The sequence below is a fragment of the Maricaulis maris genome, from assembly GCF_036322705.1.
GTDB lineage: Bacteria > Pseudomonadota > Alphaproteobacteria > Caulobacterales > Maricaulaceae > Maricaulis > Maricaulis maris_B.
On sequence record NZ_AP027270.1, the window covers coordinates 1 to 227,121 of the forward strand.

Below are 227,121 nucleotides of genomic sequence, written 5' to 3' on the forward strand. Positions count from 1 at the left end.
GGCACGACTGGGTGACGTGCTGTTTGCGGGGGGATTTTGCCACAATTACAAACACATAGCTTTCGCATCAGCGGAAGAAAAAATAAAAGTGTGACCGACGATGGCATATAACAAACTGGCTGTTTCCGAGGCGAATTCACCATCTTTCGAGGGGGCGGAAGCCGCGGAAATTTCGGCGATCTGGCGGCGGGTGCGGGCTCACCTGCGTGAGGAGTGCGGACCGGCACTCTACTCCCAGGAAATCGCGCGTCTGCGGGTTCGCCTGACGGAAGCCGGAGTCCTGATCATCATTGCGCCGAGCAGCTTCAATCGCGATTGGGTGGAAGATCATTGGGGTGCGCGAATTCGGGCACTCTGGTCGGAACTCGACACGTCGGACCGCGAGATCCGCCTGCTGTCCGAAGACCAGGATCTGGTCCAGTCGGCGGCAGTGCCGCGTGCCCGGGCCCCGCAGGCCGCTGTTGCCAAGCCGGCTGCCGACCTGCCGACAACAAATATTGCCGATACGGCTTCGGATGCCGCTCCGGTCGACGCCCGTTTCACCTTTGACAGTTTCCGCGTTGGCCCGGCGAATGAAGTCGCCGCCGCCGCGGCACGGACCATGGTCGGTGCCGCGACGCCGCCCTTCAACCCGGTGTTCTTCTACGGCGATTACGGTGTCGGCAAGACCCACCTCCTGCATGCCGTTGCGTCGGCCGTGCAGAAGACGTCCAGGCCGCGCAAGGCGCTTTATCTGACGGCCGAGGAATTCCTCTCGGGCTTCGTCACGGCCATGCGGGCCCGTGACACGATTTCCTTCAAGGAAATGGTCCGGGGTGTTGATGTCCTGCTGATCGACGATGTCCACTTCATCGCCGGCAAGCCGAAAACCGAAGACGAGTTCCTGCACACGATTGCGGCGCTGGTGGCCGAGAACAAGCAGGTGGTGCTCGCCTCGCACAAGCCGCCAGCCGAGCTGCAGATGCAGGACGAGCGCCTGCGCTCCCTGCTGACCGGTGGGCTGTCCTGCCCGCTCGGCAAGCCGGATCTCGATCTTCGCCGCCAGATCCTTGATTGCAAGATTGCCCAGGCGACCTGCCATTACCCGACATTCGACGTGTCCGAGCCGGTCCGCGACTTCCTTGCGGCCCGCATCACTTCGAGCCCGCGTGAGATGGAAGGCGTGCTCAATAATGTGATCTGCCGGACCGCCCTGATCGGTCAGCCGGTGACCATGGAGGTCGTGTCGACCGCCTTGCGGGAGCTCTCGCTGAGCTCGGAGCGCCGGCTCACGGTCGACGAGATACAGAAAGTGGTGGCGACCCATTTCGGCATCACGACTGCGGATATCTGTTCCAAGCGCCGGACCCAGGCCGTTGTCCGTCCGCGTCATATCGCCATGTATCTGGCCAAGACGCTGACCACACGGTCCTTGCCGGATATCGGGCGCCGTTTCGGCGGGCGCGATCACTCGACGGTGATCCACGCGGTGTCGAAAGTCACCCACATGATCGAGTCCGGGGATCCGATCGCTGACGAGATTGATGCGCTGACGCGAGAGTTGCAGAACTGAAGCGGGCGTAACCCTTGCCGAAATTCGCGTTAACGCTGGATAAACCTCTTGCGAACGCGCGAATTCATGTATCCTCTTTGACCCATCCTGGACGATGCAGTCGATTTGCGGTCTGTCCCGGCAAGACTGACCCGGAAAAGACCGACAAAGTTCGTCGACGCGAATTCAGGAAGCTGACGCAGAAGACGTTGAAAGCGGAACGCGAGATATGAAGCTGACGATCGAGCGCGCGACGCTCCTCAAGGCACTGGGCCATGTTCAGGCCGTTGTCGAAAAGCGCAACACCATTCCGATCCTGTCCAATGTGCTGATCTCGGCCGGTCCCGACGGGGCCAGCTTTGCGGCCACCGACCTGGATATCGAGATCCTCGAGACCACCGATGCGCGCTGTGATGGCGAAGGCCTGGTGACGGCTCCGGCCCACACGCTTTACGATATCACCCGCAAGCTCCCGGACGGGGCCGATGTGACCCTGGAGATGAATGGCAGCGATCCGCGCCTGACGCTCAAGGCCGGTCGCTCCAGCTTCTCCTTGCCCTCCCTGCCGCCGGGCGACTTCCCGGTCATGCCGACCGAGGATCTCGAGCACCGCTTCCAGGTGCCGGCCCGCGAGCTGGCCCGCCTGATCGACAAGACCCGTTTCGCGATCTCCACCGAGGAGACCCGCTATTATCTCAACGGTATCCATCTGCATGCCGCCGAGCAGGACGGTCGCAAGACCCTGCGCGCCGTGGCGACCGATGGCGTGCGCCTGGCGCTGGCCGAGGTGGATCTGCCCGAGGGTGCCGACGGCATGCCCGGCGTGATCATCCCGCGCAAGACCGTGCAGGAAGTCAAACGCCTGCTGGAAGACGCTGACGAAATGGTCGAGGTCTCCGTGTCCGAGGGCAAGATCCGCTTCCGTCTCGGCAAGGCTGTGCTGACGTCCAAGCTGATCGACGGCGCCTTCCCGGACTATGAGCGGGTCATTCCGCGCGGCAATACGCGCATGATGTCGGTCGAGAACAAGCGCTTTGCCGAAGCGGTGGATCGCGTGGCCACGATCTCGGTCGAGAAATCCCGCTCGGTGAAGCTGTCGCTGGGTCCGGACGCCTTGACCCTTGCGGTCAACAATCCGGAAAGTGGCCAGGCCGAGGAAGAACTCGCCGTCTCCTATTCCGATGAAGGCTTCGCGATCGGCTTCAATGCCCGCTACATGCTTGATGTGGCGTCGCAGATCGAAGGCGATGAAGCCCGCTTCCATTTCGCCGATGCGGCCTCACCCGCCCTGGTCACCGATAGCGGTGATCCGGACGCGCTTTACGTGCTGATGCCGCTGCGGGTGTGACGGACGACGCCGCCACGCTGAAAACCGAGACACCGCCGCCGGTTCCGCCTGCGGCGGTTCGTCGTTTGCGACTGACCAACTTCCGCAGCTATGCCGATCTCGATCTTGACCTGGCCCCGATCCCGGTCGCCCTGTTCGGTGAGAACGGGGCCGGCAAGACCAATCTGCTGGAAGCGATTTCCTTTCTGGCTCCGGGGCGGGGCTTGCGCTCGGCCGGTGCCGATGGCGTGGCGCGCAAGCAGGCCGGGGGCGTGGCGCCGGAATGGGCGGTTTTCGCCGAGGCTGACACGCTGGAGGGTGGCTACCGGCTCGGTGTCGGGGCCCGCGGTACGGCGCGTCGCGAAACCCGGATCGATGGCGAGCCGGCTGCCCAGAATGCCCTGGCGCGTCTTCTGCCGATGATCTGGCTGACCCCGGCGCAGGACCGCCTGTTTGCCGGCCCGCGCGCTGATCGCCTCAAATTCTTCGACCGTCTGGTCCACGCGGCCGATCCCGCCCATGCCGATGCGGCGAGCGCCTATGAGAAAAGCCGGACCCGACGCCAGCGCCTGCTTGATGAAGGCAGTCAGGATCCCGCCTGGCTGAGCGCGATCGAGGTCGAGATGGCCGGTCACGGCGTCGCGGTCGCGGCCGCACGGCTGGATGCGTTGATCCGCCTGCAAGGCGAGATCGACCGGCGACCTGACGGTGTCTTTCCGCGCGCCGATCTCGCCCTTGATGGCGCAGTCGAGGCCGATCTGGCGGAGGGTCTGACAGCCGGCGAGGCCGAGGACCGGTTCCTGCTTGCCCTGCGCGAGGGCCGCCGCCGCGACAGCGCCGCCGGCCGGACCCTGACCCGCGGTCCGCACCGCACCGAATTGCTCGCCCGGCACCGGGCCAAGGACCAGGCCGCCGGCGATTGTTCGACCGGTGAGCAGAAAGCCCTCATCCTCACCCTCGCCCTCGCCCAGGCGCGCGCGCTGGGGCAGCAATGGGGTGTCGCGCCCCTGCTGCTGCTGGATGAGGCGTGCGCCCATCTCGATGCCACCCGGCGCGAGGGTCTGGCCCAGGAAATCATCGCCTCGGGTTCGCAGGCCTGGCTGACCGGGGTGGAGCGGGTCCTGTTCGAGCCATTCGGCAGCGGGATCCAGTTTCGTGAGGTCCGGGACGGTGCGGTCCGGGACCTCTCTTCGGGTTGATCAGGCCGGTAGCGCGGCCGACCCATCCTCCCCCGCATTTTCTGCCATGACCTGGTCGACACGCTCATGGGCATCGGTCAATGCGACCAGGCATCCAGCCAGCGCGTCGGCAAGAATGTGGATGATGATGGCCGGCCACAGAGACCCGCCCAGCCACACCACCGTTGTCATCAGCACAGTTATCGGCAGGATGCGCAACATGCCGGACACGCCCTGGTAGGCGTGGGCTAAAATGAACAGGCTCATCGATGCCACCGCGGCGGCCCACAGCGGCATGGCCAGTGCCAGCGTTGCCATCAGGAAGCCGCGAAAGACCACTTCCTCGGTGATGCCGGCGGTGACGGACAGGGCCTGAAAGCCGAGATGCTCAGAGACACGCCGCGGGCGCAGCAAGTCAAAGCCCTCCGCTTCTGCCAGTTGAATCCGCAGCTTGCTGCGGGCTGTCCGGTCCAGCGCCGTCGTGACCAGGGAGTAGAGACCGTACAGGATCGCAGCGCCGGCCAGTATCCAGGCCAGCACGCCGCCCGATCCCGTGGTAGCTTGCAGGCCGAGGTCGGTGAAGGGGAGGTTGGCAAAGTGCCAGCACGCGAGACATGTCGCGCACAGGAGCCACAGGCTCAGGCCGGTCTTGAGGTATTGGTGACTGACCGGCGGCCTGTCGTCGGGTTCACGTCTCTTCAGTCGGATGTCGCTGATCACTCCGCTTATCAGGACAGCTGCGATGGCTAGTAGTCCCAGCATCAGTGACGGTGTTTGCGTGAGCGTCTGCATGTGGGAGTCTCCCGTGAAGTCTTGACTGGCGCGTCGCCAGCGTGCGATCGCTTTGTTATCATGCGAATGCGAATTCGCATTCACATTTAGGAGTGCCAAGCAGATGAGTCAAGGGGTGCGGCCGACGCAACAGGCCAGATCACGTGAAACCCGGGACAAGCTGGTGCGGGCGCTGGATAAAAAGCTGCGGGAAAAGTCCTTTGCCGAGGTGTCGATAGCCGAGCTGGCGGAGGCTGCCGGGCTGTCCGTTGGCGCCGTCTACCGCCGCTTCGAGAACAAGGATGCCTTCATACCGGTCATCTTCGAGCTGTATCGTGAACGCCTCGAAGCCTTCATGGTTGGCGAGGGCCGAGTCGAAATCGAGCCGGCTGACGGATTGCGGACAGCGCTTCATGTGGCTTGCGCCGTGGCCTGGAAATTTCTCGACCAGCATGGATATCTGGTCCGGGCCGCGCATATCTATAGCCGTCTGCGACCGGACCTGATCGGTGATGACTGGGAAGCGATGCTGGACCAGGCGCGACAGTCTGCAGAACATTTGCTGGATCTTTTTGGCAATGAAGTGAAACGCCAGGATCGCGCCGAGGCCGCCCAGATGTTTACCTATCTGATGAACACCCTGCCCATCGAACGAGGGCTCTACCGTGCGGAGGGTGCCGCGGTGGTCCTCACGATTGGTGACGAACAATTCGTCCGGGCCATCGCCGATACCCTGTACGGCTATCTCGTGACCGCTGACAGCCGTGACGATTGAAACCCTGCTTCTCTTTGCCGGCGCCCTGCTGGTCCTGTTCGTGACCCCTGGTCCGGGTATTGCGGCGATGATCGCCCGCACGCTGGATACCGGTCCCTGGCATGCCGCGCTGTACGGGTCGGGCATCCTGCTGGGCGACATGTTCTGGTTCACCCTGGCCGTCACCGGCCTGTCGACGGTGGCCCAGCAGCTGGGTCCGTTCTGGCTGGTCGCCAAGATTGTCGGGGCGTCCTATCTGGCCTGGATGGCGTTCAAGGCGTTCTGGAGTGCGTGGACCGGCGCCCGCCCCAAGCCGGTCTTCAAGGCCGGCTCGAAACGCGGCTGGATCGCGACCTTTTTCGCCGGTGTGGCGATGCCCTTGTCCAATCCCAAGCCGATTGTGTTTTATCTCACCCTGGTCCCGGCCTTCATCCCGATCGAGGCGATCACGCCGGTCAGCTATGTTTTGATGCTGCTCATCATGGTGGTCATGGCGGTGCCGACGGCGGGTTTCTACATCGCGGCGGCGCACCGGGCCCGGACCTGGCTTTCGACGCCGGCGGTGCGCCGTGGCGCTGACATCCTGACCGGTCTGGTGATGACCGGAATCGCGCTGCTTTTGCTGTTCCGCTAAGGCGCTGGCATCCGCCTCGCATTCTCATTTGATACGGCGGCCAAAGCGGCACACAATCGCGCCCGCAAGTCTGGGGTACAAGCATGAGTGAGACGATCAATACGGACTTCCGTCGGCCGGACCGGACGGGGGCGCCCTTGCGCGCATCGGTGGTGATCGCGGTCCTCGACGAGGCCGAGAATGTGGCTGCCGTCTGTGACGAGGTCCTGCGCGAGATGGATCGCGCCGGAGCGTTCGAGATTGTCTTCGTCGATGACGGATCGACCGATGCCACGCCCGACATCCTGCAAGGCATTGCCGACAAGGATGACCGGGTCCGCCTGATCCGCCATGACCGCCGTTGCGGCAAGTCCCAAGCCGTGCGCTCCGGCGTGCTGGCCGCGCGTGCACCGTGGATCGCGACCCTGGACGGCGACGGCCAGAATGATCCGGCCGACCTGCCCGACATGCTGGAGAAAGCCTGGTCTGCCGAGGGCGATGCGCCGCTGGTTGCCGGCACGCGAGTGCGCCGCAATGACCCGGTCTCGCGCCTGATCGCGACCCGGATCGCCAATGGCTTCCGCGCCACGGTGCTGGGTGACCATTGCCCGGACACCGGCTGCGGGGTCAAGGTTTTCAATCGCGACAGCTTCCTGCTCCTGCCCTGTTTCGAGGGCATGCACCGCTTCCTGCCGGCGCTGTTCCAGCGCTATGGCCATCCGCTGATCAACCACCCGGTCCAGCACCGCGCTCGCCATGCCGGCCAGTCGAAATACACCAATATCGGCCGGGCCTTTGTCGGCATCTTCGACACGATGGGGGTGATCTGGCTGGTCCGCCGGACCAAGGCGCCGGGGCGTATTGACGAGCGACAGTCGTGATCGCGGCCGGCCCGCGTCTGGGCTGGAAGGGCTGGCTGATCCTGGTCGGTCTGTCCTGTCTGGTCCTGCTTCCCGGTATTTCCTCGCTGCCGCCGGTTGATCGCGACGAGGCCCGCTATGCCGTGGCGACCAGCCAGATGTTGGCGACCGGTGACTTCATCGATATCCGCTTCCAGGAGGAGCAGCGCTATCTCCAGCCGGCCGGGATCTACTGGCTGCAATCGCTCGCGGTGACGCTGACCGGCACGGCCGATAACCGCGCGATCTGGGCCCATCGCATTCCGTCCTTTCTCGGCATCCTGGCGGCCGTGTTGATGACCGGCGCCCTGGCCACGCGGCTCTATGGCCGTCAGGCCGGACTGGCCGCCGCGCTGTTGGTCGCGACCAGTTTCGCGGTCGGCTTCGAGGCCCGCATCGCCAAGACCGACGCCATGCTGCTGGCAACCATAACCGCCGCGCATATCGCGCTGATGCAGGTCTATCTCAAACCTGTGGGGCATTGGTGGCGACCGGCCCTGTTCTGGGCGGCGCTGGGCGCCGGCATGATGATCAAGGGGCCGATCATCCTGCTCTTTGTCGGTCTGGCTCTGGCCGCACTTCTGGTCTGGGACCGCAAGCTCGCCTGGCTGACCGCGCTCAAGCCGCTCTGGGGCGTGCCGCTCTTCCTCGCCATCGTCCTGCCCTGGTACGTCGCGATCGGCATTGTGTCCGATGGCGGTTTCTACGCCGAGGCGGTCGGTGACAGCCTGATGGGCAAGGTCGGTGAGAGCCAGCAATCGCATGCCGGGCCGTTCGGCTATTATCTCGGCCTGTTCTCGCTGACCTTCTGGCCGGGCTCGCTCTTCTTTGCCTATGCGGGGTATTGGACCTGGTGCAATCGCAAGGAGGCGGCGGTCCGCTACCTGATCGCCTGGATTCTTCCCGGCTGGATCGCCTACGAGCTGATCGCCACCAAGCTGCCGCACTACATCATGCCGCTCTACCCGGCGATGGCCTGCCTGGCCGTCGCCGCGATCTTTGTGCCCGGCCAGATCCGGGCGCCGATTTGGGTTCGTATCGGGGCGGGCCTCTACGCCGCAGTCTGGCTGGCCTGTTCCATGCTTGTCGCCGCGCTCGGTCCGGGCGGGTTGTACTGGATCGAGGGCCGGATTTCGCCGATGCTGATCCTTGCCGGTGTGCTGATCGGCCTCGCGGCTGTGGCGACGCTGACCCTCTATCTTACCGGTCGCCGCCCGGCGGCCCTGATTGCCGGTGTGATCGCGGGCGGTCTCGGTGCCGTGACAGTCTATGGCAATACCCTGCCGCGGCTCGAGACGTTCTGGCTCACCCCGCGCATTGTTGCGGCGGTCGAGGCCCACGGCGCCTGCGAAACGACCCGGCTGGTGACCTCCGCCTTCCGCGAGCCGAGCCTGGTCTTCCGGCATGGCCCCTATGACACGCTGCTCGCTGACGGGCCGGCGGAGGCCGCCGATGCCCTCGCCGCTGACCCCTCATGCTCGCTGGCGCTGATTGATGCCGCCGAGGCCGCACCCTTCCTTGCCCGGGCCGGGACGCTGAGCCTGACACCCCAGGCACTGGCCGTGATCGAGGGGCAGAACTACTCCAATGGCGACGAGATGGCACTGACGCTCTACCGCGCCGGCCCGGCCCCGACAGGACCGGGCGAGTGATTCCGGCCGAGCTGGTCACGGCGCTTCGTCGTCATCCCGGCAAGCTGGTCACCGCCATCGGCCTGATCGCCCTGTTCTCGCTGGGTGGGTTCGCCACCCTCTTCCTGCCCGAGGGCATGACCCGGCAGGCCCTCGACGGTCTCGCCGCGATCGGCCACCAGCCCTGGGCACCGCCGCTGGCCATCCTGGCCTTCCTGGTGCTGATCACCCTCGGTGCGCCGCAAGCCGTGCTGATCGCCGCCCTGGTCGCCGCCTTCGGCCCCTGGGCGGGTTTTGCCTATAGCTGGAGCGGCAAGGTTCTGGCCTGTGCGCTGGGTTTCCTGGTCGGTCGACGGGTCGGCTCCGGCTGGCTCGAGCGCAATGCCGGGCCGGACGCGGCCATCGTGATGGACGAGCTCGCCCGGCACGGCTTTTGGGCCAGTGCCGTCATCCGCCTGGTGCCGACCCTGCCATCGATCGTGATCAATATCGCGGCCGGTTGCACGCCGATCCGGTTTCGCGACTTCATCGCCGGCACGGCGCTCGGCAGCATCCCGAAAATGGCGCTGATCGCCTTCGCCAGTCATGCCGCCATACTGGGCCTCGAGGGCGGCGGCATCCGGGCCTGGATTGCGGTCGGTGGAGCGGTGCTTTTGCTGGTCCTGATTGCGGTCATCGGGCGTCGCTGGCTGAAGCGTCGAGCCACCCGGCATCCGATCCCCTGACTCACGCGTACGCGCGTGCACACGCGTGTGCGCGCGAGTGGTCACAGGCGCGCGAAAGCTGTACAACAAAACCATGACGGAACAAGCGAATCAGGAATACGGCGCGGAGTCGATCAAGGTCCTCAAGGGTCTCGATGCCGTGCGCAAGCGCCCGGGCATGTATATCGGTGATACCGATGACGGTTCGGGTCTTCATCACATGGTCTACGAAGTCGTCGACAACGCGATCGACGAGGCGCTCGCCGGCCATTGCTCGGAAGTCCTGGTGACGCTGCACGCCGACGGTTCGGCCTCGGTGCGGGATGACGGACGCGGCATCCCGACCGATATCCACCAGGGCGAGGGCGTATCCGCCGCGCAGGTCATCATGACCCAGCTGCACGCCGGCGGGAAGTTCGACCAGAATTCCTACAAGGTGTCCGGCGGCCTGCACGGCGTCGGCGTCTCGGTGGTGAATGCGCTGTCCGACTGGATGGACCTGACCATCTGGCGCAATGGCAAGGCGCACTACATGCGCTTCCGCCGCGGCGATGCCGAGGAAGACCTCAAGGTCATCGGCGATGCCGAGCCGGGACAGAAGGGCACGGAAGTGCGCTTCATGCCGTCCGAAGAAACCTTCACCATGACCGAGTTCAATCGCGAAACGCTGCAGCACCGTCTGCGCGAGCTCGCCTTCCTGAACTCCGGCGTCAAGATCACCCTGCGCGACGAGCGCGAGGCCGAGCTCTATTCCGACACCATGATGTATGAGGGCGGGGTCGCCGAATTCGTCTCCCACCTCGACCGCAACAAGACACCGATCTTCGTGCCGCCGGTCCTGATCCGGGGCGAGCGTGACGGGGTCTCGGTGGAAGCGGCGCTGGAGTGGAATGACAGCTATCACGAGAACGTCCTCTGCTTCACCAACAACATCCCGCAGCGCGATGGCGGTACGCACCTGGCCGGTTTCCGGGGCGCGCTGACCCGGATCATCAACACCTATGCGGCCTCCTCGGGCCTGGCCTCCAAGGCCAAGGTGTCAATCTCCGGCGATGATGCCCGTGAAGGCCTGACCTGTGTTCTCTCGGTCAAGGTTCCGGACCCGAAATTCTCCTCCCAGACCAAGGACAAGCTGGTGTCCTCGGAAGTTCGTCCCGCCGTCGAAGGCGCGGTCGGCGAGGCGCTGGCCGAATGGTTCGAGGAACACCCGACCGAAGCCAAGATGGTGGTCGCCAAGATCATCGAGGCCGCGGCCGCCCGCGAAGCGGCGCGCAAGGCGCGCGAGCTGACGCGGCGCAAGTCGGCGCTGGAAATCTCCTCCCTGCCCGGCAAGCTGGCGGACTGCCAGGAAAAGGATCCGGCCAAGTCCGAACTCTTCATCGTCGAGGGTGACTCCGCCGGCGGCTCTGCCAAGCAGGGACGCCACCGGGAAAACCAGGCCGTGCTGCCGCTGCGCGGCAAGATCCTCAATGTCGAGCGGGCGCGCTTCGACAAGATGCTCGGGTCGGACCAGGTCGGCACGCTGATCACCGCGCTCGGCACCGGCATCGGCCGCGACCAGATCAATTACGAGAAGCTGCGCTATCACAAGGTCATCATCATGACCGATGCTGATGTCGACGGCGCCCACATCCGCACGCTTCTGCTGACCTTCTTCTACCGGCAGATGCCGGAGCTGATCGAGCGCGGCTACCTCTACATCGCCCAGCCGCCCCTCTACAAAATCGCCAAGGGCCGGTCCGAGCGCTATGTGAAGGACCAGGCCGAGATGGATGCCTACCTCATCGAGGAAGGCGCCTCGGAGGCTCATCTGACGCTGGCCAATGGCGAGGTGATCACCGGTCAGGACCTGACCGCCCGTGTCGCCGCGGCCCGCCAGGTCAAGCTCTCGATCGATCGCATGACCGCCCGCGCGCCGGGCTTCGCGCTCGAAGCGGCGGCCCTCGCCGGTGCCCTGGTGCCCGAACCGGGCGCGGACGCCGTCACCGAGGCGGCCAACCGTCTCAATTCCTTTGCCGATGAGGGCGAGGACACCTGGGTTGGCGAGATCGATCCCGAGGATGGCCGCTTGGTCTTCTCGCGCGACGTCCGTGGTGTCACCGAAACCGTCGTGCTGGACCGCAATCTGCGCGCCAGCCCGGACGCCAAGCGCCTCAATGAGCGCGCCATGGCCGTGTCCGCCGATTATGAAGGCCCGGCCAGCTTCGTCCCGAAATCCGGCCCGGTCACCATCCACTCGCCGCGCGAGCTGGTCGACGCCGTCATCGTCTCCGGTGCCAAGGGCATGAAGATCCAGCGCTACAAGGGTCTCGGCGAAATGAACCCCGGCCAGCTCTGGGAAACCACGCTCGACCCGAATGCGCGCTCGCTTTTGCAGGTGTCTGTCAAGCACGCCGATACCGCCGACGAGCTCTTCTCCAAGCTGATGGGCGACGTCGTCGAACCCCGCCGCGACTTCATCCAGGAACACGCGCTCGAAGCGGAAGTCGACGCTTAAGGCGCCACCACTGACGGAAATGAAAACGCCCGCCTGATTATGGCGGGCGTTTTTGTGACCGGACGGGACCGGTCCGTCCGGTCACCCACGCTCCCTACGCGCTACCAAAAGGTTGACCCGCACTCGGGCAGACTGAAGTGGGTGGATTTCGCCGGATGGCGGGTCGCCATGCTGTTCCCTTGCGTGGTCTGCCGCCAGGTCGGAGCGGCCTGCCTCGTCGACACATGAGCCGGCGCAGGGCCTTGCCGCAACAGCCGAAAATGGCGGCAAACCGGTCTCCCCACACGCCTGACAATCCCTAGCGCCGCCTCATATCCGGTGCCGGGGATGCTGCTCAAACCTATTGCACAAATATTTGTACAAATGCATGTAGACCAAAGCAGCAGCGCAGGAGCGACCCTTGTCTGACATTCCCCATTTCGACGGCCGGGCGGCCTTTCTGCTGCGGACACAGAGGTTCATGGACCGCTTGACCGAGCAGCTCGATAGGGCGCTGGCGGCGCGCGGACTGTCGATCACGGTGCAACAGGCGGGCTGCGTCCAGGCGCTCTTCCACGCCGGGCCGGCCTCGCTGGCTCGGCTTGCCGCCGAACTGGGCATTTCCCATCAGCTGGTCTCGCACCGGATCAACGGCCTCGTCCGGCTGGGCCATGTCGAAACCTCGCCCGATCCGCAGGATGCCCGCAAGCGCGTCGTCTCGCTAACCGTGTCCGGACGCGACCAGGCCGAGTGTTTGCAACCATTTCTCGACGGCCTCGATGCCGCCTATGCCGACCTCTTCTCCGAGATTGGCGTCGATCTCAACACGGCGGTCGAAGCGGCCACCCAAGGCCTGTCAACGCGCCCGGTCCTCGACCGCATGTCCGGCGTGCTGGCCGCGCCCGTCTGATCGCAACCCAAGAAAGCGACAATCATGTCCCGCCTGAAACCCTATCTCAATGTCCTGATTGGGCTCGGCCTTGCCATCCTCGCACTCGTGGTCACAGGCGCGGCAGTGCGGCTGGGTGTCGTGCCGCTGATCGCCCTGACATTCGACCCTAGCGACGAGCATCTTTCCCTGATCCGTCGCGGCCTGATGCTGGTCGCCTTCGTGGTCGGGTTCTGGGCCTATGTGCGGCTGGCAGAACGTCGGCCCGCGACCGAGCTGGGCTTTGCGCCCAAGACCATTGCGTTCTGGATCGCTGCCGGCGCACTGATGATCGGACTGCCGCTGGTCCTGCTCTACCTGACAGGCGCCTATACACTGGTCGCGGTCGCCGGGCCCGGCGGCATGCTCGGCGTCGGCCTTACCATCCTCGCCGCGGCCATGTTCGAGGAGATCGTCTTCCGGGGTGTCTTGTTTGCCATTGTCTGGCGTCATTTCGGGATCTGGCCGGCGCTCCTGATCCCCAGCCTGATCTTCTCGGCCCTGCACATCTTCAACGACAATTGGGGTGGCTGGACACCGCTCATCGCCGGTCTCGCCATCGGGATATTCTGGTCACTCGTCTATGTCCGGACCGGCAATGTCTGGGCGGTCGGCCTCAACCACGCCGCATGGAACTACTCGATCTTCGCCACCGGCCTGCCGCTGACCGGTCAGGAGGACTGGCGCGCCATGGCGCCGTTGCAGACCGACCTCACCGGTCCGGACTGGCTGACCGGAGGCCTGGCTGGTCCGGAAGACTCCTGGCCGATTGTCGCAATGGTCATCATCGTGACCGGCTTCTTCCTGGCGGATTGCTGGCGGCGGGGTGAGCTGAAGCGGCGGCCGACTGAGGATGACGGCTGAGCGGTTGCCGGTGGGACGCAAAGGCCGCATCCCTCTGGACTTTAGTGAGCCTCACCCCAGGTCATCCCCGCCTTCGCATCGACAACCAGCGGAACGCTCAGTTCCAACGCCGGCGTACAAGCCTCGCCCATCACCTTTGACGCCAGCCCGATCAAATCGTCAGCCTGGTTCTCCGGCACTTCGAAGACCAGTTCATCGTGGACCTGGAGGAGCATTTTCGCGTCGAGATTGGCGGCGCGCAGGGCGTCGTCCATGCGGATCATGGCGCGGCGGATGACGTCGGCGGCTGAGCCCTGGATGGGGGCATTGATGGCCTGGCGTTCGGCGAACATGCGCATGTTCGGGTTCTTGTCGCGAATGCCCGGGAAATGGGCGCGGCGACCGAAGATGGTCTCGACATAGCCGGTCAAGGCGGCTTTGGCCTTGGTCTCATCCATATAGGCGCGGATGCCGGGGAATTTCTCGAAATAGGCGTCGATGAAGGCCTTGGCCTCTTCCCGCTTGACGCCGATCTGATTGGCGAGGCCGAAGGCCGAAATGCCGTAGATCACCCCGAAATTGATCGCCTTGGCCTTGCGGCGGACCATCGGATCCATGCCCTCGATCGGCACGCCGAAGACTTCCGAGGCGGTCATGGCGTGGATGTCGGCGCCCTCGCGGAAGGCCTGTTTCAGGCTCTCGACGCCGGCGATATGGGCCAGCAGGCGCAGCTCGATCTGGGAATAGTCGGCGGCGACCAGGACATGACCCGGCTCGGCGATGAAGGCTTCGCGGATCTGACGGCCGGCCTCGGTGCGGATCGGGATATTCTGCAGATTGGGCTCGGTCGAGGACAGGCGTCCGGTCGTTGTCGCCGCCAGCGAGAAGGAGGTGTGGACCCGCTTGGTGTCACGATTGATGTGGGCGAAGAGGCTGTCGGAATAGGTCGATTTCAGCTTGGCGTATTGCCGGTACTCCAGCAGCGCGACCGGCAGGGCGTGGCCCTCGGCGGCGAGCTGGTCGAGCACGGCGGCGTCGGTCGACCAGGCCCCGGTCTTGGTCTTCTTGCCCCCCGGCAGGCCCATTTCGCCGAACAGGATGTCGCCGATCTGCTTGGGCGATGCCACGTTGAAGTCACGACCGGCGGCCTCATGGGCCTCGGCCTCGGCGGCGGCCATCTTCTGGGCGAAGTCCGAGGACAGGCGGTTCAATTGGTCCGGATCGACCTTGATGCCGACCCGCTCCATCTTCGACAGCACATCGGCCATCGGCCGTTCCAGCGTCTCGTAGACGGTCGCCATCTTCTTGGCGACCATGGCCGGTTTGAGGATTTCCCAGAGCCGCAGGGTGATGTCGGCATCCTCGGCGGCGTATAGCGTCGCCTTGTCGAGCGGCACCTTGTCGAAAGTGATCTGGTTCTTGCCGGTGCCGCAAATCTCCTTGAAGGGGATGCAGGGATGGCCGAGATGCAGCTCGGCCAGCGCATCCATGCCATGCCCGTGCAGGCCGGCGTCCATGACGTAGGAGATCAGCATGGTGTCGTCATAGGGCGCGACATCGATGCCATAGCGCGACAGCACGCCGAGATCATATTTGAAGTTCTGGCCGATCTTGAGGACGGTCAGGTCTTCCAGCAGCGGCTTCAGCGCTTTCAGGGCCTGATCGATCGGGATCTGCTCGGGCGCGACGCCGGTATCGAACATGTCGCCCGTGCCCTGCGGATCGACATGGGCGAGCGGGATATAGCAGGCCTCGCCCGGCGCTGTGGCCAGCGAGATACCGACCAGGCCGGACGCCGTCGAAGACAGGGCATCGGTTTCGGTATCGACCGCGATCTGGCCGGCCTCATGGCATTTGGCGATCCAGCGCTCGAGGTCCGCCAGGGTGGTGACGCACTCATAGGCATCGCGATTGATCGGCGCGGTCGCGTCGCCGGTCTCGTCGGCCGGCGGTCCGCCCAGCGCCTCCTCGACCTTGCGCGTGAAGGAGCGGAATTCCATCTCGCGCAGGAAGGGCACGAGCACGTCCGGATCCGGCTCGGACAGGCCGAAGGCTTCGAGCTTCTCCGGCATCGGCGCGTCGAGCCGCAGCGTCACCAGGTCGCGCGAGATGCGGGCGTCCTCGGCATGGGCCAGCAGTTTCTCGCGGCGGCCCTTCTGCTTGATCTCGCCGGCCCGTTCCAGCAGCGTGTCGAGATCGCCGTATTCATTGATCAACAGGGCCGCGGTCTTGATCCCGATCCCCGGCACGCCGGGCACATTGTCGACGCTGTCGCCGGCCAGCGACTGGATATCGATCACCTTGTCCGGCCCGACCCCGAACTTTTCCATCACTTCGGGCGCCTGGATGCGCTTGTTCTTCATGGCGTCGAACATGGAGACCTTGTCGGTCACCAATTGCATCAGATCCTTGTCCGAGGAGACGATGGTGACATCCGCGCCCAGCGCCTCGGCCTGGCGGGCATAGGTGGCGATAATGTCGTCGGCCTCGAAATTCTCCAGCTCGATACACGGCGTGCCGAAGGCCCGCGTGGCGTCGCGGATGATGGAGAATTGCGGCACCAGGTCTTCCGGCGCCGGCGGCCGGTGCGCCTTGTACTGGTCATAGAGCTCATTGCGGAAGGTCTTGCCGGAATGATCGAAGATCACCGCCAGGTGCGAGGGCTGGTCCTCGCCCTTCAGATCTTCCAGCAGTTTCCACAACATGTTGCAAAAGCCCTGCACCGCCCCGACCGGCGTCCCGTCGGTCCGGGTCAGGGGCGGCAACGCATGATAGGCCCGGAAAATATAGCCCGAGCCGTCGATCAGATAGACGTGGCTGGTCTCGTCGACGGGTTTGGTCGTGGCCATGGGCTGTGTCTCCGGGCGGTCTGTCAGGCAGGCAAATCAGTTGCGGCGGAGACTAGCGCGGCGATGCGCCGGGGTCATGGGGGGAGTGCGGTGAGGATTGGATGGGGCGAGGCCTCAGCGCGCGTCCCATCACCCATGCGCATTTTCCCGGAGGCGCGGATCGCCATCCGGGACCGACAGGAGCCTCATCGTTGGCGGGCAGGCCAGTCGGTCCCGGTGCTCCACCCCGCTCTTGCGGGGCTGCGGCCGGGAAAAATGTGATGGGTTCTGACACGGTTTTGTGCCTTTATTCCCGCCTTGCCCCACTTTCCTTCTCCCTTGGGAGAAGGTGCGCGCAGCGCGGATGAGGGGGATTCTTCCTGCTGGAACCGGGATTTATCCCTCACCCTGACTCTCTCCCAAGGGAGAGGGAAAGCGTCTTGAACCCAAAAACTTATCCGCCCCCCGTTGGCGCCATTGCATAATCCTCCCGTTCCCAAGCCATCTTGAGGCCCGGACCGGTTATCCGGGGGTTTGGGGATAGCGGAGCGCATCCGGTTTGGTGGAGTTGACCACCGCCAGACCCGGTGCGGCCATCGGCAGGACTCGCGGCACAACGATTGACCGCCCTGATCCTGCTGATTTCGATTCGGGGGCTGGAAGGCAACCCGGGAAATCTCCGCGTGCGGGATGCTTGTCTGGGCTACCGTTATTAAATCAGCGCTTTATCGGCTCCGGCCGGTATCCCGCACACCCTCTTTGCCCAAAACGCCAGGCGGTCACGCCGTGGCGCCTTTCGGCCTGTGTCAGCCCAGCAGGACAGACAGGGCAACGATGATGGCGATGGCCGCGAAATTGATGCGGACGCCGGCTTTCATCATCTGCAGCTGCGTCACCGCCCCGGAGGCATAGACGATGGCATTGGGTGCCGTGGCGACGGGCAGCATGAAGGCGGTCGAGGCGGCGATCGCGACCGGAACCACGAGGTCCTGCGGAGGTACGCCGGCTTCGAGCGCGATCACGCCGAGAACGGGCAGGAAGGCGGTGGTGGTGGCGACATTCGAGGTCAGCTCGGTCAGGAAGACGACGGTGGCGACAAAGATCAACAGCAGGACGGGGATCGGCATGTCGGCGAGGAAGCCGAGTTGCCCGCCCAGCCAGTCGGCCAGCCCGGTCGAGGACAGGGCTTCCGCCAGCGACAGGCCGCCGCCGAACAGGATGATGACATTCCAGGGCAGGCGGGCCAGGCCCTCCCAGTTCATCAGCATTTCGCCCTGGCGGGTCCCGCGATCACCGGCCGGGACGAGGAAGGTGGCGAGCGCGCCGAGGACCGCGATCTGGGTATTGCCAAGGGCCAGGGTGATCGGCAGGTCGAGCGTGGTTCCGAGCCAGGCGAGCAGGGGGTTCCAGCCCCATTCGGTGCCCGGCTGGCCGATCAGTTCGCCAGGCAGGACCCGGCCCATCCACAACAGGGCGACGGTGCCGAACAGCAGGGCGACACGCCATTCCGGCCGCGTCATCCGTCCGAGCTTGACGAGCTCGCGATGCACCAGTTCCCGGGCCGCCTGGCTGTCGCCGCCGCCGTCCAGCCTGAAGGCGAGGCGGGTCAGGATGAACCAGGCGACGGGGATCAGGATCGCCACGATGGGCAGACCGATCCCCATCCAGCTGGCAAAGTCGATCGCGATGTCGAACTCGTTTTGCAGATAGCCGATACCGATCAGATTGGTCGGGGTGCCGACCGGGGTCGCCATGCCGCCGATCGAGGCTGCATAGGCGACGCCGAGGGCCAGTGCCGGGGCGAAGAATCTCGACGATGCGCCTTCGCGCTCGACTTCCTGGGCCACCCGCAGCGCGATCGGGATCATCATCAACGTGGTCGCCGTATTGGAAATCCACATCGACAGGATGGCCGAGGCCAGCATGAAGCCGAGAATGAGGGCCGCCGGGCGTCCGCCGAACCCGCTGACGATATTGAGCGCGATCCGGGTGTGCAGGTTCCAGCGCTCGATCGACAGGGCGACGATGAAGCCGCCCAGCAGCAGCATCACGATCGGGCTGGCATAGGGGCTGGTCGCGGCGCCGGTCGAGGTGATGCCGAAGAGCGGGAAGAGCGCCATCGGGATCAGCGCCGTGGCGGCAATCGGGATGGCTTCGGTCGCCCACCAGGCGGCCATCAGCAGGGCCAGCGAGGCCAGCATCCAGGCTTCCCGGCTCAGCCCCTCGGGCAGCGGTACAAACTGCAGGCCGATGGCCAGAGCCAGACCGGTCAGCAGGCCGATGATCTGGGACGGAGACTTGCCGCCGCCGGCGGGCGGGGTCGCGGTGTCTGGCGCGTTTGTGTCTGGCACTTCAGTGTCTGGCACAGAACGCCTCCCCAGCCGTCTGTTCGGGACCCGAGGGTCAGTCAGGCGGGTGGTGTCAGGCGTTCGGGTCTTCCGACGAGCCGGACTTCACGAAGCGGCGGTCGCAATAGGGGCATTCCACGAAATCATCCTGGCCCATTTCCAGATAGACGCGGGGATGGCCGAGCGCTCCGCCACCGCCATCGCAGGCCATGCGGTGCTGGTCGGTGACAATGATTTCGGACGGCGGAATGGTGTTGGCAGCATCGGCCATGGACAAGCCCTCATGGACAGGACGAAAGACGGTCCCTAGGTATGGCACCTTATTATGGCCTTTGGCCCTCATCCGTCAATTCCGAGGCGACATGTCCGACAGCTCCGATCTCCCCGATTTCGCCCTCGAAGCCACCGGTCTGAAGAAGACCTATCGCGGCTCCAAGCTCGCCGCGCCGAAGGAGGCGCTCAAGGGCGTCGACCTGAAAGTGCCACGCGGTTCGATCTTCGGCCTGCTGGGGCCGAACGGGGCGGGCAAGTCGACCTTCATCAATATCTTCGCCGGCCTGGTGAAGAAGACCGGCGGCACCGCGAAGACCTGGGGCATCGACATCGATCAGGACAGCCGGGCCGCACGGGCGGCGATCGGGGTCGTGCCGCAGGAAATCAACATGGACGTCTTCTTCACGCCGCATGAGACGCTGGAGCTGATGGCCGGTTTCTATGGCGTGCGCAAGGCCGAGCGGCGAACCGATGAATTGCTCGAGGCGGTTGGCCTCAGCGACAAGCGCGACGCCTATGTCCGCCAGCTCTCGGGCGGCATGAAACGGCGGCTGCTGGTCGCCAAGGCCATGGTTCATACCCCGCCCGTCCTGGTCCTCGACGAACCGACTGCCGGGGTCGATATCGAGCTGCGGCGTCAGCTCTGGGATTATGTTCGTGAGCTGCATGCCCGCGGCACCACGATCGTGCTGACGACGCATTACCTGGAGGAGGCGCAGGAGCTGTGCGACCAGATCGCCATCATCGATCATGGCCAGGTGATTGCCTGCGAGCCGACTGAAACCCTGCTCAAGCGGATGGACGGGAAGACGCTGGTGATCGAACCGGCCGAGCCGCTCACCGAGGTCCCCGCCGAGCTGGCCGAATACGACGCCGAGATCCGGTCCGACGGGGCGCTGGCGATCACCTACCGTCATGGTCAGCAATCGGTGGCCGGGATGATCGAGAAATTCAACGCGGCCGGCGGCCGGATCGCAGATCTGCGCACCGAGGAAGCCGATCTCGAGGACGTCTTCCTGGCGCTCACCTATAACCGTCAGGATGCGTCATGACCGCCGGCCTGTCAGCCGGGACGGCTGGATCGTCTGTCCCCGGTCTCCTGCCCCTTTTTGGGCATGATTGGCGGGCATTCTGAGGTCGGCCAAAGGAGGGCCGATTGCCGAACACGGGAGGCTGACATGTCGATGCGTTCTATCCGGAAGTTTTTCGCCATCACGGTGAGCGCGCCGCTCTTTGTCGCCCTGGCCTGGTTCTTCGGCATCTTCCTGCAGCCGCAAGGCGAGCTGGGCGCCGGTTTCTCCCTTGTCCTTATCCTGCTCAGTGCGGGGGCTGCGATCTGGCTGTTCGGCTGGATCATGCGACCCGGCCCCAAGGCCCGCTTCCGCAATCGCGGGGTTGATGGCTTTGATCGCGACTGGGGTGTCGGCCTGACCGGCTATTCCCAGCACAAGGGGGATCGCCGTCGCCGTGATGACACGGATGGTGATGACCTTGGCGGTCGTCGGAATTCCAACGACATGGATGATGATGTCGGTGATATCGATCCCGGCTGACGGCCCCTTTCACAGATCCGAACCGCGCCCCGGATAGCGCTCCAGCGAGCGTCCGGGGCGTTTTCTGTCGGGTTGGATTTGACATCAATTAGATAATTAGCTAAATGTCGCTTCATGAGTGATGTTTTCAAAGCCCTGTCCGACCCGACCCGCCGGGAAGTCCTGCACATGCTGAAAGCCGGGCCACTGTCCGCTGGCGATCTTGCCGCGGCCTTTCCGGTCTCGCGGCCGACCATGTCCGCCCATTTCAACGTGCTCAGGGCGGCCGGCCTCGTCTCGACCGAAAAGGCCGGGAAATCGGTCATCTACCATCTCAATGTCTCGGTGCTGGAAGAGGCGCTGCTTGGTTTCGCCGGAGCCTTCGGGCTCGGCGCTCGCCCTGCCGCCAAGGGGCCGACAGAAGAAAAGGAATTGCCATGATCACCCGCTCCCTCAAGGGCTCGATCGCCCTCGCCGCCGTCCTCCTGATCACCGCCTACGGACTGTCACTGCTGGCTGATTTCAACTGGGTCGGTCCGGACATGCCGGACCGCGTTGTCCAGGTCATGATCGGTCTGATCCTGGTGCTGTTCGGCAATGCCACCGGCAAGCGCCCGTCCGAGGCCGATCCGGCCCGCGACGGAAAACCGGCCCTGATGGCGGCCCGCCGCTTCTTTGGCCTGGCACTCGTCATGGGCGGTCTTGTCCATGCCGGCGCCTGGCTCCTGGCGCCGCTGGAGCTGGCGAACACGCTCTCCATGGTCGCGGTCATGGTGGCGGTCGCCGCCGGATTGGCCCGTGTTGCCTACGCCGTCGTGGTTCAGCGCGAAACGCCGGACCAGGGCTGAGCTGTCAGGGCTCCGGCGGCGGGCGTCCGTCGCTGAACACCAGGCGTACAGCCGCGTTGCGCGGACCTGCGGCATCGGCTATGGGTTCGCGTTCAACGCACCCATAGCTCAGCTGGATAGAGCGCTGCCCTCCGAAGGCAGAGGTCAGAGGTTCGAATCCTCTTGGGTGCGCCATTTCTTGTTGGACGTCACAAGTCGTTGGACAAAGTCCAAGAAGCTTGGACAAACCAAGCTGGAAAGCGTCGGGGTTCATGATCCAAGTGGATCGTTTGTGTGTTCAAAAGGGCCACGACAAGGTCGACAGCCCTGATCTGCTGTACGATCATTTGGCCGCATTGACTTCTTGCCAACACCTAGCATCCGCTTTGGCTTAGGAGGGGTCATAACCTGTCGGCTGAGTTCTGTATTCGGCGGATGTCTGAATTGTCCGGTTCACCGCACAAAGCGCATGATGTGCCGTACTCTAACACCCAAGCCGACGAGCGCGGGGAGGCCACCCTGCTGCACAGCACGCATCGCCCTCCTGAATAGGCGGGCACGGTACGGTTCCAAAGGAGCAGAAGACGCAGCAATCGCCCGGCTTCGGTTTCAGCAGCGTGCTGCATGACGGACAGTCCCAGAAGAACTGGCAGGCGTTCGTCGGCATCTCCAAGTCGGCGTGTACGCCGCTACAATGGGGACAGGTGAGGGTTGATTTGAGTTGGATATCAGCCATCGGACTTTAAAGAACGCTCCCATTGATCAATTGCACCACCGGCCCGGGACATTCGTGATCGCGGGTTTTATGCCCTGCTATCCGGCCGATCAATATCGGTATTGCGCGCATTTCGCAGCCGGGCGTTCCGAAGAGAGCAGCCAGGAAAAATGAACCACCAAGGCGGAGATAGACATAGATATTGAGCCAATAGGCGGTCGACCATAGATGTGAATGGATCCAGTCGCCGGATGATCGCCAGCCGACAACCGCGGCGCCGATCAACAAGCCCGCTGCCAGCAGTCGAGGCCAAAACCCCAACCGAAAACCCAGTCCAATGTTCAGCGTGTATGGGACCAAGTGGACAGCAAACGCCGTGAACCCGATCACCCATGCATTGGTCAAGGCATCCATCTCGCCGAAGCGAAACAATTGGGCCGCCCAATAGATTGCGCCTGCGCCGAAAATCAGGCGTGAGAGACGACCGATAGGCCCGGGCGGCGGAATCGTTCCTCCGTCGCGAAACTGATAGGTCGGCGAAGGTTTGGCCATATCAAGCTCGGAGCCAGTCCAATAACCAGCTTTGCAATCGCATCTCGTAGTTCGGCAGGATGAGCGACACGGCGAGAAATACCGCGCCAACAATCCACCATATCCAGAATATCCGGCCCGGGCTTCCGCGCCACAACGCCAGCGTCAGCGAGAACGCGAGCATGCCGGTCGCCCCCCAAGCGAACCAATCCTGCCAGCGTGCAAAGAAACCGAGCTTTGCAACCAAGCCGGAGGCGACACCAAGTTGAACAAGTAGGATCGGAACCACGCAGCAGGACGCGCCGACAAAAGCGAGAAAGCCGCTGACTGCCCCGCTGCCAGATACGAAGGATGAAGGGATAAGGTTTTTCTGGGTCGATCTCATAACTGCAGAATGGTAGCCCCTGTAGTAACTACAGGATCAAGAGAAATTTGCATGGGGACTGGTTGACCCGATGAAGGGACCGCTTAAACGAGGCGCCGTCGCGAAGCTGTTGGACAGCAACATCGAGACGATCCGATACTATGAGAGCATCGATCTGGTCGCCGCATCGGCGCGCTCCGACGCTGGCCACAGGCTGTTTTCGCAGGCGGACGTCGAGCGCCTGCGGTTTGCACTTCAGCTAAGACAGTTGGGATTTGCTCTCGCGGAAGTCAGGGAGCTTCTTACCATGACGGAGAAGCAGACCTTTTCCTGCAAACAGGTTGCAGGGATTGCCGAGATGCATCTGTCCCAAATCCATCGCAAGGTCGCCGATCTCAGGCAGCTCGCAGCGTCTCTGGAAGAGATCACGAGCCAGTGCCAGCGCACAGACACGCCGGACTGTGCGCTCGTCCTGTCACTAAAGGCACCGAGCAAGACTCTAAACTAACGCCTGATGTAGAATTCGCGATCAGGATTCGAGGATCTACGCTCCGCTACCAATACCGACCGACCTTGCGCGCATACTGATCAAACGTATCTCCGAAGGTTCTGCGAATGTGCGGCTCCTCTACCCAAGTGATGAACACGTGGATGATCGCGATGAAGGCCAATGCGGAAAACAGTGCGAGTCCGGATCCGGCCGCGATGGCAGCACCGAGAAACATGCCGCTGTAGCCGACATACTGGGGATTGCGTGTGCGCTTATAGATACCGTGTTGGATCAACTCATCTTCGAGCAAGCCGTAAACCCGCTTCTGTGAACCATAGGCGTAGCGGCCAAGGAAAATGACGTAAGCGCCACCAAGGAAGAGCCCTCCCCCGATCGCCAGCGAGATCATGTTCGACGCGAACAAACTGCCACGATCGAGCCAGGCGAGAGCGATCGTGGCGAGGAAGTGCCCGTGCATGATGAGGCCCGAGAAGGCAGCGGTCAGCGGCGACCATTTACCTTGCTGTCGAAACTCAGACCGCGCTCGAAACATGAATGGGATCGAGAGAGCGGCCGTTATGAGAACATAAGCGACGACACCGGTGAGCAAAGGGGACATTACGCTTCTCCTGTGTTGGCGACTGCTGCGTGGTCGCGAAGCTCTGAGAGAGCCTGCGAGCAGATGGACCAAGCCGAGCGGGTGAATATGCCGGCGAGCACAAACGCGAGAATGAGATCCGGCCAGGCTGACCCTGTCAGGGCAACGAGGCCACCGGCGATCATGACGCCGACATTGCCGATAGCGTCATTACGAGAGCAAAGCCAAACCGAACGGACGTTTGCGTCACCGTCTCTCCATTTGAGAAGGATCAGCACGCTGATAGCGTTGGCGAGTAGTGCCGCGAACCCGACAATGCCCATGGTCTCTGCGACTGGCGGCTCGCCAGAGAATGCGCGGAGCAGTGTCATGCTCAGCACGGCAATCGCGATCGCGAACAAAAGGCCACCTTTGAAGAGAGCGGCTTTGGCTCGAACCGCGAGAGCGGAGCCAATGACCAGAAGGCTGATTGTGTAGGTCATCGTATCGCCTGCGAAATCCAGGGCATCGGCTTTCAGCGATTGCGAACCTGAAGCGAAGCCTGCCGAGATTTCGACGACGAACATCACAAGATTGATAAAAATGACGGCCCACAGGGCGCGTCTGTACGCGACCGATGATCCATCGAACTTTTGGTCGCTTGGGCAACAACTCATTTTCTTGACTCCTACGTTTAAGATGGAGTCTAATTTCTACAGCGACTGTAGAAGCAAGAGAAAAATGCAAAAAGAATTCACCATCGGCCAAGCGGCAGAAACGTCAGGCGTCAAAGTGACGACGATCCGGTATTACGAGAGCGTCGGCCTAATGCCAGAACCGAGGCGGGTTGAAAGCGGACGGCGCGTCTACGGGCAAGCCTCGGTGGACTTGCTCGGCTTTATCCGACATGCGCGTGATCTAGGTTTTACCGTCGAAGCCATTCGAGACCTGATCGATCTTCAGGAGAACCCTGGCACAGATTGTGCCAAGGCGGACGAACTTGCGCGGCATCATCTAGTTGAAACGCAAAAACGCATCGAGCAGCTTCGTGTGCTCGAAAGCGAACTTATGCGCATGATCGACGGCTGCGCCGGTGGCAAAGTCGGCTCTTGTGAAATCGTCACAAGCCTCTTCGATCACTCCAAATGCCTGTCGGATCACAAATCAAAGGCTCTCAAAGAGCAATAGTTGACTATTGCTCGCCGCCTTCCAAATTCTGAGACCCATTCCTCCATGCGATCAGTAACAGAACTACGCCAATGAAGATAAGAATGTCGGCCAAATTGAATGTGGGCCAGCGGAGCGCCTGCCATCCAAAATCCAAATAATCTGTTACGGCTCCATCGCCAAGCCTATCGATCGCATTTGCCAACCCGCCCGCCGCAAACAGAATGCCGGCGAAGTTGATGAGTTTGGAGCTTTGCCGTGCGGCCCAGCTCAATGCAAAAACAACCAAGACGATGGCGAAACTTGAAAGCAGATAGGGCGCAACCCAATGCGAACTATCCAGGATTCCGAAGCTAACCCCCCGATTGCGGCCTAAGGTAAAGTTGAACCCAGGGAAGATCGGGATCGACGCGCCAACCTCGGTGAGAATTTGTTCAACTTTGAATTTCGCAAGAAGATCGGACGCGATCAGAATTGGCAACATTACCAGTTGGTCGCCGCGAATTTGGCTTAGGCTGGACGCGGTGCGATCAAGAAATTTCGACTTAAAAATTGACATGAAAACAGCAATCTTGGCGGGTTACACGGCGGTGGAAGTGTCATGCCGAATAGCCCGACATTTCCACATTTGTCTTCAGCCAGCTAGTCACGCCATCAGGTCGAGAGACTAGATCGGCGCCCATCGGTCGTTTGCATCACTACCGAAAATGGCAGTCGATCATCTGATCTGAGCCCTTCGGCTCGTTTGACAAGGCACAGACGATTAGGTTGAACCTCCAGCCGCTAGATGGATTAGACTGTTCCAATTGCTTGAGAGTTGATCGACACGGCGCTTCTCTGTAGGAACTGTCGAACCGGAGGTGTTGGTGCTAAACTTGCTGCGCACATTGCTGGCTCTCCTGACTGTCCTATCCTTCTCGGGAGAGGTGGTGGAAGCCGCTGTGCCAGGGTACGACCACCATCAGGGCCATGAGGACCGCGCCGAGGACGATTCCGGTGAGAGCAATCACCGTCATGCGCAGCACCCCGTCCATGCCTGTGGGGTTTGCCATCATGCGATGCCGGCCAAAACGGGCGCGCCGCACCTGAGTGCGCCGGCCGGTCGGGTCTCCTATCGCCTTTCCCACGAATCCGGTACGGGCCGAGCGCAGGCGCCGCCATACCAGCCGCCGATTGCCTGACGAGAGCGTTCGAACCCCTCGTTCTCTTCAGACAACTGGAAAAACTGAATGTATTCAGACAAATCTCCCCGGCCGAATTGGCCGGGTCGAGGGGTTGCAGGCATGGCTTGCAGCGCTCTCATCGCGTCCGCGGTGCTGGCACAGCCGGTCTCGCAGAATGGTCCGCTTGAACTCTCCTCGGCCCTGCAACGCGCCGTACATTCCAACCCGCATATCGCTTCGTTGCGCGCTGAGGTGACCGCCCGACACGGCGACGCCCTTCAAGCTGGGCTGTGGGACAATCCCTCCTTCGAGGCAGAACTCGAAGGCTTTGGCGGTGATCGCGGCGGTATAGGAGATGGCGACCTCACCGTCGCCGTGCGCCAGACCATCCCGCTGGGCGGCGACCGTCGCCGCGCCCGTGAGGCGGCCGAGGCCTGGGCCGGTGTCGAGACAGCAAGGCTGAACGCCGAGATTGCCGGCCTTCTGGGCGAAGCGGCCACGGCATTCGTAGACGCCCGTGCCGCCCAGGAAACCGCCCGCGTCAGGGCGGAGCTCCAGGATCTCGCGGAAGCTGCCGCTTCGGCCATACGCCAGCGCGTCGAGGCGGGGCGGTCCTCGCCGATCAATCTCGACCGGGCCGATATTCTGGCCGCCACGGCCGGCATCGAGGCGGCATCGGCGTTGACCGAGGCGCGGCGTGCAGGTCTTGCGCTGGCCGCGATGTGGGGCGGCGCGGCGGCGGGCGAGGTCGCGCCCCCGTCCGTGCTTGTGAACAACCCGGAACTGTCGGCACTGACGCCGGAGGCGATGATGCGGCGCAATCCGGATCTGGCGGTGGCCCAGCAGACATCCCGGGCACGAAGCGAAGAGATTGCCAGGGAACGGGCCGAAGCCATCCCGGATATCACGGTCGGTGCCGGGATTAGGCGCTATGGCAGCGATAGCGAGACGGCGTATCTCGCCATGGTCGAAATGCCGATCCCGGTGATCGACCGGAATCAGGGCGCGATCGCCGCAGCCGCGGCGCGCGAGACCGGGGCCCGACTGGACGAGGAGGCTCTGCGGCGGCAATTGCTGGCGCGACATGCAGCCGCCTACCGTCGGTGGAGCGACGCGCAGCAGCGTTATGCAGCATTGAGCGGACACGTGCTGCCTGCCGCTGAGAACGCCTTCTCCCGTACCAGTCTCGCCTATCGCGAGGGCGCGCTGCAGCTTCTCGATCTGCTGGACGTCCAGCGCACTTACTTCGACACACGCATCCAGGCGATTGAGGCCCGGGCAGAACTCGCTCGCTCGGCCATCGAACTTGACGTGCTCTTCGGAGCACCTCGCCTGAAACAGCTCGCCGGCGTTGCCGGCGCGGAGGCAAACCCATGACAATGACCAGAACACTGCTCGCCGGCACGGCGGCATTTTCCCTCCTGGCTGCTTGTTCGGGCCCGCCCGCTCAAGTGTCCGCGCACGAGGCTCCAGTAGGCGCAGATGCCCATGACAACGCGACTGACACCGGGCATGCAGAGGACAATCACGCCGATGAAGTCGGAATCATAGAGCTGTCCGACGACGATATCGCCGCGCTCGGCATTACGGTTGACGCGGTCGATTCTGGCCCCGTGGATGGCGAGGTGGAATTGCCCGCCGAGGTCAGGTTTGACCAAACGCGTCTGGCCCATGTCTCGCCGCGGGTATCCGGTATCGTTCATGCCGTCCATGTCACCGAGGGTGACGCGGTCGAAACCGGCCAGCTCCTCGCCGTGCTCGACAGTCGCGCCCTGGCGGACGCCAAGGCCGGATACCTGTCCGCCCTGGCCCGCCTCGACCTCAACCAATCGCGGTTCGAGCGCGAGAGGCGGCTGTGGGAGCAGCAGATTTCGGCGGAACAGGATTTCCTCGACGCCCGCCAGGCGTTGGAGGAATCGCGCATCGAGGTGCGCAGCGCCCGCCAGCAATTGGAGGCGCTGGGCGTTGACGAGGCGGCGCGCGCCACCCTTGCCTCGGGAACCGATCAGCCCCTGACACGCTACGCGCTCGCGGCACCGATCTCCGGAATCGTCATCGAGCGCCACGCCGTGCTGGGCGAGGTGATCGAGGAAGGCGCGCAGCCGCCGGCCTTTATCATTGCCGATACGTCCACGGTCTGGGTCGATGCGGCCATCTACGGTGCCGATCTCGACCAGCTGCGGGCCGGAAGTCCCGTCCGGATCGATCCGGGCGACGGCGGCCCCGAAATCGTCAGCGAGATCGCCTTCGTCAGCCCCCAGCTCGGCGAAAGCACTCGCACGGGCCGGGCACGGATCGTGCTCGACAATGCCGGCGAGCGCTTGCGTCCGGGCATGTTCGTCACGGTTCACGCCGAGGCGCTCGCCGCCCGAGCCAGCACCCGTGTGCCGGCCAGTGCGCTGCAGACGATCGACGGCGCCGATGCGGTCTTCGTACGTACCGATCACGGTTTCGAAGTTCGTCCGGTCCGCATCGGACGGCGCTCTGACCGCTTTGCGGAAATCCTCGCAGGGGTCGAGCCGGGCGAACGTATCGCAACCGCCGGCGCCTTCGCTCTGAAATCGGAACTGCAAAAAGGGGAGTTCGAAGATGGACACGCCCACTGACAACACCTCCCCGGAATACCAAGGGGCGGCCACGCGGCTCCTGCATCGCCTCGCCGGCGGACGCCTCCTGGCGGTGCTCGGCTTCATCGCGGTCATCGTAGCGGGCGGCGTCACCTTCCGGACCATGCCGGTTGACGCTTTCCCCGACGTCACGCCCGCCCTGGTGCAGGTCTTCACCGAAACCGAAGGCCTCGCCCCCGAAGAGGTGGAGCGCTACGTCACCTTCCCGGTCGAGACGGCCATGAACGGGCTGCCGCGGCTGACGGAGGTCCGCTCCACCTCGAATTTTGGCCTGTCGGTGGTGAATATCTATTTCGAGGACGGGACCGATATTTACTGGGCCCGCCAGCTTGTCGGCGAACGTCTCCGGCTGGCACGCGAGGACATACCCGACGGTTTCGGCGAACCCGCCATGGGGCCGATCACCACCGGGCTCGGACAGATCCTCTTCTATTTCCTCGACAGCGCCGATGGCGCCCTGAACGGTGTCGAACTGCGCACCATCCAAGACTGGCTGGTGAAGTTCGACCTGCAAACCGTACGCGGCGTGACGGAGGTTCTCTCGCTGGGCGGGTTCGAACGGCAATACCAGATCGAGGTGCGGCCGGACGCGCTCCTGCGCTACGACCTCACCGTTGCGGACGTGGTGGCGGCCGTCGGGGCCAATAATGCCAATGCCGGGGCGCAGTTCCTGGTCGAGAATTCCGAACAATATACGGTACGGGCGGTCGGCCTGGCCGAAGGCGAGCACGATTTGGGCGATATCGTCGTCAAGGTCGTCGATGGCGTGCCGGTGCGCGTTCGGGATATCGCCGGGATCGGGATCGGCGGCGCACCCCGCCAAGGCCTGGCTACGATGAACGGCCAGGGCGAGATTGTCGCCGGGCTGGTGCTCAAGCTGATCGGGGCCAATACCAATGAAGTGATCGGCCGCGTTCACGACCGGCTGGACCGCATCAACGAAACCCTGCCCGAAGGTGTCGAGGCCGTGCCCTATTACGACCAGTCCGAACTGGTCGGTGCCGCCGTCTCGACCATGACGACGGCACTCTGGCAGGGGGCCCTGCTGGTTGCCGTCATCCTGTTCGCCTTCCTGCGCGGCTGGCGGCCGAGCCTGATTGTGGTGGCGTCCATCCCATTCTCGGTCGGCTTTGCCCTGATCGCGATGCGTCTCTTCAACGTTTCGGCGAATCTGATGTCGCTGGGCGGGATCGCGATCGCTATCGGCATGATGGTCGACGGGGCGGTGGTCATGGTGGAGAACGCTAATCGCCGCCTGCGTGAGGCCGAAGCTGAGGCAAACCGGCGCAATGTGGTGGCACAAGCCTGCGCCGAGGTGCTGCAGCCGCTGGTTTTTGCCATCCTCATCGTCGTGGTCGTCTTCCTGCCGATTCTCACGCTCGATGGCGTCGAGGGGAAAACGTTCCGGCCGCTTGCATTTGCCGTTGTCTTTGCCATGGCGGGTTCGCTGGTCTTCGCCGTCCTTCTGGCGCCGGCCGCTGCCTTTCTCGGTCTGCGGCCAAGGTCGGCCCGTGCGCAAGGCGGCGGACTCTATGCCCGCTGGTTTGGTCCGGCGGTCGGCTTCTTCGTGGCGCGGCGCTGGGCGGCCGTCCTGCTCGCCGGCGTCATGCTGGCGGCGGGCGCGCTGATCTTTCCGCGCCTCGGCTCGGAATTCACACCGCGCATGAATGAGGGCGATCTGCTGATCCGTTTGACGATGGCGCCCTCCATCAGCCTGCCGGAGGCCCGCAATACGGTCACCCGGTTCGAGCAGACCCTGCTCGACGATTTTCCGGAGGTCGAGCGCGTGGTGACACGGGTCGGCCGCGGCGAAGTCGGCGCTCATGCCGATCCGGTCAACAGCGGCGAAGCCTTCGTTGCCTTGAGGCCGAGATCGGAATGGACGACGGCGCGCACGCAGGCGGACCTCCTGGCTCGCATGAGCGAGCGCTTCGAGGACTTCCCCGGAGCACGGTTCAACATCACCCAGCCGATCGCGGCCGCGACGGACGAACTGCTCACCGGCACCAAGGCGGACCTCGCGATCAAACTGTTCGGCGAGGACATGGCGGTGCTGGAACGGGAAGCGGCGGAGATCGCCCGCGTGATCCGCGGCATCGACGGGTCGGCGGACGTCCAGACCGACCAGGTGACCGGAGCGCCGCAATTGCGCATCACGGTCGATCGCGACGCGATGAGCCGCTTCGGGCTCAACGTCGAGGACGTTCTGTCGGTCGTGCGCAGTGCAGTCGGTGGTGAAACCGCCGGGCAGGTCTTCGAGGGCATTCGGCGGTTCGATATCGTCGTGCGCTATCCCGAGGCCGATCGCGCCAATGCGGAGCGCATCGGCCGTATCGTCCTGACCGGGCCGGGCGGCGAACTGATCCCGCTGAGCCAGGTGGCGAACGTGGAACGGATCGAGGGGCCGCGCCAGGTGACCCGCGAGAACGGGCGGCGCTTCATCACCATCCAGACCAATGTCCGCGGCCGCGACATCGGCTCCTTCGTGACCGAAGGGCAGCAAGCCGTTGCCGCTGGAGTTGACCTGCCATCCGGCTACTACGTCGAATGGGGCGGTCAGTTCGAACTGCAGCAGCAGGCCAATGCCCGCTTCGCCGTGGTCATCCCGGTCACGCTGGGCATCGTGATGCTACTGCTCCTGTTCAGCTTCGGCCGCCTGAAAAGCGCCCTGCTGATCGTGGCCAACATCCCGCTCGCCCTGGTCGGCGGCATCGCAGCGCTCTGGCTGACCGGCCAGAACCTGTCTGTGCCGGCCTCGGTCGGCTTCATTGCCCTGTTCGGCATCGCCCTGGGCAATGGCATGGTGCTGGTCTCCTTCCTCGACCGCTTTGCGCGGACGCGGCGGGATGTCGACGCCTTCAGCGTCGAGGCCGCCGTGATGCGGGCCCAACCGGTGCTGATGACTGCCACGACGACCGGGCTCGGCCTGATGCCGCTCCTGTTTGCCAGCGGGATCGGTTCGGAGGTGCAGCGTCCCCTGGCGGCGGTGGTCATCGGCGGACTGGTGACGTCGACCGTCCTGACGCTGCTGGTCCTGCCGGCCGTCTACAAATGGTTTGCGCCGCGGCCGGTGCTGCCGGAACAGGAGGAGCAGACCTAGCTTGGACTCGCGTTCGGGCCCTCGGATCGCCGCCCCGGTCCGGGGGCTCACTACCAGTTCCAATCCCACCCCGCGCCGACGCCGGTGTTGGCCCTGTAGTCGCTAGAGGAATTAGGTTGTTCCAGATTTCGCCAAGGAGTAGCCCGATGCCACCGGACCATGACGAGCTTGGAGCCGAAATGCAGTCCGGCGAGAGTCGGGCGTTTGCTGCCAATCGGGAAAAGGCCTGCTGACCGTGGCCCGAAGCCTGGGCAGCCTCTAGCCAGCTGTCCGCGTCCTGGTCGCCGATGCGTTTCACAGTTTTACCGAGAAGCTGCGCGGGGCGTCACAATCTGTCGGTCAAGGAGGACGACGATGTTCAACGAAACTCTGCGCGAGAGTGACGACGGCCAAGGCGGCACCTGCGAGAGACGGCGCTCGCAGGTCAATCTGCAATGTGTGCACGTATTGTTGCCCCGGCGGCTCAATTCTGCGAGCCGCCGCCGCAGCGTGCTGGTTGATGCCACTATATTCGACGGTAGCGATGAGTCCAAAGAGGTTACGAGCAACGTTGAGATTAAGCTTGAACGATGCATCTACCTCCCTCACCGTGCCCTCGTGGAACCTGTTGGTGAATTGAATGAGTTCAATTGTTCCGCTGTTGCTTCACAGGTGCCGAAATTCTCTGTCTCGGCATCATGCTCCCTGTTCGATTTGGCCGAAGTGTGATCATGAGCCGTAGTCTGACATCGGCCTGGGCCGAAGAAATGAACCGCGCGCGCTGCTTATGCTCTCCTTGAGGACGAACTGGCGTTCTGCCATTTTGAGCGGGTCCACATTCTCGGCCAACGCTATTTTCTCAAACACTTGTCCGCGCACTGGTGGATGCTGAAGCTCGGTATCCGCCGGTCCAACCGGCAGGAAAATCGCGGACAGGTTGTGCGGCTCGTGGCCGTGATACCGGGCTACGTCTTCGGATGGGTCCCCAAGGGCAACACCGGAGGGGCAGGCGTTCTCGCTATCAAGCCAATGGCGATCCCGAAAGACCTCGAGGCGTTGCTGCAGAACTACTCGGTAGCCCGTGGTGTCATCGGTAGGGGCCCTGTACTCGCCCTCCTCGCGGCTTCGGCTTTTATCGTCCTGAATCGTTGACGTGGACTGAACCGGAGAGCGCGGGATGGACAAGGCGACGGAAAACCAAACGATCACTTCCCGCAGCCCTGAGCTTTATCTGCCAGTACGCGCCGATATTTCCAGCCACATGGTGTTGGCTTATTGCCATCAGCTTGACCCACAGGAGAGATCGTGGCCGCTTGGTTGAAGCTGTTGCCGCGAGGGTGTCATGACTGAGCACAAACAAACGCATTACAACGCTGGCTCCATCTCGCTTCCCGGTGCTGTTGCGATGGGAACAGGCGTGATGATCGGCGCCGGCATTTTTGCGCTGACTGGTCAGGTGGCAGAGCTGGCTGGCCGCCTTTTCCCGCTGGCGTTCATCATCGGCGCTGTGATCACGGGATTCAGTGCCTATAGCTATATCAAAATGTCCAATGCGTGGCCGTCCTCTGGCGGCGTCGCCATGATCTTGGAGAAGTGCTACGGGTCGGGAGCGATTGCAGCCGGCGCGGCTCTCCTTATGGCGTTGAGCATGGTGATCGCGGAAAGCTTGGTGGCGCGGACTTTTGCGACTTACGTCCTGCGAGGTTTCGATGTGTCGGGAGGTCCGCTGGTGCCCGTCCTGGCGGTCAGCGTCATCGGATTTGCCTTTCTGATCAACATTTCGGGCAATCGGTCCATCGGACTGTTCTCGATGTTCATGGCCCTGCTCAAGATCGGCGGGATTGCCGCGTTTGGGATCGCGGCGCTCTGGTCCAGTGGAATCGGGTTTGCCGCTAGCGCAGCTGGTGATGAGGGCGCGAGCGGACTGCTCGGATTCGTCGCGTCAGTAGCGCTAGCCATTCTCGCCTTCAAGGGGTTCACCACCATCACGAATAGCGGCGCGGAAATCACCGAACCGCATCGTAATGTCGGACGCGCTATCATGGCGTCGATCCTGGTGTGTGTCCTGCTCTACCTACTCGTGGCATTCGGTGTCGGGTCCAGCTTGCCACTGGATAGGATTGTGGCGGCACGGGATTTCGCGCTGGCAGAAGCCGCCGAGCCGGCGCTCGGGCGTTTCGGGTTTTATCTTACGGTATTGCTCGCGGCGGTGGCGACTGCTTCGGCCGTGCTCGCCAGTGTATTTGCCGTCTCTCGCATGCTGGCCATGTTGACCGATATGAAAATGATTCCACACAGGCATTTCGGAATGCCTGGGCCGATCCAGCGCCACACCTTGGTATACACGGTCGTTATCGCGTCCGTGCTGGCGGTGTTCTTTGATCTGGGCCGGATCGCGTCACTCGGCGCCTTCTTCTATCTGGTCATGGACATGGCCGTTCATTTCGGTGTGTGGAAATTCCGCCGTGTGGAAATTGGCGCGTCCGGTGTCATTCTACTGATCGCTCTGGGGCTGGATGCTGTGGTTCTGATGGCGTTTACCGGTCTCAAACTGCAGCAGGACCCGTTGATTGTTCTGATCGCTGTGATTTCGATCGCTGCCGTTTTCGCGTTCGAACGCATCTATCTGTCTCATTGGGTCCGGACGGCAGCTGCCGAGCAGAGCGGAACGTGAGCCTCCCGGATCATAAAGGGGACACGCCTGTGACATTCCGTGTGAGGGAAATACCAATACTCATCGTATAGGGTGTCATGATCGGCGCGCGAAGGAGGCACACGATTTTGGTTTGGCGACGGTTCAGCCTGATCCTGGTTTTGCTGGGCGCACTCGCGCTGGGCGGGACAGGCTATGCCTCCGACGTCGGCCCGGATGCCGCGGCCCCAAGCGACATGACCCAAATGTTGGACCATGATTGCTGCCCGCAAGGCAGCGGCATTGAAGATGTCGGCGCCGCAGAGCGTGGCCAGCCCTGTAATGGCATGGATGCGTGCTCCGGTAATCCGTGCGGCCTTGCTTGTTCCTTTTCGACCCTGATCCCAGATAGTGCGACGACGCGCCCGGCAGCGGGCCATATCGAACGAACTACCCGCAGGGTCGTGCTCCGGCCGGTTTCCACCATTCTGGATCATCTGGATCGTCCTCCGCGCGCGTGACGAAGCCGAGCCTTGTTAATGGGCTCATTTCACCTTCGTTCTGCCCGCATCGGAGACATTCATGTCCATGCCCGCCATTGCCGCATTTGCGGCTGCGCTTCAGCTTTCAACTGCGATTGCGCAACCTGCTTCTGAACCCTCTCCGCTCAGCTTGGCGGAGGCCGTGTTGATCGCCGGCCAAACCGAAGACCCGGCCATTGGGAGTTTGAGATCGCGTGCCGTAGCGCTCGAGCGTGCTGGCGAGGCGGCCATGGCTCTGCCGGATCCGACGTTGCGGGTTGGCCTCGCCAACCTCCCCCTCAGCAATCTAGACCCCAACAGTGAAGCGATGACCCAGATGCAGGTCGGCGTGCGGCAGGTCATACCCAGCAACGCGAGCCGTCACCTGCAGCGAGAGCGGCAGCGGGCGCAGGCCCAGGGCGTTCTGGCCCTTGGCGGGTTGGAACAGCGATTGATCACACGATCAGTCCGTCTGGCCTGGCTGGAAGCCTATTACTGGGAACAGGCAGGTGAATTGACGCGGGCCCGGCGCGAAGAGATCCGACAGCTCAGCGAGGTGGCTACGGCCCTGTTTGCCAGCGGGCGAGGCAATTCCCATGACGTCATCCGCGTGGACCTGGAAACCGCATTGCTGGATGCCAGGCAAATTGAGATCGATCGGCAAATTGGAACAGCCCGGGCGCAGTTGGCGCGTTATGTCGGCGCTGCCGCAGCAGGACGAGACATGCTGCCGCGATTACCTGTCCTGCCGGCATTGCCCGGGGGCGACGAGGCTTTGGATGCCTTGACCAGACATCCGTCCGTGATGTCCCGAAACGCCCGGATCGAGGCAAGCGAGCGGGAGATCGATCTGGCACTGGAGGCCTACAATCCGGTCTGGAGTGTGGATGCCGGATATGGCGTGCGAGGCAGCCGGTCGGACGTCGCCAGCATCGGTGTGAGCGTGCAAATGCCCATTTTCAGTCAGCGTCGGCAGGATGAAAGCGTGGCTGGAGCCCGTCAGATGCGTTCCGCCGAAGAGCTGGACCGTCGAGCGTTGCTGCTCGATCTGCGCCGACAACTGGATGAAGACTGGATCCGCTTCCAGCGCCTCAACGAAACGGCCATGATTTATGAAACGGGTGTGCTGGAGCGCGCGCGTGAAACAACGGCAGCCGTCCTTGTAGCCTACGAAAACGAGCAGGCAGACTTTGCCGAACTCGTGCGCTCCGAGCTCGCCTTGCTGGATATCGAGCTGACCTTGATCCGGACCCGCGTTGATGCGTTGCAGGCGCAGAGCCGGATCCTGTTCCTGACGGGAGACGTCCAATGACCCCGCGTACAATCCTTCTGGGTACCGGCACTTTGTTGGCGGGGATCGCTCTTGGCGCGCTCGGCATGAGCCTTGTGGGCGGAAGCGATATTGCCGCAACATCCGACGAGCGGGAAATTCTCTACTGGGTCGCTCCGATGGACCCAAATTTTCGCCAGGACGAGCCGGGCAGGTCGCCCATGGGTATGGACTTGATCCCGGTATATGCCGGTAGTGAGCCCACGGACGATTCCACCATTACCATCTCCTCGGCTGTCGAGAACAACATCGGAGTCCGGACGGCAAATGTGACACGGGGTCGGTTTGCGGAAGACCTGGCCACGGTTGGCTATGTGCGGCCCATTGATGACCTAGCCTCTGTGGTTGATGTGCGGGCGCAAGGCTGGATCGAGGATCTGCGCATCGCCGCTGTAGGTGATGTGGTGGAAGCGGGCGACCTGCTTTTCCGTATGTACTCGCCGGAAATTGTCACGGCTCAAAGTGAATTCCTGCAAGCCGTCAATGTGTCCCGCCCGGGCCTGGTGGCGGCGGCGGGCTCGCGTCTGCGAGCCCTTGGGGTCAATCAGGCCCAGATTGACTCAATCGCGCAACGCGGCACGCCACAAAGATTGGTTGACGTTTACGCGCCACGAACAGGCGTTGTGCTGGAGATGAATGTTCGCGAAGGCGCGCATGCTCATCCGAGCATGGTGGTGATGACGATTGCGGACCTGCGAGAGGTCTGGGTTGTCGCGGATTTGTTTGAAGATGAGGCTGCAGCGATCGAGCCAGGGCAAAGCGTCCGGCTGCAGTCGCGCGCCCAGCCAGGCCGGATGTGGCACGGTCAGGTAGAGTATCTCTACCCGACTGTGGACCCGCGAAGTCGTTCCATTCCGGTGCGCATGCGCTTTGCAAACAGCGATGGTGCCTTGCGCCCCGAAGCCTATGTGAATGTTCGCATCGAGGCGTCGCCGCGCGACAATGTGCTGTCAGTTCCGTTCGAGGCGGTCATCCGTACCGGTCAATCGGAGCGGGTGGTTCTGGCACTGGGTGACGGCCGGTACCGTCTGGCGCAAGTGCGCACGGGTGCTGAGGCCGGTGGACGCGTCGAGGTTCTCACTGGCCTGTCGGAAGGTGAGCGCGTGGTGGTGTCCAGCCAGTTCCTGATCGATTCCGAAGCTAGTCTTCAGGGTGTCGCCTTGCGCATGGCGGGGGCTGACGCGCCCGCCGCACCCCCGGAGACTGTCCAAGGCACAGGGGTTGTCGACGGGGTGATGGCGTCGCACGGCATGATCGACCTGACACATGATCCGATCCCGGAACTCGGATGGCCGGTGATGAGCATGTCGTTCTTCGCGTTGGATGCCGTTTCGCTCGACGGCTTGTCGGAGGGTGATGAGGTGAGCTTCACCCTGCGTCAGAACGATGAAGGGCAGTGGCGTCTCGCCTCGATCGCTAGATCGGACGCGGCGCAGCCGGATCCCGTGGTCGAAGGGCAAGGCCGTGTCGTTACCCTTATGTTCGATATCAACATGATCGAGATCGATCATGAGCGCATCGAGGCGATCGATATGCCGGCCATGAGCATGGTCTACGAGTTGGGCGACGGTGTTACGCTTGATGGGGTCTCTGAAGGCGACCATGTCAGCTTTTCGATTGATGAAACGCGGCCAGGCCAGTGGCAGCTTTCTGGCATCACGGTCGTGCGGCCGAGCGATGCTGGAGGCGAGGAATGATCGGCTCTATTATCCGCTGGTCGATAGGCAATCGGCTGATCGTCCTCATTCTGGCAACCTTGTTGGCAGGGAGTGGTGTGTATTCGCTCGTCCGCATGCCAATGGACGCCATTCCCGACTTGTCGGATGTTCAGGTCATCATCAAGACAACCTACCCCGGGCAGGCTCCGCAGGTTGTCGAGGATCAAGTCACCTATCCACTGACAACGGCCATGCTGGCGGTGCCGGGCGCCGTGACAGTTCGCGGCTACTCCTTTTTCAACGACAGCTATGTCTATGTCATTTTCGAGGATGGGACCGATCTCTACTGGGCTCGTTCTCGGGTTCTGGAATACCTGTCCCAGGTGGCTCCAACCTTGCCAGACGCGGCCCGTCCGGCATTGGGGCCGGATGCAACCGGCGTTGGCTGGATCTATCAATATGCCCTGGTCGACCGGACCGGGCAGCACGATCTGGCCGACCTCCGCTCACTGCAGGACTGGTTCCTCAAATACGAACTCCAGACAATCGAGGGTGTGTCCGAGGTGGCCACGATTGGCGGCATGGTGCGGCAATACCAGGTTGTCGCCGACCCCGACCGGCTGCGTGCCCTGGGTATACCACTCTCTGCGGTCCGAACCGCGATCGAACGGGGCAACCAGGAAAGTGGCGGCCGAGTCATCGAGATGGCGGAAGCCGAGTACATGGTTCGGGCATCCGGCTATATCGAGGGTGTCGAGGACCTGGAAGCGATCCCGGTTGCGGTTACTGAAACTGGCACACCAATACTGATGTCGGACATTGCCGACATCACAATTGGACCGGAATTGCGGCGGGGCATCGGCGAGCTCAATGGTGAGGGCGAGGCGGTCGGCGGCGTTGTCGTCATGCGATATGGCGAGAATGCCCGCGCGACCATCCAGCGCGTCGAAGAGCGTCTGAATGAACTCGGTGCATCGCTGCCCGAGGGCGTGGAGATCGTCACCACCTACAACCGGGCGGGCCTGATTGAACGGGCAGTCTCCTCCCTGCGGGAAAAGTTGATCGAAGAATTCCTCGTCGTGGGGCTGATTTGTGCGCTTTTTCTTTTCCATTTCCGCTCGTCACTCGTGATCTTCCTGAGCTTGCCGCTGGGTATTCTCACCGCGATCATCGTCATGAATGCCCAAGGCATTAATGCCAATATCATGTCGTTGGGCGGCATAGCGATCGCCATTGGCGCCATGGTGGATGCCGCGATCGTCATGATCGAGAACATGCATAAGCATGCTGAGCGTGAACCGATCACGCGCGAAAACCGTTGGGAGATCGTCACCAAGGCCTCGGTCGAAGTGGGGCCGGCGCTCTTCTTTTCGCTCCTGATTGTGACCTTCAGCTTCGTTCCGATCTTCGCACTGGAAGCCCAAGAGGGGCGGCTCTTTCATCCGCTCGCCTTTACCAAGACCTACGCCATGGCGGCGGCTGCCGGCCTGGCCATTACCCTGGTGCCGGTTCTGATGGGTTATCTTGTGCGGGGCCGGATCACGCCGGAGCACAAGAATCCGGTCAATCGCCTTTTGATCGCGGGCTATCGGCCTTTCATTGGCCTTGCGATCCGCCGTCCTGTCGCCGTGCTGGTCGCGGCCGGCCTGGTGCTCGCCAGTGCCGCCGTGCCGTTGTCCCGCATGGGAAGCGAGTTCATGCCGGATCTCGATGAAGGTGACATCCTCTACATGCCGAGTGCTTTCCCCGGCGTGTCGGCGGGCAAAGTCACCGAATTGCTGCAGCAGACCAACCGCCTGATCATGACCGTGCCGGAGGTCCTCACAGTGCACGGGAAGGCGGGGCGAGCCGAGACCGCCACAGACCCGGCACCGTTGACCATGATCGAGACCACCATCCAGCTGCGACCGCGCGAAGAATGGAGGCCGGGCATCACAATTGACGACATTCGAGCCGAACTGGATGCCGCTGTGGATGTGCCCAGTCTTACCAATGCCTGGATCATGCCGATCCGCGGCCGAATCGATATGCTGGCCACAGGGATCAAGACTCCTGTCGGTATCAAGATTGCCGGCCCGGACCTAGATGTTATTGCCGAGATTGGCGAGGAGGTGGAAGCCATTATCCGGACACTGGACGGAACCGCATCGGTTTATGCCGAACGGGTTACCGGAGGCCGGTTTGTTGATATCGACGTCAATCGGCTGGAAGCCGCCCGGTTCGGGCTGAATGTCGCCGACGTCCATGATGTTGTTCGGACTGCGATCGGTGGCATGACTGTTGGCGAGAGTGTCGAGGGCCGGGAGCGATATCCCATCAATCTTCGCTACCCGCGTGACTATCGTAATTCTGTGGACTCGATCCGGGATCTGCCGGTGGTCACGCCGACCGGTGCCGAGATTCCGCTGGGGCGGGTTGCTGATATCTCGATCGCCGATGGCCCTGGTGTGATCCGCAGCGAAAATGCCCGTACCAATGGCTGGGTTTATGTCGATATCAATGGGGTCGATATCGGGAGCTATGTTGAGGAAGCCCAGCAGGCTTTGGCCGAGTATATGGAACTGCCGCCGGGATATTCGGTCAGTTGGTCCGGGCAGTTCGAATACATGGAGCGGGCACAGGCAAAGCTGGCGGTGGTCGTTCCGGTGACCCTGGTCATCATCTTGCTGCTGCTCTTCCTGAATTTCCGGAGGTTGACCCCGGTCCTGATGATCATGGGAACGCTGCCGCTGGCGCTGGTTGGCGGGGTCTGGCTGCTCGACATGCTCGGATATAATCTCTCCGTCGCTGTCGGTGTGGGTTTCATTGCCCTGGCAGGCGTTGCTGTCGAGATCGGGGTGTTGATGATCGTCTATCTGGAGCAAGCGCTCACCCGCCATCAGTCTCTTGCAGATGAAGTCGGCCGGCCGCTGAACAGATCGGATATTGACGAGGCGGTGATCGAGGGGGCCCTGATGCGGGTGCGCCCGATCATGATGACTGTCATTGCTACGATTGCCGGCCTATTGCCGATCATGTTCGGTGATGGAGCCGGGTCGGAAGTGATGCGACGGATCGCGGCACCCATGGTCGGCGGTATGACCAGCGCCACCATCCTGACCCTTCTGGTTATTCCAGCGGCGTTCCTGATCTGGAAACGTGTGGGGCTGGCCGGGCCGACACAATCCGCCGCAGTGGCAGGAGGCGTGCAGTGAATGTGAAAGACGTCTCCCGTGCGACCGGCTTGCCCTCGAAAACCTTGCGGTATTACGAGGAGGTGGGCTTGGTCGCGCCGGCGCGGGCGGACAATGGATACCGCGTCTACTCAGAAACAGATGTTCACAAGCTCGCTTTTGTCGGTCGGGCGCGAAGTCTGGGCTTTTCGCTCGACGACTGTCGCGCTCTGCTGTCGCTGTACGAAGACCGGTCGAGGGCGAGTGCCGATGTGAAGGCATTGGCGATGGATCATGTTGCACAGGTTGATCGGAAATTGGCCGAGATGACGATGATCAAGTCAGAGCTGCAACGTCTCGTTCTGGCGTGTCATGGCGATGATCGGCCAGACTGTCCGATCATGAACGGACTGGCCGGCGATTAATCAGAAACGTGCCGCTTGACCTTCCAGCCACTGGAAGCCTCACAACCGGGAAATCCAAAGGAGGACTGCCCGATGAGTTGTCAGCATTGCACATCAGATAAGGCCGACGAACATATGCATCACCAGCCCGTCGCGACCGATCCGGTCTGCGGCATGGAGGTGCGGCTGGGTGCCGGCAAGCCCAGCTACGAGCACGCAGGAGACGCATACCATTTCTGCTCGCAGCGCTGTCATGATCGTTTCGCTGAGGATCCCGAGCATTTTTTAACCGGAGCCCATCGAGACGCGTATGAAGACATGCCGGCAGGTACGACATACACCTGTCCAATGGATCCCGAGATCATTCGCGACGAGCCGGGTGATTGCCCGATCTGCGGCATGGCGCTCGAGCCGATGGGGGTGCCAACCGGTCAAGAGGGACCCAATCCTGAGTTAATCGACTTCACACGTCGCTTCTGGTTCGGTGCCGCCCTGACCCTTCCGGTCCTGGTTCTGGCGATGGGGCCGATGCTTGGTCTCGGCTTCCTGCGCGAAGCCTTGGGTGAGACCCGCGCGGCTTGGGCTGAGCTGGTTTTGGCAACACCCGTCGTCCTGTGGTCGGGCTGGCCTTTCTTTGAGCGCGGCGTGAAGTCAGTCATTAACCGTCATCTCAACATGTTCACCCTGATCGCGATGGGAACCGGTGCGGCCTATCTTTTCAGTGTGGTGGCGGTGTTGGCGCCTGGACTTTTTCCGGACGCCTTTCGCCACGCGAACGGTCATGTGGGCGTTTATTTTGAAGCGGCGGCGGTGATTATCGTCTTGGTGCTGCTCGGGCAATTGATGGAGTTGCGGGCCCGGGAACAGACCGGGTCGGCGATCCGGGCCCTTCTGGATCTGGCGCCCAAGACGGCATTGCGGGTCAATGTGGATGGGGACGACGAGGAAGTGCCTCTCGAGCATATCCGTGAAGGCGACCACTTGCGTGTCCGTCCGGGCGAAAAAATTCCGACCGATGGTGTTGTGGTCGACGGCCGGTCCTCGGTCGATGAATCGATGATTTCCGGTGAGCCCGTCCCGGTCGAGAAGGTCAAGGGCGAGGCGGTCACCGGGGCGACGGTCAACGGCAATGGGAGTCTTGTGATTGCGGCTCGCCGGGTCGGCAAAGACACGGTGTTGAGCCAGATCGTGGAAATGGTTGCCAACGCCCAGCGCAGCCGAGCGCCCATCCAAAAGTTCGCTGACATGGCGTCGGGTCGTTTTGTGCCGGCCGTGATCGTCGTCGCGGCGATCGCCTTCATTTCCTGGTCGGTCTGGGGGCCTGAACCGGCATCGGCCTATGGCCTTATCGCGGCCGTTTCCGTCTTGATCATTGCCTGTCCCTGCGCCCTGGGCTTGGCCACGCCGATGTCCGTGATGACCGCAACGGGGCGAGGCGCCCAGGCCGGAGTTCTGATCAAGAATGCTGAGGCGTTGGAACGATTCGCCAAGGTAGATACCCTGATCGTCGACAAGACCGGTACGCTGACCATGGGGCGCCCCGAACTCGCGGCCGTGATCGCGTTCGCGGGTCATCTGGAGGATGACGTCCTGCAAATGGCCGCAAGCCTCGAGCGCGGGTCCGAGCATCCACTCGCGGAGGCCATAGTACAAGGCGCCAAGAGTCGCGGGGCGACGATGGAAGTCGCCGACCAGTTCGAGGCCATCACGGGCAAGGGCGTGACAGGCCGGGTCTCCGGAAAGGCTATTGCTCTTGGCAATGCTGCGCTCATGGATGCCGCGGGCATTTCGGTCAGTGAGACCGCAACCGCCGACGCCAATGCTCGCCGGGACGAAGGTGAGACCGTGATGTTTGTTGCGATTGAAGGCCAACTGGCCGGCATGGTCTGCGTGGTCGATCCGATCAAACCGAGCGCGGCCCAGGCGCTTGAAGATCTTCAAGAACTGGGTTTCCGGCTGGTGATGGCAACCGGCGACAATGAGCGCACGGCCAGATCGGTTGCGGCCAGGCTCGGGCTGAACGATGTGCGGGCTGATGTATTGCCGCGTGACAAGGCCCGGATCGTGGAAGAGCTCCAGGCGGACGGGTGCAGGGTCGCCATGGCCGGCGATGGCGTCAATGACGCGCCCGCCCTTGCGCAGGCTGATGTCGGCATTGCCATGGGGACTGGCGCTGATGTGGCGATCGAGAGCGCGGGCCTGACCCTTGTGAAAGGCGATCTGACCGGCATTGTCAGGGCCCGCAAGCTTGCTCTCGCGACTATGCGCAATATCCGCGAGAACCTGTTTTTTGCCCTGGTTTACAATGCTGCTGGCGTCCCGGTGGCGGCCGGCATTCTCTACCCGGTCTTCGGCATCATGTTGTCACCAATGATAGCGGCTGCGGCGATGAGCCTGTCCTCCGTCTCGGTCATCACGAACTCCCTGCGCTTGAGGTCGGTCCGCTTGGGGTGAGGGAAAACTCGTGGACGTGCGTATCTCCATCAAACCAAGGTGGAGATACGCGTGTCCGGATTTCGAATAGGCATGATGGCGGTGTGTGCCATCGTTGCAGCGGCCGGCTTGTCCGCCGCCGGATGGAGCCATCCGCCTGCGGAACACGATCCGCCCGCTGCCGGACAAGTTGAGCCGGCGACCACGTCACGAGAGGCTGAGACAAGCGTGAGACCGACGTCCGAACCGGCTGCCATGCAGATGGTTGGGTCGGATCATGTGCATGATGGCGAAGAGTCTCCTCATATGGATGAGCTTGATCACGCTGACGCGTTGTCCCCGACGACGGCCGGGCACGCCCATTGGGGTGAACGGGGCGCTTCGACGCCTTTCGAGCGGGCCATGTCGCGACTCGGGGCTTTCCACTCTGTTGCAGTACATTTCCCGATTGGCCTGATCCTCGCCGCTGCCCTCGCACAGGCACTCTCATTGGCTGGGCGTTTGCCCGCTGGAGCGGAAACGGTCCGCTTTCTCGTTTGGACAGGCGCGGCGACAGGAGCGCTCGCTGTCCTGCTGGGTTGGGCTCATTCGGGGCCAATGGCAACCGGCGAGACGGGGGTGATGTTAGCGCACCGGGTCATCGGCACCGGCCTTTTGGTCGGATTGGCCGGGCTTGCACTGCTGGGGGAATGGTCGCGCAAGACTGACAGCCAGACGCCGGCGCTTCTCTTCTCGCTGATGCTGTTCGGACTTGCCGCAGCCCTCATGCTCAACGGCTTTCTTGGCGGAGCGCTCGCCCATGGCGGCTTGCGCCACCTGTTCGGTGGCTGACCCGAATTCGAGACCCTCAAAGGAGATTGATGATGCATCGTACTTTGGCTTTGACGATGGTTTTGGCTACGAGCCTTTCGACACCGGCCCTCGCGAACGAGGTGGACGAGATCGAACAGGTTTTGGAAAACTATTCCGGCGCCCTGTCGGACGAGGATGTCGCGGCGGCCGAACGCTGGGTGATGGCGGAGGGGGAAGACTTCACCATTTTCGAGGGAAGTGGCAGTGATATCGGCTGGGCCGTATATCGCGACCACCATCTCGTGCCCGAATTTGCCGCCGAGCACGTGACATTCCATGTGTACGACTGGTCAGGGTATTCTGTCCAAGTTGATCAGGAAATGGCATTTGCGACCTTCGACATCCGGATGGAGTATGAAGTCCGGGGCGAGGCCCGTGAACGGGATGCCCACGGCACCGCTATTCTGGTCCGCACCGGAGATGGGTGGAAGCTTGCCCATCTACACACATCCTGACGGAGGGCTTTGATGTCCGATGAACACATGAATGATGTCCTGGAACGGATCGCTGCCGATCATACAAGTCTGGACCTCGAGCGCTTCCAGAAGAATGTTTGGGACGGTCTTGAAGCGCCGGCTCGTCGTGTGCCGGACATTTCGGGGCTGTCAACTGGCCTGGCGATCCGTGCCGCACCTGCCGTTCTGGCGCTACTGGTCGGTAGCGTCGTCGGGGTTGGCCTGGCTCCGTCTGGCGAGCCCGACTTGCTCGCTGTATTTGGCGCCCGTGCCGAATTGCCTTTGACAACCCTAATGGGCGAGGGGACTGAGCTGTGATCTGGCGCGCAGGCGTTACAGCGGCAATCTTGGGGCTTCTGGGCGGACTGGCAGGCGTGTGGCTGGGCGCTCAGCTAGGCAATCGTTCCGATACCGTGACGGTCAGCCTTCACGCCGTGATTCACGGCCAGCTCCATTTGACCCGCGATCAGGAAGCGGAAATCGAGGCCTTGGAGGCGGATTTTGCTCGCGAAAAATCTGCCTTCGACCAACGACTGGCAGAGGCCCGGCACGCGATCGGCACGTCCTTGATGGAAAGTCGGGAAATGTCACCGGAAGTCGTCGAGGCTGCAGAGGCCCTTCATGATGTGATGGGCGAATTGCAGCTGTCCACGCTCAATCACATCCTCGCCATGCGCGCCGTGATGGACGTCGAGCAGCGCGAAATATTCGATGCGCGCCTGGCGGCGGCCCTTGATGCCGAACGCTGACGCCCCCGGTCTGACGCCCAGCGACGAACAATTGGCTTGCCGGGCGCGGGCGGGCGATCGAATGGCCTTCAATCGCCTGATGCAACGCCACGCGCCCCGGCTGGTGAATTTCCTCGAACGGCAGCTCGGCAGTCGGTCCGATGCCGACGATGTTGCGCAGAACACTTTTATCGCCATCCACCGAAACCTTCACCGCTTCGACGAGACCCGCGCCTTCGTAACCTGGATGTTTGTGATCGCCCGGAACAAGGCGAAGGACCATCATCGCCGCCGCGCGGTGCGCAACTGGATAGGCCTGGAAGAACCTTCGGTGCCCGCGCCAGTCGATCCGACCACACCTGAACGGATCGTTTCTGACCGGGATGAGCTGGCGCGCGTGAATACTGCCATCCAAGCCATGCCCGAGGGTTTGCGGACACCGCTCTTGCTTTCCGTAATCGACGGGATGAGCCACGCTGAAATCGGATCGGTCATGGGCTTGTCTGAAAAGGCTGCGGAAGTGCGTGTCTACCGGGCGCGCAGGCGGTTGCGGGACAGCTTTCCGCCTGAGGGATAACCCGATGGGCTGCGTACGGGACGTTCTGATTGCTCGCAGATCGCCCCGGAGGCCCCCATGACCGTGCTGCTTCGCTGGACCCTTCGCATTCACAAGTGGCTCGCCCTGGTGGTCGGAATTCAGATCGTACTATGGATTGCCGGCGGCGTTGTGATGAGCGCCTTGCCGCTGGACCGGGTTCGCGGGGAACACAACATCGCGGAGTTCACGGCACCGGCGCTCGATGTGTCAGGGGTCCTGCCAGTGCAGGCCGCACTCTCTGACCTCGCGATCGGAGGGGCGCTTGAAGCTATCGATCTGCGCGTATGGCAGGGCCGTGTCGTTTACTGTGTCACCGAACTGAGCGGGGCGAGCGTACTCGTGGACGCCGAGACAGGGGAACGCCTCACACCGATTTCCCGTGAAATGGCGATTGAGATAGCCAGCGCCGATCATGCTGATCGACCGGAAATCGCTGCCGTTCGATTCTTCGATGAACCGAGCTGGGAATACCGTCGCTCCGGGTCGGCCTGGCGGATCGATTTCGCGGATGGCGAGGGCACGCGCATCTATGTGTCTCCGGAGACAGGGATGGTGACTGCGCGCAGGAATGATACCTGGCGCGTCTTCGACTTCTTCTGGATGCTCCACATCATGGACTATGAGGAGCGGGAAAACTTCAACAATCCCCTGCTGATCACAGCGTCGGTGTTTGCATTGGTTACGGTGCTCGCCGGCTTGCTTTTGCTCGTCTTGCGTTTGCAGCGCTTGGTCCGAATGGAATTGGCAAAGCGCCGTTAAGCAGATCGTCGGCTTGAGGGATGCGCGCGTCCTCCGCGTATTCTGGCAAGGGCCGATGGAGGGACTGACATCGCAGGTTTGATAACGATCGGGACGGCATTCGCGGGTCGCGACAATCGGCTCACGCCGATCCGTCTGGTGTTGGCGGCTGCCGTGCTTGCTGAACATGCAATTATCGTTACGCAGGGGCCCACGTTGCCGCCCCCATTGGTCATCAATGGCTGGTCGCTCAGTTATGCGGCGGTAAATGCTTTTTTCGTCCTGAGCGGTTTTCTGATCGCCGACAGTCTCGAGCGTCGATCCAATCCATTCCAGTTCGCCGCGGCGCGCATGCTTCGGATCTGGCCAGCGTTGCTCGCTCTTTCGCTTCTGGCCGTCCTGGCCATTGGTCCAGTTGTAACAGACCTGAGCGCCGCATCTTATTTCGGCTCATTGCAGACGTTGAGCTTTCCCGTCCAAGTACTTGGCTTTCTTGATACGAGCCAGGGCCCCGCAGGCATCTTCTCGGACAATCCTTGGGCGGGCGAGTTCTCGGCGACTCTCTGGACCTTGCGCTATGAGGTGCTGGCCTATGCTGGTGCTGCGCTGATTTTCTTCTCTCCGCTGCCTTGGGGGCGGGGCGCTAAACTTTTCCTTTTTGTCGGAGTGACCGCCGCTTATTTGGTCGTCCGGTCCTTCTGGTCCGATGCGCCGGCCATGATCGAGAGCGGCCTGCGTCTGGCGTCGGCGTTCACTCTGGGCATGCTGGTTCATGTTTGGCGTGAAAAGATTCCGGTTCTTCCTTGGCCGACCCTAATTGTATTGCCGGTCTGGATTGCGTTGGGCAGTCATCCCTTGGCAGAGGTATTTCTCAACCTCACACTGGCGTCCATATTGTTTGCGGTCGCCTTTGCAGGGCTGGGGCGCTGGCCGACCGGCGCCCGCCTGCCCGACTGGTCCTATGGTATTTATATCTGGCATTATCCGGTCATGCAGGTGGTGCTGTACTGGTATCCAGCGGCGGACCCGCTGGAGGTCGCCATTTATTCAATTCCCGTTACGCTTTTGATTTCCGCCGCGTCCTGGTCCTGGATCGAGAAGCCCAGCTTGGCGGGCAAGGCTGGATTGGGCCGCTGGTTGGAGCTGGCTTTCAAGGGGATGCGGCCATCCCCCTGAGGCCGGCATGGTCAGTGGTGTGATAATTCGGCGTCAGCGATCTGGAACCCGTCCGCAGTATTCACGACGGTAATCATCAGGTGTGCACCTGGCCGGAAGAGATCGAAATCCACGGTCTCAGCTACAGAGAAGCGCATCGTCATGGCCGACATGCCCAGCTCGGTAAGAGCTTCATGACTGACGACAGCAGTGCGCCCATCAGCGTCGGCTGTCCGCACCTCCGCCGCGACCGTCGAGCTGGCCTCGGTATGCCCGTGATGGTTTCCATCGTGGCTAGGCTGATCATGGTGGTCGACTGTCGTGAAGATCAGGGCAGACGCGGCAATAAGTGTGATCATGGGGTCTCATTTCTGGGTTGATGAAGGGACTTCAGCATTACGCGCAAACTGGCGTCACCCCTCACGCAAGCAAGCCGCCAGCACGTTGGCCAGCGCCGACTTTACCCCGAGCGTAAGCCCAGCAAAACAAGATATCACCGGCCTATGAGGAAGCGCGCCGCATCACATGGGCAATCTGGCAGCTGCGGGTTTAAGGTGCATTTTGAAATAGTCCGCATCTAGTTGGTTTGGAATTTGCGGGATGCTCGAGTTCTTCCCGTAGCGCCGGGGAAGATGCGCTGTTGGTTGAACGTGTGAAACGCAAGGTGTCCCGGGCAATGACATCCATGTCTACATGAATTGACCCGACAGTGGGGAGATCGCGTTGCCAAATCGGCGCCCGCGCTTCAGCCGGCGTCTTCTTGTCAGGCGACAACTATGGGGCGTCGGTTCGCTCAACTTTCCTGTTGTCACCGCGCCGTTGCCAATTGGAACTTATTGTTTTTCTTGCATTATTGGAATTCTGTGGTATGGTCATCACAACTCTTATTCAGAAAATATGGAGGTCGCCGTTGCGGCTCTTTTGTCTCCGCCTGCCGTCGGAAGAAACGGCTATTGCGTCGCTCAGTGAGTGGGTTGGCCACGCGGGCTCGCCCAGACGCATTCCGGAATGGGTCGGTGGAAAGCGGCAGGCCCTGGATCAGCATTTCCCGTGCTTCTTCGGGCAACCTGGCAGTATCTCCCGCCGCATGGTCCGCTGCGGGCGCTTTCCAGACGATGCCGAGAGTGTTCGCATCACTCAGTCCGAGCCGTACATGCAATCGACGGAGCGGGCAGTCCTAGCCATCGCGGCGATTGAGGGCGATTGTCGTAGTTTTAATTTTGACGGTCACCTGGATGTCACTAGTGCAGAGGGATCTATCTTATTTCTCGCTGGTGAGGTGTACCGCGCCAGGAGCTATGATGCTGATCCGGTGTTCTGGCCTTGTATCGTTCAGTCGCCGGCGGACATTGGTCGAGCGACGCCATGGTTTCCCTTGATCCTGCGCCCATTCGAGCTTTCCGAGTGGTTTCGTCCTACCTACGGTCACACTGACTTGATCCGTGATCTCCCAACTGGTTCGCTACGCGTGAAGCATACGAGCTATACTGCGGAGCGACCGAGGTCGGCTTTTGAAGTGAAGCCAGCTCGCGAGGCATGGGAATCCTTTGGATAGCCTAGCCTAAGCATAGCAGGGTTTCAGCTCTCTCGGGCCCCGGCTGAAGTGGGGCGGGCTTTACGTAGTCGGCCCCACCTAAGCCGACACCTGTTCAATCTGGGTAAAATTTGGCGGGCGCGATCTACCAGCTGTGCGCGAGGCTCGTGGCGCATCGAGCTGGTGGCCGCCCTAGAAGGCTTATTGATTTGCAGGGTTGAGCGTCTATCGAAGGTTTCTGAGCCATTTCGTTGGAGTTTTTAGAACGCCAAGTGGTCTTCCCGTCAGGCGAGGTGCCTGCCCTCCAAAACGCACTAGTAGATGAGTCTCTCAATAGGATTAGATCAGGCGTCGAGAGCTTTGATCAGAAAGAGTGGATGATCAGCTTGATCAGCGACCCAGTCGCCGAGTGCGATCAAATTTAACTGTCGCATCGCGATCACTTCATCGAGCTCGTTTGCTCCCGGCACGTTCTTGTTGAGCTCTGGCGGGCCGTTGTCCGCCCAAGTAATTGAGATAACTTGCTGAGTGTCGCCGAGACCGCTCACGCCCCGTGCGATATGGTCGTGCTCGGAATATTGCGCGAAAAACTCGGCCACTGCTGAGCGTGTCCCCTCTACTTTCAGTGTCGAAGGCGAGTTGATAATAGCAGCGTATAATACGCTCGCCGCTGTTGCTTGGCCCAGCTGCTCACTTTCGCGCGGCGGAAAGCCAAGTGACGAAGCCCAAGCGCGGACCGCGAGAGCCGCGACGGACCTTGTCCTCATTTTTCCACGCGTGCCATCGCTCGGACCTAGGTGCCCTCGGTGTCGCCAGTTCCGTTGACCGTCCATTGCCAAGCTCGTCATTTCCGCAACTCGCTTAGGTCCGTGTAATGTCTCTTCAATTTCGAACTTCATTGCAGCTCTTGTCCTTGCCCAGCCGCGAGCATTAACCATAGACTAAAAAAATTTGTCAACTTCCTTAAATTGACATTGACAATTTTTACTCGTCATCGCAAATTATGGTCATGACCGATAAAGCCACATTCGCGCCGCGGGGAAGCCGCGCTTCAAAATTTCGCCAGCTCGGACTCTATCAAGGCGCGGAGCCCACGAGAACTTGGAAGCCCGGAAAGGTTTGGGTCGCACGCGACGGGATTTTCGCCAAAACTCCCAAATGCCTGAATTCATACGCGCCGTTTGAAAGCCACCTCGAAAGCTTAGGCCACCTCCTTCTTTCGGTAGACCCTCGCATTCAATACTATGTCTGCCAGCCGAATCCGCTCCTCTATTGGATGGAAAGCAATAATAGCGGGCGAGTTAGGCGTGAATACACACCTGATTTCATCGCTTTGAATAAAGACGAACGCCTTTTTGCTATTGACACGAAGGCAAGCTACTTCGCTGAAGCGGACCAATGGGTGTCGCGAGTAGCCGCTATTCGCCAAGCATATCGTTTTGATCACGGCGTTGAATTGCTCGTCTGGACGGAGCGCGACCTTTACGCAGAGCCCAGGCTGTCAAACGCGCGGACGATGTACCGCCACCGGCATGCACCGCAGGATCCGTCGAGTGAATACACGGTGCGACGTACGCTTGAAGCACACGGCGGCGTCTCAAGCATCGGCCAACGCTGCGAAGAAGCATCAATCGAAGCGCGTTGTCAGATGGCCGGGGCCTTTGGCTCGGTAATGCGCTTGGGCCTTGCCGGCGAGGTCGTACTCGCTTCAGGCGCAAAGTATGGGCGCAACACTGAAGTGCGGTTCAATGAGGCCGCTGAATGACCAGTTCTCACCTCAAATCAGTCGAGGTTCCACATGGCAATCTCTATCCCCGGCTGAGACTTGTTGTCGGCGATAGTGTTTGGATTAACGGTGAGGAGCACTTTGTCCAAAAGCGCCAACGCGACAAGTGGATACTTATTCACCTCGAGACACAAGAATTGCTGATCGAAACCGATCTTCGGTTGGTCGACCTCTATGGCTCTGGGAAACTTAAATACCGATCCCGATCATCTATGTGCCCACCCCTTTCTCCGATGGCACCGCACCTGGAAGACCCACACGCGCGAGCCGCCGCGGCGCTCAAACATGACTACGTGAAATATGTGATGCAGCATCCGACCGGATTTCGAACAAGCCGGAAGTGGCTCAAGGATCGGATCGCCGAGAAAGCCCTTGAACGCGGTGAGGAAACCTCGCCCTCGCCTACCTCGGTGCTCAACTGGAAGCGCTTGCACGACGCCCATTTCCAAGAAATCGGCCTCGCCGCTTACGCTCCGCGTCATGACCTGAAGGGAAAAAGGGGCTCAAGGCTCCCCGAAGCGAAAAAGGTCGCGCTTGATCGCGCTGTCGACCGGTACCTTCAGGGCGGTTCGATAAAAGATGCTCACCTCGAGGCACTGAGCTACATCTCTGACGTCAACCGCTCGGCGGAAGGCAAGAAATATAGCGAGTCCGCTCCGCTCAAACACCTCGACGAGAAAGGACTTCTGACGCCGCCGAGCCTGTCGACGCTTGAGCGCGAGATTCGCAGGAAGGTGTCGCCTTTCGTGAAACAGGCGGGACGTATCGGCACATACTATGCGCGTAAGAATTGCCAGAGCTACCAGACGCGTGGGTTGCCTGATCGCCCTTACGGCGAGGTTGAGGTCGATTTTACGCCTGTGGATCTCATTCTCGTCGACGACAACCGCGTCATTCTCGGACGTCCTTACCTTATCGCGTTTCTGGACCGCGCCACCCGCATGGTTGTCGGGTTTTCGATCTCGTTCGACGTCCCGGGCTACGCTTCCGTTCTAGACGGTCTGCGCAATGCAATCTTTCAGAAGCGCATTGACCATATCGATGGCCTCAATGACGAAGACTGGCCTTGTATGGGCCGGATTGAGAATCTCTACATCGACAACGGAAGAGAGTTTGCCAACGGTCACCTCTTGGCCGCTGCTGCGGACCTGGGCTTCAATCTCATTCGCCTTCCCCCGCGTGAACCCTGGCACAAGGGCCTTGTCGAACGCTTCATGCGCGAAGTGGCGCGCTTTAGCCACCGCTTCCCCGGCACGACCCACTCTAACGCGGTTCAGCACCGCGATTACGAGGAGCCGGAGGCGCCTGTTTTGACGCTGTCAGAGTTTCGTGATCTCGCGACCAAATGGATCGTCACGGACTACAATCGGCGGCCGAACCGGGGACTCGGCAGGGCGCCGGGGGTTCCAAGGGCACCGATCGACGCGTGGCGAGACAAGCTGGACCTTCTCGACAGCCCGAGCCTTCCCAGCGAGGAGCTCTTCATCGCGCTCGCTGGGCAGACCGCCGAGCGTACGGTCCAGAAGTACGGCGTTGAATGGGATCATATCAGGTACTGGTCGCCTGACCTGGATCGCATTCTCGCCCATCCCGATCACAGAGGTCAGTCGTCCAAGGCTTGTTCAGCCAAGTACCACGTCCGCCGCGATCCCTACGATGTCTCTAAGGTGTACCTCTACAACCATCACGCCAAAGAGGTCATCGAGCTTCCGGTCGTCGACAAGTGGCGGAAGTACACCAAGGGGCTCTCTGTTTTCCAGCACCGGCTTTGCCGCGAGCACGAGCTGATGCGGGAGGAACACCGCAGCGACCCGGAAGCGCTCTGGAAGGCTAGGGCGGCCCTGATAAATGCAGGGATGGGTGCCCTCCGGTCGGGCCGCCGCAAGCAACTCGAACGCAAGCTCACCCGCTATCTCTACGGCAACCGTGCCCATCCGGGCGTAAGCGAGCTCGTATTCGAGGATCAGTGTGGAGGCGAAGCAGATCTCATACCCCTGACCGCAGTCCACGAAGAGCCTGTGCTTGTGACCTCGGATCCGACCACCGGTTTGGAAACGCCTTCTACCGGCGAAACCCAAATTTCCAAGATCGAAATCAACTCGGCTGCCGGGAGCGACGACATGGACGAGATCCTCATGCTCGCCGCGCAAGTCAATTCAGGGAGTAGAAGTGATGCGTGACTTCAAGGAACGGCTGCCGGCGGATCGTCAGAGGCAGATGACAAACATCTTCGTTGACCATGCCAACCATCAGCAAGCAACGAAGGCCATTAGGCGATTCTTCAAACCCGTCGAAGGTGGAGTGCCGGGTCGGGGCAATATCTGTGCGCTGATCGGCGAAAGCCGGACCGGTAAGACTTACGGCGCATCTGAAGTTCTGGCGGAATACAAGCCGGAGATCGGAGCAGATGGGATTAAGCGCAGCGTTTTGCTGGTCGATTCTCCCATCGAGGGCGGAGCTCGCGCAGTGCTGGACAGCATCGCCAGCGGACTTGGCATGCAGGTCTCGCTGCGGATGACTAACTCCAACTTAATCCTGGCGATCCTGCGGGAACTCCAACGGTCGGAAGTTCAGTTTGTCATCTTTGATGAGGCTCAGGAGCTCTTCCCTGAGAAGAACAGGAAGGTGCTTAGTTTTTCGCGCAAACTGCTGCGCAAGATGCTCAACCTCAATCAGTTCAACATCCTTTGCATCGGACTGCCGGAGACTTATTCGATCCTCGCAGAGGATTCTCAGCTCATCGGGCGCGGCGGCCTGCCTTACAAGCGGCTGCGTCCCTACGACTGGACGGACCCCGTAGACTGCCAGCATTTTCGGGTCCTTTGTCACAAGTTCGACGAGGAAATGCCGTTCGAGCTCTCTGATTTTGCCTCAATGGATTTTTCGAGCCGACTCTTCAAAGCGACAAAAGGATGTATCGGCATCCTCAAGGTCTACATGATCGCCGCGGGCGAAATCGCGCTCGAAGCCGGTTCGGATAGGCTGGAACTCTGCCATTTCGCGGAGGCATACGACAATCGCAAGCGCCCCAATGAGGTTTTCAATCCATTCCGCAACGACCCGTCGCTCTCATGACCGCGGCAATGGAAGGAAATAAGATGGTCAGTGCCCATCAAGACGTAGTGGATATCGCTAGGCTTCCCATGTCGAACTGGCCGGGTGAGGTCTATCCGCACGAGCCCGTTTACGGATTTTTGCAGCGGGCAGCGACCGCCAACTACGCGTTCAGTACCGAGGCCTTTCTGCTCTCGCTAGGCCTGAACGGACTAGACTGGGATTTCGACGAGCAGTTGGAGGTTGTGAACCAACTCCCCATCTACGGTAGCGACGAACTCGCCTGGAACACGCCCAGGCGCACGACTCAAGGCTATGAAATCTGCGGTCATCTGCTCCCCAGTCGGACGTTCTCGAAGGGTCGACGCCGGGTCTGCCCGCTCTGCCTGGAGGAAGAGCGCTATATCCGGATTTGGTTCGACATCGTGCCGGTGGCCGCATGCCCCATCCATGACGTGAGGCTGATCGAGGGACTCGACGGCGACCCGATTGATTGGCGGTACCCGGAGGCCGGCTGGACCCAGCGGGGTGTAATGATTGGCCAAGACCACGCCATACCCTACCCCGCCACCGCGTTGGATCGTCACGTCTTCAACAAGGTAACGGGGGTGGAGACGGCAGAGCCTTCTCACTTTGCTGGACAGTCCTTGCATTCCGTTCTCCGGGCTGCGGTCGTCCTGACCAAGCTCCACCGAGGGATAGAATCGCCTTCGCACACACCATGTGAGCTCCGAAATTTGGCGCAGTTCAGTTTTCCGTCACTGCTTGCGGGCCGAGACGCAATCGTGAAATTTCTCGCGGAGGCTAAGTGGCTGCAGCCTGATTCCGATCAGACTCGCTATCACTCGCGCTGCCACTACGCCCCGCAGCTCACTCGCACCATTCCAACGGAAGGCTTGCGTACGCTGGTCAGCGATTGCTTTGGCGAAGTTCGGGTTCGTAGTGGTCTTGCTACTCCCTCCGGCAGGCTGTCTCAACATGACGGCGCGGACGGGGCCTGGACTTTGGAATCAGTCGCTACTGACTTGAAGCTCGAAAGCAAATATCTGCGCAAGATTTTGGAGGCGGCGGCGGTTCCGACTCAGCGATGCGCTCACACACGGGCTTATCGCCTCAGTAGTGACAACATCGATGCTGTCAGGCGCTATATTGCCACCGCTTTATCTTTGGAGCACGTCGCGGCGGAGCTGGGCTGCACAATTGATGAGGTCGACGAGCTGGTCAGCAGGGGGACCCTCAAAATGGACTTCCGGTGTGATGGGCAGCGCTATTTCCAGGAAGACGCGATCAAAGCCTTTATCGCCCGGGCGCACCAGGGGCGGCGCGAGGGCTTCGACCCCAAGGGAATGCCTCTCGCGTCGTTTGCCGCTAAAGTCGGCATCTCGCTCCCCGCAGCCTATTCACAGCTCATTCGGAATAATACCATTGGCCTGATCGATTATGATCAAGATGCGCCGTTCTTCCATGGTGCGAGGGTCGCCTATTTCCAAAAGACACGCCTTCGGCCCGGTGCCCAGATCAAGAACGCAATCACGTTCGCGAAAGCAAAGGCACGTCTCGGAACGGAAACTGACGGTTTGGCCCAGCTGGTTGAGCTTTCTTACCTGAAGATTGTCGAGGATGAATCTGGCCGATCACGGATTTGCGAGGCGTCTCTCGATGCATTCGAGGACGCCTACGCCAGGGCGGCTGATTATGCCCCGTTGTTGAGATGCTCTGCGCGGAGCGCGCTCAAGTTGCTCAGAAAAAAAGGCGTGGAGCCGATCAACGAGTATGGGAAACGTGTAGTTTGTTTCGTCTCTCGGGAACAGGTTCACAGTCTTGTGGGCATTAGGCTAGAGAGTCGCACCGGCTTCCAAGCCCTTGAGGTACTGCGCGATGAACTTACCGAGAAGTTCGCATCGGCATCGGTGCCTGGAACAGCTCGCGTGATTACTGATCCTGCGATTGTAGTGGAGGCGACATCGCGGAATTGGTCATTCAAAGTTACCCGCAAGCCGACACTTGATCGCTATGACCTTGTGGCATTGTTCAGGTCTGTCAATGAGGGCGGCCGTTTGCGGAAGATCCTCGCTGCTGCTGTTGAGCCTGAGAAGATCTGGCCTGGAGCCGAAGTGCGGCGGGAACCTGGTGGCGGCTTCGTACTCGTTGATGGTGTTGGATTCGGTGTTTCGCCGGAGTCTGAAACCTCTCATCTCGTCGACCGAATTGTGGGTCGTGCGCACGAACTTCACCGCTACCTCTAATCGATACAGCCAAATCGTCTAAGGGCCGCCCCCAACTGGGGCGGCGCTTTTTTGCCCGATGAGAGGAAGATCCAACTTGTTCTGCTGAATGAGACGTTTTGTCCAAACTGATTTGACGTTTGGTCTAGCCAAATTGGACGCACGCTTCGGCTAAGATATTGAATGTACTTGCGCAACGTCCAACGACTTGTGACGTCCAACATTTCTTTCCTTGTTCCCGCTCCGCTCGACCCGAGCCTGTCGCTGACTTCGGCGATGGGGTCGATGCTCACACGGAACGCGCTCAAGGCTGTGGGGTTTGGATCTGGTTCCGCAAGGTGCGTTATTTTTCACCGATCTCACGGCAATTCGCGACGCTCGCGCTTCCGAAGGGGTGGGCTGACCGCCCGGCGCGCGGCCGCGCTTGCCGACCCGGTGGGTCCCGGGGTGCTGGAGCGGCGACTGCCTACTGCAGGCACCAGAGGCCGGTGCAGACACCGAAGAAGAGCTGCATCGCCAGGTCGAGCAGGCCGGTGATGACGAGGAGCGGGACGCCGACATAGAGAAAGGCCAGCCAGACGGCCATCAGGGTCGGGCGGGGTTCGGCGATGGTGTGGCCCATGACGGTTTCGGGGCGTTTCGCAAACATCACTGCGTCCTTCCGGTTATGCTTAACTCTCATTAACCGGATATCCCTAACGCTTCCTCTCATGCGTATCGATCTGGATATCGGTCAACCGACCTGGGACCTCGCCTTGATGGCGAAACCGGCTGCCCTGCAGCAGGACTGGAGCTATGGCGAGGCAGTCAAAAGCCTCGGCGGACGGGTCATTCGCGCCGGTCTGGTCGAGGACGGGACCCTGATCGGCCTGGCGCAGTTCACGGTTCGAAGGATGGGTGGCCTGGTCAACATGGCGCTGTGCACCCGCGGCCCCGTGTGGCTGGAGGATGTCGGGCCCGCGACCAAGGTTCGAGCGTTCAAGGCCCTCAAGTCGGGGACCGGATTGAGCTGGCCTCGCAACACCCTGTTTTCGCTCGATGAGACCGATCCGCAAGCGGGACGTTCCTTGAGCCGGGTCATGACCGGGTATTCCACGGTGATGCTCGATCTCGCCCAGCCTCTGGACTCCCTGCGCGCCGGTCTCGAGTCCAAATGGCGCAATAATCTCACCGCCGCCGAGAAGGCTGGCCTGTCCGCGACCGTCAACGGCACCAAGCTCGCCCAGTATCGCTGGCTGTTGACGACCGAGGAGGGGCAGCGTGAAACCCGCGGCTACAAGTCGACACCGGCCGCACTCGTCCCGGAATTTGTGGCGGCCAAGGGTGACCGCGATGCCCTTCTGGTCCTGCGACTGGATGAGGGCAAACAAAAGCGGGCCGCCATGCTGTTTGTCCTCCACGGCGCCGCTGCCACCTACCAGATGGGCTGGCTGGATCACGCCCACGCCCCCCGAGGGGCGCATAATCTCCTGCTGTGGACCGCCATCGAGAACTTGCGGGCACGCGGCGTGAGACAGCTCGACCTCGGCGGTGTCAACACCACGTCCGGTGCCGGAATTGCCCGCTTCAAGATCGGTACGGGCGGTGCCGTAGTCACCCTCGCCGGAACCTATCTCTGACCCGAAACGGAGCAGCTTGCCGTGCGTTCAGCCATCTTGATTGCCATCGGCGCCCTGTCGCTCTGTAGCTGCCAACCCGCCGCGGGACCGGCATCCCCGGGACCGGACATCGTGACGGTTTTCGGCAATGGTATCCGGTCGGACCGGGGCGCAATGCGGCCGGCCGAGGAGCCCATGTTCGCCAGCTATGGTCTTGCATTCGACAGCGCGCTCGGGCTGACCTTTGCTGAGCTGGCAGCGTTCGACCGCGTCACGCTGACAACCGACTTTCCGGCCGGTGGTGAGATCCACTCCTTCTCCGGCCCGCTATTGCGGGATGTCCTGGCCGATGCCGCCTCGGCCGGTCTCACCCTCCGCATCACTGCGCTGGATGGGTATCAGCGCGAGTTTTCGGCTGAGCGTGCCCGCCGCCATGATGTCATACTGGCGCTCTATCAGGATGGGCATCCATTGGGTCTGGGCGGTCGTGGACCGGCCATGCTGGTCTGGCCACGCGGGAGCGATCCGGCGCTCGCCGGGATGAGCGATGATGACTGGGTGTTCGGAATTTTCGCGATCGAAGCCCTCGTTGATCCGGAGGGTTGACCCCCGCGTCACGGACCTCAAATGAGCCTCCACCCGACCCGCCACCGGACCGCAATGGCGGTGATGCAGGCCCGTCAGGCTGTCATCCAAGCGCAGAAAAGCCTTTCCACACCCCGCGACTAATTCCTAATGTGCGCGCAGCAAGCAAATGGGGAACGGCATGGACATCATTTCTGGGTATGTCGACATCGTGAATGGATTTGTGTGGGGTCCGCCAATGCTGGCCCTGCTTCTGGGGACCGGCCTTTATCTGACAATCGGGCTGAAATTCATGCCCCTGCGCAAGATCGGCTTTGCCTTTGGCGAGCTGATGAAGGGGCGCAAGTCCGAGGGCGAAGGGGATGTGACGCCTTTCCAGGCCTTGATGACGGCGCTGTCGTCGACCATTGGTACCGGTAATATTGCCGGTGTTGCGGTCGCGATCGCGATTGGTGGTCCGGGCGCCCTGTTCTGGATGTGGATGACCGCCCTGGTCGGCATGGCGACCAAGTTCTCCGAAGGCGTCCTCGCGGTGAAATTCCGCGAAGTCGACGCGAGCGGACGCCGGGTCGGTGGCCCGATGTATTACATCAAGAACGGCATGGGTAAGCGGTGGGTCTGGCTCGGCGGCCTGTTCGCCTTCTTCGGCGTCATGGCGGGCCTGGGCACGGGCAATGCGATCCAGACCGCTGAAGTCGTCCGCACCGTGGGCAATACCTACGGCGTTGAGTACTACATCACCGGCGGCATCATGGCGCTGCTGGCGGGCATGGTCATTCTCGGCGGGATCAAGCGGATCGCCAGTGTTGCCGAAAAGATCGTGCCGGCAATGGCCCTGACCTATATCGCGGTCGGCCTTGTCGTGGTCGCGATCAACTTCCAGGCCATTCCAGCCGCCTTCGGGACCATTTTCGCGAACGCCTTCGGTTTCGGCGCTGCCGCCGGCGGCTTCTCCGGTGCGTTGCTGATGCTGGCGATGCAGCGCGGCGTGGCGCGCGGCATCTTCTCCAACGAGGCCGGTCAGGGGTCGGCCCCGATCGCGCACGCTGCGGCCCAGAACGATGACCCGGTTGACCAGGGTATCATCGCGATGCTCGGGACCTTCATCGACACGATCATGGTCTGCACCATCACCGGTCTCGCCATTCTGACCTCGGGCGTGATCCCGGCCGAATGCAATGCCGGCCTGATCGCCATGAGCGGCAATGTCCCGGAGATCTGTGATACCGGTGCCCGCATCACCACCGCCGCCTTCGCAGATGCCCTGCCGGGGTTCGGTGATCACTTCGTGACCGCAGCGCTGGCGCTGTTCGCCTTCACCACCATTCTTGGCTGGTCCTATTATGGCGAACGGTGTGCGGAGTACCTGCTGGGCGAGAAAGTCATCCTGCCCTTCCGCCTGGCGTGGATTGCGATGATCCTGGGCGCGACCTTCCTGCTCTATGCCGGGGACAATGTCACCCAGCTGATGAACACGGTCTGGCTCACGACGGATACGCTGACCGGCCTGATGGCCGCGCCAAACCTGATCGCCCTGCTGGTGCTGTCACCCTTGGTGTTCAAGATGACCCGGGCCTATTTCGACAAGCTCGAAAAAGGCTCATCCGATGATGCGGCAAGCGAGCAGACGCCGTCTGCCTGATCCGTTATCCGGACGAGATGAAAGGGCCCCGCAATGCCGGGGCCCTTTTTTCATGGCCGGCGCTCAGCGCTGCGGTTCACCAAGGTTTCGAGCGGCAAAACCGGCGATGAGCAAGCCGGCTGTGACCCCGAGCCCGTCTGCGACCAGGTCGGCCAGTGAGGCGGTTCGACCGGCCTCTCCAATACCCTGCAACCACTCGATACCGGCGCCATAGCCGATCAGCGCAAACAGCGCGACCCAGCGCGGCAGACCGGGGACAGCGATCCGCGCCAGCACCGCGAGGACCAGAAACGCGCCGAAATGTTCCAGCTTGTCCTGTCCGAAAAGCCGCGCCGGCAGCGCGGTTCCAGGTTGCAGCGCGAGGTCTGTGATGAGCACAATGGCGACCACAAACAGGATCCGCGCCGCCCAGCGCAGTGCCATGTCTGGACGCGGCGCGTCGGTCTTCCTAGTTTCCGGTGTCATTTTTCGGGACTGATCTTCCATGAGCCTTCTGAACGATATCGACCAACTGACGCAAGTTCGTACGGACTGGACGCGGGACAGCGCCGGCGAAATCTACCGTGCGCCGTTTAACGATCTCATCTTTGCCGCGCAGTCCGTGCACAGGCGATGCCATCCGGCCAACCAGGTCCAGACCAGCCAGCTCTTGTCGATCAAGACAGGCGGCTGTGCCGAGGATTGTGGCTATTGCAATCAGTCGGCTCATTTCGATACCGGCCTGAAAGCCTCCAAGCTGATGCCGCTGGACGACGTCATGGAGGCCGCGAAGAAGGCCCGCGATGGCGGCGCGACCCGCTTCTGCATGGGCGCGGCCTGGCGCGAGTTGAAGGAACGCGACGAGGACAAGATCTGCGACATGATCACCGGGGTGAAATCCCTCGGCATGGAAACCTGCGTGACGCTGGGCATGCTGACCGACGGACAGGCGGTGAAGCTGCGCGATGCGGGTCTCGACTATTACAACCACAATCTTGATACCGCGCCGGAAGATTATGGCCGCGTGATCTCGACGCGGACCTATCAGGACCGGATCGACACCCTGTCCCGCGTTCGCGGGGCCGGCATCCACGTCTGCACCGGCGGCATTGTCGGGATGGGCGAGGACGAGGCGGCCCGGATCGGTCTGCTGACCGAACTGGCCTCGATGGACCCGCATCCCGAGAGCGTCCCGATCAATCACCTTGTTGCCGTGCCCAACACGCCGCTCGGTGACAGCAAGCCGCTGGACGGGATCGATTTCGTTCGCACCATCGCCACCGCGCGGATCCTGATGCCGCGCTCGATGGTGCGTCTGTCGGCTGGTCGCGAAGGCATGAGCCGTGAGCTTCAGGCCCTGTGTTTCCTCGCCGGCGCCAATTCCATTTTCGTCGGCGAAGAGCTTTTGACCACGCCCAATCCGGAGCAGAGCGATGATTTCGACCTGTTCAAGGCGCTGGGGATCGAGCCAATGACGCTTGGCGCGACGACGTCGTTACCGGCCGAATAGGCTGCGGATCAGGGAGAGATCGAATGCAGAAGATCGGAGCACAGGCCGCGCTGAAAAGCGTGTCCGGCTGGCAAGCCGTCGACGACCGCGATGCCATCCGCAAGGTCTTCGAATTCGCCGACTTCAACGAGGCCTGGGGCTTCATGAGTCGGGTTGCCGTAAAGGCCGAGGCAATGGACCACCATCCCGAATGGTTCAATGTCTGGAACAAGGTCGATGTGACCCTGGCCACGCATGATGCGGGTGGGGTAACCGCGCTCGATGTCGAGCTGGCCGGTTTCATGGACAAGATCGCCGTCGGCTGAGGTCGCTCAGTCGCCGTGGATCATGATCATGCCGATCAGGACTTCGGCGCCTTCCTGGCCAAGCGTGGTGTCGGTCGCCTCTTGCAGGATCCGGGAAATCCGGTCCGCGTCGGGCACGTCGCCATAGCGATAATACATGCCGGTATAGGTCGACAGGGCTGACAGATAGGCATTGCGCAGGCGCGGCATGTACAGCTCGACCCGCTGCCTTAGTCGGGCGTCGGAGATCTCCAGCCCGGCTTCGATCTGCAGCAGGCCCCGAGCGCGCCGGTTGGACTGGACCGTGGCCGCGATGGCCGGCAGCGGCATGTAGGTTTCCGACGAGGTTATGGTGCGGTGACGGCCGTCTTCGGCTGGCGCCGGAGCCGCGGCAGGCGGGCTGGCAACCGCGCCGGCCAGCGGCGCGACCAGGGCGAGCACAAGACCCAGAAGGGCCGGCAGAAGACGAGACGACAGGTTCATCCCGGCACCCTAACCCGTGGCGGTAAAGGAAGCGTTCTCGGAGCAGGGTTTGTCGGGGCGGCCGGTGTGGTCGGCGCGGCGAGGCGTTCACCTCAGCGTATGCAGGACCATCGGCCCGTCACGCCGGGCAAGGGTCGCGCTGTAGGCCTCCGGGCCCAGCTGCTTCATGGCGCAATGCAGATACCAACCACCATCGGATGACCGGATCGGGGTCATGATGCCTTGCCAGTGATTGGTCTGGTGATCGACCTCGGCGGTCCAGACCGCATCGATGGCCGTGACCTCGCCGGCAAACACGCCGCTTCCGATCGCGCGGAGCAACAGCCTTTCGCCGTCGCGGCTGGCTTCCTTGCGAACGGTTTGCCCGACCTCAATCTTGCGGAATTGGGGGTGTTCGCGGAATCCGCGTGACAGCGCGACATAGCGCACATTGTCACGGGCCTGCTGAACCAGGCAGACCACATGCGGGCTGAACTGGATAGCCGTCATCAGTCCGTCGATCAGGCTGCGATTGTCGGGCCGCTCGATCAGGGCCCGGATTGCGCTTATGACGGTCTGGCGCGGCGTCGCCGTGCCGGCCTCGAAACGTGAAACCTGCGGCTGGCTGATGCCAAGCTGCTCGGCGAGACTTTGCTGATTGATCCCGGTGCGCGCCCGGAAAGCGCGCAGCGCCTTGCCCCAGTCCAACGCTGCCCCCGATGTCTGTTTTTCCCCACCACTACGTGTAGGCCCGAAATATCGGCTGGCAACTGAAAATGCGACGGGTGTGAGCTGGAACACAGTCGCTTCCCCCTCAATTGTGCCATGGGTTCGCAAGGAGTCCCGGATATGGCGCGCGCCAGGTTCGCCTGGTGGCAAGGCCTGTTGCGCCGTCAGGGGGGTAGGAGGGGTGCCGGACATGGCCATGAAGACCGTGCTGCTGGTTGAGGATTGCGAGGATGACATCCGTCTCGTCCAGTCAGCCTTCGAGCGCTATGCGACGGCCGTTCGCCTCGAGACGGTCCGCTCCGGTGAAGCCGCCCTCGACCTGTTGCGGTGCCGACAGGTCGACGCCCGACCGAACCTGCCGGTTTGCATCCTGCTCGACATGTGCATGGCGAACGGCAATGGTATCTGGCTTCTGCGCGGCCTCGGTGACACGCCGGGTCTGCGCGATATTCCGGTTGTGGTGATGAGCGAGACCGGCGACGCGCTGGGGCCGGCCCGGGCCTTCGGCAGCGTGGTCGGGGCCGTTGAAAAGCCGGCTCGCCAGCACGCGTTCAAAAAGCTCGTGGATGATCTCGCCCGCCTCGCCGGCGCCATGCCGCAAATGGTCAGCTGATGTCTGGTCAGCCCGCCCTGTCGGAGACGTTCGCGCAGCGAATGGCCGTGAGACAGAATTCCGCGATAAAAATGGTGGAGCCGAGGGGAATCGAACCCCTGACCTCGTCATTGCGAACGACGCGCTCTCCCAACTGAGCTACGGCCCCGAACCAGAAACGCAGGTACTTTTCCCGCGCTGCACTGTCAAGCATGTGCCGCTGGACCTAGCCGCGCGTTGCGGGCTAGAAGCGGAGACGTGCAAGACAGTGAGGAAGGGCAACCATGTCCCCGATTGACGGCCTGATCATCTACATCATTGCTCCGCTTTTGAACCTGCTCTGGTTCGTGGTGCTCGCGAGCGTCATCCTGAGCTGGCTGATCAGCTTCAATGTCGTGAACATGCACAACCAGTTCGTGGCGATGGTCTGGCGTCTGACCTCGGCCATCACGGAGCCGCTGCTGTCACCGATCCGGCGCGTCATTCCGCCGCTCGGCGGGATGGATTTCTCGCCGATCGTGTTGCTGCTGCTGATCGGCTTCATCCAGGGCTATGTGCTCAACGAGCTGATGCGCTTGTTCTAGTGAGAAAGGTCACGGTCTCTGTCGATGCCGTGACATTCCACGTCCGCCTGACGCCCGGCGCCTCCCGGGATGAGGTTGTGGCTTGGCAGAGCGATGCTGCTGACCGGCTTCATCTGGCCGTTCGTGTGCGGTCGGTGCCCGAGAAGGGCAAGGCCAATACGGCCCTGATTGCGCTGCTGGCCAAGCAATTGTCTATTCCCAAGCGCGACATTGATGTGATACGCGGCGCGACATCGCGTCTGAAGACAGTCCGGATCGTGGCCGAAGGGTCGCTGCAGGCCAGACTCGTCGCCCAGCTGGAGGCCTTCGCGGATGAGCGCAACCCTGATTGATGGCAAGGCCATTGCCGCCGAGATCGATGCCCGCGCGGGCGAGGTCGGGGCGGCCCTGGCCAAGACACTGGGTCGTGCGCCCTGTCTGGCGGTTGTCCTCATCGGCGATGATCCGGCGAGTGATGTCTATGTGCGCAACAAGGTCCGCCGCACCGAAGCGGCCGGACTGACCTCCATAGAGATCCGCAAGCCGGCCGATGTCAGCGAAGCCGAGGTCATCGCGATCGTTCAGCGTCTGAATGCCGATGACGGGGTCGACGGCATTCTCGTTCAGATGCCCCTGCCCGATCATATCGATGCCAATCGCGTGATCGGGTTTATCGATCCGGACAAGGATGTTGATGGCCTGACCGAGACCAGTGCCGGTCGCCTGGTGCTGGGCAAGCCCGGCCTGCGGCCCTGTACGCCCGCCGGATGCGTCTTGCTGGCCGAGCGCGCGATGGGCGACCTGTCCGGAAAGTCGGTCGTGGTTATCGGGCGTTCGATCCTGGTCGGCAAACCGGCTGCTCTGCTCTTTCTGGAAAAGAATGCCACGGTCACCATTGCCCATTCACGGACCGCGGACCTGCCGGGCCTGTGCCGAACGGCAGATATTCTCGTCCCCGCAGTGGGCCGGCCGGAGATGGTGAAGGGTGACTGGGTGAAGCCGGGCGCCTGCGTCCTTGATGTCGGGATTAACCGGATTGATGCGCCCGAGCGCGGCGAGGGCAAGAGCCGGCTGGTCGGCGATGCGGCCTTCGACGAAATCGTCGGACATGCGGGCTGGATCACGCCGGTTCCGGGCGGTATCGGGCCGATGACGATCGCCATGCTGCTCAGAAACACCGTTGTCGCAGCGGCCTTCCGGGCTGGTCTGCAAATCCCGGGCGATTTTTGATTGCTGTTTCGGTGTTTCGTAAACGGTTCGATAACGCAACCTGCATAGAATATGAGTCAGGGAGAGCATTATGACCAATCAAGCCATTCGCGTTCTGCACATAGAAGACGATTTTGCCGATGCGATGCTTGTTCAGCATGCCGTCTGTGAGGCCGGTGATCTGGACATCACGTTCGAGGTCGCCCGGACGCTGAAAGACGCCAAGCGATGCCTGGCGCGTACGCACTATGACCTCATCCTGCTCGACCTGCGCCTTCCGGACTCGGTCCATCCGACCGACACGCTTGAAACCACGCAATCCTGTGCCGGTGATACGCCGCTGATGATCCTGTCGGGGTCCATGAGCGTTGATGCCAGCCATCTGCCCGATTGCATTTCGCGCCTCGACAAGAATGCCAGCTTCCGGAACCAGAAGGGCGAAATGCCGACGCAGCTCGCGCACATGATCCGCGAAGCCGCCGAGTCGGCTGACTTCCAGGCGATCTGATTCCTGGCCTCAAGCCTCTGCAGCGCAGGCGTTTTCGGCTTGTCCCCTGACCGTTCGCCAGTAACCTTGGCGCGTCAGAAGGCGACAGGGAGAGCGCAATGAGCCAGGCAGACGAAATCGATTACGAGATTGGCGGCAGCGACATCCAGTATGTGGAGATCGAGCTCGACCCGGGCGAGAGCGTGGTGTCGGAAGCCGGTGCGATGATGTTCAAGGCGCCGAGTGTCTCCATGGAGGCTGTCTTTGGTGACGGATCCCAGAAGAACAAGGGCGTATGGGGTGCGCTCGCCGGCGCCGGCAAGCGCCTTCTGACCGGCGAAAGCCTCTTCATGACCGTCTTCACCCATGGCGGCCAGGGCAAGGCCAAGGTTGCCTTTGCCGCGCCCTATCCGGGCACAATCATTCCGGTCCATCTTCCCGATCTTGGCGGCGAGCTGATCTGCCAGAAGGACAGTTTCCTGGCTGCGGCCAAGGGCGTGTCGGTCGGAATCGCCCTGCAGAAGCGGATCATGACCGGCCTGTTCGGTGGCGAAGGCTTCATCATGCAGCGCCTCGAAGGGACTGGCTGGGTCTTTGTTCATGCCGGCGGCACGCTGATCGAGCGAGAGCTCGCGGCCGGTGAAGAACTCCATGTCGATACAGGCTGCGTTGTCGCCTATACGCCCGGCGTGGATTTCGAGATCGAGCGCGCCGGGAATATCAAGTCGATGATTTTCGGTGGCGAGGGCGTTTTCTTTGCCCGTCTCCGCGGGCCGGGCAAGGTGTGGATCCAGTCCATGCCCTTCTCGCGGCTCGCCGGTCGTATCCTCGCGAATGTCCCGGTGACCGGGTCCGGCCAGGGAGAGGGCTCGGTCCTCGGCCCGCTCGGATCGATCATGCGCGGCAATTGAGCGCCTGAAACAAGGCGCGCGCCGGGCGGGCGACCGTCCGGCGCATCAATTATGCAGTTGACAGTCATTCGCATTCGCGGGAGGTTTGCGAAAGATTATCAGGAAGCGACGTCCCGCATGTTTGTCTGCATCTGCAACGCACTCCGTGATCGCGAGCTGAAAGCCGCCGCTGCAGAGCCATCCGTTCGGACTGCGGCCTGCGTCTTCAAGCGCTGCGATGCCAAGCCGAAATGCGGCCGTTGCCTGCCCGATATTGCCGACATGATCGCCGCGACCCGCCTGCAAACGGACGAGCTGGCTGCCGCGGCGGAGTAGGCGCGGTTGGGTCTACTTGCTGGCGATTGGCTGAATCATCGATGACGCCTGCAAGACCAGTGTTGTGCTGCCGGTGCTGGATGACGGCGAATAGGTTCCCAGAAATATCTGCCAGGTCTCGCCTGATCCGATCGAGAGTTCGAGTCCGGCATTGAAGCCGACGGCGCCATCATCATTGCACAACCAGCGGCCGTCAGGCGCGCGTGCGAAGATGACCGTATCCAGTCCACCCTCCGTGTAGAGGTCGACCCGGTTACCGACCTGGGCGGTCAGGGCCATCACCGGGCTGGTCTCGACATAACCGGTACAGCTCGTATCGCCGCGCAGAGTGATCCGTTCGCCAGGTGACAGAATATGGTTCCAGCGGACAGGCGCATTCATTGCCTGCCAGATGTCGACGGTTCCAAGGGCCGGGCGTGCATCAATCCGGACGCGGTCGCTGAGCGTGATATTCGAGGAGGGTGAAACCTGTCGCAGGGTGCGGCCCTGGCTGCCGCCCATGCTGTGCTCGGAGATCGTCAGCTCACCACTGACAAGCTGATCGGGTTCGTCGCGGACCAGCCAGATCCGATAGTTGCCACTACCTGGCGCGCCGAATGTCGTCTGGGGCAATGTTGGCGCCCGGCCCTGTCGGGCGCAGGAAATCTCGCCGGACGGGGTCTCGACCAGCAGCGACGCGGCATTCCCGCTCGCCGAGAGGAAGAGCGGCAGGCCGGACGCGACATAGGTCATGGTGAGTTGCGGAATGTCCGACACAAATCCACGACATCCACGTTCGAGGCTCGCCGCTTCCACCGATGTCCGGCCGCGGACACGAACCCGTTGCGGGTCAGGCTCAAAGCGTTCCGGAAGGTCGATCCGGGCCGTCGTGAAGCGCTCGGGAGGCAGCGAGACGGGCGTGTCAGCGGACGGTTCCGGCCGCGGCGCGCGCGGCCGCGCTTCCCGCTCTGGCACAATCACCGCATCCGGATCGGGTTGATAGGTTCGGATGACATCCTGGGCCGATGCGAGGGGCACCGGTCCGACAAGCAGAACCAGACAGGCAGCAAGGCGTTGTTTCATGGCAATAATCCTCCCCGTCAACGCAGCCAAGTCAACGGCTTTTCCGTCATCGCGACCGATTGCCAGTCGCAAAGATAGGGCTTGGACAACCAGCGGGCATGCCTAGACTGGCCACCAAATCAGAACGGGAGACATGCCATGAAGGGCGACGCCAAGGTCATCGACTATCTCAACGGTGCGCTCCGGCTCGAGCTGGCCGCCGTGAACCAGTATTTCCTGCATGCGCGCATGTTCAAGGACTGGGGCTTCGCGAAGATCGCCAAGGTCGAGTATGAAGAGTCAATCGACGAGATGAAGCATGCCGACATCCTGATCGAGCGCATTCTCTTCCTCGAGGGTCTGCCGAACGTCCAGGACCTCGCCAAGATCTATATCGGCGAAACACTCAAGGAATGTCTCGAGTGCGATCTCAAGGTCGAGCAGCGCGCCCACCCTTTCTACAAGGAGGCCATCGCCTATTGCGAGCAGGCCGGCGACTATGTCTCGCGCAAGATCTTCACCGACATTCTCGACAGCGAGGAAGAGCACATCGATTTCCTCGAGACCCAGCTTGGTCTGATCGAAAAGATCGGCGAAGGGCGCTACATGCAGTCGCAGATGGCGCCAGGCGAAGACTAGGCTCCCGGTCGCACCCGCTCGGCTATTCCCCGAAAGGACCGGGCCGGGTTACACTCGGTGCCAGGATAGTCTTTGGGTAAAGGGACCGCATGAGCCGATACAGGATGATGGCCGGGCTGGGTGCCGGCATGGCGCTTCTGGTGACAGGCAGCCTGCTCGCCGATCCGCCTCTGATGCAGCCGGGCGCGCCCGGAACGGCCGCGCGGTCTCTGACGCCGGAACAATCGATCGGTCTCGCAACAAGCGTTCACAGCCGGGCCGATGCCCGATTCATGCAGCACATGATTGTCCATCATGGCCAGGCGGTCGAGATGGGCGCGTTGATCGCCGGGCGGACCGACAACCCGCAAATTGCGTTGATCGGTGACCGGATTGCCCGTTCCCAGTCGTCGGAAATCGAGATGATGCAGGCCTGGCTTCAGCGCCGCGGGCTGTCGACGGAAATGCAACATGCCGACACAGGTCACATGATGGCGCCATCCGACGGGCCCCATTCAGGCCATGGCATGTCGCATGCGGACGCCGCGCCGTCCGATACTCCCTTGATGACGGGCATGCTGTCTCCGGCCCGGATGGCCGAGCTCGCCGCAGCCCGCGATGAGCATTTTGACCGGCTCTACCTGGTCGGCATGATCCATCACCACCAGGGTGCCATCGACATGGTCAACGACCTGCTGGCCGAGCCGGGAAATGGCCAGGACCCGCAGCTTTCCGAATTCCTGTCGGCGGTCATGGCTGACCAGTCGTCTGAAATTGCCCGCATGCGCAATCTGCTGGCCGGGCTTTGAGTACAGCAAGTCCGAGGGGGGCTTTCATGACACCGAATTTCCGTTCCATGGTTTCTCTGGCGGCGCTGGGCGCAGCGCTCGCCGCCTGTTCACCGGTAACCGATGAAGCTGCCGAGCCGGCGACCGTCGTCGCTCCGCCATCGCGGGCAGATCTGGCGCCGGGCCTGTTCGATGCCGGAACCGCGATCTGGAATCTCGAGCTGACCGCGTCGATGCGCCCGCCGGAGGGCTTTTTTGATTATGATACGGCGATGATCCCGCTCGGCGTACCGGGGCAGGCCGATGATGACACCGAGGACGCCGATGAAGTCCCGCAAGCTGAGACCGTCGAAACCGCCGAAGCTGACGACGCCGATACCGCGGACGACGTGGAAGCCGAAAACTCCGGTCCGGGTCTGCTGTCCTTTGCCAATTCCGACCTGGCCTTCACCGGTGACCGGGTGATCATGGGTGGCTTCCATGGTTTCAACGTTTATGACGCGGCCAACCCGGACAGCCCGGAACACATCCTTTCGGTCGTCTGCCCGGGTGGTCAGGGTGATGTCTCGGTGCACGGCAATCTGGTCTTCTTCTCGACCGAACAGAATCGCGGCCGCCTCGATTGCGGCAATGGCGGCGTTGAGGGCGACTCCAGTCCCGAGCGTTTCCTCGGTGTGCGCATTTTCGACATCAGCGATCTGAATGCGCCGCGCCAGGTTGCGGCAGTGCAGACCTGCCGCGGCTCGCACACCCATACGCTTGTCCCGCATCCGACTGATGACCGGACTGCCTATATCTATGTCCAGGGCACCAACAGCCCGCGTCCGGACAGCGAGCTGGCCGGTTGCAGTGGCGGCGAGCCCGACGAGAACCCGGAGACCGCTCTGTACTCGATTGACATCATCGAAGTGCCGCTCGACGCCCCCGAGCAGGCTGCGATCATCAATCGGCCGCGTATCTTCACCGATTATGAGACCGGTGAGATTGCCGGCCTGTGGGCTGGCGGGGCGCTGGAAGACGGCGCGCAGACATCATCGTCCACCGTCGCCTGTCACGACATCACGGTCTATCCGGAAATGGGTCTCGCCGGCGGTGCCTGCGGTGGCAACGGGATCCTTCTCGACATCACCGACCCGGTCAATCCGCGGCGGATTTCCGATCTGGCGGATCCGAACATGGCCTATTGGCACTCGGCGACTTTCTCCAATGATGCCAGCAAGATCATCTTCACCGACGAATGGGGCGGCGGTCTCGGTGCGCGTTGCCAGCCCGACGATCCGCAGGATTGGGGTGCCGATCTGGTTGCCGATATTGTCGATGGCGAGCTGCAGCGTCGCGGCTTCTTCAAGATCCCGGGCGAACAGTCCGCGATCGAGAATTGTGTCGCCCACAACGGCAATATCATCCCGGTTCCCGGCCGCGACATCATGGTCCAGGCCTGGTATAGCGGCGGGCTGTCGATCATCGACTTCACCGACAGCAACAACCCTTACGAGATCGCCTTTTTCGACCGCGGTCCGTTGGGTCCTGATGCCTTGCGGGTGGGCGGTTACTGGGCAACCTACTGGCATAATGGACGTATCTGGGCGCCTGAAATCGCGCGGGGTCTGGATGTCTTCCGGCTGCAGGCGAGCCCGATGCTGACGGCCAGCGAAATTGCCGCCGCCGAGCTGATCCATTTCGACGAGGCCAACACCCAGACCCAACTGCATGTCACCTGGCCGGATGAACCGGTTGTGGCGATGGCCTATCTCGACCAGATCGAGCGTGCTGAGGCCCTCGATCCGGCCTCGATCTCCGGGGTTCGCGCTGCCATCCAGGCGTGGTCTTCCGGGCAGGTTGATGGCGACGTCCTGGCCGCCGCAGTCGGAACGCTCGGCGATGCGGCCGACGCCTCCGGGGTCCCTGCTGACGTCCACCGTCTGACGGAGCTCGGCGCCATGCTGGCCCGGATCCAGTAGGCCCGGATCACCGCCCGCGAGGTCTGCTGAAAAGGGCGGACTGGCCAAGCTGGCCGGTCCGCCCCTTTTGCTCGCGGCGATTCTTGCGGGTGTAGGGTTTGTTCAGGTCTTGGCGTCGATGTCGGCTGCAGAATGGCGCTCGGGGACCTGATTGGCCTCTTCGCCCCAGACCCGGTTGACCTTGATCCCGCGCTTCACGGCAGGGCGGTCCGCGATCTCTGCTGCCCAGCGCTGGACATGCTTGTAATCCTGGACCGAGAGGAACTCGCCCGCCTCGTACAGAACACCCCGGGCCAGCGCGCCATACCAGGCCCAGACCGCCATGTCGGCGATCGAGTATTCTGAGCCGGCGAGGTAGGGGCGATCAGCCAGGGTGCGGTCGAGCACATCCATTTGCCGTTTCACTTCCATCGCAAACCGGTTGATCGGATATTCCCACTTCTCCGGCGCATAGGCATAGAAATGGCCAAAGCCGCCGCCGAGATAGGGGGCCGAGCCCATCTGCCAGAACAGCCAGCTCAGTGCCTCGGTCCGCTCTGTCGGGTCGGAAGGCAGGAAGGCGCCGAACTTCTCGGCCAGATAGAGCAGGATGGATCCGGACTCGAACACCCGGGTCGGGGTTTCGGTGCTGTGATCCATCAGGGCCGGGATCTTGGAATTCGGATTGGCCGACACGAAGCCCGACGAGAATTGGTCGCCCTCATTGATCTTGATCAGCCAGGCATCATACTCGGCGTCGGCATGGCCGAGGGCCAGCAACTCCTCCAGCAGGATGGTGACCTTCACCCCGTTCGGGGTCGCCAGCGAATAGAGTTGCAGCGGGTGCTTGCCGACGGGCAGTTCCTTGTCATGCGTCGGACCGGCGATCGGCCGGTTGATATTCGCGAAGCGGCCGCCGCTCTCGCTGTCCCAGGTCCACACTTTCGGCGGTACGTATGCGCTGTCGTCGGTCATGCTTGTGTCCTCTTGTTCCACGCCAATGTAGGGGCGTTCGGGTCATGAACAAGCCAGGCCCGGTCGCTGCCGGTGTGTCTGTCGCCTTTTAATTGCCCCGGCGCCGGGACGCGCTAGTTTGTTGCGGAAGGGCGAATTTGGGAGGATTCACATGGCTTTGAGAGCTCGATACTTGATTGGGTCAGCGGTGCTGGCCCTGGCTGCCGGCTTGCCGGCCGGGGGGGCAGCGCTGGCTCAGGACGCGCCGATCGTTCAGCCGGGCGCGCCAGGCGAGGCGGTCCGTCAGTTGAGCGCCGAGGAAGCCGTCCAGATCGCGGCCAACCGCTATTCCGACGACGATGTCCGCTTCATGCAGCAGATGATCTGGCACCATCACCAGGCCGTGCAGATGGCGGCGCTGGTCGAGGGACGAAGTGGCACCGAGGCGCTGGTCGAGATTGCCGGCCGGATCGATGCTTCGCAGGCTGACGAGATTGCCTTCATGCAGGGATGGCTGCGCGAGCGCGGCGAAACAGCGCCGGACCCGATGGCGGATCCGCATGCCATGCATGCCGGCATGTCCGGTGGCCACGCCATGCATGGCGAAATGGCCGGCATGGCGTCTCCGGAACAGATGGCGCGCCTGGCTGAAGCCGACGGCATGGATTTCGATGCGCTGTTCCTCGAGTTGATGATCGCGCATCACGAGGGTGCGGTGGAGATGGTGGCTCACCTGCTTGACCAGCGCGGGTCAGCCTATGATCCGACCCTGTTTGATTTTGCCAATGACGTGCGCAGCGAACAGCAAGCCGAAATTCGTCGCATGAACGCTCTGCTCTCCGGCCTGTCACAGGATCCGCGGGCCGGTCTCGGTGCCGGGTTCCGGGATGCCGAGACGGCGGCAGCCAATATCACGTTGCTGGCCAGCCTGCCCAAGCCCACTGGCTTCTTCGATGCCGAGAACCCGGCCGGTCTGCCGCCAGTGATTTCGTCCGACGAGAGCGATGAAGAGGTCGAGCGCCGTTTTGGTCAGCGTGCGCCCTTCCTGAGTTTCTCCAATACCGACATCGCCTTCGCTGGAGATCTCATGGCTGTGGGCAATTACCATGGCTTCAACCTCTACCGGCTCGGCGGCGACACCCCCCGGCTGGTCAGCTCGGTTGTCTGCCCCGGCGGCCAGGGTGATGTTTCCATCGTCGGCGATCTGTTGATCGTGTCGGTCCAGGATACCCGCGCCCGTGTCGATTGCGGTCGCCAGGGTGTGAGTGATGAGGTCAGCGAGGACCGTTTCCGTGGTCTGCGGGTCTTTGACATCAGCGACCCGGTTGCCCCGCGCCAGGTCGGCCAGGTGCAGACCTGCCGTGGCTCGCACACCCATTCCGTTGTGTCGAGCGATGACGATGTCATCATCGTCTACAATTCCGGCACCAGTTCTGTTCGCCCCGAGGCCGAGCTGGCGGGCTGCATGGCCGGCCTGCCGGGGGATACCGATACGGCGCTGTTCAGCATCGACGTGATCGAGATCCCGGTCGACAATCCGGCCGCCTCGCGCATCGTCGACAGCCCGCGGGTCTTTGCCGATGACGAGACCGGCCGGATCGCTGGACTGTGGACCGGCGGTGATCATGGCGAGGGCACGCAGACCTCGCGGCGCACGGATCAGTGCCATGACATCACTGTCTTCCCGGCCCTCAACCTCGCCGCCGGCGCCTGTTCCGGCAATGGTATCATCCTCGACATCAGTGATCCGCGCGCTCCGCGCCGCATTGATGCGGTCGTCGACCAGGGCTTCGCCTACTGGCATTCGGCCACCTTCAACAATGACGGCACCAAGGTCGTCTTCACCGATGAGTGGGGCGGCGGTGGCCGTCCGCGCTGCCGGGCCCAGGACCCCGCCGACTGGGGCGCCGACGCCATTTTCGACATTGTTGACGGGCGCCTGGAATTTGCCGGCTACTTCAAGATCCCGGCATCGCAGTCGGATGAGGAAAACTGTGTTGCGCACAACGGGTCGGCGGTGCCGGTGCCGGGCCGGGATATTTTCGTTCAGGCTTGGTACCAGGGCGGCGTCTCGGTGATCGACTTCACGGACAGTGCCAACCCGGTCGAGATTGCTTTCTTCGATCGTGGACCGATCGATGAGGACACCATGATCCTCGGCGGCTACTGGTCGACCTACTGGTATGATGGTCGCATTTACGGCACCGAGATCGTGCGCGGGCTCGATGTCCTCGAACTCCTGCCCAGCGAGCACCTGACGGCGAACGAGATCGCCGCGGCCGCGCTGGCTGACCAGGGCGACGCCTTCAATCCGCAGCAGCAATTCCCGGTCAGCTGGCCTGACCATCCGGTTGTCGGACTGGCCTATGTTGACCAGCTGGTCCGCGCCGACGCGCTGCCGGCGGGTACGGCCACGGCGCTGTCCTACGCCCTCGGACGCGCCAATGAACGTCGCGAGGCGGGTAATCGCGATGCGGCCCTGGCATCCGAGCTGGATGCTCTGGCGCAGTCCATGCCGACCCCGGAGGCCGGCAGCGCCAACGCCGCCCGTGCCCAAGCCCTGCTCGGGGTAATCGAGAACGTGGCGGCCAGCCTGCGCTGATCCCTCTGCCGCTGGCGAAGACAGAAAGCCGCGACCTTTCCCGGGTCGCGGCTTTTTTCTGTTCGGGGGAACCAGCCTCGCGCACTGCTGCCCCGCGCGCGTTTCGTGGCAGCACGTGCCCAATCGGCAGGGGTCTGAGCGGGCGACGGCTCAAGCCGAGGGGCAGCAAGGGAAGAATGGTGCCGCTTAGGTGACTCGAACACCTGACCTACGCATTACGAATGCGTTGCTCTACCAGCTGAGCTAAAGCGGCCCATTCTCGTGTCTCCGGGCATCATCAGCTCGGAGGCGGCGGAAATTACCCGCGAACGGGGCAATCGGCAAGTCCCCCGTCAGGGCAAAAATCAGCCGCTGAAAACCTTGTCCTGCAAGCGTTCCAGCACGGGTTCCGCGAGGCAGTCGAAATCCGGCGGGCCCATATTGGTGACGATGATATCGGCGAGGGGTTTCTGCGGCTCGACATGCAGGGTGTGCATCGGCTCGACGATGGTCTCGAACTGGAGCCTGACCGATTCCGGGGTCCGGCCCCGTTCGGCGACGTCGCGCTTGAGGCGGCGCTCGAAACGGACCGGCCTGGTGGCCGACACGTAGACGATCAGGTCGAACAAGGCCGCCAGCTCCGGCGTCGCCACCGCGTGCAGGCCCTCGACAATGATCAGGGGTGCCGGCTCGCAATGCCGGGTCTGCGCCATCCGGCCATGGGTCGCAAAATCATATTGCGGAATATCGACGCCCTGCCCGGCCTTGAGGGCCTTGAGGTGGCGGACCAGCAAGGCGTGGTCCTTGGACGCGGGTTCGTCGAAATTGAAGGTGTCCGGATCGAAATCCGCCAGCAAGGTGGCGTCGAGATAATAGTCATCCTCCTTGATGACATAGGCTCCCGGCACGTGTTCGGCGATGGCGTAGGCAAGCCGCGTCTTGCCGGAGGCCGAACCACCGACAATCGCCACCAGCGTCACCTTGGACGGGGCTGCGTCCGCCTCGCTCAAACCTTGCGTCCTTGCTCGGCGCCATCGTCCTCCACACCCGGATCGTCCGGCATGCGCGGCTGGGTATCGGCGAAGCTGGCCGCCCGCTGACCAACCGTCCGGGAGGGTTTGGGGGCGTCCAGAAGCGCCGTTTCGGGTACCGCACCGGCGACGCGCTCGAAGCGGTCATAGCGCGGATGGGTCAGCCGGTTCTCGTCGCCATAGACATAGACCATGTGCTTCCAGTCGTCCGGCGTATAGGCAAACAGGCGCCCGTCCGGGTCGATATCCGACCAGTCCGCATCGGCACCGGCATGGGAGGCGCGGGTCATCCAGCGGCGGGCCAGTTCGTCCTTGCCATCGAGACGCGCCAGACGCGCGGCCAGGGCGCACAGCCGCGATGAGGGAGCGCCGCCGTCGAGCATCGGGTCGAGCAGCTTGCGGGCTTCCGGCGCATCGCCCTCCTCCAGGGCGGTCTGGATCAGGATGAGCCGGCTTTCGCGGTGTTCCGGATTGAGCGCTGCGAGGGCCTTGAGGCGCTCCATGCGCTTGGCCTTGGTGTCGGATTTGCGCAGATCCTGGAAGGCGCGGGCAAGTGCCGGGTGGGGTGCGGCGGCCCAAGCATCCTCGAGGACCTCGGCGGCGCGCTTGTGGCGACGGGCATCGGCCAGCAGGCGCGCGGCCAGGGCGGCTGCCGGGGCAAAGCCGGGGGCTGCGCGATGGGCGGTCACGGCCAGCTCGCGCGCAGTCTCGGCATCGGTCGGCTCGACGTCCAGTGCGGCAGCCGTCAGCAGGACGGCGCGGCGACGCCGGGCGGTGTCGGGCGCGAGCTGTTTGCGACGCTCACCCTCATTGAGCGTGGCGACGGCATCGCGCCAGCGTGCCTTGGCAACCTGGGCGTCAAACAGCGAGTCGAAGGCCCAGCGGGCCCCCTTGGCATTCTGGAAGGCGTCCGAGGCGTGGTCGATCGTGGCCGTGTGATCGCCGCGATCGATGGCCAGCTGGGCGAGGCCGCGACGGGCGACGATATGGGTGCGCTGGTCTTGCAGCAGCGCTTCGTAATGGCTCTGGGCGCCATCCAGATTGCCCGCGGCCTCGGCAGCGCGTGCGGCCAGCAGATGGGACAGGGCCGGACGATCCAGCAGCGCGTCAGCACGGGCGGCCTGGCGCACGGCGGCTTCACCATCACCGGCAGCGGAGGCGATCAGGGCTTTCTCCAGCGCGTCATAGCCTTGCTCGCGACGGCGCCGGCCCATGAAACCCTTCACCTTGTCCGGTGAGGTCCACAACAGGTAAATCGCCCACCACAGGACCAGCATCAGAAAGGCGAACAGGATCACCCCGCCTGCCGCGACAACAAAGGGCATCTCGGTCTGGACGCCGAGGAATTCAAAGCTGGCGCGGCCGGGATTGAGCGCGAGAAACGCCCCCAGGGCCGCGGTCAGCAGCGCGAAGGTGACGGCGAGGATCAGGCGGATCATGTCGGGTCGCTTCCCTGCTCGGCGGCCGTTGCCGCGAGGGCGTCACGCAGTGATTGCAGGCGTTGGTCGAGGTCGAGCCGGGCGCGGGCCTGGATCAGCCAGTCGCGCACGGATTCCAGGGCCTCGCCTTCGAGGCGCTCGGCAATCGTCACGGCGCCGACCAGGTCGTTTTCGGCCAGCCTGCGTTCCGCCAGGGCGGTCATCGCCAGCGGTCCGCTCTCGCTGTCACTGCCATCGGTCCGACGCACTTCGATCAGCCCGAAGAAGACGCGGCCCGGCCCGGCGGCCGCACGAATTTCGGCGCCCGGGAAGGTGTCGGCCAGTTCACCGACCGTGGGAACGCCGGCGCGGGAATAATCCGCCATGGCGGCGAGATCGGTATTGCCCCGCCATAGCCGCGACAGTGCCGCCCGTTCCGCTTCGAAGCCGTCGCCGGTCCGGGCAATTTCCCGCAGCGCAGTGAGCGCCAGCGCCCGGGCCGCCAGCTGGCGTGAGGCCTGACCGGTATCGGCCGGTGTCGTCGAGGCTGTTTCGGCAGCCGTCTCGGCACTTGATTGCGCGCTCTGGGCCAGACCGCGCACGGCATCCAGATCGCTTTGCAGCGTGGCAATCTCGGCTGACAGGCGGGTCAGCTCCGGCGTGTTGTCCTGTAATGTCGGAAGGGCGTCGACGGAGGTTTCGATTGCCGCGATCCGGTCGGTCATGGCCTGCAGGATCTGCGGATCCAGAGCGGGCGCGCTTGTCGACTGGCTGGCGTCGAGGGCTTGCTGGGCCCGCGCGTCTGTCAGGCTCTGCGCGGTTTCCACGGCCGCGAGCCGGTTTTCAAGCGCGCTCGGATCAAAGGCCGGGCCGGCCGGCGTTTCCGGGGCGGGCGCAGATTCCAAGGTGGCGAGGCGGGCCTCGATGGCGGACAGGTCGACCGCTTCGGCCGGTGTTTCGGGTGCGGGGCGGGTTTCGAGCGCCTCGATACGGGCGGCGAGCGCGGCCACGTCGTCGTCAAGGCCGAGGATCGGGTCCTCGCCCTCCAGCGCGGCCAGCCGGGTTTCAATCCCGGTCAGCTCACTGGTCAGGGCGGCCCGCCCCGCGGCGGCGCCGGCATCAGGTCCAGCGTCGGCCGGGTAGTAGCGCGCGGCGCCAAAGCCGATCGCGCCACCGGCAGTCGTGGCCAGCAGGAAGACGAGAAAATGCCCGAACACGCTCCCGCCACGCTTGGTCGCAGGGCGAGCCGCTGCACGGCTGTCGTCAGCCGGCTCGAACTCGGCATCGACCGGTTCGGGATCGAGTGTGTCGTTGGAATTAGCCATGACGGCCCATGATTCGCGCGAAGATGCGCCAGCTTAGGACGCGTGGCCTGTCGAGGCCAGTTCCGATGAATCATCCAGCAGTGCCAGAAGCGCCTCTTCATTCGGAGCCGCAGCCACGACCAGCGCGCCAAAACCCGCCCTTTCGAGCGGCGCCAGCGCGTTGGCGGAAATGCCCAGCGCCGTGACTGAGCCCAGCCAGTGGTGGAGGCCGAATTTGCGGAGCAGGTCGAGGAAGGTCTTGGCACCGCGGGCCGAGTGGATCAGCACCGAAACCGGGGCACCGGAGATGATCGCAGCAATCGCTTCCTCGCCCAGCGCGTCAACGGCGACGGCACCATAGCCGATCGCGTCACGGACCTTGAACCCGTCGGGTTTGAGCGCGCCGGACAGGTCGCCGGAAACATGGATGCCGCGGACATGCAGGAGCGAGCCCTTCTCCGGTTTGAGCTTGCGGCGGATGAGCCTGGCCAGCGAGTCCACATTGCCCTCGGCCGAATAGACCTTCTTGAAGCCGATATCACGCGCCGCCTGGGCTGTCGCATCGGCCACGGCATAAACCGGCAGGTCACGTTCGGGGCGACGCGGCCCCCAGGCCCTGACGCCGTTTGCCGAGGTAAAGATCAGCGCCTGGACACCGTCGAGGCTGGTTTCGATGCGGGCCCGGAAATTGATGTCGAGGACGGGCGAAATGATCGGGTCGATGCCCATGCGCCGGAGACCCGATGCGGTCCGTTCCGCGCCAGGCCAGCCTCGCGTGACGAGAACCGTCATGCGCCCACCAGGGCGGCCGCAAGACCGTCGTCACCGGCGGCCCGGCGCACCGCCTGTCCGAGGGCTTGCCCGGCCTGCCGGGCGCTATGTGTGTCCGCGGTCGTCATGTCGAATCGGATCTGCTCTCGCCAGCACTGCTTGCCATCAGGAGTCAAAACTTCCCCGATGAAGTCCATGGATACGTTATTCAGATGGGCCGCAATCGGCGTTCGGCAAGAGCCGTCAAGCTCGGCGAGGAAGGCCCGCTCCGCCGTCACCGCGAGCTCAGTGGGTCGGTGATGCAGGCCGGCCAGATAGTCCGCAGCCAGCCCGTCGCCGTCGCGGATGGCGACACCGACCGCGCCCTGCGCGGCGGCCGGCAGCATCTCGCCGGTCTGCAGCGGATCGCGCTGCGCCTCGTCACGGCCCAGCCGGTTGAGGCCGGCGCGGGCGAGGAAAGTGGCATAGATCGGCCCCTCGGCCAGCTTGCCCAGCCGGGTATCGACATTGCCGCGCAGTGGAATGACGGTGAGATCGGGGCGTTTGTGCAGCAATTGCGCCTGGCGACGCAGGCTGGCCGTGCCGATGGTGACGCCCGCCGGCAGGTCGGCCAGGCGGGTCTCGCCGCCGCGGGCAATCAGCATGTCGCGCGGATCCTCGCGTTCCAGCAGGGCACCCAGCACCAGCCCGTCGGGCAGGGTGGTCGGGACATCCTTCATCGAGTGCACCGCGAAGGCGGCGCGCCCGACCAGCTGGGCCTCGTCGATCTCCTTGGTGAAGAGGCCCTTGCCGCCAGCCTCGATCAGCGTGCGATCCTGGATCCGGTCACCGGTCGAAACCAGGCCGAGAATCGGGAAGTGGGCGTCGATTGCCGCGCCTGTCAGCCGGCATTGCGCGGCCAGTCGGGCTTGCACGTCGCGAGCCTGAACCAGGGCCAACGGTGAGCGGCGGGTCGCGATGGCGAGAGGTTTTGACGGCGGCTTCACGTTGCAATCATCCCGGTCTTGGGGCTAGTGGACAGCCATGGACTTAGCGCCCCCCTCGCCCCAAGCGCAAGCGCGCACACTGACCGTGCTCGGACTGGAATCCAGCTGCGATGAGACCGCAGCGGCGATTCTGCGCCGTGCGCCCGACGGTGCCGTCACCGTGCTGGCCGATTGTGTGCTCGGGCAGACCGAGGCGCATGCGCCGTTCGGCGGTGTCGTGCCGGAGATTGCTGCCCGCGCCCATGCCGAAGCAATGGACGGTCTGGTGGTCCTGGCGCTCGAAGCGGCCGGCCTTGCCGTCTCTGACCTCGACGGTATCGCCGCGACCTCGGGGCCGGGACTGATCGGCGGTGTGATGGCGGCACTGATGACGGCCAAGGGGCTGGCGCTTGGCTCCGGCAAGCCGCTGATTGCGGTCAACCATCTCGAGGGGCATGCCCTGTCGCCGCGGATCTCGGCGCCACTGGCCTTTCCCTATCTGCTCTTGCTGGTTTCCGGCGGTCACACCCAATTGCTGATCGCCGAGGAGGTTGGCGTCTATCACCGGCTGGGCTCGACGCTGGACGATGCCGCCGGTGAAGCCTTCGACAAGACCGCCAAGGTCATGGGGCTGGGCTTTCCCGGTGGGCCGGCGCTCGAGCGCTGTGCCGAGAACGGCGATGCCGAGCGCTTTGACCTGCCCATGCCGCTGAAGGGCAAGCCCGGATGTGATTTCTCCTTTGCCGGGCTCAAGACCGCCGCGCGCCAGATCTGGGACGGGCTCGAGGCCCCGACCGAGCAGGACAAGGCCGACCTCGCCGCCAGCGTGCAGGCGGCGATCGCCGCGGCGCTGGCCCGTCGGACACGGCGGGCGCTGGCGATCTTTGCCGAGCGTTACCCGGCGACCGCACGCCCCATGCCGCTGGTCGTGGCGGGCGGTGTGGCCGCCAACAAGGCGGTGCGGGCCGCGCTCGAGGGCGAGGCCGGGGCGGCCGGTTTCCGGCTGATCGCCCCGCCGATGAAATGGTGTACCGACAATGCTGCGATGATCGCACTGGTCGGACTGGAAAAGCTGGCCCGCGGCCAGATTGACGGGCTGGATGCCCCGGCCCGGGCGCGCTGGCCGCTGGACGCGGCATCGGCGCAATCGGACCCGGCCATCGGCTCCGGACGGAAAGGACCCAAGGCATGAGTGAGTATCAGAGCATTGGCGTGATCGGCGCCGGCGCCTGGGGTACGGCCCTGGCACAGACCGCCGCCAAGGCGGGGCGCGATGTTACGCTGTGGGCATTCGAGCCGGATGTCACCGATGCGATCAATAGCCGTCACGAGAATGCGGTCTACCTGCCGGGTTTGGCCCTGGATCCGGGGATTGAGGCGACCACCTCGATCTCCGACCTCGATGCCTGCGACGCCGTCTTGGCGGTCGCCCCGGCCCAGCATCTGCGCCGGGTCCTGGAAGGCTTCCTGCCCTATGCCCGGCCCCGCCTGCCAATCGTGCTGTGTGCCAAGGGGATCGAACAATCCTCCCTGTCCTTGATGACCCAGGTGCTCGCCGAGACCATCCCGGCCGCAGTGCCGGCGGTCTTGTCCGGACCAAGCTTTGCCATCGACACCGCCCAGGGCCTGCCGACCGCGGTCACGCTGGCCTGCGCCGACGAGCGTGTCGGCAATGCGTTGATCGAGGCGCTGGGGACCAGTCGTTTCCGGCCCTATCTGGCGACCGATCTGATCGGCGCCGAAATCGGCGGCGCGGTGAAGAATGTGCTGGCGATCGGCTGCGGGATTTCCGAGGGCAAGGGGCTCGGCAAGTCAGCTCATGCGGCCCTGATTTCGCGCGGCTTTGCCGAGATGACCCGTCTGGCCCTGGCGCTCGGCGCTCAGCGCGAGACGCTTGGTGGCCTGTGTGGTCTGGGTGATCTGGTGCTGACCTGTTCCTCACCGCAATCGCGCAACATGTCGTGCGGGCTGGAACTGGGCCGCGGCGCGACGCTGGAGGCCATCATGGCCAGCCGCCGGGCCGTGACCGAAGGCGTGGCCAGCGCTCCGGCGGTCGTCGAACTGGCGCGCCGCAATGGCGTCGAAATGCCAATCTGCGAAGCGGTCAACGATATTCTCGCCGGACGGGCCAGCGTCGACGACGCGATCGAGACCCTGCTCGCCCGTCCCTTCACGCTGGAGACCGCCTGATGCTCTTTCTGGTTCACACCCATGACAGACCGGGCGCCCTCGACGTCCGGATGGCCAATCGCGAGGCCCATGTCGCCTGGCTGAACGCGGCGGGAACGAGCGTGAAGGCGGCCGGACCTTGGCTCAACGAGGCTGGCGAGATGGCCGGCTCGCTGCTGATCATCGAGGCGGCGGACCGGGCCGCCCTGGATGTGTGGCTGGTGACCGATCCCTATCAGGTCGCTGGCCTGTTCGAGCGGGTCGAGGTAGCGCCCTATCGCTGGGTCATCAATCCCCCGGCCGAGCCCCGCTGATGCGCCCGAAACCGACCGCCGGCACGGTTCTCGCGCGTCTCGACGACTTGCCCGATCCCGGCGCCCGGGCCTCGGCCTGGGAGGGCGGTGCTGTCGTGCTGATCCGCCGGGGTGAGACCGTCACGGCCTTTTCCAATCTCTGTCCGCATGCCGGGCTCCCGCTTTGTCTGCCTGACGGTCGCGGCCTGCTTCACAAGGGCAAGGCGCTGGTCTGTCCGGTCCATGGTGCCAGTTTCGATGTGGCGAGCGGCGATTGCACCGGTGGCCCGGCGGCCGGCGATCACCTCACCGCCATCCCGGTCGAGATTGTCGGCGCCGAGGTGCGGGCCCTGTGACGGGCAATCTCCTCGCCGACCTGCCGGATGCCAGCCGCGCCGAGATCACGGACATCCTCGCGACGGGACGCGATCTGCGGATCGAGCGGATCGTCTCGCGTGGCCAAGGCTCTCCGCCGGGCTTCTGGTACGACCAGGACGAGCAGGAATGGGTGGCGGTACTGGCCGGGTCGGCCGTGCTGATCCTGCGGATGCCGGATGAGCGACTGACGCTGGGGCCGGGTGACCATGCTCTGATCCCGGCCCATCGGCCGCATCGCATCGAGACGACCGCCCCCGATACCGAGACGGTCTGGCTGGCCGTCTTTTTTCGCGACTAGTCTGCGGACGGTACCGGCAGGGTTGTAACGGCGTCCACCAGGGCCCGGCCGGTCGCCTCATCCCGCACCACCGTGCAGAAGGTCCCGTCCGTCGTGCGATGATAAATCACTGCGTCCGTGCTGTGGTCATGCTGTCGGCCGGCGGCGCTGTAGAAGGCGGCATTGGCCGCATCGAGCGCCGTTTTGGTCACCGTGTCCATGCCCGAAATCGACAGGGCGAGATCGCCGGTCTCGTCGCCAAGCGACCAGGAGACGCGGGTCAGGCCGGCCGGACCGGTTTCCAGAAGCGTCTGGCCCCTCTCAAGCAGGACCGACGGCGTCTCGGCAAAGCAGGCCTGTGAGGTCGCCAGATTGTCTTCGCTGAAGCCGGTATTGACGGTCGAGGCCTGCTCGGACGAACAGGCGGCCAGAAGGGCAAGGGCGGGCAGGCTGATCCACGCTTTCATTTCGACGCACTCCGTACCGACGCGACACGGCTGGCGTATAGCGAGCGCAACGGTCGCGGTGAAATGAATGTTTTGTGTCGCGCACGGTCGCGCTTTGACACGCCTTTGGCTCCGCACGCTGACGCGCCGGAGGTGGGAGGGAGCGGGATGCCGGCCGGAGCCGATAAAGCGCTGGATTGATAAGGGTAGCTTCGACAAGCATCCCGTCCGCGGAGTTTTCCCGGACGCTCTCGCCCCCGATTCCAACGCGACAGGTAGATGGGGTCGGTCGTTTAGTGCCCCGCGACCATGTCGCACGCCCTGCCGGAGTATCGGGATGTCACCCCCGTACGCGGACAGGCTCCGCACGCTTCCGGGCACAAGTGACTGAGCTCGCGCCTCCCGTCCCGAAAACCGAGGGCAGTGTCTCATGGTGTCGAGGGGGTGCGGATAAGTTTCTGCCGGCCAGACGCTTTCCCTCTCCCTTGGGAGAGGGTCAGGGTGAGGGGTAAAGCCTTGTATCTCCCCGAGAATCCCCCTCATCCGCCCCTCCGGGGCACCTTCTCCCAAGGGAGAAGGAAGGGCTCTGAGCCGGGGGATAAGATCGCGATCCGGCCTGCCCGGGCGGATGTCGTGCCAGGCAGGCTCTAGCCGGTCGCCTGCGCGATCGGTTTAACATCGAAGAAGCTGCACGCCTCCGCGATCAGTGCCTGCTTGGCGAAGCTGACGATCTCAGCGCCCTTTTCCGGTGTCGCCTGCGACGGGTCGGAACCAATACGGCCATCGGGGAAGCGTTTGCGGTAGTCTGCGGCGTCGCTGAAGCCACCGACCGGCGCGATCTTGGGGCTCATCTCGACATGCTTGATGGCGTGCGGGTGGGCGTAATAGGTAACCGAGACTTCCGAGGCGGTCGCATGCATGCCCTCGCCAACCGGGAAAAGCTTGCGGCAGGTCTCCATGACGCCCGGCAACTCCCACCAGTTGCGCTGCATCAGCTTGACCGGACAGGGCGTCGCGTCGAGCGAGAAATTGGCATAATACTCGGCGAAGGCGGCGTTGATTGTGGTGATATTGCCGCCATGGCCATTGAAGAAATAGATCTTGTCGAAGCCGTGCCGGGTCAGGCTCTCGATCCAGTCATTGAGCGCGGCGATCATGGTCGAGGGACGCAGGGTCATGGAGCCGGCGAAACCGAGATGGTGCTGGGCGATGCCGACATTGAAGGTCGGGCCGACCAGAAGACCGGCCTCTTGACCGGCTTCGGCGGCAATCATTTCGGGGCAGATCGCATCGGTGCCCACCAGGCCGTTCGGGCCGTGCTGTTCGGTCGAACCGATGGGGATGATGATCCCCTTGGATCGCGTGAGATAGGCCTCGACTTCGGGCCAGGACGCATGGTGCAACAGCATGGGGCTCGTCTCCGGAACAGCGTGTCCGGGGAGCTAAACCGCGCGTGGGCCCGGGCGCAAGGCCGGGATGCTTGAGGCCATCGTCTAGAGGCGGCGGCTTTCGCGGTGGTAGAGCCAGGCCGCCAGCGCGGACGCCAGTGCTGTGAATGCGAAAATGAAATGCATGGACCCCTCCATCGCGGCCTTTTGCCGTCTCGACCTCGTTCTACCCGCTAAGTCCTTATCAAGCGTAAAAGAATCGGGATTATCCCGGCGCCCGTCACGGCTTCGTGAGCGATCTGTCAGAAGCCTGTCGCACCGTCATGATGTAAGACGGACCCAAACATCCTGTTTGATGAGGGGAAATCATGCGTCGTCTGTTCATTGCATCTGTCGCCCTGGCCGCCTTGATGGCCGCACCGGTCCTGGCCCAGGACGACCCCATGCCGGAAAGCATCGAGAGCGCTGTCTCCGACGCCAGTCGGCCGGAAACTGACCGCCAGCTTGATGCCGCACGACATCCGGCCGAGGTCCTGCTGTTCGCCGGGGTTGAGCCGGGCTGGCGTGTTGCCGACATGGCGGCCGGGGGTGGCTATTATTCACGCGTCCTGTCGACCGCAGTCGGGACCAGTGGTCACGTCTACACGATGAACCCGACCTGGGTCGCCGAAGACTTTGCCGAAACCGATGCCGCGCTGGCCGCCATCGCTGCCGAACGTGCGAACATGACGCATTTCAGCGCGCCGATGGAAAGTTTTGGCGATAACATCGACCTGCCGCTGGACGCGGTTTTCATGGTGCTTTTCTACCATGACACGGCGTGGGACGGGACCGATCGTGCGGCGATGAACCGCGAGATTTTCGACTCGCTCCGTCCGGGCGGTGTCTTTGTCGTGATCGACCATCACGCCGTCGCGGGGACCGGTCTTGAGGCGGTTGAAAGCCTGCACAGGATCGACGAAGCCGCGGTGATCGAGGAAATCAGCGCTGCCGGCTTCGAACTCGAAGCCAGCAGCGCCATGTTGGCCAATGCCGAGGACGCACGCGAAATCAGCGTCTTTGATCCCTCGATCCGGCGTCACACCGATCGCTTTGTCCTGCGTTTCCGCAAGCCGGACTGATCAGGCGGCGTCGAGCTCGGCGCGGAAGTGGTTCAGCTCCTGATCAAGGCGGTTGGCGGCTTCGCCGAGCTCACTGGAGGCGCGGGTAAAGGCTTCGGCGGCGTCATTGGTCCGCTGGGCGGCATCGCTCACCGAGCCCATGGAGTTATTGACTTCGGTGGTCTCGACCGCGGCGCGTTCCGCCAGGGAGGCAATTTCCTGGGTCGCCTGGTTCTGCTCGGCAAAGGCGCCCTGGACACTTTCGGTCGAGGTGCGCAATTCCGAGATGATCTCGGCGATCCGGCCCAGCGAGGTCGCCGCGCCGCCGGAGGCGCCACGCATGGCTTCGATCTTCTGACCGATATCGCTTGAGGCCCGGGTCGTTTGCTCGGCCAGGGCCTTGACCTCGGAGGCGACGACCGCGAAGCCCTTGCCGGCTTCACCGGCGCGTGCCGCTTCGATGGTTGCGTTCAGGGCCAGCAGGTTGGTCTGTTCGGCGACGTCGGCGACGAGGCGCATGATGTCCTCGATCTCCTTGGCGGCTGTTTCCAGCGCGTCGATCGACCGTCCGGCGCCCTCGGCTTCCGCAGCGGCGCGATCAGACACATCGCCGCTATTCTCGAGAATGCGGGCAACTTCGCCGATCGAAGCCGACAATTCCTGGGCGGCTGCCGCCACAGACTGGACATTGCTGTTGGTGGTGGAAGCACGATTGGCGGCCTGGGTGGCGCCTTCTCGGGTTGCCTGCGCGTCGCCGCTCAAATCGGAAGCGAGCGTGCTGACCTGTTGGGCGGCGCCGGAAATGCCGCCGGAGACCACCCGCAGGGCCTCCTCGAAGCCACGGGCCAGCTTGGCCACGGCCATCCGCTGGTGCTCGGCCTTGTCACGGGTCTGTGCCTGGTCTTTTGCGCTCTCGGCAGCCGCAGCCTGCGCTTCGGCGGCTTCGGTTGCCTTGCGGTCAGCGCCGATCAGGGCTTCGGAGGCGTTATAGGTCATCCAGCCCAGCGCGCCCGCCTGGCCGACGACGACGACAGCATGGAAGACAACGCGGAAGAATTCAGCCCCTTCCGGGAAGAGGGCCCACGGCAGGAAGAAGTTCAGCGACAGGTGATGGACGGCGGTGGCCGCGGAGGCGGCCACGATCACGCGCCAGTCCAGCATCACGGCCGAGATCGACAGAGCCGCGAAGAACATCATGTGCATGTCGATCTGCCATGCCTTCCCGCTCAGCAGATAGACGAAGAGCGCAGGGAAGGCGATCAAGGCGGCGCCGACCGTGGACCGCGAGGCGCTGGTGTTCGGATTCAGCCGCCAGCTGGCGGCGGCAATGGCGAGCACGATGCCCCCGACGAGTCCGGCCGGCACAAGGCGTTCCGGGGCGGTGAAGGTCGCGGCAACCATCAAGGAAACCCAAAGGCCACCCATGATCATCACGGTGACGGTCTGGGCGCGCTGGCGGATGGTATCGAGACTGGTCATGAGGGAAGACTTTCTCTGGCAGTGCGGACCGTTTGTCCGAAGGGTTCAACAAGGCAGCCACGAAAGGCGCTGGCGGGCAGGATGATCCACGCGCCGGCATCACGCAGGGCCTGGCGGGCGGACGGATCGGAGAGAACAAAGATGCCGATATTCTCGGTGCGCCCGAAGGTGAGCGTCGATTGTCCGGACTCGGCAGCGGCCATGACAACGTCGCGCGCCTGCCAGCCGGGCGGGAAGATCGCCGCATAGCGATCATTCGCCGGCGTCTCCACCGCCGCAAGCAATGGCGTTGCCGCCGTTATTGCAATTAGAAGTATAGTTGGTGCGCTTTTCAGCATTGCCGAGCAAACCCCGTCCTTATCCCACCCTCTTTAAACGGGCGTTGGTTAATCAGGGTTTACCTCGTTGTGTCATGCAATATTACGACCTTGCTCCACCGCGCCATTCGGCGCAAAGCAGGCCGAAGATCAGGCTGTCGCGAACCCCGATATGGGTCTCCCACTGGCCGCGGAGACGGCCCTCCAGGGTGAAGCCGAGCCCGGTTGCAACCGCGATCGAGCCGGCATTGTCGGGGTCTGTATCGGCAAACACGCGCCGCAGGCCCTGTTCGCCAAATGCGAAGTCGAGGACCCGGGCAACGGCCTCGCGGACATAGCCCTTGCGTCGGGCGTCGGGACGAATGATGTAGCCGGTCTCGGCGATCCCGGGCTTGTGATCAATCAGAACCACCCATCCCAGGGCGTCTTTCGGATCGCCCGGCAGGGTGATCGCCCAGGCACGGACCGTCGACGAACCAATCGACCCGCGCAGATAGTCACGAGCCGCTTCCACGCTCTCAAGCGGGCCGCGCGACCAGTATCGCATGGTCGTTTCGTCGCTCAGCGCCGGATAGAGCGCCGCCGCGTCGTCAAGAACGAGCGGCCGCAGCAGCAATCTGTCCGTGGTCAGGGTCGGTACGGTGCAGGCCGGGCCCCGCTCGGTTAGCGCGTCATGGCTGACGTCGAGGCGGATCTCCTCGAAGCGCTCTTCGATGCAGGCCTGCATGGTGGTGAAACAGTCCCGGGAGAACCAGTCATGGTCGGCAAAGCAGGTTTTGCGCACCTCGTCCGATGGCCATGCGGCATAGGACCAGTACAGGCCGTCCTCGCCCCGGTGCAGCACAGCGCCGTATGAGCCGCATTCACGGTGGATGTGCCGCGTACCCTCCGCCCAGGCGGCTTCGAACGCGGTCTCGCAGCCGGGTTTGAGTCGCCAGCGATAGAGGACTGCCGCGCTCACGCCTCGGGCGTGGCGTTGTCCGCAAGCCGCTGCTTGCGCAGGACGCTGGCCTTCACCTTCTGGCTTTCCGAGCGCAGCTGGCCACAGGCGGCGAAGATGTCGCGACCGCGCGGCGTGCGGATCGGCGAGGCATAGCCGGCCTTGTTCACGACATCGGCAAAGGCTTCGATCTGGTCCCAGTCGGAGCACTCATACGGGCTGTTAGGCCACGGATTGAACGGGATCAGGTTGATCTTGGCCGGAATGCCCTTGAGCAGTTTCACCAGCGCCTTGGCTTCGGCGAGACTGTCATTGACGCCTTTCAGCATTACATACTCGAAGGTCACGCGCTTGGAATTGCCCAAGCCCGGATACTCCCGGATCGCATTCATCAGCTCGACCAGCGGGTATTTCTTGTTCAGCGGCACCAGCTCGTCGCGCAGCGTGTCATTGGTCGCATGCAGCGAGATCGCCAGCATGGTGCCGGTGCGTTCGCCCAATTCCTTGATCTTCGGCACCACACCGGATGTCGAGACGGTGGTGCGCCGGCGCGAGATGGCGATGCCTTCACCATCCGAGATGATGTCGATCGAGGTCGCGACATGGTCGAGATTGTAGAGCGGCTCGCCCATGCCCATGAAGACGATATTGGTGATCTTGCGGTTCTCGTTCGAGGTCGGCCATTCCTCGAGATCGTCGCGCGCGATCATCACCTGAGCGACGATCTCGGCGGCGGTCAGGTTGCGGACCAGCGCCTGGGTGCCGGTATGGCAGAAGGTACAGTTGAGCGTGCAGCCAACCTGGCTGGACACGCAAAGCGCGCCCGAACGGGCGACATCGGGGATGAACACGGTCTCGCACTCGACGCCGGGCGCCAGCTCGATGAGGTATTTGCGAGTGCCGTCGACCGAGACCTGGCGGTCAATCAGCTTGGGCCGGTAGAGGGCGTACTTGTCGGCGATGACGGCGCGGAGGTCCTTCGAGATATTGGTCATCTCGTCGAAGGAGGTCACGCCGTAATGATAGATCCAGCGCCACAGCTGCTCGGCGCGCATCTTGGCTTTCTTCTCATCAACACCACAGGCGATCGCGACCTGACGCAATTCCTCGCGCGTCATCCCGGCGAGTGAGGGCAGGGCGCGCGGCGTGGTTTCGTCGATGCGCGGAGCATTGGCGTTGCGGGCATCAATGTTCAGGGCGTGGTTCATGGCCGCCAGACTATCCCAGTTGAAACGAAGGCGCGCGATCTATCATGAAAGCGCGGCAAAACCGAATCCCGATCTGTGGGCCGATGGACCCGGGTCTAGTTGCAGAGCGCCTCGACCCGTTGCAGCGCAGCCGTGACGCCGGACAGCGAGAATTCATAGGAGGTGGCCGCACCGTCGATCGTGGTGCCGGTGACCCGCATCACCGAGCCGCGGCGCATGGCGCTGATCAATTCGCTCTCCTCGTCGAGATCGTCGAGGAAGCCTTCCTGGCCATCGGCGAACATGTCGAAGCGGTCCGATCCGACCCGCACCTGCGGCGGGCTCGTCGGACGCAGGTCATAGCCGACCAGCAGGGAGGGCTGCTCCTCGACAGCGCCCGATTGCCAGGTCGCCACGAGGAAATAGACATTGCCATGCTCATGGGCGCGCGGGGCGCTGTCGGTCGGACGGCTCAAGGCATAGCAGGACAGGCCGGCATCGGTGTTCCGGGTGAAGACGCGCCAGTCACTGTACTCGCCGCGAAACTGCGGCTCGTCCTGGGCCAGAGCGGGAGCGCCCAGACCAGAGATCAGGCCGGTCATCAGGCCAAGGGCCAGGCAGGCATGTCGAAAACGCACGGGGATCATCCTCACAACGACGCACTCACACTGCCCGATAGGGCATCCCTATGGCGGTATGATGGCGGAGTTAACCGGAGCCTAATAGACGCCGCATTGACCCCGATCAGCGATGATTTCCGAACTTCCTTGTCGCCTCGGCCAGGCTCTCGAGATCGGGACCGCCGGGCATCAGCGGCCGCTCCGGGAAGCCACCGAAATTGATCTGCCGATCATAGAGGGTGATCGCGCAGGCCACCGAGACATTGACGCAGAACTTGGTCGGGATCTTCACGATGTGGGAGCAGCGGGCCTGCATCGCCTCCGACAGGGACCCCCGCTCGCGCCCGAAGACATAGGCCGCGCACAGGGGGTGACGGAAGCTGGGCAGCTCGACCGCGTCGTCGGTCAGCTCGACACCGACCAGCTGGCAGTTCGAGGGCAGGACCATGCCGTCGACATTGTCCCATTCATAGTAGGGAACATGGTCGACCGATTTGGCGGTATCGGCGCGATAGACGTCGCGGACCTTGTGGCTGGCATTGATGGTGAAGGCGAAGCTCGAGCCGAAGGCGTGCGCCGTACGCAGGATGGCGCCGAGATTCATCGGTTTGGAGATGCCTTCGGCGCCGACGCCGAAATAGCCGCGCAGATTGGCCATGATCAGCGCACGCCTGCGGTAATGCGTCCATCGGGATGGACCATGGCATGCTTCATGCCCGGCGAGTTGAACGGGGCGGCGAGATTACCGTCCTTGTCGACCGCGATGATGCCGCCCTCGCCGCCCAGGGCGCCGACATCGGCCAGCGCGCCGGCAACCGCGTCGGACAGCGACTGACCGCCATAGGCCATCCGCGCCGAGACGTCCTTGGCGGTCGCGGTGCGCAGGAAATACTCGCCCTGTCCGGTACAGGAAATGGCGACATGGCCATCGGCCCAGCAGCCCGACCCGATGACCGGACTGTCGCCGACCCGGCCTTCCATCTTGTTCAGTGTGCCGCCGGTCGAGGTCGCCGCCGCGAGGCGTCCCTCGAGATCGAGGGCGACGCAGCCGACCGTCCCGGTCGCGATGGCGCGGCTGTCGGGAGCCGCCGCCGGTGTATAGTAGTCATTCACGCTTGCGACCCGCTCGAGCTCGGTCTCGCCGCAGAAACGCTCGGCGCCGCGGCTGGCCAGCATGACGTGTGGCGTGGTGTCCATGACCGCCCGGGCTGCCGAGATCGGGCTGGTGAAGCCGGTCAGCGCGGCGACCGATCCGGCACGCTGGGTGCTGCCATCCATGATCGCGGCATCGAGCTCGTAGCGACCGGCCTTGTTCGGCGACGCGCCCTTGCCTGCCACGTAAAGACCGGAGGCTTCCAGTTCGCGGACGATGTCCTGGACGATGTCGAGCGCGTTGGCGCCGATCGCCAGGCGCGCCTTTCCGGCTTCCGCCAGGCCGCGCATATGTTCGATTTCCGTAGCGTAGTCGCGATCGGCCAAGGTGCCGGCGCCGCCGTGCAGCAAGAGGGCGTAACGTCCGCTCATCATGTCCATCCCGGTTCGGTTTTCAGATCTGGTGATTGCTCTAGCACCGCTCGGACATCCCGCCCAAGCCGGATTTCTGTCGCCGGCCAGCCGTTACCGCGGATTTTCTTTTGCGGGCGGTCACGCTATGTCGCTGACATCGATAAAGGGGAGTGTCTCATGAAACTCGACTCATCCATTGCCGCCATTGTCACGGGCGGCGCATCCGGTCTCGGCGAAGGTACAGCCCGCCGTCTGGCGGCCGATGGTGCCAAGGTTGCCATCTTCGACATGAATGCCGAGCGCGGCGAAATGGTCGCCAAGGAAATCGGCGGCGTGTTCTGCCAGGTCAACGTCTCCGACGAGGCCAGCATTGATGCCGGTCTGGCCAAGGCGCGTGAAGCGCACGGCCAGGAACGCGTCTTCGTCAATTGCGCCGGGATCGGCTGGGCCGAGAAGACGGCGCGCCGGTCGTCCTCCACCGGTGAAGTCTCTGCGCATTCCGCCAAGGGCTTCCAGACCGTCATCGCGGTCAACCTTGTCGGCTCCTTCCTGTGTGCGTCGAAATCGGCCGCCGGCATGATGTCGCTGGACCCGCTCGGCGGTTCCGGTCGCGGTGTCATCGTCAATACGGCGTCGGTCGCGGCCCAGGACGGCCAGATCGGCCAGGTCGCCTATGCTGCCTCCAAGGGCGGCATTTACGGGATGACCCTGCCCATGGCGCGCGATCTCGCCAAGGAAGGCATTCGCGTCAACACCATCCTGCCGGGCTTCTTCGAAACGCCGATCTACCAGCAGATGCCGCCGGAAGTGAAAGTCTCGCTCGCCTCGCACCTGCAATTCCCGCAGCGCTTCGGCACGCCTGAAGAGTATGCCGATCTCGTGGCCTTCATGGTGAGCTCCGACTACATCAACGCCGAATGCGTCCGTCTCGACGCCGGCGCGCGCATGCCCCCGAAATAGGCGGCGACCGCACACCAGACAGACAGAAGGCCGGGGGTGACCCCGGCCTTTTTTCTTGCCTGATTTCCGGGGCGATTTTGGTCCCCGATCCGGTGATCAGAAGGTGTGACTGATGCTCAGGCGGGCGTTCAGCGGCTCGCCGGTCGAGATGTTGGAATTGCTGTGTGCATCGGGGAAATAGTCTTCGTCGAACAGGTTCTCGATGTTCAGCTGCAGCCGGGTCTCGTCATCGAGATCATAGAACACGGCGGCGTCAACGCGGGTATAGGCCGGGATCTCGACGGAATTGTCCTCGAGGACGAAATAGGCGCCCTGATAGGTCGCGCCGAGCGCGAGACCGATCTGCTCGGTGAGCTGATAGCGGTTCCACACCGACAACATGTGTTCGGGCGTCTGACGGGTCGCATTGCCGTCAAACCCGCCGCCCTCGACCACACCATCGAGATAACTGTAGCCGGCATTGATCGTCCAGGCCGGGGTGACCTCGCCGATCAATTGAAGTTCGAAGCCCTCGGTCGTGCTCCCGGCGACCGTGGTGACCACCGAGGCGTCGTCGGGGTCGACCGTGGTGAACTGACCGCGTTCCAGTTGGAAGATCGCTGCGGTGACGCTGAACCGGCGCGTGATGTCCCACTTGGCACCGATTTCCCGGTTTTCGAAGGTCTGGGGCCGGATATCCTCGGTGGTCGGGCTCAGGGTCAGGAACTGGTCGCCGGCGCTGGGCAGGAAGGTCTCGCTGTAGCTGGCATAGACGGACAGGTTCTCGGCCGGCTTGTAGATCAGGCCAAAGCGCGGCGAGACTTCCTCATCGACCCGGCCGCGACGGCCGCTATCGGTCGCCGAGACGGCGCGCCGGTCGAGGACGGCGACATCGAACCGGTCAAGCCGCGCGCCGAGAACCAGCTTGAGGCTGTCGGTCAGATCAATCTGGTCCTGGATGTAGAAGGAGGTGAAGCTGACCTGTGAGCTGCGGTCACGGGCCGGTGCCGAGAAGGCGAACGCCGGGACTACCAGCGGGTTGCTGAAGTCGATGGTGATCTGGTCGTCATTGCTGGCCGCAAACACATTATCGAAGCGGGCATTGTCCGTGTCCTGCTCGCCATATTCGCCACCGAACAGGAAGGTGTGGCCGAACGGACCGGTCTCGAATTCACCGACCAGATTGGCCTGCACGACCAGATTGGTGCGCGCCGTGGTGTCGCGATAGCCGTCCAGCGTGACCTGGTTCGGGGTGGTGGCGGTGTTGAAGCTGGCGGCGTAGATATTCTGGTAGGCCTTGTCATAGTCGGCGTACTGGACCGTCACATTGCCGCGCAGCTGGTCGGTATACTCATGGTCGATCCGGGCGCGGAAGGTATGCGCCTGGAGCGTGGTCCGGTTGCCATCCCGCGAGCCGAAGAAGGTGTCGTCCTGGCCGGTCAGGGGGCGGTCGGGGCCGCCGACCACGGCGACCGAGGGGACGCCGCGGTCCACGACGCGATCGTCATCGAGATACTCGTAGAAGAAGGTCGCCGTGGTTTCGTTGCCGAGCCGGGTCCGGAAGGTCGGGTTGATGCCATAGCGCGATCCCTCGAAGGCGTCGCGGTGGTTGGCGACGTCCTCGACAAAGGCATTCAGGCGAAGGGCGGCTCCGTCGCCGGCTTCGATATTGGTGTCGCCGCTCAGCTGATAGGCGCCAAAGCTGTCCACAGCGCCGCTGATCGAGGTGAAGCGCTCGCCAAAGACCGGGTCCTTGGTCACCCGATTGACCACGCCGCCACCGCCGCCGCGGCCAAACAGCAGGGCGTTCGACCCGCGCAGGATCTCGACCTGCTCGAGATTGTAGAGCGGCCGGTAGTATTGCACGTCGTCGCGAATGCCGTTGAGGAAGAAGTCGGCGGTGGACTGGTTGCCACGGATATTGATCGAGTCCCGGTGCCCCTCGCCCTGGCTGCTGGACAGGCCCGGCGTGTAGCGCAGGATGTCGGCAAGATTGGTGAAGCCCTGCTCGGTAATCTGGATATCGGTCACGATGGACAGGCTTTGCGGCACATCCAGGATCGGCGTCGGGGTCTTCACCGCATTGAGCTGGTCGAGCGACAGGAAGCGGCCATTGACCTGGATCACATCCTGGTCCTCCTGCGCACAGGCCAGGCCGGCGCCGAGGCTGACAGAGAGAAGGGTTGAGGCCAGCAGGCGGCACGCGTTTGACATGACGGGATCCAATAATGCGAATGAAAGTCAAAAGCGGGGTATTGATAACGAGAATGAGTGTCAAGCGCACAGTTGGGCCGGGGCTGTGTCCGGGGCGTTGCACGTAGAAAAGTGTGGCCTGATCGCCTTAGCTGAGCCCTGTCGGGCGAGCGGGGCGGTTGCCCCAGGCCGGGTCCAAGGCCGGATGCCGGGCAAAAGAAAAGGGCTGGCGCCCGGCGCCAGCCCTTCCTGCAAATCCGACCGGGCCGCCGGTTAGTCGGCGGCGGGCCGGACGATCTGATTGCCCAGATTGGACATCACGTCACGGGCATCGAAGGCGCTGGGATCATCCGGCTTGGTGCCACGGCCGAAATAAATCTCGGCGCTGGCCTCGTAGCGGGTGCTCTCGCGATAGCTGACATCATCCCAGAACGGGTCGCGCCAACCATGCCAGCCCCAGCGCGGATGGAAATAGGTGTAGTTGACGCTGAAGCCGGCATAGGGCGAGCGCCCGATCCCCGACGTCATGACGCGGGTATCCTCATCGGTGGCGCGGCTGACGACCGTGAAATAATCATACCCGCTTTCGACCGTCAGTTCGGCGGCGCGGTAGAGCAGATAGGTCTCGACGGTCTCCCGATCGGTCAGCGAATTGCCTTCGAAGGAAATCCGGTAGCGATTGGCTTCGATCCGGGTCTCGGTGAAGCCGGGCTGCGATCCCTCGGCGGCCTGATAGGGCGTTGGCGTGGCGCAACCCGCCACAACGGCGAGGCTGGCGAGCGTGACAAGAAGGCGGCTCATACGGGGCTCCTTTTTTCCGGTTTACGGTCCCCACCTCATTAAATATGACTCGTCGCGCCCGTATGGAAGGGGCCGACTCCCCGTCGGGGAGCATAGGGGCGTCTGGCCTAGCGTCAAACCCCGGTTTGAAGGTTGAAACCGGGGTCGACGTCACGGGGCGGGCGATCGGGGTATGAAGTGGCGATATGGATATGGCCTGGCCGCGCTGGGCGCGGCGCTTGGCCTGCCCGCGCCGGCTGCCGCGTCGGCTGTCGTGACTGCGCTCGAGCACAATGATGCGACCACGGTCAGGCGGGTTTGCGAGCAAGCCGGTCTGTCTGTCGCGGTCTGCACGTGCATCGCGCGCGAGGCCAATTCACGCTTCAATCATGACCAGCTCGATGTGATCGGCACGGCAATGCCTGCGCTGGAGCGGATTACCGACGATGCCACCCTCATGGCGGAGCGGGCGCCGGCAATCCAGTTCTCCGCCGAGCAACTCGTCCAATTGCGCCAACGCGCGGAGGCGGCCGATGTGGTGATCGGCCAGGCTTGCGGGATCGGTCTTCGCCTCGGTCGCCGCGAATAGATTTGCCGACGGGCGTGCCCGTCAGCGCAGATCCATTTCCACGATCAGGGTCGCCGGCCGTTCCGCCTCGGGTGTCGAGCCATCGGCCGGGAAGAGGGGCCAGGCCGCATTGGCGACAAGCCAGGCGCGGCCGTCGGCAAGATCGACCAGGGTTGGTTCGGTGTCGCCGCCCATCGCCGGATGCCCGCGCAGCAGAACGTCAACATGGGCGACCTCAACGCCGGTTGGATCGAGGTCGATCGCCATGACCTGGTGGGGCCGGGCGCCATTGCGGACCGCGATCAGGCGGCCATCGCGGGTCTGGCGCAGCCCGTCTATGCCGATCAGGCTGGTCTCATTGGTGCGGACGAGGCTGGCGCTGCCATCGGTCAGGTCAATCCGCCAGATGCCCATCGAGTAGTCCGCCACGTAAAGCGCGCCGCGGGCCAGGGCGACGCCCTGCAGGCTGACGAAGCGGGGGTCTTCGGAAAGGACTTCCAGTTCGCCGGACACATTGTCCAGCTTGTAGACCCGCGGGGCCTGGCTGTCGGAGATGTAGACGCTGCCGTCCCGGACCACGAAGTCGGCCAGCTGGACAGCGCCGTCTATCGTGTAGCGGCGATAGAGTTCGCCGGAGACCAGGTCGAAGGCGAACAGGGCAGTGCCGCCAGCCTCGCCGTCTGCGAGCGGTGTCTGGTCAACCGAGCCTGAGGCCGCCCACAGCATCCGTGTGCGGTCATCCACGAAGAGGCCGAAGACCGACCACAGACCGTCGTCGCGATCCGCGAACACCACAGGTTCGTCACGGGCGAAGGGCTCCAGCATCAGAATGTCGCGTTCGGTCACCGAGGACACAAAAATCCGGTCGGTCTCGATATCAACCGCGACGCCCTCGATCAGCGCGTCGGGCCGGTTGATGCGGGCGACGATCTCGCCATTGCCGACCGGCGTTTCATTCCGGCTGAGGGCTAGCCGGATGTCAGCCAGCCTGTCCGCATCGGCAGCGTCCAGCAGGGCGATGGTCTCGTCGGTGGGCTCGAAGGCGAGGCCGGCGGCCGCCATCGTCTCAAGCGCCTCAAAGCCGTCATCGGCCCGCTCGGCGCGGGTCGCGATGGTGACGAGGGCGCGCAGGACGGCGGGGTGTCCGGGCTTGAGATCGAGCGCAGCCTGCATCAGCCGTCGCGCACTTTCCATGTCGCCGGCGCGTAGCGACCGGCTCGCCTCGCTGAACATTTCCAGCGCGATGGTTTGGGCTGTGGGCGACGTCGTGTCGGCGTCCTGCGCGATGGTCGGGGTCGCCAGAAGGGCTGTGAAAGTCGCGGCAAGTGCCAGTGATCTCAGTGTCATCTGTCCGTTTTCCCCCTGAAACGCGGCCCGAATGCGACCAGTTCAGGGATAATATGGGGAAATGCCAAGCCCGAAACGCACTGTTGTGTGAGCCATCGGGCCTTGCCGCGATCAGAGCGCGATCGAGACCGGTCCCTCATCCTCGACCGGCCCGGTCAGGATGACGTGATCATCCGCCTCGCGCCATTCCACACGCAAATCGCCACCATCGGCGTGGATCGTGACGCGACGTTCGCACAGGCCGCGTCGATGCGCGGCAACCAGGGCGGCGCAGGCGCCGGTTCCACAGGCGGCAGTCAGACCGGCCCCGCGCTCCCAGACCCGCAAGCGGATATGATCTGCATCGAGGATCTGCGCGAAGCCGGCATTGACGCGGTCGGGAAACAGCGGATCGAGCTCGACCTCGCGACCCAGCGCGGCAACCGGCAGGCTGTCCATGTCCCGGATGAAGAAGACGGCGTGCGGATTGCCCATCGAAACGGCGCCGGGCGCCTCGATACGCACCCCCCCGGCTTCCGCCGCAAAATCCACGGTGACGGTGTCCATGGCGCGGGCCAGCGGGATGTCCTGCCAGCCCAGGCGCGGAGCCCCCATGTCGACGCTGACGGTCATCGGGCCGGCATCGCTGGCGTGCAGGCGCCCGCCCACCGTCTCAAGGGCGACAGCGTCGAGCCCGCCACCCTGCATGATCGCCCAGGCCGCCGCCCGGGTCCCGTTTCCGCAGGCGCCAACCTCTTCGCCGTCGGCGTTCCAGATCCGCATGAAGGCGTCGGCTGTAGCGCAATCCTCGAGGACGAGCAGCTGATCGAAACGATGAGCCGCGGCCATCGCCCTTACCGCATCGCGGGTCAGGCCCGGCGTCACCGTCCCTCCGCGCCGGTCGGCGAGGATGAACCGGTTGCCCGCTCCATTCATCAAACGTGCGTCCATGGTCGCTTCGATACCGTTCCCCTCCCTTTACGTCCACCACTGCTCTGGTGTTAATGGCCGCACACACATCAGAGGGGAAGAGACTGATGAGAGTATATCGCAATATCTGGGCGGTGACCGCCAGCGCCGCCATCCTCGCGGCCTGCAGCCAGCCCGCCAGTGAAGAGGGTGACGCTGTGTCCACCGAAACACCCGGCGCCTCGACCGGGCGCCAGATCGTCGAGATCGATCCGAACAATGATCCGCGCGTCTGGCTCGAAGAGGTCGAGGGTGAACAGGCCCTGGAATGGGTGGAGGGCCAGAACGAGCGGACCTTCGCACGCCTGCAGGGCGATGAGCGCTATCAGGGTCTCTACGATCAGGCGCTGGCCATTTACGAGTCCAATGACCGTATCCCCTACGGTTCCTATTCCGGTGGCTATGTCTGGAATTTCTGGCAAGACGCCGAGTATACGCATGGCCTGTGGCGCCGCACCTCGCTCGAGAGCTATCTGAGCGATACGCCGGAGTGGGATGTCGTGCTGGATCTCGACGCCCTGTCCGAGAGCGAGGACATGAACTGGGTCTGGCGTGGCTCCAACTGCCTGGCGCCAGACTATGACCGCTGCATGCTGACCCTGTCGGACGGTGGCTCGGACGCCGCCGTGCGCCGCGAGTTCTCGATCTCCGACCGCGCCTTTGTCGAGGGCGGTTTCGAAACGCCGGAGGCCAAGGGCGGTGTCAGCTGGATTGACGAAAACACGCTGATGGTCGGCCTCGCCACCAGCCCCGAGGACACCACGGATTCGGGCTATCCCTCGGTCGCCTATCGCTGGGAGCGGGGCACCGATCTCGCCGATGCCACGGAAGTGGTCCGGGGCGATGCCGAGGATGTCGGCCTCTTCACCTTCCGGTCCGAGGACCATGACGGCACCGTCTACATGATGGCCTCGGAAGCCGACACCTTCTACGATACGACTTGGTGGTATCTTCCTTCGGATGCGGCGCCGATGCAGCTGCCGCTGCCGACCAAGTCCTCGATTCAGGACCTTTACCAGGGCGAGCTCGTCTTCACGATCGAAGAGGCATGGACCCCGGTCGAGGGTGGCGAGACCTTCCCGCAGGGCGCGCTCCTGTCCTTCACCATGGCCGATTTCGCGGCCACCGGAGAGCTGCCCGCGGTGAAGACCGTCTTCGTGCCGGGTCCGCGCCAGTCCTTGGGCGGCATGGGCTCGACGGCTTCGGCCTTCCTGGTCGCGATCGACGAGAATGTTGTCGGCGGGCTCGAGGCCTTCCATTTCGAGGATGGCGCCTGGACGTCGGAGACGGTCCCGGTCCCCGCCAACATGACGATCAGCCTCGGCGGGACGAATTCCCACCACGATGTGGCCTTCATGAATGCCGAGGGTTTCCTGACGCCGGACAGCTATTTCATGGTCGATGCGGCCGAGCTGACGGTCGAGGAAATCAAGTCCATCCCGGCGCAGTTCGATGCCGAGGGCCTCGTCGTCGAGCAGCTCGAAGTGGCGTCCACCGATGGCACGATGGTGCCGTATTTCGTGGTCCGCCGCGAAGACACGGTGATGGACGGCAGGACGCCGACCCTGCTCTACGCCTATGGCGGTTTCCAGGTCTCCATCCGTCCGAGCTATTCCGGTTCGCGCGGCCAGCTCTGGCTGGAAAATGGCGGCGCCTATGTGGTCGCCAATATCCGTGGCGGTGGCGAGTTTGGTCCGGCCTGGCACCAGGCCGGCCTGAAAATGAACCGTCAGCGCATCTATGATGACCTGATTGCCGTGGCCGAGGACCTGTCGGCTCGCGGCCTCACCAGCCCACGCCATCTCGGCGTCTATGGTGGCTCCAATGGCGGCTTGCTGACGGGTGTCATGTATACCCAGCGTCCGGATCTGTGGAACGCCGTCGTCTCGGCTGTCCCGCTGCTCGACATGCTGCGCTATCACACGCTGCTGGCCGGTGCCTCCTGGATGGGTGAATACGGCAATCCGGAAGACCCGGACGAGGGTGGTTTCCTGCGCTCGATCTCGCCCTATCACAATGTCGATGCGAACGGCGATTATCCGGAAATCTACCTGTACACCTCGACCAAGGATGACCGCGTCCATCCGGGCCATGCCCGCAAGATGGCGCATCTCCTGGAAGAGCTCGGGCACGACTATCTCTATTACGAGAACACCGCCGGCGGTCACTCGGCCGCGGCCAATCTCGGTGAGCGGGCCCGCAGTGATGCGTTGCTCTACACCTTCCTGATGCAAAAGCTGATGGATGATGTCGATCCGCTCGACGCGGAATAGGTCGACCCGGACCAGAGCGAAAACCCCCGGAGCCCGGCTCCGGGGGTTTTTGTTTGGCTGGACCGCCGCCATCCTGCGGGAGTCTGGGTGGCCGGCTGCGAGGTCCGGGCAAACCCGAGCCGCGCTGGCGTCATTGCACGGCGTATAAAAGCCGTGACGGTGCCGCGGCATTGTCCTGACGGACAGACTGGCGACGCTGCGGGATCACACAGACTCGGTCAGCCGCGTAAGCCTCCCGAAGAACCAATCCGTTCGGGCATCGACCATTGGCCTGCGCGACCGGGTTCGACCGGTTTTCCTCGGCGATCTGCCGCCGTTCGGCCTGGCTCACGCAGACAACGTCAAAGCGGTCAGCCTCACGCCAGACATAGGAGGCGGCACAGGTATGATACCCGGCGTGAGACGGAATGGGCGATGCGTAGCGGCGACCGCTCATCCGGCTTTCATTCGCCGCCAGGGTCCGACTTTGCTGTGGAACACAGACCCGATCCTCCGGCGTCATCTCGCGCCAGACGAAACCCGGCCTGCATGCCGAGCCGGGGGCCGTGGATACAGCGTTGGCCGCCGCCTGCCGGTTCTCCGCCTGCACCTGCGAACGGCGCTGAGACGAGACGCAGGCCATGTCGCCCGTCGCATCGCTGCGCGCAACCAGACCCGCCTCGCAAGGCGGGCGAACCCGAACCACGGCACACGCTGCCGCGTCGGCAATCGTGCGGCCGGTATCCGGGTCCACAACCGCCCGTCCTGTTGCCGGATCGATCACAGGGCCCGCCGTCGGCTCGTCCACCAAGACCCGATAGCGGCCTTCCTCAAGATCGAGGGCGCGCGGCAGAGGCAGATCGCTGGATCCCGGCTGCCAGGTTGCTGTCGGGAAAACGATCTCATTATCACTCGGTGCGAGGCGCGAGACTCGCCCTGACCGATAGATGGCACTTCGAACCTGCCCCTGCGGCGAGGCGGTCCGGTAGGTCGGGATTACGCGGCCGCTATCATTCACAACCTGTCGAACCCAATCGACCCGTGTGATGACCGGCTGTCGGCCCTGGCCCACGCTTGCATATTCTATCAGGGCATAGGCAGGAAGGTTCGCGCCCTGGCGTCCGGCCTGGCGGTCGTCCAGCGGGACCCGGATAACTTCGGGAAGGGCATAGCCCGCGTCAGGGTCACAGATGACCACACCATCGACCAATGAACGCTGAGCGGTCGGTTGGATCACGCGGTCCAGTGACAGGATGCCAAGCCTCTCACGGGCGAAGGCATTGAGGCGCGGCCGGTTCGGCCCCATCAGCGCAGTAAAGTCACCATATTCCGAAGGCAGATTCTCAACCCGTCCTGGCGCGATGATCCGGTTGTCCCCCCGCTGCAGGTCGACCACGTTTCCGACGCCCACAAAGCGGTAACCTGCCGGTACGGCCTGCGCGATGGTGACGCTTGCTTCCAATCGGCCCCGGTTCATGGGCGAATAGCTCAACTCCGAACCCCGCCGCCACAACACGTCATCGGTGCCGTCGAGATTGAAATCGCCTGATCCGATCAGCGTCCAGGCATCGGAGGGCATCGTCAGCGTTGGCAATCTGCTGGTTTGAACCCGGGTCGGGATTCTGTTCGACAGCTCGATGGTGGCACGTTCGGATTGATTGCCGGGCGTGAGCCGTAGGGTTTCGACAGATTGTGGAACGGATCGGCGGGGCTGGGTAAATCTCGGACCGATATTGGACTGTCCTCGACGGTCGAGCAGGATTGGTAGTCCGCCCGATTGCACGAAAGGCGCAAGCCAAAGCGAGCCGTCGCTGAGCGAAATGACCAGATCGTCTGCCTGGTCGCCGTTGAAATTGCCCGCCACAATGGAGCGTACCTCGCCATTGCGCACGTCCGGGCGGCTGATGGCGACCAAGTCATAGCCGCGAGCCACGGCTCCACTTTGAAACGACCATCCTGACAAGTTGAGAAACGAGCGCTCCCAGATCGGGTCCGGACCGTCCGCTGGCTCATCCATGACGCGCCAGAAAACATCATCCTCACCATCGCCATTGAAGTCCCCGATCGCACCGAACGTGGTGTCAGGATTGGCACGGGCTGACGACTCATCAGGCAGGGCGACGCCGGCATAGTCTCGCCGAAACACCGGGCCGGCGCTGTTGATCTGATCGCTGTCGACGCTCCACAGGCTCAACGCGGTGTCCCGGCGCCACAAGACCTGATCGTGCGGCGATTCATCATCCAGACGACCAATGCCGAGCGGTGTCCAGGACGGATCAACCGGATCGCCGAAATCGAAGTCTGCGAGAAATTCCGCGCCGCGCATCTGCCAGGCAATCAATTGTCCCGAGGGGGCTTGCCAGACGATCTGGTGGGTCGCCCCCATTCCGTCAGCCAGGTGGCGTGCCCGGGCCTCCAGACCGGCCGGGACCAGCCCAGGCGATGCCGCGCCCGATTCGTCATTGGCGGAAATCGCGCCTGCATGGAGCAGGGAGAGCCCGTGGCCGATCTCGTGCATGGCGGTGGACGCCGTCAGGGTTGACGGTGCGCGACCACCATCGAGCAGAAGAAAGCCCGCCCGACCGAAAAGATCATGGGGTGGATGGGTCACGATAATCTGCAGGGCTGAAGCGCGGACTGGATCGGGATGGTTCGGCGCACTCGCGCTGGCACGACAGGCATCTTCCAGTGAATTGTCTGATCGGCTGACCGGCGAAACAAGGCCCGCATCGGCCTGGATCGTGCGGTACTGAAGGTCGCGCCCGGCCGCCCGCAATTCATTGCGCCACCAGTCCAGGGCCTCTTCGACACGCTGTTGGGTTTGTGCTTGGGTCAAGCCGGCCGGATAGCTGACGGTATTCGGTCCCGGCGTCCATCTGCACGCGATTATGTCAACCTGCACAGGCTCGGTGAGGGGAAGCGTGGGTGGCCGCTGCCCCCATGCAGGGGAAAGGGTTGTCAGCAAAAGCCCCAACGCGACGAACCGTGCAGCCATAATGATCATCCTCCCCCGATCCATGGACCCTAGTCCGGTGTCGGGTCATAATAAAGTAGCTAAACGCCACTTTTTGTCCGGCGGGAATAATCAGGCTGCTGGCACGGACTTGGGGCGTTCTCATGCCGCGAGATCATTTTGACACCGGGCTATAATGGCATAAGCTATGTCAAAACATACAGGGCACCGGAGAGGCGCGTGATGAGAGGTTTGTCGGTAGGGCTTGCGGGCTTGGCTGCGTTGGGTTGGGCGGCTTCGGCTCTGGCTCAGGATGTGCGGCCGAACGTGCTCGTTGTCCTGGTCGATGATGCGGCCTTCATGGATTTCGGCGCCTATGGCGGCGAGGCCCGGACGCCGGTGATTGACGCCCTGGCCGCGCGCGGAGCGCTCTTTGTCCAGCATCGAACCACCCCGCTCTGTGCGCCGTCGCGGGCCATGCTGCTGACCGGGCTCGATGCCCACCAAGCCGGGGTCGCGACCATTCCGGAAGTCATCCCGCCGGAACATGTCGGCCAGCCCGGCTACACTCTGGCGCTCGAGCCGGGCGTCATGACAATGGCGAGCCGTCTGCAGGCGGTCGGCTACCAGACCGTGATGGCGGGCAAATGGCATCTCGGCAGCGGTCCAGGCGACCTGCCCGATGCGCATGGCTTCGAACGCTCCTTCGCGCTGGATGCCTCCGGGGCCGATAACTGGGAGCAGAAGACCTACATGCCGTTCTACGCGACGGCACCCTGGTTCGAGGACGGCCAGCCGGCCAGCCTGCCCGATGATTTCTACTCGTCCGAATTCCTGGTCGACCAGCTGATGGATTATCTCGGCGAGACGCCCGGCGCTGACCGTCCCTTCTTCGCCTATCTGGCTTTCCAGGCGATCCATATCCCGATCCAGGTCGATCCGGCCTATACTGATCGCTATGTCGAGACCTATGCCGAGGGCTGGGATGTCCTGCGCGGGCAGCGTCGGGACCGGGCGGCCGCGCTCGGTTTCATTCCCGAAGCCGCGCCCTTGGCGCCCACGCCGGACCGGCTGCGTCCGTGGGCCAGCCTGACCGCTGACCAGCGAGACCTCTATACCCGCTCGATGGCCGTCAATGCCGGGATGCTGGAAGCCATGGACCATCATCTTGGCCGCTTGGTCGACTATCTGCAGGCTGCCGGTGCGCTGGAGAACACCGTCATTCTCGTGACGTCGGACAATGGACCGGAACCAAGCCACCCGGTCGGCGAACCCGGCTTTCGGCTGTGGATGGCCCTGCACGATATCGAGTGGCGGACCGAGACGCTGGGGGAACGCGGGACCACGGCCTTCATCGGCCCGGAATGGGCGTTCGCGGCGGCCTCGCCGTTTGACCTGTTCAAGTTCTATGCCTCCGACGGCGGATTGCGGGTGCCGCTGATTGCCGCCGGTCCGGGCATTGCCTCCGGTATCCGGATCGACAGTCCGACCAGTGTCGCCGACATCGCGCCGACCGTTATGCAGCTGGCCGGGGCGGAGGGCGCAGTGGCCGACTTCACCGGACGCTCGCTGGCCGAAGCCCTGTCCGGCGGGGCGCCCGCCGTGTACGGGGCCGATGATGTCATCGGCTTCGAAGTGTCGGGCAATGCCGCCCTGATCCGGGGCGAGTGGAAGCTGGTCCGCAATCTGGACCCCTGGGGCGATGGGCGCTGGCGTCTGTTCAACATTGCGCTGGACCCCGGCGAGACGACCGACCGGTCGCAGTCCGATCCGGAGATGTTTACGGAGATGCGCGCTGCCTATGCGCTCTGGGCTGCCGATGTCGGCGTGCTCGAAATGCCCGACGGCTACAGCGTTCACCGACAGATCAGCATCAACGCGTTGCAGCGCCAGCTGGCGCAATATGGTCTGCTCCCGGGTGTCTTCGCCCTTGTCTTGCTGGGGGGGCTTGGCCTCGGCGGCTACTGGCTGGTTCGACGCATGCGGCGTCGACGCCATCCATGACAGTGGCGAAGAACGCCAGGACGACGTCGGCCGCTGCCGGTCGGTATCGCCTGCACGGGCTCAAACTGTCGTACTTCACGGGCAAGCTGGAAGCCTATATGCGGGCCAAGGGGCTCGAATATGACTTCGTGCCGATGGATCTGGCTGATTTTCGCGCCTGTGCGAGAGCGACAGGGGTCGCCCAGATGCCCCAGCTGCAAACACCGGAAGGCGACTGGCTGACGGATACGACCTCGATCATCGCTCATCTGGAAGCGGGAGAGCCGGGGCCGAGCTTTTTGCCCGGTGATCGGGAAGCGGATTTTCTGTGCCTGTTCCTGGAAGACGCTTTTGATGAAATGCTATGGCGTCCGGCGCTCTATTACCGCTGGGCCTTTGCCGAGGATGCGCAGCTGATGAGCGGTCAGATCGCCCGGACCCTGCTGCGCGATCTCCCGCTTCCATTCTTCCTGCGGCAAGCCTTCATCAGGCACCGCCAGAAGCAGACCTTCCTGACCCGGGACGGCGTCACCCGCGCGACAGCCCCGGCGATCGAGGCCCTGTTTCACGCGGTTGTCGACAGTCTGGAGCCGGTTCTGGCGACGCGGCCCTACCTGTTCGGTGCCCGACCCTGCGCCGCCGATTTCGGCCTCTTCGGCTCGGTCTTCCGGCACTTCTCGATCGATCCGACACCCGCTGCGATCCTGCGGGACAAGGCGCCCAACCTGCTCGCCTGGTCGGCCCGCTTGTGGGCGGCCCGGCCGTCATTGCTGGAGGCCGTACCGGGTCTGCAGTCAGCTCCGGACGATCTCGATCCCGTGCTCAGCCTCGCCGGGGCCGAGCACCTGGGCTATCTGGGTCGCAATGAAGACGCGCTTCTGGCCAACGCCCGCCAGGTGATTTGGATCAGTCAGGGTGTGGAATTCCGGGCTCCGGCCGCGCCCTATCGGGCGGTCTGCCTGAATGCCCTGAGGGTGCGCTATCAGGCGCTTGACGAGGCGTCGCGCCAGCGGGTCGCCGACCGTATCGGGTTCAATGTCGATGTGCTGGCAGCGCCAGCCTCGCACCTGACCATCCCGGCAGGCGGCCGCCCGGTCGACCGGTTGTGGTCGTCCGCCTAGGCGTGAGTTCTCAAAAATTTGTTTTGCCAGCGCTGAAGCCTTGAAGGAGTCGCTTTCGGTACTGCCATCCGCAAGGAAAGCCCGTATGAACGCTCACAGGGATGCCAGTACCACGCCGTAATCGCGAGCCTTGATTGGACAGCGTCGTGCCGCCGGTGAGACGGTGGCAGCCATTGCGGCGTCCTTCGGGATCTCGGGGCGGACCGTCTCCAAATGGCTGGCGTGATCCGCGTCGATTGCGCCGGCTCATAGCGCTCGAACCCAGGTCACCGGCTATCCGTTATCAACGCGAGCGCCCCGGCGAGCTCATCCATCTGGATATCAAGTTACTGGAACGCATCAACAAGCCCGGCCTTACACGCTCAGAACCAACGGCAAGACCGAGCGCTTCATCCAGACCCTGTTGCGCGAACCGGCCTATGCCATACCCCAACGCCCATCGGACAGCCGAGATCAGGGCCTCGAGCGATACTTGGACTGGTCAATTCCACCCAACCGCACGATGCTCTCTCATGACAGCCGCTAGCCAAAAGGCTCAGCCAACTGAACAACGTGTTCAGAAACGATACCTAGTCGAACGCTGCGTCGACTGGCCAGTCGTCGGTTTGGGTGCGCCAGAGGATGGAGGCGATTTTCCAGTGTCCGTCGATCTTGAACAGGGTGATGAAGTTGACCCCGATCAGGAAAACCTCGCCGGTGACCCCGTTGACACCTTCATAGGCCGAGCGGGCATAGGCGATCTCGCCCCATTGGGTGATCTCGGTGCGGGTGGCGCGTTCGGTGAAGCCGTTTTCGACCAGCCAGGGGCCGGAGCGCTCGATATAGTCGTCCAACGTGATCACGCGGGCGGTGCCATTGCCGGCCTCGCCGGCGGAGACCGCACCCATGGCGGCGCCGTCCATGAACATCTCGCGCATGGCGTCGAAATCGCGGGCCTCGCCGACCGGTCCGGAAATCACCGCATAGAGCGCGTCGATCCGGGCCTCGATGGCGGCGGTCTCGTCAGTTTGCGCCGTCGCGGGGGCGATAATGGCGGCAGATGCGGCCAATGCCGCGAGGATGGTCTGTTTCATGGGGCTCCCCAGCTTTACTCGGGCGTCAGCCTCGCCAAGCGGGACGTGCGAGGCAAGTTACTGATACGACATCTGCGCGCAGCTGAAATCCTGCCGCTCGGCGTCGGCTGCCGCGAGATCTGTGTTCGCGTCGATCACGCGGCGATAGAGGATGAGACCGGTTCGGGTCGGGGCCACAAAGCTCAGGTCCGCGTCTTCCGGGACATAAGACTCGAAACGTTCGATGAGCGCGATCGAAGTTGCTGCGCTTCCGACATCCCGGTCACTCACCGCCGCGAAATTATTCGTGTTGGCATCGTAGAAGCTAACCGAGGCATAATTCCCGTCATCCGGCCAGGGCGCATCAATGCGCAGCGGTCCGTCAGACAGGTCATAGAGGCAGACCGAGTAGAGAATGTCCGGGCTGGCGCGGACGATGGTCTGGTTTTCGGCCGTGACCGGCGGGGCATGACGGACCATCCCGGTCGCACCGCCGAGGGCTTCGATCCGATCCATGGCGCGCGACATGATCACGCCGGGCATGACGGTCAATGTGGTGCCCGCTCCAATCGCGAGGCCGAGCACAAAGGGCAGGAAGGGCAGGCCGCGACGCGTCATGTCTCGCCTCCGCAGCTGATCTGTTCAATCCGCGGAAAGGTGAGTGTGTCGAGTTCGTCCAGGATGACCGGATCGGGATGATAGAGGCGCAGGGTGAGCGAGAAGAGGCTGGCATTCTCGGTGTCAATCGCGCCGACCTCGTCCGGTCCGACCGGGATGATCACCTGGCCGCTCGTATCGGTGCGAGCCGTTGTCTGGCTGACCGCATGGCGGTTGCGGCCATTGCGTGGCAGAAAGCTGTCCTCGTCATAGATGGTCAGGGACCACCAGCGTGTCGGTGGCATCTCGCCGATGACTTCGTAGGTGCAACGCGCAGTGAGGTTATGGCCCTGGCTGTCGCGGGTCGCCGTGAAATAGACCGCTTCTTCCCGATTGAGCGCCAGCAGGCCGCGGCGGGCGACCAGCGAGCGAACGAGCGGATTGGCGTCCGGCGAGCCGATATGGGGATTGGAAACCCAGGCGCCATTGCTGACGCCGCCTATTTCGCCTGGGCTGAAGGCCAGGGCGAGGGCCATCGCGGTCCCGGCGACCAGTCCGAGAATGAAGGTGATGAAATGGCGCAGCGTCATGCCGCGAGCCTAGACAGATTGGTCCTCGCCGGGAAAGCAAAAGATTTCAGCCGGCCTTTGCCTGCAGGCTGGACAGCTGTTGCAGCATCGTTTGGATGTTCTTCAGCTTGGCGCGTCCGTCTTCCTGTTGGGCCTCGCTGAGGCCCACGGCCGACTTCAGGTGTCGCAGGGCGCGGGCCTGGGCATCAGCAGAGCAGTTGCCGATCGGAAGCGCGCCGCCGGTCGCCAGGCGCAGCAAGCCGCTCGCCTTGTCCAGTGCCGGCCGGTCGCCGGATTCCACCATGTTCAGGATCTTGGTTTGGTCGACAACTTTCATGCCCAGCGTATCAATCGTCGCCGCCAGTTCGAGCTTCTCGCGGGCTGGATACTTGCTTTTCAGGATACGGGCCTGCTGTGCGGTCAGCTTGGCCAGGCGCTCCAGCGGCTTGGCCTCGCCGCGAACATACCAGGCGTCAGCCTGGGGCGAGCCCAGGGTCGACCGGATATAGCCCGCGAGCTTCTGCTTGTTGCTTTCCCCGACAATATTTTCCTCAAGCGCGATCAGGCGGTCGAGATCCTCGTCCACACCGCGCGAGTGACGCAGGAGCTCATCAATCATTTCCGGCTGCAGCAGGCGGGCCGACCGTGAGGAGAAGGCCTTGATCAGGGCATCGGCTGGCAGGGTGCTATCGGCACAGATGACGAGGCGGCTGGCGAGGTCACGGGCGAGGCGGACTTCGTCGCGAACGCTGCTCGGACGCAGGCGTTTGGGCCGCTCAAGATCCTTCAGGATAAAGCTCGCGATCACCGCGCGGCAGGCCGGGTATTCCTTGCCGCGAATCTTGCGGGCGAGGCGCTTGGCGGCACTCGGGGCGAGGTTCAGGGCGTCGGCCGAATGGTCGCCATCGAACAGGCAGGCGAGGCGCTCGAGCGTTTCGCCGAGGTCCTTGCACTTGCCCAGAAGAGCGTCCCGTCCGGCATCAAAGGCAATGACTTCGGCAATATAGTGGTCGACCTCGTCCCGCGCGAATTCGTGAACGTTGATATCTTCGGGAAGGCTGTCGCCCATGTCGAGCAGGGCTTCGAGCTTGTCCCCATACTTCTTCTCGTGGCGCAGCCGGTCGGCCATTGCCGCACGCAGGGAATAGGCCCGGCGGTCGCCGGCATGGATGGCGCTGGCGATATCGGAGAAGCGGGCGCTTTTCGGGTATTCGGGGAGCGTCTTGTTGCGGCCGTCCTGATAGATCCGGCCGAGTGATTTCTGGACCAGCTCGTTGAGCTGTTTGACATAGCCATGAACCCCGGCGTCGCTGTCCTTGGCCGAGGCAATGGCGACCTTCTGAACGGCGTGCTGCAGCTCCGTGCCGGAGGCTTCGAGGTTCTCGACCAGGTCGGGCCGGTGCAGGAGTTCCATCGGGATCGCCTGGACGCGCTCCAGCCATCCGCTCAGGACGCGCCGGATCGTATCGCGGGCATGGGGTTTGGAGAGGTCTTCAGGGGTCAGGCAGGGCAGGCGGGCTTCCCCGGTCTTTTCCTTTTCCCCCTGCATGGTCTCTGCCCCGCCCTCGAAAATCGGGACCGAGCGGAATTTTCGGTGTTCCGGGTCAAAGGTTTCCTTGGTCACGCGGACCGAGGCTTCCTTGTTCTTGGCAATCAGGGAATGAGCGAGCCGCAGGGCCTGGTCACGGTCATCGCGGGCCTCGTTGAGCGCCCAAGCGGACTTGCGGTTTTTCTTGAAGAAGACTTCGTAATGGATATCGCCGGGCATGCACCAACTCCCCTGGAGCCTTAAAGATGGCACAAAGAGGCTTAAAACCGAGTGAAGCATGCTCTTGATTCATCATGGGAGCTTGGCGTGTCGACCCGGCCACGGCTATGGTCACGGCACGCGGATCAATTCCGGCCTGAATTGACCGGTCAACGCGCGGAGATGGCATGGCGACGATTGCACTCGTGGACGATGATGAGAACATCATCACATCGGTTTCGATTTTTCTCGAAGGCGAGGGATATCATGTGCGGACCTATAATGACGGCGCTTCGGCGCTGACCGCACTGACCGAGGATCCGCCGGATCTGGGTATTTTCGATATCAAGATGCCACGCATGGATGGTCTCGAACTGCTGCGCCGGCTGCGCCAGTCGTCCAACCTGCCGGTCATTTTCCTGACCTCCAAGGATGACGAGTTCGACGAGGCGCTCGGCCTCAATCTCGGTGCCGATGATTATATCGCCAAGCCCTTCTCCCAGCGCCTGCTCGGCGAACGGGTCAAGGCGGTCCTGCGCCGCGCGCGCCTGTCCGGCGATCCGGTCGGAACGGTCGGCATGGAGCCCGGCGACAGCAAACCGCTGGAACGCGGCAGCCTGTTGCTCGACCCCAACCGCCATGCCTGTTCCTGGAAGGGCGAGCCGGTCCGGCTCACGGTCACCGAATTCCTCATTCTCCAGGCGCTGGCAACCCGGCCGGGCTATGTGAAAAGCCGCGACAATCTGATGGACGCGGCCTATGACGATCAGGTCTATGTCGATGACCGGACCATCGACAGTCACATCAAGCGTGTCCGCAAGAAATTCCGCGAAAGCGACAAGAGTTTCGATGCGATCGAAACGCTCTACGGTGTGGGGTACCGCTATAAAGAAGACTGAGGCGAGTTCCGTGAGGTCGGGTCTGCGGCGGGCCGGTGCGCTGCTTCGCAGTCTCGCGCCACGACCTTCCTCGCGCCTGGCCCAGCTGATCCTGATCGCGAATTTCGTCGCGCTCGGTGTGCTGGTCGTCGGCATGCTGGCATTGACCGAGACGCGGCGCGGCCTGGTCAATGCCAAGCTGGACTCGCTGCGGGCCCAGGGTGAGCTGATCGCCAATGTCCTGGCCGAGGGTGCATCCGACGGCGCGCCGGCGCCGGCACTTCGCAATGAGGACGCACGGGCAATCCTGCGTCAGCTCTATGTGCCCGAAGAATCACGCGTCATTGTCTTCGACAAGGGCGCGGCGATCGTGGCCGACAGTCACCTCCTCGCCGACGTCTTCGAGACCACGCAATTGCCGCCGCCGGGTGCCCAGAGGCCCCCGATTGCCGAGAGTGCCCGCTCCCTGCCGGTGCAATTGCTCGACGCGCTCGCCAATCTCCTGCGCTCTTCGGAAGAGCGCGAGGCCATGGGCCGTAATCTGCGTGACGAGGTCCGCCAGGTGATCAATGGCGAGACCGTGGCCGGCGTCCGACGCGAGGCGGATGGTCGCCGGGTCGTTTCGGTCTCGCTGCCGATCCAGCCTGTGCGGGCGATCGTCGGCGTGGTGACGATCGAGTCCTATGATCTCGACACCCTGATCGAAGCCGAGCGTCGCGCACTTCTGCCCTTCATGATCATCGCGGCCCTGGTGACGGCGATGTCCTCGCTTGCCTTGACGGTCTTCATCGCCCGACCGATCCGGCGTCTGGCGCGGGCCGCGCGGGAGGCGCGGCGGGCCGGGGGGCGGCGGGTAACCATGCCCGATCTGCGCGGTCGCAACGACGAAATCGGCGAGCTCGGCGTTGCTCTTTCGGACATGACCGAGGCGCTTTATGACCGGCTGGACGCGATTGAAAGTTTCGCGGCCGATGTCGCGCATGAGCTGAAGAACCCTTTGACCTCGATCCGTTCGGCGGTCGAGGTCCTGCCCAAGGCCCGCGATGCTGAGCGCCGCGATCGTCTTTTGGCCGTGATCACGGCCGATGTTGGTCGCCTTGATCGCCTGATCACGGATATTTCGCGGGCCTCACGCGTCGATGCGGAACTGGCGCGCGAGGACGTCAGCCGGTTTGACCTGGCCACGCTTCTGACCGAGCTCGCCGACAGCTATAATGAAGCCGGCAAGAACCCGGCCCTGATCCGTGTCGACAGCCAGGTCCGGTCGGCGCAGATCATCGGTCGAGGTGATCCGCTCGGTCAGGTGTTCCGGAATCTGCTGGACAATGCCCTGACCTTCTCGCCGGAGGGCGGTGATGTCTGCGTGTCGTTGAGGCGCGGGCAAATGGAGGGGCGTCCCAGCCTGAAAATTCATGTCGATGATCAGGGCGACGGCATTCCCGAAGCCAATCTCGAGGCGGTCTTCGAACGCTTCTACACCGAGCGACCCAAGGGCGCTGCCTTCGGCACTCATTCCGGTCTCGGCCTCGCGATCTCGCGTCAGATCGTCAAGGCCCACGGCGGCACAATCATTGCCCGCAACCGGCGCAACCAGGCCGGTGAGGTGGTCGGCGCCCGCTTCACGGTCGAGCTCCCCGCGGCGGAGGCTGACTGACAAATTGCGGGGGTGATTGCAAAAGACGCTTCCCCCCCAAGTCAAGCCGCGTTTAGATGGTTTCATGATCGGAGTCGTCGTTGTCAGTCATGGCCGTTTGGCCGATGAATTCGTCGCCGCCACGGAGCACGTGGTGGGCCCGATGGATGCGTTTCTGGCGGTTTGCATCGGTCCCGATGACGACATGGAGAAGCGCCGGGCGGATATTCGCCAGGCCATCGAGGATGCGGATCGCGGCGAAGGCGTGCTGATCCTGACCGACATGTTTGGCGGCACGCCGTCGAATCTCGCAATCTCCCTGCTCGAGCCTGGCAAGGTCGAAGTGATCGCTGGCGTCAATCTGCCGATGCTGATCAAACTGGCCGAGGCGCGCTCCCGCGCCGATCTCGACAGCCTCGCGCGGATGGGCGAGGACGCGGGCAAACGATATATCGCCATTGCCTCCAACGTGCTTGAGGGCGCGGACAAGTGACGAAAGTCGCGCGCAAGGTCACGATCTGCAACGCGCGTGGACTGCATGCCCGTGCTGCTGCCAAATTCGTTGAGCTGGCCCAGGACTTTGATGCCACGATCCACGTTTCGCGCGATGGTGAAACCGTGAATGCCGACTCCATCATGGAATTGCTGATGCTGGCGGCCGCCAAGGGGTCGGTAATCGCGATCGAGTCCGAGGGGCCGGATGCCGAGCGAGCCGCTGACAGCCTGACCGAACTTGTCGAAGCGCGGTTTCACGAGGACGAGTAGTGTCGTGGACCGTCTTGCCGGTATGAAAAAAGCCCGCCATTCGGCGGGCTTTTCTCGTTGGGGAAGCGCTTCGGGATGGAAGCTGCGAGGGTGCTACTCGGCCTGGGCTCGATCGAGCTCGATATCCGGTGCGCCGGGTGCAAAATCGGCCTTTCCCTCGGCTGACACCATGGGGTCGCTGGCCTCGTCCATCAGCGGATCGTCAATGATCGTACTGGAGGAGCTGTCATCGACCGGTGAGGCCTGCGCGGCGTCCGTGGACGGCTCAATGGCGGGTTCCGATTCCGGGTCGGCGCTGACCATAGTCGTCGCGGCAGCCTCCGCCGCCTCATTGCCCGGCATGGGGGGCGGCGGGGCGACGGGCATCGTCCGCTCATCATCCAGATCCACGGACGGGCGCGCCGTCGCGGCTTGGGCAGGTTCCGGGGTGTCCGCGGCGCTGTCTTCGGTTGCCGACAGAGCGGCGGCCGCTGCGACAGCGTCCAGACTGGGCAGGTCGTCGTCCGAGGCGTCATCCGACCCAGCTTCAGCGGCGATTACAATCTCCGTTCCGTCAGATGGTTCAGCGGGGTCGTTGGCGGGGGCGGAATTCTCCGGTGCTGCTTCAGGCGCGGTCACGTCGCCATGATCGGCTTCGGGCGGCACCGCCGCATTCTCACTCGTGGTCTCCGCTTCGGATTCGACTGTGGTTTCCGGCTCGATCTGCGCGGTGTCGGCCATATCGGGCTCGAACTCTGTGGCAGCGACCTCTGTTTCCGTCTCTTCGGATCGGGTTTCGGCTTCCGGGGTGTTCGAAGGCGTCACCTCGACTTCCGGGGCGGCTTCGACATCACCTGCGGCCCCGGCCTCGGCCGGTTGGGCCTCGGTGTGGTGTTCAGTATCGGCAGCCGCGGCAGCTGGCAGGAGGTCATCCTGGGGCGGGGCTTCGGCTTCGCCAGCAGCACTGTCCGGGTGTGAGGCTTCTTCGGTGGCCGCGTCCGGCGCGGTCTCGGCGTCGTCATCTTGAGCGTCGCCTTGGGCAACCGCGGTGGCCGTGGCGATCGCAGCCGATGCCGCGATGCCGGCGGCGACGGCAGAGCCGTCAGGCCCATCACTGGAGCGCACGCCTTCCTGCGGCGGATTGCGCAGGGCGTGTTCGGCCAGGCGGGCGACGCGGGCATTGAAGCGGCCCCCGTCGCGGATCCGATTGACCAGTCCACCGAGCATGAAGAAGGCAATTCCGCCGCCGATGATGGAAAGCGTCGGCAGGCTGGAGCCGAGAATGACGCCCGCCGCCAGCGCAAAGGCGCCCAGTGCGGGAACATAGATCAACCGCCAGGAGCGACCCAGAAATGTGAGCAGGACGAGCACGCCGGCACCGAGCGCGAGGCCCCACTCGGTGAGCTGCTCCATCGGCACAAAGCCCAGCGAGGCGATGCCGTCGATGAGGCCGCCGGGCAGAGCCGTTTCAAGTCGCCAACCGCCAAGAGCCGGCAGGAAAGCGCCGATTTCGGCAAACACGTCGAAGGCGGGAATGGAGGCCATCAGTCCGCCATTCACTTCCGTCAGAAAGCCGTGGATCGCTGGCCAGACCGACGCGATGGCCACGGCCGCGAGGACCAGTACGGACAGCCACCAATTGAAGCTGCGGGTCACGCCGGACCGGGCCAGCAAGGTCGTGGCTTCAGGCGATGCGCGCATCCAGGTGCCGCGGGTATGATTGATGATGGCGGTCGGGCGTGAGCGACGATTGGGTCCGGCCTGTACCCGCAGGACGCTGGCCGTGTCGCCGGGCGCGAGGGCGTTCGATCGCTCGAGCAGGCGGACATCATGAGTCATGCCATCCGTGTCGGTGACCCGGCCTGTGCCATCGTCTGATGCAGAGACCTCCCCGGATACCGTGTAGAAATCGATTCGGCGGGCCCCGAAGGACTGCCCGGCATGTGCCGTCGGTAACAAAGACATGGCTTTACGCACCTCTAACAACAGAATGCCTGCCTGATTGTCCCAAATCGGCAGATCCCTCACCCATCATTCCTGAACCCTACAAGTTTGATGCCGCAAATTGAACGGGTTTCATCCGGTGTTAAAGAAATCTTCAAGATTCGGGCCCGGTCGCCGCGCTGAATGCGGACTTCCGCGCCTGCATCCAAGCCGCTAGCGTGCGGCCATGCGTATTCCAGTCCTCTTCCTCTGCCTCATTCTGACTGCCTGCGGCGGTGTGCCGGCGCTGGACCTCCCGGGGCTTCCCCAGGCCGGTCGTGGCCCGTTCATTCCCCGTGACGAACTCCCGGTGCCGCCGAATGTCGAGCGCATGATGGGGCCGGACGACTGTCGCGGCTCCACCCTTGCGGCCGTCTCCGCGGCCATGCCGGACTATCCCTTGCGGGCCTGGGATCGCGGTCGACAGGGCTGGGTTGTGATCCGGTTCCATGTCTATGCAGACGGCAGCGTCCACCGGGCCCGCGTCCACAGGGCCGTCCCCGATGGTCCTTTCAACCGGGCAACTGAACGGGCTGTTTCGAACTGGCAGTTCGCGCCGCTTGATGGCGTGGATGTGCTGGAAAACTGTGTCGTGATGTTCGAATTCCGCGCCGGTGAAGTCCACATCCGCTGACCGATCAGCTCGTGGCGCGTGCGCCCCGCGGTCCGCTCCGCAGTTTTTCTCCCGGCACCGGCGCGGCGGGGTATATAAGTTATCAGGGTTTTTGCCGCCCCGGGCATCGCCCGCGAGTCCCTGGGCCGGTATCATGGTGATTCGTGAGGCCCGCAAGCATTCGAGGGCGGGGGCGCACCCAGGGCGACATTGATGACCGGACAGACATTTCAGATCGTGACTCTCATCGTCACTATCGGCGCCGTAGCGTTTGCGCTTGCCGTGGGTCTCTGGGCCTTCCGTCTGACCTCTGGCGCGCGGGGCGCGCAGCTCATCTGGCGCCGCAAGCTCGCGGAACTGGAAGACCGGGTCGCGCGGGCCGACAGCGTGTTCGGAGCCCACCCCGGCCTTGTCCTGGTCTGGGACCAGCCGCCCGTTGACGAGACCGACACCGGCTGGGGCGCACCGCGCATCTTCGGATCCTCAGTGGCGCTCGCCTCGCTCCTGCGATTTGCCGAAGCCAATGACGGACCTAATCCGGCCGGCATCCTGATGGAGGGCCTGGCTGACTATGAGGCGCGCTCGGCCGGTGGTGACGAAACCACCTTGCGCCTTCGTTTTCACGAGCTGAGTCAGAAGGGTCAGCCCTTCTCCCTCACCATATTGGGGCCGAGCGGCCGCTTCCTTGAAGTCGATGGTCGCGCTGCCGGCACACAGCTTGTGGTCTGGCTGTCGGACGCAACGATCCGCGGTCTCGAGGAATCCGGTGCGCGTGGCCGGATCGAGGAGGCGCGTCGCCTGGTTTCCAAGGACCCGCTGGCTTTCCTGGACATGCTCGGCCGGGCCCCGGTCCCGGCCTGGCGGATGAATGCGACCGGCCGGATGGAGTGGGCCAACCAGGCCTATGTCAAAGCCGTCGAGGGCGACACGGTCGATGCGACGATCGACAGGCAGACGCTTCTGGACGCGGCCATGACCGAACTCGCCGCGCGCGCAACGACGGCCGGAGAACCGGTCGAGGACATGCGGATCGTGGTCATTGACGGCTCGCGTCGCGGTCTGAAGTTTCTGGTTTTCCCGGTGTCCGGCGGCGCGGCCGGCTTTGCGCTCGACGTCACCGATGGCGAGGAAGCCAAGGCCGCGCTCGCCCGTTTCCGCCGCGCCCATGACGACACCTTGAACCACATGGCCGAAGCGGTCGTGGTCTTCGATCGATCCAAGCGTCTGAACTTTCACAACAAGGCCTTCTCGAACCTGTTCAAGCTGGATGATGCCTGGCTCAATGATCGTCCGGGCCATGCCCAGTTCCTCGACCGGATGCGTGAGAAGCGCCTGCTTCCCGAGCAGGCCGATTTCGGCGCCTGGAAGACCGAGGAATTGGCGCGTTACGACGCACCGCCGACCGAGGAGACCCCGGACGAGCTCTGGCCGCTGCCCGATGGGCGCACACTTCGGGTCGCCCGTCAGCGCCACCCGCTGGGCGGTCTCATGCTGATTTTCGAGGACAAGACCGACGAGCTGGCCCTGCGTGCCCGTTACAACACGCTGATCAACGTCCAGCGCGCGACTCTCGACAAGCTGCACGAGGCGGTGGCCGTGTTCGGTGCCAATGGCCGCCTCCAGCTCAATAACTCGGCCTTCGAGGACCTGTGGGGCTTCGAGGCCGATGAGCTGGACGGGCAGCCGGACTTCGATGCCGTGTCTGAAACCTGCGCAGCCCTGTTCACGGATGACCGGGTCTGGACCGATATCAAGGCCCGCGTCACTGACCCCAGCCCGCAGGCGCGCAAGCAGGTCACCGGCGAAATGCGCCGCTCCGATGGCCGTGTCCTGACCTATCTCACGCGTCCCTTGCCCGATGGCGCGACCCTTATCTGCTGGGATGATGTCACCGATAGTCGCCGCATCGAGGAAGCCCTGCGGGAGCGCGCCGAAGCGCTCGAGACCTCGGAGCGGATCAAGACCGAGTTCGTCGAGCATGTGAGCTACCAATTGCGCACGCCGCTGACCACGATTGGCGGCTATGCCGACATGCTGGCGCAAGGCTTCGCTGGCGAGCTGACCGAACGCCAGAAGGACCCGATGTCGGCCATCCAGTCAGCGGCGGCGCATTTGGCCAAGCTGATTGATGACATTCTGGACGTTGCCGCGATTGATGCCGGCCAACTGGAGCTGGAACTCGGTGATGTCGATCTCGCTGACGTGGCGCGCGAAGCCGCCGACCTCGTCGCGGCCCGCGCCGATCATCACGCCATCAAGCTGACGGTTGATATCGAGGACGGGCTTGGCTTGCTGCGGGCGGACCGCAACAGGCTGAAACAGGTCTCGATGAATCTTCTGTCCAACGCCATCCGCCACGTCGCGACCGGCGGAGACGTCACCATCGGCGCTCGCCGCAATGGCGAGGACATCACGCTCTGGGTCAAGGATGACGGCGAGGGCATCGCGCCGGAGAAACAGGCCAGCGTGTTTGATCGCTTCGCCCGCGGTGAACGCGGTGGCGCCGGTCTCGGCCTGTCCCTCGTGAAGGAAATTGCCGAGCTGCATGGCGGCTGGGTCGAGCTTCAGTCGGAGCCGAAGCAGGGCACGCTGGTGTCCTGCCATCTGCCGCGGGAGCCACGCAGCTCTGCCGTGCCGCCGGAGCTCGATCTCACCAGTCGTGCCGTGACGCGCCTCGCCGGCGACCGGGCCCGCGCCGAATAGGCCGGCCACCCGCTCGTTCTGGCGATAGCGTCGAATGTGGGCCTCAGCCCTGTTTTTTCGGCATCCGAACGATCAGGCCGTCGAGCATGTCGGCGACCTTGATCTGGCAAGACAGCCGCGAGGTCTCCTGGACCTCCTCGGCGAAGTCGAGCATCGACTCTTCCATCGTCTCGCGCGAACCCGTCTTGTCGGCCCAGGCCGGGTCGACATAGACGTGGCAGGTGGCACAGGCACAGGCGCCGCCGCAATCCGCGTCGATGCCCGGGACCAGATTGCGCACTGCGCCTTCCATCACGGTCAGTCCGGTGGCCACGTCGATAACGTGTTCGGTTCCGTTGTGCTCGATATAGGTAATCTTCGGCATGCCAGTCTCCGTTGGATGCAGAGCACATGAACAGCGTTCACCGCCGAGTCAAGATTCAGCCTCACCGCTTGCCGTGACGGGCGGGCTTCGCTAAGCGCAATCCATGGGTAATTCCAACACTGTTTCCTTGCCCGATCTGGCGGCAACGCAGGCACTGGCCCTCCGGCTCGCCCGGGCGCTTCAGCCCGGCGACACGGTCTTCCTGACCGGCGACCTCGGGGCCGGAAAGACTACCTTCGCCCGGACCATCATCCGCGAATTGTGCGGCGTCGAGGACGCGCCCAGTCCGACCTACACGATCATCCAGACCTATGACCTCGACGACGGAGAGCTTTGGCATGCCGACCTCTACCGGATCGAGGAGGCCGGCGAGCTTGACGAGCTGGGTCTGGAGGATGCCTTCGGTGAAGTGGCGCTTCTGATTGAATGGCCGGACCGCCTCTTCGGCCTTGTCCCGGAAGACCGGCTCGAAGTGACGCTTGAAATGGTCGGGGAAAGCGCGGGCGATGCCATGGACACGCCGCGGCGGGCTGGCTTAACAGGGTTTGGCGAGTGGGAGACACGCCTTGACGATATCTGACCGCCAGGCCGCAATGACGGCCTTCCTCGAGGCCGCCGGCTGGGCCGATGCTGTGCACCATCCCTTGCCGGGCGATGCCTCAACGCGACGCTATATCCGGTTGGAGCGCGCCGGGGAGCGCGGTGGTGAGCGAGCCATGTTGATGGACGCGCCGGCCGCTGCCGAAGCGCCTGTTTGTCCGCCTGATGCCAGCCCGGAAGAGCGCGCGGCGCTGGGCTATAATGCGGTGGCCCGGCTGGCCGGGTCCAATCTGATCGCCTTTGCCGGTCTCGCCGACGCCCTGTGCGAGCGCGGGTTTTCAGCGCCGACCATCCTCGCCAGCGATGTCGAGGCGGGGTTTCTCCTGCTGGAGGATCTCGGCGATGACCTGATTGCCCGTCTTCTGCCCGGCGATCTGCATGAGGGGACGCTCTATGCACGCGCCGTTGATGTTCTGGCGGCCATCTACCGGTCCAGTTTCCCGGCCGCTGTGGAGCGCGACGGCCAATCCTGGCCGCTGCTGGGCTATGACGCGACGGCGTTGCAGGCGGAAGCCGACCTCTTTCTCGACTGGTTCCTGGCCAAGCAAGCCGGGGTCACACTGGATGACGCTGCTCGCGCCGACTGGCAGGCGATCTGGGCGCGGGCCTTCAAGCGGCTCGATCATTGTCCGCCGGGTCTCGTTTTGCGCGACTTTCACGCCGAGAACCTGATCTATCTCCCGGACCGGGATGGCGAGGCCAATATCGGCCTGCTCGACTTCCAGGACGCGCTGATGGGGCATCCTGCCTACGACCTCGTCTCGCTGCTCGAGGATGCCCGCCGCAATGTCGAGCGCAAGCTCGCGGTGCCGCTCAAGGCGCGCTTTGTCGAGCAGGCCGGGATCGCCGATGCCGCCGGCTTCGACGCGGCCTATGCCGTGCTCGGTGCCCAGCGCAATGCCAAGATCCTCGGCATTTTTGTCCGGCTGGCCGTCCGCGATGGCAAGCAGCGCTATCTCGATCTGCTGCCGCGGGTCGCGCGCCACTTCGTTGCCGATCTTCAGCACCCGGCCCTGATGCCGCTTCACATGTGGGTGAAATCCCACGCCCCGCAGGTCTTCGCGGAAGCGCACAAATGATCGAGATCCGCACCGCCATGGCGCTCGCCGCCGGCCTGGGAACGCGGATGCGTCCGATCACCAATGAGCGCCCGAAAGCGCTGGTTGAGGTTGGGGGCAAGACCCTGCTCGACTGGGCGCTGGACCGGTATGCCGCGGCCGGTGTCGAGCGCTGCGTGGTCAATATCCACCATTTCGCGGATATGATGGAAGCCCATCTTGCGGACCGGACCGGTGCACCCGCGGTGACAATCTCGGACGAACGCGGTGCGGTGCTCGAAACCGGAGGCGGTGTCGTCAAGGCGCTGCCGGAGCTGGGCAGCGATCCGGTCTTCATCAGCAATATCGACGCGATCTGGGAGGAGGCGGGTGCCGCCTCGCTGGACAGTCTCCGCGCCGCATGGCAGCCGGACCAGATGGATGCGCTGCTGCTCCTTGCTCCGATGAATGCCACGCTCGGCTTTGACGGCCCGGGCGATGCCTTTCTGGAGGGCAATGGCCGGGTCCGTTTCCGGGGTGATGCGCCGGCCGCTCCCTATGCCTATGCCGGTGTGCAGATCCTCAATCCTGCCATTCTTGCCGGGCGACCGGTCAGCCGATTCTCGATGATGGAGGTCTGGCGTGATCTGTCGGAGCGGGGGCGGCTGCACGGTGTCGTGCTGCCGGCCTTCTGGATGCATGTCGGTGATCCCGGCGCCCTGGCCGACGCGGAAGCACGGCTGGCGCGGTGACGGCCCGGCTGTTCAATACGCCCGGACCCAGCGTCTACACCCTGCCGCCACAGTCTGACTTCCTGCGTGAGATCGCCACAACGCTGCGCGACGAGTTCAACGCGGTCGCCGACCCCGATGCCCTGACGCGCCTGCTCATCCTCACGCCGACCCGGCGGGCGGCCAAGGCGCTCGGCGATGTCTTCGCGGACCTCGCCGGCAATGGGGTGGCGCTGCTGCCGCTGATCCGGCCGATCGGCGATGTCGATGTCGACGATCCGCCCTTCGAACCGGGTGAGCTGGCCGGTCTGGCCGCTCCGGCGATCTCGCCGGAACGCCGGCGCTACGAGTTGGCGCGGCTGATCCTCGCCAAGGAGAAGGCTCTCTCCCGACCGATCGGTGTCGGCGGTGCGCTGGCGCTGGCGGACTCGCTGGCGGCGCTGCTTGATGATCTCGCGACCGAGGATGTCAGCGACCTCTCGGCGCTTCAGGAGGCGGTGACCACCTATCTGCCGGCGGATCGCCGCGAAGCGGTCGAGTTCCTCGAGATCGTTCAGCATATCTGGCCCGCGCGTCTGGCCGAGCTGGGTTTGACCGATGGCGCGCATCGACGCTCGCTGGTCCTGCACGAGCTGGTCGCGCGCTGGACGCGGCAGGCGCCGGACCATCCGGTTCTCGCGGTTGGCTCGACCGGCTCGATCCCTGCGGCGCGCAAGCTGATGGGCGTGATCGCCGGTCTGGAGCATGGCGCCGTGGTTCTGCCCGGGGTCGACTGGGATGCCGATGACAGCGCCTGGGACTCGATCGCTGATGATCACCCGCAATGGGCGATGAAAACCTTCCTCGCGGAGGCCGGGGTCGATCGCAAGGACCTGCCGGCCTGGCCGGGGGCTGCCGAAGACCATGCGGCCGAGCGCCGCCGGCGCCTGATCGCCGAGGCCTTGCGACCAGCCGACACGACCGATGCCTGGCTCAAGCGTATTGCGGCCCTGAAGGAGCGCTTTGGCGAAACCTTCTTCTCCGAGGGCATGGAGGGGCTCAGCCTGGTCGAGGCGCCGGACGAGATCAGCGAGGCGCGGGCCTGTGCCCTGATGCTCCGTGAAACGCTCGAGACGCCCGACGAGACGGCCATCCTGGTCACGCCGGACCGGATGCTGGCGCGCCGCGTCTCGGCCGAGATGGTGCGCTTCGGGGTGCGGCTTGATGATTCCGGAGGGGCCGCCCTATCGGAGACGCCAGCCGGCGCCTTCCTGACGCGCGTGCTCGATGCCGCCACGGATTGCGGGAGTGTCGTTGCGCTGACGGCGCTTTGGGGGTCGCCCCTGTTCCGGGCCGGCTATCGCCGCGGGCAGGCCCATACCGTGTTGGCCAAGTTCGAGGCCGAGGCCCTGCGCGGGGCACGGCCGGGACGTGACCTGGCTGCCGTTCGCGCCCGGCTCGACGGCGAGTTCGTCAAATTGTTCGATGAGGACCGTGCGGTCATCGAGGCCATTCTGGATACACTGGAAACGGCTTTCTCCGGCCTGCTGGTCGACGGCAAGCGTCCGGCCCGCGATTGGGCGCGGGCGCACGCCGAGGCGGCGGAGGCCCTCGCCGAGGATGGTACTGGCCGAGGCGCGGAGGCGGTGTGGATCGGCGAGGGTGGTGAGGCCGCTGCCGGGCTGTTGCGCTCCCTGCTGGAGGAAAGCGAGAGCCTGCCGGACATGTCGCTGGCCGACTACAGCGCCGCCTTTGGCGAGATGTGCCGCTCGCGCCGGGTTGCACCGCGCCTCGGTGTCCATCCGCGGCTCCAGGTGCTGGGTCCGCTCGAAGCCCGTTTGATCACAGCCGACCGGGTCATCCTGGCCGGCCTCAATGAAGGCGTCTGGCCACCCGGTCCCGGTGCCGATCCGTGGCTGTCGGCCGGCATGCGCCGGGCAGTCGGTCTGGGTGCGCCGGAACGGCGTTATGGTCTGGCGGCGCATGATTTTGCCCAGCTTGCGGCGGCGCGGCATGTCATCATGACCCGCTCGGAGAAGTCGGAAGGTTCGCCCACCGTCGCCTCGCGCTGGCTCTGGCGCATGAAGACGCTGGCACGCGGTGCCTTGGGTGAGGCGGCCGATGCCGCGTTCACCGCGCCGACCGATTATGTCGCGCTCTCGCGGGCGCTCGACGATCCCGGCAGCCCGCCTGTGGCCGCGCCGCGACCCTCGCCGTGCCCGCCGGTCGAGGTGCGGCCCCGGCGCTTGTCGATCACCGAGATCCGGACCTGGGTCCGCGATCCCTATTCCATTTACGCGCGCCATATCCTTGGACTGCGCCGTCTCGATCCGGCCGACATGCCGCCGGGTCCGCGTGAGCGCGGATCGGCGCTGCATGACGCGCTGGAAGCGGTCGTGCCCGCCTGGACCGATGGCATCCCGGAGGATGCGGTTGCCCAGCTCGTCGCGGCCGCTGAGACACGCCTCGCCGAGACCGGGTTCGGACCGGAAGAGATGGTGCTGGAACGGGCCCGTTTTGAACGCGCCGCGAGCTGGCTGGTGAGCTGGGAAGCCGGGCGCCGGGCGCGCGGCATCACGCTCGACAAGGTCGAGATCACCGGCTCGATGGCGTTTGACGGTCCGGCCGGCACCTGGGAACTGACCGGGCGTTCGGACCGTTTTGACCGGCACCCCGATGGCCGTCTCGACATCATCGATTACAAGACCGGTTCCTCCTCGAGCGCCAAATCGATCCGGGCCGGATTCGACCCGCAATTGCCACTGACCGCCGCGATGGCCGAAGCGGGAGCGTTCAAGGCGCTCGCGGCCGGAGCGCCGGCCGGGCTCTACTACCTCTCGCTGCCCGGCAATGCCGAGGGCGGCAAGGAAGTGCGCATTGATGGCGAGCGCAATCCGGAGGCGGCTGAGTATGTCCACAATGCGCTTGAGGACCTGACCCGATGGATTGCTCGTTTCGATGACGAAACGATGCCTTATGAGAGCCAGATCCGGGTTCAGTACGTCAATGATTACGGGGATTTTGATCATCTCGCCCGTCGCGGCGAGTGGGCTTCTGCCGGTGGTGAAAGCCCGGAGGGCGAGCGATGACCGAAGCCCGTTTCGATCCGGCCATCCTTGCGGCTGCCAGCGCTGCCCAGAAGCGGGCTGCCCTGCCTGAGGCAAGCGTCTTCGTCGAGGCCAATGCCGGGTCCGGCAAGACCCGCGTCCTCGTCGACCGCGTGATCAATCTCCTGCTCGCAGGGCACAAGCCCGAGACGATCCTCTGCGTCACCTACACCAAGGCCGCTGCCGCCGAGATGAAGGAGCGCCTGTTCAAGCGTCTCGGAGACTGGTCGGTGACACCCGACGAGGAGCTGGGCCGCCAGCTCGACGCCTTGCTTGGCCCGGGCCGGGCGGCGCGCGATCTGGATACGGCCCGCAAGCTCTTTGCCCAGGCACTCGAAACGCCGGGCGGACTGAAGATCCAGACCATCCACGCCTTCTGTGAAGGGCTGCTCCGCCGCTTTCCGCTCGAGGCAGGGGCCCCGCCGGGCTTTGATACGCTCGATGACGCTGCCGCGGGCAAGGCGATGGACACGGCACGGCGCTCGGTGCTGGCCTCCTTGTCCCGCGCGGACGTCGCCACGCTGATCGAGGCCGGCGGACCCGATGCGATCAATACCATCCTGCGCTGGGCGCGGGCCAAGCGGCATGACTTCGCCGAGACCTGTGAGGCGGCGGGCGGCGTTGAAGCGTTGGAGGCTCGGCTCTGGTCCGTGCTGGACTTGCCGGTCGGCAGCGATCCGGAGAGTCTCAAACGGGACATCATGGCTGCCATGCCGCGTGCTGAGGTCGAAGCCGCCGCTCATGCCATGTGTCATGAGGGCGCGATCAACGATACCAAGCGCGGCGATATCCTCAATCTTGCGCTCTCTGCGGGGACATCGGGCCTCGCCTTCGACACGTATTTGACGGCGTTCTTCACGGTGAAAGGACCGCGTGTGAAGGCCCTGGCCACGGGGACTATCTCGAAGCCGTATCCGCACATCCTGTCATTGCTGGAAGCCGAAGCAGACCGACTCGAGGCGGCGCGTGACACGATCCAGCGTGCCGCGATAGCCCAGGCGAGTGCGGTGGCGCTGCAGGTCACCGATCGCTTCACCCGGGCCTATAGCCAGGCGCTGGAACACAGTCGGGCTCTCGATTTTGACGATCTTGTCCGCCTCGCTGGTCTCCTGCTGGCCCCCGAGAACCCGTTTTCCGGCTGGGTTGGCTACAAGCTCGACGGCATGCTGGCCCATGCCCTGATCGACGAGGCCCAGGATACGGCGCCGCGCCAGTGGGACATGATCCGCGGCCTGACTGCCGAGTTCTTCGCCGGCGAAGGCGCGCGCGAGCTTGACCGGACGCTGTTTGTGGTCGGCGACGAGAAACAGTCGATCTATTCTTTCCAGGGCGCGGAACCGGCGCGTTTTCTGGCGGAAGGCGATCATCTGGCGGCTTCGGCGGCGTCGGTGGAACTGCCCTTTGAGCGGCCGGGTCTGGACGTCTCCTTCCGCTCGGCACCGGAAATCCTCGCCGCTGTGGATCAGGCGTTCGCCGCGAAGATCCCGGCCCCGGAAATGAAATTCCAGGCCGGGGCGACAGCCCTGCCGTTTGCGCGCTATCAGGGGCATCGCGCGGCGCGTTCCGGCACGCCGGGCTGTGTCGAGCTATGGCCGGCCATTCCCAAGCCGGAAAAGGTCGAGGAGGGGTCGATCTTCGACCCGGTCGATCAGCGTGCCCGCGGCAGCTCGCGCGATGTGCTGGCCCGGACCGTGGCCGACGAGATCGCTGCCATGATCGCACGCGGCGATGCGGTCTGGGAGGAAAAGGGCGGACGCTTCACACCGCGCCCGGTCCGGCCCGCCGACATTGCCATCCTCGTCTGGCGCCGTACCGGCGGGTTTTTCGAGGAGGTGATCCGTCAGCTCAAGCTGAAAGGCGTGCCGGTCGCCGGGGCGGATCGCATGGTGCTGCGTGAGCAGACGGCGGTGAAGGACATGCTGGCCCTGGGCCGTTTCGCCATGACGTCCGGGGACGATCTCGCCCTCGCGGAGGTCCTGCGCTCACCGCTCTTTGATCCGGTCAGCGACGACCAGCGCGGCATTGACGAACAGGCGCTCTATGATCTGGCGCGGTCGCGTACGGATCTGAAGCGGCGCGGGACCCTGTGGAATGCACTCTTCACCAGCGGGGACCCGCGTTTCGCCGATGCCAAGGCGGCGCTGACCGAATTGCGGGATCAGGCCGACAAGACCCGGCTCTATGACCTGTTCACCGGTTTCCTCAATGCCCGAACGCCAACCGGCGAGACTCGCTGGGCGCGGATCTATGCCCGTCTCGGCGAGGAGGCGCGCGACCCGCTGCAGGAATTCCTCGCGCGGGCTCTGCAGCACGAGCGCGAGGATGGCGGTGCGCTGGCCAGCTTTATCGCCCGGATTGATGGCGAGGAAACCCAGATCAAGCGCGAGATGAACCCCGATCGCGACGAGGTCCAGGTCATGACCGTGCACGCGTCCAAGGGGCTGGAACGTCCGGTGATCATTCTGCCGGATACCACGCGTAGCCCGCTGACCGGCAAGTCCGACCCGATTTTCGCCCATCCCGATTGCGGTCTGTTGTGGTCGCCGCGCAAGGCGGAAGACCCGGAGATCGTCGAGACCCTGCGCGCCGAGAGCGAGAACCGCCAGCTCTCGGAACATGGCCGGCTCCTCTATGTCGCCCTGACCCGCGCCCGTGATCGCCTGATCGTCTGCGGATGGCGGCAAGGGCAGGGCGAGCTCGGCCAGATCGCCGAGCACAGCTGGTACACGCAGCTCGCCGAGGCCTGGCAGGGAGAGGGTTGGACGGAATTTGAAACCCCGGTTGCGGCTCATGTCGAGGGGGCTGAGCCCGGCCTGCGCTACGGGCCTCCACCGGTGGCCCTCGGGACCGACGAAACCACCCGCCGGGCACCGGCAGCGATCCCGTCCTGGGCCTGCACCCCCGCGCCGACCGAGACCGGCCAGATCCTGAGCGCGGCGCCGTCCAGCCTGCTGGCCGATGCGGACAGTGAGCCGGCCGTGCTGTCGCCGCTCTCTGATCCGGGCGGACACCGGTTCCGGCGCGGCGATGTCATCCACAAGCTGCTGCAGACCCTGCCCGATCTTGCGCCTGATCGCCGTCGGGGCGCGGCGGAGCGCTTTGTCGCGGCGCAGCCGGACATATCCAACGCGGACAAGGCGCAGATCGTCACCGAGACGCTGGGTATTCTTGACCATCCTGAGTTTGCGCCACTGTTTGGTCCGGGCAGCCGGGCCGAGGTCTCGCTGGTCGGGCATGCGCCGGGCCTGCCGGCCAACACGATCGTACGCGGGCAGGTCGACCGGCTCGTCGTGACGGATGATGAAGTGCTGATCATCGACTACAAGACCAACCGTCCGCCCCCGATCGAGCTTGCTGCAGTGGCGAGAATCTATCTCGGTCAGATGGCTACCTATCGCGCCCTTCTGCGGGCGGTTCATCCGGAGAAATCCGTACGTTGCGCCCTGCTCTGGACCGACGCTGCACGCTTGATGGAACTCCCTGACCCCTTGCTCGATACGGTCTTCGACGCGGGAGCGGCTTGACGAGCGGCCTCGCCGTCCTTACCTCACGCGCCAGCAACGGAATCCGCCCCCGCGGATTCGTCCCAACCAAGGAGTGTCCCATGGCGACCAAAGCGGTCAGCGATGAATCCTTCGAGACTGATGTGATCAATGCCAGCGGCCCGGTCCTTGTGGACTTCTGGGCGGAATGGTGTGGTCCGTGCAAACAGATTTCCCCGGCTCTCGAAGAGATCGCCGAAGAGATGTCCGGTGCGCTGACGGTCGCCAAGGTCAATATCGACGATCATCCGATGACGCCGGGCAAGTACGGCGTGCGCGGTATCCCCACGCTGATGATCTTCAAGGACGGTCAGGTCGTCGCCACGAAAGTCGGCGCCATGGCCAAGGGCAAGATCGCCGAATGGGTCCAGGACACAATCTGATCGGTTTCCGATCCAGACTCCTGATCGAAGAACGGGCCCCTGCATCCACAGGGGCCCGTTTTCTTATGGCCGGGCCAGATCGAGGGCCGTCTGGAGCGCGCTCTCCGCGTCCTGCGGCATGTCGGGTGTCAAACCAACTCCTTCTATCCGGCCACTGGCGAGGGAGTAATAATCGGCAATCGGCAGGTAGAGCTGGAATCCACCGGGCATGTCGTAAACCCGCTGGGACAGCATTTCGCCGGCCGTGCCTTGACCGATCAGGATCGCGCGCCCTGATGCCCTGAGCGCATCGGCCGCAATCTCGGCGGCGCTGGCGGTGTGCTCACTGATGAGGACATAGACCGGTCCGCCATAATGGGGCCCGTCGGGGGTGAGGCGCGCCAGGGTCAGGTCATTGGCCTGGGCAGAGTCCCAGAAGTCGCGGATCGACCATCCGGTCCAGGGCGCGATGGTTGTGACATCCTGTGGCCCGGGGGCCCGATCCATGTGCGCGTTCCAGCCCTGGGACACGAAGACGCCAATATCCAACGGGGTCTCCAGCACATGTTCGACCAGCGGCTTGAAGGCAAACATCCCCCCGCGATTGGCGCGCAGGTCGATGATGAGGGCTGCGGTGTCACGCGTTGCAATCTCGTCATAGGCCGCCTCGATCTGTTCGATCGTGTCGACCCCCATCATTGTGTTGACGGTCAGCACGGCAATGTCGCCGTCCCAGCTCAGCGCGGCACCGTTTCCGACGCGCAGCTGATCAACCCAGTCAGTGATGGCCTCGGCGTTGCGGCCTTCTTGGCGAAGGTCGACGTGCGAGAAGGGTCCCGTCTCCCAGATGGTCTCGAAACCCGCGCGGAATTCATCGTCAGTCGTCGCCGTTTCCGCCAGTGCCCGCACAGCCTGTGTGACCGCCTCATAGGCGGGGCTGTCCAGTTCCGCGGGGTTGTAGTGATGGGCGTGCATGGTGGTGTCTATGGCTTCTGCAAGGGCGACATAGTCGGTTTCGACCGTCGCCGTTTGCGCGACGCCCTGTCCGGCGAAGGACAAGGCGAGCAGCGAGGCTGCGAAAAGCAGGGTGCGGGGCATCAGGGCATCCAGTCAGAGCTGTTGAGCGATGGACCTGTGATGCCAGTGATGGGTGGATTGGATGCAGTACGCGCCGGAGCGCTGCCCGGGCGTTGACCTCAGCCCGGGGTGATGTGCGGTGGTTCATCCCCGAGTGCCAGTGCTTCGCCGACAAGGTAGAGCGACCCGCTGATCAGGATTCGCGGTGAGGGGTGTTCCTTGATCGCGTTCTTCATGGCCGCGATCAGCCCGGCGGCTGTGCTGGCTTCGAGACCGGTGCGGGCACTGGCGGCCGCAACATCGGAGGCCAGGCGGGAGCCGCCGCGACCCGATTTGAACTCGACCGCGATCAGGCGGCGGGCAAGGCCGGAGAACTGGCTGCACCAGGCTTCCACATCCTTGTCCGGCGAGAAGCCGGCGATGATGACGAGGGGGCGGTCATCGCGCTCGTCCATGTCCGCCAGGGCGTGGGAAAGCGCCTTGGCGGCCGCCTCGTTATGGCCGCTGTCGAGCCAGAGTTCGGCATCGGCTTGGCGGGCGAGGTCGCCGATCGGTCCAGTTGTGAGGCGCTGCAGGCGACCCGGCCAGCGAGCGTCACCGATACCCTTGGCGACCGCGTCTTCGGGCCATTGCAGGACCGCCGCGCAGGCTGCAGCCGCACCGGCATTGAGTACCTGATGGGGGCCCAGAAGGCCCGGCGCCGGCAGGTCCCAGACCTGGGTCTCGTTCTCGAAGACCAGTCGTCCGTGCTGCATGTAGGCGTTATAGTCGCGGCCCCAGACATAGGTTGGTGCGCCGACCTTCTGCGCTTCATCGAGAATGGCCGCCTCGGAGACGGCGCACTGGTTGGCGACGACCGTCGGGACCCCGAACTTGCAGATGCCGGCCTTGATGCGGGCAATATCGGCGAGTTCACGGCCGAGGAATTCCTGGTGGTCGAGACTGACCGGTGTGATCACCGACAGGGCCGGTCTGGCGATGACATTGGTTGCGTCCAGGCGTCCGCCCATGCCGACCTCGAGGATCAGCCGGTCGGCCGGGTGCTCCGAGAACAGCAGGAAGGCCGCGGCGGTGGTGATCTCGAAGAAGGTGATCGGTTCGCCGAAATTGGCCGCCTCGCAGCGGGCGAAGGCTTCGATCAGGGTGTGGTCATCGGCCGGCTTGCTGTCGAGCAGGATGCGCTCGTTGAAATTGACCAGGTGCGGCGAGGTATAGATATGCACCCGCTCGCCCTTGGCGCGGGCCATCTCGGCGAGGAAGGCGCAGATCGAGCCCTTCCCGTTGGTGCCGGCGACATGGATGGTTGGCGGGAGATTGTCCTGCGGCGAGCCAAGCGCTGCCAAAAGCCGCTGGAGGCGGCCCAGGGAGAGGTCAATTTTTTGGGGATGCAGGCGTGCAAGGCGCGCCAGCGCGTCATCGAGTGCTTGTCGACGCGTGCTAATGGCTTCCCCCGTCGCTCACCACATGATCGGCTGGCGGCGGTGCCAGGGAGGCAGGAATGGACGTGCCCGGCTTTTTCATCATGACCCTCAGGAGACGGGCCAATGTAGCGGGAAGGTCGGCACGATGCACGACTTTGTCGACCATGCCCTTTTCCAGCAGGTATTCGGCGCGCTGGAAGCCTTCCGGCAGTTTCTCGCGGATGGTCTGCTCGATAACGCGCGGTCCGGCAAAGCCGATCAGGGCCCCCGGCTCGGCGATGTGGACATCACCCAGCATGGCGTAGGACGCGGTCACACCGCCGGTGGTCGGGTCCGTCAGAACGACGATATAGGGCAGGCCGGCCTCGCGCAGCATCTCGACCGCCAGCGTGGTCCGCGGCATCTGCATCAGAGACAGCGCGCCTTCCTGCATGCGGGCGCCACCAGCGGCCGTGAAGACGATCATCGGCGCCTTCCGGGCGATCGCGGTCTCAGCCGCCTTGATGAAGCTCTCGCCGGCTGCCATGCCGAGCGAGCCGCCCATGAAGGCAAAATTCTGCACCAGCACAACGGCGTCAAGCCCGCCGATCTGGCCGGTCGCAATCGCCATGGCGTCATCGCGCCCGGTCTTCTTGCGGGCTGCGGCCAGCTTGGTCGTGTAGGGTTTGTCGTCACGGAATTTGAGCGGATCCTTGACCACGACCGGGGTTTCGATCTCGGTGTACTCGCCGTCGAAAGTGAACTGGAAGCGATAGGCTGGCGCGATCCGCATGTGGTGACCGGCCGGCGTCACGAAGAGGCCGGCTTCCAGATCCTTGTGGAAGACCATCTCCTCGGAGATCGGGCATTTGACCCAGAGATTGTCCGGCGTGTCGCGCTTGGAAAAGATCTTCGACATGCCCGGCGGCGTGATCTTGGACAGCCAGTTCAAACCATTCGACTTTTCGGTCATGCGTGTCGGTCCCGTAATCGTTCCGGCCAGCTGGCCGCTTATCCCTGGCGCCGCGCGGTATGGACCGCCGACGACAGACGTTTCACCAGGCCGGTTGCCCCGTCAACGCCGCCCTCATGCATGGCGTCGACAATGGCCGATCCGACCACGACAGCATCAGCCCGCTTGGCAATCGCCGCAGCCTGTTCCGGCTCGCGAACACCAAAGCCGACGGCGACCGGAAGGCCCGAAGCGGCCTTGACCCGGTCGACGGCAGCGCCAACCTCGGTGACCACGCCGGTTCCGGCCCCGGTCACCCCTGTCGTGGAGACGTAATAAACGAAGCCCGACGTATTGGCGACCACGGTCGCCAGACGGTCATCATCCGTGGTCGGCGTCGCCAGGCGGATCAGGGCGATGTCCTGCTTGTTGAGCGCGGTGCGCAGCTCGGTGTCTTCCTCCGGCGGAATGTCGACGCAGATCAGACCGTCGACGCCAGACTTGGCCGCGGCCTTGGCGAAGGCCTCCCAGCCCATGGAAAAGATCGGGTTGGCGTAGCCCATCAGGACCAGCGGCGTTTCCGTGTCGCGCTTGCGGAATTCGGCAGCCTGGGCGAGCGTGCCCTTCAGCGTCATTCCCGCCTCCAGCGCTCGCAGCGCCGAAGCCTGAATCGCCGGACCATCGGCTGCCGGATCGGTGAACGGCATGCCCAGCTCGATCACATCGGCCCCGGCAGACGGCAGCGTGTTCAGGAGCGCTTGGCTGTCGCCATCGCCCGCCATCATGTAGGCGACAAATCCGGCACGATTATAGGCGGACAGTTCCGCGAAACGGGTGGTGAGGCGGTTGGTCATTCTTGTCCCGTCAAAGGTTGGAGGTCGGGCAGGTTGGGGAGCGATTAAGCGTGTAGTCCAGCCAGAGAAGACCGCCTTCGCGCGTCAGGTCCAGCCGCAAGACTTCTTCGCATCCCGTGTCTGGTGTGCGTCTAACGGCTTTGAGCAGGTTCTCGTCCGATTCCCCTACGCGCCACTGGTCTGCGATCAAATGGTCCATGTGGAACTCAATGACGCCAGGTTCAGGTCGACCCAGCATCATCAACCGTTGATTGAGTGTGCCCGTCAGATCAATCGAGGCCGAGTTGTCGGGGCCAAATACGACGTGTGCTGGAGTTGGCAGATACCCTCCCATCAACACAATCGAACTCTCAAAGTCCTGGCTTGAGAGGCCGAGCGCGCTGGTCATAACAATCGCTCCGATCACAATGTTGCTCCCGACACGCGTGTCACTACTGACACATCTTCGCCGCAGCGTGCGCAGTCTGACTTAATCACGACTTGCGGCGTCACAGTCCCACTCACGCCCGCTTCTTCTTCGCATCCACAAACGCCCGCAGAACGGCATTCATGCGCGTCTGATAGCCTTTTCCACTCTCCTTGAAGAAGGCGATGATGTCGTCGTCAAGCCGCAAGGTGACCTGTTTCTTCGACGGCGGGGTCCAGAGCGTGGCTTCAGCGAACCAGGCCTCGTCGAGTTCGGGTATGTCGGAGACGTCGATCTTGTCGTCGGGGATGGCTGCCAATTCGCGAAGTCGCTCCTCGGAGACGGGTTCAAGGTCACTCAGCTTTTTGCGGATCATGGCCATGATGGAGGCGCCTTTCCTTCTTCTTGGCGGGGCGGGCGGAAATGATCCGAATCACCCCGTTTCGCTCTGTGTGGATGACGGCGATGGCGCGCTCACCCAGGAGTCCAATCGAAAAGAACCGTGCTTCTCCATCGCGACCGCGGCGGGCCGGCTGCGTGAGGACGCGTCCCTCGAAGATGAAGGCAGCTTCCCCAAAACTCAGCCCATGCTTGCGCTGGTTGGCCTCATCCTTGGCCGGATCCCATTCGAATTCCATGAAGCGTAGCTACAATTGTAGTTTGCTGCAATCTGTTCCCGCTCGCATTATGCGAGAACATAAAAAGAACACAACTATAAAGTGCTACAGCTCCACCCCCAGCATGCGCGCCACTTGCGGGACGTCCTTGTCGCCGCGGCCGCACATATTCATCAGGATAAGGCCGTCCGGGCCGAGTTCCTTGGCCAGGTCGCGAACGCGGGCGAGGGCGTGGGCGGGTTCCAGGGCCGGTATGATGCCTTCCAGCTTGGTGCAGAGCTGGAACATCTCCATCGCCTCCTCATCCGTCGCGGAGACGTATTCGGCGCGTTTCATGTCGTGCAGGAAGGCGTGCTCGGGGCCGATGCCCGGGTAATCGAGCCCGGCCGAGATCGAGTGGGCGTCGATGATCTGGCCGTCATCATCCTGAAGGAGATAGGTCTTGTTGCCGTGCAGGATGCCCGGCCGCCCGCCTTTCAGCGAGGCGGCATGCTTGCCGGTCTCCACGCCCAGGCCGGCCGCTTCGACACCGATCAGACGGACATCCTCATCCTCGATGAAGGGATGGAACAGCCCCATCGCGTTCGAGCCACCGCCGATGCAGGCGACACAGGCATCGGGAAGGCGTCCGATCCGGTCCATCATCTGGGCGCGGGCCTCGCGGCCGATGATCGACTGGAAGTCGCGGACCATGGCCGGATAGGGGTGCGGGCCCGCGACCGTGCCGATGACGTAGAAGGTGTCCGAGACATTGGTGACCCAGTCCCGCAGCGCCTCATTCATCGCGTCCTTCAGCGTGCCTGTGCCGGAGGTCACCGGCACGACCTCGGCGCCGAGCAGCTTCATGCGGAAGACGTTGGGCGCCTGGCGCTCGACATCCGTCGCGCCCATGAAGACGGTACAGGGAATGCCGAAGCGTGCCGCCACGGTCGCTGTCGCCACGCCATGCTGGCCGGCGCCGGTCTCGGCAATGATGCGGGTCTTGCCCATGCGGCGGGCCAGCAGGACCTGGCCGAGGCAGTTATTGATCTTGTGGCTGCCGGTGTGGTTGAGCTCGTCGCGCTTGAACCAGATCCTGGCGCCGCCAAACGCTTCGGTCAGGCGCTCGGCGAAATAGATCGGCGAGGGCTTGCCGACATAATCGGTCAGGAAGAGATCCATCTCCGCCTTGAAGTCAGGATCGGCCTTGGCCGCCGTATAGGCCTTCTCGAGCTCGAGAATGTTCGGCATCAGCGTTTCGGCAACGAAACGACCGCCGTAATCGCCGAAGCGGCCATCGATATCGGGCCAGGCCGAAAGCGCATTCGGTCGTGTGTCGGCAGAGGCGGGTTCGCTCATGGCACGCTCCTTGTGCGCTTGGATTTGGTTCAGCAGGCCGCCAGTGCGGCGGCAAAACCGGCAATGCGCCCGGCATCCTTGACGCCCGGCGCGCTTTCAATACCGGAGGAGACATCCACCGCCCCGGCTCCGGCAGCTTTGACAGCGGCGCAGACATTGGTGTCATCAAGCCCCCCGGACAAGAGCCAGGGCACGGAAATCTGCAGCGTTTTCAGCAAAGAATAGTCATAGCCATGACCCAGACCGCCGGGCCGGTCGGCGCCGGCCGGTGGTTTGGCGTCAAACAGCATCAGGTCGGCGATCCGGTCATAGGGTCTTGCCGCCTCCAGATCGCTCGCCTCGGCAATCGGCAAAGCCTTGATAATCCCGCGCTTTGCATAGGCACGCGCCTGCACGACCCGCTGCGGGCTCTCCGCCCCGTGCAACTGGATCCAGTCCGGCCGCATGGCGTCACGGATCTGCGCCAGCAGGTCATCATCGGGATTGACGGTGACGGCGACCGTCTCGCTGCTTTGCGCCAGATGGCACAGCTCACCGGCCAGCACCGGCGAGACATGGCGCGGGCTCTTCGGGAAAATCACATACCCCGTCCAGCGCGCCCCGGCCTTTTCGGCCGCCGCGATATCCCGTCCGGTCTTGAGGCCACAGAACTTGATGTCGGTCATGGCCTAAGCGTTAGCGGTTTCAGCGCCGTGGGGGAAGCCTTGGATGACGGGGTTTCGCGTCCTCCAGCGGGCTGTTGAGGTGACACGGGCGTGCATGTGAATCGGAACTTCGTTGCCAAGTCCCGCCGGTCCGGGCTTTGTTCTCGGGTTCTGATCGGGTTTTCCTATTGTGCCGGAGGCGCCGCCCTTGCCTGACGCTCTGCATCTGCCCCTGCCGCTTCTGACCGGTTTCGCCGGTATCACGGTCCTGCTTGTTGTCGGCAGCCTGGCCGCCCTGGTCCTTCCGCGCCTGCAGCCCGGACGGTGGGATGACCTCGCTCCGCGCATGACCAGCTGGTGGGTCATGGCCGGCCTGTTGATGGTGGCGCTCTGGGCTGGCTGGCAAGCAACGACGCTGTTGTTCGCCTTTGTCAGCTTTGTCGCCCTGCGTGAGTTCGTCACACTCGCGCCTACGCGGCGGGAAGACCGGCTGGTGGTGCTGGTCGTCTATGCCTCGGTGCTGATCAGTTATTGGTCGATCTGGATCGACAATTACGCCTACTTCCTCGTCATCGTGCCGATCTACATGTTCGTTGCGACGGCTGTCATCATGACGCTGATGGGCCGCACGGACGGCTTCCTTGCCACAATCGGCACCCTGCAATGGGGCGTCATCGTCTGCGTCTTCAATCTGGGTCATGTCGCTTTTCTGATGCGCACACCGATCGAGGAAGTGCCGATGGCCGGCCCGGCGGGCCTGGTCTTCTTCCTGATCGTGATGACCCAGCTCAACGACGTCGCCCAATATGTCTGGGGCAAGAGCCTGGGGCGGCATCCGATCAGCCCGCAAGTCAGTCCGAACAAGACCTGGGAGGGGGCTATCGGCGGCTGGGCAACGACAGCGCTGGCTTTCGTGCTTCTCGCTCCGGTTTTCACGCCGCTTGCCTTCTGGCCCAGCGTGCTGGTCGGTGCGATCCTGCCGGTGCTCGGCTTTTTTGGCGATATCACCATGTCGGCGATCAAGCGGGACCTGGGCGTCAAGGACACATCCCGTCTGCTGCCGGGGCATGGTGGCTTGCTGGACCGGGTCGACAGCCTCACCTTCACCGCGCCCTGGTATTTCCACATGCTGGCAATTTTCGGCCTGGAGCGCTTCTAGATGCTCATCCTGCTAAGACGCCTCGTTCTGGTCTGCATCATCCGTCCAATCGCTTATCTCGTCATCGGTTTTGATGTGAGAGGGGCGGAAAACCTGCCTCGGACCGGCCCTGCCATTATTGCCGCCAATCACAACAGCCATGTCGATACGCTCCTCCTGCTCAGCCTGTTTCGCTCGCGCCTTCTGCCCCGCATTCGGCCCGTCGCGGCCTCGGATCACTTTCTGACTGGTGGGCTGGCGAGCTGGTTCTACCTGAACTGTGTCGGAATTCTGCCGGTCAATCGCCGCGCAAGGGGCCGTGAAGATGTGTTGGCGGGCTGCCGGGATGCCCTATCGTCCGGCGACATTCTATTGATCTTCCCGGAGGGCACGCGCGGCGAACCCGAGCAAATGGGCGCGCTCAAGACCGGTATCGCAAGACTGGCCGAAGCCTTTCCCGATTGTCCGGTGGTCCCGGTCTATCTCCAAGGCGCAGGACGGGTCCTGCCGCGTGGTTCGGTCATTCCGGTGCCATTCGTCTGCAGCGCTGTCATCGGCGACGCCCTGCGATGGAGCGGCGGCCGTGATACCTTCATGACGGGCCTGCGCGACGCGCTGGCTGCGCTGAAGGCAGAAGCCCCGCCCCTGCGCTGGCTTTGACAGGAAGAGGCCGTCCCATGATCTCAAATGCCATCACCCTTTTCCGCACCGGGCTCGCGCTTTTGCTGCTGGGCTGGTTGATCATCCACGGTCCCGGCTGGGTCGCGCTTGCCGTTTTCCTGATTGCCGGCGGGCTTGACGTTCTGGACGGCAAGCTGGCCCGCGCGCTGAACGAGACCTCGCCACTAGGGGCCGTCCTCGATCTTATCGGGGATCGGCTTTTGACCTTGGCGGCTGTCCTCGGGCTTGTCGCCGCCGACGCCTTGCCGGTCTGGGCCCTGCCAGGCGCCGTGGTTCTGGTCGTGCGCTGTATCGTGGTCGCCGGGTTCAGCGAGGCGCTGGGGCCAGGGCAATCCCTGGACCAATCACGACTGGAGCCGTTGAAGATCGTCACCAGCTTTCTCGGCCTCTCACTGGCCATGCTGCCGTTTGATGCGCTGGGCCCGGTCGATCTGGACATCCTCGCGGGCAGCATCATTTCGTTGGCCGGCGCGCTCACCCTGGTGACCTTGGTCGGTTATGTGCGCGCAGCCGTCGCGAGACTCCGCCAGGGCTAGCCCTTGCCCACCGCCTTGCCCGCCTCAGGGAAAGCCGGTTCGGTGCGGTTGAGGCAGAACGCCATGGGCTGGAACAGCATCCAGGCGATGAAGGCCTTGATCTTGGGTTCTTTCGCGCGGGTCGGGTCGAAGACCATGTAGTGCGCGTCGCCGTGGTCCAGCCCGGTCGTGAAGGGCTCGACCAGAGCGCCGGAGGCAAGCTGTTCGGCGAAATAGATCGGTGTGACCATTGTTGCCGCATCGCCCGAGGCGATGGCGGCGGAGACCTCCATGGTCTGGGTTTCGAGTTCGAGCACGGGGCGCTCCGGCAACAGCGCCGGGTCGCCGCCGGCCTGCCTGAACCAGTCGCGCCACTAGCGGATCGGGCCGAACAGGCGCAGTTTCAACAGGTCCTCGGGCCGTTCGAAGGGGCCGAAGCGCTCGGCCGCAGCGCGGGAGACCAGAGGGGCGGTGGTGTCCCCGAACAGCCGGCGCGCCTCCAGCCCGGGCCATTGGCCCTTGCCGATGCGGATCCCGATATCGGCCTCGCCGGCCTTGATGTCGACCAGGTCGGAGCGGCTGTCGATGCGCACCGCGAGGCCCGGGTTCTCCAGTTGGAAGGCGCCGATGCGCGGTACCAGCCAGTTCGAGCAGAAGGTCGGCAGGGCGGTCACCGAGAGCACGCTGTCGCGATCCTCCCTGACATCGCGGAAGGTGCGTTCCAACAGACGAAAGGCGTCCGACGTACCGCGTGCCAGCCGGGCGCCACGCGCGGTCAGTTCGACATGGCGGGCCTTGCGCTCGAATAGGGCAAAACCGAGCCGGTCTTCCAGCAGTTTGATCTGATAGCTCACCGCCGCCTGGGTCATGCCGAGGGTCTCGCCGGTGCGCGTGAAATTGCCCAGCCGGGCCGCTGTCTCGAAGACCCGGATGGCGTTGATCGGCGGCAGGTGAGGCGCTCTATCCATAAATTCACCTTATGTAAGACCCTTGAGAACGCGTTGGTCAGAGCCACGGTAGGCCGCCTATATCAAGGCATCGCTGGAAACGGAGGCGACCATGACATTGACCGATTTGATGATTGAAACGACCGAACCGCGGCGCGTGACCGCGGTCATTCCGCGTCATTCAGGCCGTCGTGACTGGCTGGGCTGGATGGTGCGTCGCTTTGCCTGGCTGGACGGTCATGCGGACTGGCACCGCAAGGCCTGAGCGTCAGGCCTGGTTCGGGAATACGGCCGATGCCTGATGCCGATAGGCATGGGCCGCATAGGCGGTGAGGTCGTTCGGCGTCGTTGATGCCGATGATGTCGTCGATCGGGGGGCGGCCTGTCGCATTTCCGCGATCTGCTGGTTCAGCGAGGGTTGCAGCTTCTCCCCAGGCGCTGTTGCTTCGCCCTCACCGCCATCTTCGCCCTTGCGGCGATTGAGCTCGGCCCGCGCTTGGGAGATCTTGGCATCGGCGAGGGCGGCGACCTTGCGGTCCTGGCCTGAGGGTTCGGCGGGGGCCAGAGCGGCGGCCTTGACCTGCTGCATCTTCTCGATCGTGGCCTGCGGGTCGCCCTTCACCTCGCTCGCGTCGATCGGGACTTCCCCGCCAACGGCGTAGGCGCGGCCGTCAGGGCCTTTCTGGAAGGTGTAGCTGGCTGCGCCTGCGTGTGACCCACCGGCGGCCTGGTGAGCCCGCTCATGGGCCCGGACCTCGCGGTCGCGTGCCTTGAGGGCGTCGACCTGCTTGCGATCACCCTCGGACAGTTCGGTGTTGGCGCTGGCCTTGGCTTTGCCCGCACCGCCACACCCGGCGCACGCGGCACTGCCGCACGAGCCACAGCTCGCCAGCCGTGTCGCGGACTGGGTGGCGATCGTCTTCATGGCCTTCGCCACGGCGGGCGTCGACATGACAGAGGAAACAGACGAGGCGATCATGGATCGCAGTCTCGCGTCCGGCCTTTAAACTCTCGTAAACGGAATCAGTGAAATGCCCGATTTTGCGTGCGGATCAGGCGATTTCCGGATTGGTCTCGCGCGAGGCGTCGACGCGTTCGCGCAATTCCTTGCCGGTCTTGAAGAAGGGCACGTGCTTCTCCTTCACCGCGACGCTATCACCGGTACGCGGATTGCGGCCGACGCGAGCGGGGCGATGGCGAACCGAAAAGGCGCCAAATCCACGCAGCTCGACCCGGTCGCCGTCTGCAAGGGCGTCGGTGATCCCGTCAAGGATCGTGTTGACGACGCGCTCCACATCACGGTGGTAGAGATGGGGATTGGCCTCGGCCAGTTTGTCGATCAATTCAGACTTGATCATGCTAACCCTCCGCGAGTGAATGCCTAATCCTTACGCCTGAGGCCCGGTCCGTCAATCCAAACAGCCGGTATTGGTCAATAAAAAACGGCCGGAGCGTGGGCTCCGGCCGTTCTTCATGACCCTTTCGGGCGAGACAGGGCCTTAGCTGTCGGCCTTGTCCTCGTTCTCGCGCAGGGCGGCGCCGAGGATGTCACCCAGCGAAGCGCCGGCATCCGAGGAACCATACTGCTCGACCGCTTCACGCTCTTCGGAGATCTCGAGCGCCTTGATGGAGAGCGAGATACGACGCGTGCCCTTGTCGATATTGGTGATGCGGGCATCGACCTTTTCGCCAACCGCGAAGCGTTCCGGACGCTGCTCGCCGCGATCGCGGGACAGGTCGGACTTGCGGATGAAGGCCTTGACCGGGCTGTCATCGCCGAAGGACACCTCGATGCCGCCCGACGTCACTTCCGTGACGGTGCAGGTGACGGTGTCGCCGCGGCCAACGCCGGAGCTGTCCATCGGATCGCCGGCGAGCTGCTTGATGCCCAGGGAGACGCGCTCTTTCTCGACGTCAACATCGAGAACCTTGGCGTCGACCATGTCGCCCTTCTTGAAGCCTTCGATGGCGGCTTCGCCCGACTGATCCCAGGAGATGTCGGAGAGGTGCACCATGCCGTCGATGTCGCCGTCGAGGCCAACGAACAGACCGAATTCGGTGATGTTCTTGATCTCGCCCTTGATGGCGGTACCGGACGGGTAGTTTTCGGCGAAGACTTCCCACGGATTGCGCTGGGTCTGCTTGACGCCCAGCGAGATGCGGCGCTTGTCGGCGTCGACATCGAGGACCATGACCTGGACTTCCTGGGAGGTCGACAGGATCTTGCCCGGGTGGACGTTCTTCTTGGTCCAGGACATTTCGGAGACGTGGACGAGGCCCTCAACGCCCTCTTCCAGTTCCACAAAGGCACCGTATTCCGCGATATTGGTGACGCGGCCTTCGAAGGTCGCACCCACCGGGTATTTCGCGGCAACGCCTTCCCACGGATCGGACATGAGTTGCTTCATGCCGAGCGAGATGCGCTGGGTTTCCTTGTTGATCTTGATGATCTGGACTTTGACGGTCTGACCGACTTCAACCACTTCGGACGGATGGCCGACGCGGCTCCAGGACATGTCGGTGACGTGCAGCAGGCCATCAATGCCGCCGAGGTCAACGAATGCACCGTAGTCGGTGATGTTCTTGACGACGCCGTCGCGGGCTTCGCCCTCGGCCAGCTGGCCAACGAGCTCGGCACGCTGCTCGGCGCGGCTTTCTTCCAGAACGGCGCGGCGCGAGACCACGATATTGCCGCGCGGACGGTCCATTTTCAGGATCGCGAACGGCTGTTCCTGGTTCATCAGCGGGCCAACATCGCGGACCGGACGGATATCAACCTGGGAACCCGGCAGGAAGGCCGAAGCGCCACCCAGATCCACAGTGAAGCCGCCCTTGACGCGACCGACGATGGCACCGTTGACCGGATCCTTCTTGTCGAAGGACTTCTCGAGGCGATCCCAGCTCTCTTCGCGGCGAGCCTTGTCGCGCGAGAGGATGGCGTCGCCGAGGGCGTTTTCGATGCGCTCGAGGTAAACCTCGACGTCGTCGCCCACTTTCGGGGCGGCAGAGCCCGGTCCGGTGAATTCGCGCAGCGGAATGCGGCCTTCGGTCTTGAGGCCAACATCAACGACCACATCACCATTCTCGATGGCGGTCACGGTGCCTTTGATGACCTGGCCTTCGGCAAGGTCACGGCCGGCCAGGCTGGCTTCCAGCATGGCGGCGAAATCATCGGTCGACGGGTTAAAGGATTCTGTAGACATGTTAAAGGGTTGCTCCGATGCAGCGAGGCTGGATACTGGTCGTCTTACTCGCCGCTTGGCCGGGTTCGGCCTGTTGGAATTTGAACAGTGTGGGCGACCGAAACGGTTCCGTGACACATCAGGGTCACGGCACTCCGTCCTCAGAACGCCCGGCTATCTGTTACCTTGATGTCGGGCAGATCACGCTTTTTGGCGCTTTTCCACAACCGCGACAGCTTGGGCAACGGCCGCGTCTATACTCAAGGATGACGTGTCTAGCAAGGTCGCGTCGTCGGCGGCGCGCATCGGCGCGTCGGGCCGTTCGGCATCACGCCGGTCGCGTTCGCGGGTTTGTTCGAGCATTTCGGCATAGCTGATGGCTTCGCCGCGGGCGGTCAATTCTTCCCAGCGTCGCCGGGCGCGGGTTTCCGTGTCGGCCATGATGTAGAGCTTCACATCGGCGTCCGGACAGATGACCGTGCCGATATCGCGGCCGTCGAGGATGGCCCCGCCCGGCTGCAGGGCGAAGTTGCGCTGAAGTTCGTAGAGCGCGGTGCGGACGCCGGTCAGAACGGCAATCCGCGACGCCATGGCGCCGGCCTCGGCGGTGCGGATCCGGGCTTCATCGATCGCGGTAATGTCGAGCGCCCGCGCCGCTGCGGCGCAGGCCGCTTCGTCGCACGGGTCGATGCCCTGCTCCAACACGGCGACACCGGTCGCCCGGTAGAGCGAGCCGGTATCCAGATAGGGCAGGCCGAAACGCGCCGCGAGGGCCCGTGCGATGGTGCCCTTGCCCGAGGCGAGGGGGCCGTCGACAGCAATGATCATGTGATCGCTTCCAGTGTGGCGCCCAGGCTCGTGAAATGGGCAAAGAAGTCCGGGTAGGACGTGGCGATCATTGCGACGTCATCGACCGACGACGCGGCGTTGGCTCCGAGGCCGATGACAAGCCCGCTCATCGCCAGGCGATGATCGTGATGGGTCAAGGTCTTGCCCCCGCCGGGGACACCGCCAACTCCGCGCCCGGTGACGGTGAGGCTGTCCTCGCCTTCCTTCACCGGCACGCCGTTGGCCCGCAACAGGGCCGCGCTTCCGGCCAGCCGGTCGCTCTCCTTGGCGCGCAATTCCTCCAGCCCCGGCATATGGGTGATGCCTGTCGCATAGGCCGCGGCGACGCACAGGACCGGGTACTCGTCGATCATCGACGCGGCGCGTTCGGCCGGCACCGTGATCCCGGTCAGCTGGCTGTGGCGCACGTGCAGATGCATGGTCTTTTCGCCGGCCATCACCGGACCCGGCGTCAGGCTGATGTCGGCACCCATTTCCCGGAGGGTCTCTATCAGGCCTGTGCGGGCCGGATTGTCCATGACGCCCTCAAGCGTGAGATCGGAACCCGGCACGATCAGCGCCGCGACAATCGCGAAGGCCGCGGAGGACGGGTCGCCGGGGACATCTACCGGACAGGCGGTGAGGGTTTGCGGGCCGGTGAGACGGACCGTCGCGGCGGCGCTGTCGCGCTCGACCTCGATCGCCACGCCGAAGGCCTTGAGCATGGTCTCGGTATGGTCACGGGTGATCTGCGGCTCGTGCACGACGGTCGTCCCCTGTGCGCCGAGGGCCGCCAGCAGGATGGCCGACTTGACCTGGGCCGAGGCAATCGGCGGCGTGTAGTGGATACCGGTCAGCGGGCCGCCCTCGAGATGCGCGGGCAGACGACCATCGGTGGTCGTGAAAACAGCGCCCATCTCGCCGAGCGGATCCGTCACGCGCCGCATCGGTCGCGACGACAGGCTGGCATCGCCGATGAAGTCGGCGCTGGCTCCGCTGCCGGCGACGGCCCCCATCATCAGCCGGACCCCGGTCCCGGCATTGCCGAAATCCAGCGCTGCTTCGGGAGTCGCAAACCGGCCCCCTGTGCCGGTAATCCGCCAGCGGCCCGGCGCCAGGTGTTCAATCCCGGCTCCGAGCGCACTTGCCGCGCGGCCGGAATTGATCACATCATCGCTTTCCAGAAGACCGGTGACCTCGGTCACGCCGTCAGCCAGCGCCCCGAGGATGAAGGCCCGATGGGAAATCGACTTGTCTCCCGGTGCCTTGAGGGTTCCGGTGAGGGCAGGCGCAGGCTTGGCCCGCATGGCGCCGGACGGGCGCGAGGAATTAGGGGTCATCAACGGATTGGCAAGGTTTGAGGTGACATGACGGCGATGAGGTTTTGACAGAGGGCGGTGATCGTGGCAACGGGGCCGCCGAAATTGAAAACTGGTTATGTAGGGATGCCATGGCCAAGCCTGAATTGGGAAGCAAGCGCGCCTGCCCCAGCTGCAGCGCCAAATTCTATGATCTTGGCCGCCGGCCTGCCCGGTGCCCGAAGTGTGAAACCGAGTTCGACCCAGAGCGTGAAGACCCGCGCCTGAAAGCCAAGCTCGAGGCTGTCGAAGAGGACGAGGCGCCGAAGAAGGTCGCCAAGACCGACGATGATGACGGCTATGGCGATGAGGTCGATGACACGCCGGAAGTCGATGCCGAGACGCTCGCCACCAAGCTCGACGATGATGACGATGATGATGACGACGACGCATCCGGTCTCAGCGACGATCTTCCCGACGGGTTCGGGGAAGATGGCGTCGATGATGATGACGATGATGACGACGATGATGATGATACGGGCGTGCTCCTCGACGATGATGACGACGAGGATTTCGGCGAGTTCAACATCGATAAGGAGGACGACCTTTAGGCCTCTGCAGTTGCGCTGCATTTGCCGCGCGAAAGAGGCTTGATCCCGGCGAAAACCGGGACTAGGTTCCGCGCCTCTCGCCCCGGGCATGATCCCAATCGCCCGCGGTGACCCGAGTTTCGGGGCTATAGCTCAGTTGGGAGAGCGCTTGAATGGCATTCAAGAGGTCAGCGGTTCGATTCCGCTTAGCTCCACCAAGATCAAACCCCGCCGGGACCCGGCGGGGTTTTTTCTTGCTTGTCGCCAGACACGCTTCCGGCCATGCGTCGCCCTACTCCGGTCGTGTCATGACGGCCGGTGCTGCCGACGCGCTCGTTTGGGCGCCATAGAGGTCGCTGGGGGCGAGGTTGGCGTCCCGCAGGAAGCTGCTGCGCGCATCGAGGACGGCGCCCGTCCAGGCGGTCGTATCGGGAAGCTGCGGCGCTATGTCGTCAAGGATGCGCCGGGCCAGCTGATCGCCGGCATCCGCCGCGAGCTCCAGCAGGGCGACGCCTCGCGCCGGCTCGGCCGGGCCGCCTTCACCAAAGATCAGCATTGCCCCCAGCGCGCGAAGCGCGTGGGCGTTGCCGCGCATGGCCACGTCCGCGTAGAGCGCACGCGCGCGCGGGCCGTCGACCGGGGTACCTTGGCCAATCGCGTGCATGACCGCCAGCGAGATCAGGCCGTCATCAAGACCGGCGATCGCCGCCACATTGACCCAGCGCAGCGCCTCGACGGGGTCAGGCTCGCCGAGCGAGCCGTCCAGGTGCATCATGCCCGCTTTCCAGGCCGCCCGCCCGTCACCGGCCTCACCGGCTCTTTGATAGTGGTCGAGAACGACCACCCGTTCGGCCGCTGTCGCTGCCAGGGGTTCGAGCAGCTCCGCGAGAGCCCGGTTGAAGGCGGCATTGCCCGGATCGGCCAGTAATCCGCCTTCCAGCAGGGAGATCGCGGTGGCGGTATCAGCGGGGTCGGCTTGTTGGGTCCGCGCAAGCGCCCAGCCACGATAGCCATTCACCAGGGCGCGCTGGGTATCTGACACGTCCTCCCGGATCAGAAGGGCGTCCAGACTGGCGATTCCCGCGGCTTGGGCGGCCGCATCGTCGGACCCGATGTCGCGTACTGCGAGATTGATCGCCGCGTCGGGACTGCCCGCCTGTGCTGCGAGCCGATATAGCGCGTAGGCCGCCTGCGGATTGGCGGGGCGGTCGACACCCTGTTCTGTGATGATGGCCAGCAGGTTGAGGGCCGGACCGTGGCCGCCATCGGCGAGATAAGCCACTTCTTCACGCAGACGCGCCGCCTCGACGGGGTCAATCGGCTCTGCCTCGATCAGGGCTATGTAGCGATCCAGGGCAACCTCGAACGCGGTGTCGGTGTCTGTGGCATCGACAGCATCCGGGGGCGGTGTCGCAGCCAGAGCCCCGCCAGACGGTCCCAGCCCGGCAATCACAAGGCTGACGGCACAAAGGAAAAGACGAAACATGGTGGCTCCCGGCTGCAGAGCCGCTGACTATCACCACAGCGTGTGTAGGCGTCAACGGCGTCTAGTCGGCGGCGAGATCCCAACCCATCCGGGTCATCCAGGCTTCGCGACGGGATGCCGCCCGTTGCAGGGCGTCCGGTGCAAGAGACGCCGTGAGCGTCGTGGTCGCCTCGGTTGTATCTGTATCGCCGATCTCCTCCGCGAGCTGATACAGGGCGAGGGCTTCAACCGGGTCGGGCTCGCCCCATTCGGGGTCCAGCCAGCTGTCGGCGAGCGCCATCAGAGCCAGTGAATCGCCAGCCTCGGCGCCGGCTTCCCAGGCAGTCCGGGCTGCCTCGTGGTTGACCGGCCCGCCAAAACCTTCCGCGGCGCCGATCCCGATCAGGTAGTGCGCGCGGCCAAGATCTGGCTGTTGATCCAGCGCGGCGCGCGCCAGCATCACGGACCGAATGGCGTCTTCTTCGGACTCACTGTCAAACATCAGGGTTTCGGCCAGGGTCAGGCTGGCCAGCGGCCCGATCTCGGGGTCGGCCAGCAGGCGTTCCAGGAGCGTGATGGCCGCCTCACGTTCATTGTCATACTCGTAGAGCATAAGCTCAGCGAGATCGTGCCCGGCGACCGGGTCACCCGCTTGCCAGGCCAGCTCGAAAAAGGCGCGGGCCCGGTCGATGTCGGGATCAACGCCGAAACCGTCACGATAGAGCACGCCGAGCATGTAATTGGCGGGGGGATAGTCCTCATCGGCAGCCCGGGCGAGCCAGTAGAGGCTGGTCACCGTGTCGGGTTCGCCTTCCTCGGGAAAGCTCAATGAATAGCCATAGGCGTAGGCCGCCTCGACATCGCCGGTTTCGGCCTGTTCGCGAAGGCTGGGGGTGGGGGGCTGAGCCGATACCGGCGCGCCCGTGAGCGCGACCAGTCCGGCCAGTAGACATACACGCAGCATGCCCGGTCTCCTGACTGTCTGGAGCGTCAGAAGATCATGGCGAGGCTGAACCGGTGATGAGCGGCGTGTTCAGGCGGCGTCAGAGGCTGGCTCGCCGGCCAGGACGGCGTAGACGGCGTCGGCATTGGGTGCCGCGCGCAGGCGCTGTCGCACATCCTCACGGCGCAGCAGGCGCGACACGCGGGCCAGCGCCTTGAGGTGCTCGGCACCGGCATTCTCCGGCGCCAGCAGCATGAAGATGAGGTCGGCCGGGCGGCCGTCGATCGATTCGAAATCAACCGGCGTACGGAGTCGGGCAAAAATGCCGACCACCTCATTCATCCCGCTCAGGCGGGCATGAGGGATGGCGACACCTTGTCCGACCCCGGTTGAGCCGAGGCGTTCGCGCTGGAGCACGGCATCAAAGACCGTCCGGGCTGCTTGCCCGGTCAGACTGGCGGCCAGCTCGGACATGGCCTGGAGGGCCTGTTTCCGGCTGGACGCGCCCAGGTCGATGCTCACACCCGCACTGGGTATCAAATCCGCTAACGCCATTTTCGAACCGATTGCTCCTAGGCTGGCTCTTTGCGGTCTGCCGCTGCCGGGTTGAGCCATCCGATATGGCCGTCCGGTCTGCGGTAGACGATGTTGAGACCGCCATTGGCGGCGTTGCGGAACAGGAGGAAGGGCGAATCGGCCGCATCCAGTTCCAGTGACGCCATGCCCACGGTCAGGGTCCGGACTTCTCCGACCTGTTCCGCGATCACGATCGGCTCCGGGGCGCCATTGGAGGGGGCCCCGTGGGTATCATCCTCATCATCGTCGTCATCATCAACATGCGTGTCGCGCATGCCTTTGAGAACGACAATGGGAAGGCTCTCGGCCGGAAGTTCGGCCTTGTTGTCATTATGGTGGTTCTTCAGCTTCCGCTTGTAGCGGCGGAGGCGCTTCTCCAGGCGCTCCATCATGTCTTCCGCTGCCTTGTAGGCATCCGCGGCATCGCCGTGGGCCTGCAGCATCACGCCCGAGGGCAAATGCACCGAACACTCGACACGAAAGCCTGCGCCTTCGCGTGAGACCGACACATAGGCTTCACCCGGACGGTTGAAATATTTGGCAACCCCGTCTTCCACGCGCTCGAGGATCTGTTCTCGCAGCGCGCCGCTGACGTCGATGCCCTTACTGACCACCTGTATATGCATGCGCTCCTTCCCGCCGGCCATTCACCGGCCCGTGAGGCGTTGACGTGCAGTTCCGCCTCTTCTTGGAAAGCGGGCGGAACCTAGTCGCGGGCCGCGGGAGGAGTCAATGATTGTTCTCCGGATGCCAGCGGACCGCGTACTCGGCGGAGGATCTCCGCCGGGGCGCTCCTACAAGCGATCCCTAGCCAGCGCGTTTCAGCATACGACGGCGCTGGACCGAGGAGGGGATGTTGAGCGCCTCCCGGTATTTGGCCACAGTCCGGCGGGCGATTTCAATCCCTTCATCCCGTAATTGTTCAACGAGACTGTCATCAGATAATACGCCGTCGGCCGATTCCTGACCGATCATGGATTTGATCCGATGGCGGACAGCCTCGGCGGAGTGGGCCTCCCCGCCTCCGGCTGACGGAATCGCGGAGGTGAAGAAATATTTCAGCTCGAACATGCCGCGCGGTGTCGCGACATATTTGTTGGAGGTGACCCGGCTGACGGTTGATTCGTGCATGCCGATCGCGTCCGCCACGGTTTTCAGGTTGAGCGGGCGCAGATAAGCGACGCCATGCGCCAGGAACATGTCCTGCTGACGCACGATTTCACTCGCGACCTTGAGGATGGTGCGGGCGCGCTGGTCGAGGCTTTTCACCAGCCACGAAGCGTTTTGTGAGCACTCGGTGATGAAGGTCTTGTCGGTCTCGGATTTCGCGACGGCGGTGATTTCATTGAAATAGCTGTTGTTCACGAGAACCCGCGGCAGGGTTTCCGAGTTCAGCTCGACCTGCCAGCTGCCGTCGGGTGATTGCCGGATGAAGACATCGGGCTCCACGGCGCGGGTTGAATCGCTGCCGAAGGCGTGGCCCGGCTTGGGCGTCAGGGCGCGGATCTCGGCGATCATCTCGTCGAGATCCTCATTATCCACACCGCACAGCGATTTCAGCGCCACGTAATCGTGCTTGGCGAGGCGCTCGAGATTGTCGAGCAGGATCGCCATCGCGGGATCGAGCCGGTTCTTGTCTTTCAGCTGAAGCGCCAGGCACTCGGGCAGGTCGCGCGCCATCACGCCAGCCGGGTCAAAGGTCTGGGTCATGTCGAGCACCGCTTCGACGCGGGCCCGTTCGACGCCGAGCTGGCTCGCAATCTCGTCGAGGTCGGAGCGCATGTAGCCGTCATCATCGGCGAGGTCGATCAGATGGGCCCCGATCAGGCGTTCGACCGGGTCTCCGGTCGCCATGGACAATTGCCCGTGCAGGTGTTCGGCAAGCGAGATGTCTCGGGACGAGTTGGCGATCGCGTCATAATCTTCGCTGGCCGGACCACGGCTGCCGCCGGACCCTTGGCCCGACACCGAGCCGGCACCCATGGCGGACCCTGTCTCGACACCTTCGACGCCGGACAGGTCCGACTTCGAATCGTCGCCGTGCATCATGTCAGCATCGGCATCCATCGAATCATTGGCGTCGGCAGACGGCGCCGCAAGTTCGAGCTCACGCGGCTCGCCCTGGCCCTCTTCGCGAAGTGATTCGGTCGACTCAGCGCGGTCGTCGCGCTCGAGCAGGGGATTGCGTTCCAGCTCGCCTTCAACGAACTCCGCGAGCTCGATATTCGAGAGCTGCAACAGCTTGATGGCTTGTTGGAGCTGGGGCGTCATCACCAGGGACTGTCCCTGGCGCATATCCAGCTTCTGCATCAATCCGGCCATGTGAACCTCTGTTTGGTACGTTTCGTGCAGAGGTTAATCAGCCAAAGCTTTCTCCGAGATAAACGCGGCGCACGTCCGGGTCGGCCCGGATCTCGGCGGGAGACCCTTCAAACAGCACTTCGCCCTCGTGGATGATCGTCGCCCTGTCTGTGATTTCAAGGGTTTCACGGACGTTGTGGTCGGTGATCAGTATCCCGATCCCGCGCTCCTTCAGGAAGCGGATCAGGTCACGGATATCGGTGATGGCGAGCGGGTCGATGCCGGCGAAAGGCTCATCGAGCAGCATGAAGGAGGGGCGAGTCGCCAGTGCGCGGGCGATTTCCATGCGTCGCCGCTCACCGCCTGACAGGGACGGGGCGGGTGCCTTGCGCAGATGCGAGATCCGCAACTCCTCGAGCAACTGGTCGACCAGCGCATGGCGGGCATCACGGTTTTTTTCGACAATTTCGGCCACGGCCAGAATGTTCTGTTCGACCGTCATGCCGTGAAAAATCGACTTCTCCTGCGGCAGATAGCCGATCCCGAGGCGCGCGCGCTGGTACATCGGCAGGCGGGTGATGTCCTCGCCATCCAGCAAAATCCGGCCGTAATCAGCCTCAACGAGCCCGGTAATCATGTAGAAGCAGGTCGTCTTGCCGGCGCCGTTCGGACCGAGCAGGCCGGCGACCTCGCCACGCTGGAGCGAAACGGACACGCCCTTGACCACGGCCCGCTTGCGATAGGCCTTGCCGATTTGTTCGACAACGAGGCCGCCGGCCGAAGCGGTCTCGGCCTGGGGCGTGGGTTCGGTAAGCGCCATTGCGGATGCGGTCCTTGTACCGGAGGCTTGGGAGAAGCCCTGTGTCAGCCTTCGGGGGTCGAGGTCGGTTGGGTGTTTTCGGGCGTTCGGGTGGGTTGCAGGACCATCCGGACCCGCTCACCGGTGCCGGCCTCGCCGAAGTTGGAGTTGCCGGTGGTGAGGTTGTTCACGAACCGGTTCGTGGTGATGACGTTTTCCCCCTGGGTAATGACGACATCGCCGGTCAGCGTGATGATTTCCTCGGACATCTGGTAGACGCCACGATCGCCGCGGGCCCGCTGGGCCGGCGTGATGTAGAAGACATTGTCGGTCGCGACAATGCGATCGATATCGCCCCAGCCGCCGCCGGTACCGGTGCCGGTGTAATAGACGTCCATCCGGTCGGCCTGCAGGCTTGAATCGCCCTGGACGACATGGACATTGCCAAGCCAGACAATGTGACGTTCAGCATCGAGGACTTCGAAGGTGTCCGCTTCGATATCCAGCGGCAGCGAGGAATTGCCGATCTGGGCCGAGGCACCTTGCAGGGGCAGGGCAGCGCTCATCAGTCCGAACAGGGCGATAGCAAGCAGGCGCATCATTGGTTTCCTTCTTCGGACCCGGCGTCAGCCGCGGCGTCGGCTTCGGGGGCGGTACGGTCTTGTATCAGGCGGGCCCGGACATTGCCGGAAAAGATGACGTGATTGCCGCCATCGCTGATTTCATAACTGTCAGCCCGGATTGTACCCATCGGGCCGGTTCCTTCCACCGCTTCATTTCCGGTCACGCGTTCTTCGCGCAGGAAGATGCGCGCATGGTTGGACTGGAAAGTGTAGCCGGCCCGGGTCCGGAAATTGACATCAGAATACAGGTCGAGAATGCGATTGGGCAGATCATAGCGACCCGACTGGGCCAGAACCTGCGATCCCTCGGCACCCGGATCGAGGAAATTGTAGTCCAGCCGGGGCCGTTCAAGCTCGGTCACGCCGTCGGCCGCGTCGCGGCGACGAATGGCGGTATCGGCGGTCACCGCGTACGGCGTCAGGTTCTCGTCGCGACCGGTGAAGCGGGGATTGGTCATGCGGACATCGGTGCTGACCGCTTCGGTCTCGCTTGTTACCGCTCCGCCTGATCCGAGGACCAGCTGTACCACCAGTACCGCCACAATGGTCAGGGCGCCGGCCGTGAAGAAGAGCCGAAGGCCGCGGACAAAGGCGGTACGCTTGCGGGCGACGCTGAGCGCGAGCGCACGGCGGGGCTCCCAGCGCACAGCGGCGCTTGTGTGCAGGGTTTCGATCCCGGAGTTGGCGGTCAGACTGGTCACTGGGTCACACACATCCCGTCGGGCGCTCTGGCAGCGTGCCTGTGCGAGAAAGACCAGCCTTTGCTGGCCTTTTCAAGGCAGTGCCGATCAGGAATGCGCAAAAATGTCGATTTCCGGCCAGCCGGCGATGTCGAGGCGGGCCCGTGTCGGCAGGAAGTCGAAACAGGCCTTGGCGAGCTCCATGCGGCCCTCGCGTTCCAGCATCATCGTCAGCTTCTCGCGCAGCTTGTGCAGGTGAAGCACGTCCGAGGCCGCGTATTCCAGCTGTGCCGGCGAGAGCTCAGCCGCACCCCAGTCGGAGGATTGCTGCTGCTTGTTCATGTCGGCGCCGACCAGTTCCCGGGTCACGTCCTTGAGGCCGTGGCGGTCGGTATAGGTGCGGGCCAGCTTGGAGGCGATCTTGGTGCAGAAGATCGGCGCCATAGTCACGCCGAGATGCTTTTCGACCATGGCGACATCGAAGCGCGCGAAATGCAGGATTTTCTCGACGCCGGTATCGGCGAGGACCCGCTTGAGATTGGGGCAGTCATAGCCCGGGCGGTCCATCTGGACGACATGGGCATCGCCATCGCCGGCCGACAGCTGGACCACGCACAGCATGTCGCGGGTCAGCGACAGGCCGAGGGTTTCGGTGTCGATCGCAATGAGCGGCCCGAGATCGAGATCGGCGGGCAGATCGCCCTTGTGGTAGTGCACGGCCATGGCGTTATCCTTGTTTGCTCCAGCGTCTAGCGCCGCGCCGCGCGCGGTGCAATGCGCGCCAGCTTGTCGGCGACGCTGGTTTCATCGTCGCGATTGAGAAATTGCGGGGTTTCCAGCTCGGCCGAGGGATTGCCGGCAATCACCGCATCCAGCATCGCCGTGACGGCCTGTCCGTCGGGTGTCGCCAGCCAGGCGGTGCGACGCTCCGCCAGGGTCCTTGCCGAGGCCTCAAGCGATTGCGGGGTCAGGCGTTCACCGCTGACCCGCTCATCCAGCGGGCGCTCTCCGGACATCAGCGCCAGCATGTCGGCGCCGACATGGGGCAGGTAGTGGGATGGCTCATAGAAGGTCGGGTGCGCGTTGACGGCGTCGGCGGCCGGAGCCGGCAAGGCTGCGAAGGGGCGGAAGCCGGAAAAATCATGGAGCTGGGCGCCGCCGCCGGGCAGGCAGGCCTCGGCCGGTTGGCGGTCGGCATAGCGGTCGAAGACTTCGGTCAAAGCGGCGCGGAACGCCAGGAAGTCGTCGCCGCGCCCGGCCCGGAACAGGGCTTCCTCGCGCCAGGCATGAAGCGGATGAATGAAGCCGGTCACCTGCACACCCTCGGCGGTCAGCCGGTCCAGCACGGTCTCGAACAGGGCCAGGCGCTCCGGGTCAAAGCGATAGCCGAGATAGAAGCGATAGATGCCGCGTGTGCCGTTCTCATAGCGCTCGCGCTGGGCCCCCGCCGGATAGGTGTCAGCCCACGGCACGCGCGGCTCGGAGCCGGTCAGATTGTCGGCCAGCAGCTGGACCGAGGCGCCGAACGTGCTCGGCGACAAGGCCACCCGGGCCCGGGCGAAATCGGCATGACCGTCGCGCAGGGCCGACAACCAATAGGTCGACTTGGCCTTTGAATGGGTCCCGAACTCGTCGAGATCGAGCCCGATCACCACGCAATGCAGGCTGTCACTGCCGGCGGCCAGGGCAGCGGCCTGGGACAGCTCGAAGATATTCGTCCCGCGCATGCCGGCATTGATGAAGCCACCGGGCAGGTCGGCCGGATCGCGCGGGAAGCCGTCCACCGTACGCGAGGAGCCAAGGATGATGCCGCGCTCGCCGCCGCGGGCCAGCTGGTCACCGACATGGACCCGGCCGCCATCCTCATAGAGGCGGGTATCGCGTGCGGTCAGGCCCGGCAGGTCAGGTGACCCCATGATGCCGAACGGGTCGACCAGCGCGTTGAAGCCCGCAAAGCCCGCCAGTCCGGCGAACAGGGCAATCAGCAATGTGACGGCGTAGCGATACATCCCGTTGTGTGTCCTAGAAGGTGTAATAGATGAATTCGGAGGTCTTCCAGGCGTTCAGCACCGACAGGAAGAGCAGGAAGGCTGCACCGATCGCGGCGAGCCGTGAAAAGCGCCAGCGCAGGCCCGGCCTCGGCTTGATCTGGGCATCCTTGAGGGTCTGCTCGTCGATCACGTCGGCGAAGAGTTCCGGCGTGTCCGGCAGGGTCCAGACCAGGCCCAGGCCGAAGGCGACCCAGATCACCATCTCGCTCGACACGCCCTCTAGGCCGAGGCCGGAGAAACCGAACATGCCGGCCAGGATGCGGCCGGCGCCGGACCAGGTCTCGGCCCGGAAAAAGACCCAGGCGATGGTGGTGAAGGCGAAGGTCAGGCCGATGGCCAGGATGCGGCGATGGCCGTCAAACCAGCCCTTGGGGCCCCATTTGGCCCAGTAGTGGTTCACCGTCAGCCCCAGCCCGTGCAAACCGCCCCAGATCACGAAGGTCCAGGCCGCGCCGTGCCACAGGCCGCCGAGCAGCATGGTCGCCATCAGATTGATCGAGCGCCGGGTCTCGCCATGGCGGTTGCCGCCGAGCGGGATGTAGAGATGGTCGCGCAGGAAGTGGCTCAGCGTGATGTGCCAGCGGCGCCAGAACTCGACAATCGAGGCGGATTTGTACGGGCCGTTGAAATTGACCGGCAGGCGGTAGCCGAGGCAGCGGGCGAGGCCCAGCGCCATGTCGGAATAGCCCGAGAAGTCGAAGAAGATCTGCAGCGCGTAGGCGGTCGCACCGAACCAGGCCGCGACCAGGCCCGGCGTGTCGCCGCGCTCGGCCATGGCGAACAGCGAGGAGGCATAGGGCTCGATGCTCTCGGCAATCAGCACTTTCTTGGCCAGGCCGATCGCGAACAGCGACAGGCCGACACCGAGATTGTCCCACAGATCATCCTTGCGGGTGGTGTCATTGAATTGTGAGGCGATCTGGTGGTGCTGGATCAGCGGCCCGGCGACGATGTGCGGGAAGAAGGAGACGAAGAGCGCATGCGCGAAGAAGCGCCCGGGCTCCGTCTTCCGCCGCGCGACATCGACCAGGTAGGAGATCTGCTGGAAGGAGAAGAAGGAGATCGCCAGCGGCAGGCCGAGCCCCAGCTCGGGAATGTCCAGCCCGGTCAACGCGTTGATATTGCTGGCCAGGAAGTCGGCATATTTGAAGAAGCCAAGCAGGCCCAGATTGAAAATGATGCCGATCGCCAGCAGCGGCTGGTTGCCCCAGCGTCGCATCAGCCGGGCGATCACATGGTTGATGATCACCGAGCCAAGCAGCAGCAGGACGTGCCGGATGAACCAGAGCGAGCGGATCAGGCTCTCGAGTGTCCACCCGTCAAGCTGGTGCCACGGCGCCCGCGAGACATCCCACCACGCATAGAAGAAAAAGCTCGCCGCCGCGAGCAGGGAGAGCGCCGTCCAGTGCGAGATATAGCGCCGTGCCAGATAGTAGGCGAGCAGGACACCGGGCAGGAACAGAAACAGGAATTCGAAGGAATTGAAGATCATAGCCGCGCCGCACCCGAAGTCCGGGTGACGCTAGCCGTCCCCTGCCGGGGCGGCAAGGCAGGCCTGCACGACAGGCGTTATCCACAGGGCGCCGCATAGTTTGTGACGATTTTGTTTCTTAACCACCCGTTAACGGAAAAATTCTGTGTCAATTCTATCGAGCGAGCCGCCAAAAAGCTCATACTATCAACGCATGAAGCATATTGCGGAAACAACCGAAACGTCCGTATACGGACTTTACAAACTCGACGTTGTCTGTAACATTAGTGTCATAATGTTCGGATCGAGTTTCTCGCAGGAGGGAGACCCAATGAAAACGCAAACCAACCGCTCGCAGACATCATCGCGCCTGGTGATCGCCGCGTCCCTGGCCGCGTCCTTCGCCTTCATGGCCCCGGCCTCGGCCCAATCCCCCGACAGCGGGGAAGCCTTTCTTCTCGAAATGATGGGTGAACGCGCCTGGGAGGTCTCGTGCCAGCTGACCCAGGGCGATGGCGACAGTGTCGCCACCCGCGAGCGGGGCCGCGGCCTGCTCGATAATGGCCGGTTTTCGGTCGGTGATGTGGTCAGCGGGCTGTGCACCTATTCGGTGCCCGATCGCGGTGAGCTCCGCCTCACGCTCAATGTCGAGCATACCCAGCTGGCCTGCCCGTTCACGGTGACGGAAGCCGGCTTCTGCCGCGCCTATCTGCAACCGGGCGACAGCGGCAGCTTCAACATCCAGCGCCGCACGACCCCGGTCTCGACCGGGTCGTAACCGCTGAACCAGCCTTGAACCTGTACGAAGCACACAGGTCGAAAGACGCCCGGCTGCCCCCCGCAGCCGGGCGTTTTGCATCTCGAGCAGGCCCCAAAACGCAAACGGACCGCCGAGGCGGTCCGTTGTGTCGTAATGTCTCTTGGAAGAGATGGTGCCCAGGAGAAGACTCGAACTTCCACTCCCTTGCGGGAACTGGCACCTGAAGCCAGCGCGTCTACCAATTCCGCCACCTGGGCAGGTAACGAGGCGCGGTGGATGTCGAGTGTTTGAACCGGTCTCTTATCGCTATTTGGGCCCCCGGTGTACCTCGTTGTGTACCCGATAAGTCAAGCGAATTTACTAGAGACCTACCACGAATTCTTCTAGTTCAACGCCTCGCCTGCCGCGATGCCCCCCAAACATATATGGGAGGGGGTCTAAAAAAATCGATCATTTCATTTCAGAGGCAGTTCGAGCCAAGTCGGGCTGTATGCACCAGAGGATGTAGCTTCCAGCGGCGTTGCTGTTCAACAACTGAAACTGTCTTCGCTTTGGAGTTCAGTGGCGACGGGAAATGGAATCGGCTCTCAAACCACTTGGCCACAATCTGCCAAGGCTCTTCTTCCACGCCGTGTTGTTTCAAAAGCCAGGCCTCAATTGCCGCGACTTGGTAGTAAGCGCTCCGGCCTCGACCGCTTCCGGATGGGATAGGTTCAGGGCCCCTTCCGCGAAACCGCCAATTGGCAAGGCACTGCAGACTCACTCCCAAGAAGCAAGCGAGTTCCTGGCTGCTGACAAAGTCCCACGGAACACGCTTGCCAAGATGCGAGTTTTCAAAATCGATAACTGTAGGCGTCGTGTGCATTATGTTTGTGCGGCGATTGTACAGGGGTTAACTTTGATTGCCTTCTTTTGTATATCAATTCCGCGCCTACTCAATCTAAATTAGAGGAACTGATCGTACAATTATTTCGAAAAATGCATGCTGGCATGCGCGCGGGCCCGCCACACAAGTACAAGTGTGAACTATCCGGCCCCGGAGGTTGCTGAGACGACGTTCTTGAAGAGTTCTTCTGCAGATTGATTATAGTCACTGTCCCGAAGCTCTTTATACTTCCGCCGCGCTTCCCTGACAAACTGTTTGCTTGGAGGGGCAATGTTACAAATCAACAGGTCTATCAGAACCTTAGAGTAGTCGGCACCACTGCGCATTTTATTGCCTTCTGACGACCAAACGGCACTCCATGGCGCGGCATTCATCTTCCAAGTGAGCGCCGAAAGTTTGGTCATCGCCCCCGCCCAGTCGATAGAGCCTTGTTGAATGCACTGTGCGATGGCCTTTGATACCGCCTCCTGCACCAATGGGCGCATGAATGGATGGCCCTCGCCTTCCTTGTCCTTAGGAGCCCGAATGTCTTTCGCGCTGTCGGCTGTTTCGAGCCGGGTTTGCAGGTCCCCGCAGCTAGACAGCAGGTCACTCATCCGCTTCGAAAGCGCGGAGTATGAATCTTCGAGAAGCTCGTTGCTCGGCCGCGCTTTCTCATTTCGCACCGCCTTGGACTGGTCAAACGCCAATGTGCGAAGCATGTTGTATAGGGTCATAATGCTGGTGAAGGCGCTCTTGTCGGTCTTCGGGATGCTTTTGCCGGCAATCTTGAGCTTTCCCTCGCTGTCTTGGCCAATGATAACGCGGACGCGGCCTTCTACTTTCAAGAAATCATCATCTTCGATCATTCTCCGCGTGAGAATGGCGATCCCATCATCTTCATCCAAGATCGTATTCTCGGCCCCAGTCGTAACCTTTGCATTCCTATTGATGTTCGTGAAAAGCCGCCGGGTTCTTTGTCGCCCCTCAGGGTCGTTGAAATGCGAAACCATGATCACAGCAATATCTTCTGTAAGAAGATCCTGGTTTTTCATCACAGCTTCTTTGATTGCTTTTAATCTGTGTTGTCCGTCAAGAGCAAAATATTGTTGATTTCCATCAAAAGTTAGAACGCCAAAGCCTCGATCTAGTCCTTCTGTAAGAGTATCATTGTCTGTAATTTCAACCGGAGTGTATTGGGGCTCTCCACCCCAAGCAGCAATAATCAAAGCGCCTAGAAATCTATGCGGGGAATTTACAAGATATTCAGTTATGTCCTTTGTCCGATCTGAAAGTCCTCGCTGAATTAGTTTGTCTAACTCTTTGTTTCCCGACAGCTCGTGTGCAAAGTTAACCTCGCGCGCTACCTGACCATAACTCATCAAGCATATATAGTAGTTCCAATCGCCTACGCTTGCCTTGAATGCCGGAATGAGCGTTTTGTTGGCCATGAATTTCCCCTTTTTGTTAGAAGGCTTGCTCAGATTTGCATAGTTTTCCGCGAAGAGATTTTTGTTTGTTTAACGGTGGGTTCAGCAAGTCGATTAGCTTATCTTCCAGGTCTGGTATTAGTTGCTTATCATCCACAGGAAGGCACCAAATTGAAAGCGGCTGAAGGCAAAAATACTTGGCTAGCCTTTCTTTCCTATCTGGGTTCTCCATCTTTTTGAAAAGTTGCCTTGGGTCGCCGGAAACATAATTTCTGTACTCAGATTCGAATCTGCCACGTATCGTAGTGTTTTCGGCTTTCCCGACATACAAACACCAATCGAAACTCTTACATCCTTCCTCAAAATGGAAATATAAAGGAGGCTCCCAGCAAAACATGTAAACGCCATTGCGGTCTGGAAGTACCAAGGCAACATCTGGATTTACTTTAAATTTTACCCACCTTCTAAAGGTGTCGTGTATTTCATTGCTCGCCTGAAGGCAGTATTCACTATCAATGAGAGACTGAATAGGTATCTCTCGTATTAAGTGATTAATAGGCCGATTTCTGTTTGCAGCGAGCGTTTGCTTGAGGCGCTCAGCATATTCATCGCTAGACAGGTTGGGCCTCCAATGCGTCACTTCGTTTCAGCAGCATGGGCACAAATTGACCAGCTGCAGGTACAAAATGCAAGCACTTCAGCTACCTTGGATGTCGCTCTTGCTACATAACTACTTGTGGCAGGCCAGGCACGCCTTGGCCTGTCCATAAAGCTCATCAATATCAACCGGTTCGTCGTCAGGACGAAGAGGGTTTCGCTGTAACTTCTGCCGTGCTCGGTCCAATCGCCGTTGGTGTTCAGCTTTGATGCGTTCGATCCTCTCCGGGCGCTGGAGTTCCTCCAAGGATTCACCTTGGCTCCATGTAAACGGAGAGCCATGCTCCAGCGCGTTTTTTTCGTAGCGCTTGGCGTCGGCAAAGTCTTCTGGGTGGTTTTCGAGCAGCCGGACCCATTCGATTTTCTGCTGAAAGAAGCAGAATGTGCATCCACTTCTAGAACGCCAGCGGTAGTAGGCGGGGAGTCCCAAGCCTGAGCCTTCTAGGATCTCAAAGACGCCAGACTTATCAATTCCAGCTTCCTTAAAGGGTAAGGCTGTCACGAGGTTCTGATGAGTGGAAAGATAGCCGTCGCGATACTCTTCATCAGAGCGGATAGCGACGTAGCTTATCACTTTCGTGCCTTCCTCAAGCATGGGCTTCAGCCATGCCTCAAAAGGGCGAAGCTTTAGCATTCGGGTGCACCATCGAGTTTGGGCTGATGGCAGGAAACTCTTGTATTGTTTCAGCCAGAAGTCGAAATCGCGATCTGGGTTGAGCCGCGTAATCGGTTTTCCTAGAAAGCCTTCCAGGCGGCCGAGATACTCGTAGACTTCTGCCAGCTCCTTTCCAGTATCTGTGAAGAAGTACTCAATATCGATATCGGGATAATTTTCCCGCATGAAAACCGCCAATGCGGCGCTATCCTTGCCGCCCGATAGGCCCAGAACATGCTTTGTTTTCTGGCTCATGCGGAAACCTCATCGATTGCCTGGGTTTTATCCTGGATGGCGTCAGAGGCGCATTTGGCTAAGGCGGCAAGAACGACTTCCGTTGAATCCGACGGAATGCCAGTTAGTACTTCTGTCAGCCTCTTGGATAGCGCGTCCGCTTTCGCTCTTTGCTCCTTTGTGATTTCGAACTCGTAGGCCACCGGGGTAGGCTTCCCCTCGATACCGAGGACGAGTGCAACTGCGTGGCGGTGATCTGGGCGCCCTTTGACTCGCGCATATGCTTCAAGGCGATTGAACTGTTGGGCGTGATCAGCAAGTTCCAAAGCGGCCCTGTCTAAATCGGCATCACTCCACATTGAGGATGGCTTCGAAAGCACAAGGCTGATTAGGCCTTCCATGTCCTCTAACTTGCCCTCGAACTTGGCCAGGCGACCTACGAAAGCGTCGATTTGGTGGTTGCCTGATAGCCGTTGAACATTGATCGCCCGCTCTCTTAAATCGGCAAGTGCTTCAGCGTTCTCGCTGGGCACGTTAAGCTCAGACAGCAGCAGTATTTCAAGCCGTTGAACGGCGCCTGGATAGGCATTCACCAGTTCGCGAAGCGCTCCTTGAACGCCATCACTGATGTCAGCCATGCTTGAATGGCTGCCTTCAAGGCCAAGCTCTCTGGGTAGGTCATCAAAGAGCAGCTTGTTGGGGTCATGGGCCTTTTTGAAAAGGTTTCGAACCCGAAGGGCGTTCTTCGATAGGCGAAGTGTCCTGGTTGTCCAAAGCGGCAACTTGGAGAAAATCGAGATTAGGCCGCGGGCCACATCGATTGGCTGAAGGTCGAGGAGCTCGTTTCCGCCATCGAGCTCTCTGACGGTTTCCGCCATCTCGGACAGCATCGCCTTGGCGTCTACGGAGAGGTCCATCCATCGCAATTGAATGTCTGATGCATCCCGAGCTAGGACGTCAGCGTCGACGTCCTTAACGGCAGGCTGGAACACTCCTTCGCGGTAGAACGCGATCTTGTCCCGCATGGATAGGATGAAGGCCAAACCAATAACAGGCATCAAGCCGGCCTTCAGGCCAAAAGGCGGCGCGGACCAGAGATCATAGAGTTCGTCGAGACCTACAGTCTGCTCTCGATTGTTCACGAGATGCTTTTCTGCGGCGCTCCAAATCGGGCCTAAATTGGCGGTGTCATGCTTTGGCGGTGGCGGACAAAACTTCCAGGTCCCACACGCTTCCCGATGCAAGCCCGTCGCTTCCAGCAATGCTGCGTAAAGGCCGCCTTCTGCTGGGAAGCCTGATATTCCAAGTCTTGCGGCCCCTTCTGCCAACGTCATAGCGCGCAAAAGAAGGTTCTGAGCAGCGATGGCGTTGCTTGAAGGTTTGTCTCGGTTGAGCAGCTCGTTTTGAACGATAGGCTGCTTTGGGAACATTTGTTCCGCTATATCACTCGCCAGCTGGCTCCTCGCGGCACCAACTAGGCGAACTGCCTTCCCTGTTGACGTTGTCCATTTTGCAGATCCGATAGCTAGCTGCAGCTCGACTTCGGCGCGAGACCGAAGCTCCGCTATGCGGGAAGCAACCTCTCGCCTTGCTACCCCATCGCCCGCTAGGTCAACGTTGGATTCTTGAACATGCTCTAGGGCCACAAGCTCGCTGGCAAAGTCTACCACACCAAGTGTGCGCGGCGATTCACCGATGATCATACCGGGGGCATTCCATCTAAGCAGGGCCGCCTTGGTTAGGGCGGCGAGTTCTTCGCTTGGTTCACCGCCCAAAGGCACCAATAGGCAAAACGCTCCGATAGCACCGCTGGGAAGATTTGGGGCCGCTTCGCGCTGAAGGTCCTCAGGCGTTAAGAGGAGGGTGGAAAACCAACGCATCGCACCGGAAGAGTGGTAGCTGCGCTTCGCCAATACGGGGTGAAGTGCGGCCAGCTCAGTGAGGCGGGATAGCTTTAATCCTGGACCTTCCCGGTACGCCTCCGACAAGGCCGCATCGATGTCGAAATCGCTACCCGCAAACACCGCGTATGCGTTTTTGAACTTGCGGAAGACAATGAGCGACCATCGGGCAAGGTCGTCAATACACGCCTGGTTGGCGCCGCAATTCTGCAAGACTTCTGTTGACGCAGTGAGCCCGGCCCGTTCGCCAAAAAGGTCGATGATCGAAATCGCTTTGAGGGTGCGAATGTGCTCCGGCGATGCCCCAACAGATTCCGCCCGCGACAACGCGTCTGCCGCTGTCGCCCAGCGATGGGCATCCGGTGAGGCTAGGATCGAAGCCTCAAGGTTTATTTGAAGGTAGTCCCAGAGCCGCCACGGCGCGTAGATCTCAACAGGGTCAGCGTCCCGCAAGAACGACCTGAATCCGTGCGGTTCAAATGAATTGAGGAATCCAAACACGCTCCTTTGATTTTGCCCAAAGCGTCGCCGGGAAATCGGTCCGAGCAATAGTGCGGCGACTGGGTGAAGCGGCCAGCATCTTTCCAGTGTTGCTGTGAGATTTGAACCGTTGCCGCGTCGGTTTGACTGACTACAGGCCGCGATGCTTTTGACGCTTTTCTTGAAGCTGGTGGGCGGCACATCTTCGGTGACAATCGCGCGTGAGATCACCTCCAGCTGCTCTTCTTCCGCCAGGTTGACGACCAGGTCAGAAAAGCGCCCTTGGATTTTTGACCATTCGTCCCGCTTTTGCCTCGAAACACGACCCGCATAATCGCCAAATGCCTGATGGAGAATGCCAATAAGAATGAACCTGCCTTGGCTCCGATTGGCGAGCTCAGCTAGCTGCTGGAAGACGTGCATGTCTGCGTCGCCTTCAGCAGCAGCTTCCAAGAACTTTCCCATCTCATCCACAATGAGGAGCAAGCCGGGGGTCTCCGACATTCTAAGTTCGATGCGTTCGATTAGCTCGGCGTCAGTGGTGATATTTCCTTCGAGGCCGATAGCCCGCGCTATGGCAATGATGGGATTTGACTTGCTGCCAACAAGCGCTGCGACTTCCCACCCCTTTTTTGCTGACGGTACGGCGTCAGCCATGGCCGCGGCGCTCTCAGAGCCGATTACGTGTTGTGCCGCTTTTCGGGTCGCAGCGTCCTTGGCGAACAAGCCCGAAAAAACCACAGCAAGTGAGGATTTGCCTCCGCCATATGGCCCGGTCCAAGTGAATGCAGCCTGCTTCCCATCGGAGATCTGATCGGCCATTGACCGAACGAGCTGCGTTATTGAGGGCGCACAGATGTAGCCGGAGAGCGCTTCCTCTTCTCCCATGTCGGCATCAAGGCGAATGGACTTTTGGTAGCGAGAGGCAATGGAAACGCGTTGAGCTAGTCCGGTCATGCTGCGCTCCTCGCGCTTTCCGGCGGGTAGTCTAAGAGAAGAAAATCGAGTGCTCGGCCTGCCGTGGCGGCTCTTTGGCGGGTGAGCTGTTTGAGCCCAGCCGTTTCGGACCACTCTAGTTCGCCATCAGTCGTGTCACCCAGGCCAGTCAGCCGCTCGACAAGGTCGTCTTCTTCTAGTCGGAATACTCTTCCGGGACTGCCAGGCTCGTAGGCCAACGACTCGAAATTGATGGTATTTGCTTCGGTTGAACGTCCCCAGAAGTCGGAGACGGCATAGGCGAACACACCATCTTCAAGAGAGGGTTTCCTTCCGACATTGAGCCGAAATCCATCGCGCTTCCCAATGGACTGAATTAGCCCAAGTTCGACAAACGGGGATTCTAGTGGGTCGTCACCGCTGCTGTGCTTTGCAGTGTAGGAGCGAAGAAAGCATTCTACGTCGCGTTTGATCGTACCTTTTGCCACGCGTGGCCAGCCACATTGCTTTGCTAGTTTAAAAATTCTTTCAACAACTTGCTCGCGTTCGAAGGTGGGGTGGCTCAGATAGTTGAGCGTCCAATGCCAAGTTGTACGTGTCGCCGGAGAGCAAAGGTTCCAATGAAGCGCCCACAGAGTGGAGGGGTGCTCCGTGTAAGGGTCGCAGCCATGTTTGCCAAAGATCGCATCTCCGAGTGGGGAAAGCTCGACCGCTGAGCGCGCGCTCGCTTGTGACAATACGCCTGTGGCGAGGCCCCAAAATTTGAGCGCGCTCACCATATTTCGTCCGACCCCAAAATACGCAATCGCTTCGTCGGAGTTGAATACATCGGCGTCTTCGTCCGAGCGTGCGGCTGCGTCGCAAGCCTTCTTGAGCCATCCGTACCGAAGCGGAAATGTTTCGTGCCCGGAGAAATGTGGCTTGTACTCGGGCTGATGGATTTCACCGCGCAGCATGTTTACACCTGGATCTATCTTCCAGGTCGAACCTAAGCAGGTGTTCTGCTAGGGTCAATAAACTGGAGACTGCTTCCAGGTCACGTTTTCACAGAAGGGTTCCGAGCTCGGCGGAGCCATTGTGGGATAACTTCGATGAAAAACATATATTTAGACTACAATTCCACAACGCCAGTTAGTGATGGCGCCCTCAAGGCAATGGAGCCGTATTGGCAAGGCCTGTTCGGAAACCCTCATTCTGGTGAGCACGCTTATGGTTGGGCTGGCGCCGAAGCAGTTGAGGCGTCTAAGGCTGAGATTGCAGAGCGGCTCCATACTGGGTCTGATGAAGTGATATTCACGTCGGGTGCGACCGAAGCGAACGCATTGGCGATCCTCGGGTATGCGATGGGCATGAGGGAGCGGGGGCAGAGGCCGAGAGTCCTCGTGGGGGCCGCCGAGCACAAATCCGTATTCTCGGCAGCTCGTCAGGCAGAAAAGTTGGCGGGGGCGCTAGTGGAAGTCCTTCCCGTAGAAGTTCACGGGCGGCTCAAGCTGCAAGCTCTTGAAGAAGCGCTCGCTCGGGGTCGGGCCATGGTCTCTGTGGGTGTGGTCAACGGTGAAATCGGGGTCATCGAAAATCTTAGAGATGTCTACCGGTTAGTGGCGGAGCGTGATGGGATGCTGCATGCTGATGCCGCCCAAGCCGCCGCGTCTATTAACTTAAGTGAAATTATGAACAACGCGGATCTAATCAGTTTATCTGCTCACAAGTGCTATGGTCCAAAGGGAATTGGCGCTCTCGTAGGCCGCTGGGAAGTCCTTGACCTTTTATCCCCGCTACTAGAGGGGGGCGGGCAACAGGCAGGAATTCGAGGGGGGACGGTGCCGACCCCCCTAGCGGTTGGTTTTGCAACTGCATTCGCCCACAGTCAGGACGATATAGAGCTGAGAACTTCTCGTTTGCGTGGTTTGTCGACGCGCTTCTTTGACCAGCTCCAGGCCGTGTGCCCCGCTGTGCGCAAACTAGGAGGTGAAAATAGGCACGCGGGCAACCTGAGCGTCTTGCTGCCTGGAATTGACGCCAGAGAATTGGTCGGAATGATGCAGCCTGAGTTGGCTGTTTCAACAGGCTCAGCCTGCTCTTCAGGTGCGGAGGCGCCTTCTCACGTGCTAGCGGCTATCGGTTTAGACATGAAGGCTGCGCGCAGTGTGGTGCGGGTTTCGGTTGGAGACCCGACTTCAGTCGAAGATGTCGATAGGGCGGCGGATATATTTGCCCGAGCCCTATCTAATTACGAAAATGGGGGTATCTGAGTTGAGTTTATGAAGGGGCAGAAGGGGGCGTTTGGATGGGAAGTTCCTTCGAGAATTGATTTTGGCGAACCCAATACGGTTGGGGTGAGGGAGGAGCGGCACATCTTCCCCTCCCCCCCCTTCCCTCATCGGACACTAACGCCGCGGTAGGCTTTCGACCCATCGCGGACGTACGCCGTAACGCCAGTCGTCTTTGATTCAAAAGTCCTGTAGAACTTCTGCATCGAATGTGCCGCAAGGCTACAGTTCGCGCACCATGATTGATAAGCAAAGTAAACGTCTCTGCCGGCCACTTTTGCCTCCGGCGCGAACGCCAAGCGCTCATCGATGAACTGTTGCATAATGTCCTGGCGCGCAAAGTAGGCGTCGGTATCTCGCTCGATTTCGGAAGAAATAGAGATGCCTCGTTCGCGGACGTCGCGTGCATGGGCCAGCACCATGTTCATGATAGCCTCTCCCTCCGCCAGGAGCTTCTGGCGCAGACACAAGTCTCGATCTTGTTCCGGCCTATGGTTCTTGAACAGAACCCGCTTTACTCGCCGCCGAAGCCCACCATCGTCGACGTTCAGGCGAGTTTCATGGTTCGTCATCAGCACGATCTCAGCCTTGTTTTCAAACTGGATGATGTGCCCGTAGAGCGGCCGAGCGGACAGCTTGTCCCCTCCGGTGAGTGTCTTGCACCGCGCGGGGCTCAACGGTACCCCCTCAGGGCCCTCAGGAAAGTTCGCCCAAGCAGCCCCTCTGAGCGCGAACAGGTCTTCATTTGCACCACCGCTGCGCTGGTTTTTGTCAAACAGCAGCGATGTGGCTGGCGCCACTGCGTACGATCCGAACAGGTCTGCGAATGTGTCCAGCAGGGTGCTCTTGCCGGCGGCCTGACCGCCTTCGAACAGCCAGAAAAATTGTGAGTTACGGACACGCTGCAGTGCATGGCCGGCGATATCCAACACGGTTGAGCTGGTCTCTGGCGGCAATGCCCAGGAGAGAAAGGCTGTGAAAATTGGCGCGGTGGTGGCGTCTGGATTGAACGCCACGCCAAGCTGCTTAGTGCACACTGCGTCAGACGCGGACTCGCCGTCCAATGTGAAGGCCCCGTTCTTGAAGTTCAACACGCCTGGGGGGTCGAGTTGATCGACGCGCATATACAGCGTGGGCTCTGCAGCGAGAGCATCGATGGTCTTGTCCATCCAACTCAGTCCCTTGAGCCGGTCAAGTTTGCGCTGGGCAGCCTTCCGGCTCTCCTCGCTATCGAGGCAATTGAGCCAGCGCTCGTAGTCGGCCAGGGCGGGTTGGAGGGTGCGCACAAACAGCGCCCGGAGTTGTTCGCGTCTCACAAATTGAAACACGTTCTCACGTTTGACGAGCCAGTCGCCATTGTCCAGGTGGACCACCTCTCCCTTCAGCTTAGTTTTCAGCCAATCAGCGATATCGACCGGGGTTGCAGATTTCGGGAACAAGTCCCCGCACTCCAAATTAGTGAGCCAGGACATCACCCCTTCGATCTCGCTTCGCTCTTCCTCTTCGGTCCAGCGGTCGCGGAACGTAGTCGTGTATTGGTACAGTGCTTCTCGGATCGATCTCTGATCCCAACCTTGGTTCAGAAGGCGTACACCGTGCTGCACGAGCAGAACGTGACGTTCACCTTCGCAGCCAGCTGAGAGCGTTCCCGCTGTTGAGGCGGTTGGTTGCCGTTTGCTCAGAAGCTCAAGAAGTGCCGCCGGAGCAGCCGGTGCGTCAGCGAGTGAGCCCTGGAGTTCATACCTGTTTCCGCTGGGATGGAGCGATGGTGCCATCACCAAAATGTGTCCAGGGCCTGCTTTGAAGTCGATTTTCGGAAAGTCCGGATGCTTTGTCATGAGTTGCGCCGCATTCGATGCGTCGAGACGAAAGAAGATATGAAGTCCGCCACTTCCGCTGATTTGAATGACGGAACGCGGCAGGGCTCCGATCTGCTCTTCGAGCCTTGTAAGGGACAGTCGCCCTTCATCGCCGTCGACATCGACCACGATGAACTGGTCCAGGCGCATTGCGACGTTCAGCGGTGCCCCTCGGTAAGCGAGCAGGTCCGCCGCGCTTCTAAGCGCGGCGGACCCCTTCCAAGCCGTGCCCGCTGTGGGGCGTTTGCCGCCCAGCTCGATGGGCACAACGGGGCCGTGATTGAGATAGGTAGCTCCAGCCACCATCAAGGGACTGAACTGTGTGTGATCAGGAAGCAGAGTCATCTTCGCCTCCGACCTGAGCGATTGTCACGTCACCTGTCGACCACAAGCTTGAGCCTTGAACCCGGAACCCAAAGCACTCGAAGGTCAATGAGGTTTGAGAATCGTCGCTTTCAAAACCCATCCAGACTTGACCGTCTTCTTGGATTTCAATCGCCAGGCAGCCCTTGAGTTCCAAGCTCCAGGGTCCGCGATGATCGTCATCGACCTCCAAGCCGAAAAACTGCGGGATTGAAATGTTCTGCGTAGCGAACCGCCACGTAGCTGCCCTGGTGCTCTGGGCTTCGATCCAGCTGCGGAGTTTTTCTGGGTCGTAGAAATAGGACCGTCCATTCTTGATGAACTCTGGCCCTTTGCCGAGCTTGCGATGCGACTGAAGCGTTCTAAGCGAAAGGCTCAGTTGGCTTGCAGCTTCGGATTCAGTCAAAAGAGATTTCATTGTATTTCCTATACATTTCGCACTGCTTATTCAGTTGCGTGCGTATAGGTATCAAAACGTCGCAAATAGTAGCCATGAATCATTTTGACTCTTTTTGACTCTTTTTGACTCTGCTTCAGTTTAGGCTTATCTGATTATTTAGTTTTGTCTTGGGTGCTGATGAGCGCTGCTGCGACCAAAAGAGACGTATGGATGCGTGTCAGCGGCACGCGTTTCGCTCCATAGCGGTCAGTCATGGTCTTTGGTGCATGGCCAAGGACCGCTTGCTGAACTTCGAACGGCGCATCGGTAAATCGCAGTGTTTCCTCCATCGTGTGGCGGAAGGAATAAGCTGTGTATTCCCGACAAGCAGGCACGCCTGCCGACCTAAGCGCCTTGTTCAGCCTAGCCGAGAGCGCGCCAGTCTGATGGCAACTAGCTGGGAACAAGGGACCGATTGAACCTGCGGCTTTCAGCTCCTGAGCAGCAACAAGTGCATCACCGACCAAAGGAAGAATGCGCTGAGAGTTCCGAGTCTTTAGTCCGCGACTCGAATTTGGGCGGATGTATATCGTGGGCACGTCGCCATCGAGATTGAGGTCTGACGCATCAAGCCCGCCGATTTCGAGGGGGCGAGCCCCAGTCAGTCTCATGAGCCGGATGATCCGGCCTGTAGCACGCTGACCTGCCTGGCCTTTAAGCCATGCATCGATTGCGGCGAGGTGAGCGCGTTCAAACGGCAGCCGCACGCCGCCATCTGCCCCATCCGGAATTCGGACAGAACGGAACGGATTAACGCTATTGTAGTTGGTCTCCTCCGCTGCCACGGCGAAGATGGCGCGCATCGAGCCGAGCCGTCTGCGGATCGTCGGGCCGGTCTGCCTCCGAGTGGTGCGCAGATGATCGACCCAACGCCTCACATCCGAACGGGTGATGTCGAACACACGGCGCTTTGGGAACAGGGCGCAGAACTGTTCTACTGCGACAGCTTCTGCCTTGCGAAGCTCCGGTAAGCCTCGAACGGAGAGATACGCGGCGACCGCGTGATCCAATGTCTGGATAGCCGACTGTGCCTGCGCGGGGTAAAGCGCCTTGAGCGCCTCGTCGAGAAGATCTGGTCGGACCGGCAGGCCGCGTTCCAGCTTCGATAGTGCCTCGTCGGTCGCTTCGGTAAGCAGGCGAAGTTCAAGCCGGATACGGGGGGATCTTTCGCTCTCTCGCCCCAGCGCCTTCTTCCATTCATAAAGGCCAGCGCAATCGCGAAAGCGAAGCGGAACACGGCGCCGGAAAATCAGCGTGCCGTTGCGTTCAGTCAAAAAGGGGATTTGAGTGGGCTTTGCCATCTCTTGTGTACCTCATGGTGTACCAAGAGACCGATTGCGAAACCCCAAGACATTGTTCCATCAAACGCTTTAAGCGTGAGAATGGTGCCCAGGAGAAGACTCGAACTTCCACTCCCTTGCGGGAACTGGCACCTGAAGCCAGCGCGTCTACCAATTCCGCCACCTGGGCAGGTAACGAGGCGCGGTAACTAAAGCCGGGTCGGGGCGCTGTCAACGGCTTGATTGCACGCGGGGCTGTGATCTGCAGTTCAGTGCCGAGCGCAATGCCGCATGGACAGGCGCGCGGTTTTTTGGTCTATCCGGACAAAATCCCATCTGCGTGAGGGCATTCCATGCTGCGAGACGAGATCATCACCGTGTTCGGCGGGTCCGGCTTTGTCGGGCGTCATGTGGTTCGGGCACTGGCCAAGGCCGGCTATCGCGTCCGTGTGGCGACGCGTCGGCCGCATCTGGCCCAGGACCTGCGGGTCATGGGCGTGGTCGGCCAGGTCCAGCTGGTGCAAGCCAATCTGCGGGTGCCGGCCTCGGTCGAGCGGGCGCTCGAGGGCGCGACCGGCGTGGTCAATCTGGTCGGGGTTCTCAATGAGAGCGGTCGCCAGACCTTCTCCCGCCTTCACGCGCTCGGCGCCAAGACGATTGCTGAATCCGCGGCAGCCATGGGTATCCGCCGCATGGTGCAGGTTTCCGCCATCGGCGCGTCGGCGACCAGCCTGTCGCGCTATGCCCGCAGTAAGGCCGAGGGCGAGGCGTCGGTCCTCGCTGCCTTGCCGGAGGCCACCATCCTGCGTCCCTCCATCGTGTTCGGCACCGAAGACAGCTTCTTCAACCGTTTCGCCGCCATGGCCCGCTTCGTGCCGGCGCTGCCGCTGTTTGGCGGTGGCAAGAGCCGCTTCCAGCCGGTCTTTGCCGGCGATGTCGGCAAGGCTGTCCTTGCCGCCTTCGAGCGCGACGATGCCCGCGGCCAGACCTATGAGCTCGGCGGTCCCGGGGTCTATACCTACGAAGCCCTGATGCGGCTGATCCTCGAGGCGATTGATCGCAAGCGCCTGCTGCTGCCTCTGCCCTGGGCGATCGGCAAGGTGATCGCAACCGTGTCCGAACTGGTTGGTGCGCTGCCGCTGATGCCGGTCATCATCACCCGCGACCAGCTGATCCAGCTGCAGTCGGACAATGTCGTCGCCGATGACGCCAAGACGCTCGCGGATCTGGGCATCCACGGTGAAACCGTCGAGGCAATCGTGCCGAGTTATCTCGAGCGCTATCGTCATCACGGCCAGTTCCACGAACGCGAAGCCTGATACCCGGCTCCTTCAGCGCAATGGTCAAACGGGTCGCGGTGTCACGCGGCCCGTTTTTCGTTTTGGTCGGCCCCAGGCCGCCCGCGCAGCCAGGCGATGACGGGAAGTCCGGCCGCCAGGACCAGCAGGCCGCCAATCCCGAGCGGTCCGTTCCACGGCCATTCCGGGTTCGACAGGAAGAGCAGCGAAACCCCGGCGACCGCGTTGAGCGAGCCGTGCATGCCGGCCGCCGCGACCAGTCCGCCGCGTTCGCGGGCGAGGGCGTGATAGGGCGTCCACAATGTGGTGAAAACGGTCATGACGGCGACGCCGGTCCAGCCGAGCCCGGGATAGTTGAAGCCCATCAGGATGATCGGACCGTGCCAGAGGCCCCAGAGCACCCCGATCGCTAGGCTCATCGGCCAGAAGCCCAGCCCGGCGAGTCGTGGCTGTAACCAGCCGCGCCAGCCGAGCTCCTCGCTGATCATCAGGAACAGCGTATTCAGGCCGATGCCGACGGGAAGACCGATGCCGAGCTGGAGGACAAGCAGCATGCTGGCGTCCATCGGCAGGTCCTGGCCGCTGGCCGCAACCTGGGCGGCGAGGACGGAGCCCGGATCGCCGGGCGCCTGACCGGACAGGGCCAGGGTCGTTGCGATGGCGAGGGTGCAGATCACGACCGGGATCAGCCAGGCGATGAGGGTCCACGCCGTGACCGTGGCGGGCTTGAACCCGCGCAGGCCGAGCGCCTGCAGGCGCCGGCCGCGATCAAAGGCGAGGGTGCAAATGACCGCCGCGGCGGCTGGGCCCATCATCATCAGGGCAAGCAGCCCGGTGCTGCCGATCGGGCCCTGGGCGCCGAGTCCGCCGGTGGTATGGATCTGCCAGGCAACGGCCCAGCTGAAGCCGAAGGCGATCAGGATGAAAAGAAGAATGGCGCGCATGTCGGGTCCGCCTGTATTTAGCTGGATACCTAATAAACTGGATGCGCGGGCCCGGCAAGAAATTTCGGGAAAAACCTAAATAGCGAAGGCGAGCAAGGCGAGGCCGAGGGCGACACGGTAGAGGGCGAAGGGCAGGAAGCCGATCCGGTCGACCAGTTTCATCAGCACGGCGATCGCCGCCCAGGCGGTGACAAAGGACAGCCCGGCCACGATCAGACCGTCACCAAGGCTGGCTCCGCCGGCGGCCTCTCCGGCGCGGATGAGTTCGATCAGCGAGACCAGGCCAAAGGCGCCGATCACCGGGATCGCCATCAGCATGGAAAAGCGCGCGCTTTCGCTGCGCGTCAGGCCCAGTGCCCGCGCCGCCGTCATGGTCACGCCGGAGCGCGAGGCGCCGGGGATCAGGGCAAAGAGTTGCGCCACACCGATCAGGGCCGCCTGCTTGAAGCTCATCGTTTCCAGCGTCTCGACCTGGCGGCCATACCGGTCCGCCAGCCAGAGCGGTGCTGCGAAGACCAGGGTCGCGATCGCGATCACCAGCGGCGAGCGCAGGGCGTCAACGAGTTCGAAGACAACGAGCGCTCCGGCGACAAGGATGATCGGGGGCAGGGAGGCACCGACCAGCAGCGCGATCCGACCGCCCGGCGTGATCCGGCCCTGCAGCAGGGCCAGCTTGCCGAGCACCACCGATCCGATATCGCTGCGAAAATAGACCAGCACCGCCAGCAGCGAGCCGGCATGGGCCATGACATCAATCAGCGGACCCTGGTCGGCTTGGCCGAGGACCTGCGGGGCCAGGATGAGATGCGCCGAGGACGAGATCGGAAGAAACTCGGTGATGCCCTGCACGAGCGCGAGAATTACGAGATAGAAAAGGCTCATGGGTCATCCTGCCGCAAACAAGCCGGTCGATCTTTGAACAATCGGCGCTGCTTGGCCAGCCGGCTGGCAGCGCTTCAACAGGTGATACCGCCTCGCTTTGATTGACGGGCGCGGCGTTGCGGATCAAAACCGGCATCAAAGGATCGACGCATGCCCCATGATTTCGCCGCAGCGCCGGGTGGCCCCGGTCGCCTCAGCCCGAAGGACGCGCTGACCCATACCGGCCAGGCCACAGCGGCCTCGGTGGCCGTCGCGCTTGTGCTGACCCTGACCAAGGCGGTTGTCTGGTGGATGTCCGGCTCGGTCGCCCTGCTCGCCTCGATGGCTGACAGCCTGCTCGACCTGACGGCCTCGCTGGCGGTCTACATGTCGGTCCGCTACGCCGCCGAGCCGGCCGATGAAGAACACCGCTTCGGGCATGGCAAGGCGGAAGCCTTCGCCGGCGTCCTGCAGGCGATCTTCGTGGCGATGTCGGCGGCCCTGCTGCTGCGCGAAGGCATCGACCATCTGCTCAACCCGGTCGAGGTGCGGGCCGGCGGCTGGGCGCTGGGGGTGATGGTCCTGTCGATCATCATGACGATGGGCCTGCTGGTGGTCCAGACGCGGGCCGTCAAGGAGACCGGATCGGTCGCCGTCGAGGGCGACCGCGCGCACTATTTCTCCGATCTGGGTGCCAATGTCGTGGTCATCATCGGTATCCTCGGCGCCACGGTCGGCGGGGTGCTCTGGCTCGACGCGGTCGCGGCGCTGGCCGTCTCGCTCTGGCTGTTCTGGACGGCCTGGGGTGTCGCCCGCTCGGCCGCTGACCAGTTGATGGATCGCGAATTGCCGGACGAGGCCCGCGAGCACATCCGCGCCCTGGCCGGTGATGATCCGCGCATCATCGATGTCCACCAGCTGCGCACCCGGGCCTCCGGCCCGCTCGTCCATATCCAGTTCCACATGGCGCTGGACCCGGACCTGACCCTGTCAGAGGCGCACGCCATCCTGGTCGAGTGCGAGCGGCGGCTGCTGAAAGCCTATCCGGCGGCTGATATTCTCATCCATGCCGACCCCCATGGTGAGGCCGAGCCGCATGGCGGTGATTTCTTCAATGCAGAAACCACGTCCAAGCAGGCTTAGCTTTACAGGGGAAGCGGGTTAGCCTGACGCCATGCGAACGCTCCACTTCTGGCCCCTCGACCCCTTTTCCCGGCAGGTTCGCCTCGTGCTCGAGGAGAAATCCCTGCGTCACGACCTGCAACTGGAAGTGCCGTGGGAGCGTCCCGATGATCTTCTGTCCCTGAACCCGGCCGGCACGACCCCGGTGCTGGTTGACGAAAGCGGCGGTGGCCGGCGCGTGATCGTCGAGAGCCGCGCCATCCTGGAATATCTAGAAGAGACAACCCCGAGCCCCTGCCTCCTGCCGGGCGGCCCGGCCGAGCGGGCCGAGGCGCGCCGCCTCGTCGACTGGTTCGACCGCAAGTATGACGGCGAGGTCAACGCCTACCTGCTCCACGAAAAGCTCGAGAAACGGGCCCAGGCACTGGGCTCACCGGACCCGGCAGCGCTGCGCGCCGGCCGCGAGCACTTGCGCTGGCATCTCGATCACATGGCCTGGCTTCTGGAGGCCCGCGACGGTCTGGCCGGGCCACGCTACACCCTCGCCGACATCGCGGCGGCGGCCCACCTGTCGTGCGCCGATTATCTTGGCGATGTGCCCTGGGACGAGTTCGAGCCGGTCAAGCAATGGTATTCCCGCGTGAAGTGCCGCCCGGCCTTCCGGGGTTTGCTGGCCGACAAACTGCCGGGCGTGCCGGCCGCGGCGCATTATGCGGATCTGGATTTTTGATGTTGAAAACTGTTTGTCGCTACGCCCTTTTGATGGTGTTTCTTGGAGCCGCGATCTCGCCATCATTCGGTCAATCGCGTGCTGAGCGCATTGGCTCATACGTGGCCTGGTCTGCCGAAATGTCGCGCTTGTCAGATAGCGCTTTGAGCGTGCTGGACACGACAGGAGTGGATGAAGCCCTGTCGCTTTATGCAAGCGATCAGATTGATGAGCTCACCGCACGGCAAAGATTGGGTGATTGGCGAAGCTCACCTTGACGCTCTCGAGGCCCGGCTTGTGGTGCTGAGTGAGGGCCCTGAGCTTGCGCTTGATCGCCATTCCGATGGTGTCTCGGCGCAGCGGGACGCCGTTGCAGACTTGATCCCGCGCGTGCGGTCTTTTGTTGAAGCGCAATACCATGCGTCTTCGGAAACGCTCGCGGGACAAGTTGTGGATTGGTCGAGTGTGGCTGCCGCGCAATATGCTGTGTTTCAACAAGTGTATGTTGGCCAGATCAGGCAGAACTTGTCTGCAGGGAGACTCACCGCTGACGGTGAACCTGAAGCAGCAATAATCGAATCAATCAATGCCAACATGGCATCGATGATCCTGGTTCTTGAGATGATACGAACGGAATGGGGCGCTCAACCATCTGACTTTACGGTCGAAGACCCTGTTCGAAGGTTGCGAGAGCGACATCGGGCTGTGCGGGATCAGGCATCACAGGGGCGGCGGGCGTTAAGTGAACGAGAGCGCAACATTCAGCGATCGCCGCCATCGACTGAGAGAGGTCATCAGCTTCTTCCCCTGCTCGAACAAACCAATACTCTTCTGGAGGCGGCGTTCACGCTGGAAGCCGAACTGAGCGCAGCGTTATTGGAAATCGGTCGCAGGATCGAAAGCGAAGGCGTATCGGCAGATGTGCTGGCCCAGTTTGGCGCCATCGCGGCCATCGAGCAACGACGTGCCGACAACCAGCAAAGACGAGTCGCGCTTGCCCAGCAAATGTTCCCCAACTGACGCCGGCGACCCCAAACCCCTCTCCCTCAAGCTCGATGTCTCGACTGTGCGCAACAACGGTCCCTGACGTGTACCGATCCTGCCGCCGGACGGTCACCCGTTCAGCCTGTCGGCCAGGCGCGTCATCAAGTCCATGCGTTCATGGAAGATGGCCAGGACCAGCGCCGGTGCATTCTCCTGCGGCAGGCAGAAAACGTAGTGATGCTCGCAACGTGCCATGCGCAGCGCCGGATAGAGCGCGCTCATGTCCTTGAAACTCCCTTGGCCGGTCGCGAGGCGAACAATGCCGTTTTCCAGGCGGGCCATGTAGCGGCGCACCTGCGCGTCGCCCCATTGCTTGCGTGTGTAGCGGATGATCACGCGCAGGTCGGCTTCCGCCGCTTGCGTCAGGACATAGTCGGGTCGGCTCAAGCGCGGCGGCCTGCGGTCAGTTCTTCATCGACAATCTTGCCGACGCTACTGGCGGACACCTTCCCGGCCTGGGCTTCGTCAATCCGCGTTTCCAGCAGGGTTTTCAGCGCCTGCCACGCTTGCTCGGCATCCATGTCGCCGGGAAACAGGCGTTCGAGTGCGTATTGCTTGATTGTCTTGCCCTGCATGGCGGCCAGCGCTTTCAGGCTTTTGTGCTGCTGGTCCGATATGTCGATGGTCAGGCGACCCATGTGACAAGCTCCATCAATTATACAAACCCACATTAGCACATATGCGGGATCGTTGGCACCTTGCCTTGCAAATCCGGCACGGGCTACGGATGGGCGGGCGTACGAAGGGATGTTTCTTCCCTTGATCTAACGCGTATCCTCCCCTACCGCACACCAACAGAACCCGACCCCATGGATACTCCAGCCGTCAAATCCCTCGCCCTCGAGCTCGGCTTCTCCACCGTCCGCATCTGCCGGGCGGACGAGACGTGGGCGGCGGGTGAGCGTCTGGCGGAGTTTGTCGCGGACGGGCATCACGGCTCGATGGGGTGGATGGCGGACACGCTGGAACGTCGGCAGCATCCGACCGCCATGTGGCCGGAGGCGAAGTCGGCGGTGGTCGTCGGGCTCAATTACGGGCCGGAGCAGGATCCGCTGCCCCTGCTCGAGCGTCGCTCGGAAGGCGTGGTTAGCGTCTATGCGCAAAACGCCGATTATCACGACCTTCTCAAGAAGCGCCTCAAGCATCTCGCCCGCGCCTTTGCGGAGAAAACCGGCAAGCAGGTCAAGGTTTTCGTGGATACCGCCCCGCTGATGGAAAAGCCGCTGGCCGAAAAGGCGGGCCTGGGCTGGCAGGGTAAACACACCAATCTTGTGAGCCGCGAGTTCGGCTCCTGGCTGTTTCTCGGTGTGATGCTGACCGAGGCCGAGCTGGAGCCGGATCAGCCCGAGCGCGACACATGCGGCTCGTGCACGGCCTGTCTCGATATCTGCCCGACCGACGCTTTTCCGACGCCCTACCGGCTCGATGCGCGGCGCTGCATTTCCTACCTGACCATCGAGCACAAGGGCGTCATTCCGGTCGAATTTCGCAAGCCGATGGGCAACCGCATCTATGGCTGTGACGACTGCCTCGCCGTCTGCCCGTGGAACAAGTTCGCGCAGACCAGCGCCGAGGCCGCCTTCCATCCACGGCCCGAGCTCAAGGGCCCGCTGCTGGCCGAGCTGGCCGCGCTCGATGACGCCGCCTTCCGCCAGGTCTTCACCGCCTCACCGGTCAAGCGGATCGGACGCGACCGTTTCGTCCGGAATGTGATGATCGCGATCGGAAATTCCGGGGATCCTGATCTCGTCCCGGTTACCGAGAGGGCGCTGGATGATGACGCTGCGCCTGTGCGCGCCATGGCGGTCTGGGCGCTGGGGCAGCTGGCGCCGGAGCGGGCCAGCGCGGTCGCGTACGGGCGCATCGAAAAAGAGGTCGATGCGGATGTGTTGGCCGAGTGGCGGGTGTTCAATCGCCGGCAATGACAGCCCGGCCGTCTCGTCTTGAGAGATTGTTGTATTTTATTATCTACGCAAGTGGACTTGTGAGAAACAATGGCAAGGTGTCGGGGGGCGCGGTCATGGCAGAATTCAAGAAAGGCCGAACCGGATGAATGCGGCAGATTTCCAGTCCGACATGTCGTCTGAGGCCATTTCGGTCCTGATCTGCGAAAGCAGCTCGGTCCAGCTCCGAATCCTGTCCGAAGCTGTCCGGCAGGCCGGCTACAGCGTGCAGACCGCAAAATGCGCCGAAGAGGCCCTGAAAATACTCCGGCTGATGCCGGTCGATATCTTCGTGACCGGTATCGAGGTCGGCACCATGTCGGGGTTGGAGGCCTGCTGGTCGCTGAAATCGAATTGCGAAACCGAGTCCGTCTACACGATTGTCGTGACGGCGTCCGGAGAGGACCGCCGCCTCGAGGAATCGCTCGACGCCGGAGCTGACGACTTTATCCGCAAGCCGGTGAACATGACCGAGTTGCGGGCCCGGCTGCGCGCCGCCAGCCGCCTGGTGCGGATGCAGAACCAGTTCCGTCGCCTGGCCGAGACCGATGCGCTCACCGGCGCCGCCAACCGGCGCGCCTTCATGCAGTATCTCGATATCCAGACTCAGAATGCCGGCCGCGACGAGATTCCGTTGTCGGTGATCATGGTCGATCTCGATCATTTCAAGCTGATCAATGACGCCCATGGACATGGCGCCGGTGACCGGGTCCTGGTCGAAACCGTGCGCGCCATCCAGGGCTGTCTGCGCGATGGCGACATGCTCGGCCGGTTGGGTGGCGAGGAGTTCTGCGTCATCCTGCCCGGCGCCGGCTTGCATTCAGCCGCGCTGGCCGGCGAACGCATCCGGGCCGCCGTCGAAGCCATGACGATTGCCACCGAGGCCGGCGACCCGGTCCCGGTCACAGCCAGTCTCGGCGTTGCCAGCCTCGCCAATAGTGACCTGATTGTCTCGCCGGATGCCCTGCTGCAGGCCGCCGATGCCGCGCTCTATCACGCCAAGGATAGCGGCCGGAACCGGGTCTCGCTCGAGGGTGAGGCCGGGGCGGCCAGCTCGCAGACCTCCCTCCGGGCAGTCAGCTAGCCGACGGGTCGGTCCTGCATTGATTTCGGGCTTGCCGCCGACCGGTCACTGTTCGGAGGCCGCGTCGGTCCGGCGGGCTTCCAGGATGGCGCCGCGCAACAGGAGTGAGGCGATGTCGTCGGGCTCCTCAGCGCGGGCCCGTGTCATGTCCTGCCAGGCCAGATCCAGCTCGCCACTCATCAAATGGACCTGCCCGCGATAGCGCCAGCCGGCGGCGAGATAGGGCGCGGCCTCGATCAGCGCCTCGGCGTCCTCGCGAAGCCCCGTCCAGTTTTCGCCCTCGGCGCGCAATTTCGCGCGCGCGAGCCGGGTCGGGACCGCGTCCGGCTGTAGAGCGAGGGCGGCGTCATAAGCGGCTTCGGCGGCGTCCGTCAGCCCCGCCGCAAAGCGCGCATCACCGGCGAGGGTGAGCAGTTCCGCGCGTTCCGGCTCGACCATGCCGACCGCTTGTCCGTCAGCGAGATTGACCAGGATATCGGCACCGATCCTGACCTCACCGAGTGCGATCAATGCCCTGGCCTCACACACCTCGGCCGGCCAGCCACCGCCCTCGACCCGCCAGGTCTGGGCGCGCTCGACCGCATCTGTCGGATCGATCTGGATCTGGCCAAGGCAGGTATCGAAGCGGACCCGTTCGCGATAGGCCGCGTCATTCTGGGCGTGGGCAGCCGGAGCCAGGGACAGCAAGGCCATTGTGAGGGCAAGCGGGGGCAGGGCGTGTGGCAGGCGCATCAGGGAACTCCATCAGGACAGGCCGGGCCTTCCGGCCGGCGCGGCGAAGCGTCAATGCCCTTCCCCCGAAACGGCATTTCCCAACCAGATACGGCAGGAGCACCGGGTGAGGATAGCCCGCAAGACACCTCAAACCGGGTTTGTTTTCCACCGCAAGCTATGAAAGAAGTTGCACACCTCATCTCCCGGCCCGGCGGCGTCGTGCCCCGTGTCTTTCAAGGATGCCAGCGCCTTCATGATCGTTCTCCAGGTGATCCCCGAACTCGAAGCCGGCGGTGCCGAGCGGACGACGCTGGAAGTTGCCGAGGCGGTCATCGCAGACGGTGGGCGCGCTCTGGTCGCGAGCCAGGGCGGACGTCTCGAGGACGAGCTCGCCGCGCTGGGCGGTGAGTTGCTGCGCCTGCCCGTCGCCAGCAAAAACCCGCTGACCCTGTGGTCCAACATGCGTGCCCTGATCGGGATCATCGAGCGCGAAGGCGTCCAGATCGTCCATGCCCGCTCACGGGCGCCGGCCTGGAGCGCGAAATGGGCCTGCGACCGGACCGACGCGCATTTCGTCACCACCTATCACGGCACCTATAATGCCCGCTCCGCCCTGAAGCGCCGGTATAATTCGGTGATGGCGCTCGGCGAGCGGGTAATCGCGAATTCGCAGTTCATCGGTGAGCATGTCCGTGCCGAGCACGGTGTGGATGAAGCCCGTCTGGCCGTTATCCCGCGCGGTGTTGATCTGGAGCGCTTTGATCCGGCGGTGGTCGCCTCCGGGCGGGTCGCCGATCTGGCCCGCAGCTGGGGCGTCGATGATCTGGCCGGCGCGCCGCTGCTCCTGTTGCCGGGACGGCTGACCGGCTGGAAAGGCCAGCGCGAGGCCATTCGGGCCCTCGCCAGCCTCAACGGGATGGATCCGGCCCCGCATCTTCTGCTGGTCGGCGACGCCCAGGGGCGCGAGACCTATATCGCTGAACTCGAGGCCCTGGCCGGGTCGCTCGGGGTCGCGGAACGCGTGCATCGGGTCGGGCATTGCAGTGATATGCCGGCGGCCCTGGCCTTCTGTGACCTGGTTCTGACCCCGTCGGTCGAACCGGAAGCCTTCGGTCGGACGGCTGCCGAAGCCGGCGCCATGGGGCGGCTGGTCATCGCGGCCGATCATGGCGGCGCCCGTGAAGTCGTGATCGAGGGTGAAACCGGCTGGCGGGTCGCGCCCGGTGATTCACAGGCGCTGGCGGCCGCGATCACCACCGCGCTCGGTCTGGACCGAAACCTGCATGACCGCATGACCCAGGCGGCGCGCGATCATGTTGCGGCGCATTTTTCTACCCGCTCTCTGCAAGCTTCGACTTTGCGGGTCTATCATGAGGTTCTAAACTCATCGCCATGACCGAGCCTCAGCGCGACATCACCTATATCCTCCACTGGGGCGACCTGACCGCGACCGTGCGCATGCTGGCGGCTGCGAAGGCCATTCGTGACGCCTATCGGCGGGATCGCATCATCCTGCTCACGACACCGGATTACGAGAGCTTTCTGAAGCATTGCCCGTGGTTCAACGCCATCGAGATCGATGCCGTCCCGGATACGCGGCCGATGTCCGGCTTGCGCGACAAGCGCCTGAAACTGGCCAAGCCGACCCGGATCTTTGATCTCGTCGGCAGTTCGGACAGCCGCAAGATCAAGGGCATTTTCCGCTTTTCCCGGACCAAATGGCATGAGGTGGCGCCGCGCAATGGCGACACCCAGCACCCGGTCGACGCCGTCGCCGGTGAGCTCAACGGGCTTCTCGGCTCGGGTCCGAGTTTCTTTCCGCTTGGTGGTGCTCCGGCGCCTGATGCCAGCTGGGTCGATTACCTGGCCAAGCAGTCCCGCATGCTGGACCCGGAATATTTCGGTCTCAACGGCCCGTTCGCGCTGCTCGCGCCGGCCGGCGACAGCGTGAAGCCGGCCCTCCGGTGGCCGAAGGAAAAATGGGCGGCCCTCGCGCATGAACTCCTGCAGCTCGGGATCACACCGGCGCTGATTGGCGGACCGGACACGCGCGATGTCGGTCGCCATGTCTCGCAGGTCGTGCCGGGCGCCCGCGATATTACCGGCAAGGCGAAGCTGGCGCAGCTGGCCGGCCTTGCCCGCCGCACCCGGTTTGTCTTCTCCGAGGACACCCCCTTGCTGCACCTGCTGACGGCGTCCGGAGCTCCGGCTCTGGCGCTTTACGGCAATGTCGAGGACCCGGCCCTGATCGCCCCGCGTGGTCCGTCGCCGGTCATTCTCATGCACGCGACCACGCTGGCCCAGGTGACATCGGATGAGGCGATCGCCGCGATGCGCTTTGCCGGTGGTTTTGCAGACGCGCCGGCTGCCGCGTGAACCGCTCTGCAAGCTTGCCAATTGTGATCATTTCACCATAGTGCGCGCCTCCCGGTGGACCTGAGGCGCAATTTGCCCGTTTTGGGCTTGATCCAGCGCCCTCCCGGGAGGATTAGTTAGGTTCAGCTTTGGGGCCACAAGGGAGAAGAGGCCATAGCCCGTAGACCACACGCCGCGCAACCGCCCAAAAAAGAGGGCCCGCGCATTAACCGGGATATCCGCGTACCGCGGGTGCTCCTGATCGACGAATCCGGTGAAAAGCAAGGCATTATGCCGACTGAGGCTGCCATTGAGGCGGCCGAGGAAGTCGGGCTCGACCTCGTTGAAGTGTCGCCGAATGCCGATCCGCCTGTTTGCAAAATCGTCGATTATGGCAAGCTGAAGTATCAGGATCAGAAGAAGAAGGCCGAGGCCAAGAAGAAGCAGAAGACCGTCGAGATCAAGGAGATCAAGATGCGTCCGAACATCGATGTGCATGACTACCAGGTGAAAACCAAAGCCATGCACCGCTTTTTCGAAGCCGGCGACAAGGTCAAGGTGACCCTGCGATTCCGGGGCCGTGAAATGGCTCACCAGGATCGTGGCATGGACATCATGAACCGCGTCAAGGCCGACTTCGGTGAAGTGGCCAAGGTCGAATTCGAGCCCAAGCTCGAAGGTCGCCTGATGGTCATGGTGATGGCGCCGCGCTAGGCTGACATCACACGTGCACACAACAGAGCGGCGCCCCTCGGGGCGCCGCTTTTTGTTTGGGCTGTTCGTTCTGGTGGAAGCCGGGGTTTCGGTTGTCGGCGCTGAGGGGTCAGCCCTGGACGCCGGGCCTGGCCGGCTCTTCCTCGACCTGGTCGAGCTCGTCGGTCTGGGCCAGTTGGGGGAAGAGGCGGAACCAGGCTGCGGCCGTGACCAGTGCCATGCCGCCGCCCAGCAGGACGGCGCCGATCGGCCCCATGAAGCGGGCCGCGACCCCGGACTCGAATTCACCCAGCTCGTTGGACGCCGAGATGAAGACGAATTCCACCGCCGAGACCCGTCCGCGCATGCCGACCGGGGTGGCGAGCTGGATGATCGACTGGCGGATGAAGACCGAGATCATGTCGGCGGCGCCGGTCACGGCGAGCGCGACCATCGACAGGATCAGCACCGTCGACAGGGCAAAGCCGATCATCGCAACGCCGTAGACCGCGATCGCGCCCAGCATCCAGGCGCCGATGCGCCGGGTCAGCGGGCGGGTCGCCAGCAGCAGGGCGATGATCGCCGCACCGATCGCCGGTGCGGTCCGCAACAGGCCGAGGCCGATCGTGTCGGTGTGCAGCACATCGCGGGCAAAGACCGGGAGTAGCGCTGTCACGCCACCAAACAGGACAACCACGAGGTCGAGCGAGATCGCGCCGAGCACGACCTTGTTGTCGCGGACATAGCGCAGGCCCTCGATCACCATGGACAGGCCCCGCTGACCCGCCAGTTTCTCGTGCTTCGGGGTTCGTGCAGTGGCGATCGCGATGGTCGCGGCGATCAGCATCACAGCGCTGACCAGATAGACCGTCGTGGCACCGAAAATATACAGTAGCCCGCCGATGGCCGGGCCGCCGATCGCGGCGGCCTGGAAGCCGAGCGAATTCCAGGCGATGGCCTGGCGCATGTCGTCGCGCGGCACGATCCGGGCCATCAGGGCGCTCGAGGCCGCAGGTGAAAAGGCATGGGTTACGCCAAGCAGGATCGCGGACGAGAAGATGATGGTCAGCTGCGTCGGGCCATCCATGAACGGGCTGATGGCGAGGGCACCGGCGCAGGCGACCCGCAGCAGGTTGGTGGAGATCAGGATGAATTTGCGGTCGAGCCGGTCGGCCGCCTGTCCGCCCAGCAGCGACAGAAAGAAAACCGGCGCGAACATCGCCAGCCCCACAAAGCCGAGCAACAGGGCCGACTCCTCGACCGAACGCGTCTCGCGCGCCACGTCATAGACCTGCCAGCCAATGGCAACGGCTTGCATCTGCCGGGCGGCGGACAGCAATTGCCGCATGATCCAGTAATTTCGGTAGGCCTGGTTGGCGAAAATCGACAGGGAGGGCGTCAGCACGAGGCAAGTCTCCGGTCTGGCCGCCGGGCGCGGCAAGAGCGCCGTGTAGCCCGCTTTCGCCGGGCAATTCAACTGGCTGCGCAGCAGGCCGAGAGGGCTGTGCCCCATTCCGGCCGCGAGTGTGCCGGAAACGCGTCTCATCCATTCAGGTGGTATTCAGCCGCCGGGATTTCTGATGAACTCCGATACAAAGCATGATCAAATACCGCGTATCCGGATACGCAACAGGACGTGAACCGGACAGGAGACATGATGAACCGGCCCTGGCTACTGGCCCTTCCCGCAGTCCTCGCGCTGACCTTGATGGTCGCGCCCGGCATGACATCTGCGGGGGCCGACGACGCTGGCAACAGCATCTACCTGTCGGCCGGTTTTACGCCGGATCCCACAGCCATCGCCTTGCAGATCGAGGCCCGGGTCGATGCCGCGGCGCAGATTGCGCCGGACTGCCACGGCTATGTCAGCGGTGAACAACCCGATGTCGATCTCTATTACAATGCCGGCGCGTTCCCGCTCATCCTCTCGGCCCGGTCCGATGAGGACACCACGCTGGTCGTCCGCGCGCCGGATGGGGCCTGGTATTGCGACGACGACAGCGGCAGCGGGCTGAACCCGTCGATCCGCTTTGGCGAGCCCGGCTCGGGCAATTACCATATCTGGGTCGGACGCGAGGTCGGGCCGGGCCCGGCGACCGCCCGGCTTTCGATTTCTGAACTTTACAGCGAGTGACACTTCAATCCTGGGGGAGAGACATGATGAAGTTGCAATTGATGACAGGGGCCGCCGTCGCGGCCATGCTGATGGCCGCTCCGGCCAACGCCATGCAGGACATTTCCGCGGCGCCCGCCTATGGCTCGGGCTCACTGGAAGCCGGCTTCGTTCCGGACCCGGTTTCGATCGGCCTGCGCGCCGGCGGTGCGATGCCGGCCGGCGAAGTCTCGGACTGGTGTCCCGGTTTCGTCAGCTATCAGCCGTCCTACAATCTCAACTATGCGGCCGGCGACTATGACCTCTACCTGTCGGCTGCGTCCGACGTGGACACGGTGCTGCTGGTCAATACGCCGGATGGCAACTGGCATTGCGATGATGATGGCGCCGGCAGCGGTCTCAACGCCGGTATCATGTTCGATCAGCCGCAGAGCGGGCTCTACAATATCTGGGTCGGAACCTATGGCTCCGGTGGTGGCTATGAGCCGGCCATGCTGCACATCTCGGAGCTTGGCTTCGAGGACGACAATCCGTACTCGCAAGCCCCGTCGGCCAATCTGGCGCCGCAATACGGCACGTTGAGCCTGCGCGAGGGCTTTGCCGACGACCCGCGGACGATCGCGGTTGAGGCCGGTGGCGAGTCCGATCTGAGCCGGCTCGGCGACGGCATGTGCTGGGGTCAGGCCGACCGGGCGCCCGATCTGTGGATCGACTATGCCGGCAGCGAGACCTTTGATCTCTACGTTTCGATGCAGTCCGAGACCGACACCACCCTTGCCGTCCAGGGGCCGGATGGCGGCTGGCATTGCGATGATGACAGCGCCGAGAACCTGAATCCGGGTGTCCAGATTGATGATCCCCTGCCGGGTCGTTACGCGGTCTGGACGGCGCGGTATTCCTCGGCAGCCTATGTGCCGGCGACGCTCTACGTCTCCGAGCTGGGCTTCCTCGGTAATGTCGATGAGCCGGCCGTGCTCGACTACTCCCTGCCCTCGCAATCCGGTTCCGTGAGCCTCGACGCCGGTTTCGTGCCGGACCCGTACAATGTCGATGTGATGGCGGGTGGCGATACCGATGTCTATGAGGCGGTCGGCGAGATGTGCCGGGGCTTTGCCGACAGCGCCCCGGATTTCGACCTGACTTACGAGGCCGGCGGTTTTGACCTCTATCTCTCCGCCACCTCGGAGAGTGATGCGACCCTGATCGTCAACGCGCCGGATGGCAGCTGGATCTGTGACGATGACAGCGCCGGCGAGCTCAACCCGGGCATCGTGTTCGATGATCCGATGTCGGGTCGCTATGATATCTGGGTCGGGACCTATGGCGAGTATGACGCCGGACCCGCCACCCTGCACATCTCCGAGCTCGGCTTTGGCGGCGGCTTCCTGCCGGAAACCCCGCTCGATTTCTCGCTGCCGGCGAATTACGAGACCCTGACCCTTGAGGGCGGCTTTGTTCCCGATCCCTACCTGATTGATCTGATGGCCGGCGGGGATATCGAGGCTGAATCGGCGGCTGACCAGTCCTGCCGCGGTTTTGTGACCGTGTCGCCGGACGTCGAGCTGACCTTCGAGCCAGGCGGTCTGGACCTTTACATCTCGGCGGTCTCCGAGCGGGACACGACCCTGGTGATCAATGGCCCCGACGGAAGCTGGTACTGCAATGATGACAGCGCCGGCAATCTGAACCCGGGTGTTCACTTCCCGGATCCGCAAGCCGGTGTTTACGACATCTGGGTCGGGACCTATTCCGATGGCCCGGCGGCAGACGCGGTGCTTGCGATCTCCGAACTCGGTTTCCACGAATAAGCCGCGCAGCGCGCGGGGATCAGGCGAGGGCGGCCCCACCGGGTCGCCCTTTCCTGTTCAAGGCCTGATTGGCGGGATATGTGCCGACCGGATGGGGCGCAGGGCAGACTCCGGGCCCGGCAGGTGGATTATTTATCGGGCCGCACAGTTCAGCGCTTTGCAATGTCGCGATGTTATACTATATCATCCTCACATTGCAGCCGGACACCCCATGCCTCTCAACCGTCATATCGCTAATCATCACGGCAAGCTCGACGCCACCGGCGTTGGCCTCTCGGCCCTGTGCATCGCGCATTGCCTGTTTCTGCCGGCCGCGGCCGCAGCGACGCCGATGCTGGCGCCGGAAGCCGGTGAGCTGTTCGGTCTGAGCCATGACTGGCACCTGATCCTGCTGGCGCTCGCAGCCCCGGTCTCCCTGATCGGCCTCGGCTGGAGTGTGCGCTCGACCGGCGCCGGCTGGCCGATCTTCGCGATTGGTCTGGCAGGCCTTGCTGTCATGGCGCTGGGCGCTTCGCATGTGTTCCCGCAACCGATCGAGACCGTCCTCACCCTGAGCGGTGTCACCGTGCTGGCCGGGGCCCATTTCGCCAATTGGCGGAGCCGGGCGCGGGCGGGCCATGTCCATGAGCGTGATTGCGGCCTGTGTGACGACCACGCGCACTGACGCCTGACGGTCCCGCGACTCCCATGGGCGCTTGCAATCAGGCCCATTGTGCGTATAAACCCCCGCTTCCAACACCTGCCAACCGGGCCACATTCGACATGCCCGCTGGCTGAACCATCCACCGGACGGTCTTCGGACCATCCTGCAAAGGAGATGAAAATGTCGAAGATGAAGACGAAGAGCGGCGCGAAAAAGCGCTTCAAGCTCACTGCCACGGGTAAGGTGAAGGCCGGTCAGACTGGCAAGCGCCACGGTATGATCAAGCGGACTCCCAAGCAGATCCGCAACAAGCGCGGTCAAGTCGTCCTGTCTGCTCAGGATGCCCGGATCGTGAAAAAATACCTCCCGAACGGCCTTTAGGCCGCTGGCACCGAGTAGGAGCACTTAGATATGTCTCGAGTTACGTCCGGACCGGCGACCGCTAAACGCCACAAAGCCGTCATCAAGAAAGCCAAGGGCTATTACGGCCGCCGCAAGAATACCTTCCGCGTTGCCGTCCAGGCCGTGGAAAAGGCCGGCCAGTACGCCTATCGCGACCGTCGCGCCAAGAAGCGTAATTTCCGCGCCCTGTGGATCCAGCGCATCAATGCCGGCGCCCGCCAGTATGACATGAATTATTCGGTCTTCATGAACGGCCTCTCCAAGGCCGGTATCGAAGTCGACCGCAAGGTTCTCGCCGATATCGCCATGCACGAGCCGGACGCCTTCAAGGCCCTGGTCGACCAGGCGCGCGCGGCTCTGGGCTAAACCCCGGAACACCGAGTTTCGAAAAGGCCCGTCAGCGTGAAGCTGGCGGGCCTTTTCCTTTGCGTCGGCCACCCCCTCATCCCCCCTGCGGGAAAGGGTGGCCAATCGTGTCGGGTGAGGGGCTTTCCCGCCTGACCGTCACTCCCGGTCGACAGCCCAAAGCCCAGCCGCTAAATCCTTCCCGACCGTATGGGACGACATGACATGACCGACATTTCCAATCTCGACACGCTCGAAGCCGATGTCCACAGCCAGATCGAAGCCGCGACCGACGAGGCCGGGCTGGACGCGGTGCGCGTCTCGGCGCTGGGCAAGAAGGGCGCAGTCTCTCTGATGATGCGCGAGCTCGGCAAGATGAGCCCGGAGGAGCGTCAGGTGATGGGCCCGGCGCTCAATGGTCTCAAGACCCGGCTCAATGACGCGCTCGAGGCCCGCAAGGCCGATCTGGAAGCGGTGGCGCTCAATGCCGCGCTGGCCAGTGAGTGGGTTGATGTGACGCTTCCGGTCCGCCCGGAGCCGAAAGGCTCGCTGCACCCGATCACCCAGGTGATGGAAGAGCTGGCGGTCATCTTCGCCGATATGGGCTTTGCCGTCGCCGAGGGCCCGGACGTGGAAACCGACTTCCACAATTTCACCGCCCTGAACTTCCCCGAAGGCCACCCGGCCCGCGACACCCAGGACACCTTCTTCATGAAGCCGGACGCCGAGGGGATGCGCAAGGTCCTGCGCACGCACACCTCGCCGGTCCAGATCCGCACCATGCTTGAAGGCAAGACGCCGATCCGCATCATCGCGCCGGGCCGCGTCTATCGCTGCGACTGGGACCAGACCCACACGCCCATGTTCCACCAGGTCGAGGGCCTGGTGATCGACAAGGAAACCCATATGGGTCACCTCAAGGGCACGCTGATGGATTTCATCGCCGCCTTCTTCGAGACCGACCAGGTCGAGGCGCAATTCCGCCCGCACCATTTCCCCTTCACCGAGCCGAGCGCCGAGATGGATGTGCGCTATGAGCGGGTCGGCGATGCGGTGAAGGTCGGCTCGGGCGACAAGTGGATGGAAATCCTCGGCTGCGGCATGGTCCACCCGAACGTCATCCGCAATTGCGGTCTCGATCCGGACGAATACCAGGGCTTTGCCTTCGGCATGGGCGTCGACCGTCTCGCCATGCTGAAATACGGCGCCCCGGACCTGCGTGACTTCTTCAATTCCGATGTCCGCTGGCTGGCGCATTACGGCTTCTCGCCGCTCTTGCAGGCCAATCTGGCGACGGGGCTGAGCTAGGCCTCATGTGGCGCTGGCTCACAAATAACCACCAGACCCTGACCGGGATCGGCGCGATGCTCGTCGGTATTGCGGCGCTGTTTGTTGCCTGGGACCAGGGTCGGGTGATGCGGGCGCAACAGCATGGGGCCGTGGTGCCGGCTGTCCAGGTCGACGCCTTCACGCAGACCGGAGGCGATCGCGTCGTCATGGGGTTGCGTGTTGCCAATAACGGTGTCGGGCCAGCCTTTGTCGAAAGCGTCTCGGTGACACGCGACGGCGTGGCGGCGGACAGTCTGGACGGCATGTTTGCCTCGATGCCGGCGGGTGTCGAGGACCGGTCCTGGAACAATATGACTGGCCGGGTCCTCGCGCCGGGCGAGATGGTGGTGCCCCTTGAAGTGACCTGGCCCGCCTCCGACGTCGCGCCAAGCGCGCTGGCTGCGCTGTTCGTTGAATGGGAGCGCTGGGATGCCGTTGTCTGCTATTGCTCGGTTTTCGATCGGTGCTGGACGGCCTCGGTGCAGCGCGCCGACCGGCAACGGGTCGAGCAATGCCCGCGTCCCGAGGCAGATATTTTCGAGCTCTACGGAGCGGAACCTTTCCTGGCTGGTTCGGACCAGCAAGCTGAATAACGCGCCGTCTTGTAACGGCAGGAGCCGACGATGAAATTCCCGCTTTCCTGGCTGAAATACCACCTCGACACCCCGGCCACGCTCGACGAGATCGCCGAGGCGATGACCATGGCCGGTCTGGAGATCGAGCACATCGACAATCCGCTCGAAAAATTCGCGGACTTCTCGGTCTGCCATGTTACCGAGGCGGTCCAGCATCCGGACGCCGACAAGCTGCGGGTTTGCACGGTCGAGACGGTCGACGGGACCAAGCAGATTGTCTGCGGCGCACCGAATGCGCGCACCGGCATGTATGCGATCTACGCGCCGCTGGGGGCGTATATCCCGGGCCTCGACTTCGCCCTCGACAAGAAGCCGCGCAAGATCCGCGGTGTCGAGAGCCATGGCATGATGTGCTCGGCCAAGGAGCTCGAGCTAGGCGAGGATCATGACGGGATCATCGATCTGCCCGAGCCTTTCGAGATCGGCACGCCGGCCGTGGTGGCGCTCGGCCAGGCCGACCCGGTCATCGATTTCGAAGTGACGCCCAACCGCCCTGACTGGCTCGGTGTGCGCGGCATTGCCCGCGACCTGGCGGCAACCGGGATCGGCACGCTGAAGACCCATGATCTCGACCCGATCCCGGGTACATTCCCCTGTCCGGTCAAGGTCGAGCTGGACTGGCCGGAAGCCTGCCCGGTCTTTGCCGGCCGTGTCATCCGGGGCGTCAAGAATGGTGACAGCCCGGCCTGGCTGATCAAGGCGGTCAAGGCGATCGGCCTGCGCCCGATCAACTTCCTCGCCGACATGACCAACATGATTTCCTACGACCGCTGCCGCCCGCTGCATGTCTATGACCTGGCCAAGCTGGAGGGCCCGATCCGGGCCCGTCGCGGCAAGGGCGAGGCGGACCGTTTCGAGGCGCTCGACAACAAGGAATACGTGCCCGGCGAAGACCAGTGCGTGATCGCAGACGATGCCCGCTGCCTCGGTTTCGGCGGCATCATGGGCGGCGAATATTCCGGTGTGACTGCGGAGACCACGGACGTTTTCATCGAGAGCGCCTGGTTCGAGCCGCTGATCACGCGCGCCACGGCCAAGGCGACCGGCATCGACAGCGACGCCAAATACCGCTTCGAACGCGGCGTGGATCCGGCCTCGGTGCGCGCCGGTATCGAGCAGGCGACCGAGCTGGTGCTGAAATATTGTGGTGGCGAAGCGTCCGAGATGGTGGTCGCAGGCGAGGTTCCGGCCAAGCCCGCCGACATCGACTTCCCGATCAACGAGGTCAAGCGCCTGACCGGTCTCGACCTGCCGCGCGCCGAGATCATCCGCATTCTGGAAACCCTCGGCTTCGAGCCCAAGGGCGACGGCGATGTGCTGGCGGTCGGTGTGCCGAGCTGGCGGATGGATTGTTCGCAGAAGGCCGACCTCGTCGAGGAGGTTGCCCGCATCCATGGTTTTGACAAGCTCGACGCCGTCTCCCTGCCGCGTCCACCGGTCCGCCGCGAAGCGCCGGCGACGGTGATGCAGCTGCGCGCGCGCCACGCCCGTCGGGCGCTGGCCGGTCGCGGATATTCGGAAGCCGTGACCTGGTCCTTCTGCAATACCGATCAGGCCAAGCTGTTTGGCGGCCATGGCGAAGGGCTCGAGCTGGAGAACCCGATCTCTTCCGAGCTCGATGTGATGCGTCCGACCGCGCTGATCCACCTGCTGACCGCGCTACAGGCCAATGCCGACAAGGGTCAGGACGATCCGCGCCTGTTCGAGGTTGGCCCGATCTATCTCAGCGATCAGGATGACGGACAGAAACTGGTCGCCACCGGCGTGCGTCGGGTCGAGGCCGGGCGTCACTGGGCGGGTACGCGCCAGCCCGACATCTTCGATGCCAAGGCGGACGCGCTGTCGGCCCTCGCGGCCGCCGGGGCACCGGTCGACAATCTCCAGGTCGTCGTCGAGGCACGCGAGTGGTGGCATCCGGGTCGCTCGGGCGTTCTGCGTCTGGGTCCGAAGAATGTCATGGCCGAGTTCGGCGAGATCCATCCGGCGGTGCTGAAGGCGCTCGATATTGATGGTCGGGTGCTGGCCTTCGAGATCGTGCTCGACGCCATTCCGCAACCCAAGAAGGCCTCCGGCCTGAAGGCCAGGACGCCGCTCGAGCGCGCTGATCTGACGCCGGTGACCCGCGATTTCGCTTTCCTCGTCGACAAGTCGGTGTCTGCCGACACGCTGGTGCGGGCCGCCAAGGGCGCCGACAAGCAAATGATTACCGAGGTCGCCCTGTTTGACGTTTATGACGGCAAGGGTGTGCCGGAGGGGCAGGTGTCGCTGGCCATCGAGGTCACCTTGCAACCGCGCGACAAGACGCTGACCGAAAAAGAGATCGAGGCGATCGCTGCCGGCATCATCGCCAAGGTCGAGAAAGCCACGGGTGCCAGCCTGCGTGGCTGATCGGCTGGATCCGGGGCGACTGGCCGGTGCCGGTGCGGCGGCGCAGGCCGCCTTTCTTGTCGATGCGGCGCTTGAGGATCCGATGATCGTCGCGATCCTCGATCGGCTCGCGGCGCTGGACCTGCCCGATGCCGCCTTGATGGCGGGTGCGGTCTACCAGGCCGCCTGGAACCGGCTCACGGGGCGCCCCGGCGGACATGGCATCAAGGATTATGATGTCGGCTATTACGACGGGTCCGATCTGTCGGAGGCCGGCGAGGATATCGTCATCCGTCGCTGCGCCGAGGCGTTTGCCGACCTGCCGGCGGAGGTCGAGGTGCGCAACCAGGCCCGGGTTCATATCTGGTTCTCGGCCAAATTCGGGGTGGAGCGGCAGCCGCTTCGCGATACCGAGGATGCGCTCCGCCATTTCGGCTCACTCAGTCATGGTGTCGCCCTGCGTCCGGCCCTCTGCGGGACTCGGCCGGCAGTGCTGGCCCCGTGCGGGCTGGACGAGATTTTCTCGGGGCGAATCGTGCCGCGGCCCGATCATGCCGATCCGGCGGGCTGGAATGGCAAGATGGCGCGCCAGAAACAGCTCTGGCCGGAGCTGGATTTTGTCTGCGCTCCCGTTTCAGGCGAAAGCTGACTTCACTGATTCAACCTGCAGGGGTTTCCGAGCTGGATCGACGCCGCCGGTCGCGACTTTTTTTCGAAATCGCGCGAGACGCGTATGGTGAAGGGCGGATACACCCGTTAGGGTCCTTAACGAGACGTTAACGGTGATCCCGGCTGACCCCGGGAGGAGTGAAAGCCCGATATGGAGCGCGTGACTGCCCTGTTGGCCCAGGCCGCTGCGACGATACTCGTCCTGATCGGGCTGGTTGTCGTGCTCGGCTACACCCATTCGCGCGCCTTTGATGCGGGGTATTGTTCCGGTCGCTCCTGTTCGGAGAACACGCGGGAAACAAGCGGGCGGGAGGGCAATGGCTGGTGGCCGTTCGGCCAGGGTCGTCGCGCGGATCCGGCACGGACCGGCACGGCGACACCGGGGCGTGTCAGCGCACCGGGAGCCCCCTCCAGCAACTGGCCGACCGGGTCCGGCGGCACGGATTATCCCGACCCGCCGCCCAATGTCCGGACCGGCACGGCAGATGGCTCGGGGCCTGGCGGTCTCAGTGTCTCAACCGGCGTTGCAGGCCCCGGCTCATCCACGCAAGGCCGCACGATCACCCGTCCGCCGGTCTTTGCCCGCGACCCGGGCGAGCGCATTTGCGCGCCGGAGAGCTATGAGGTCGATGACCCCGCGATTGCCCGGTGCTGGTTGCGTGTCGGTGACGCCTATCAGGCGGTCGACCGGATCGACGAGGCCCGCGCGGCCTGGGATGAAGCCCTGTTGATCGGCTCGTCGGTCGGTGGCGCGCAGGCCTCGCTGGTGGCGCATCAACGCCTGCAGGGTGCGGTGCTTGAACGGTCCTGCCCGACCACGCCGGAGAGTCTGGCGCGGATCGCCTACGGCTTTGACCAGACCGAGGATGATGGTGACATCATCGAACTCGCCCTGCGCCAGCGCGCACTGGCGGCGCTGGGCTATTACAACGGCGTGATTGATGGCGATTACGGGCCGATGACGCGGCGATCGGTCCGCGATTTCCAGAGCGATCTCGGTTTCGATCTGACCGGCGTTCTGACCCCGTCCGAGACCGTCACCCTCGTGTGCCATGCTGCGCTGACAGCGCGCGATGCCCACGCCCAGAACCTGCTTGGCATCATGTTCGCGACCGGTCTCGGCCTCGAACAGAATATCGACACCTCGCTGGAATGGCTGGAGACCGCGGCCGAACGCGGTCATGCCGGCGCCAATTTCAATCTCGCCGTGATGTACGGCACCGGTACCGTCCAGGGCAGCTATCGCCTGTGCGGTATCGTCGAGAGCCCCGAGCGGGCCGACAGCTATCTGCGTCGGGCCGCTGATCTGGGGCATGACCGCGCCCGCCGTTTGCGCAGTATCGTCGGCGTTTCGGGCGAACCCAGCGCCCGCTGGTCACGCATCTCCGATGCGCTGATGAGCGAGGCGGAAGAGAGCGGTGATCGATTCTACCTCGCCTGGCAGCGCCGCGTTGACGAGATGCGCCGCCTGAACGGGACGGAACTGCATCAGCCCGGATGTTACCAGGCAGCCATGGACGGAGCCCAGCCTGCGGCCGATTAGGGCGCGGGATGATGGAGGAAGCGGACAATGAAGACCTCGACAAGAACCGCCAACAAGACCGCGATCAAGACGCTGGTGATGATGCTGGTCTCGGCCACCGCTCTGGGGGCCTGCTCCAGCCATGCCGGTCCGCCGGACTATTCCCCCGGCATCAACACCCCCGTCGTCCACCATCGGCCGCCGGTCGCGCGCGACACGGTCAGCCCGGCGCTGGCCATGTGCGAGGTCGAAACCCTTGCCGAGCAACGCCTCGCCATGCTGGACGAAGTGCATGGCTATCGCGAGGAAATCCGTGCCGATGCGCTGAGCAGCGCCAATGTTGCCGACACCCGGACACAGGAAATCATCGCCGCCTTCGAGACCGATCTCGACGCCTCCTATCGCTTCGCGACCGCCTCCTGCCGGACCTATAATCGCTGCCTCGAGGAGAACCGCTTCGAGGAAGCCGCCTGTCAGGATACCGCCGGGCTCTGGCATGACGGGCAGGACCGTTTCCACGACCTGTCGGAAAGCCTGGCTGCGGTCCGTGAGCGCATCGCCTCCGGCTGTTCTGATTGTGCCGCACCGCGCAGCCATGGCGGTGACCGGCATGACCACCACGCCCCGCGTCAGCCTCAGTCCGACAGGCTGATCGGCTCGGTCTTCTCGACCGACGGGCATTGAGCACCCGGGGCGTGGGAAGGCCCTGAACCGCAACTGTCTGCCGTTTCCCGCGCCCGCTCCGCGAACGCCTGCCGCATGATCTGGATCGCCGAGCTGGTGAACAGGCCGGCCATGATCACGGCAACGATCAGGTCGGGCCAGGGGGTGGCGGTCCAGGCCACCAGGCCGGCCGAGACCAGGACGGCGATATTGCCGACCGCATCATTGCGGGAACAGAGCCAGACCGAGCGGACATTGGCATCACCCTCGCGCCAGCGCATCAGGATGAGCACGCTGGCCAGGTTGGCGATCAAAGCCAGCACGGCGACTGCGCCCATCAGTCCGGCCTCGGGCTGGGTGGTGAAAAAGGTCCGCCAAGCGGCCAGTGCCAGAATCGAAAGACCGATCACCAGCAGGCTGCCGGCCTTGATCAACGCAGCATTGGCGCGCCAGCGCGCCGGCTTGCCGATCACGTAGAGCGAAAGGCCATAGGTGGCAGCATCGGCGGCGAAATCCAGCGCGTCGGCCTTGAGCGCCTGGGAGCGCGCCGCGGCACCGGCCAGCATCTCGACCGCAAACATGGCAGCATTGATGGCGATCACGGCCCACAGCGCCCGGCGGAAACCGGGCGCGCTGCCGTCGAAGTCCTGATGGTGGCCACAGCTGGCTGACATGGTCTGTCCTCATGCGATTCGATCGACTAGGGTGGACCCTAATCCCTCTAGCGACTGGAGGTTCAAGGGGCGATGTCAGATTTTTCCATTGGTCAGCTGTCGCGTCAGACCGGCGTCAAAATCCCGACCATCCGGTATTATGAATCGATCGGCATGCTCGACGTGCCGCAACGCTCCGACGGCGGTCAGCGGCGCTATGATGGGCGCCATCTCGAACAGCTCCGCTTCATCCGCCATGGTCGCGACCTCGGTTTCGGCCTCGATGATCTCAGGGCGCTCCAGGACTTGTCGCGTCAGCCCGAGCGTTCGTGCGAAGCCGCTGACCGGATCGCCCGTCAACAACTGGCCGATGTCGAGCGGCGCCTGGCCGGACTGCGGGCGGTGCGACTGGAGCTCAAGCGTATGGTGGCGCAGTGCTCACACGGGGTGATGGATGAGTGCCGGGTGATCCAGACCCTGTCCGATCACGGCCTGTGCGATGGTGACCACCACCAACTGCCTCAAACGCCCAGGAAAGCCGGATGATAATGCACCGTCGCAACCTTGCCTGACGGCGCTGATCCGGTGATCAGGGGGCGGACCTGGAAGGCAGGCGCACAGGCGCCGTCCGGATCGCCGGCCCACGACCAGTTCCAGCTCGCGGCCGGCTTGAAGTCGAAACGCTGATAATAGTCCGGATCCCCCAGCAGGACACACCAGGGCACGCCGAGCGTGGCGAGATAGTCGATGCCGGCCTCGATCAGCGCCGTCCCGATACCCCGCGACTGGTGTTCCGGCATGACGGCGACAGGCCCCAGCCCGACCCCGAACAGGTCGTCACCATCCTCGACCCGGGTCGTGACTGGCGAGAACATCACCGTCCCGACGATCCGGCCATGATCATCGGCGACCAGTTCCAGCGTGTCGGCATCGGCGGCGCGCAAGGCGATCACCAGGCGCGCTTCCTCGGGGCCGGGGAAGGCGGCTTTCAAGAGCGCGTCGACCCCGTCCTCGTCCTTGATTTCGAACGCCCTTATCTGCATCAGAAAGGCAGCCAGGCGCGGCGGCGCGAATAGGCCAGATAGCCGACATTCGCCCCGGCGCGAAGGCCGACGCCGGAGCGGATCGGCGCCAGGGTGATGTCATCCGCGCGCTGATAGTTCACGCCCAGGCCGGCGACGAAATAGGCCGTGCCCTCGACGCCGGGGAAGCGCTGGTAGAGACGGTCCAGGTCATCGAGATTATAAACCAGAACGAAGACCCGGCTGGCATTGCCGCCGGCGTCGAAGCCGATCGACGGGCCGCGCCAATAGACTTTCTGGCGCTCGCTCAATCCACGCAGGGTGAGATACCCCTCGCCATAGCGCAGGCCGATCCCGGCGGCGCCCGCCACTTCCTCACCGGCGATATAGCCGACCGGGCGGCCCAGATCAGAGAAAACCCGCTCGAGCACACTGGCTGCCGCTTCTGCGGTCACGCCGAAAAAGTCGGAGACCGCATCAACGATCTCATCCTGGGAGTAGGATTCAACCGGCTCGGAATAGGTGCTGGGCTGGCCGTAATCGGTCGGTTGCTGGGTCTGGGCGATGACCGGCGCGGGAACGCCGAAAACGAGCGCAGCGATGACAGTCATGAGGGCACGCATGGACGACTCCATTGGCAAACGGGACGGGCCGTTTCTGGCAGGCGAATAGGGCGACAGAGCGGCGAAAGGGTTATGGCTTCGTTAACGTCGGCCGTCGACCGTGCCATCATGGCGTTTTGCCGGCTGATTTGCGCCGCGGGGAGTTCGGGATGACACACAGGCAGCATGATGTGGTCGTGATTGGCGCCGGCCTGTCAGGCCTGCGCGCGGCCCAGTTACTGGCGCCGGACCTCGATGTCTGCGTGCTCGAGGCCCGCGACCGGGTCGGCGGTCGGGCGCTTGCCCATACCTTCGCCAATGGCGATACGGTGGATGTTGGCGGCCAGTGGGTCGGCCCGGGTCAGGACCGCCTCTACGCCCTGATCCGCGAGATGGGGCGATCAGTCTATCCGCTGCACGATGACGGCGAGCGGCTCCTGCTCAATCATGGCGGGCTGTCGCGCTATTCCGGGACCATCCCGAAACTGGCGCCCCATGTCCTCGTCAATGTTCATCTGATGATGACCCGTTTCGACGCCCTGGCGGCACAGATCGACCCGGTTGCGCCGTGGACCCATGCCAAGGCCGCCGAGTGGGACTCGATGACCGTCTCCGAATGGATGCGCAAGCAGGCCTGGATGCGCGACGCTTTCGAGGTGTTTGCGGTTGGCATCGGTGCGGTGTTTGCGGCCGAGCCGCACGAGGTCTCCCTGCTGCACGCCCTGTTCTATGCCCGGGCCGGAACTTCGCTCGATAATCTGGTCTCGACCGGGGGCGGGGCGCAGCAGGACCGCGTCCATGGCAATATGGCCGGACTGGCCGAAACCATCGCCGCAGAGCTGGGTGACCGGGTGCGGCTGTCCGCACCGGTCCGGCACATCCGCTGGGGGGAGGATGGCGTTGTGGTCGAGCTGCCCGACGGAGCGGTTTCGGCCAAGCGGGCCATTCTCGCCCTCCCGCCCAACCAGGCCATGCGCATCGACTGGGATCCGATCCTGCCCGCGAGCAAGTCCGGGCTGTGGCTGCGCATGCCGCCCGGCGCCTGCATCAAGTGTGTCGCCCAATACGAGACCCCGTTCTGGCGCGATCAGGGTCTGGCCGGTCAGGCCGTCGCCCCGCAGCTCGATGTCCGGGTGACTTTCGACAATACCGAAGCAGGCAAGCGCGCCGGCCTCCTGCTCGGTTTCATCGAGGGCGACCAGGCCCGGCTCTGGGCCGCGCGCGATCCGGATGATCGCCGGGCCGCCGTGCTTGAGGCCTTTGCCGCCTGCTATGGCGATCAGGCCCGCCATCCGATCGATTATGTCGACCAGGATTGGACCTCCGAACTCTGGTCGCGCGGCTGTTATGCTGCCTTGATGGGGCCCGGTGTCTGGACCGGTCATGGCCGCCACCTGCGCACCGCGCTGGGTCCGGTTCACATGGCCGGGACCGAAACGGCGACGGCCTATTACGGATATTTCGAAGGTGCGCTGGAGGCGGCCGAGCGGGCCGCCGGGGAAGTCAGAACGGCGCTGGGCGTACGCTGATGTGCGACACGCTCGCCCTGCGCGGCGCCGGTGCGAACTGGCTGGCCAAGAACTCCGACCGCGAGCCGGGCGAGGTTCAGCGCGTGGAGCGCCATGCCGCGGTTAGCGGTGACCCGGCCGAACGCCTGCAATGCACCTATCTTGAGATCGACCAGGTCCCCGACCGGCAGGCCGTGATCCTGTCGCGCCCGGACTGGATGTGGGGCGCCGAGATGGGGGTGAACGCGGCCGGCGTTGCCATCGGCAATGAGGCAGTGTTCTCGCGCCGGGTGCTGAAGCGCGGTGAGGCGCTGCTGGGCATGGATCTGGTCCGGCTCGGTCTGGAGCGCGGCACGAGCGCGCACGAGGCGGCCGCTGTGATCATCCACCTGCTCGAGACGCACGGGCAGGGCGGTCCGGCGGGATGGCAGGACAAGCGCTTTCGCTATGACAACAGCTTTCTGATCGCCGACCCGGTGGAAATCCTGGTGCTCGAGACCTGTGGCCACGAGTGGCGGCTGGACCGCGTGAAAACCCGTGCCGCCCTGTCCAATGCCTACAGCCTGGAGGGGCCGGTCACGATGGCGTCGGCGGGCGCCCCGGCGGACGGTTTCGCCGCGACCCGGGAAACCTGGCTCAAGCCGACCTTCGGGCGCGCCCGTGAACGTCGCGCCTGTTCACTGGCGGCTCTGGAGGATCTCGAACGGCCCAGCCTGGAAGGCTTGGCGGCGATCCTGCGCCGGCATCACCGGGGCGACGGCTTCACCAGAGGATCCAATCGCGATCTCTGCCTGCACCATGGCGGTCTGCTGCGTCCCAGCCATACGACCAATTCCATGCTGGTCAGGCTCGCGCCGGGCCAGGCGCCCGGCCTGGTCATGACCGGGACGAAGACGCCGTGTATCTCGCTCTACCGGCCGATCGGCTTCGACGGGCCGTCCTCGCTGCTCGCCGAGGATCTTTGGCAACGGGGCGCGGTCCAGCACGATGGTCTGGCGCGCGATCCGGCTGCCCGGGTCCATCTGCGAAACCGGATCGCGGCGGCCGAGGCGCGCATCCTGCCGCTGGTCGAAGCCGGCCGGTCAGACCTGGCGGAGGTGCTGGTCGAGGCGTGGGATGATCATGATCTCGGGGAGATCAGCGGCAAGGCGGATATGGCCGCCCCGTCGAGCGCGCCGCGCTGATGGCCGCCGGCGTCATCGACCAGGATATTGCCGCCGTCCGAACCCAGGTCCCACAGCTCGCCGCGTAAAAACGCCGTTGCCCCGAACCGGGCGCCGGACCCGGGCAGGCGACCGGCGAGGGCATGACGCATCCATGCCTCGCCCTCGGTCAGTCGCCCCGCATCCGCGTGGTCGACATCCTCCGGCCAGCCGGTGGTATAGCCACCCCAGGGCTGATCCCAGACGCCGGCAGGCTGCAGGAAGGCGGGGACCGCGACGAGATCGACCGACTGCCGGTCGAGTGCTTCGTAGACATCGCCATGCCAGCTGTCGGCGCAGATCAGGACGCCGAGCCGACCTGCGGCCGTATCGAAGACCGGCAGCCGATCGGCCGATGCGGCGGCGGTGAAACCGGCCTCGTCCGGGATCGGGTGAACCTTCAGGACCAGTTGCGTATCGATGCGCCCGTCCGGGTGAAAGACGGCGGCGACATTGTAGAGCGGGCCCGACCCGGCTCGCAGCCGCCCGTCGCGGACCTCGGGGCCGGGCAGTACGATCGACCCGCCAACAATGGTGACGCCATAGGTCTCGGCAAGCCGCCCGAAGACGCGTTGATAGTCGTGGGCCATTCGGCCTGCCCGCATCCGGAAGACGGCGGCGGCGAGCCGGTCGGCTTCGCTTGATCGCGCCAGCGCGATAGCGAAGGGCAGCGGGCTGGCGAGGATAAGATGGGTCATTGCGCCTGATGTGGTCGCGGCGGAGAAGCTGGCCGCGGGGGCATCGGCGGCGACCAGCCATGTGCCGACATGCTCGGGCAGGACGACGACACTGCCGGGCGTCAGAAGACCGGCGTCGCGTGCGGCGTCGAAATAGCCGGCCAGCCGGTGCTCCAGCGTGGTCGCATTGCGGTAATCGCCGGTCCGCATCCAGGGCTGGATGGCAATGAGGTTGGCCGTGGCGGACAGACTCTCCGCTGGCGGCTCGGTCAAGTGCAGCGAGCCGCCGGTCTTTGGCGCCGGCGGGGTCCGGTAAACTCCCCAGAGACCGCCCAGAAGAATGAGGGCCAGCACGGCAAAGGCAAGTTTTGGCATGGCGGTGCTCCCCGGTTCGACGCCATGCTGACGGGGCGCATGCCGTAGATCAAGCATCGCCGGCGGGGACGGTGGTGCCGGGGTGATGTGCGACACTTTGCTCATGGTGAATTCTTCATTTTTGCGACGGGCGCTGAGGCGTTAGGGTGCGGCAAGAATTTTTCCGGGAGTACTCCAGATGCGCAAACTGATGATGATCACCGCGAGCACGGCCGCATTCTTTGCCGCCGCCTGCACGCCCGCCGAAGAGACCGCCGAGACGGGTGAGACCAGCGCGATGACCGATATGACGACCACCGACGCCGACACCAACGTCGCCAGCTTCGATAATCCGTTGCTCGCCGAATGGACGGGCGACTATGGCGGCACGCCGGACTTTGCCAATGCCAGCCTCGATGACCTGCGCGGCGCGCTGCGCGAGGGCATGGCGCTCAACCTGGCCGAGATCGACGCGATTGTGAGCAATCCGGAACCGGCGACGTTCGAGAATACCATTCTCGAACTGGAGCGTGCCGGCGATCCGCTCGGCCGCGTCTACACCTTCTGGGGCATCTGGTCGTCGAACATGTCGAGCCCGGAATTCCGCGACATCCAGCGCGAGATGTCGAGCGAACTCTCGGCCTTCAACTCGCAGATCACGCAGAATGAAGCGCTCTTTTCACGGATCCGCGCCGTCTATGAAGGCGAGGAAATGGCGACGCTGACGCCGGCGCAGCAGCGCGTGGTCCAGCTCACCTATGACGGCTTTGCGCGCAATGGTGCCACGCTCGAAGGCGCCGCCGCCGAGCGTTATGCGGCGATCAATGCCCGCCTCGCCGAGCTGCACACCAGCTTCGCCAACAATGTCCTGCATGACGAGGAAAACTACGTCACCTATCTGACCGCGGACCAGCTCTCGGGCCTGCCGGCCGACTTCATCGCGGCCTCAGCCTCGGCAGCGGCGGCGCGCGGCCATGAAGGCGAGTACGCCATCACCAATACGCGCTCCTCGATGGATCCCTTCCTGACCTTCTCCGACGAGCGCGATCTCCGCGAGCAGGTCTGGAACAATTATTATTCCCGCGGCGATAATGGCGGCGAGTACGACAACAACGCCATCATCATGGAAATCCTGCAGCTGCGCGACGAGCGTGTCGGTCTCCTCGGCTATGATGACTATGCGTCCTGGCGTCTGGAAAACCGCATGGCGGGCACGCCGGAGCGGGCCATGGACCTGATGGAAGGCGTCTGGACCGCGGCGGTTGCCCGGATCGAGGAAGAGGTCGCCGACATGCAGGCCCTCGCCGACGCCAATGGCGACGACATCACCATCGCGCCGTGGGACTACCGTTACTATGCCGAGCAGGTCCGCTCGGCCCGCTATGACCTCGACAGTGAAGAGGTGAAGCAATACCTGCAGCTCGATAACCTGCGCGAAGGCATGTTCTACGTCGCCGGTGAGCTGTTCGGCTTCGAGTTCCGCGAACTGCCGGAGGGCGAGGTCTCGGTCTGGCATCCGACGGTGCGGGTCTGGGAAGTCACCGATCGCGAGAGCGGCGCCAATGTCGGCCTTTGGTATCTTGATCCCTTCGCTCGCCAGGGCAAGCGGTCGGGCGCCTGGGCCAACTCCTTCCGCTCGCACACCACGATCGACGGCGAGACCAATGTGCTGGCCACCAACAATTCGAACTTCGTTGAAGGCGCGCCGGGCGAGCCGGTCCTCGTCTCCTTCGATGACGCGACCACCTTCTTCCACGAATTCGGTCACGCCCTGCACACGCTGTCGTCCAATGTCGATTATCCGACCCTCAATGGCGGCGTGCGCGACTATACCGAATTCCAGTCGCAGCTGCTCGAGCGCTGGGTCCTCACCGATCCGGTGGTCAACAACTACCTGACCCATGTCGAGACCGGCGAGCCGATGCCGCAAGCCCTGATCGACCGCATCCGGGCTGCCGCCAACTTCAACCAGGGTTTCTCGACCGGCGAGTATCTGGCCTCGGCGCTGATGGACATGGTCTATCACACGACTGATCCGGCCGAGATCACCGACCCCGACACCTTCGAGCGTGAGACGCTGGAACGTCTGGGCATGCCGAGCGAGATCGTGATGCGTCACCGCTCCCCGCATTTCGGGCACATCTTCTCGGGTGAGGGGTATTCGGCGGGTTATTACGGCTACATGTGGGCTGACGTGCTGACCGCCGATGCGGCCGAAGCCTTCCAGGAAGCCCCCGGTGGTTTCTATGATCCGGACGTCTCCGCCCGCCTGGTCGAATACCTCTTCGCCCCGCGCAACTCGATGGACCCGGCCGAGGCCTACCGCCTCTTCCGTGGCCGCGATGCCGATGTCTCGGCGCTGATGCGCGATCGCGGTTTCCCGGTCACCGAATAGGTCCGACCGGACCGATCATGATCGAGGCCGGCGGGGCGACCCGTCGGCCTTTTTCGTTGCGGCTCAGCCGGGCGGGTCGGCGATGCCGATATGCGGGCCGGCACCAAGCCGGGACAGTCGGTCCTGTGGATTGTAGAGCTGACACGCTTTCAGCGACAGGCAACCGCAACCGATGCAGCTGTCCAGCCGGCCGCGCATCCGGGTCAGGTCCTCGATCTGCCGGTCGAGCCGGTCCCGCAGGGCGACGCTGATGCGGGCCCAGTCAGCCTGTGTGGGGGTGCGTCGTTCGGGCAGGGCGGCCAGGGCGTCGCTGATCTCGCGGATCGACAGGCCGAGTTGCTGGGCGATCAGGATGAAGGAGATCCGACGCACATCGGCACGCTTGAAGCGGCGCTGCCCGCCGGCATTGCGCGACGGCTGGACCAGCCCCTTCTCCTCGTAAAAGCGAATGGCGGACACGGTGACACCGGTGCGCCGGGCGAGCTGTCCGATCGACAGCGGATCGGCGGCGGAAAGCGGCATGTCCATCCCCGTGAAAATAGCTTGACCTCAACCAAGGTTGAGGAATTATCAAGCCGCCTGTCAAGGGAATCCGCGAGATTCCGGTACAGGAGAGTTCAATGACACAAGCAAGGCTCGAACACGTCAATGTGACGGTGAGCAATCCCGCAGAGACCGCGAAGCGGCTGTGCGACTGGTTTGGCTGGCAGGTTCGCTGGAGCGGCCCGGCGAAGAATGGCGGCACCACATACCACGTCGGAAACGACCATGACTATGTCGCCCTCTATGCCCTCGCGACCCCGACAGAGACGCCGCGCGGCCGTCTCAACCATATCGGGGTCCTGGTCGAGGACCTGGCGGACGCCGAGGCGCGGATCCTGGCGGACGGTATCCGGACGCATTCGCACGCGAATTATGAGCCGGGTCGCCGCTTCTATTTCGATGATCCCGACGGGATCGAGTTCGAGGTGATCAGCTACGCCTGATCGCCCTGCGGATTTTATTGGCAGGCGGGGCGGTTGTCGCTAGCGTCCCGGGATGGACGATCTATCCGCCCCGCCTTCACCGCACCCCGTTGACCCGACCCGACCGCTCGGTCAGGCCCGCGCACTGGACCCGTCGCGATACGTCGGTGCTGACGCGCTGACCTTTGACCAACGCGAAATTCTCGCCCGTGGCTGGCAGGTGGTCGCTCCGGCCTCGGCGCTGGCCGGACCCGGCGATCATGTCGTGCGGGAAATCGGTGGGGTGCCGGTCCTGCTGGTGCGCAACAGGCAGGGCGTGATCAACGGCTTTCTCAATATCTGCCGTCATCGCGCCGGACCGCTGGCCCTGTGTGACGGCAAGGGTGCGAAACGGCTGCGCTGTGCCTATCACGGCTGGGCCTATGACCTGGACGGGCAATTGCGCAGCGCACCGGAGATGCAGCGGGCCGAGGGCTTTGATGTGGCCGGGACCCGGCTGGAGCGGATCGAGGTCCGGCTCTGGGGCGGTCTGGTGTTTGCCCGCACGCGCCCGGGCGCGGCCTTCAGCGCGGTGATGGACGGACTGGACGCCATCGCCGATCCGGCCAGCCTCGCCGGACAGGTGCATCATCACAGCCGGATCTATGATGTGGCCTGCAACTGGAAGGTCTATGTCGATAATTATCTGGAGGGCTATCATCTGCCCTTCGTGCATCCGGACCTGACCCAGGTCGTGTCCTATCCCGACTACAAGACCGAGCTGGCCCGCTACTGGTCGCTGCAGCGCTCGCCGATCGGGGCCGAGACCGACGCCTATGCTGCGGGTGAAGCGCTCTATGTCTTCATCTATCCCAACACGATGCTGAACATCCTGCCGGGCCGGATGCAGACCAATCGCGTGGTCGCCAACGGGCCGGACCACTGTCGCGTCGAGTTCGATTTCTACTATGCCAATGGTGAAGCCGGCCGGGCCGAGGCGGATGATGCCTTTTCCGACAGGGTGCAGGAAGAGGACCGCCTGATCTGCGAGCATGTGCAGAAGGGTCTGGCCTCCGGCGCCTACCAGCCGGGGCGGTTGTCACCGGACCAGGAAGCCGGTGTCTGGCACTGGCACAATCTTTTGCGGGACGCCTACGCCGCTGGCGTCTAGACGATTTCGCGTCCGGGGGGACCCTTGAACCATCATGACAATCACGCGGCCGATCTTGAGCGGCCGACACACACGGCGATCGGCTTCTGGGGCTGCTGGTCCCTGATCGTCGGGGTGATGATCGGCTCCGGGATATTCCTCCTGCCCGCCGTGCTCGCACCCTATGGCCTGATGGGCTTTTCCGGCTGGCTGATCACAGCGGGCGGATCCGTTCTGCTGGCGCTCGTGCTCGGGCGGCTCTCGCACCGCACCACCCGCACCGGGGGGCCGATCGCCTATGCCCATGATGCCTTTGGCGATCTCACCGGCTTTCTGGTCGCCTGGGGCTACTGGGCATCCTACTGGATCGCCATCCCGGCCATCGCCATCGCTTTTGTCGGCTATCTGGGTGTCTTCATCCCCGGGCTGGACGACATGCCGCTGGCCCAGATGGGGTGCGGTCTTGCCCTGATCTGGGGGCTGGGTCTGGTGTCGCTCCACGGCATCCGCGACGCCAGCTTTGTGCAGCTCATCATGACCGTTTTGAAGCTGATCCCGATTTTCCTGATCATCGGGGTCGGGCTCTTCACCGGCGATGTCGCCAACCTGCCGGCAGTCAATCCCTCGGGCGGGAGTTTTCTCGGCGTGCTGGCCGCGACCGCCTTGCTCACCATGTGGGCCTTTGCCGGGCTGGAGGCTGCCACCATCCCGGCCGGTGATGTCCGCGATGCCGCGCGCAACGTTCCGCGGGCAACGGTAATCGGGACTATTTCGGTCGCGCTGATCTATATCGCCGCGACCGCCGCCGTGATGCTGGTGGTGCCGGCCGGTGATCTTGCGGACTCAACCTCGCCCTTCTCCGATGCCGCCCGCGCGCTCGGCAGTTGGGGGCCGGGCCTGATTGCTGCGGGGGCCATGGTTTCAACGGCTGGCGCGCTCAACGGGGTGATCCTGCTGTCCGGCCAATTACCGATGGCGGTTGCCCTTGACCGTCTCGCGCCCGCTGTTCTGGCGCATCGCAACAAGGGTGGGGCGCCGCAGTTTTCTCTGCTCATCTCGCTGTCGCTGGGGTCGATCCTGCTGGTCGCGAACTACTCGCGGGGTCTGGTCGCAGCCTTCACCTTCCTGTTGATGATGAGCACGGTCTGCCTGCTTCTGCCGCTGTTGGTCAGTGCGCTCGCGGAGCTGCGCCATTCCTGGCGATCGGCCCGCGGCTGGGCGATCATCGCACTGGGCGCTTGCGCCTACGCCGCCTTTGCGGTGCTCGGTTCGGGCCTGGAAGTGCTGGGGTGGGGGCTGGTCCTGACCCTGGCCGGGCTGCCGGCCTACTGGCTCGGCAAGCCGAAAGCGGTGGTGGGGTAGAGCTTATCCGCCGCTCCAGCGCCCTCTCATGTCCCTCGGGAGACGGTGCCCCGGAGGGCCGATGAGGGGGCTTTCAACGTAAATACAGTGACTTGTCCCTCACCCTGGCCTTCTCCCAGGGGGGAGGGAAAGTGCCGCGCCGACAAAAACTTATCCGCACCTCGTCCGGCCCACGCGATACTCACTGCGGTTTTCGGGACGGGAGGCGCGAGCTCAGTCACTTGTGCCCGGAAGCGTGCGGAGCCTGTCCGCGTACGGGGGTGACATCCCGATGCTCCGGCAGGGCGTGCGACATGGTCGCGGGGCACTAAACGACCGACCCCATCTACCTGTCGCGTTGGAAACGGGGGCGAGAGCGTCCGGGAAATCTCCGCGTGCGGGATGCTTGTCGAAGCTACCCTTATCAACACAGCGCTTTATCGGCTCCGGCTGGCATCCCGCTCCCTCCTCTGCCCAAACCGCCAGGCGCCAAGCGTCGTGGCGATCTCGGTGCTTGGCAAAACAGCCTATCCCGCTTGGCCAAACGGCTTGGCGATGCTACCTGCCCGATCCATGACCATAGATCCGTCCCTTATCCGAAATTTCTCCATCGTGGCCCATATCGACCACGGTAAATCGACGCTGGCCGATCGCCTCATCCAGGTGACCGGCGGACTGACCCAGCGCGAGATGAAAGAGCAAGTGCTCGACAATATGGAGCTCGAGCGTGAGCGCGGCATCACGATCAAGGCCCAGACGGTGCGACTGGACTATACGGCCAAGGACGGGAAGACCTACGTCCTCAACCTGATCGACACGCCCGGACACGTTGACTTCGCCTATGAGGTCAACCGCTCGCTGGCCGCCTGTGAAGGCTCGCTGCTGGTAGTCGATGCCTCCCAGGGCGTCGAAGCGCAGACCCTGGCGAATGTCTATCAGGCCATCGAGGTCAATCACGAGATCGTCCCGGTGCTCAACAAGATCGACCTGCCGGCCGCCGAGCCGGAGCGGGTCAAGGAGCAGATCGAGGATGTGATCGGGCTGGACGCGTCTGATGCCGTGCTGATTTCGGCGAAGACAGGCCTCGGCATCGAGGACGTTCTGGAAGCCGTGGTGACGCGCCTTCCCGCTCCCGATGGCGGCGATCCGAATGCGCCCTTGAAGGCCATGCTGGTCGACAGCTGGTATGATGCCTATCTCGGCGTGATCTGCCTGGTGCGGGTGATCGACGGGACGCTGAAGAAGGGCATGAAGGTTCGTCTGATGGGAACCGGTGCTGCCTATCCGGTCGACGGGGTTGGTGTTTTCCGGCCCAAGAAGGAAGCCATCGACAGTCTCGGCCCGGGCGAGATCGGTTACCTCAATGCCTCGATCAAACAGGTCCGCGATGCCCGTGTTGGCGACACCGTGACCGATGACCGCAACCCGGCTGCCAAGGCCCTGACCGGCTACAAGCCGGCCCAGCCGGTCGTGTTCTGCGGTCTCTTCCCGGTCGACAGCGCCGAGTTCGAGGACCTGCGCGAAGCGATCGAGAAGCTCGCCCTCAACGACGCCTCCTTCTCCTATGAGATGGAGACCTCTGCGGCACTCGGCTTCGGCTTCCGCTGCGGCTTCCTCGGCCTGCTTCACCTCGAAGTCATCCGTGAGCGTCTCGAGCGCGAGTACAATATCGAGCTGATCACCACAGCGCCGTCCGTGGTCTACCGGATCCGGATGACAGACGGCTCCGAGATCGACCTGCACAATCCGGCCGACATGCCGGACCCGGTCAAGATCGACACCATTGCCGAGCCCTGGATCAAGGCGACCATCCTGGTGCCGGACGAATATCTCGGCGGCGTGCTGAAACTGTGCCAGGACCGTCGCGGCAACCAGGTTGAACTGACCTATGCCGGCAATCGGGCCCTGGTGGTTTACGAACTGCCGCTGAATGAGGTCGTGTTCGACTTCTATGACCGTCTGAAATCGGTCACCAAGGGCTATGCCTCCTTCGATTACCAGTGGATCGAGGATCGGGTCGGCGATCTGGTGCGGATGTCGATCCTGGTCAATGACGAGCCGGTCGATGCCCTCTCCATGGTGGTCCACAAGGCGCGCGCCGAAATGCGCGGCCGGGCGATGTGTGAGAAGCTCAAGGAGCTGATCCCGCGGCACATGTTCAAGATCCCGATCCAGGCCGCCCTCGGTGGCCGGATCGTGGCCCGCGAAACCCTGTCTGCCCTGCGCAAGGACGTGACCGCCAAATGCTATGGCGGCGACGCCACCCGCAAGCGCAAGCTTCTGGACAAGCAGAAGGCCGGCAAGAAGAAGATGCGCCAGTTCGGCAAGGTCGAAATCCCGCAGGAAGCCTTCATTGCCGCGCTGAAAATGGATGATGATTGATCGGCCCTTGCCAACGCCGCAGATCACCCCATTTCTAGTGTGAATTCACAGGATCAAACCCGGAGTTTCCTGATGCGCCAGTTTTTTGCTGCCCTCGCCACGACCGCCCTTCTCGCAGCCCCCGCCTTCGCCGAGCTGAATGCCGGTGATGCAGCGGCTGATTTCACGGTGCAGGGCTTCCAAGCCGGGGAGCCGGTCTCCTTCCACCTCGCCGAGGCGCTCGTCGACGGCCCGGTCGTGCTGTTCTTCTTCCCGGCGGCCTTCACCTCCGGCTGCGAAGCCCAGGCGGCAGCCTTTGCCGAAGCGATCGACCAGTTTACTGCCGAGGGCGCCCGCGTGATCGGCGTGACCGGCGGCAATACCGATCGCCTGGCCGAGTTCTCGACCCAGCATTGTGCTGATGCCTTCCCGGTCTTCGCCGTCGAAGACGGCATGGCCCGCGACTATGATGCGCGCCTGATGATGCGTCCGGGCTGGACCAATCGCACCTCCTACGTGATCGATCAAACTTCGACGATCGCCTTCTCCTGGTCGGAAATGAGCCCCTACGAGCACGTCGATCAGACGCTTGCTGCGGTGCGGGCGCTCAACGTCGAATAATATTGCGCGAAGGGTGCCGGGGTTCGGGCTTCGGTAGCGATATCATGCGGTGGACAAGGGTGCGCGCATCGTGTTGCGGTGCACCCTGAGGCGGGGCGATTCTGGCCGCCTCCATACACCGAGGAAATGTCGCGATGTCCGACCCCGTCGTCCTGTTCGAAAATGTCCATCCGGTCGCTGATGCGGCGTTCCAGGCCGATGGTTACACCATTGAGCGCCACGTCGCCGCGCTCGACATCGACGCCCTGCATGCCGCGCTTGGGCCGGCTGTGCTCGCGGGGATCCGGTCGCGCACCAAGATGAACCGGGCGGCCTTCGATGCCGCCCCCAATCTTCTGGCGCTCGGCTGTTTCTGCATCGGCACCAACCAGGTCGACCTCGACGTCGCGGCAACCCGCGGCATTCCTGTGTTCAACGGCCCGTTCGGCAATACCCGCTCGGTCGCCGAGCTGACCCTCGCCTCCGTGATCATGCTGATGCGCGGGATCCCGATGCGCGCCTCGGCGGCGCAGCGTGGCGAGTGGCAGAAATCCGCCACCAATTCCCATGAAGTCCGGGCCAAGAAGCTGGGCATTGTCGGCTACGGCAATATCGGCTCGCAGCTCTCCGTGCTCGCCAGTGCCCTGGGCATGCACGTCTATTTCTACGATACAGAGACCAAGCTGGCGCACGGCAATGCGCGCTCTTGTGCGACCCTCGACGAGTTGCTGGCGATCTGTGATGTGGTCACGCTGCACGTGCCCTCCACCGAACAGACCCGCAATATCATGAGCCGGGACGCGATCTCGAAGATGAAAAAGGGCGCCATCCTGATCAACCAGGCGCGTGGCGATCTGGTCGATATCGACGCCCTGGCCGATGCGCTGGAGAGCGGTCACCTGATCGGCGCCGCAGTCGACGTCTTCCCCAAGGAGCCGGCTTCCAAGGACGAGGCCTTCGTCTCGCCGCTGCAGAAATTCCAGAACATCATCCTGACGCCGCATATCGGCGGCTCGACGCTGGAGGCCCAACAGGCGATCGGCGAGGACGTGTCCGGCAAGCTGGCGCGCTATGTCTCGCTCGGCGCGACCAAGGGCGCGGTCAATGTTCCCGAGATCGAGCCGGGCCGCATCAAGCCGGGCCGGACACGCCTGTTGAGCTTCCACTCGAACGCGCCGGGCTTCCTGTCACGTCTCAATGATGCGGTCAGCGCCGCCGGGGCCAATATCGCGGCCCAGCAGCTCGAGACCCGTGGCGAGCTGGGCTATGTCGCCGCCGATCTCGAGGGCGATCTGCCGGCCGGCTTCATCGATCATGTCCGGGCGCTGGACGGCTCGATCCGGGCGCGGCTGGTGCGCTGACGGTCCATCACCGCGTCCCAGCGTGAGCGGTTGAGGCCGACCGCGAGCAGCCAGCCGGTGAAGACGAATTCGGGCAGGGCGGCCGGCAGGAGGAGCAGGCCCCCGATCGCGCCAGACTCCGGCAGGCCGAAATGGATGATGCCGAGGGAGATATAGCTGAGGCCTGACAGGCCCATCAGCCAGCCGAGGAATGCGGGGAAATAGTCGGCCCGGGCCAGCAGTATGCCGAGACAGGCGCAATGCAGGCCGAACAGCATCAGGCCGAGAATATAGCCTTCATTGTGGAGACCCAGAAAGACGAGCGATGCCGCGTCCGCCATCGCGGGATCGAGCTGGGCGGCGATGGGGCCGTCGCCGAGCAGGACCAGCGGCGTCATCATGTTCAGCAGGTTGACGCACAATACTGCGGTCATCGTGATCCGGACCGCCATCGCGAACAGGGCGAGGCCCCGGCCGGCCGGGGCCAGCAAACGGTAGAACATCACGGCCAGCACGATATCCAGCGCAAAGACAGTCAGGTCGGCCAGAATGCCGGCCCGCAGCAGGAGCGGGTCCAGACGGATCTGGTCGGCCGTGGCCCCGGCATCGCTCCAGTCGATGATCTGGCCCCGAACGCCCATCTGGGCGAAAATCCCCAGTCCGATGATTGCGAGATAGGCGAGGCCGGACAGGCGGGCAAAGGTCCGCGGGTTGCGGATCAGGGGGTGGTCGGTCATGGCAGGCTCCGGGTGGTGTTGGCGATGAACACCGTTTGGAGCGATCATCGCCCCCTGGTCTCGCCGATTTCCAAATCGGCCTGTTTTAGGGGGCTCCCGAGCCGCCGGCGGTCAGACGCCGAGCGCCTTGGCGAGGTCATCGACCGACCGCACATAGCGCGCCCCCGACCATTCGCAGGCCGCGATCACGACGTCCCGCTTGGCGATCAGCCCGAAGCCGATAAAGCGGTCGGCGGCGCCGGCCTCATAGGCTTCAAAATCGGTCATGCCGTCGCCGACCATGATGGTCTCGTCAGCGCGTTTGGAAATCGTGTTGAGGATCTCGGCCTTGCCCCCATTGCGCGACAGCGGATAGCCGGTATCCAGCCCGCTGACCCGGTCGGCGTCCCAGACGAACCGATTGGCATGGATGTCGCCATGGCCAAAGCCGAGATCACCGAGGACCGGTTCGAGCAGGTCGGCAAACCCCCCGGAGACAGCATGCAGGCTGTCCCCCCGCTCACGCAGCCGGCGCAGCAGCGGCGCCATGCCGGGGGTCAGGCGGTGGCGCAATTGTTCTGCCACGGAGGCGACACCGTCACGGTCGAGTGCAGCGAGTTGAAGCCGGGCCTCGAGGCTGTCCCGCAGGGCCATGCTGCCCGACATGCCGGCCCGTGTAATCTCGTGCAGCCGGCCCTTCGCCGCAGCCTTGTCCTCCCGCGTGGCGAGGGCGGCTTCGATGGCCGTGTCCAGGGACTCGACCCGCAGGAGGGTGGAGTCCACATCAAAGGCAATCAGGCGCGCCACGCTTCTTTCCCGGTCCGCTTCAACCCGACTCTAGCTATCTGCCGTCACGCTGTCAGCGTCTTTGCACGGGCCGTGGTTCAGGCGTCGACCCCGAGGCCGATCGGGCAGACCACGCCGGTGCCGCCAATACCGCAATAGCCGGACGGATTCTTGGCCAGATACTGCTGATGGTAGTCTTCGGCGTAGTAGAAGGGCCCGGCCGCCGCGATCTCGGTGGTGATATGCCCAAGCCCGGCGCGGCTGAGCTCGGCCTGGTAGCGCTCCGCCGACTGCCGTGCGAGGCCAAGCTGGGCTTCGCTGGTGGTGTAAAGGGCGGAGCGATATTGCGTCCCGCGATCATTGCCCTGGCGCATGCCCTGGGTCGGATCGTGGCCTTCCCAGAAGACCTTCAAGACGTCTTCCGGCAGGATCTCCACCGGGTCGAAGACAACCCGCACCAGCTCGGTATGGCCGGTTGCACCGGTGCAGGTCTCTTCATAGGTCGGGTTGGGAGTGGAGCCGCCGCCATAGCCGACCGCCGTATGCCAGATGCCCGTGGTCTCCCAGAACAGCCGCTCGGCGCCCCAGAAGCAGCCCATGCCGACGAAGATTTCCATCATGCCGTCGGGCACTTCGATACGGATATCGCGACCGGTGATGAAGTGTGACGGGGCTGTCGGGATCGCCATCTGGCGTCCCGGCAGGGCCTGGTCGGCGGGGATGATTTCAGATTTCCAGACCGGATCTGACATGGGGGGCTCCAAAGCCTTGGCACGGACGCTGAAGATAAGCGTCCTGACGGCGAAAACCAGAGCCTGCGCCTGCATTCGCTGCCGATCCGTCCCGCCCTTGTCCATCAGGCAGCGCGCGCGGTCCCGCCAAGCTGCAAAAGCTGAGCGACGCGCCTTGTCTGATACGCCGGTATGAGTATAGTCCGCGCCTTCGTGGTGAGGTGGCCGAGTGGTCGAAGGCGCACGCCTGGAAAGTGTGTAGGCGGGGAACCGTCTCGTGGGTTCGAATCCCACCCTCACCGCCACTTATCTTCTTGAAATAATTAGATAAAAAGGCGCCGCGGAATTCCCGGGGCGTTTCCGCGCCTTCGCGGACTTTTCCCTGTGCTCAGACCGTGACGTATCGGCGCTGAGGCCGCAATCTGGCGCGCCGGTCTCAGTTCGGGATTTCGGGCAGATCGGGTAGGTCGGTTTCCCTGTATCTCCCAAAACGCAGGGAATTTGGCTCGAAATCGGCCTCAATGCCGACTTCGAACCGGATTTAATCGCGTCAATTCAGTGGGTTGGGTCGGAATTCCCTGGCGCAAATAACAGGGAATTTGCGTTCCCAGTTATGCATAAAAACAGGGAAGTTTATTGGGCCGAACAGGGAATTTTCCGACCGGAAAACCCCAGCACCCGCGCCTGTGCATCGCAGTCGAGTGGAATGGGGTGGGTGAGAAGGTGCTGCAAGGTCAGTTCGGGCGGCTGGCGCCCGTCCAGGATCGCCGAGGTAATGTCGGGCGACAGGAAGGCCAGGCGGATGCGCTGTCGGATGGGACTGTCGGTCCAGCCATAGCGCCGGCCGATGGCGGCCAGGGAGACGCCGCGCCGGGCTTCGGCAAGCCATTGGTGAGCCTTCGCGATGGCATTGATCAGGGTCTGATCCGGGGCCCGCTCGAACTGGCCTGTGATGATCTTGATCTCAACGCCGCGTCGGCGCAGCTCAAACGCGGTCTCGATGGCGAGCTGATCCTCGGCGAGTGCGCTCGGGTCGATGACCAGTGCTTCCGCCAACCTCACACGATCGAGATTGATATGAAGCCGGTTCGGGGACACGCGGACCGTCTGGGTTACAACGCGCAGGGTCTCCCCGTCGCGCGCCTCCAGCCGGGCTCTTACCCGACCGAGCGCGTCCTGCGCCCTGTAAATCGCGATGGGATCGGGTTCGCAGAAGAGCTGTTCACCGGCCTCATCGAGGTGACTGACGATCGCACCACAAACGGCCCGCTCCAGTTTGAGGGCCGGCAGGCGCCAACCGGAGGGATCGTCGACCGCCCCTTTCATCAGCCGCCGGGAGACATAGTAGCGGATGCGCTTGTGACCGCCCTCTGTCCTGCGCCGCGAATGACTGGGTGTCAGCCGGTCGCCGGTCTCGTCAAAGAGCTTTACGGCGAGCGGCGATTTCTGGTCGGGTTGCTTGAGCGTCTTGGTGGCGGGATCACGCACACGCGGCCGGGCGGCATGGGCCTGGAGCTTGTCCTGTACGCGGGCCCATAGGTCTTCGGAGATAATGGCCTCGTGTTGGCCGTCATAGATCTCCAGCTTGTGGCGGATGCGACCGGCATAGATCGGGTTGGTCAGGATATAGTGGATCGCGCCATGTGAGAGGACGGCTCCGCCATACTGTTTACCCGAGGCGAAGGTGCGATGCTTGGAACGGATGCCTTGAGCCTCTGCCTTCGACGCCACGGTCGATAGGCATTCATGTTCATCATAGAGCGCGAACAGGGTGCGCACATTGTCGGCCTCACCGGCGTTGACGATCAGGCCTCGGGCATTGGGGTTCGGATCGACGTCATGGCCCGTGGGCACCATGCCGCCCATCCACATGCCCTTCTTCTTGGAGGCGGCGATCTTGTCGCGGATGCGCTCAGATGTGACCTCCCGCTCAAACTGGGCAAAGGAGAGAAGCACGTTCAGTGTCAGCCGGCCCATCGAGGTTGAGGTGTTGAAGGCCTGGGTGACCGAGACGAAGGAACAATCGGCCGCGTCAAGCCGATCAATCAATCGGGAAAAGTCCGCCAGCGAGCGTGTCAGCCGGTCGATCTTGTAAACGACGATCATGTCGACCCGTCCGCCATCGATATCGGCCATGAGGCGCCGGATCGCGGGGCGTTCCAGCGTGCCGCCGGAGATGCCGCCATCATCGTATCGCTCGGGTAGGAGCTTCCAGCCTTCGGCCTTCTGACTGGCGATATAGGCCGCGCACGCCTCGAACTGGGAGTCGAGCGAGTTGAACTCCTGATCCAGCCCTTCCTCTGAAGACTTACGTGTGTAGATCGCGCAGCGGATGGTGCGGCGGGCGTTTCCCGGGGCGCGGTCCATCACGCCGCCTTCTTGCGCGAGACGAGGCCAAAGAAGCGTGGGCCGGACCAATGCGTGCCCGTGATCGCCTTGGCGATGGCGGACAGCGAGGAGAATGTCTCCTCGCGGTAGCGATAGCCCTCCTCAACGACATCGACGCGGTGCGTGATCCCATTCCAGGTGCGCATCAGCTGCGCGCCGGGTTTGAGCTTTGGGGCGCCGGGCTTGGGCGTTTCGCCGGCTGCAAGTCCGAGCAGGCGCTTTTCCAGACGCGGGCCGAGCCCGCCCCTGGCCTCGACCTGAAGGTCGTATGCCAGAAGACGGGCCAGAAACGCCTGGCTCGATCCACGTGGTGGCTTGCTGGCAAACCTGGCCTGCCAGATCGCCACCAGCTCATCGCGTGGTCGTTCGACCAGCGCTTCGAGATCAATCCCGACCGAGCGTTTGCGCCGCGCCATCAGGCCGCCTCGACGAGTTTGTAACGCGAGGACCGGTTGCCTTCGAGGGGAGGAAGCTTGTCGATCATGTATCCTGCCTTCTTGAGCCCCGTCAGGGCGGCCCGCGTGGTGTGGGGCAGCCAGTCCAGCGTCTCTGCCAGATCAGGCACGGTGACGCCGGTCTCGGCGGTTAGGAGCGCGATCAGGCGGGCCTTCTTGGTCGGCGGGCCGTCGGACTTTGCTTCAGAAGGCTCGGGCGCCGGCGCGGAGGCGGGTTGGCTCTTAACTGTCTTGGCGGTCTTCGCCGGAGTTTCAGAAAGGGCAGCCTGCCCTATTTCGGTGATGGCGATGGCCTTCCCAGTCCGCGTGAGAAACCCGCGGTTGGCGAGGTGATCGATATGGGCTTCCAGTGCCGCGCCCGAGGCCGGCAGACTGGACAGCTGATCGACCGGCGCGGGACCGTCCTGAGTGCTGAGGGCGTTCAGGATCGCGAGGTGGGTGGGAGTGAGCTTGGACATGTGTGTCTCCTGTGGTGCCTTCGCGGGATGCGAGGGGGTTGCACTGAGACGAGCCCGGGTCCTTGAAGCGGAGCCGTCCGGGCGTGGTGAGCATGCATGCTCGGGTCGGGCAGGAAGTCCAGTCGCCAGATACACGCCGGCCCGCCTTGAGGAACAAAGGCGGGCCGTGGCGGTGTAACTATACTGTGCTGTCGCCAATCGGCGTTGCGACCTAGCTGTCGCCGTCTGCCTCCTCAACATCGTCGGGCAGATATCCATCCCATGTCTCGATCATGGTCGGCGCTCCATTCTTGCCGTAGTCGATGCGCTGCCCAGGCTTTTTATAGCACTCTTCTTCTGGGATTTTCGCGTGAACGAGGTGAACGACGAGTTCGTTCGAATTCGCCTTCTCTCTGGCAAGGCGGCGTAATTTCTCGGTGTGCTGGGCCTTGAGCTGATGAACCTTTTCAAAGGCCTTTGCGTCGCCCTTGAGTGCCTTCTCCATCAGCCGTCGAGCCACAAGTTCTTCCCCGCTCATCATCACGGTCTTGCCATCGATCCGGACCGGGCGCTTCTCCGCGAGAAGGTCAGACATGTGAGCGGCGACGTCCTTGGGCTGCTTTTTCGGCCGGCCACGCGGATTGCCGCTCTGGCCTTTCTTGAACTGCGTGGCCTTGGGTGGTTTGCCGTATCCCACCTCGTATTCAGACTGGTCCCGGCTCATTCCTCATCCTCCCAGTCCAGACGAATTTCACGCACCAGCGAGAAACGCTCACCCGTCGCTTCCAGTCGAGCGTCCTCGCCGGAATTCGCCTGGAACCGCGACACGATCAAATCGCAATAGCGCGGATCCAGCTCGATCAGTCGCGCCGAACGGCTGCAGCCTTCCGCTGCCAGCAGCGTCGAACCCGATCCGCCAAACGGATCGAGCACGATCCCGTCCATCGCCGTTACATCCTTGATCGCATCCATCACCATGGCTGTCGGCTTCACGGTCGAGATCAGTCCAGTCGTCAGGGTGACGATGATTTGTGACGCTGGTGATGGATAGGGCCGGGGACACGCACCGGCAAAGCCGGACCCTGTCCCGATCAGGCGCAAAGTCCTGCCCGCAGAAATTTGCCTTGGCAGGCCCTCGCCAGGCCTGTCAGGTTCGTCGGGTGAGATTCTTGGCTTCAGATTGCGGCAGGGTATGATGAATTCGGCGAAATCCTTTGCGCCCCTGTTCCGGGTCGACGCCAGTCTGGGCCAGTCCCTGCAGGAGCAGATCCGGCGGCGGGTGATTGAGGCGATTGCGGCCGACATTTTTCCGCCGGGGCGCAAATTGCCGTCATCGCGCAAGCTGGCGAATGTGCTCGGCGTGTCGCGCAATACGGTCTTCCTCGCCTATCAGCAATTGATCGCCGAGGGGCATCTGGAAGCGCGCGAACGCTCGGGGATTTTCATTGCCGAGACCACCGCGCCGGGCCGCGGCATGGTGCGGGTGGCGGGGCGCGAGACCGGGCATGACAAGGTCGAGGCGGTGCGTTTCCTGCGCGGCGTGCGGCCGCATTCCCAGAGCTATAAATGCCCGCCGAACTGGCAGAAATACCGCTTCCCCTTCATTGAGGGTCGCTACGACAAAACCCTCTTCCCGACGGCCGAATGGCGCGAGGCGAGCCGGCTGGCGCTCGCTGTCAATGAGGTCGAGGAATGGTCGCTCGATAATGGCGAAGTCGATGATCCCGCCCTGATCGAGGAGATCCGCACGAAGCTCCTGCCCCGGCGCGGCATACGCGCCGGATCGGATGAATTGCTGGTGACGGTGGGCGAGCAGCAGGCCTTCTTCCTGGTGGCCCAGCTCTTTGCCGATGCCAAGGCGCGCATCTGCCTGGAGGAGCCTGGCCTGCCCGATCTGCGCGAGCTCTTCTCCATGTATGGCGCCCGCCTGCAGCATCAGCCGGTTGATGATGAGGGCCTCGTCGTCGATGCGCGGCTGCGCGGCAGTGATCTGGTCTATGTCTCGCCGAGCCGTCAGCGGCCGACCGGGGTGACGATGTCGATGGAGCGGCGGCGCGCCTTGCTCGAAGCGGCCGCGGCCGAGGATTTCCTCATAATCGAAGATGATTTCGAGTGCGAAATGAATTATCTCGGCGACGCACTGCCGGCCCTGCGCAGCCTCGATGAAGAGGGCCGGGTCATCTATATCGCCAGCCTCTCCAAGGTGCTGGCGCCGGGGGTGCGGCTCGGCTTCATGGTCGCACCGGCCAAGATTATCAATGAGGCGCGGCGCTTGCGCGATCTCACCACGCGCCGGCCCTCTCCGAACAATCAGCGCGCTGCCGCCTTCTTCCTGTCGCTTGGCCATTATGACGCCATGCTGCGGCGCCTGCGCCGGGTCAGCGAAGAGCGTTTGATCGCCCTGCGCGATGCGCTGAACCACTACCGGCCCTCCTCGATCGCTATCGCTCCGGTCGAGGGCGGCACCACTTACTGGGTGCGCGGTCCGGACAATCTGGATGCCCGCGTGCTCATCCGTGCGGCGGAGGCGCGGGGCATATTGATCGAGCCCGCCGATGACTGGTTTGTGCTTCCTGATGGTCCCAAGAACATGTTCCGTCTTGGCGTGACAGGGCTGCCAGCGGCGGAAATCCGCGCTGGAATCGAAACACTCTCCCAGGTCATGCGCGAGCTGGACCACGCTGATCCGGCCATGACTCCGGCGGCAGAGGAGGGCTGGCTCGCGGCAGAGGACATCCGCGCCATGATGAGCCCGGCGACCCTCCTCTACAAAACCGTCTATGGCGAGCCCTGCACGATCATTCTTGCAGCGGACGGTAGTATGAGCGGCCGCTCCGGCTATGGCGGCGAGGATCAGGATAGCGGCCGCTGGTGGATCGAAGGCGACAAATGGTACCGGCAATGGCGCAATTGGGCGTTCGGTGAAGCGCTGGGCTTCCACATCCGGATAGACGGCGACCGCCTGTCCTGGCTGGACGATCAGGGCCGGGCTGTCGATGGGGCCGTGCTGAGCCGGGAGCCGCGCGACACCCCGATCCAAACTGGTCCAAAGACAAAGACCTGATTCCCCAAAACTGGCACCATAGATCGTCCTGATCTGGTTCTAAGCCAGCCGGGTTCACCCTGCCATGGTTTGAACAAGGCAGGAAGTGCGCACGTTCGGGCGCACTGCCAGCCAGCGCAATCAGGGATGAATTCATGTCTTTACTGGCGATCGCCACCCTTCAGCTCGACGTCGCCCTTTCGGACAATCTCGAGCTTGTCGAGCGCGAGGTCCGTTCGATCGCCAGGCGCTTTCCCTGGGTGATGATGGTGGCCATCGGCGAGTTGGCGATCCATGGCGCCGGCCTCGACAAGGCAGAGCCGGCAGGCGGGCCGACCGAGCGCCGGCTACAGGATCTGGCGCGTGAAACCGGTCTCTGGCTGATCCCCGGCTCGCTCTATGAGCGCCGTGCCAGCAAAATCTACAACATGACCCCGGTCATTGATCCGCGCGGCGAAATCATTGCCCGTTATGACAAGCTGTTTCCCTTCCTGCCCTACGAGCAGGGGGTTGAATCGGGGACTGGCTATGTCGTCTTCGAACTTCCCGGCATTGGCAGCGTCGGCATCGCGATCTGCTACGACATGTGGTTCCCGGAGGCGATCCGCACGCTGTGCGCCATGGGTGCCGAAGTCATTATCCTTCCGACCATGACCAATACGGTCGATCGCGATGTGGAACTGGCAATCGCCCGCGCCAATGCGGCGATCAACCAGTGCTATTTCGTCGATATCAACGTGGCCGGCCAGCAGGGCAATGGCCGCTCGGTGGTCTACGGGCCCGGCGGTGAATTGCTTCACGAGGCCGGGACCGGCCGCGAGGTGATGGCGTTCGAGCTGGACCTGGAACAGGTCCGCCGTGTGCGCGAGCGCGGCTGGAATGGCCTCGGCCAGGTTCTCAAGAGTTTCCGCGACGCGCCGGCAATGTTTCCGATGCACGCCGATCCAGCGCTGCGCCAGACCGGCATGCCCGGGCTGGGGCCGCTGACCATGCCGCAAAGACTGGACGAGGGGTTTGCCGGTGACGGCAAGGGGGAGGGCCGGGCGTCAAAGCCCCGGCTTTCAGTCATCGAGTAAAGGGGACCGGCCTGGACCGGATCGAGTAATGGGGCCCGCAGCAACGGGTTATAGAGGGTGATGTTATGAGAAAATATGCACAGAAGTCCACAAGCCGGTCGACAGTTATGGCCGTGCTGTTGGGGACGACAGCCCTGGCGTCGGGCGCCTGCATTCCGGCCTATGCCCAGGATGATCAAGCCGACAGCCGCCGCGAGGTCATCACTGTGACAGCGACGCGGCGCGATGAGAGCGTCTCCGACGTTCCCTACAATATTTCCGCTGTAGGCGGCGCTGACATCGAGCGCGGCAATATTCTGGATGAGGCCGAACTCCTGCGCTCCATCCCCGGCGTTGCTGTGGTTGATCGCGGCGCCCGCAATTCAGGCACGCTGAACGCCGCCCGCATCCGTGGCCTGGCTGTCGATGGCAACGGCCTGGGTGATTACGCGGTCTCGTCGGTCGCCTCTGTGTCGACCTATATCAATGACACGCCGGTCTTTGCCGGCTTCACGCTGCGCGATCTGGACCGCGTTGAAGTCCTGCGCGGCCCGCAAGGCACGCTCTACGGCTCCGGCTCGCTGGGCGGCACCGTCCGCTATATCACCCGCGACCCCGATTTCGGCGAAGTGAACGGTTATATCAGTGGCTCGACCTCGAATGTCGAGGGTTCCGAGGACTGGGGCTACGGTCTCGACGGTGTTCTCAACCTGCCGCTGGGCGAGCACGCTGCGCTGCGTCTGGTCGGCAGTTTCGGCGATTATCCGGGCATCACAGATTATGTGAACGTCTACGACCTCGACGCCAATGGCGCGCCGGTTGCGCCGAATGGCATTCTCGATCCGGCTGCCTCCTACCACTCGGTGGTCGATGCTGACACGGTTGAGACCTGGATGGGCCGCGCGACCTTCCTGTGGGAGCCGACGGATACCTTCTCGCTGCGTCTCGTGCATGCGCGCCAATCCGATGAGGTCGGCGGACGCCGGCAGCAGACCGTCGGTGTAGACGGCTATGGCAATGCCTATGGCGATTACGAGAACGGCTCGATCCAGCTGGAACCGTCTTCGCGCGATATCAATATGACCTCGCTTGAATTGGAGATGGATCTCGGTTTCGCGACCCTGACGTCATCGACCTCGCACTATGATCACAACGGCGACAGCACGAGCGAGAATACCGGCTTCTACGCCCAAGCCGGCTGGCTCGGATTCTACTATAATTACCCGCGCCCGATGGCCTCTGCCGTCCGCACCTATGCCGATGAAGCTGTGGTCCAGGAAGTCCGCCTGGTCACAGATGATGGCGGCAATTTCGACTACGTCGTGGGTGCCTTCTATCGCCAGCAACAAATCGAGTCGACGCAAGGCAGCTATCTGCGCGGCTTCAAGGCGTGGTGGGATGCCCTCCTGCCTTTCGCGGCCGGCGCTGTTTCCGGTGACCAGGACTGGGCCTATCGCCGGACCGAGAATTTCACCGAGACGGCCCTGTTTGGCGAGCTGACCTGGCATGCCAGCGACGATCTCGATCTGACCTTCGGTGCCCGCTATTTCGACAACGAGTCAGACAATGACACCTTCATGGCGCTGCCGCTGTGGACGGGTCTCTATCCGGACGTGAATGCCCAATTCTCCTCGGCCGAAGACGATGTCCTGTTCAAGTTCAACATGGCCTGGCGCTTCTCCGACGAGGACATGCTCTATGGCACGATTTCCGAAGGCTATCGCCGTGGCGGCTCGAATGCGGTTCCGTTGACGGGCTTCTATGCCGAGGATCCACGCTGGCAGCTCTACACCTCCGACTCCGTGGTCAATTACGAGATCGGCTTCAAGGGTGATCGCGGCGATTTCCGCTATGATGTCAGCGTCTTCTATGTCGACTGGGCCGACCCGCAATTCAATACGGCCTCCACCAATTGGGGGTTCTTCGCGGTGCAGAATGGCAGCGAAGCCAGCTCGATGGGCCTGGAGGCTTCGATCGACGGCTTCATCGGCGATGATTGGCACTACTCGCTGGGCTATGCCTATATCAATGCCGAGCTCGGGGCGGATTTCTACGCGCCCGATCGCCCGGCACCGGCGACCCCCATCGCGCTCGACGGTGCCATGCTGCCGGGTACGCCGGAGCACCAGCTCAACTGGTCGCTCGATTATACGACGCAGGTGAATAACTGGTCTTCCTTCACCCGGCTGGATGGTTACTACCAGTCTGAAACCACCAATGCCGTCACCACCTCGCCAACCTTCAATGTCCCGCTGGACGGGTTTGCGATCTGGAATCTGACCACCACCTTCTCGCGTGATGCGCTCGACCTGTCCTTCTGGGTCAAGAACATCACCAATGAGGAAGGCGTCACTGGCGTATTCACCGAAGCCTATATGGGCACCGCCCCGGGTGAGGGTTATTACGGCAATGGCAACAAGCAGATGATTTCCCTGCCCAGAACCATTGGCGCGACGCTGCGCTATAATTTCTGATCGGATAGGATGACAGGGTGGCCGTCCGAGTCGGCCACCCTTTCGCCCTTGCCATGGACAGTCTGATCGCAAATATCGCCCCCAAGACACGACTGGCCGAGATCGATCAGGCCCTGCGCGCCCGACAGCTCGGACCGGCCCGGACTTTGGTCAAGGCGCTGCTGCGTGACGAGCCAGGCTGTGTCGATGGCTGGATTGCCGCGGCCCGGCTGGAGCAGATGAGCGGCGATCATGCCGCGATGCGGGGGCGCCTTGCGCGCGCCCTCCAGCTGGCCCCGGCCTCTCCGCTTGTAAGCTTGCTCGATGTCGAGGCCCTGGTCCATCTCGGCGCGGTCCGCGAGGCCCTGGCCCAGCTGGCGGCAATGGAGGGTGACGCAGCGGGCGATGCCGCCTGGATGAGCCGGCTCAGCGAGGCCTATACGCAGTGCGGCGCCTTCGAGGCCGCTGAACGATGCGCCCGCGGAGCGGTGGAGCGCGATCCCGGTAACCCCGCTCTCCGCTATAATTTCGCCTCAAGCCTCATCGCGACCGGAAAGCTCGAAGAATCCGAGCAGGAATTTGATCGCCTGATCGCGCACGCACCGCATGATTACGACGCCTATTATAACCGCGCGACGCTGCGCAAGCAGACGGAGACAAGCAATCATGTCGCCGAGATCCGGCGCATGCTGGCGGCGCCAAAACGCAGCGCGATGGGCGAGGTTCAGCTCAATTACGCGCTCGCCCTGGAGCTGGAAAACCTTGGTCACCATGCGCAGAGCTTTGAGGCACTGGCGCGTGGCGCCGCGGCGCGGCGGGCAATGATGGCCTATCGCGTCGAGGGTGATCTCGCGACGATGGCGCGTATCGCCGAGGTATTCGATGGCGCGTTTTTCGCAGCAGAGCGTCCATGCGATGACCGCGACGGTCCTGTCTTCGTGCTGGGCCTGCCGCGGAGCGGAACGACCCTGGTCGATCGCATTCTCAGCGCCCACCCGCAAATCGAG

The 227,121-nt window shown here is 63.3% G+C and carries 219 protein-coding genes, 7 tRNA genes and 1 pseudogene (1 of these 227 only partly in view); 126 read left to right on the plus strand and 101 right to left on the minus strand.

The window, feature by feature from the left end; all coding sequences use genetic code 11:
* Positions 1-100 precede the first annotated feature (100 nt).
* The 3 genes from dnaA (at position 101) to recF (ending at position 4,057) form a co-directional block, all read left to right on the plus strand.
* A complete protein-coding gene (gene dnaA, locus AAA969_RS00005) occupies positions 101-1,552 on the plus strand; it encodes a chromosomal replication initiator protein DnaA (RefSeq protein ID WP_338242253.1) in 1,452 nt (483 codons plus the stop codon).
* A gap of 208 nt (positions 1,553-1,760) precedes the next feature.
* A complete protein-coding gene (dnaN, locus tag AAA969_RS00010; RefSeq protein ID WP_338242255.1) occupies positions 1,761-2,879 on the plus strand; it encodes a DNA polymerase III subunit beta in 1,119 nt (372 codons plus the stop codon).
* A complete protein-coding gene (gene recF / locus AAA969_RS00015; protein ID WP_338242257.1) occupies positions 2,876-4,057 on the plus strand; it encodes a DNA replication/repair protein RecF in 1,182 nt (393 codons plus the stop codon). The genes dnaN and recF overlap by 4 nt, the downstream gene beginning before the upstream one ends.
* Here the strand turns inward: recF and AAA969_RS00020 are convergent, their stop codons facing one another.
* Positions 4,058-4,828: a CPBP family intramembrane glutamic endopeptidase gene (locus AAA969_RS00020; protein WP_338242259.1), complete on the minus strand. Its 771-nt coding sequence runs from the start codon at positions 4,826-4,828 to the stop codon at positions 4,058-4,060.
* A gap of 115 nt (positions 4,829-4,943) precedes the next feature.
* On the opposite strand from AAA969_RS00020, the gene AAA969_RS00025 reads away from it, so the two are divergent.
* From AAA969_RS00025 to AAA969_RS00060, 8 genes are all read left to right on the plus strand, one after another.
* Entirely contained in the window at positions 4,944-5,582 is a 639-nt protein-coding gene (locus tag AAA969_RS00025; protein ID WP_338242261.1) for a TetR/AcrR family transcriptional regulator, read from the plus strand.
* Complete coding sequence (locus tag AAA969_RS00030) at positions 5,572-6,195, plus strand: LysE family translocator (protein ID WP_338242263.1); 624 nt, start codon at positions 5,572-5,574, stop codon at positions 6,193-6,195. Before AAA969_RS00025 ends, AAA969_RS00030 begins: the two co-directional genes overlap by 11 nt.
* An 83-nt stretch (positions 6,196-6,278) precedes the next feature.
* The gene (locus tag AAA969_RS00035; protein WP_338242265.1) at positions 6,279-7,055 is read left to right on the plus strand and encodes a glycosyltransferase family 2 protein; all 777 of its coding nucleotides are present in this window, start codon (positions 6,279-6,281) and stop codon (positions 7,053-7,055) included.
* Positions 7,052-8,725, plus strand: coding sequence for an ArnT family glycosyltransferase (locus tag AAA969_RS00040; protein WP_338242267.1), 1,674 nt, complete (start codon positions 7,052-7,054; stop codon positions 8,723-8,725). The genes AAA969_RS00035 and AAA969_RS00040 overlap by 4 nt, the downstream gene beginning before the upstream one ends.
* Positions 8,722-9,429: a TVP38/TMEM64 family protein gene (locus AAA969_RS00045; RefSeq protein WP_338242269.1), complete on the plus strand. Its 708-nt coding sequence runs from the start codon at positions 8,722-8,724 to the stop codon at positions 9,427-9,429. The genes AAA969_RS00040 and AAA969_RS00045 overlap by 4 nt, the downstream gene beginning before the upstream one ends.
* Positions 9,430-9,502: 73 nt before the next feature.
* The gene (gyrB, locus tag AAA969_RS00050; RefSeq protein ID WP_338242270.1) at positions 9,503-11,905 is read left to right on the plus strand and encodes a DNA topoisomerase (ATP-hydrolyzing) subunit B; all 2,403 of its coding nucleotides are present in this window, start codon (positions 9,503-9,505) and stop codon (positions 11,903-11,905) included.
* 400 nt (positions 11,906-12,305) lie between these two features.
* Positions 12,306-12,794, plus strand: a complete 489-nt coding sequence (locus tag AAA969_RS00055) for a MarR family winged helix-turn-helix transcriptional regulator (protein ID WP_338242272.1) — start codon at positions 12,306-12,308, stop codon at positions 12,792-12,794.
* 24 nt (positions 12,795-12,818) lie between these two features.
* The gene (locus AAA969_RS00060; RefSeq protein WP_338242274.1) at positions 12,819-13,676 is read left to right on the plus strand and encodes a CPBP family intramembrane glutamic endopeptidase; all 858 of its coding nucleotides are present in this window, start codon (positions 12,819-12,821) and stop codon (positions 13,674-13,676) included.
* 41 nt (positions 13,677-13,717) lie between these two features.
* Here the strand turns inward: AAA969_RS00060 and polA are convergent, their stop codons facing one another.
* From polA to AAA969_RS00075, 3 genes are all read right to left on the minus strand, one after another.
* A complete protein-coding gene (gene polA / locus AAA969_RS00065) occupies positions 13,718-16,504 on the minus strand; it encodes a DNA polymerase I (protein ID WP_338242276.1) in 2,787 nt (928 codons plus the stop codon).
* Between the two features lie 785 nt (positions 16,505-17,289).
* Entirely contained in the window at positions 17,290-18,834 is a 1,545-nt protein-coding gene (locus AAA969_RS00070) for an SLC13 family permease (protein WP_338242277.1), read from the minus strand.
* A gap of 70 nt (positions 18,835-18,904) precedes the next feature.
* Positions 18,905-19,102: a zinc-finger domain-containing protein gene (locus AAA969_RS00075; RefSeq protein ID WP_338242278.1), complete on the minus strand. Its 198-nt coding sequence runs from the start codon at positions 19,100-19,102 to the stop codon at positions 18,905-18,907.
* Between the two features lie 91 nt (positions 19,103-19,193).
* Between AAA969_RS00075 and AAA969_RS00080 the strand changes: the two genes are divergently transcribed.
* From AAA969_RS00080 to AAA969_RS00100, 5 genes are all read left to right on the plus strand, one after another.
* The gene (locus AAA969_RS00080; protein WP_338242279.1) at positions 19,194-20,156 is read left to right on the plus strand and encodes an ABC transporter ATP-binding protein; all 963 of its coding nucleotides are present in this window, start codon (positions 19,194-19,196) and stop codon (positions 20,154-20,156) included.
* A 126-nt stretch (positions 20,157-20,282) separates the two neighbouring features.
* The gene (locus tag AAA969_RS00085; RefSeq protein WP_338242280.1) at positions 20,283-20,657 is read left to right on the plus strand and encodes a hypothetical protein; all 375 of its coding nucleotides are present in this window, start codon (positions 20,283-20,285) and stop codon (positions 20,655-20,657) included.
* Between the two features lie 114 nt (positions 20,658-20,771).
* Positions 20,772-21,077 carry an autorepressor SdpR family transcription factor gene (locus AAA969_RS00090; protein WP_338242281.1) on the plus strand — a complete coding sequence of 102 codons (306 nt, stop codon included), beginning with the start codon at positions 20,772-20,774 and terminating at the stop codon, positions 21,075-21,077.
* Complete coding sequence (locus tag AAA969_RS00095; protein ID WP_338242282.1) at positions 21,074-21,484, plus strand: hypothetical protein; 411 nt, start codon at positions 21,074-21,076, stop codon at positions 21,482-21,484. The genes AAA969_RS00090 and AAA969_RS00095 overlap by 4 nt, the downstream gene beginning before the upstream one ends.
* Before the next feature lie 97 nt (positions 21,485-21,581).
* Positions 21,582-21,658, plus strand: a tRNA-Arg gene (locus AAA969_RS00100).
* 289 nt (positions 21,659-21,947) lie between these two features.
* On the opposite strand, the gene AAA969_RS00105 is transcribed toward AAA969_RS00100, so the two are convergent.
* From AAA969_RS00105 to AAA969_RS00115, 3 genes are read right to left on the minus strand one after another with little or no spacing between them, the layout of a single operon-like run.
* Complete coding sequence (locus tag AAA969_RS00105) at positions 21,948-22,199, minus strand: GDCCVxC domain-containing (seleno)protein (RefSeq protein ID WP_338242283.1); 252 nt, start codon at positions 22,197-22,199, stop codon at positions 21,948-21,950.
* Between the two features lie 6 nt (positions 22,200-22,205).
* The gene (locus AAA969_RS00110) at positions 22,206-22,730 is read right to left on the minus strand and encodes a hypothetical protein (RefSeq protein ID WP_338242285.1); all 525 of its coding nucleotides are present in this window, start codon (positions 22,728-22,730) and stop codon (positions 22,206-22,208) included.
* Between the two features lies 1 nt (position 22,731).
* Positions 22,732-23,094: a hypothetical protein gene (locus tag AAA969_RS00115; RefSeq protein WP_121212535.1), complete on the minus strand. Its 363-nt coding sequence runs from the start codon at positions 23,092-23,094 to the stop codon at positions 22,732-22,734.
* A gap of 70 nt (positions 23,095-23,164) precedes the next feature.
* On the opposite strand from AAA969_RS00115, the gene AAA969_RS00120 reads away from it, so the two are divergent.
* Positions 23,165-23,581, plus strand: a complete 417-nt coding sequence (locus AAA969_RS00120) for a MerR family transcriptional regulator (RefSeq protein WP_338242290.1) — start codon at positions 23,165-23,167, stop codon at positions 23,579-23,581.
* 46 nt (positions 23,582-23,627) lie between these two features.
* Here the strand turns inward: AAA969_RS00120 and AAA969_RS00125 are convergent, their stop codons facing one another.
* Positions 23,628-24,182, minus strand: coding sequence for a methyltransferase family protein (locus tag AAA969_RS00125; protein ID WP_121212537.1), 555 nt, complete (start codon positions 24,180-24,182; stop codon positions 23,628-23,630).
* The gene (locus AAA969_RS00130) at positions 24,182-24,817 is read right to left on the minus strand and encodes a cation transporter (RefSeq protein WP_297736237.1); all 636 of its coding nucleotides are present in this window, start codon (positions 24,815-24,817) and stop codon (positions 24,182-24,184) included. The genes AAA969_RS00125 and AAA969_RS00130 overlap by 1 nt, the downstream gene beginning before the upstream one ends.
* A 64-nt stretch (positions 24,818-24,881) precedes the next feature.
* On the opposite strand from AAA969_RS00130, the gene AAA969_RS00135 reads away from it, so the two are divergent.
* Positions 24,882-25,328 (plus strand): MerR family transcriptional regulator, encoded by a 447-nt coding sequence (locus AAA969_RS00135; protein WP_297736234.1) that lies wholly within the window; start codon positions 24,882-24,884, stop codon positions 25,326-25,328.
* A 4-nt stretch (positions 25,329-25,332) separates the two neighbouring features.
* Here the strand turns inward: AAA969_RS00135 and lspA are convergent, their stop codons facing one another.
* Complete coding sequence (gene lspA / locus AAA969_RS00140) at positions 25,333-25,866, minus strand: signal peptidase II (RefSeq protein ID WP_338242299.1); 534 nt, start codon at positions 25,864-25,866, stop codon at positions 25,333-25,335.
* 349 nt (positions 25,867-26,215) lie between these two features.
* Positions 26,216-26,359, minus strand: a complete 144-nt coding sequence (locus AAA969_RS00145) for a hypothetical protein (protein WP_297736229.1) — start codon at positions 26,357-26,359, stop codon at positions 26,216-26,218.
* Between the two features lie 231 nt (positions 26,360-26,590).
* On the opposite strand from AAA969_RS00145, the gene AAA969_RS00150 reads away from it, so the two are divergent.
* From AAA969_RS00150 to AAA969_RS00250, 20 genes and pseudogenes are all read left to right on the plus strand, one after another.
* Complete coding sequence (locus AAA969_RS00150; RefSeq protein ID WP_170150439.1) at positions 26,591-27,847, plus strand: TolC family protein; 1,257 nt, start codon at positions 26,591-26,593, stop codon at positions 27,845-27,847.
* Complete coding sequence (locus AAA969_RS00155; RefSeq protein ID WP_323760651.1) at positions 27,844-29,076, plus strand: efflux RND transporter periplasmic adaptor subunit; 1,233 nt, start codon at positions 27,844-27,846, stop codon at positions 29,074-29,076. Before AAA969_RS00150 ends, AAA969_RS00155 begins: the two co-directional genes overlap by 4 nt.
* Entirely contained in the window at positions 29,060-32,197 is a 3,138-nt protein-coding gene (locus AAA969_RS00160; RefSeq protein ID WP_338242306.1) for an efflux RND transporter permease subunit, read from the plus strand. The genes AAA969_RS00155 and AAA969_RS00160 overlap by 17 nt, the downstream gene beginning before the upstream one ends.
* Before the next feature lie 354 nt (positions 32,198-32,551).
* Positions 32,552-32,905: a hypothetical protein gene (locus AAA969_RS00165; RefSeq protein ID WP_121211462.1), complete on the plus strand. Its 354-nt coding sequence runs from the start codon at positions 32,552-32,554 to the stop codon at positions 32,903-32,905.
* A gap of 57 nt (positions 32,906-32,962) precedes the next feature.
* A pseudogene (locus AAA969_RS00170) lies at positions 32,963-33,328 on the plus strand (DUF3703 domain-containing protein); the annotation flags it as partial.
* A gap of 25 nt (positions 33,329-33,353) precedes the next feature.
* Entirely contained in the window at positions 33,354-33,497 is a 144-nt protein-coding gene (locus AAA969_RS00175; protein WP_170150440.1) for a hypothetical protein, read from the plus strand.
* A 21-nt stretch (positions 33,498-33,518) separates the two neighbouring features.
* Positions 33,519-34,850 carry an APC family permease gene (locus AAA969_RS00180; protein ID WP_121211465.1) on the plus strand — a complete coding sequence of 444 codons (1,332 nt, stop codon included), beginning with the start codon at positions 33,519-33,521 and terminating at the stop codon, positions 34,848-34,850.
* 77 nt (positions 34,851-34,927) lie between these two features.
* Positions 34,928-35,329, plus strand: coding sequence for a hypothetical protein (locus tag AAA969_RS00185; protein ID WP_147422679.1), 402 nt, complete (start codon positions 34,928-34,930; stop codon positions 35,327-35,329).
* Positions 35,330-35,390: 61 nt separating this feature from the next.
* Positions 35,391-36,641, plus strand: a complete 1,251-nt coding sequence (locus tag AAA969_RS00190) for a TolC family protein (RefSeq protein ID WP_338242319.1) — start codon at positions 35,391-35,393, stop codon at positions 36,639-36,641.
* Positions 36,638-38,356: an efflux RND transporter periplasmic adaptor subunit gene (locus AAA969_RS00195; RefSeq protein ID WP_338242322.1), complete on the plus strand. Its 1,719-nt coding sequence runs from the start codon at positions 36,638-36,640 to the stop codon at positions 38,354-38,356. Before AAA969_RS00190 ends, AAA969_RS00195 begins: the two co-directional genes overlap by 4 nt.
* Positions 38,353-41,511, plus strand: a complete 3,159-nt coding sequence (locus tag AAA969_RS00200) for an efflux RND transporter permease subunit (protein ID WP_338242324.1) — start codon at positions 38,353-38,355, stop codon at positions 41,509-41,511. Before AAA969_RS00195 ends, AAA969_RS00200 begins: the two co-directional genes overlap by 4 nt.
* Positions 41,508-41,894, plus strand: coding sequence for a Cu(I)-responsive transcriptional regulator (gene cueR, locus AAA969_RS00205; protein ID WP_075189177.1), 387 nt, complete (start codon positions 41,508-41,510; stop codon positions 41,892-41,894). The genes AAA969_RS00200 and cueR overlap by 4 nt, the downstream gene beginning before the upstream one ends.
* A gap of 114 nt (positions 41,895-42,008) precedes the next feature.
* Positions 42,009-44,327, plus strand: coding sequence for a heavy metal translocating P-type ATPase (locus AAA969_RS00215; protein WP_425324982.1), 2,319 nt, complete (start codon positions 42,009-42,011; stop codon positions 44,325-44,327).
* 207 nt (positions 44,328-44,534) lie between these two features.
* Positions 44,535-45,137: a DUF2231 domain-containing protein gene (locus AAA969_RS00220; RefSeq protein ID WP_147422680.1), complete on the plus strand. Its 603-nt coding sequence runs from the start codon at positions 44,535-44,537 to the stop codon at positions 45,135-45,137.
* Positions 45,138-45,166: 29 nt separating this feature from the next.
* Positions 45,167-45,613: a nuclear transport factor 2 family protein gene (locus tag AAA969_RS00225; protein WP_121211476.1), complete on the plus strand. Its 447-nt coding sequence runs from the start codon at positions 45,167-45,169 to the stop codon at positions 45,611-45,613.
* Between the two features lie 12 nt (positions 45,614-45,625).
* Positions 45,626-45,931 carry a hypothetical protein gene (locus AAA969_RS00230; protein ID WP_121211477.1) on the plus strand — a complete coding sequence of 102 codons (306 nt, stop codon included), beginning with the start codon at positions 45,626-45,628 and terminating at the stop codon, positions 45,929-45,931.
* Positions 45,928-46,362 (plus strand): periplasmic heavy metal sensor, encoded by a 435-nt coding sequence (locus AAA969_RS00235; RefSeq protein WP_121211479.1) that lies wholly within the window; start codon positions 45,928-45,930, stop codon positions 46,360-46,362. Before AAA969_RS00230 ends, AAA969_RS00235 begins: the two co-directional genes overlap by 4 nt.
* Entirely contained in the window at positions 46,349-46,918 is a 570-nt protein-coding gene (locus tag AAA969_RS00240) for an RNA polymerase sigma factor (RefSeq protein ID WP_170150442.1), read from the plus strand. The genes AAA969_RS00235 and AAA969_RS00240 overlap by 14 nt, the downstream gene beginning before the upstream one ends.
* 57 nt (positions 46,919-46,975) lie before the next feature.
* On the plus strand, positions 46,976-47,698 hold the full coding sequence (locus AAA969_RS00245; RefSeq protein ID WP_121211483.1) for a PepSY domain-containing protein: 723 nt from the start codon (positions 46,976-46,978) through the stop codon (positions 47,696-47,698).
* A gap of 138 nt (positions 47,699-47,836) precedes the next feature.
* Entirely contained in the window at positions 47,837-48,853 is a 1,017-nt protein-coding gene (locus tag AAA969_RS00250) for an acyltransferase family protein (protein ID WP_267896459.1), read from the plus strand.
* 11 nt (positions 48,854-48,864) lie between these two features.
* On the opposite strand, the gene AAA969_RS00255 is transcribed toward AAA969_RS00250, so the two are convergent.
* Together AAA969_RS00255 and AAA969_RS00260 are read right to left on the minus strand one after the other, a co-directional pair.
* The gene (locus AAA969_RS00255; RefSeq protein WP_121211487.1) at positions 48,865-49,191 is read right to left on the minus strand and encodes a copper-binding protein; all 327 of its coding nucleotides are present in this window, start codon (positions 49,189-49,191) and stop codon (positions 48,865-48,867) included.
* A gap of 1,519 nt (positions 49,192-50,710) precedes the next feature.
* Positions 50,711-50,965: a hypothetical protein gene (locus AAA969_RS00260; RefSeq protein WP_047158062.1), complete on the minus strand. Its 255-nt coding sequence runs from the start codon at positions 50,963-50,965 to the stop codon at positions 50,711-50,713.
* Between the two features lie 410 nt (positions 50,966-51,375).
* On the opposite strand from AAA969_RS00260, the gene AAA969_RS00265 reads away from it, so the two are divergent.
* Genes AAA969_RS00265 through AAA969_RS00280 form a run of 4 tightly spaced genes read left to right on the plus strand, consistent with a single transcriptional unit; the run spans position 51,376 to position 57,452 of the window.
* Positions 51,376-52,131: a hypothetical protein gene (locus tag AAA969_RS00265; protein ID WP_338242339.1), complete on the plus strand. Its 756-nt coding sequence runs from the start codon at positions 51,376-51,378 to the stop codon at positions 52,129-52,131.
* A complete protein-coding gene (locus tag AAA969_RS00270) occupies positions 52,128-54,332 on the plus strand; it encodes a Mu transposase C-terminal domain-containing protein (protein ID WP_121211493.1) in 2,205 nt (734 codons plus the stop codon). Before AAA969_RS00265 ends, AAA969_RS00270 begins: the two co-directional genes overlap by 4 nt.
* A complete protein-coding gene (locus AAA969_RS00275; protein WP_338242343.1) occupies positions 54,325-55,227 on the plus strand; it encodes an ATP-binding protein in 903 nt (300 codons plus the stop codon). Before AAA969_RS00270 ends, AAA969_RS00275 begins: the two co-directional genes overlap by 8 nt.
* Before the next feature lie 23 nt (positions 55,228-55,250).
* Entirely contained in the window at positions 55,251-57,452 is a 2,202-nt protein-coding gene (locus tag AAA969_RS00280; protein ID WP_233350754.1) for a TniQ family protein, read from the plus strand.
* 445 nt (positions 57,453-57,897) lie between these two features.
* Here AAA969_RS00280 and AAA969_RS00285 read toward each other — a convergent pair whose 3' ends face one another.
* Positions 57,898-58,080: a hypothetical protein gene (locus AAA969_RS00285; RefSeq protein ID WP_338242346.1), complete on the minus strand. Its 183-nt coding sequence runs from the start codon at positions 58,078-58,080 to the stop codon at positions 57,898-57,900.
* A 61-nt stretch (positions 58,081-58,141) separates the two neighbouring features.
* Here AAA969_RS00285 and AAA969_RS00290 point away from each other — a divergent pair, with 61 nt between their 5' ends.
* From AAA969_RS00290 to AAA969_RS00300, 3 genes are all read left to right on the plus strand, one after another.
* Complete coding sequence (locus AAA969_RS00290; protein ID WP_338242348.1) at positions 58,142-59,050, plus strand: GNAT family N-acetyltransferase; 909 nt, start codon at positions 58,142-58,144, stop codon at positions 59,048-59,050.
* 21 nt (positions 59,051-59,071) lie between these two features.
* Positions 59,072-59,635, plus strand: a complete 564-nt coding sequence (locus AAA969_RS00295) for a hypothetical protein (protein ID WP_338242351.1) — start codon at positions 59,072-59,074, stop codon at positions 59,633-59,635.
* Positions 59,636-59,795: 160 nt separating this feature from the next.
* Positions 59,796-61,256, plus strand: coding sequence for a sodium:alanine symporter family protein (locus AAA969_RS00300; RefSeq protein WP_338242353.1), 1,461 nt, complete (start codon positions 59,796-59,798; stop codon positions 61,254-61,256).
* Positions 61,257-61,319: 63 nt separating this feature from the next.
* Here AAA969_RS00300 and AAA969_RS00305 read toward each other — a convergent pair whose 3' ends face one another.
* Positions 61,320-61,721: a VanZ family protein gene (locus tag AAA969_RS00305; RefSeq protein ID WP_338242355.1), complete on the minus strand. Its 402-nt coding sequence runs from the start codon at positions 61,719-61,721 to the stop codon at positions 61,320-61,322.
* A gap of 19 nt (positions 61,722-61,740) precedes the next feature.
* Here AAA969_RS00305 and bioB point away from each other — a divergent pair, with 19 nt between their 5' ends.
* Entirely contained in the window at positions 61,741-62,745 is a 1,005-nt protein-coding gene (gene bioB / locus AAA969_RS00310; RefSeq protein WP_338242359.1) for a biotin synthase BioB, read from the plus strand.
* A 23-nt stretch (positions 62,746-62,768) separates the two neighbouring features.
* The gene (locus AAA969_RS00315) at positions 62,769-63,050 is read left to right on the plus strand and encodes a 4a-hydroxytetrahydrobiopterin dehydratase (RefSeq protein WP_047157765.1); all 282 of its coding nucleotides are present in this window, start codon (positions 62,769-62,771) and stop codon (positions 63,048-63,050) included.
* 6 nt (positions 63,051-63,056) lie between these two features.
* On the opposite strand, the gene AAA969_RS00320 is transcribed toward AAA969_RS00315, so the two are convergent.
* Both AAA969_RS00320 and AAA969_RS00325 read right to left on the minus strand, forming a co-directional pair.
* On the minus strand, positions 63,057-63,512 hold the full coding sequence (locus AAA969_RS00320) for a hypothetical protein (RefSeq protein WP_338242366.1): 456 nt from the start codon (positions 63,510-63,512) through the stop codon (positions 63,057-63,059).
* Positions 63,513-63,599: 87 nt separating this feature from the next.
* Positions 63,600-64,199 (minus strand): helix-turn-helix domain-containing protein, encoded by a 600-nt coding sequence (locus AAA969_RS00325; RefSeq protein WP_338242368.1) that lies wholly within the window; start codon positions 64,197-64,199, stop codon positions 63,600-63,602.
* Between the two features lie 211 nt (positions 64,200-64,410).
* Between AAA969_RS00325 and AAA969_RS00330 the strand changes: the two genes are divergently transcribed.
* On the plus strand, positions 64,411-64,833 hold the full coding sequence (locus tag AAA969_RS00330; protein ID WP_338242370.1) for a response regulator: 423 nt from the start codon (positions 64,411-64,413) through the stop codon (positions 64,831-64,833).
* A gap of 72 nt (positions 64,834-64,905) precedes the next feature.
* On the opposite strand, the gene AAA969_RS00335 is transcribed toward AAA969_RS00330, so the two are convergent.
* Positions 64,906-64,981: transfer RNA gene (locus AAA969_RS00335), tRNA-Ala, on the minus strand.
* A 115-nt stretch (positions 64,982-65,096) separates the two neighbouring features.
* Here AAA969_RS00335 and AAA969_RS00340 point away from each other — a divergent pair.
* From AAA969_RS00340 to AAA969_RS00365, 6 genes are all read left to right on the plus strand, one after another.
* On the plus strand, positions 65,097-65,396 hold the full coding sequence (locus tag AAA969_RS00340; RefSeq protein ID WP_338242372.1) for a YggT family protein: 300 nt from the start codon (positions 65,097-65,099) through the stop codon (positions 65,394-65,396).
* A gap of 29 nt (positions 65,397-65,425) precedes the next feature.
* Complete coding sequence (locus AAA969_RS00345) at positions 65,426-65,728, plus strand: DUF167 domain-containing protein (protein WP_338242374.1); 303 nt, start codon at positions 65,426-65,428, stop codon at positions 65,726-65,728.
* Positions 65,709-66,605 carry a bifunctional methylenetetrahydrofolate dehydrogenase/methenyltetrahydrofolate cyclohydrolase FolD gene (gene folD / locus AAA969_RS00350; protein WP_338242376.1) on the plus strand — a complete coding sequence of 299 codons (897 nt, stop codon included), beginning with the start codon at positions 65,709-65,711 and terminating at the stop codon, positions 66,603-66,605. The genes AAA969_RS00345 and folD overlap by 20 nt, the downstream gene beginning before the upstream one ends.
* Before the next feature lie 70 nt (positions 66,606-66,675).
* Positions 66,676-67,092 (plus strand): response regulator, encoded by a 417-nt coding sequence (locus AAA969_RS00355; protein ID WP_338242377.1) that lies wholly within the window; start codon positions 66,676-66,678, stop codon positions 67,090-67,092.
* 98 nt (positions 67,093-67,190) lie between these two features.
* Positions 67,191-67,982, plus strand: coding sequence for a TIGR00266 family protein (locus tag AAA969_RS00360; protein WP_338242379.1), 792 nt, complete (start codon positions 67,191-67,193; stop codon positions 67,980-67,982).
* 117 nt (positions 67,983-68,099) lie between these two features.
* Positions 68,100-68,297, plus strand: a complete 198-nt coding sequence (locus AAA969_RS00365; protein WP_338242380.1) for a (2Fe-2S)-binding protein — start codon at positions 68,100-68,102, stop codon at positions 68,295-68,297.
* Between the two features lie 12 nt (positions 68,298-68,309).
* Here AAA969_RS00365 and AAA969_RS00370 read toward each other — a convergent pair whose 3' ends face one another.
* The gene (locus AAA969_RS00370; protein ID WP_338242382.1) at positions 68,310-69,359 is read right to left on the minus strand and encodes a hypothetical protein; all 1,050 of its coding nucleotides are present in this window, start codon (positions 69,357-69,359) and stop codon (positions 68,310-68,312) included.
* Positions 69,360-69,497: 138 nt separating this feature from the next.
* On the opposite strand from AAA969_RS00370, the gene bfr reads away from it, so the two are divergent.
* The 3 genes from bfr (at position 69,498) to AAA969_RS00385 (ending at position 72,705) form a co-directional block, all read left to right on the plus strand.
* Positions 69,498-69,977 (plus strand): bacterioferritin, encoded by a 480-nt coding sequence (gene bfr, locus AAA969_RS00375; protein WP_338242384.1) that lies wholly within the window; start codon positions 69,498-69,500, stop codon positions 69,975-69,977.
* A gap of 89 nt (positions 69,978-70,066) precedes the next feature.
* The gene (locus AAA969_RS00380) at positions 70,067-70,765 is read left to right on the plus strand and encodes a DUF305 domain-containing protein (RefSeq protein ID WP_338242387.1); all 699 of its coding nucleotides are present in this window, start codon (positions 70,067-70,069) and stop codon (positions 70,763-70,765) included.
* A gap of 26 nt (positions 70,766-70,791) precedes the next feature.
* The gene (locus AAA969_RS00385; protein WP_338242389.1) at positions 70,792-72,705 is read left to right on the plus strand and encodes an LVIVD repeat-containing protein; all 1,914 of its coding nucleotides are present in this window, start codon (positions 70,792-70,794) and stop codon (positions 72,703-72,705) included.
* 102 nt (positions 72,706-72,807) lie between these two features.
* On the opposite strand, the gene yghU is transcribed toward AAA969_RS00385, so the two are convergent.
* On the minus strand, positions 72,808-73,659 hold the full coding sequence (gene yghU, locus AAA969_RS00390) for a glutathione-dependent disulfide-bond oxidoreductase (RefSeq protein ID WP_338242391.1): 852 nt from the start codon (positions 73,657-73,659) through the stop codon (positions 72,808-72,810).
* A 151-nt stretch (positions 73,660-73,810) separates the two neighbouring features.
* Here yghU and AAA969_RS00395 point away from each other — a divergent pair, with 151 nt between their 5' ends.
* Positions 73,811-76,240 (plus strand): DUF305 domain-containing protein, encoded by a 2,430-nt coding sequence (locus tag AAA969_RS00395; RefSeq protein ID WP_425324983.1) that lies wholly within the window; start codon positions 73,811-73,813, stop codon positions 76,238-76,240.
* Between the two features lie 177 nt (positions 76,241-76,417).
* On the opposite strand, the gene AAA969_RS00400 is transcribed toward AAA969_RS00395, so the two are convergent.
* From AAA969_RS00400 to hemC, 6 genes are all read right to left on the minus strand, one after another.
* Positions 76,418-76,493: transfer RNA gene (locus tag AAA969_RS00400), tRNA-Thr, on the minus strand.
* 91 nt (positions 76,494-76,584) lie between these two features.
* The gene (gene udk, locus AAA969_RS00405) at positions 76,585-77,229 is read right to left on the minus strand and encodes a uridine kinase (RefSeq protein ID WP_338242395.1); all 645 of its coding nucleotides are present in this window, start codon (positions 77,227-77,229) and stop codon (positions 76,585-76,587) included.
* Entirely contained in the window at positions 77,226-78,689 is a 1,464-nt protein-coding gene (locus AAA969_RS00410) for a heme biosynthesis protein HemY (RefSeq protein ID WP_338242397.1), read from the minus strand. Before AAA969_RS00410 ends, udk begins: the two co-directional genes overlap by 4 nt.
* On the minus strand, positions 78,686-79,993 hold the full coding sequence (locus AAA969_RS00415; RefSeq protein ID WP_338242399.1) for a hypothetical protein: 1,308 nt from the start codon (positions 79,991-79,993) through the stop codon (positions 78,686-78,688). The genes AAA969_RS00410 and AAA969_RS00415 overlap by 4 nt, the downstream gene beginning before the upstream one ends.
* Positions 79,994-80,026: 33 nt before the next feature.
* Positions 80,027-80,764 (minus strand): uroporphyrinogen-III synthase, encoded by a 738-nt coding sequence (locus tag AAA969_RS00420; protein WP_338242400.1) that lies wholly within the window; start codon positions 80,762-80,764, stop codon positions 80,027-80,029.
* Complete coding sequence (gene hemC, locus AAA969_RS00425) at positions 80,761-81,729, minus strand: hydroxymethylbilane synthase (RefSeq protein ID WP_338242402.1); 969 nt, start codon at positions 81,727-81,729, stop codon at positions 80,761-80,763. Before hemC ends, AAA969_RS00420 begins: the two co-directional genes overlap by 4 nt.
* A gap of 37 nt (positions 81,730-81,766) precedes the next feature.
* Between hemC and tsaD the strand changes: the two genes are divergently transcribed.
* Genes tsaD through AAA969_RS00450 form a run of 5 tightly spaced genes read left to right on the plus strand, consistent with a single transcriptional unit; the run spans position 81,767 to position 84,846 of the window.
* Complete coding sequence (gene tsaD, locus AAA969_RS00430) at positions 81,767-82,900, plus strand: tRNA (adenosine(37)-N6)-threonylcarbamoyltransferase complex transferase subunit TsaD (RefSeq protein ID WP_338242404.1); 1,134 nt, start codon at positions 81,767-81,769, stop codon at positions 82,898-82,900.
* A complete protein-coding gene (locus AAA969_RS00435) occupies positions 82,897-83,898 on the plus strand; it encodes an NAD(P)H-dependent glycerol-3-phosphate dehydrogenase (RefSeq protein WP_338242407.1) in 1,002 nt (333 codons plus the stop codon). The genes tsaD and AAA969_RS00435 overlap by 4 nt, the downstream gene beginning before the upstream one ends.
* A complete protein-coding gene (locus tag AAA969_RS00440; RefSeq protein ID WP_338242408.1) occupies positions 83,898-84,191 on the plus strand; it encodes a YciI family protein in 294 nt (97 codons plus the stop codon). Before AAA969_RS00435 ends, AAA969_RS00440 begins: the two co-directional genes overlap by 1 nt.
* Entirely contained in the window at positions 84,191-84,526 is a 336-nt protein-coding gene (locus tag AAA969_RS00445) for a Rieske (2Fe-2S) protein (protein ID WP_338242411.1), read from the plus strand. Before AAA969_RS00440 ends, AAA969_RS00445 begins: the two co-directional genes overlap by 1 nt.
* Complete coding sequence (locus tag AAA969_RS00450) at positions 84,523-84,846, plus strand: cupin domain-containing protein (RefSeq protein WP_338242413.1); 324 nt, start codon at positions 84,523-84,525, stop codon at positions 84,844-84,846. The genes AAA969_RS00445 and AAA969_RS00450 overlap by 4 nt, the downstream gene beginning before the upstream one ends.
* On the opposite strand, the gene AAA969_RS00455 is transcribed toward AAA969_RS00450, so the two are convergent.
* A complete protein-coding gene (locus AAA969_RS00455) occupies positions 84,843-85,292 on the minus strand; it encodes a hypothetical protein (protein WP_338242416.1) in 450 nt (149 codons plus the stop codon). The two genes, AAA969_RS00450 and AAA969_RS00455, sit on opposite strands and share 4 nt — an antisense overlap.
* A gap of 626 nt (positions 85,293-85,918) precedes the next feature.
* A complete protein-coding gene (locus tag AAA969_RS00460) occupies positions 85,919-86,680 on the minus strand; it encodes a creatininase family protein (protein ID WP_338242418.1) in 762 nt (253 codons plus the stop codon).
* Positions 86,681-87,027: 347 nt separating this feature from the next.
* Here AAA969_RS00460 and AAA969_RS00465 point away from each other — a divergent pair, with 347 nt between their 5' ends.
* Positions 87,028-87,780: a class I SAM-dependent methyltransferase gene (locus tag AAA969_RS00465; protein WP_338242420.1), complete on the plus strand. Its 753-nt coding sequence runs from the start codon at positions 87,028-87,030 to the stop codon at positions 87,778-87,780.
* Here AAA969_RS00465 and AAA969_RS00470 read toward each other — a convergent pair whose 3' ends face one another.
* The 7 genes from AAA969_RS00470 to AAA969_RS00500 all read right to left on the minus strand — a co-directional run bounded on the left by AAA969_RS00470 (position 87,781) and on the right by AAA969_RS00500 (position 93,829).
* Positions 87,781-89,238 carry a methyl-accepting chemotaxis protein gene (locus AAA969_RS00470; RefSeq protein WP_338242422.1) on the minus strand — a complete coding sequence of 486 codons (1,458 nt, stop codon included), beginning with the start codon at positions 89,236-89,238 and terminating at the stop codon, positions 87,781-87,783.
* Positions 89,235-89,576 carry a hypothetical protein gene (locus AAA969_RS00475; RefSeq protein ID WP_338242424.1) on the minus strand — a complete coding sequence of 114 codons (342 nt, stop codon included), beginning with the start codon at positions 89,574-89,576 and terminating at the stop codon, positions 89,235-89,237. The genes AAA969_RS00470 and AAA969_RS00475 overlap by 4 nt, the downstream gene beginning before the upstream one ends.
* An 82-nt stretch (positions 89,577-89,658) precedes the next feature.
* Complete coding sequence (locus tag AAA969_RS00480) at positions 89,659-90,516, minus strand: GNAT family N-acetyltransferase (RefSeq protein ID WP_338242426.1); 858 nt, start codon at positions 90,514-90,516, stop codon at positions 89,659-89,661.
* Positions 90,513-91,703: a 23S rRNA (adenine(2503)-C(2))-methyltransferase RlmN gene (gene rlmN / locus AAA969_RS00485; protein ID WP_338242428.1), complete on the minus strand. Its 1,191-nt coding sequence runs from the start codon at positions 91,701-91,703 to the stop codon at positions 90,513-90,515. The genes AAA969_RS00480 and rlmN overlap by 4 nt, the downstream gene beginning before the upstream one ends.
* Positions 91,704-91,798: 95 nt before the next feature.
* On the minus strand, positions 91,799-92,329 hold the full coding sequence (locus AAA969_RS00490) for an invasion associated locus B family protein (RefSeq protein ID WP_338242430.1): 531 nt from the start codon (positions 92,327-92,329) through the stop codon (positions 91,799-91,801).
* A gap of 97 nt (positions 92,330-92,426) precedes the next feature.
* Positions 92,427-92,951 (minus strand): RNA methyltransferase, encoded by a 525-nt coding sequence (locus AAA969_RS00495; protein ID WP_425325014.1) that lies wholly within the window; start codon positions 92,949-92,951, stop codon positions 92,427-92,429.
* Positions 92,952-92,962: 11 nt separating this feature from the next.
* Positions 92,963-93,829: an isoaspartyl peptidase/L-asparaginase family protein gene (locus AAA969_RS00500; RefSeq protein ID WP_425324984.1), complete on the minus strand. Its 867-nt coding sequence runs from the start codon at positions 93,827-93,829 to the stop codon at positions 92,963-92,965.
* Between the two features lie 156 nt (positions 93,830-93,985).
* On the opposite strand from AAA969_RS00500, the gene AAA969_RS00505 reads away from it, so the two are divergent.
* Entirely contained in the window at positions 93,986-94,768 is a 783-nt protein-coding gene (locus AAA969_RS00505) for an SDR family NAD(P)-dependent oxidoreductase (RefSeq protein WP_338242435.1), read from the plus strand.
* A gap of 96 nt (positions 94,769-94,864) precedes the next feature.
* Here the strand turns inward: AAA969_RS00505 and AAA969_RS00510 are convergent, their stop codons facing one another.
* Complete coding sequence (locus AAA969_RS00510; protein WP_338242437.1) at positions 94,865-96,961, minus strand: TonB-dependent receptor; 2,097 nt, start codon at positions 96,959-96,961, stop codon at positions 94,865-94,867.
* Positions 96,962-97,213: 252 nt separating this feature from the next.
* Entirely contained in the window at positions 97,214-97,741 is a 528-nt protein-coding gene (locus AAA969_RS00515) for a CC0125/CC1285 family lipoprotein (protein WP_338242440.1), read from the minus strand.
* 172 nt (positions 97,742-97,913) lie between these two features.
* Here AAA969_RS00515 and AAA969_RS00520 point away from each other — a divergent pair, with 172 nt between their 5' ends.
* Positions 97,914-98,309, plus strand: coding sequence for a hypothetical protein (locus AAA969_RS00520; RefSeq protein WP_338242442.1), 396 nt, complete (start codon positions 97,914-97,916; stop codon positions 98,307-98,309).
* Between the two features lie 21 nt (positions 98,310-98,330).
* Here the strand turns inward: AAA969_RS00520 and AAA969_RS00525 are convergent, their stop codons facing one another.
* The gene (locus AAA969_RS00525) at positions 98,331-99,635 is read right to left on the minus strand and encodes a hypothetical protein (protein WP_338242444.1); all 1,305 of its coding nucleotides are present in this window, start codon (positions 99,633-99,635) and stop codon (positions 98,331-98,333) included.
* 111 nt (positions 99,636-99,746) lie between these two features.
* Positions 99,747-100,565 carry a diaminopimelate epimerase gene (dapF, locus tag AAA969_RS00530; protein ID WP_338242446.1) on the minus strand — a complete coding sequence of 273 codons (819 nt, stop codon included), beginning with the start codon at positions 100,563-100,565 and terminating at the stop codon, positions 99,747-99,749.
* Positions 100,566-100,651: 86 nt separating this feature from the next.
* Here dapF and AAA969_RS00535 point away from each other — a divergent pair, with 86 nt between their 5' ends.
* Complete coding sequence (locus AAA969_RS00535; RefSeq protein WP_338242448.1) at positions 100,652-102,856, plus strand: prolyl oligopeptidase family serine peptidase; 2,205 nt, start codon at positions 100,652-100,654, stop codon at positions 102,854-102,856.
* A 130-nt stretch (positions 102,857-102,986) separates the two neighbouring features.
* On the opposite strand, the gene AAA969_RS00540 is transcribed toward AAA969_RS00535, so the two are convergent.
* Positions 102,987-105,671 carry a hypothetical protein gene (locus tag AAA969_RS00540; protein WP_338242449.1) on the minus strand — a complete coding sequence of 895 codons (2,685 nt, stop codon included), beginning with the start codon at positions 105,669-105,671 and terminating at the stop codon, positions 102,987-102,989.
* A 360-nt stretch (positions 105,672-106,031) separates the two neighbouring features.
* Between AAA969_RS00540 and AAA969_RS00545 the strand changes: the two genes are divergently transcribed.
* The 3 genes from AAA969_RS00545 to AAA969_RS15045 all read left to right on the plus strand — a co-directional run bounded on the left by AAA969_RS00545 (position 106,032) and on the right by AAA969_RS15045 (position 109,118).
* The gene (locus AAA969_RS00545) at positions 106,032-107,792 is read left to right on the plus strand and encodes an arylsulfatase (RefSeq protein WP_338247201.1); all 1,761 of its coding nucleotides are present in this window, start codon (positions 106,032-106,034) and stop codon (positions 107,790-107,792) included.
* Positions 107,789-108,892: a glutathione S-transferase family protein gene (locus AAA969_RS00550; protein WP_338242451.1), complete on the plus strand. Its 1,104-nt coding sequence runs from the start codon at positions 107,789-107,791 to the stop codon at positions 108,890-108,892. The genes AAA969_RS00545 and AAA969_RS00550 overlap by 4 nt, the downstream gene beginning before the upstream one ends.
* Before the next feature lie 130 nt (positions 108,893-109,022).
* Positions 109,023-109,118, plus strand: coding sequence for a helix-turn-helix domain-containing protein (locus AAA969_RS15045; protein ID WP_425324985.1), 96 nt, complete (start codon positions 109,023-109,025; stop codon positions 109,116-109,118).
* 343 nt (positions 109,119-109,461) lie between these two features.
* On the opposite strand, the gene AAA969_RS00555 is transcribed toward AAA969_RS15045, so the two are convergent.
* From AAA969_RS00555 to AAA969_RS00570, 4 genes are read right to left on the minus strand one after another with little or no spacing between them, the layout of a single operon-like run.
* Positions 109,462-109,965 (minus strand): hypothetical protein, encoded by a 504-nt coding sequence (locus AAA969_RS00555; protein ID WP_338242453.1) that lies wholly within the window; start codon positions 109,963-109,965, stop codon positions 109,462-109,464.
* 57 nt (positions 109,966-110,022) lie between these two features.
* Positions 110,023-110,562 carry a DUF1254 domain-containing protein gene (locus tag AAA969_RS00560; protein WP_338242455.1) on the minus strand — a complete coding sequence of 180 codons (540 nt, stop codon included), beginning with the start codon at positions 110,560-110,562 and terminating at the stop codon, positions 110,023-110,025.
* Entirely contained in the window at positions 110,559-111,131 is a 573-nt protein-coding gene (locus tag AAA969_RS00565) for a DUF1214 domain-containing protein (protein ID WP_338242457.1), read from the minus strand. The genes AAA969_RS00560 and AAA969_RS00565 overlap by 4 nt, the downstream gene beginning before the upstream one ends.
* A gap of 46 nt (positions 111,132-111,177) precedes the next feature.
* On the minus strand, positions 111,178-112,878 hold the full coding sequence (locus tag AAA969_RS00570) for a hypothetical protein (RefSeq protein WP_338242458.1): 1,701 nt from the start codon (positions 112,876-112,878) through the stop codon (positions 111,178-111,180).
* A gap of 167 nt (positions 112,879-113,045) precedes the next feature.
* Between AAA969_RS00570 and AAA969_RS00575 the strand changes: the two genes are divergently transcribed.
* From AAA969_RS00575 to AAA969_RS00590, 4 genes are all read left to right on the plus strand, one after another.
* Positions 113,046-113,756 (plus strand): response regulator transcription factor, encoded by a 711-nt coding sequence (locus tag AAA969_RS00575; RefSeq protein ID WP_338242459.1) that lies wholly within the window; start codon positions 113,046-113,048, stop codon positions 113,754-113,756.
* Between the two features lie 10 nt (positions 113,757-113,766).
* The gene (locus AAA969_RS00580) at positions 113,767-115,389 is read left to right on the plus strand and encodes a stimulus-sensing domain-containing protein (protein ID WP_338242460.1); all 1,623 of its coding nucleotides are present in this window, start codon (positions 113,767-113,769) and stop codon (positions 115,387-115,389) included.
* Positions 115,390-115,453: 64 nt separating this feature from the next.
* Positions 115,454-115,861 (plus strand): PTS sugar transporter subunit IIA, encoded by a 408-nt coding sequence (locus AAA969_RS00585; RefSeq protein ID WP_338242462.1) that lies wholly within the window; start codon positions 115,454-115,456, stop codon positions 115,859-115,861.
* Entirely contained in the window at positions 115,858-116,133 is a 276-nt protein-coding gene (locus AAA969_RS00590) for an HPr family phosphocarrier protein (RefSeq protein ID WP_338242464.1), read from the plus strand. Before AAA969_RS00585 ends, AAA969_RS00590 begins: the two co-directional genes overlap by 4 nt.
* 93 nt (positions 116,134-116,226) lie before the next feature.
* Here the strand turns inward: AAA969_RS00590 and AAA969_RS00595 are convergent, their stop codons facing one another.
* The gene (locus AAA969_RS00595; RefSeq protein WP_338242466.1) at positions 116,227-118,077 is read right to left on the minus strand and encodes a hypothetical protein; all 1,851 of its coding nucleotides are present in this window, start codon (positions 118,075-118,077) and stop codon (positions 116,227-116,229) included.
* 205 nt (positions 118,078-118,282) lie between these two features.
* Here AAA969_RS00595 and AAA969_RS00600 point away from each other — a divergent pair, with 205 nt between their 5' ends.
* Positions 118,283-118,729, plus strand: a complete 447-nt coding sequence (locus AAA969_RS00600) for an energy transducer TonB (protein WP_338242469.1) — start codon at positions 118,283-118,285, stop codon at positions 118,727-118,729.
* 192 nt (positions 118,730-118,921) lie between these two features.
* On the plus strand, positions 118,922-121,411 hold the full coding sequence (locus AAA969_RS00605; protein ID WP_338242471.1) for a PAS domain-containing sensor histidine kinase: 2,490 nt from the start codon (positions 118,922-118,924) through the stop codon (positions 121,409-121,411).
* A 43-nt stretch (positions 121,412-121,454) separates the two neighbouring features.
* On the opposite strand, the gene AAA969_RS00610 is transcribed toward AAA969_RS00605, so the two are convergent.
* Positions 121,455-121,775 carry a 2Fe-2S iron-sulfur cluster-binding protein gene (locus tag AAA969_RS00610; protein WP_338242473.1) on the minus strand — a complete coding sequence of 107 codons (321 nt, stop codon included), beginning with the start codon at positions 121,773-121,775 and terminating at the stop codon, positions 121,455-121,457.
* A gap of 103 nt (positions 121,776-121,878) precedes the next feature.
* Here AAA969_RS00610 and tsaE point away from each other — a divergent pair, with 103 nt between their 5' ends.
* The 6 genes from tsaE to trxA all read left to right on the plus strand — a co-directional run bounded on the left by tsaE (position 121,879) and on the right by trxA (position 131,154).
* On the plus strand, positions 121,879-122,355 hold the full coding sequence (gene tsaE, locus AAA969_RS00615) for a tRNA (adenosine(37)-N6)-threonylcarbamoyltransferase complex ATPase subunit type 1 TsaE (RefSeq protein ID WP_338242475.1): 477 nt from the start codon (positions 121,879-121,881) through the stop codon (positions 122,353-122,355).
* A complete protein-coding gene (locus tag AAA969_RS00620) occupies positions 122,342-123,454 on the plus strand; it encodes an aminoglycoside phosphotransferase family protein (RefSeq protein WP_338242477.1) in 1,113 nt (370 codons plus the stop codon). Before tsaE ends, AAA969_RS00620 begins: the two co-directional genes overlap by 14 nt.
* On the plus strand, positions 123,451-124,164 hold the full coding sequence (locus AAA969_RS00625) for a nucleotidyltransferase family protein (RefSeq protein ID WP_338242479.1): 714 nt from the start codon (positions 123,451-123,453) through the stop codon (positions 124,162-124,164). Before AAA969_RS00620 ends, AAA969_RS00625 begins: the two co-directional genes overlap by 4 nt.
* Positions 124,161-127,211 (plus strand): double-strand break repair protein AddB, encoded by a 3,051-nt coding sequence (gene addB, locus AAA969_RS00630; protein WP_338242481.1) that lies wholly within the window; start codon positions 124,161-124,163, stop codon positions 127,209-127,211. Before AAA969_RS00625 ends, addB begins: the two co-directional genes overlap by 4 nt.
* Positions 127,208-130,753: a double-strand break repair helicase AddA gene (addA, locus tag AAA969_RS00635; protein WP_338242483.1), complete on the plus strand. Its 3,546-nt coding sequence runs from the start codon at positions 127,208-127,210 to the stop codon at positions 130,751-130,753. The genes addB and addA overlap by 4 nt, the downstream gene beginning before the upstream one ends.
* Positions 130,754-130,833: 80 nt before the next feature.
* Positions 130,834-131,154 (plus strand): thioredoxin TrxA, encoded by a 321-nt coding sequence (gene trxA / locus AAA969_RS00640; protein ID WP_338242485.1) that lies wholly within the window; start codon positions 130,834-130,836, stop codon positions 131,152-131,154.
* Between the two features lie 63 nt (positions 131,155-131,217).
* On the opposite strand, the gene AAA969_RS00645 is transcribed toward trxA, so the two are convergent.
* The 9 genes from AAA969_RS00645 to AAA969_RS00685 form a co-directional block, all read right to left on the minus strand.
* The gene (locus tag AAA969_RS00645; RefSeq protein WP_338242487.1) at positions 131,218-132,231 is read right to left on the minus strand and encodes a S41 family peptidase; all 1,014 of its coding nucleotides are present in this window, start codon (positions 132,229-132,231) and stop codon (positions 131,218-131,220) included.
* 98 nt (positions 132,232-132,329) lie between these two features.
* The gene (locus tag AAA969_RS00650; protein WP_338247203.1) at positions 132,330-133,652 is read right to left on the minus strand and encodes a folylpolyglutamate synthase/dihydrofolate synthase family protein; all 1,323 of its coding nucleotides are present in this window, start codon (positions 133,650-133,652) and stop codon (positions 132,330-132,332) included.
* The gene (gene accD, locus AAA969_RS00655) at positions 133,648-134,562 is read right to left on the minus strand and encodes an acetyl-CoA carboxylase, carboxyltransferase subunit beta (protein WP_425325015.1); all 915 of its coding nucleotides are present in this window, start codon (positions 134,560-134,562) and stop codon (positions 133,648-133,650) included. The genes AAA969_RS00650 and accD overlap by 5 nt, the downstream gene beginning before the upstream one ends.
* A gap of 59 nt (positions 134,563-134,621) precedes the next feature.
* Complete coding sequence (gene trpA, locus AAA969_RS00660) at positions 134,622-135,416, minus strand: tryptophan synthase subunit alpha (RefSeq protein ID WP_338242490.1); 795 nt, start codon at positions 135,414-135,416, stop codon at positions 134,622-134,624.
* A gap of 10 nt (positions 135,417-135,426) precedes the next feature.
* On the minus strand, positions 135,427-135,804 hold the full coding sequence (locus AAA969_RS00665) for a hypothetical protein (protein ID WP_338242492.1): 378 nt from the start codon (positions 135,802-135,804) through the stop codon (positions 135,427-135,429).
* A gap of 112 nt (positions 135,805-135,916) precedes the next feature.
* Positions 135,917-136,204, minus strand: coding sequence for a BrnA antitoxin family protein (locus AAA969_RS00670; protein ID WP_338242494.1), 288 nt, complete (start codon positions 136,202-136,204; stop codon positions 135,917-135,919).
* Positions 136,176-136,460: a BrnT family toxin gene (locus AAA969_RS15050; RefSeq protein WP_421924222.1), complete on the minus strand. Its 285-nt coding sequence runs from the start codon at positions 136,458-136,460 to the stop codon at positions 136,176-136,178. The genes AAA969_RS00670 and AAA969_RS15050 overlap by 29 nt, the downstream gene beginning before the upstream one ends.
* Positions 136,461-136,544: 84 nt before the next feature.
* Complete coding sequence (gene trpB, locus AAA969_RS00680) at positions 136,545-137,777, minus strand: tryptophan synthase subunit beta (RefSeq protein ID WP_338242497.1); 1,233 nt, start codon at positions 137,775-137,777, stop codon at positions 136,545-136,547.
* Positions 137,778-137,806: 29 nt separating this feature from the next.
* On the minus strand, positions 137,807-138,442 hold the full coding sequence (locus AAA969_RS00685) for a phosphoribosylanthranilate isomerase (protein ID WP_338242499.1): 636 nt from the start codon (positions 138,440-138,442) through the stop codon (positions 137,807-137,809).
* 187 nt (positions 138,443-138,629) lie between these two features.
* Between AAA969_RS00685 and AAA969_RS00690 the strand changes: the two genes are divergently transcribed.
* The 3 genes from AAA969_RS00690 to AAA969_RS00700 are packed head-to-tail and all read left to right on the plus strand — an operon-like array spanning position 138,630 to position 140,776.
* Positions 138,630-139,580, plus strand: coding sequence for a phosphatidate cytidylyltransferase (locus AAA969_RS00690; protein ID WP_338242501.1), 951 nt, complete (start codon positions 138,630-138,632; stop codon positions 139,578-139,580).
* Positions 139,581-140,219: a lysophospholipid acyltransferase family protein gene (locus AAA969_RS00695; RefSeq protein WP_338242503.1), complete on the plus strand. Its 639-nt coding sequence runs from the start codon at positions 139,581-139,583 to the stop codon at positions 140,217-140,219.
* A 17-nt stretch (positions 140,220-140,236) separates the two neighbouring features.
* A complete protein-coding gene (locus tag AAA969_RS00700; protein WP_338242505.1) occupies positions 140,237-140,776 on the plus strand; it encodes a CDP-alcohol phosphatidyltransferase family protein in 540 nt (179 codons plus the stop codon).
* Here AAA969_RS00700 and AAA969_RS00705 read toward each other — a convergent pair.
* Together AAA969_RS00705 and AAA969_RS00710 are read right to left on the minus strand one after the other, a co-directional pair.
* Positions 140,773-141,072 (minus strand): hypothetical protein, encoded by a 300-nt coding sequence (locus AAA969_RS00705; protein WP_338242507.1) that lies wholly within the window; start codon positions 141,070-141,072, stop codon positions 140,773-140,775. The genes AAA969_RS00700 and AAA969_RS00705 overlap by 4 nt on opposite strands.
* 57 nt (positions 141,073-141,129) lie before the next feature.
* Positions 141,130-141,723 carry a LysR family transcriptional regulator gene (locus AAA969_RS00710; RefSeq protein ID WP_338242509.1) on the minus strand — a complete coding sequence of 198 codons (594 nt, stop codon included), beginning with the start codon at positions 141,721-141,723 and terminating at the stop codon, positions 141,130-141,132.
* Between the two features lie 91 nt (positions 141,724-141,814).
* Here AAA969_RS00710 and AAA969_RS00715 point away from each other — a divergent pair, with 91 nt between their 5' ends.
* Entirely contained in the window at positions 141,815-141,967 is a 153-nt protein-coding gene (locus AAA969_RS00715) for a hypothetical protein (RefSeq protein ID WP_338242512.1), read from the plus strand.
* A gap of 3 nt (positions 141,968-141,970) precedes the next feature.
* Here the strand turns inward: AAA969_RS00715 and AAA969_RS00720 are convergent, their stop codons facing one another.
* The 5 genes from AAA969_RS00720 to aroA all read right to left on the minus strand — a co-directional run bounded on the left by AAA969_RS00720 (position 141,971) and on the right by aroA (position 147,052).
* The gene (locus AAA969_RS00720; protein WP_338242514.1) at positions 141,971-142,627 is read right to left on the minus strand and encodes a putative metalloprotease CJM1_0395 family protein; all 657 of its coding nucleotides are present in this window, start codon (positions 142,625-142,627) and stop codon (positions 141,971-141,973) included.
* 127 nt (positions 142,628-142,754) lie between these two features.
* Positions 142,755-143,060, minus strand: a complete 306-nt coding sequence (locus AAA969_RS00725) for an integration host factor subunit beta (RefSeq protein ID WP_338242517.1) — start codon at positions 143,058-143,060, stop codon at positions 142,755-142,757.
* Positions 143,061-143,201: 141 nt separating this feature from the next.
* On the minus strand, positions 143,202-145,022 hold the full coding sequence (gene rpsA, locus AAA969_RS00730; RefSeq protein ID WP_338242519.1) for a 30S ribosomal protein S1: 1,821 nt from the start codon (positions 145,020-145,022) through the stop codon (positions 143,202-143,204).
* A 63-nt stretch (positions 145,023-145,085) separates the two neighbouring features.
* Positions 145,086-145,712, minus strand: coding sequence for a (d)CMP kinase (gene cmk / locus AAA969_RS00735; RefSeq protein WP_338242522.1), 627 nt, complete (start codon positions 145,710-145,712; stop codon positions 145,086-145,088).
* Positions 145,709-147,052, minus strand: coding sequence for a 3-phosphoshikimate 1-carboxyvinyltransferase (gene aroA, locus AAA969_RS00740; RefSeq protein WP_338242525.1), 1,344 nt, complete (start codon positions 147,050-147,052; stop codon positions 145,709-145,711). Before aroA ends, cmk begins: the two co-directional genes overlap by 4 nt.
* 110 nt (positions 147,053-147,162) lie before the next feature.
* On the opposite strand from aroA, the gene AAA969_RS00745 reads away from it, so the two are divergent.
* Both AAA969_RS00745 and AAA969_RS00750 read left to right on the plus strand, forming a co-directional pair.
* The gene (locus tag AAA969_RS00745) at positions 147,163-147,621 is read left to right on the plus strand and encodes a TIGR02300 family protein (protein WP_338242527.1); all 459 of its coding nucleotides are present in this window, start codon (positions 147,163-147,165) and stop codon (positions 147,619-147,621) included.
* A gap of 121 nt (positions 147,622-147,742) precedes the next feature.
* A tRNA-Ala gene (locus AAA969_RS00750) sits at positions 147,743-147,818 on the plus strand.
* 74 nt (positions 147,819-147,892) lie between these two features.
* On the opposite strand, the gene AAA969_RS00755 is transcribed toward AAA969_RS00750, so the two are convergent.
* From AAA969_RS00755 to AAA969_RS00805, 11 genes are all read right to left on the minus strand, one after another.
* A complete protein-coding gene (locus AAA969_RS00755; protein WP_338242529.1) occupies positions 147,893-149,086 on the minus strand; it encodes a tetratricopeptide repeat protein in 1,194 nt (397 codons plus the stop codon).
* 61 nt (positions 149,087-149,147) lie between these two features.
* Positions 149,148-150,029: a tetratricopeptide repeat protein gene (locus tag AAA969_RS00760; RefSeq protein ID WP_338242532.1), complete on the minus strand. Its 882-nt coding sequence runs from the start codon at positions 150,027-150,029 to the stop codon at positions 149,148-149,150.
* 69 nt (positions 150,030-150,098) lie between these two features.
* Positions 150,099-150,563 (minus strand): PTS IIA-like nitrogen regulatory protein PtsN, encoded by a 465-nt coding sequence (gene ptsN, locus AAA969_RS00765; protein WP_338242534.1) that lies wholly within the window; start codon positions 150,561-150,563, stop codon positions 150,099-150,101.
* A gap of 17 nt (positions 150,564-150,580) precedes the next feature.
* Positions 150,581-151,210: a ribosome hibernation-promoting factor, HPF/YfiA family gene (gene hpf / locus AAA969_RS00770; RefSeq protein WP_338242536.1), complete on the minus strand. Its 630-nt coding sequence runs from the start codon at positions 151,208-151,210 to the stop codon at positions 150,581-150,583.
* Positions 151,211-151,391: 181 nt separating this feature from the next.
* Entirely contained in the window at positions 151,392-152,906 is a 1,515-nt protein-coding gene (gene rpoN / locus AAA969_RS00775; protein WP_338242537.1) for an RNA polymerase factor sigma-54, read from the minus strand.
* 37 nt (positions 152,907-152,943) lie between these two features.
* Positions 152,944-153,705 carry an LPS export ABC transporter ATP-binding protein gene (lptB, locus tag AAA969_RS00780; protein ID WP_338242539.1) on the minus strand — a complete coding sequence of 254 codons (762 nt, stop codon included), beginning with the start codon at positions 153,703-153,705 and terminating at the stop codon, positions 152,944-152,946.
* Between the two features lie 44 nt (positions 153,706-153,749).
* The gene (locus AAA969_RS00785; RefSeq protein ID WP_338242541.1) at positions 153,750-154,283 is read right to left on the minus strand and encodes an LptA/OstA family protein; all 534 of its coding nucleotides are present in this window, start codon (positions 154,281-154,283) and stop codon (positions 153,750-153,752) included.
* Positions 154,283-155,008, minus strand: a complete 726-nt coding sequence (lptC, locus tag AAA969_RS00790; protein WP_338242543.1) for an LPS export ABC transporter periplasmic protein LptC — start codon at positions 155,006-155,008, stop codon at positions 154,283-154,285. Before lptC ends, AAA969_RS00785 begins: the two co-directional genes overlap by 1 nt.
* A gap of 87 nt (positions 155,009-155,095) precedes the next feature.
* Positions 155,096-155,710 carry a ribonuclease D gene (locus AAA969_RS00795; RefSeq protein ID WP_338242545.1) on the minus strand — a complete coding sequence of 205 codons (615 nt, stop codon included), beginning with the start codon at positions 155,708-155,710 and terminating at the stop codon, positions 155,096-155,098.
* A 26-nt stretch (positions 155,711-155,736) separates the two neighbouring features.
* On the minus strand, positions 155,737-156,996 hold the full coding sequence (locus AAA969_RS00800; protein ID WP_338242547.1) for a hypothetical protein: 1,260 nt from the start codon (positions 156,994-156,996) through the stop codon (positions 155,737-155,739).
* 13 nt (positions 156,997-157,009) lie between these two features.
* Positions 157,010-158,530, minus strand: coding sequence for an MBOAT family O-acyltransferase (locus AAA969_RS00805; protein WP_338242550.1), 1,521 nt, complete (start codon positions 158,528-158,530; stop codon positions 157,010-157,012).
* A 310-nt stretch (positions 158,531-158,840) separates the two neighbouring features.
* Between AAA969_RS00805 and AAA969_RS00810 the strand changes: the two genes are divergently transcribed.
* The gene (locus AAA969_RS00810; RefSeq protein ID WP_338242552.1) at positions 158,841-159,287 is read left to right on the plus strand and encodes a hypothetical protein; all 447 of its coding nucleotides are present in this window, start codon (positions 158,841-158,843) and stop codon (positions 159,285-159,287) included.
* Positions 159,288-159,439: 152 nt separating this feature from the next.
* Here AAA969_RS00810 and AAA969_RS00815 read toward each other — a convergent pair.
* From AAA969_RS00815 to AAA969_RS00835, 5 genes are all read right to left on the minus strand, one after another.
* Positions 159,440-159,526 (minus strand) — tRNA-Leu (locus tag AAA969_RS00815).
* A 769-nt stretch (positions 159,527-160,295) separates the two neighbouring features.
* Positions 160,296-161,585: a DNA sulfur modification protein DndB gene (locus tag AAA969_RS00820; RefSeq protein WP_338242555.1), complete on the minus strand. Its 1,290-nt coding sequence runs from the start codon at positions 161,583-161,585 to the stop codon at positions 160,296-160,298.
* A gap of 709 nt (positions 161,586-162,294) precedes the next feature.
* Positions 162,295-163,131 (minus strand): phosphoadenosine phosphosulfate reductase family protein, encoded by an 837-nt coding sequence (locus AAA969_RS00825; protein ID WP_338242557.1) that lies wholly within the window; start codon positions 163,129-163,131, stop codon positions 162,295-162,297.
* On the minus strand, positions 163,128-166,448 hold the full coding sequence (locus tag AAA969_RS00830; RefSeq protein WP_338242559.1) for a hypothetical protein: 3,321 nt from the start codon (positions 166,446-166,448) through the stop codon (positions 163,128-163,130). The genes AAA969_RS00825 and AAA969_RS00830 overlap by 4 nt, the downstream gene beginning before the upstream one ends.
* The gene (locus tag AAA969_RS00835; protein WP_338242562.1) at positions 166,445-167,383 is read right to left on the minus strand and encodes a DUF4007 family protein; all 939 of its coding nucleotides are present in this window, start codon (positions 167,381-167,383) and stop codon (positions 166,445-166,447) included. The genes AAA969_RS00830 and AAA969_RS00835 overlap by 4 nt, the downstream gene beginning before the upstream one ends.
* A 135-nt stretch (positions 167,384-167,518) precedes the next feature.
* Here AAA969_RS00835 and AAA969_RS00840 point away from each other — a divergent pair, with 135 nt between their 5' ends.
* Complete coding sequence (locus AAA969_RS00840) at positions 167,519-168,679, plus strand: cysteine desulfurase family protein (RefSeq protein ID WP_338242565.1); 1,161 nt, start codon at positions 167,519-167,521, stop codon at positions 168,677-168,679.
* Between the two features lie 125 nt (positions 168,680-168,804).
* On the opposite strand, the gene AAA969_RS00845 is transcribed toward AAA969_RS00840, so the two are convergent.
* From AAA969_RS00845 to AAA969_RS00860, 4 genes are all read right to left on the minus strand, one after another.
* Entirely contained in the window at positions 168,805-170,901 is a 2,097-nt protein-coding gene (locus tag AAA969_RS00845) for a phage/plasmid primase, P4 family (RefSeq protein ID WP_338242568.1), read from the minus strand.
* Positions 170,885-171,337, minus strand: a complete 453-nt coding sequence (locus tag AAA969_RS00850; protein ID WP_338242571.1) for a helix-turn-helix domain-containing protein — start codon at positions 171,335-171,337, stop codon at positions 170,885-170,887. Before AAA969_RS00850 ends, AAA969_RS00845 begins: the two co-directional genes overlap by 17 nt.
* A 134-nt stretch (positions 171,338-171,471) precedes the next feature.
* Complete coding sequence (locus tag AAA969_RS00855; RefSeq protein WP_338242573.1) at positions 171,472-172,659, minus strand: tyrosine-type recombinase/integrase; 1,188 nt, start codon at positions 172,657-172,659, stop codon at positions 171,472-171,474.
* Positions 172,660-172,741: 82 nt separating this feature from the next.
* Positions 172,742-172,828, minus strand: a tRNA-Leu gene (locus AAA969_RS00860).
* Between the two features lie 163 nt (positions 172,829-172,991).
* Here AAA969_RS00860 and AAA969_RS00865 point away from each other — a divergent pair.
* The gene (locus tag AAA969_RS00865) at positions 172,992-173,957 is read left to right on the plus strand and encodes a complex I NDUFA9 subunit family protein (protein ID WP_338242576.1); all 966 of its coding nucleotides are present in this window, start codon (positions 172,992-172,994) and stop codon (positions 173,955-173,957) included.
* A 41-nt stretch (positions 173,958-173,998) separates the two neighbouring features.
* Here AAA969_RS00865 and AAA969_RS00870 read toward each other — a convergent pair whose 3' ends face one another.
* Together AAA969_RS00870 and AAA969_RS00875 are read right to left on the minus strand one after the other, a co-directional pair.
* The gene (locus AAA969_RS00870) at positions 173,999-174,880 is read right to left on the minus strand and encodes a CPBP family intramembrane glutamic endopeptidase (protein WP_338242577.1); all 882 of its coding nucleotides are present in this window, start codon (positions 174,878-174,880) and stop codon (positions 173,999-174,001) included.
* 75 nt (positions 174,881-174,955) lie between these two features.
* On the minus strand, positions 174,956-175,762 hold the full coding sequence (locus AAA969_RS00875; RefSeq protein WP_338242579.1) for an undecaprenyl-diphosphate phosphatase: 807 nt from the start codon (positions 175,760-175,762) through the stop codon (positions 174,956-174,958).
* Between the two features lie 150 nt (positions 175,763-175,912).
* On the opposite strand from AAA969_RS00875, the gene AAA969_RS00880 reads away from it, so the two are divergent.
* Genes AAA969_RS00880 through AAA969_RS00895 form a run of 4 tightly spaced genes read left to right on the plus strand, consistent with a single transcriptional unit; the run spans position 175,913 to position 178,592 of the window.
* The gene (locus AAA969_RS00880; protein WP_338242581.1) at positions 175,913-176,884 is read left to right on the plus strand and encodes a cation diffusion facilitator family transporter; all 972 of its coding nucleotides are present in this window, start codon (positions 175,913-175,915) and stop codon (positions 176,882-176,884) included.
* A 31-nt stretch (positions 176,885-176,915) separates the two neighbouring features.
* On the plus strand, positions 176,916-177,593 hold the full coding sequence (locus tag AAA969_RS00885) for a glutathione S-transferase family protein (protein WP_338242583.1): 678 nt from the start codon (positions 176,916-176,918) through the stop codon (positions 177,591-177,593).
* Positions 177,593-177,850, plus strand: coding sequence for a hypothetical protein (locus tag AAA969_RS00890; protein WP_338242586.1), 258 nt, complete (start codon positions 177,593-177,595; stop codon positions 177,848-177,850). Before AAA969_RS00885 ends, AAA969_RS00890 begins: the two co-directional genes overlap by 1 nt.
* On the plus strand, positions 177,801-178,592 hold the full coding sequence (locus AAA969_RS00895; RefSeq protein ID WP_338242588.1) for a hypothetical protein: 792 nt from the start codon (positions 177,801-177,803) through the stop codon (positions 178,590-178,592). Before AAA969_RS00890 ends, AAA969_RS00895 begins: the two co-directional genes overlap by 50 nt.
* 93 nt (positions 178,593-178,685) lie before the next feature.
* Here AAA969_RS00895 and AAA969_RS00900 read toward each other — a convergent pair whose 3' ends face one another.
* Together AAA969_RS00900 and AAA969_RS00905 are read right to left on the minus strand one after the other, a co-directional pair.
* On the minus strand, positions 178,686-179,003 hold the full coding sequence (locus tag AAA969_RS00900; RefSeq protein WP_338242589.1) for a type II toxin-antitoxin system RelE/ParE family toxin: 318 nt from the start codon (positions 179,001-179,003) through the stop codon (positions 178,686-178,688).
* Positions 179,000-179,254 carry an antitoxin gene (locus AAA969_RS00905; protein ID WP_338242591.1) on the minus strand — a complete coding sequence of 85 codons (255 nt, stop codon included), beginning with the start codon at positions 179,252-179,254 and terminating at the stop codon, positions 179,000-179,002. The genes AAA969_RS00900 and AAA969_RS00905 overlap by 4 nt, the downstream gene beginning before the upstream one ends.
* Positions 179,255-179,425: 171 nt before the next feature.
* On the opposite strand from AAA969_RS00905, the gene queG reads away from it, so the two are divergent.
* Positions 179,426-180,541, plus strand: a complete 1,116-nt coding sequence (gene queG, locus AAA969_RS00910; protein WP_338242593.1) for a tRNA epoxyqueuosine(34) reductase QueG — start codon at positions 179,426-179,428, stop codon at positions 180,539-180,541.
* Between the two features lie 124 nt (positions 180,542-180,665).
* Positions 180,666-181,643 (plus strand): GGDEF domain-containing response regulator, encoded by a 978-nt coding sequence (locus tag AAA969_RS00915; protein ID WP_338242595.1) that lies wholly within the window; start codon positions 180,666-180,668, stop codon positions 181,641-181,643.
* Between the two features lie 45 nt (positions 181,644-181,688).
* On the opposite strand, the gene AAA969_RS00920 is transcribed toward AAA969_RS00915, so the two are convergent.
* Positions 181,689-182,375 (minus strand): hypothetical protein, encoded by a 687-nt coding sequence (locus AAA969_RS00920; RefSeq protein WP_338242598.1) that lies wholly within the window; start codon positions 182,373-182,375, stop codon positions 181,689-181,691.
* A gap of 208 nt (positions 182,376-182,583) precedes the next feature.
* Here AAA969_RS00920 and AAA969_RS00925 point away from each other — a divergent pair, with 208 nt between their 5' ends.
* The 3 genes from AAA969_RS00925 to infC all read left to right on the plus strand — a co-directional run bounded on the left by AAA969_RS00925 (position 182,584) and on the right by infC (position 185,426).
* A complete protein-coding gene (locus AAA969_RS00925; RefSeq protein ID WP_338242599.1) occupies positions 182,584-183,753 on the plus strand; it encodes a glycosyltransferase family 4 protein in 1,170 nt (389 codons plus the stop codon).
* On the plus strand, positions 183,750-184,733 hold the full coding sequence (locus AAA969_RS00930) for a glycosyltransferase family 9 protein (RefSeq protein ID WP_338242602.1): 984 nt from the start codon (positions 183,750-183,752) through the stop codon (positions 184,731-184,733). The genes AAA969_RS00925 and AAA969_RS00930 overlap by 4 nt, the downstream gene beginning before the upstream one ends.
* 153 nt (positions 184,734-184,886) lie before the next feature.
* Complete coding sequence (gene infC, locus AAA969_RS00935) at positions 184,887-185,426, plus strand: translation initiation factor IF-3 (protein WP_425325016.1); 540 nt, start codon at positions 184,887-184,889, stop codon at positions 185,424-185,426.
* A 109-nt stretch (positions 185,427-185,535) separates the two neighbouring features.
* Here the strand turns inward: infC and AAA969_RS00940 are convergent, their stop codons facing one another.
* Positions 185,536-186,951 (minus strand): MFS transporter, encoded by a 1,416-nt coding sequence (locus AAA969_RS00940; protein WP_338242605.1) that lies wholly within the window; start codon positions 186,949-186,951, stop codon positions 185,536-185,538.
* 108 nt (positions 186,952-187,059) lie between these two features.
* On the opposite strand from AAA969_RS00940, the gene AAA969_RS00945 reads away from it, so the two are divergent.
* The 11 genes from AAA969_RS00945 (at position 187,060) to AAA969_RS00995 (ending at position 197,922) form a co-directional block, all read left to right on the plus strand.
* On the plus strand, positions 187,060-187,539 hold the full coding sequence (locus tag AAA969_RS00945; protein WP_338242608.1) for a peptidase S1: 480 nt from the start codon (positions 187,060-187,062) through the stop codon (positions 187,537-187,539).
* A 23-nt stretch (positions 187,540-187,562) separates the two neighbouring features.
* On the plus strand, positions 187,563-189,326 hold the full coding sequence (locus AAA969_RS00950; RefSeq protein ID WP_338242611.1) for a hypothetical protein: 1,764 nt from the start codon (positions 187,563-187,565) through the stop codon (positions 189,324-189,326).
* Between the two features lie 211 nt (positions 189,327-189,537).
* Positions 189,538-189,990, plus strand: a complete 453-nt coding sequence (locus tag AAA969_RS00955; protein ID WP_338242613.1) for a MerC domain-containing protein — start codon at positions 189,538-189,540, stop codon at positions 189,988-189,990.
* A 159-nt stretch (positions 189,991-190,149) separates the two neighbouring features.
* Positions 190,150-190,350, plus strand: a complete 201-nt coding sequence (rpmI, locus tag AAA969_RS00960; protein ID WP_338242615.1) for a 50S ribosomal protein L35 — start codon at positions 190,150-190,152, stop codon at positions 190,348-190,350.
* A 30-nt stretch (positions 190,351-190,380) separates the two neighbouring features.
* A complete protein-coding gene (gene rplT, locus AAA969_RS00965) occupies positions 190,381-190,737 on the plus strand; it encodes a 50S ribosomal protein L20 (RefSeq protein WP_338242617.1) in 357 nt (118 codons plus the stop codon).
* Between the two features lie 213 nt (positions 190,738-190,950).
* Positions 190,951-192,024 (plus strand): phenylalanine--tRNA ligase subunit alpha, encoded by a 1,074-nt coding sequence (gene pheS / locus AAA969_RS00970; protein ID WP_425325017.1) that lies wholly within the window; start codon positions 190,951-190,953, stop codon positions 192,022-192,024.
* Positions 192,025-192,029: 5 nt separating this feature from the next.
* Entirely contained in the window at positions 192,030-192,638 is a 609-nt protein-coding gene (locus AAA969_RS00975) for a hypothetical protein (protein WP_338242621.1), read from the plus strand.
* A gap of 30 nt (positions 192,639-192,668) precedes the next feature.
* Positions 192,669-195,068 (plus strand): phenylalanine--tRNA ligase subunit beta, encoded by a 2,400-nt coding sequence (gene pheT, locus AAA969_RS00980; protein WP_338242623.1) that lies wholly within the window; start codon positions 192,669-192,671, stop codon positions 195,066-195,068.
* Positions 195,061-195,696, plus strand: coding sequence for a nucleotidyltransferase family protein (locus AAA969_RS00985; protein WP_338242625.1), 636 nt, complete (start codon positions 195,061-195,063; stop codon positions 195,694-195,696). The genes pheT and AAA969_RS00985 overlap by 8 nt, the downstream gene beginning before the upstream one ends.
* 171 nt (positions 195,697-195,867) lie before the next feature.
* Entirely contained in the window at positions 195,868-197,259 is a 1,392-nt protein-coding gene (locus AAA969_RS00990) for a peptidoglycan-binding protein (RefSeq protein WP_338242627.1), read from the plus strand.
* A 27-nt stretch (positions 197,260-197,286) separates the two neighbouring features.
* Entirely contained in the window at positions 197,287-197,922 is a 636-nt protein-coding gene (locus AAA969_RS00995) for a hypothetical protein (RefSeq protein WP_338242629.1), read from the plus strand.
* On the opposite strand, the gene AAA969_RS01000 is transcribed toward AAA969_RS00995, so the two are convergent.
* Positions 197,874-198,575, minus strand: coding sequence for a cation transporter (locus AAA969_RS01000; protein ID WP_338242631.1), 702 nt, complete (start codon positions 198,573-198,575; stop codon positions 197,874-197,876). The genes AAA969_RS00995 and AAA969_RS01000 overlap by 49 nt on opposite strands.
* Before the next feature lie 72 nt (positions 198,576-198,647).
* Between AAA969_RS01000 and AAA969_RS01005 the strand changes: the two genes are divergently transcribed.
* Positions 198,648-199,100, plus strand: coding sequence for a MerR family transcriptional regulator (locus tag AAA969_RS01005; protein ID WP_338242633.1), 453 nt, complete (start codon positions 198,648-198,650; stop codon positions 199,098-199,100).
* Here AAA969_RS01005 and AAA969_RS01010 read toward each other — a convergent pair.
* Complete coding sequence (locus AAA969_RS01010) at positions 199,076-199,597, minus strand: GNAT family N-acetyltransferase (RefSeq protein ID WP_338242635.1); 522 nt, start codon at positions 199,595-199,597, stop codon at positions 199,076-199,078. The two genes, AAA969_RS01005 and AAA969_RS01010, sit on opposite strands and share 25 nt — an antisense overlap.
* On the minus strand, positions 199,597-200,199 hold the full coding sequence (locus AAA969_RS01015; protein WP_338242637.1) for a DUF1134 domain-containing protein: 603 nt from the start codon (positions 200,197-200,199) through the stop codon (positions 199,597-199,599). The genes AAA969_RS01010 and AAA969_RS01015 overlap by 1 nt, the downstream gene beginning before the upstream one ends.
* A gap of 149 nt (positions 200,200-200,348) precedes the next feature.
* Between AAA969_RS01015 and AAA969_RS01020 the strand changes: the two genes are divergently transcribed.
* Together AAA969_RS01020 and AAA969_RS01025 are read left to right on the plus strand one after the other, a co-directional pair.
* Positions 200,349-201,707: a flavin monoamine oxidase family protein gene (locus AAA969_RS01020; protein WP_338242639.1), complete on the plus strand. Its 1,359-nt coding sequence runs from the start codon at positions 200,349-200,351 to the stop codon at positions 201,705-201,707.
* The gene (locus AAA969_RS01025; RefSeq protein ID WP_338242641.1) at positions 201,707-202,870 is read left to right on the plus strand and encodes a hypothetical protein; all 1,164 of its coding nucleotides are present in this window, start codon (positions 201,707-201,709) and stop codon (positions 202,868-202,870) included. The genes AAA969_RS01020 and AAA969_RS01025 overlap by 1 nt, the downstream gene beginning before the upstream one ends.
* On the opposite strand, the gene AAA969_RS01030 is transcribed toward AAA969_RS01025, so the two are convergent.
* The gene (locus AAA969_RS01030) at positions 202,807-203,940 is read right to left on the minus strand and encodes a nitrilase-related carbon-nitrogen hydrolase (protein ID WP_338242643.1); all 1,134 of its coding nucleotides are present in this window, start codon (positions 203,938-203,940) and stop codon (positions 202,807-202,809) included. The two genes, AAA969_RS01025 and AAA969_RS01030, sit on opposite strands and share 64 nt — an antisense overlap.
* 178 nt (positions 203,941-204,118) lie before the next feature.
* On the opposite strand from AAA969_RS01030, the gene AAA969_RS01035 reads away from it, so the two are divergent.
* Entirely contained in the window at positions 204,119-206,314 is a 2,196-nt protein-coding gene (locus AAA969_RS01035) for a M3 family metallopeptidase (protein WP_338242645.1), read from the plus strand.
* 63 nt (positions 206,315-206,377) lie between these two features.
* On the opposite strand, the gene soxR is transcribed toward AAA969_RS01035, so the two are convergent.
* Positions 206,378-206,836, minus strand: coding sequence for a redox-sensitive transcriptional activator SoxR (soxR, locus tag AAA969_RS01040; RefSeq protein ID WP_338242648.1), 459 nt, complete (start codon positions 206,834-206,836; stop codon positions 206,378-206,380).
* Between the two features lie 98 nt (positions 206,837-206,934).
* Between soxR and AAA969_RS01045 the strand changes: the two genes are divergently transcribed.
* The 6 genes from AAA969_RS01045 (at position 206,935) to serA (ending at position 214,071) form a co-directional block, all read left to right on the plus strand.
* Positions 206,935-207,300, plus strand: a complete 366-nt coding sequence (locus AAA969_RS01045) for a VOC family protein (RefSeq protein WP_338242650.1) — start codon at positions 206,935-206,937, stop codon at positions 207,298-207,300.
* Between the two features lie 52 nt (positions 207,301-207,352).
* A complete protein-coding gene (locus AAA969_RS01050; RefSeq protein ID WP_338242653.1) occupies positions 207,353-208,429 on the plus strand; it encodes an aromatic ring-hydroxylating oxygenase subunit alpha in 1,077 nt (358 codons plus the stop codon).
* A gap of 24 nt (positions 208,430-208,453) precedes the next feature.
* Positions 208,454-209,770: an amino acid permease gene (locus tag AAA969_RS01055; RefSeq protein ID WP_338242656.1), complete on the plus strand. Its 1,317-nt coding sequence runs from the start codon at positions 208,454-208,456 to the stop codon at positions 209,768-209,770.
* 552 nt (positions 209,771-210,322) lie between these two features.
* Entirely contained in the window at positions 210,323-212,131 is a 1,809-nt protein-coding gene (gene lepA / locus AAA969_RS01060) for a translation elongation factor 4 (RefSeq protein WP_338242658.1), read from the plus strand.
* 72 nt (positions 212,132-212,203) lie between these two features.
* Positions 212,204-212,731 (plus strand): peroxiredoxin, encoded by a 528-nt coding sequence (locus AAA969_RS01065; protein ID WP_338242660.1) that lies wholly within the window; start codon positions 212,204-212,206, stop codon positions 212,729-212,731.
* A gap of 134 nt (positions 212,732-212,865) precedes the next feature.
* Positions 212,866-214,071, plus strand: a complete 1,206-nt coding sequence (gene serA, locus AAA969_RS01070) for a phosphoglycerate dehydrogenase (RefSeq protein WP_338242663.1) — start codon at positions 212,866-212,868, stop codon at positions 214,069-214,071.
* Here the strand turns inward: serA and AAA969_RS01075 are convergent.
* From AAA969_RS01075 to msrA, 3 genes are all read right to left on the minus strand, one after another.
* Positions 214,023-214,787, minus strand: coding sequence for a DUF4386 domain-containing protein (locus AAA969_RS01075; protein ID WP_338242666.1), 765 nt, complete (start codon positions 214,785-214,787; stop codon positions 214,023-214,025). The genes serA and AAA969_RS01075 overlap by 49 nt on opposite strands.
* A 111-nt stretch (positions 214,788-214,898) precedes the next feature.
* A complete protein-coding gene (locus AAA969_RS01080; RefSeq protein WP_338242668.1) occupies positions 214,899-215,573 on the minus strand; it encodes an HAD-IB family phosphatase in 675 nt (224 codons plus the stop codon).
* Positions 215,574-215,650: 77 nt separating this feature from the next.
* A complete protein-coding gene (gene msrA / locus AAA969_RS01085) occupies positions 215,651-216,304 on the minus strand; it encodes a peptide-methionine (S)-S-oxide reductase MsrA (RefSeq protein ID WP_338242670.1) in 654 nt (217 codons plus the stop codon).
* A 194-nt stretch (positions 216,305-216,498) separates the two neighbouring features.
* Between msrA and AAA969_RS01090 the strand changes: the two genes are divergently transcribed.
* A tRNA-Ser gene (locus AAA969_RS01090) sits at positions 216,499-216,588 on the plus strand.
* 328 nt (positions 216,589-216,916) lie between these two features.
* Here the strand turns inward: AAA969_RS01090 and AAA969_RS01095 are convergent.
* The 5 genes from AAA969_RS01095 to AAA969_RS01115 all read right to left on the minus strand — a co-directional run bounded on the left by AAA969_RS01095 (position 216,917) and on the right by AAA969_RS01115 (position 220,556).
* On the minus strand, positions 216,917-218,650 hold the full coding sequence (locus AAA969_RS01095; RefSeq protein ID WP_338242673.1) for a recombinase family protein: 1,734 nt from the start codon (positions 218,648-218,650) through the stop codon (positions 216,917-216,919).
* On the minus strand, positions 218,650-219,087 hold the full coding sequence (locus AAA969_RS01100; protein ID WP_338242675.1) for a DUF2924 domain-containing protein: 438 nt from the start codon (positions 219,085-219,087) through the stop codon (positions 218,650-218,652). The genes AAA969_RS01095 and AAA969_RS01100 overlap by 1 nt, the downstream gene beginning before the upstream one ends.
* Positions 219,087-219,584 carry a DUF3489 domain-containing protein gene (locus AAA969_RS01105; RefSeq protein ID WP_338242677.1) on the minus strand — a complete coding sequence of 166 codons (498 nt, stop codon included), beginning with the start codon at positions 219,582-219,584 and terminating at the stop codon, positions 219,087-219,089. The genes AAA969_RS01100 and AAA969_RS01105 overlap by 1 nt, the downstream gene beginning before the upstream one ends.
* A gap of 211 nt (positions 219,585-219,795) precedes the next feature.
* Complete coding sequence (locus AAA969_RS01110; protein WP_338242679.1) at positions 219,796-220,287, minus strand: DUF5681 domain-containing protein; 492 nt, start codon at positions 220,285-220,287, stop codon at positions 219,796-219,798.
* Complete coding sequence (locus AAA969_RS01115) at positions 220,284-220,556, minus strand: DNA methyltransferase (protein WP_338242682.1); 273 nt, start codon at positions 220,554-220,556, stop codon at positions 220,284-220,286. The genes AAA969_RS01110 and AAA969_RS01115 overlap by 4 nt, the downstream gene beginning before the upstream one ends.
* A gap of 199 nt (positions 220,557-220,755) precedes the next feature.
* On the opposite strand from AAA969_RS01115, the gene AAA969_RS01120 reads away from it, so the two are divergent.
* From AAA969_RS01120 to AAA969_RS01135, 4 genes are all read left to right on the plus strand, one after another.
* Positions 220,756-222,627 carry a PLP-dependent aminotransferase family protein gene (locus AAA969_RS01120; RefSeq protein ID WP_338242685.1) on the plus strand — a complete coding sequence of 624 codons (1,872 nt, stop codon included), beginning with the start codon at positions 220,756-220,758 and terminating at the stop codon, positions 222,625-222,627.
* A 134-nt stretch (positions 222,628-222,761) separates the two neighbouring features.
* Positions 222,762-223,682: a carbon-nitrogen hydrolase family protein gene (locus AAA969_RS01125; protein WP_338242687.1), complete on the plus strand. Its 921-nt coding sequence runs from the start codon at positions 222,762-222,764 to the stop codon at positions 223,680-223,682.
* Between the two features lie 107 nt (positions 223,683-223,789).
* Positions 223,790-226,135: a TonB-dependent receptor gene (locus AAA969_RS01130; protein ID WP_338242689.1), complete on the plus strand. Its 2,346-nt coding sequence runs from the start codon at positions 223,790-223,792 to the stop codon at positions 226,133-226,135.
* A gap of 17 nt (positions 226,136-226,152) precedes the next feature.
* Positions 226,153-227,121, plus strand: the 5' portion of a protein-coding gene (locus AAA969_RS01135) for a tetratricopeptide repeat-containing sulfotransferase family protein (protein ID WP_338242692.1). It continues 633 nt past the right edge of the window; only the first 969 of its 1,602 coding nucleotides appear in the window; it begins with the start codon at positions 226,153-226,155; its stop codon lies off the right edge, out of view.

Bases quoted from the DNA above. Each gene is read 5' to 3' on its own strand.
- dnaA (WP_338242253.1), top strand. From the start codon at position 101: ATGGCATATAACAAACTGGCTGTTTCCGAGGCGAATTCACCATCTTTC.
- dnaN (WP_338242255.1), top strand. From the start codon at position 1,761: ATGAAGCTGACGATCGAGCGCGCGACGCTCCTCAAGGCACTGGGCCAT.
- AAA969_RS00020 (WP_338242259.1), bottom strand. From the start codon at position 4,828: ATGCAGACGCTCACGCAAACACCGTCACTGATGCTGGGACTACTAGCC.
- AAA969_RS00035 (WP_338242265.1), top strand. From the start codon at position 6,279: ATGAGTGAGACGATCAATACGGACTTCCGTCGGCCGGACCGGACGGGG.
- gyrB (WP_338242270.1), top strand. From the start codon at position 9,503: ATGACGGAACAAGCGAATCAGGAATACGGCGCGGAGTCGATCAAGGTC.
- AAA969_RS00060 (WP_338242274.1), top strand. From the start codon at position 12,819: ATGTCCCGCCTGAAACCCTATCTCAATGTCCTGATTGGGCTCGGCCTT.
- polA (WP_338242276.1), bottom strand. From the start codon at position 16,504: ATGGCCACGACCAAACCCGTCGACGAGACCAGCCACGTCTATCTGATC.
- AAA969_RS00075 (WP_338242278.1), bottom strand. From the start codon at position 19,102: ATGGCCGATGCTGCCAACACCATTCCGCCGTCCGAAATCATTGTCACC.
- AAA969_RS00080 (WP_338242279.1), top strand. From the start codon at position 19,194: ATGTCCGACAGCTCCGATCTCCCCGATTTCGCCCTCGAAGCCACCGGT.
- AAA969_RS00085 (WP_338242280.1), top strand. From the start codon at position 20,283: ATGTCGATGCGTTCTATCCGGAAGTTTTTCGCCATCACGGTGAGCGCG.
- AAA969_RS00090 (WP_338242281.1), top strand. From the start codon at position 20,772: ATGAGTGATGTTTTCAAAGCCCTGTCCGACCCGACCCGCCGGGAAGTC.
- AAA969_RS00095 (WP_338242282.1), top strand. From the start codon at position 21,074: ATGATCACCCGCTCCCTCAAGGGCTCGATCGCCCTCGCCGCCGTCCTC.
- AAA969_RS00105 (WP_338242283.1), bottom strand. From the start codon at position 22,199: ATGGCTGATATCCAACTCAAATCAACCCTCACCTGTCCCCATTGTAGC.
- AAA969_RS00110 (WP_338242285.1), bottom strand. From the start codon at position 22,730: ATGGCCAAACCTTCGCCGACCTATCAGTTTCGCGACGGAGGAACGATT.
- AAA969_RS00115 (WP_121212535.1), bottom strand. From the start codon at position 23,094: ATGAGATCGACCCAGAAAAACCTTATCCCTTCATCCTTCGTATCTGGC.
- AAA969_RS00120 (WP_338242290.1), top strand. From the start codon at position 23,165: ATGAAGGGACCGCTTAAACGAGGCGCCGTCGCGAAGCTGTTGGACAGC.
- AAA969_RS00125 (WP_121212537.1), bottom strand. From the start codon at position 24,182: ATGTCCCCTTTGCTCACCGGTGTCGTCGCTTATGTTCTCATAACGGCC.
- AAA969_RS00130 (WP_297736237.1), bottom strand. From the start codon at position 24,817: ATGAGTTGTTGCCCAAGCGACCAAAAGTTCGATGGATCATCGGTCGCG.
- AAA969_RS00135 (WP_297736234.1), top strand. From the start codon at position 24,882: ATGCAAAAAGAATTCACCATCGGCCAAGCGGCAGAAACGTCAGGCGTC.
- lspA (WP_338242299.1), bottom strand. From the start codon at position 25,866: ATGTCAATTTTTAAGTCGAAATTTCTTGATCGCACCGCGTCCAGCCTA.
- AAA969_RS00145 (WP_297736229.1), bottom strand. From the start codon at position 26,359: ATGGCAAACCCCACAGGCATGGACGGGGTGCTGCGCATGACGGTGATT.
- AAA969_RS00150 (WP_170150439.1), top strand. From the start codon at position 26,591: ATGGCTTGCAGCGCTCTCATCGCGTCCGCGGTGCTGGCACAGCCGGTC.
- AAA969_RS00155 (WP_323760651.1), top strand. From the start codon at position 27,844: ATGACAATGACCAGAACACTGCTCGCCGGCACGGCGGCATTTTCCCTC.
- AAA969_RS00160 (WP_338242306.1), top strand. From the start codon at position 29,060: ATGGACACGCCCACTGACAACACCTCCCCGGAATACCAAGGGGCGGCC.
- AAA969_RS00165 (WP_121211462.1), top strand. From the start codon at position 32,552: ATGTTCAACGAAACTCTGCGCGAGAGTGACGACGGCCAAGGCGGCACC.
- AAA969_RS00175 (WP_170150440.1), top strand. From the start codon at position 33,354: ATGGACAAGGCGACGGAAAACCAAACGATCACTTCCCGCAGCCCTGAG.
- AAA969_RS00180 (WP_121211465.1), top strand. From the start codon at position 33,519: ATGACTGAGCACAAACAAACGCATTACAACGCTGGCTCCATCTCGCTT.
- AAA969_RS00185 (WP_147422679.1), top strand. From the start codon at position 34,928: ATGATCGGCGCGCGAAGGAGGCACACGATTTTGGTTTGGCGACGGTTC.
- AAA969_RS00190 (WP_338242319.1), top strand. From the start codon at position 35,391: ATGTCCATGCCCGCCATTGCCGCATTTGCGGCTGCGCTTCAGCTTTCA.
- AAA969_RS00195 (WP_338242322.1), top strand. From the start codon at position 36,638: ATGACCCCGCGTACAATCCTTCTGGGTACCGGCACTTTGTTGGCGGGG.
- AAA969_RS00200 (WP_338242324.1), top strand. From the start codon at position 38,353: ATGATCGGCTCTATTATCCGCTGGTCGATAGGCAATCGGCTGATCGTC.
- AAA969_RS00215 (WP_425324982.1), top strand. From the start codon at position 42,009: ATGCATCACCAGCCCGTCGCGACCGATCCGGTCTGCGGCATGGAGGTG.
- AAA969_RS00225 (WP_121211476.1), top strand. From the start codon at position 45,167: ATGATGCATCGTACTTTGGCTTTGACGATGGTTTTGGCTACGAGCCTT.
- AAA969_RS00230 (WP_121211477.1), top strand. From the start codon at position 45,626: ATGTCCGATGAACACATGAATGATGTCCTGGAACGGATCGCTGCCGAT.
- AAA969_RS00240 (WP_170150442.1), top strand. From the start codon at position 46,349: ATGCCGAACGCTGACGCCCCCGGTCTGACGCCCAGCGACGAACAATTG.
- AAA969_RS00245 (WP_121211483.1), top strand. From the start codon at position 46,976: ATGACCGTGCTGCTTCGCTGGACCCTTCGCATTCACAAGTGGCTCGCC.
- AAA969_RS00255 (WP_121211487.1), bottom strand. From the start codon at position 49,191: ATGATCACACTTATTGCCGCGTCTGCCCTGATCTTCACGACAGTCGAC.
- AAA969_RS00265 (WP_338242339.1), top strand. From the start codon at position 51,376: ATGACCGATAAAGCCACATTCGCGCCGCGGGGAAGCCGCGCTTCAAAA.
- AAA969_RS00270 (WP_121211493.1), top strand. From the start codon at position 52,128: ATGACCAGTTCTCACCTCAAATCAGTCGAGGTTCCACATGGCAATCTC.
- AAA969_RS00275 (WP_338242343.1), top strand. From the start codon at position 54,325: ATGCGTGACTTCAAGGAACGGCTGCCGGCGGATCGTCAGAGGCAGATG.
- AAA969_RS00280 (WP_233350754.1), top strand. From the start codon at position 55,251: ATGGTCAGTGCCCATCAAGACGTAGTGGATATCGCTAGGCTTCCCATG.
- AAA969_RS00285 (WP_338242346.1), bottom strand. From the start codon at position 58,080: ATGTTTGCGAAACGCCCCGAAACCGTCATGGGCCACACCATCGCCGAA.
- AAA969_RS00290 (WP_338242348.1), top strand. From the start codon at position 58,142: ATGCGTATCGATCTGGATATCGGTCAACCGACCTGGGACCTCGCCTTG.
- AAA969_RS00300 (WP_338242353.1), top strand. From the start codon at position 59,796: ATGGACATCATTTCTGGGTATGTCGACATCGTGAATGGATTTGTGTGG.
- AAA969_RS00305 (WP_338242355.1), bottom strand. From the start codon at position 61,721: ATGACACCGGAAACTAGGAAGACCGACGCGCCGCGTCCAGACATGGCA.
- bioB (WP_338242359.1), top strand. From the start codon at position 61,741: ATGAGCCTTCTGAACGATATCGACCAACTGACGCAAGTTCGTACGGAC.
- AAA969_RS00315 (WP_047157765.1), top strand. From the start codon at position 62,769: ATGCAGAAGATCGGAGCACAGGCCGCGCTGAAAAGCGTGTCCGGCTGG.
- AAA969_RS00320 (WP_338242366.1), bottom strand. From the start codon at position 63,512: ATGAACCTGTCGTCTCGTCTTCTGCCGGCCCTTCTGGGTCTTGTGCTC.
- AAA969_RS00330 (WP_338242370.1), top strand. From the start codon at position 64,411: ATGGCCATGAAGACCGTGCTGCTGGTTGAGGATTGCGAGGATGACATC.
- AAA969_RS00340 (WP_338242372.1), top strand. From the start codon at position 65,097: ATGTCCCCGATTGACGGCCTGATCATCTACATCATTGCTCCGCTTTTG.
- folD (WP_338242376.1), top strand. From the start codon at position 65,709: ATGAGCGCAACCCTGATTGATGGCAAGGCCATTGCCGCCGAGATCGAT.
- AAA969_RS00355 (WP_338242377.1), top strand. From the start codon at position 66,676: ATGACCAATCAAGCCATTCGCGTTCTGCACATAGAAGACGATTTTGCC.
- AAA969_RS00360 (WP_338242379.1), top strand. From the start codon at position 67,191: ATGAGCCAGGCAGACGAAATCGATTACGAGATTGGCGGCAGCGACATC.
- AAA969_RS00365 (WP_338242380.1), top strand. From the start codon at position 68,100: ATGTTTGTCTGCATCTGCAACGCACTCCGTGATCGCGAGCTGAAAGCC.
- AAA969_RS00370 (WP_338242382.1), bottom strand. From the start codon at position 69,359: ATGAAACAACGCCTTGCTGCCTGTCTGGTTCTGCTTGTCGGACCGGTG.
- bfr (WP_338242384.1), top strand. From the start codon at position 69,498: ATGAAGGGCGACGCCAAGGTCATCGACTATCTCAACGGTGCGCTCCGG.
- AAA969_RS00380 (WP_338242387.1), top strand. From the start codon at position 70,067: ATGAGCCGATACAGGATGATGGCCGGGCTGGGTGCCGGCATGGCGCTT.
- AAA969_RS00385 (WP_338242389.1), top strand. From the start codon at position 70,792: ATGACACCGAATTTCCGTTCCATGGTTTCTCTGGCGGCGCTGGGCGCA.
- yghU (WP_338242391.1), bottom strand. From the start codon at position 73,659: ATGACCGACGACAGCGCATACGTACCGCCGAAAGTGTGGACCTGGGAC.
- AAA969_RS00395 (WP_425324983.1), top strand. From the start codon at position 73,811: ATGGCTTTGAGAGCTCGATACTTGATTGGGTCAGCGGTGCTGGCCCTG.
- AAA969_RS00410 (WP_338242397.1), bottom strand. From the start codon at position 78,689: ATGATCCGCCTGATCCTCGCCGTCACCTTCGCGCTGCTGACCGCGGCC.
- AAA969_RS00415 (WP_338242399.1), bottom strand. From the start codon at position 79,993: ATGGCTAATTCCAACGACACACTCGATCCCGAACCGGTCGATGCCGAG.
- AAA969_RS00420 (WP_338242400.1), bottom strand. From the start codon at position 80,764: ATGACGGTTCTCGTCACGCGAGGCTGGCCTGGCGCGGAACGGACCGCA.
- tsaD (WP_338242404.1), top strand. From the start codon at position 81,767: ATGGACTTAGCGCCCCCCTCGCCCCAAGCGCAAGCGCGCACACTGACC.
- AAA969_RS00435 (WP_338242407.1), top strand. From the start codon at position 82,897: ATGAGTGAGTATCAGAGCATTGGCGTGATCGGCGCCGGCGCCTGGGGT.
- AAA969_RS00440 (WP_338242408.1), top strand. From the start codon at position 83,898: ATGCTCTTTCTGGTTCACACCCATGACAGACCGGGCGCCCTCGACGTC.
- AAA969_RS00445 (WP_338242411.1), top strand. From the start codon at position 84,191: ATGCGCCCGAAACCGACCGCCGGCACGGTTCTCGCGCGTCTCGACGAC.
- AAA969_RS00455 (WP_338242416.1), bottom strand. From the start codon at position 85,292: ATGAAAGCGTGGATCAGCCTGCCCGCCCTTGCCCTTCTGGCCGCCTGT.
- AAA969_RS00460 (WP_338242418.1), bottom strand. From the start codon at position 86,680: ATGCTGTTGCACCATGCGTCCTGGCCCGAAGTCGAGGCCTATCTCACG.
- AAA969_RS00465 (WP_338242420.1), top strand. From the start codon at position 87,028: ATGCGTCGTCTGTTCATTGCATCTGTCGCCCTGGCCGCCTTGATGGCC.
- AAA969_RS00470 (WP_338242422.1), bottom strand. From the start codon at position 89,238: ATGACCAGTCTCGATACCATCCGCCAGCGCGCCCAGACCGTCACCGTG.
- AAA969_RS00475 (WP_338242424.1), bottom strand. From the start codon at position 89,576: ATGCTGAAAAGCGCACCAACTATACTTCTAATTGCAATAACGGCGGCA.
- rlmN (WP_338242428.1), bottom strand. From the start codon at position 91,703: ATGAACCACGCCCTGAACATTGATGCCCGCAACGCCAATGCTCCGCGC.
- AAA969_RS00490 (WP_338242430.1), bottom strand. From the start codon at position 92,329: ATGATCCCCGTGCGTTTTCGACATGCCTGCCTGGCCCTTGGCCTGATG.
- AAA969_RS00500 (WP_425324984.1), bottom strand. From the start codon at position 93,829: ATGATGAGCGGACGTTACGCCCTCTTGCTGCACGGCGGCGCCGGCACC.
- AAA969_RS00505 (WP_338242435.1), top strand. From the start codon at position 93,986: ATGAAACTCGACTCATCCATTGCCGCCATTGTCACGGGCGGCGCATCC.
- AAA969_RS00510 (WP_338242437.1), bottom strand. From the start codon at position 96,961: ATGTCAAACGCGTGCCGCCTGCTGGCCTCAACCCTTCTCTCTGTCAGC.
- AAA969_RS00515 (WP_338242440.1), bottom strand. From the start codon at position 97,741: ATGAGCCGCCTTCTTGTCACGCTCGCCAGCCTCGCCGTTGTGGCGGGT.
- AAA969_RS00520 (WP_338242442.1), top strand. From the start codon at position 97,914: ATGAAGTGGCGATATGGATATGGCCTGGCCGCGCTGGGCGCGGCGCTT.
- AAA969_RS00525 (WP_338242444.1), bottom strand. From the start codon at position 99,635: ATGACACTGAGATCACTGGCACTTGCCGCGACTTTCACAGCCCTTCTG.
- dapF (WP_338242446.1), bottom strand. From the start codon at position 100,565: ATGGACGCACGTTTGATGAATGGAGCGGGCAACCGGTTCATCCTCGCC.
- AAA969_RS00535 (WP_338242448.1), top strand. From the start codon at position 100,652: ATGAGAGTATATCGCAATATCTGGGCGGTGACCGCCAGCGCCGCCATC.
- AAA969_RS00545 (WP_338247201.1), top strand. From the start codon at position 106,032: ATGAGAGGTTTGTCGGTAGGGCTTGCGGGCTTGGCTGCGTTGGGTTGG.
- AAA969_RS00550 (WP_338242451.1), top strand. From the start codon at position 107,789: ATGACAGTGGCGAAGAACGCCAGGACGACGTCGGCCGCTGCCGGTCGG.
- AAA969_RS00555 (WP_338242453.1), bottom strand. From the start codon at position 109,965: ATGAAACAGACCATCCTCGCGGCATTGGCCGCATCTGCCGCCATTATC.
- AAA969_RS00560 (WP_338242455.1), bottom strand. From the start codon at position 110,562: ATGACGCGTCGCGGCCTGCCCTTCCTGCCCTTTGTGCTCGGCCTCGCG.
- AAA969_RS00565 (WP_338242457.1), bottom strand. From the start codon at position 111,131: ATGACGCTGCGCCATTTCATCACCTTCATTCTCGGACTGGTCGCCGGG.
- AAA969_RS00570 (WP_338242458.1), bottom strand. From the start codon at position 112,878: ATGCCCGGCGATATCCATTACGAAGTCTTCTTCAAGAAAAACCGCAAG.
- AAA969_RS00575 (WP_338242459.1), top strand. From the start codon at position 113,046: ATGGCGACGATTGCACTCGTGGACGATGATGAGAACATCATCACATCG.
- AAA969_RS00585 (WP_338242462.1), top strand. From the start codon at position 115,454: ATGATCGGAGTCGTCGTTGTCAGTCATGGCCGTTTGGCCGATGAATTC.
- AAA969_RS00595 (WP_338242466.1), bottom strand. From the start codon at position 118,077: ATGTCTTTGTTACCGACGGCACATGCCGGGCAGTCCTTCGGGGCCCGC.
- AAA969_RS00600 (WP_338242469.1), top strand. From the start codon at position 118,283: ATGCGTATTCCAGTCCTCTTCCTCTGCCTCATTCTGACTGCCTGCGGC.
- AAA969_RS00605 (WP_338242471.1), top strand. From the start codon at position 118,922: ATGACCGGACAGACATTTCAGATCGTGACTCTCATCGTCACTATCGGC.
- AAA969_RS00610 (WP_338242473.1), bottom strand. From the start codon at position 121,775: ATGCCGAAGATTACCTATATCGAGCACAACGGAACCGAACACGTTATC.
- tsaE (WP_338242475.1), top strand. From the start codon at position 121,879: ATGGGTAATTCCAACACTGTTTCCTTGCCCGATCTGGCGGCAACGCAG.
- AAA969_RS00625 (WP_338242479.1), top strand. From the start codon at position 123,451: ATGATCGAGATCCGCACCGCCATGGCGCTCGCCGCCGGCCTGGGAACG.
- addA (WP_338242483.1), top strand. From the start codon at position 127,208: ATGACCGAAGCCCGTTTCGATCCGGCCATCCTTGCGGCTGCCAGCGCT.
- trxA (WP_338242485.1), top strand. From the start codon at position 130,834: ATGGCGACCAAAGCGGTCAGCGATGAATCCTTCGAGACTGATGTGATC.
- AAA969_RS00645 (WP_338242487.1), bottom strand. From the start codon at position 132,231: ATGCCCCGCACCCTGCTTTTCGCAGCCTCGCTGCTCGCCTTGTCCTTC.
- trpA (WP_338242490.1), bottom strand. From the start codon at position 135,416: ATGACCAACCGCCTCACCACCCGTTTCGCGGAACTGTCCGCCTATAAT.
- AAA969_RS00665 (WP_338242492.1), bottom strand. From the start codon at position 135,804: ATGACCAGCGCGCTCGGCCTCTCAAGCCAGGACTTTGAGAGTTCGATT.
- AAA969_RS00670 (WP_338242494.1), bottom strand. From the start codon at position 136,204: ATGGCCATGATCCGCAAAAAGCTGAGTGACCTTGAACCCGTCTCCGAG.
- AAA969_RS15050 (WP_421924222.1), bottom strand. From the start codon at position 136,460: ATGGAATTCGAATGGGATCCGGCCAAGGATGAGGCCAACCAGCGCAAG.
- trpB (WP_338242497.1), bottom strand. From the start codon at position 137,777: ATGAGCGAACCCGCCTCTGCCGACACACGACCGAATGCGCTTTCGGCC.
- AAA969_RS00685 (WP_338242499.1), bottom strand. From the start codon at position 138,442: ATGACCGACATCAAGTTCTGTGGCCTCAAGACCGGACGGGATATCGCG.
- AAA969_RS00695 (WP_338242503.1), top strand. From the start codon at position 139,581: ATGCTCATCCTGCTAAGACGCCTCGTTCTGGTCTGCATCATCCGTCCA.
- AAA969_RS00700 (WP_338242505.1), top strand. From the start codon at position 140,237: ATGATCTCAAATGCCATCACCCTTTTCCGCACCGGGCTCGCGCTTTTG.
- AAA969_RS00710 (WP_338242509.1), bottom strand. From the start codon at position 141,723: ATGGATAGAGCGCCTCACCTGCCGCCGATCAACGCCATCCGGGTCTTC.
- AAA969_RS00715 (WP_338242512.1), top strand. From the start codon at position 141,815: ATGACATTGACCGATTTGATGATTGAAACGACCGAACCGCGGCGCGTG.
- AAA969_RS00720 (WP_338242514.1), bottom strand. From the start codon at position 142,627: ATGAAGACGATCGCCACCCAGTCCGCGACACGGCTGGCGAGCTGTGGC.
- AAA969_RS00725 (WP_338242517.1), bottom strand. From the start codon at position 143,060: ATGATCAAGTCTGAATTGATCGACAAACTGGCCGAGGCCAATCCCCAT.
- cmk (WP_338242522.1), bottom strand. From the start codon at position 145,712: ATGATCATTGCTGTCGACGGCCCCCTCGCCTCGGGCAAGGGCACCATC.
- aroA (WP_338242525.1), bottom strand. From the start codon at position 147,052: ATGACCCCTAATTCCTCGCGCCCGTCCGGCGCCATGCGGGCCAAGCCT.
- AAA969_RS00745 (WP_338242527.1), top strand. From the start codon at position 147,163: ATGGCCAAGCCTGAATTGGGAAGCAAGCGCGCCTGCCCCAGCTGCAGC.
- AAA969_RS00755 (WP_338242529.1), bottom strand. From the start codon at position 149,086: ATGTTTCGTCTTTTCCTTTGTGCCGTCAGCCTTGTGATTGCCGGGCTG.
- AAA969_RS00760 (WP_338242532.1), bottom strand. From the start codon at position 150,029: ATGCTGCGTGTATGTCTACTGGCCGGACTGGTCGCGCTCACGGGCGCG.
- ptsN (WP_338242534.1), bottom strand. From the start codon at position 150,563: ATGGCGTTAGCGGATTTGATACCCAGTGCGGGTGTGAGCATCGACCTG.
- hpf (WP_338242536.1), bottom strand. From the start codon at position 151,210: ATGCATATACAGGTGGTCAGTAAGGGCATCGACGTCAGCGGCGCGCTG.
- rpoN (WP_338242537.1), bottom strand. From the start codon at position 152,906: ATGGCCGGATTGATGCAGAAGCTGGATATGCGCCAGGGACAGTCCCTG.
- lptB (WP_338242539.1), bottom strand. From the start codon at position 153,705: ATGGCGCTTACCGAACCCACGCCCCAGGCCGAGACCGCTTCGGCCGGC.
- AAA969_RS00785 (WP_338242541.1), bottom strand. From the start codon at position 154,283: ATGCGCCTGCTTGCTATCGCCCTGTTCGGACTGATGAGCGCTGCCCTG.
- AAA969_RS00795 (WP_338242545.1), bottom strand. From the start codon at position 155,710: ATGGCCGTGCACTACCACAAGGGCGATCTGCCCGCCGATCTCGATCTC.
- AAA969_RS00800 (WP_338242547.1), bottom strand. From the start codon at position 156,996: ATGTATCGCTACGCCGTCACATTGCTGATTGCCCTGTTCGCCGGACTG.
- AAA969_RS00805 (WP_338242550.1), bottom strand. From the start codon at position 158,530: ATGATCTTCAATTCCTTCGAATTCCTGTTTCTGTTCCTGCCCGGTGTC.
- AAA969_RS00810 (WP_338242552.1), top strand. From the start codon at position 158,841: ATGAAAACGCAAACCAACCGCTCGCAGACATCATCGCGCCTGGTGATC.
- AAA969_RS00820 (WP_338242555.1), bottom strand. From the start codon at position 161,585: ATGGCCAACAAAACGCTCATTCCGGCATTCAAGGCAAGCGTAGGCGAT.
- AAA969_RS00825 (WP_338242557.1), bottom strand. From the start codon at position 163,131: ATGAGCCAGAAAACAAAGCATGTTCTGGGCCTATCGGGCGGCAAGGAT.
- AAA969_RS00830 (WP_338242559.1), bottom strand. From the start codon at position 166,448: ATGACCGGACTAGCTCAACGCGTTTCCATTGCCTCTCGCTACCAAAAG.
- AAA969_RS00835 (WP_338242562.1), bottom strand. From the start codon at position 167,383: ATGCTGCGCGGTGAAATCCATCAGCCCGAGTACAAGCCACATTTCTCC.
- AAA969_RS00840 (WP_338242565.1), top strand. From the start codon at position 167,519: ATGAAAAACATATATTTAGACTACAATTCCACAACGCCAGTTAGTGAT.
- AAA969_RS00845 (WP_338242568.1), bottom strand. From the start codon at position 170,901: ATGACTCTGCTTCCTGATCACACACAGTTCAGTCCCTTGATGGTGGCT.
- AAA969_RS00850 (WP_338242571.1), bottom strand. From the start codon at position 171,337: ATGAAATCTCTTTTGACTGAATCCGAAGCTGCAAGCCAACTGAGCCTT.
- AAA969_RS00855 (WP_338242573.1), bottom strand. From the start codon at position 172,659: ATGGCAAAGCCCACTCAAATCCCCTTTTTGACTGAACGCAACGGCACG.
- AAA969_RS00865 (WP_338242576.1), top strand. From the start codon at position 172,992: ATGCTGCGAGACGAGATCATCACCGTGTTCGGCGGGTCCGGCTTTGTC.
- AAA969_RS00870 (WP_338242577.1), bottom strand. From the start codon at position 174,880: ATGCGCGCCATTCTTCTTTTCATCCTGATCGCCTTCGGCTTCAGCTGG.
- AAA969_RS00875 (WP_338242579.1), bottom strand. From the start codon at position 175,762: ATGAGCCTTTTCTATCTCGTAATTCTCGCGCTCGTGCAGGGCATCACC.
- AAA969_RS00880 (WP_338242581.1), top strand. From the start codon at position 175,913: ATGCCCCATGATTTCGCCGCAGCGCCGGGTGGCCCCGGTCGCCTCAGC.
- AAA969_RS00885 (WP_338242583.1), top strand. From the start codon at position 176,916: ATGCGAACGCTCCACTTCTGGCCCCTCGACCCCTTTTCCCGGCAGGTT.
- AAA969_RS00890 (WP_338242586.1), top strand. From the start codon at position 177,593: ATGTTGAAAACTGTTTGTCGCTACGCCCTTTTGATGGTGTTTCTTGGA.
- AAA969_RS00895 (WP_338242588.1), top strand. From the start codon at position 177,801: ATGAGCTCACCGCACGGCAAAGATTGGGTGATTGGCGAAGCTCACCTT.
- AAA969_RS00905 (WP_338242591.1), bottom strand. From the start codon at position 179,254: ATGGGTCGCCTGACCATCGACATATCGGACCAGCAGCACAAAAGCCTG.
- queG (WP_338242593.1), top strand. From the start codon at position 179,426: ATGGATACTCCAGCCGTCAAATCCCTCGCCCTCGAGCTCGGCTTCTCC.
- AAA969_RS00915 (WP_338242595.1), top strand. From the start codon at position 180,666: ATGAATGCGGCAGATTTCCAGTCCGACATGTCGTCTGAGGCCATTTCG.
- AAA969_RS00920 (WP_338242598.1), bottom strand. From the start codon at position 182,375: ATGCGCCTGCCACACGCCCTGCCCCCGCTTGCCCTCACAATGGCCTTG.
- AAA969_RS00930 (WP_338242602.1), top strand. From the start codon at position 183,750: ATGACCGAGCCTCAGCGCGACATCACCTATATCCTCCACTGGGGCGAC.
- AAA969_RS00940 (WP_338242605.1), bottom strand. From the start codon at position 186,951: ATGAGACGCGTTTCCGGCACACTCGCGGCCGGAATGGGGCACAGCCCT.
- AAA969_RS00945 (WP_338242608.1), top strand. From the start codon at position 187,060: ATGATGAACCGGCCCTGGCTACTGGCCCTTCCCGCAGTCCTCGCGCTG.
- AAA969_RS00950 (WP_338242611.1), top strand. From the start codon at position 187,563: ATGATGAAGTTGCAATTGATGACAGGGGCCGCCGTCGCGGCCATGCTG.
- AAA969_RS00955 (WP_338242613.1), top strand. From the start codon at position 189,538: ATGCCTCTCAACCGTCATATCGCTAATCATCACGGCAAGCTCGACGCC.
- rpmI (WP_338242615.1), top strand. From the start codon at position 190,150: ATGTCGAAGATGAAGACGAAGAGCGGCGCGAAAAAGCGCTTCAAGCTC.
- rplT (WP_338242617.1), top strand. From the start codon at position 190,381: ATGTCTCGAGTTACGTCCGGACCGGCGACCGCTAAACGCCACAAAGCC.
- AAA969_RS00975 (WP_338242621.1), top strand. From the start codon at position 192,030: ATGTGGCGCTGGCTCACAAATAACCACCAGACCCTGACCGGGATCGGC.
- pheT (WP_338242623.1), top strand. From the start codon at position 192,669: ATGAAATTCCCGCTTTCCTGGCTGAAATACCACCTCGACACCCCGGCC.
- AAA969_RS00990 (WP_338242627.1), top strand. From the start codon at position 195,868: ATGGAGCGCGTGACTGCCCTGTTGGCCCAGGCCGCTGCGACGATACTC.
- AAA969_RS00995 (WP_338242629.1), top strand. From the start codon at position 197,287: ATGAAGACCTCGACAAGAACCGCCAACAAGACCGCGATCAAGACGCTG.
- AAA969_RS01000 (WP_338242631.1), bottom strand. From the start codon at position 198,575: ATGTCAGCCAGCTGTGGCCACCATCAGGACTTCGACGGCAGCGCGCCC.
- AAA969_RS01005 (WP_338242633.1), top strand. From the start codon at position 198,648: ATGTCAGATTTTTCCATTGGTCAGCTGTCGCGTCAGACCGGCGTCAAA.
- AAA969_RS01010 (WP_338242635.1), bottom strand. From the start codon at position 199,597: ATGCAGATAAGGGCGTTCGAAATCAAGGACGAGGACGGGGTCGACGCG.
- AAA969_RS01015 (WP_338242637.1), bottom strand. From the start codon at position 200,199: ATGCGTGCCCTCATGACTGTCATCGCTGCGCTCGTTTTCGGCGTTCCC.
- AAA969_RS01020 (WP_338242639.1), top strand. From the start codon at position 200,349: ATGACACACAGGCAGCATGATGTGGTCGTGATTGGCGCCGGCCTGTCA.
- AAA969_RS01025 (WP_338242641.1), top strand. From the start codon at position 201,707: ATGTGCGACACGCTCGCCCTGCGCGGCGCCGGTGCGAACTGGCTGGCC.
- AAA969_RS01030 (WP_338242643.1), bottom strand. From the start codon at position 203,940: ATGCCAAAACTTGCCTTTGCCGTGCTGGCCCTCATTCTTCTGGGCGGT.
- AAA969_RS01035 (WP_338242645.1), top strand. From the start codon at position 204,119: ATGCGCAAACTGATGATGATCACCGCGAGCACGGCCGCATTCTTTGCC.
- soxR (WP_338242648.1), bottom strand. From the start codon at position 206,836: ATGCCGCTTTCCGCCGCCGATCCGCTGTCGATCGGACAGCTCGCCCGG.
- AAA969_RS01045 (WP_338242650.1), top strand. From the start codon at position 206,935: ATGACACAAGCAAGGCTCGAACACGTCAATGTGACGGTGAGCAATCCC.
- AAA969_RS01050 (WP_338242653.1), top strand. From the start codon at position 207,353: ATGGACGATCTATCCGCCCCGCCTTCACCGCACCCCGTTGACCCGACC.
- lepA (WP_338242658.1), top strand. From the start codon at position 210,323: ATGACCATAGATCCGTCCCTTATCCGAAATTTCTCCATCGTGGCCCAT.
- AAA969_RS01065 (WP_338242660.1), top strand. From the start codon at position 212,204: ATGCGCCAGTTTTTTGCTGCCCTCGCCACGACCGCCCTTCTCGCAGCC.
- serA (WP_338242663.1), top strand. From the start codon at position 212,866: ATGTCCGACCCCGTCGTCCTGTTCGAAAATGTCCATCCGGTCGCTGAT.
- AAA969_RS01075 (WP_338242666.1), bottom strand. From the start codon at position 214,787: ATGACCGACCACCCCCTGATCCGCAACCCGCGGACCTTTGCCCGCCTG.
- msrA (WP_338242670.1), bottom strand. From the start codon at position 216,304: ATGTCAGATCCGGTCTGGAAATCTGAAATCATCCCCGCCGACCAGGCC.
- AAA969_RS01095 (WP_338242673.1), bottom strand. From the start codon at position 218,650: ATGGACCGCGCCCCGGGAAACGCCCGCCGCACCATCCGCTGCGCGATC.
- AAA969_RS01100 (WP_338242675.1), bottom strand. From the start codon at position 219,087: ATGGCGCGGCGCAAACGCTCGGTCGGGATTGATCTCGAAGCGCTGGTC.
- AAA969_RS01105 (WP_338242677.1), bottom strand. From the start codon at position 219,584: ATGTCCAAGCTCACTCCCACCCACCTCGCGATCCTGAACGCCCTCAGC.
- AAA969_RS01110 (WP_338242679.1), bottom strand. From the start codon at position 220,287: ATGAGCCGGGACCAGTCTGAATACGAGGTGGGATACGGCAAACCACCC.
- AAA969_RS01120 (WP_338242685.1), top strand. From the start codon at position 220,756: ATGATGAATTCGGCGAAATCCTTTGCGCCCCTGTTCCGGGTCGACGCC.
- AAA969_RS01125 (WP_338242687.1), top strand. From the start codon at position 222,762: ATGTCTTTACTGGCGATCGCCACCCTTCAGCTCGACGTCGCCCTTTCG.
- AAA969_RS01130 (WP_338242689.1), top strand. From the start codon at position 223,790: ATGGCCGTGCTGTTGGGGACGACAGCCCTGGCGTCGGGCGCCTGCATT.